Origin of the sequence: Methylobacterium gossipiicola (assembly GCF_900113485.1) — a bacterium.
Classification (GTDB): Bacteria; Pseudomonadota; Alphaproteobacteria; order Rhizobiales; family Beijerinckiaceae; genus Methylobacterium; species Methylobacterium gossipiicola.
Genome location: NZ_FOPM01000008.1, coordinates 55656 through 223997, shown reverse-complemented (window position 1 = coordinate 223997; position 168342 = coordinate 55656). Strand labels below are relative to the sequence as shown.

At 69.4% G+C, this 168342-nt stretch carries 147 protein-coding genes and 2 tRNA genes (1 of these 149 cut by a window edge); 74 read left to right on the top strand and 75 right to left on the bottom strand.

The genetic code is table 11. From position 1 onward, the window contains the following. The coding region (locus tag BM249_RS09695; RefSeq protein WP_143103727.1) for a polysaccharide biosynthesis/export family protein at nucleotides 1–773 on the top strand (773 nt) is incomplete at its 5' end. 75 nt (nucleotides 774–848) lie between these two features. On the opposite strand, the gene BM249_RS09690 is transcribed toward BM249_RS09695, so the two are convergent. The 4 genes from BM249_RS09690 to BM249_RS09675 all read right to left on the bottom strand — a co-directional run bounded on the left by BM249_RS09690 (nucleotide 849) and on the right by BM249_RS09675 (nucleotide 13401). Beyond that, nucleotides 849–2225, bottom strand: coding sequence for an aminotransferase class I/II-fold pyridoxal phosphate-dependent enzyme (locus BM249_RS09690; RefSeq protein WP_091971252.1), 1377 nt, complete (start codon nucleotides 2223–2225; stop codon nucleotides 849–851). Continuing rightward, on the bottom strand, nucleotides 2222–9643 hold the full coding sequence (locus BM249_RS09685; RefSeq protein ID WP_091971250.1) for a type I polyketide synthase: 7422 nt from the start codon (nucleotides 9641–9643) through the stop codon (nucleotides 2222–2224). Before BM249_RS09685 ends, BM249_RS09690 begins: the two co-directional genes overlap by 4 nt. A 555-nt stretch (nucleotides 9644–10198) precedes the next feature. Continuing rightward, nucleotides 10199–12343 (bottom strand): glycosyltransferase family 2 protein, encoded by a 2145-nt coding sequence (locus BM249_RS09680; RefSeq protein ID WP_244528667.1) that lies wholly within the window; start codon nucleotides 12341–12343, stop codon nucleotides 10199–10201. 11 nt (nucleotides 12344–12354) lie between these two features. Then, entirely contained in the window at nucleotides 12355–13401 is a 1047-nt protein-coding gene (locus BM249_RS09675) for a hypothetical protein (protein WP_091971248.1), read from the bottom strand. 236 nt (nucleotides 13402–13637) lie between these two features. On the opposite strand from BM249_RS09675, the gene BM249_RS09670 reads away from it, so the two are divergent. Beyond that, a tRNA-Val gene (locus BM249_RS09670) sits at nucleotides 13638–13712 on the top strand. Between the two features lie 180 nt (nucleotides 13713–13892). Here BM249_RS09670 and BM249_RS09665 read toward each other — a convergent pair. Then, nucleotides 13893–13969 (bottom strand) — tRNA-His (locus BM249_RS09665). 139 nt (nucleotides 13970–14108) lie between these two features. Between BM249_RS09665 and BM249_RS09660 the strand changes: the two genes are divergently transcribed. Beyond that, a complete protein-coding gene (locus tag BM249_RS09660; RefSeq protein ID WP_091971246.1) occupies nucleotides 14109–15929 on the top strand; it encodes a chloride channel protein in 1821 nt (606 codons plus the stop codon). A 154-nt stretch (nucleotides 15930–16083) separates the two neighbouring features. Then, a complete protein-coding gene (locus BM249_RS09655) occupies nucleotides 16084–16908 on the top strand; it encodes a 3-oxoadipate:acetyl-CoA acetyltransferase (RefSeq protein ID WP_091971244.1) in 825 nt (274 codons plus the stop codon). 122 nt (nucleotides 16909–17030) lie between these two features. Here BM249_RS09655 and BM249_RS09650 read toward each other — a convergent pair whose 3' ends face one another. Continuing rightward, complete coding sequence (locus BM249_RS09650) at nucleotides 17031–18389, bottom strand: MFS family transporter (RefSeq protein WP_091971302.1); 1359 nt, start codon at nucleotides 18387–18389, stop codon at nucleotides 17031–17033. Nucleotides 18390–18731: 342 nt separating this feature from the next. On the opposite strand from BM249_RS09650, the gene BM249_RS09645 reads away from it, so the two are divergent. After that, nucleotides 18732–19625: a DUF1236 domain-containing protein gene (locus tag BM249_RS09645; protein WP_091971242.1), complete on the top strand. Its 894-nt coding sequence runs from the start codon at nucleotides 18732–18734 to the stop codon at nucleotides 19623–19625. 57 nt (nucleotides 19626–19682) lie between these two features. Here BM249_RS09645 and hrcA read toward each other — a convergent pair whose 3' ends face one another. After that, a complete protein-coding gene (hrcA, locus tag BM249_RS09640; RefSeq protein WP_091971240.1) occupies nucleotides 19683–20780 on the bottom strand; it encodes a heat-inducible transcriptional repressor HrcA in 1098 nt (365 codons plus the stop codon). 222 nt (nucleotides 20781–21002) lie between these two features. On the opposite strand from hrcA, the gene BM249_RS09635 reads away from it, so the two are divergent. The 3 genes from BM249_RS09635 to rdgB all read left to right on the top strand — a co-directional run bounded on the left by BM249_RS09635 (nucleotide 21003) and on the right by rdgB (nucleotide 22910). Next, the gene (locus tag BM249_RS09635; RefSeq protein WP_091971238.1) at nucleotides 21003–21323 is read left to right on the top strand and encodes a hypothetical protein; all 321 of its coding nucleotides are present in this window, start codon (nucleotides 21003–21005) and stop codon (nucleotides 21321–21323) included. A gap of 105 nt (nucleotides 21324–21428) precedes the next feature. Further along, nucleotides 21429–22172 carry a ribonuclease PH gene (gene rph / locus BM249_RS09630; protein ID WP_091971237.1) on the top strand — a complete coding sequence of 248 codons (744 nt, stop codon included), beginning with the start codon at nucleotides 21429–21431 and terminating at the stop codon, nucleotides 22170–22172. A 102-nt stretch (nucleotides 22173–22274) separates the two neighbouring features. Next, nucleotides 22275–22910, top strand: coding sequence for an RdgB/HAM1 family non-canonical purine NTP pyrophosphatase (rdgB, locus tag BM249_RS09625; protein ID WP_091971235.1), 636 nt, complete (start codon nucleotides 22275–22277; stop codon nucleotides 22908–22910). A gap of 1 nt (nucleotide 22911) precedes the next feature. Here rdgB and BM249_RS09620 read toward each other — a convergent pair whose 3' ends face one another. Then, the gene (locus tag BM249_RS09620; protein ID WP_091971234.1) at nucleotides 22912–24054 is read right to left on the bottom strand and encodes a DUF2778 domain-containing protein; all 1143 of its coding nucleotides are present in this window, start codon (nucleotides 24052–24054) and stop codon (nucleotides 22912–22914) included. 294 nt (nucleotides 24055–24348) lie between these two features. Here BM249_RS09620 and hemW point away from each other — a divergent pair, with 294 nt between their 5' ends. Further along, nucleotides 24349–25527: a radical SAM family heme chaperone HemW gene (gene hemW, locus BM249_RS09615; protein ID WP_091971232.1), complete on the top strand. Its 1179-nt coding sequence runs from the start codon at nucleotides 24349–24351 to the stop codon at nucleotides 25525–25527. Between the two features lie 3 nt (nucleotides 25528–25530). On the opposite strand, the gene BM249_RS09610 is transcribed toward hemW, so the two are convergent. After that, complete coding sequence (locus tag BM249_RS09610; RefSeq protein ID WP_091971230.1) at nucleotides 25531–26778, bottom strand: penicillin-binding protein activator; 1248 nt, start codon at nucleotides 26776–26778, stop codon at nucleotides 25531–25533. 119 nt (nucleotides 26779–26897) lie between these two features. On the opposite strand from BM249_RS09610, the gene rsmI reads away from it, so the two are divergent. Together rsmI and BM249_RS09600 are read left to right on the top strand one after the other, a co-directional pair. Further along, nucleotides 26898–27863 (top strand): 16S rRNA (cytidine(1402)-2'-O)-methyltransferase, encoded by a 966-nt coding sequence (gene rsmI, locus BM249_RS09605; protein ID WP_091971300.1) that lies wholly within the window; start codon nucleotides 26898–26900, stop codon nucleotides 27861–27863. After that, nucleotides 27853–28245, top strand: a complete 393-nt coding sequence (locus tag BM249_RS09600) for a YraN family protein (RefSeq protein ID WP_091971298.1) — start codon at nucleotides 27853–27855, stop codon at nucleotides 28243–28245. The genes rsmI and BM249_RS09600 overlap by 11 nt, the downstream gene beginning before the upstream one ends. A 3-nt stretch (nucleotides 28246–28248) precedes the next feature. Here BM249_RS09600 and BM249_RS09595 read toward each other — a convergent pair whose 3' ends face one another. Next, on the bottom strand, nucleotides 28249–28638 hold the full coding sequence (locus BM249_RS09595) for a response regulator (RefSeq protein ID WP_091971228.1): 390 nt from the start codon (nucleotides 28636–28638) through the stop codon (nucleotides 28249–28251). 356 nt (nucleotides 28639–28994) lie between these two features. Here BM249_RS09595 and BM249_RS09590 point away from each other — a divergent pair, with 356 nt between their 5' ends. From BM249_RS09590 to BM249_RS09580, 3 genes are read left to right on the top strand one after another with little or no spacing between them, the layout of a single operon-like run. Then, nucleotides 28995–29891: a glycine betaine ABC transporter substrate-binding protein gene (locus BM249_RS09590; RefSeq protein ID WP_091971227.1), complete on the top strand. Its 897-nt coding sequence runs from the start codon at nucleotides 28995–28997 to the stop codon at nucleotides 29889–29891. 59 nt (nucleotides 29892–29950) lie between these two features. After that, the gene (locus BM249_RS09585) at nucleotides 29951–31078 is read left to right on the top strand and encodes an ABC transporter permease (protein WP_244528666.1); all 1128 of its coding nucleotides are present in this window, start codon (nucleotides 29951–29953) and stop codon (nucleotides 31076–31078) included. Continuing rightward, complete coding sequence (locus BM249_RS09580; protein ID WP_091971223.1) at nucleotides 31075–31809, top strand: ABC transporter permease; 735 nt, start codon at nucleotides 31075–31077, stop codon at nucleotides 31807–31809. The genes BM249_RS09585 and BM249_RS09580 overlap by 4 nt, the downstream gene beginning before the upstream one ends. Here the strand turns inward: BM249_RS09580 and BM249_RS09575 are convergent. Further along, nucleotides 31790–32929 carry a L,D-transpeptidase family protein gene (locus BM249_RS09575; RefSeq protein WP_091971222.1) on the bottom strand — a complete coding sequence of 380 codons (1140 nt, stop codon included), beginning with the start codon at nucleotides 32927–32929 and terminating at the stop codon, nucleotides 31790–31792. The genes BM249_RS09580 and BM249_RS09575 overlap by 20 nt on opposite strands. A 141-nt stretch (nucleotides 32930–33070) precedes the next feature. Next, nucleotides 33071–33964 (bottom strand): extensin-like domain-containing protein, encoded by an 894-nt coding sequence (locus BM249_RS09570; RefSeq protein ID WP_177232373.1) that lies wholly within the window; start codon nucleotides 33962–33964, stop codon nucleotides 33071–33073. Between the two features lie 194 nt (nucleotides 33965–34158). Here BM249_RS09570 and BM249_RS09565 point away from each other — a divergent pair, with 194 nt between their 5' ends. Together BM249_RS09565 and BM249_RS09560 are read left to right on the top strand one after the other, a co-directional pair. Further along, nucleotides 34159–36228 (top strand): M3 family metallopeptidase, encoded by a 2070-nt coding sequence (locus BM249_RS09565; RefSeq protein ID WP_091971220.1) that lies wholly within the window; start codon nucleotides 34159–34161, stop codon nucleotides 36226–36228. A 107-nt stretch (nucleotides 36229–36335) separates the two neighbouring features. Further along, entirely contained in the window at nucleotides 36336–37160 is an 825-nt protein-coding gene (locus tag BM249_RS09560) for a hypothetical protein (RefSeq protein WP_091971219.1), read from the top strand. Between the two features lie 24 nt (nucleotides 37161–37184). Here the strand turns inward: BM249_RS09560 and BM249_RS09555 are convergent, their stop codons facing one another. From BM249_RS09555 to recQ, 8 genes are all read right to left on the bottom strand, one after another. Then, nucleotides 37185–37481 carry a hypothetical protein gene (locus BM249_RS09555; RefSeq protein WP_244528665.1) on the bottom strand — a complete coding sequence of 99 codons (297 nt, stop codon included), beginning with the start codon at nucleotides 37479–37481 and terminating at the stop codon, nucleotides 37185–37187. Nucleotides 37482–37761: 280 nt separating this feature from the next. Beyond that, nucleotides 37762–38676 carry an NAD(P)/FAD-dependent oxidoreductase gene (locus BM249_RS09550; protein ID WP_091971215.1) on the bottom strand — a complete coding sequence of 305 codons (915 nt, stop codon included), beginning with the start codon at nucleotides 38674–38676 and terminating at the stop codon, nucleotides 37762–37764. 113 nt (nucleotides 38677–38789) lie between these two features. Next, nucleotides 38790–39134, bottom strand: a complete 345-nt coding sequence (grxD, locus tag BM249_RS09545; protein ID WP_091971213.1) for a Grx4 family monothiol glutaredoxin — start codon at nucleotides 39132–39134, stop codon at nucleotides 38790–38792. 42 nt (nucleotides 39135–39176) lie between these two features. Continuing rightward, nucleotides 39177–39719 (bottom strand): DUF29 domain-containing protein, encoded by a 543-nt coding sequence (locus BM249_RS09540; RefSeq protein ID WP_244528664.1) that lies wholly within the window; start codon nucleotides 39717–39719, stop codon nucleotides 39177–39179. Beyond that, the gene (locus BM249_RS09535) at nucleotides 39719–39955 is read right to left on the bottom strand and encodes a BolA family protein (protein ID WP_056095688.1); all 237 of its coding nucleotides are present in this window, start codon (nucleotides 39953–39955) and stop codon (nucleotides 39719–39721) included. The genes BM249_RS09540 and BM249_RS09535 overlap by 1 nt, the downstream gene beginning before the upstream one ends. A 42-nt stretch (nucleotides 39956–39997) precedes the next feature. Further along, nucleotides 39998–42223 (bottom strand): phosphoribosylformylglycinamidine synthase subunit PurL, encoded by a 2226-nt coding sequence (gene purL, locus BM249_RS09530; RefSeq protein WP_091971211.1) that lies wholly within the window; start codon nucleotides 42221–42223, stop codon nucleotides 39998–40000. Between the two features lie 127 nt (nucleotides 42224–42350). Then, nucleotides 42351–43526, bottom strand: a complete 1176-nt coding sequence (locus BM249_RS09525; protein ID WP_091971210.1) for a hydrolase — start codon at nucleotides 43524–43526, stop codon at nucleotides 42351–42353. Between the two features lie 227 nt (nucleotides 43527–43753). Next, entirely contained in the window at nucleotides 43754–45607 is a 1854-nt protein-coding gene (gene recQ, locus BM249_RS09520; protein ID WP_091971208.1) for a DNA helicase RecQ, read from the bottom strand. Nucleotides 45608–45697: 90 nt separating this feature from the next. Here recQ and BM249_RS09515 point away from each other — a divergent pair, with 90 nt between their 5' ends. Further along, nucleotides 45698–45937 carry a type II toxin-antitoxin system VapB family antitoxin gene (locus BM249_RS09515; protein WP_091971207.1) on the top strand — a complete coding sequence of 80 codons (240 nt, stop codon included), beginning with the start codon at nucleotides 45698–45700 and terminating at the stop codon, nucleotides 45935–45937. Then, a complete protein-coding gene (locus tag BM249_RS09510; protein ID WP_091971205.1) occupies nucleotides 45937–46341 on the top strand; it encodes a type II toxin-antitoxin system VapC family toxin in 405 nt (134 codons plus the stop codon). Before BM249_RS09515 ends, BM249_RS09510 begins: the two co-directional genes overlap by 1 nt. 109 nt (nucleotides 46342–46450) lie before the next feature. Here BM249_RS09510 and BM249_RS09505 read toward each other — a convergent pair whose 3' ends face one another. The 5 genes from BM249_RS09505 to rpsT all read right to left on the bottom strand — a co-directional run bounded on the left by BM249_RS09505 (nucleotide 46451) and on the right by rpsT (nucleotide 51879). Next, nucleotides 46451–47062 (bottom strand): LysE family translocator, encoded by a 612-nt coding sequence (locus BM249_RS09505; protein WP_091971203.1) that lies wholly within the window; start codon nucleotides 47060–47062, stop codon nucleotides 46451–46453. Nucleotides 47063–47077: 15 nt separating this feature from the next. After that, a complete protein-coding gene (gene recF / locus BM249_RS09500) occupies nucleotides 47078–48250 on the bottom strand; it encodes a DNA replication/repair protein RecF (RefSeq protein WP_091971293.1) in 1173 nt (390 codons plus the stop codon). A gap of 17 nt (nucleotides 48251–48267) precedes the next feature. Beyond that, on the bottom strand, nucleotides 48268–49389 hold the full coding sequence (gene dnaN / locus BM249_RS09495) for a DNA polymerase III subunit beta (protein ID WP_091971200.1): 1122 nt from the start codon (nucleotides 49387–49389) through the stop codon (nucleotides 48268–48270). Nucleotides 49390–49575: 186 nt separating this feature from the next. Further along, nucleotides 49576–51084, bottom strand: a complete 1509-nt coding sequence (dnaA, locus tag BM249_RS09490) for a chromosomal replication initiator protein DnaA (RefSeq protein WP_091971291.1) — start codon at nucleotides 51082–51084, stop codon at nucleotides 49576–49578. Nucleotides 51085–51612: 528 nt separating this feature from the next. Then, nucleotides 51613–51879 carry a 30S ribosomal protein S20 gene (gene rpsT / locus BM249_RS09485; protein WP_091971199.1) on the bottom strand — a complete coding sequence of 89 codons (267 nt, stop codon included), beginning with the start codon at nucleotides 51877–51879 and terminating at the stop codon, nucleotides 51613–51615. 258 nt (nucleotides 51880–52137) lie between these two features. Between rpsT and speB the strand changes: the two genes are divergently transcribed. Next, on the top strand, nucleotides 52138–53130 hold the full coding sequence (gene speB, locus BM249_RS09480; RefSeq protein WP_091971197.1) for an agmatinase: 993 nt from the start codon (nucleotides 52138–52140) through the stop codon (nucleotides 53128–53130). A gap of 54 nt (nucleotides 53131–53184) precedes the next feature. Next, the gene (locus BM249_RS09475) at nucleotides 53185–53826 is read left to right on the top strand and encodes a glutathione S-transferase family protein (RefSeq protein ID WP_091971194.1); all 642 of its coding nucleotides are present in this window, start codon (nucleotides 53185–53187) and stop codon (nucleotides 53824–53826) included. Between the two features lie 19 nt (nucleotides 53827–53845). On the opposite strand, the gene BM249_RS09470 is transcribed toward BM249_RS09475, so the two are convergent. The 4 genes from BM249_RS09470 to BM249_RS09455 all read right to left on the bottom strand — a co-directional run bounded on the left by BM249_RS09470 (nucleotide 53846) and on the right by BM249_RS09455 (nucleotide 57469). Beyond that, nucleotides 53846–54175, bottom strand: a complete 330-nt coding sequence (locus BM249_RS09470) for a hypothetical protein (RefSeq protein ID WP_091971192.1) — start codon at nucleotides 54173–54175, stop codon at nucleotides 53846–53848. Nucleotides 54176–54439: 264 nt separating this feature from the next. Continuing rightward, the gene (gene coaBC / locus BM249_RS09465) at nucleotides 54440–55702 is read right to left on the bottom strand and encodes a bifunctional phosphopantothenoylcysteine decarboxylase/phosphopantothenate--cysteine ligase CoaBC (RefSeq protein WP_091971190.1); all 1263 of its coding nucleotides are present in this window, start codon (nucleotides 55700–55702) and stop codon (nucleotides 54440–54442) included. 97 nt (nucleotides 55703–55799) lie between these two features. Further along, the gene (locus BM249_RS09460; protein ID WP_177232372.1) at nucleotides 55800–56333 is read right to left on the bottom strand and encodes an ankyrin repeat domain-containing protein; all 534 of its coding nucleotides are present in this window, start codon (nucleotides 56331–56333) and stop codon (nucleotides 55800–55802) included. Between the two features lie 77 nt (nucleotides 56334–56410). Then, nucleotides 56411–57469: an SDR family oxidoreductase gene (locus BM249_RS09455; protein ID WP_091971186.1), complete on the bottom strand. Its 1059-nt coding sequence runs from the start codon at nucleotides 57467–57469 to the stop codon at nucleotides 56411–56413. Nucleotides 57470–57661: 192 nt separating this feature from the next. Here BM249_RS09455 and uvrB point away from each other — a divergent pair, with 192 nt between their 5' ends. The 3 genes from uvrB (at nucleotide 57662) to BM249_RS09440 (ending at nucleotide 61571) form a co-directional block, all read left to right on the top strand. Next, nucleotides 57662–60400 carry an excinuclease ABC subunit UvrB gene (gene uvrB, locus BM249_RS09450; RefSeq protein ID WP_091971289.1) on the top strand — a complete coding sequence of 913 codons (2739 nt, stop codon included), beginning with the start codon at nucleotides 57662–57664 and terminating at the stop codon, nucleotides 60398–60400. A gap of 88 nt (nucleotides 60401–60488) precedes the next feature. After that, the gene (locus tag BM249_RS09445; RefSeq protein WP_342029852.1) at nucleotides 60489–60845 is read left to right on the top strand and encodes a hypothetical protein; all 357 of its coding nucleotides are present in this window, start codon (nucleotides 60489–60491) and stop codon (nucleotides 60843–60845) included. Between the two features lie 48 nt (nucleotides 60846–60893). Beyond that, the gene (locus BM249_RS09440) at nucleotides 60894–61571 is read left to right on the top strand and encodes a YidB family protein (protein ID WP_091971184.1); all 678 of its coding nucleotides are present in this window, start codon (nucleotides 60894–60896) and stop codon (nucleotides 61569–61571) included. Nucleotides 61572–61599: 28 nt separating this feature from the next. On the opposite strand, the gene BM249_RS09435 is transcribed toward BM249_RS09440, so the two are convergent. Beyond that, nucleotides 61600–63024 carry a sensor domain-containing diguanylate cyclase gene (locus BM249_RS09435; protein ID WP_091971181.1) on the bottom strand — a complete coding sequence of 475 codons (1425 nt, stop codon included), beginning with the start codon at nucleotides 63022–63024 and terminating at the stop codon, nucleotides 61600–61602. Between the two features lie 162 nt (nucleotides 63025–63186). Next, a complete protein-coding gene (gene mutM / locus BM249_RS09430; protein WP_091971179.1) occupies nucleotides 63187–64086 on the bottom strand; it encodes a bifunctional DNA-formamidopyrimidine glycosylase/DNA-(apurinic or apyrimidinic site) lyase in 900 nt (299 codons plus the stop codon). Between the two features lie 111 nt (nucleotides 64087–64197). On the opposite strand from mutM, the gene ubiE reads away from it, so the two are divergent. Both ubiE and ubiB read left to right on the top strand, forming a co-directional pair. Further along, on the top strand, nucleotides 64198–64971 hold the full coding sequence (gene ubiE / locus BM249_RS09425) for a bifunctional demethylmenaquinone methyltransferase/2-methoxy-6-polyprenyl-1,4-benzoquinol methylase UbiE (RefSeq protein ID WP_091971177.1): 774 nt from the start codon (nucleotides 64198–64200) through the stop codon (nucleotides 64969–64971). 16 nt (nucleotides 64972–64987) lie between these two features. Continuing rightward, nucleotides 64988–66535 carry a 2-polyprenylphenol 6-hydroxylase gene (gene ubiB / locus BM249_RS09420; protein ID WP_091971175.1) on the top strand — a complete coding sequence of 516 codons (1548 nt, stop codon included), beginning with the start codon at nucleotides 64988–64990 and terminating at the stop codon, nucleotides 66533–66535. 59 nt (nucleotides 66536–66594) lie between these two features. Here ubiB and BM249_RS09415 read toward each other — a convergent pair whose 3' ends face one another. Beyond that, nucleotides 66595–68691, bottom strand: coding sequence for a TonB-dependent siderophore receptor (locus BM249_RS09415; protein WP_425284815.1), 2097 nt, complete (start codon nucleotides 68689–68691; stop codon nucleotides 66595–66597). 389 nt (nucleotides 68692–69080) lie between these two features. Here BM249_RS09415 and BM249_RS09410 point away from each other — a divergent pair, with 389 nt between their 5' ends. The 3 genes from BM249_RS09410 (at nucleotide 69081) to BM249_RS09400 (ending at nucleotide 72479) form a co-directional block, all read left to right on the top strand. Beyond that, nucleotides 69081–70850, top strand: coding sequence for a pyrroloquinoline quinone-dependent dehydrogenase (locus BM249_RS09410; protein ID WP_091971173.1), 1770 nt, complete (start codon nucleotides 69081–69083; stop codon nucleotides 70848–70850). A 70-nt stretch (nucleotides 70851–70920) separates the two neighbouring features. Then, nucleotides 70921–71340 carry an acyl-CoA thioesterase gene (locus BM249_RS09405; RefSeq protein ID WP_091971171.1) on the top strand — a complete coding sequence of 140 codons (420 nt, stop codon included), beginning with the start codon at nucleotides 70921–70923 and terminating at the stop codon, nucleotides 71338–71340. Further along, on the top strand, nucleotides 71337–72479 hold the full coding sequence (locus tag BM249_RS09400; RefSeq protein ID WP_091971169.1) for an endo-1,4-beta-xylanase: 1143 nt from the start codon (nucleotides 71337–71339) through the stop codon (nucleotides 72477–72479). The genes BM249_RS09405 and BM249_RS09400 overlap by 4 nt, the downstream gene beginning before the upstream one ends. A gap of 16 nt (nucleotides 72480–72495) precedes the next feature. On the opposite strand, the gene BM249_RS09395 is transcribed toward BM249_RS09400, so the two are convergent. Both BM249_RS09395 and BM249_RS09390 read right to left on the bottom strand, forming a co-directional pair. Beyond that, nucleotides 72496–73404, bottom strand: coding sequence for an alpha/beta hydrolase (locus BM249_RS09395; RefSeq protein WP_091971167.1), 909 nt, complete (start codon nucleotides 73402–73404; stop codon nucleotides 72496–72498). A gap of 96 nt (nucleotides 73405–73500) precedes the next feature. Further along, nucleotides 73501–74379, bottom strand: coding sequence for a lytic transglycosylase domain-containing protein (locus tag BM249_RS09390; protein ID WP_425284811.1), 879 nt, complete (start codon nucleotides 74377–74379; stop codon nucleotides 73501–73503). 130 nt (nucleotides 74380–74509) lie between these two features. Between BM249_RS09390 and BM249_RS09385 the strand changes: the two genes are divergently transcribed. The 8 genes from BM249_RS09385 (at nucleotide 74510) to BM249_RS09350 (ending at nucleotide 81297) form a co-directional block, all read left to right on the top strand. Further along, the gene (locus BM249_RS09385) at nucleotides 74510–76138 is read left to right on the top strand and encodes an ABC transporter ATP-binding protein (RefSeq protein ID WP_091971165.1); all 1629 of its coding nucleotides are present in this window, start codon (nucleotides 74510–74512) and stop codon (nucleotides 76136–76138) included. Nucleotides 76139–76146: 8 nt separating this feature from the next. Further along, complete coding sequence (locus tag BM249_RS09380; protein ID WP_091971163.1) at nucleotides 76147–77364, top strand: phosphopentomutase; 1218 nt, start codon at nucleotides 76147–76149, stop codon at nucleotides 77362–77364. A 14-nt stretch (nucleotides 77365–77378) separates the two neighbouring features. Further along, a complete protein-coding gene (locus BM249_RS09375; RefSeq protein ID WP_091971161.1) occupies nucleotides 77379–77567 on the top strand; it encodes a DUF1192 domain-containing protein in 189 nt (62 codons plus the stop codon). Between the two features lie 161 nt (nucleotides 77568–77728). Then, on the top strand, nucleotides 77729–78364 hold the full coding sequence (locus tag BM249_RS09370) for a TetR/AcrR family transcriptional regulator (RefSeq protein WP_091971281.1): 636 nt from the start codon (nucleotides 77729–77731) through the stop codon (nucleotides 78362–78364). A gap of 87 nt (nucleotides 78365–78451) precedes the next feature. After that, entirely contained in the window at nucleotides 78452–78925 is a 474-nt protein-coding gene (locus BM249_RS09365; protein ID WP_091971159.1) for a DUF2852 domain-containing protein, read from the top strand. Nucleotides 78926–79186: 261 nt separating this feature from the next. Continuing rightward, nucleotides 79187–79822 carry a uracil phosphoribosyltransferase gene (gene upp / locus BM249_RS09360; protein WP_091971279.1) on the top strand — a complete coding sequence of 212 codons (636 nt, stop codon included), beginning with the start codon at nucleotides 79187–79189 and terminating at the stop codon, nucleotides 79820–79822. Nucleotides 79823–79904: 82 nt separating this feature from the next. After that, nucleotides 79905–80915, top strand: a complete 1011-nt coding sequence (locus BM249_RS09355; protein WP_091971157.1) for an NAD(P)H-quinone oxidoreductase — start codon at nucleotides 79905–79907, stop codon at nucleotides 80913–80915. A gap of 97 nt (nucleotides 80916–81012) precedes the next feature. Next, nucleotides 81013–81297: a hypothetical protein gene (locus BM249_RS09350; protein ID WP_091971155.1), complete on the top strand. Its 285-nt coding sequence runs from the start codon at nucleotides 81013–81015 to the stop codon at nucleotides 81295–81297. A gap of 77 nt (nucleotides 81298–81374) precedes the next feature. Here the strand turns inward: BM249_RS09350 and BM249_RS09345 are convergent, their stop codons facing one another. From BM249_RS09345 to BM249_RS09315, 7 genes are all read right to left on the bottom strand, one after another. Beyond that, nucleotides 81375–82256 (bottom strand): 3-hydroxybutyryl-CoA dehydrogenase, encoded by an 882-nt coding sequence (locus BM249_RS09345; protein WP_091971153.1) that lies wholly within the window; start codon nucleotides 82254–82256, stop codon nucleotides 81375–81377. Between the two features lie 187 nt (nucleotides 82257–82443). Then, on the bottom strand, nucleotides 82444–83397 hold the full coding sequence (locus BM249_RS09340; protein WP_091971151.1) for an electron transfer flavoprotein subunit alpha/FixB family protein: 954 nt from the start codon (nucleotides 83395–83397) through the stop codon (nucleotides 82444–82446). 97 nt (nucleotides 83398–83494) lie between these two features. After that, nucleotides 83495–84244, bottom strand: coding sequence for an electron transfer flavoprotein subunit beta/FixA family protein (locus tag BM249_RS09335; protein ID WP_091971149.1), 750 nt, complete (start codon nucleotides 84242–84244; stop codon nucleotides 83495–83497). 229 nt (nucleotides 84245–84473) lie between these two features. After that, nucleotides 84474–85046: a cob(I)yrinic acid a,c-diamide adenosyltransferase gene (locus BM249_RS09330; protein WP_091971147.1), complete on the bottom strand. Its 573-nt coding sequence runs from the start codon at nucleotides 85044–85046 to the stop codon at nucleotides 84474–84476. 56 nt (nucleotides 85047–85102) lie between these two features. Beyond that, nucleotides 85103–85735, bottom strand: a complete 633-nt coding sequence (locus BM249_RS09325; RefSeq protein ID WP_091971277.1) for an acyloxyacyl hydrolase — start codon at nucleotides 85733–85735, stop codon at nucleotides 85103–85105. A 143-nt stretch (nucleotides 85736–85878) separates the two neighbouring features. Beyond that, entirely contained in the window at nucleotides 85879–86064 is a 186-nt protein-coding gene (locus BM249_RS09320; RefSeq protein ID WP_091971275.1) for a twin transmembrane helix small protein, read from the bottom strand. Between the two features lie 82 nt (nucleotides 86065–86146). Continuing rightward, nucleotides 86147–88831, bottom strand: a complete 2685-nt coding sequence (locus tag BM249_RS09315) for a TIGR02302 family protein (RefSeq protein WP_091971145.1) — start codon at nucleotides 88829–88831, stop codon at nucleotides 86147–86149. A gap of 177 nt (nucleotides 88832–89008) precedes the next feature. Here BM249_RS09315 and BM249_RS09310 point away from each other — a divergent pair, with 177 nt between their 5' ends. Further along, a complete protein-coding gene (locus tag BM249_RS09310) occupies nucleotides 89009–89566 on the top strand; it encodes a tellurite resistance TerB family protein (RefSeq protein ID WP_244528663.1) in 558 nt (185 codons plus the stop codon). A gap of 59 nt (nucleotides 89567–89625) precedes the next feature. On the opposite strand, the gene lysA is transcribed toward BM249_RS09310, so the two are convergent. The 6 genes from lysA to BM249_RS09280 all read right to left on the bottom strand — a co-directional run bounded on the left by lysA (nucleotide 89626) and on the right by BM249_RS09280 (nucleotide 94402). Beyond that, a complete protein-coding gene (lysA, locus tag BM249_RS09305) occupies nucleotides 89626–90903 on the bottom strand; it encodes a diaminopimelate decarboxylase (protein ID WP_091971144.1) in 1278 nt (425 codons plus the stop codon). Nucleotides 90904–90989: 86 nt separating this feature from the next. Continuing rightward, the gene (locus tag BM249_RS09300; RefSeq protein WP_091971142.1) at nucleotides 90990–91352 is read right to left on the bottom strand and encodes a hypothetical protein; all 363 of its coding nucleotides are present in this window, start codon (nucleotides 91350–91352) and stop codon (nucleotides 90990–90992) included. 130 nt (nucleotides 91353–91482) lie between these two features. Continuing rightward, nucleotides 91483–91752 carry a 3',5'-cyclic-nucleotide phosphodiesterase gene (locus BM249_RS09295; protein WP_091971140.1) on the bottom strand — a complete coding sequence of 90 codons (270 nt, stop codon included), beginning with the start codon at nucleotides 91750–91752 and terminating at the stop codon, nucleotides 91483–91485. Nucleotides 91753–91920: 168 nt separating this feature from the next. Continuing rightward, nucleotides 91921–92649, bottom strand: coding sequence for a hypothetical protein (locus BM249_RS09290; protein WP_091971138.1), 729 nt, complete (start codon nucleotides 92647–92649; stop codon nucleotides 91921–91923). Between the two features lie 119 nt (nucleotides 92650–92768). Beyond that, entirely contained in the window at nucleotides 92769–93404 is a 636-nt protein-coding gene (locus BM249_RS09285) for a DUF1134 domain-containing protein (protein WP_091971135.1), read from the bottom strand. 119 nt (nucleotides 93405–93523) lie between these two features. Beyond that, nucleotides 93524–94402 (bottom strand): 3'(2'),5'-bisphosphate nucleotidase CysQ family protein, encoded by an 879-nt coding sequence (locus BM249_RS09280; RefSeq protein WP_177232371.1) that lies wholly within the window; start codon nucleotides 94400–94402, stop codon nucleotides 93524–93526. 198 nt (nucleotides 94403–94600) lie between these two features. Here BM249_RS09280 and chpT point away from each other — a divergent pair, with 198 nt between their 5' ends. The 6 genes from chpT (at nucleotide 94601) to BM249_RS09250 (ending at nucleotide 101353) form a co-directional block, all read left to right on the top strand. Then, entirely contained in the window at nucleotides 94601–95314 is a 714-nt protein-coding gene (gene chpT, locus BM249_RS09275) for a histidine phosphotransferase ChpT (RefSeq protein ID WP_091971132.1), read from the top strand. A gap of 245 nt (nucleotides 95315–95559) precedes the next feature. Beyond that, on the top strand, nucleotides 95560–98295 hold the full coding sequence (locus tag BM249_RS09270) for a hybrid sensor histidine kinase/response regulator (protein ID WP_091971130.1): 2736 nt from the start codon (nucleotides 95560–95562) through the stop codon (nucleotides 98293–98295). A gap of 37 nt (nucleotides 98296–98332) precedes the next feature. Next, the gene (locus BM249_RS09265) at nucleotides 98333–98821 is read left to right on the top strand and encodes a chemotaxis protein CheW (protein WP_091971269.1); all 489 of its coding nucleotides are present in this window, start codon (nucleotides 98333–98335) and stop codon (nucleotides 98819–98821) included. Nucleotides 98822–98870: 49 nt separating this feature from the next. Continuing rightward, on the top strand, nucleotides 98871–99254 hold the full coding sequence (locus tag BM249_RS09260) for a response regulator (protein WP_091971128.1): 384 nt from the start codon (nucleotides 98871–98873) through the stop codon (nucleotides 99252–99254). Nucleotides 99255–99329: 75 nt separating this feature from the next. After that, nucleotides 99330–100505: a protein-glutamate methylesterase/protein-glutamine glutaminase gene (locus BM249_RS09255; RefSeq protein ID WP_091971126.1), complete on the top strand. Its 1176-nt coding sequence runs from the start codon at nucleotides 99330–99332 to the stop codon at nucleotides 100503–100505. Further along, entirely contained in the window at nucleotides 100502–101353 is an 852-nt protein-coding gene (locus BM249_RS09250; protein ID WP_091971124.1) for a CheR family methyltransferase, read from the top strand. The genes BM249_RS09255 and BM249_RS09250 overlap by 4 nt, the downstream gene beginning before the upstream one ends. Nucleotides 101354–101602: 249 nt before the next feature. Here BM249_RS09250 and ctrA read toward each other — a convergent pair whose 3' ends face one another. Further along, the gene (ctrA, locus tag BM249_RS09245; protein ID WP_091971122.1) at nucleotides 101603–102304 is read right to left on the bottom strand and encodes a response regulator transcription factor CtrA; all 702 of its coding nucleotides are present in this window, start codon (nucleotides 102302–102304) and stop codon (nucleotides 101603–101605) included. A 424-nt stretch (nucleotides 102305–102728) separates the two neighbouring features. On the opposite strand from ctrA, the gene fliI reads away from it, so the two are divergent. From fliI to BM249_RS09230, 3 genes are all read left to right on the top strand, one after another. Then, on the top strand, nucleotides 102729–104084 hold the full coding sequence (gene fliI, locus BM249_RS09240; RefSeq protein WP_091971119.1) for a flagellar protein export ATPase FliI: 1356 nt from the start codon (nucleotides 102729–102731) through the stop codon (nucleotides 104082–104084). A 77-nt stretch (nucleotides 104085–104161) separates the two neighbouring features. After that, complete coding sequence (fliJ, locus tag BM249_RS09235; RefSeq protein ID WP_091971117.1) at nucleotides 104162–104569, top strand: flagellar export protein FliJ; 408 nt, start codon at nucleotides 104162–104164, stop codon at nucleotides 104567–104569. A gap of 167 nt (nucleotides 104570–104736) precedes the next feature. Continuing rightward, nucleotides 104737–105786: a lysylphosphatidylglycerol synthase domain-containing protein gene (locus BM249_RS09230; RefSeq protein ID WP_091971115.1), complete on the top strand. Its 1050-nt coding sequence runs from the start codon at nucleotides 104737–104739 to the stop codon at nucleotides 105784–105786. A gap of 122 nt (nucleotides 105787–105908) precedes the next feature. Here the strand turns inward: BM249_RS09230 and flhA are convergent, their stop codons facing one another. Then, on the bottom strand, nucleotides 105909–108074 hold the full coding sequence (gene flhA, locus BM249_RS09225) for a flagellar biosynthesis protein FlhA (RefSeq protein ID WP_244528662.1): 2166 nt from the start codon (nucleotides 108072–108074) through the stop codon (nucleotides 105909–105911). Nucleotides 108075–108827: 753 nt separating this feature from the next. Between flhA and BM249_RS09220 the strand changes: the two genes are divergently transcribed. Further along, nucleotides 108828–109367 carry a Ros/MucR family transcriptional regulator gene (locus BM249_RS09220; protein WP_091971112.1) on the top strand — a complete coding sequence of 180 codons (540 nt, stop codon included), beginning with the start codon at nucleotides 108828–108830 and terminating at the stop codon, nucleotides 109365–109367. Nucleotides 109368–109626: 259 nt separating this feature from the next. After that, on the top strand, nucleotides 109627–110826 hold the full coding sequence (locus BM249_RS09215; protein ID WP_425284809.1) for an MFS transporter: 1200 nt from the start codon (nucleotides 109627–109629) through the stop codon (nucleotides 110824–110826). Between the two features lie 32 nt (nucleotides 110827–110858). On the opposite strand, the gene BM249_RS09210 is transcribed toward BM249_RS09215, so the two are convergent. The 9 genes from BM249_RS09210 to urtA form a co-directional block, all read right to left on the bottom strand. Further along, nucleotides 110859–112550: a methyl-accepting chemotaxis protein gene (locus BM249_RS09210; RefSeq protein ID WP_091971108.1), complete on the bottom strand. Its 1692-nt coding sequence runs from the start codon at nucleotides 112548–112550 to the stop codon at nucleotides 110859–110861. Nucleotides 112551–112762: 212 nt separating this feature from the next. Next, a complete protein-coding gene (locus BM249_RS09205) occupies nucleotides 112763–113815 on the bottom strand; it encodes an aliphatic amidase (protein ID WP_091971105.1) in 1053 nt (350 codons plus the stop codon). Between the two features lie 241 nt (nucleotides 113816–114056). Further along, a complete protein-coding gene (locus BM249_RS09200; RefSeq protein ID WP_091971103.1) occupies nucleotides 114057–114374 on the bottom strand; it encodes an FmdB family zinc ribbon protein in 318 nt (105 codons plus the stop codon). Between the two features lie 2 nt (nucleotides 114375–114376). Continuing rightward, nucleotides 114377–115606 (bottom strand): formamidase, encoded by a 1230-nt coding sequence (gene fmdA / locus BM249_RS09195; protein WP_091971101.1) that lies wholly within the window; start codon nucleotides 115604–115606, stop codon nucleotides 114377–114379. A gap of 117 nt (nucleotides 115607–115723) precedes the next feature. Beyond that, nucleotides 115724–116413, bottom strand: coding sequence for an urea ABC transporter ATP-binding subunit UrtE (gene urtE / locus BM249_RS09190; RefSeq protein WP_091971266.1), 690 nt, complete (start codon nucleotides 116411–116413; stop codon nucleotides 115724–115726). Between the two features lie 81 nt (nucleotides 116414–116494). Next, nucleotides 116495–117280 (bottom strand): urea ABC transporter ATP-binding protein UrtD, encoded by a 786-nt coding sequence (gene urtD / locus BM249_RS09185; protein WP_091971100.1) that lies wholly within the window; start codon nucleotides 117278–117280, stop codon nucleotides 116495–116497. 8 nt (nucleotides 117281–117288) lie between these two features. After that, nucleotides 117289–118437: an urea ABC transporter permease subunit UrtC gene (urtC, locus tag BM249_RS09180; RefSeq protein WP_091971098.1), complete on the bottom strand. Its 1149-nt coding sequence runs from the start codon at nucleotides 118435–118437 to the stop codon at nucleotides 117289–117291. A 13-nt stretch (nucleotides 118438–118450) separates the two neighbouring features. Further along, nucleotides 118451–119377 (bottom strand): urea ABC transporter permease subunit UrtB, encoded by a 927-nt coding sequence (gene urtB, locus BM249_RS09175; RefSeq protein WP_091971096.1) that lies wholly within the window; start codon nucleotides 119375–119377, stop codon nucleotides 118451–118453. Between the two features lie 155 nt (nucleotides 119378–119532). Continuing rightward, nucleotides 119533–120792 carry an urea ABC transporter substrate-binding protein gene (gene urtA, locus BM249_RS09170; protein WP_091971094.1) on the bottom strand — a complete coding sequence of 420 codons (1260 nt, stop codon included), beginning with the start codon at nucleotides 120790–120792 and terminating at the stop codon, nucleotides 119533–119535. 206 nt (nucleotides 120793–120998) lie between these two features. Between urtA and BM249_RS09165 the strand changes: the two genes are divergently transcribed. After that, the gene (locus BM249_RS09165; protein ID WP_091971092.1) at nucleotides 120999–124406 is read left to right on the top strand and encodes a hybrid sensor histidine kinase/response regulator; all 3408 of its coding nucleotides are present in this window, start codon (nucleotides 120999–121001) and stop codon (nucleotides 124404–124406) included. Continuing rightward, nucleotides 124399–125304 (top strand): response regulator transcription factor, encoded by a 906-nt coding sequence (locus tag BM249_RS09160; RefSeq protein ID WP_091971090.1) that lies wholly within the window; start codon nucleotides 124399–124401, stop codon nucleotides 125302–125304. Before BM249_RS09165 ends, BM249_RS09160 begins: the two co-directional genes overlap by 8 nt. A gap of 15 nt (nucleotides 125305–125319) precedes the next feature. Here BM249_RS09160 and BM249_RS09155 read toward each other — a convergent pair whose 3' ends face one another. Beyond that, nucleotides 125320–126789 (bottom strand): methyl-accepting chemotaxis protein, encoded by a 1470-nt coding sequence (locus tag BM249_RS09155; protein ID WP_091971088.1) that lies wholly within the window; start codon nucleotides 126787–126789, stop codon nucleotides 125320–125322. 619 nt (nucleotides 126790–127408) lie between these two features. On the opposite strand from BM249_RS09155, the gene BM249_RS09150 reads away from it, so the two are divergent. The 4 genes from BM249_RS09150 (at nucleotide 127409) to opgC (ending at nucleotide 132157) form a co-directional block, all read left to right on the top strand. Then, nucleotides 127409–128617 carry an SMP-30/gluconolactonase/LRE family protein gene (locus tag BM249_RS09150; protein ID WP_091971086.1) on the top strand — a complete coding sequence of 403 codons (1209 nt, stop codon included), beginning with the start codon at nucleotides 127409–127411 and terminating at the stop codon, nucleotides 128615–128617. A gap of 61 nt (nucleotides 128618–128678) precedes the next feature. Then, nucleotides 128679–129656, top strand: coding sequence for an SMP-30/gluconolactonase/LRE family protein (locus tag BM249_RS09145; RefSeq protein ID WP_244528661.1), 978 nt, complete (start codon nucleotides 128679–128681; stop codon nucleotides 129654–129656). Between the two features lie 25 nt (nucleotides 129657–129681). After that, nucleotides 129682–130860, top strand: coding sequence for an L-dopachrome tautomerase-related protein (locus BM249_RS09140; RefSeq protein WP_091971084.1), 1179 nt, complete (start codon nucleotides 129682–129684; stop codon nucleotides 130858–130860). 127 nt (nucleotides 130861–130987) lie between these two features. Further along, nucleotides 130988–132157: an OpgC domain-containing protein gene (opgC, locus tag BM249_RS09135; protein ID WP_091971082.1), complete on the top strand. Its 1170-nt coding sequence runs from the start codon at nucleotides 130988–130990 to the stop codon at nucleotides 132155–132157. Here opgC and BM249_RS09130 read toward each other — a convergent pair. The 3 genes from BM249_RS09130 to ccmA all read right to left on the bottom strand — a co-directional run bounded on the left by BM249_RS09130 (nucleotide 132147) and on the right by ccmA (nucleotide 134447). After that, nucleotides 132147–133004: an SDR family oxidoreductase gene (locus BM249_RS09130; RefSeq protein ID WP_091971080.1), complete on the bottom strand. Its 858-nt coding sequence runs from the start codon at nucleotides 133002–133004 to the stop codon at nucleotides 132147–132149. The genes opgC and BM249_RS09130 overlap by 11 nt on opposite strands. Before the next feature lie 109 nt (nucleotides 133005–133113). Further along, nucleotides 133114–133779 (bottom strand): heme exporter protein CcmB, encoded by a 666-nt coding sequence (gene ccmB, locus BM249_RS09125; RefSeq protein ID WP_177232370.1) that lies wholly within the window; start codon nucleotides 133777–133779, stop codon nucleotides 133114–133116. Next, nucleotides 133779–134447 (bottom strand): heme ABC exporter ATP-binding protein CcmA, encoded by a 669-nt coding sequence (gene ccmA, locus BM249_RS09120; RefSeq protein WP_091971078.1) that lies wholly within the window; start codon nucleotides 134445–134447, stop codon nucleotides 133779–133781. Before ccmA ends, ccmB begins: the two co-directional genes overlap by 1 nt. Before the next feature lie 395 nt (nucleotides 134448–134842). Here ccmA and acnA point away from each other — a divergent pair, with 395 nt between their 5' ends. After that, on the top strand, nucleotides 134843–137542 hold the full coding sequence (acnA, locus tag BM249_RS09115) for an aconitate hydratase AcnA (protein ID WP_091971076.1): 2700 nt from the start codon (nucleotides 134843–134845) through the stop codon (nucleotides 137540–137542). A 145-nt stretch (nucleotides 137543–137687) separates the two neighbouring features. Here the strand turns inward: acnA and bchE are convergent, their stop codons facing one another. After that, nucleotides 137688–139238 (bottom strand): magnesium-protoporphyrin IX monomethyl ester anaerobic oxidative cyclase, encoded by a 1551-nt coding sequence (bchE, locus tag BM249_RS09110; RefSeq protein ID WP_091971263.1) that lies wholly within the window; start codon nucleotides 139236–139238, stop codon nucleotides 137688–137690. Between the two features lie 131 nt (nucleotides 139239–139369). Further along, nucleotides 139370–140491 (bottom strand): AI-2E family transporter, encoded by a 1122-nt coding sequence (locus BM249_RS09105; RefSeq protein ID WP_425284814.1) that lies wholly within the window; start codon nucleotides 140489–140491, stop codon nucleotides 139370–139372. Between the two features lie 321 nt (nucleotides 140492–140812). Between BM249_RS09105 and BM249_RS09100 the strand changes: the two genes are divergently transcribed. The 8 genes from BM249_RS09100 to BM249_RS09065 all read left to right on the top strand — a co-directional run bounded on the left by BM249_RS09100 (nucleotide 140813) and on the right by BM249_RS09065 (nucleotide 148151). Then, a complete protein-coding gene (locus tag BM249_RS09100; RefSeq protein WP_091971072.1) occupies nucleotides 140813–141115 on the top strand; it encodes an acyl carrier protein in 303 nt (100 codons plus the stop codon). 20 nt (nucleotides 141116–141135) lie between these two features. Then, a complete protein-coding gene (locus BM249_RS09095) occupies nucleotides 141136–141621 on the top strand; it encodes a 3-hydroxyacyl-ACP dehydratase FabZ family protein (protein WP_091971070.1) in 486 nt (161 codons plus the stop codon). Then, on the top strand, nucleotides 141618–142748 hold the full coding sequence (locus BM249_RS09090; RefSeq protein ID WP_091971068.1) for a beta-ketoacyl-ACP synthase: 1131 nt from the start codon (nucleotides 141618–141620) through the stop codon (nucleotides 142746–142748). Before BM249_RS09095 ends, BM249_RS09090 begins: the two co-directional genes overlap by 4 nt. A 30-nt stretch (nucleotides 142749–142778) precedes the next feature. Continuing rightward, nucleotides 142779–144062 (top strand): beta-ketoacyl-ACP synthase, encoded by a 1284-nt coding sequence (locus tag BM249_RS09085; protein ID WP_091971066.1) that lies wholly within the window; start codon nucleotides 142779–142781, stop codon nucleotides 144060–144062. Continuing rightward, nucleotides 144059–144826, top strand: coding sequence for an SDR family NAD(P)-dependent oxidoreductase (locus tag BM249_RS09080; RefSeq protein WP_091971064.1), 768 nt, complete (start codon nucleotides 144059–144061; stop codon nucleotides 144824–144826). Before BM249_RS09085 ends, BM249_RS09080 begins: the two co-directional genes overlap by 4 nt. A gap of 62 nt (nucleotides 144827–144888) precedes the next feature. Next, nucleotides 144889–145179 carry an SH3 domain-containing protein gene (locus BM249_RS09075; RefSeq protein ID WP_425284813.1) on the top strand — a complete coding sequence of 97 codons (291 nt, stop codon included), beginning with the start codon at nucleotides 144889–144891 and terminating at the stop codon, nucleotides 145177–145179. Nucleotides 145180–145311: 132 nt separating this feature from the next. Next, the gene (locus tag BM249_RS09070) at nucleotides 145312–146427 is read left to right on the top strand and encodes a transglycosylase SLT domain-containing protein (RefSeq protein ID WP_091971061.1); all 1116 of its coding nucleotides are present in this window, start codon (nucleotides 145312–145314) and stop codon (nucleotides 146425–146427) included. Then, nucleotides 146424–148151: a DUF2336 domain-containing protein gene (locus tag BM249_RS09065; protein WP_091971059.1), complete on the top strand. Its 1728-nt coding sequence runs from the start codon at nucleotides 146424–146426 to the stop codon at nucleotides 148149–148151. The genes BM249_RS09070 and BM249_RS09065 overlap by 4 nt, the downstream gene beginning before the upstream one ends. Nucleotides 148152–148165: 14 nt before the next feature. Here the strand turns inward: BM249_RS09065 and BM249_RS09060 are convergent, their stop codons facing one another. Then, nucleotides 148166–148936 carry an NAD kinase gene (locus BM249_RS09060; protein WP_091971057.1) on the bottom strand — a complete coding sequence of 257 codons (771 nt, stop codon included), beginning with the start codon at nucleotides 148934–148936 and terminating at the stop codon, nucleotides 148166–148168. Between the two features lie 103 nt (nucleotides 148937–149039). Here BM249_RS09060 and cutA point away from each other — a divergent pair, with 103 nt between their 5' ends. Next, nucleotides 149040–149381: a divalent-cation tolerance protein CutA gene (gene cutA, locus BM249_RS09055; RefSeq protein ID WP_091971055.1), complete on the top strand. Its 342-nt coding sequence runs from the start codon at nucleotides 149040–149042 to the stop codon at nucleotides 149379–149381. On the opposite strand, the gene BM249_RS09050 is transcribed toward cutA, so the two are convergent. The 9 genes from BM249_RS09050 to croR all read right to left on the bottom strand — a co-directional run bounded on the left by BM249_RS09050 (nucleotide 149360) and on the right by croR (nucleotide 159091). After that, complete coding sequence (locus tag BM249_RS09050; protein ID WP_244528660.1) at nucleotides 149360–150640, bottom strand: glycosyltransferase family 2 protein; 1281 nt, start codon at nucleotides 150638–150640, stop codon at nucleotides 149360–149362. The two genes, cutA and BM249_RS09050, sit on opposite strands and share 22 nt — an antisense overlap. Continuing rightward, entirely contained in the window at nucleotides 150637–151407 is a 771-nt protein-coding gene (locus BM249_RS09045; RefSeq protein WP_091971261.1) for a lysophospholipid acyltransferase family protein, read from the bottom strand. Before BM249_RS09045 ends, BM249_RS09050 begins: the two co-directional genes overlap by 4 nt. Before the next feature lie 48 nt (nucleotides 151408–151455). After that, entirely contained in the window at nucleotides 151456–152982 is a 1527-nt protein-coding gene (locus BM249_RS09040; RefSeq protein WP_091971053.1) for a phytoene desaturase family protein, read from the bottom strand. Between the two features lie 97 nt (nucleotides 152983–153079). Continuing rightward, nucleotides 153080–154279, bottom strand: coding sequence for an ABC transporter permease (locus BM249_RS09035; RefSeq protein ID WP_091971051.1), 1200 nt, complete (start codon nucleotides 154277–154279; stop codon nucleotides 153080–153082). Then, nucleotides 154276–155250, bottom strand: coding sequence for an ABC transporter ATP-binding protein (locus tag BM249_RS09030; RefSeq protein ID WP_091971049.1), 975 nt, complete (start codon nucleotides 155248–155250; stop codon nucleotides 154276–154278). Before BM249_RS09030 ends, BM249_RS09035 begins: the two co-directional genes overlap by 4 nt. Nucleotides 155251–155258: 8 nt before the next feature. After that, nucleotides 155259–155678 carry a DUF2141 domain-containing protein gene (locus BM249_RS09025; protein ID WP_091971046.1) on the bottom strand — a complete coding sequence of 140 codons (420 nt, stop codon included), beginning with the start codon at nucleotides 155676–155678 and terminating at the stop codon, nucleotides 155259–155261. 209 nt (nucleotides 155679–155887) lie between these two features. Continuing rightward, complete coding sequence (gene crtI / locus BM249_RS09020; protein WP_091971044.1) at nucleotides 155888–157468, bottom strand: phytoene desaturase family protein; 1581 nt, start codon at nucleotides 157466–157468, stop codon at nucleotides 155888–155890. 332 nt (nucleotides 157469–157800) lie between these two features. Continuing rightward, entirely contained in the window at nucleotides 157801–158547 is a 747-nt protein-coding gene (locus BM249_RS09015; protein WP_091971260.1) for a TrmH family RNA methyltransferase, read from the bottom strand. Nucleotides 158548–158611: 64 nt separating this feature from the next. Beyond that, nucleotides 158612–159091 (bottom strand): 3-hydroxybutyryl-CoA dehydratase, encoded by a 480-nt coding sequence (gene croR / locus BM249_RS09010; RefSeq protein ID WP_091971042.1) that lies wholly within the window; start codon nucleotides 159089–159091, stop codon nucleotides 158612–158614. A gap of 192 nt (nucleotides 159092–159283) precedes the next feature. On the opposite strand from croR, the gene BM249_RS09005 reads away from it, so the two are divergent. The 4 genes from BM249_RS09005 to BM249_RS08990 all read left to right on the top strand — a co-directional run bounded on the left by BM249_RS09005 (nucleotide 159284) and on the right by BM249_RS08990 (nucleotide 161627). Further along, the gene (locus tag BM249_RS09005; protein WP_091971040.1) at nucleotides 159284–159751 is read left to right on the top strand and encodes a hypothetical protein; all 468 of its coding nucleotides are present in this window, start codon (nucleotides 159284–159286) and stop codon (nucleotides 159749–159751) included. A 132-nt stretch (nucleotides 159752–159883) separates the two neighbouring features. Further along, on the top strand, nucleotides 159884–160486 hold the full coding sequence (locus BM249_RS09000) for a cation efflux transmembrane domain-containing protein (RefSeq protein WP_091971038.1): 603 nt from the start codon (nucleotides 159884–159886) through the stop codon (nucleotides 160484–160486). A 19-nt stretch (nucleotides 160487–160505) separates the two neighbouring features. Further along, entirely contained in the window at nucleotides 160506–161351 is an 846-nt protein-coding gene (locus tag BM249_RS08995; RefSeq protein WP_091971036.1) for a metallophosphoesterase, read from the top strand. Between the two features lie 54 nt (nucleotides 161352–161405). Then, the gene (locus BM249_RS08990; RefSeq protein ID WP_091971035.1) at nucleotides 161406–161627 is read left to right on the top strand and encodes a hypothetical protein; all 222 of its coding nucleotides are present in this window, start codon (nucleotides 161406–161408) and stop codon (nucleotides 161625–161627) included. A 187-nt stretch (nucleotides 161628–161814) separates the two neighbouring features. Here BM249_RS08990 and BM249_RS08985 read toward each other — a convergent pair whose 3' ends face one another. Beyond that, nucleotides 161815–162192: a 4a-hydroxytetrahydrobiopterin dehydratase gene (locus tag BM249_RS08985; RefSeq protein WP_091971033.1), complete on the bottom strand. Its 378-nt coding sequence runs from the start codon at nucleotides 162190–162192 to the stop codon at nucleotides 161815–161817. A gap of 210 nt (nucleotides 162193–162402) precedes the next feature. On the opposite strand from BM249_RS08985, the gene BM249_RS08980 reads away from it, so the two are divergent. The 6 genes from BM249_RS08980 to xoxJ form a co-directional block, all read left to right on the top strand. Further along, nucleotides 162403–163386 (top strand): ABC transporter substrate-binding protein, encoded by a 984-nt coding sequence (locus BM249_RS08980; RefSeq protein WP_091971031.1) that lies wholly within the window; start codon nucleotides 162403–162405, stop codon nucleotides 163384–163386. A gap of 36 nt (nucleotides 163387–163422) precedes the next feature. Then, nucleotides 163423–164160: an ABC transporter permease gene (locus tag BM249_RS08975; RefSeq protein ID WP_091971029.1), complete on the top strand. Its 738-nt coding sequence runs from the start codon at nucleotides 163423–163425 to the stop codon at nucleotides 164158–164160. A gap of 1 nt (nucleotide 164161) precedes the next feature. After that, a complete protein-coding gene (locus tag BM249_RS08970) occupies nucleotides 164162–164911 on the top strand; it encodes an ABC transporter ATP-binding protein (protein WP_091971028.1) in 750 nt (249 codons plus the stop codon). Nucleotides 164912–165769: 858 nt separating this feature from the next. After that, on the top strand, nucleotides 165770–167572 hold the full coding sequence (gene xoxF1 / locus BM249_RS08965; RefSeq protein ID WP_091971026.1) for a lanthanide-dependent methanol dehydrogenase XoxF1: 1803 nt from the start codon (nucleotides 165770–165772) through the stop codon (nucleotides 167570–167572). A gap of 134 nt (nucleotides 167573–167706) precedes the next feature. Beyond that, nucleotides 167707–168312: a c-type cytochrome, methanol metabolism-related gene (locus BM249_RS08960; protein WP_091971024.1), complete on the top strand. Its 606-nt coding sequence runs from the start codon at nucleotides 167707–167709 to the stop codon at nucleotides 168310–168312. Continuing rightward, nucleotides 168312–168342: the 5' portion of a rare earth element methanol dehydrogenase accessory protein XoxJ gene (gene xoxJ / locus BM249_RS08955; protein ID WP_091971022.1), read on the top strand. Its footprint extends 824 nt past the window's final position; only the first 31 of its 855 coding nucleotides appear in the window; its start codon is at nucleotides 168312–168314; the stop codon falls past the right edge of the window. The genes BM249_RS08960 and xoxJ overlap by 1 nt, the downstream gene beginning before the upstream one ends.

Genomic DNA, 168342 nt, shown 5'->3' with positions numbered 1-168342 from the left:
TGCCGTATGCCGGGCGCATCCAGGTCGCCGGCCGCCGGCCCCAGGACGTCCAGGCCCTCATCGAGACCGAACTCGCCGGCAAGGCGATCCAGCCCCAGGTCCTCGTCTCCGTGACGAAGCCGATCTCGCAGAGCGTCACCGTCTCGGGCGAGGCCGTGGGCGGCGCCCGGGTGCCGCTCTCGGGCAAGGGCGACCGCCTCCTCGACGTCGTGGCCACCGCCGGCGGCGTGAGGGCCCCCGTCAACGAGACCTTCGTGCGGCTGTCGCGCGGCAACGTCACCGCCACGGTGCCGCTCACCACGGTGGTCTCCAACCCGCGCGAAAACATCTTCCTGCGGCCCAACGACGTGCTCACCCTCGTGCGCGATCCCCAGACCTTCCTGGCGGTGGGCGCGCTCGGCAACTCCACCGAGCTGCCGTTCCAGGCCGAGGGCATCACCCTGGCCCAGGCCCTGGCCAAGGCACGCGGCCTGTCCGACTTCCAGGCGGACCCGGCCGGCACCTTCGTGTTCCGGTTCGAGCCCGCCGCCGTGGTGCGCCGCCTCAAGCCCGGCAGCCCGCTGCTGGGCACGCCCCTGGTGCCCGTGGTCTACCGGATCAACATGCGCGATCCCAACAGCCTGTTCCTCACCCAGGCCTTCCGCATGCGCAACCGCGACCTCGTCTACGTCTCCAACGCTCCCTTCACCGAGGTCCAGAAGGTCCTCTCGGTGTTCTCCACCGTCACCGCCCCCGTCGCCGCCGGCGCGTCGATCTACAGCGTCTCCCGCTGAGCGCGACAACCTTCCGGACATGAAAACGGGCCCTCGCGGGCCCGTTTCTCATTGGGTCGGTGGGAAGCGGAAACCCTACGGCTTACCGCGCTTCGCCATCAGCTGCTCGATGAGCGAGCCGCCCTTCTCGATCTCATGCAACTCTTCCGCCACGGCATCCACGGTCTCGCGGATCTGCTCCGGCGTGTGCTCGGAGGTGATGAAGAAGCGCAGGCGTGAGGCGCGCTCCGGCACGGCCGGATGGATGATCGGCTGCACGTTGATGCCCCGCTTGTAAAGGCGGTCCGACAGGGTGACGGATTTCAGCGAGTCGCCGACGATGACCGGGATCACCGCGAGGCCCAGACTCGTGCCCGTGTCGAGGCCGTGCTTCTTCGCGCAGGCGAGGAACAGGTTGCCGTTCTGACGCAGGCGCTCGACCCGGTGCGGCTCGGCATGCATGAGGGCAAGGGCCGCCTCGGCGGCGGCGGCCAGCGGCGGCGACAGGCCGACGCTGTAGATGAAGCCACCCGCCGTGCACTTGAGATATTCGATGAGGGCCGACGGTCCGGCGATGTAGCCGCCGCAGGTGGACAGGGTCTTCGACAGCGTCCCCATCCAGATGTCGACCCCGCGCGGATCGACATCGCAATGCTCGGCCAGACCGATACCGGTGCGGCCCAGCACCCCGAGGCCGTGGGCGTCGTCCACCATCAGCCACGCGTCGTAGCGCTGCTTCAGGGCGATGAGGGCGGCGAGGTCAGGCGCATCGCCGTCCATGCTGTAGAGGCCCTCGACCACGATGAGGGCGCGGCGGTGCTCGTGCCGGGTGGCGCCCAGCAGGGTCTCGAGGGCGTCGAGGTCGTTGTGGGAGAACGAGCGGCGCTGAGCCCCCGAGAGCTGTGCCCCCGTGACGATGCTGTTGTGGGAGAGCGCGTCGTGGAAGATCACGTCGCCCGGCTCCATCAGGGCGCCGAGGGTGGTGACGTTGGTGGCGTGCCCGCTCACCATCACGACGCAGGCTTCCGTGTCGTAATGGTCGGCGAGCGCCTGTTCCAGGGAGATGTGTCCCGGGCGCTCGCCGGCCACGATGCGGCTCGCGGACGCCGAGGTGCCGAACTCCTCGATGGCCCTGGCGGCGGCGGCGTTCACATCCGGATGGCCGTTGAGGCCGAGATAGTCATAGGACGAGAAGTTGACGAAGCTCTTGCCGGCGATGCGGGTGTTGGCGCCGGCCTTGGTCTCGTGGACGCGGAAGAACGGATTGCCGAGGCCGATGAGATCGGCGGCCGAGCGCTGCAGGCGCAGCTCGCGGTAGCCCGGCAGGGTCTCGAAGTTTTGCACCGAGGGGTCGGCCGCCGGCCGTGCGGAGGCGCGGGCGGGGGCCGGCCGGTTGGTGTTGCGGCCGAGGCGATTCGTGACGAAGCCCGCGAGCGCCGCGCGCCCGCCGTCCGGTCTGGCGGGATTGCTCATGGCAGAATCTCTTTGATCACGAGGCTGTTCTCTTCGACCAGCGCGTGGAAGGGTTCGAGGGTCCGGACGTCGACGCCCTCGCTGGCATGGCGCTGGGCCAGGCTCATGACGGCGGCCGAAGCTTCGTCCACGGGGGCCGAGATCGACTGGATCAGGGTCTCGGTGAGTTCGTTCACGGTCAGGCCCGACGAGATGCCCGAAGGCGGGGCTTCGAGGGCGAAGCGTTCCTGCAGGCTCGCGCCGAGTTCGACACCCATGAGCGAATCGAGGCCGATCTCGGACAGGTGGCGCACGCGGCTGATGTCGTCCTTCGGCAGACGCAGGATGCGGGCGATGTCCTCGACAATGGCGTCGGCCACGGTCTTGCGCACCGTATCGATGTCCTGGGTCTTGAGCAGGGTGCCGATGTTGATGGCCGCCACCGTACCGGCTTCCATCTGCTGATCCGAGCCGAGTTCGACGTAGCTCGGACTCTTCATCGTGGCGAGGCGCTCGCGGGCCTTGCCCCAATGCATGGACGCGATGGCGATGACCGCGTCGTCGCTGGCGCTGCCCTGGCCCTTCAGGGCCTCGGCCATGAGGTCGAGGCAGTGGCGGGCATCCATGGGGGTGACGCCGACGCGACCCGCCAGGGTCTCCATCACGGCGCGGTTGCGGGCGAGGACACCGACATCGCCGATGGCGCCCCAGGCGACGGCGAGGGCTGGCAAACCAGCCTTGCGACGGCGTCGGGCGAGCCCCTCCATGAAGCCGTTGGCGGCGACGTAGGAGCCCTGGCCGGGATTGCCGATGAAGGTCGTGGCCGAGGAGAACAGGACGAAATAGTCGAGGCTGCGCGAGCGCGTCGCCGCATCGAGGTGCTCGGCGCCGATCACCTTCGGGCGGATGACCGCGTCGAGGGCCGCCGCGTCGATATTGGCGATGAGTCCGTCCTGCAGCACCATGGCGCCGTGGATCACGCCGGCGAGCTTTCTGCCGCCGCGCTCGACCTCGGCCAGGAGAGTCTCCACCCCCTGGCGGCTGGTGATGTCGCAGACCTTGGCCTGGACCTCGATGCCGCGCCCCGTGAGCTCGGCCAGGAGCGCCTTGGCCTCGTCGCTCTCGGCCCCTTTTCGGCCGACGAGAACGATGTGCTGCGCGCCCCTGTCGGCGAGCCAGCGCGCGGCTTCGAGACCGAAACCGCCCAGACCGCCGGTGACGAGGTGAACGCCCTCGGCGTCGATGGAGAAGGCCGAGGTCGGAGCCGTCATGACGCTTCCGGCCTTCGGCGGCGCGATCACGATCTTACCGACATGCCCCGATTGCTGCATGAGGCGGAAGGCGTCCGAAACCTCGTCCGCCGTGAACGGCTGGTACGGCAGGGGCTTCAAGCCGCCTTCGTTGAAGAGGGCCATGACCTCGCGGAACAGCCGCGCCCCGTCCTCGCCCTGGTGCTGGAGCACCTGATCGAGGTCGACGCCGAAATACGACAGGTTCCGGCGGAACGGACGCAAGCCGATATGGGTGTTGGCGACGTAGTCGCGCTTGCCGAGTTCGATGAAGCGTCCGAACGGCTTGAGGCAGTTGAGGCTGCGCTCCATGGCTTCGCCGAACAGGCTGTTCAGGACCACGCCGACCCCGTCGCCGGTGATGCGGCGGACATCGTCAACGAAGGCGAGGGAGCGCGAATCGAGGACGTGCTCGGCGCCGAGCGCCTTCACCAGGGCGCGCTTCTCGCGCGATCCGGCCGTGGCAATGACGCGGGCCCCCTTGAGCTTGGCGATCTGGAGCGCGGCGAGACCGACGCCGCCGGCGCCGCCATGGACGAGGACCCACTCACCGCGCCGCAGGCGGGCGCAGCTCACGAGGCCGTAATAGGCCGTGAGGAAGGCCACCGGCACCGTGGCGGCGGCCTGCGGATCGAGGCCGGGAGGGCTCGGCGCCACCACGAGTTCGGGCACGACGATATGGGTCGCGAAGCCCGACTGCGCGAAGGCGACGACGCGGTCACCAACCTTGAAGGCGTTGACGCCCTTGCCGACGGAGAGAACGCGGCCTGCGACCTCGAGGCCGAGGCGCGGACCGGCGAAGCCGTCCTCCAGGATTTCCTCGGGGAGCATCGAGAGGGCCCAGAGGACGTCGCGGAAGTTGAGGCCCGTCGCCTCGACGGCGATCTCGACCTCACCGCGTCCGGGTGCGCGGCGCTCGGCCGGGCCCCAGGCCATCTCGTTGAGACCGCCGGTGTTGCTGCGCTCCAGGCGAGCGGCGGGGGCCGGCACCGCATCTGCGGCGGGGCGGCGGGACACCTGCCCCGGCGAGAACCGGATCACCCGGGTCTGGTCGGGATCGAGGACGATCTCGGTCTCGTCCGTGCCCGACAGGATGAGGTCACGCAGACGCTCGGCGGCGAGCTTGGTGGTGAGGGCATCGGTGACGTCGATGCGGCGGACATCGAGGTTGGCGACCTCGTTGGCGAGCGTCCGGGTGAAGGCCCAGACGCCGGCCTCCACGGAGCCGTTGGCGTCGCCGTCGTCGCGGGTGGCGCCGGGGCAGACCACCCAGAGCCGGGTCTGACGACTGCCGAGGTGCTCGACGCAGCGCTTCAGACTGAGGCAACGGTCGCGCAGACGGTCGGAAGCCGGCCCTTCGGTGTTGAAGGCGCCCGCCAGGAACACCACCGTGTCGGGAGTTTCGCGCTCGAGTTCGAGCAGGGATTGCTCGGAATCGAGGATGATGGAGACGTGGACTCCGCCCGCGACCAGCAGGGTCGCCAGGGACGAGGCGGTCTCGGCCGCGTAGGCGTCGTGCGAGCCGATGATGAACGCGAAGGTCTGCCCGGCGGCGGGCTTGGCGCGCACGGGGGCCTCGGCGATGAGGAGAAGGTCGTCGCCGTTATCGGAGACCGCGCGATCGACGGCGACACGCACGAGGCCGGTGTCGCTGAGCGAACGCTGCCAGCCGGTGATGTCGTCGAGGCGGCCCATGGGCATGTCGCCCGTGACCTCGAACCAGTCCGGGGTCAGGCCGAACACGAGGTCGCGGAACAGGGAGGCGCCGGGCTCGACGGCGATGAGGAAGCCGCCCGTGGCCAGGGCATCGGCGACGCCCTGCAGAACGCCGCGCGCGGAGCGGTGCAGCACGTCGCTGGCCAGGATCGCGTCGAATCCGCCGGGCGTGAGCTCGGCCGCGTCCTCGATGATCGTGACGCCGCGCGGTAGGGCGAGGCGAGCGCGCTCGGCGAGGCGCCGGTCGGCCTCGAACACCGAGAGCTGCGCTTCGATACCGTCGGCGAAGGCAGCGGCCTGGGCCGAGAGCGGGCCGAACCCGACCTGCAGCACCCGCAGGGCGCGATCGCGGGGCAGGGCGGCGGCGCCCGCCTCGACGATCCGGGCGATGACATCGGCGGACGCCCGGGCCGTGGCGCTGCGCAGGATGAAAGCGTCGAGGGCGTTCTGCGATAGGGTCGGGGCGTGGACGAGATCGCCCGCGAGCAGGCGGCCAACCACGGCGCCGATATCGGCAGTGAGCACGAGTTCGGCCGAGAGGTCCGGATGATCGGCGGCGATCCAGCGCATGATCTCGTCGGGCGCCGGCAGGGTCACGTCCTTGCGCAGAGTCCAACGGTCACCCGCCAGGGTGGCGAGGCCGCTGCTTTCTAGGGCGTAGAGGGCGTTGAGCAGCCACGGGCGCATGGTCTCGGGCACGCGCTCGTCGATGGCGACGGCGCCCGAGCGCTGCAGCCCCTCCGCGAGGCGGTAGGCCATGGAGGTGGCCCAGCCTTCCAGCAGCAGGTGGCCGGGGGCGAGGGGGGCGTCGGCTGCCGCGAAGGCCGCCTTGGCCGGGGACCTCACGGCCTCGGCGATGCGCTGGCGCCGGTCGAGGGGGATCGCCGTGGGCTCGGTCGCGCGTTCGGGGCGCTGCGCGATGGCATACGCAGCGAGTTCATTGCCGCCCTTGGCGCGCAGGGCCTGGAACCGGCCCTCGCGCAGGGTGGCGATCACCTCGCCCGCCGCATCCACCAGGGTGAAGTCGGCCAGGATGCTGCGCTCGTTGGCGCGGCGCGTCTTGATCATCGCCCGCGCGATGACGGCGCCGGGCTTCACCAAGCGGATCTCGCCGAAGCGCACGGGCACATAGGCCTTGGTCGAGCCTTCGCCCATGAGGCCGGCGAACAGCAGGATGAGGCCGTGGAAGCAGGAATCGAGGCGCGCCGGCACGAGGCCGAAGCGTGGATCGGCCTCCGCGGGCAGGAGTTCGGAGACGATGGTGGTCTCGTCGAGGCGGGCGGAGTGGGCGACCTGACGGAAGCTCGGACCGAAGCCGAGGCCCGAGGCGGCGGCGATCCGATAGAGGGCCTCGCCGTCCACGGCCTGCTCGCCGGGCTCCGGAATGTCCTGGCGCGAGGGCGCCTGGAAGGTGCCGTCGACGATCTTGGCCGCCGCATGGAGTTGCCACGCGGCCTGGGTCAGGCGGGGACGGCTCAGGATCTGGATGCCGTTGCCGGAGCCCGAGACCCGAACCATGACCTCGCGCAGGGAGTCCTCGCCGAACACCATCGGCGACTGGATCTCGAACTCGGCCAACACGACGCTGTCGCTGCGCATGGCCTCGCGGGCGACGCCGAGCGCCATCTCGATGAAGGCCGCGCCCGGCAGGATCGCCTGACCGTCGATGCGGTGGTCGTCGAGCTCCGGCACCGTGGCGATGTCGACATGGCCGTGCCACTCGAGGCCGTCGAGGGTGACGCGGGCGCCGTAGAGGGGATGATAGGCGCGCGGCGTGGTGGCGCCGACGCCCTCCGTGGTCTCGGCGAGGCGGAAGGTGCGGCGCTGCCAGGGATAGAGCGGCAGGGACACGTCGCCCGCCGGATTCCGGCCGAACACCGTCGCTTCATCGACGGCCGCGCCTTGCACGAGGGCGGCGGCCAGGGTCCGAGCGATGGGATCGCCGCCGGCCTGCTTGCGATGGAGCACGCCGATGGTGGCGTTCTCGATGCCGAGTGGCTCGATGGCGTCGCCGATATGCGACAGGAGGGTGGCGCGGGGGCCGACCTCGACGAACACGCGCGCACCCTGGCGGGTGGCTTCCTGCACGGCCTGGGCGAAGCGCACGGGCTCGCGGATGTTGCGCCACCAGTAAGTGGCTCCGAACTCGGCGCCCGGCAGGACCGTGCCGGTCACGGTGGAGACCATGGCGGTGGTACCGGCATGGGGCTTGAGGCCGGCGAGATCGCGCAGGAGCGGCTTCTCGGTCGGGTTCATGAGCCGGCCGTGGAAGGGATATTCGAGGTCGAGCTTGCGCCCGCGCCGGCGCTTGCGCGCGAGCGCCTTCATGGCGGCGTCGATATCGGCCACCGGCCCCGCCACGGTGACGGCCTTGGGGCTGTTGTAGGCGGCGATGTCGAGGCTCGGGTAATCGGCGAGGAACAGCTCGATCTCGTCGACGGGGGCCAGCAGCACCGCCATGGTGCCGAGGCCGCGCGTCGATTCCTGATGCTGGCTGCGGAAGAAGATCACTTTCACGGCCTGTTCGAGGCTGAGAATGCCGGCAGCTTCCGCCGCCGCGATCTCGCCGACGCTGTGGCCGAGGACGTATTTCGGATGCAGACCACGGGCGCGCAGGGCCGTGGTCGAGGCGCTGGAGATCGCGAAGATCAGGGGCTGCGACACCCGGGTCAGGACGAGGCGCGTCTCGAGATCCTCGGCGAACAGGGCCTCCTTGAGCGACCAGTCGGCGAGGTCGAGGAACAGCGTGTCGATCCGGTCGAAGGCCGCGCGGAAGACCGCGTTCTCTTCGTAGGCTTCGCGGCCCATGCCGGCCCATTGGCTGCCGTTGCCGGAATACACGAAGGCGACCTCGGCGGCGCGATCGACGGCGGTGCCGATGAGAGCGGCCTCGGTGTCCTCGGCCTCGCCGACGGCGCGCAGGACGCTGGGCAGGTCGGCGTCGAGGGGGATCGCGAGGCGCGAGGACAGGCGCTCGCGGCGATGCGCGGCGGCGGCGGCGATGCGCGCCGCCTCCGCCGGGGCGGCCCCATCGAAGCGGTCGGCGTAATCGAGGGCGAGCTCATTGAGGGCCGCGCGGCTTTGGGCCGACAGCAACAGAACCTCGGGGGCACCGCCGGCCTCGGCCGGAGCCGTCTCGGCCGCGACGCGCTCACCATCGGTCAGGACGACGTGTGCGTTGGTGCCGCCGAAGCCGAAGGAATTGACGCCGGCGAAGCGCTCGGTGCGCCCGCGCGGGATGGCGAGGGGCTGGTTCACCACCTGCAGGTTCAGGTCGCCGAACGGAATGTCGGGGTTGAGCTCGGCGGCGTGGAGGGAGGCGGGCACGAGGTCGTGCTCGAGGGCGAGGCTGGCTTTCAGCAGGCCGGCGAGGCCGGAGACCGGCTCGGTGTGGCCGATATTGGTCTTGATGGAGCCTATGGGCAGGGGCGCGCGGCGGGGCTTCCCGAGCTTGCCACCGATGGCCCCGGCCTCGATGGGATCGCCCACGGGGGTGCCGGTGCCGTGGGCTTCCACGAACACCACCTTGTCGAGGTCAATCTCGGCCTCACGATAGACCTGCTCCAGGAGCGCGCCCTGCGCGTAGCCCGAGGGGAGGGAGATGCCGGTGGTGCGACCGTCCGAATTGACCCCGCTCGCCGCGATGACGCCCCGCACGGTGTTGCCATCGCGAGCCGCCGCCTTCGCCGATTGCAGCACGAGGACAACGCCGCCTTCGGAACGGACGTAGCCGTCGGCCTGGGCCGAGAAGGCGCTGCACAGGCCGCGCCGCGACAGCATCTGGGCGTTGGAGAAGCAGATGAAGTTGAACGGGCTCGCCAGGAGATTGACGCCGGCCACCACCGCCGTGTCGATCCGGCCGCTGGCAATGGCGGCCACGGCCGCGTCGAGGGCGACGAGGGACGACGAGCACGCCGTGTCGACGGTGAAACTCGGACCCTTCAGGTCGTAGATGTAGGAGATGCGATTCGACAGGATCGAGAGGGTGTTGCCCGTGGCGGCGTAGGCATCACCCGAAGCGGTGTCGAGGATGCGCAGATTGCCGTAATCCAGCGACGAGGCGCCCACGAACACGCCGATCTGCGTGCCGGCCACCGCCGAGGGGCGCAGGCCCGCATCCTCCAGGGCCTCCCAGGTGAGTTCGAGGAGGAGCCGCTGCTGCGGATCCATCTGCTCGGCCTCGCGCGGCGAGATGCCGAACACGCCCGGATCGAACGCCCAGATCTCGTCGAGGACACCGGCCGACCACGTATAGCTCTTGCCGCGCTCCTGGGCTCGGGGATGCCCGAACCGGCTGAGCGACCAGCGATCCTCGGGGATCCGGCCGACGGCGCAGCGGGCTTCCGTCAGGAGCTGCCACAGACCCTCGACATTCGAGGCACCCGGAAGGCGGCAGGCACGACCGATGATCGCGATGTCTGTACGTTGTGTCACGTTCGATTCGCACGCGCTCTTGAACGGGGAACGAGACCGGCCGCGGGAGGCCGGGCAATCCGTCCGATCCTTAGTATGGCACCGGGATGGTGTCCAACACGGGGGAGGGGACGGGCGAGGATCGCGCGAGAAACATCGGTTCGCTCGGGCGTGGTCTTTGAATGATCCGCGCGGTTTCGATGAAGAAAGACCGGCGGATCGAGATATCGGTCCGCTTACGTTCTGCGGATCTTCGGAGACTCTCTCCGAGACGGCATGACAAGGCCCTCGGTGCCGGAACGCGACTTCGAATTCGACTGACGCGGATCGGTCATGGGTCCCTCGGAATACCGGGATGGATCGGGTGCGGGCTCGAGGGCCCTGCGCCCGGAAGACGCCGCGGTTTCCACGGCCTTGCCGCCTCTATCATCCCGACTTCGAGCAATTCCAAGGCAGCGCCGTACCCTGGAAGTCACACTCAACACGAGATCGCAGAGGAGGCTGCCGCAGTGCAGCGGCGCTCGCCCCCTATCACACCAATTCCATGCCGCAGCGCAACAGGCCGAAGGACGCATCTCAGAGGCGAAAGTGCGCCGACGCCCGGGAGAGATTGGGATTGTAATATGGATCGGCCCGAAGCTGCGGCTCCCAGCGCGCCTGCATCACCCGGGTCTCGGCCTCGAAGCGGGCGCGCTTCTCCGGCGTATCCTCCGGGCCGCGACTCTTTGATTCGTGGTGGATAAGGCGCGCATGCGGCGTCCAGACGTTGCGGTAGCCCGCCGCACGCAGGCGCAGACAGAGATCCACATCGTTGAAGGCCACGGCGAGGTGCCGGGCATCGAAGCCGCCGACCTCCTCGAACACCGCCGCACGCACGGCGAGGCAAGCTCCGGTCACGGCGGAGACTTCCTGGGTCAGCACCATCCGGGCGAAATAGCCCGGTTCCTCGCCCGGCAGGCCGAGATGGCTGTGGCCCGCCACACCGCCAACCCCCAGGACGATGCCCCCATGCTGGAGGGTGCCGTCTGGATAGAGCAGTTTGGCTCCCACCGCCCCGACAGTCGGATCGAGGACACAGGACACCATCTGGGCGAGCCAGCCGGGCTCGACGATCTCGACATCGTTGTTGAGGAACAGCAGGACCGTCCCCGTCGCGGCGGCGGCGCCCCGGTTCGACAAATCCGAAAAATTGAACGGCCCCGGCACCGGCAGCACCCGCAGGCGGGTCTCACCCGCATGGGCCGTGAACAGGGCCTGCGTGACCGCCTCGCGGCTGTCGTTGTCGACCACGACGACCTCGAGATCCGGATAATCCGTGGCGGTGAACAGCCCGGCGAGCACCTGCGCCAGGAGATCCGCCCGGTCGCGGGTGGGGATGACCACCGAGACGCGCGGCGCCGGATCGGGCAGGGGCCGCACGAGGCGGTTGAAGCCGAGCGGCCCGCGTTCGGCCCTGGCCCCGAACGCGGCGGCCACTTCGGCGAGTGCCTGCAATCGGGCGGATTCGGCCTGCGCCAGGGCCCGGTCCGAGAAGGTGCCGGAGCCCCCGGCGGCGCGCCAGTGATAGAGCACCTTCGGGATATGGTGAACCCGCTCCGGCGCGAGCCCGGCGGTGAGGCGCAGGAGCAGGTCGTGGTCCTGGCTGCCCTCGAAGCCGGGCCGCAGGCCGCCGAGCGCCCGCACGGCGTCGGTCCGGATCACGGTGAGGTGGTTGATGTAGTTCTGCCCGTAGAGCAGTTCGCGGTCGAAGCCCGACTTGAAATGCGGCTCGAAACGGCGCCCGCGCCCGTCGATCTTGTCCTCGTCGCTGTAGACGAGCACGAGGTTTGGATCGGCCCGGACGGCCTCCGCGACGTGGAACAGGGCGGTCTCCGCCAGGGCGTCGTCGTGGTCGAGGAACGCGACGTAGGCCCCTCGGGCCATGGCCAGGGCATCGTTGGTCGCCCGCGCGATGTGACCGTTGACACCGCGCCGCATCACCCGGATGCGCGGGTCGGCGGCTTCATGGGCGGCGAGGCGCCGCTGCACCGCCGGATCGGTGGACGCGTCGTCGACGACGCAGAGCTCCCAATGGGGATAGAGTTGTGCCCGAACCGAGCGCAGGGCCGCTTCGAGCACCCGTGGGGCAGGATCGTGGACCGGCATCAAAATGGAAATGAGGGGGGGAGCCTCCCAGGCCGCTGCCGTGGCGCGGATGCCGGCTCGCCCGGCGGCGTCGAGGCTGTCGAAACGCCGGATCCAGGCCTGGTAGCCCGTGCCCCGGCGGTGGGCCAGCGCCGCGCCGAGGAGGCCGCGCCCCCGCACCTTCAAGCCGAGGCTACGCCAGTACAAGGCCCGAACGGTCCGGGGGGGACTGCGTAGGGCCGCGCGGGCGAGGAGGGCGAGGCGCCCGCGCCGGCGAATCACGACATCCGCGACGGCGAAGGGCCTCCCCGGCGCCAGGGGGGTGAGCACGAGGGCCCGCCCCCCCTCGGGCAGTCGGCCAGTCCAGGCGAAGGCGTCGCCCCCCAACGCCTCCTCCGGAAGGATCGCGCCCTGATCTCCGTGTGCCAAGACGGTCAGGAGCAGGCGACCGATGCCGCCGCTACCGGGAACGCGGAACCGGATCGTCACCCAGGCACCGTCGAGGCCGATCCCCGCGAGATCGAGGCGCAGGGTCTCCCCGTCGGTCGTGAAGGCACGCACGCCACCGGGCAGGCGGGCGACCAGCGGAGCGGGCACTTTCCCCACGCTCAGACCGTCCACCCCTTGGCGACGGCCCCGTGCACGGCATCCGCCATGGCGACGTCGAACACCAGCATGTCCTGCGCCACCCGCAGTCCGCGCAGGCGCGCGGCCAGGGCCAGGACCGTCTCCGGAATCGGCTCGGGCTCCGGCACGGCGGCCTCGATACCGAGGCGGTCGAACACCGTGGTGCAGAACGCCTCGTAGAACGCGCGGTGGCCGACGATCCCGACACGGGCCAGGATCTCGATGGCGACGATGGAATTGCCCGGGGTGAGGCGGTCGTCGGGCAGCTTGGTGCCGAACTGGCGCGCCAGGGGATTGTAGAGCAGGCGGTAGGCCGATTCCGGCATCATCCGGAAGAAGCGCTTGAGACTCTTCACGTCGTCGTAATCGTAGTCGCCGGCGAAATCGGCCGCTTCGGCGAGGCGGCCGAAGCGCCAGGCCTGGGCCGGATCGACGGCCAGGGCGGTCCGCGCCTTCAGCCAGAGCATCCGGGTGGCCATCTCGACGTAGGGATCGTGGACGAGGGCCGTGGTGAGGAAATTGTCGCTGGCGAAGAACCCTTCGTAGCGCGGCACAATGATCGACCCGGTGATGAGCGAGGACGACAGCCACGGACTCTCGAACAGAACCCGCAGCACCTCGTCCGAAAGGCGCCCGACACCGAGGTAACTCTGCTGGAACCAGTCGAACAGGACCGCCGGCAGACGGGTCTCCGGATTGATGCTCGTGTCGACGAACAAAACCTTGCCGGTGCGCAAGCCCTCCCGGCGGCTGCGCCGGTAGATGAGGACGTTGGTGTCGGTGTCGTAGATCTCGACGCGCCCGGCCTCGGCCAAGCCGGGGACTTCTTCCGGGGTGAGCCGGAACACGCACTGCCCCGTGGAGTGCCAGCCATTGGCGCGGATGCCGTCATCGGTGATCGAGGCGGCGACCTCGGCGACGCGCCGTCCCTCCACGGCGACGAAGACGCGGCTGATGGCCAGGGGATTGTCCGGGACAACCCAGCACCGGATCTCATCACCCTGGTCGTAATCGACGTAGAATCGCATTCCTCACCGCTGCTCGATGGTGTCGCCGTCCCGGAAGGGTCGGCGCGCCCTCTCGGGGATCCTCTCGGACCGTCGGCCACGGGCTTTAGCGCACTTTGAGACGCGGCGCACAAGAATGGGGCGCGCCGTTGCATCGAAGGAAACGTGCGGAAGATCGATCGGAAGCCGCCTTTGCGCTTGCGCCCCCGAAACCGAGAAGCTATAGCCCCCTCACCGGCGAGGAACGCCGCCGGTGAGGGCGCTTAGCTCAGCGGTAGAGCACTACCTTGACATGGTAGGGGTCACAGGTTCGAACCCTGTAGTGCCCACCATTCCACTTCATAGTGGTTTGGATGGATTGAAGAATGGCTCCCTCGCGGGGGCCTTTTTTCGTTTCCACCCCTCGCTGTCCTTCAGACAAGCCGCCGGAGCCTGGCCGCGCATCCGAGACCGCGCAAGAAAAAAAGGGGTCGGCGCTAGCGCCAACCCCTTCCGGACCTTCGAGAAATCGATGGTACCACCGCCCCGGCTCGAACGGGGGACCCCCAGATCCACAATCTGGTGCTCTAACCAACTGAGCTACGGCGGCACTGAGGGGGCTGTATCGTGAGCCGCCGGGCTTTTCAAGCGCCTGGTGGCAATCTGCGGGAGATTGTGTGGATGAAGCGAGCGGGGTCCGCCCCCGAAACGGATCGACGCCCCGGCGCGGCCCACTTACACCGTCCCAGATGAAGGCACCGCGCTCGCCCTACGGTCTCGTGTTCGCCCAGGCCCCGGCCCGGGTGCGGGCCCTGGTACGGGGCAGCGAGATCGGCCTCGTCGTCCTGGCGGCGCTAGCGGGGTGCGGCGCGGGCATCGCCGTCGCGGTCATGGGGCTGGCGGCTCAGACGGTCCGCGAATGGCTCTACGGTCTGCCGCACGGCGCCCGCCTCAGCGCCACCCAGGATCTGTCGGCCCCGACCCTTCTCCTCGCGCCGGCGGCGGGGGGCGTCCTCCTCGGGCTCCTCGGTCTCTGGCTCGCCCGATGGCGGGGGCGGCGCCCCCACGCCGTCATCGACCCCATCGAGGCCAATGCCCTGCATGGCGGCCGGATGTCCGTGCGGGGGTCGGGCCTCGTCGCCCTCCAGAACACGATCTCGAACGGGAGCGGCGCCTCCGTCGGTCTCGAGGCCGGTTACACCCAGATCGGTGCCGCCCTCGCGTCGCGCCTCGGGCGGGCGTTCGAACTGCGCCGGAGCGACCAGCGCACCCTGGTGGGCTGCGGCGCGGCGGCCGCCATCGCGGCCGCATTCGGGGCGCCCCTCACGGGGGCCTTCTACGCCTTCGAACTCATCATCGGCACCTATTCCATCGCCACCCTGACCCCGGTGGTGGTGGCGGCCCTGAGCGGCAGCGTCGTCGCGGGCGCCCTCGCGGCGCGGCTGCCCCTCGTCGCCGTCGAGGGGGCGGAGGCCCTGGCGACCCGGCCGATCAGTGCCGCCGACACCCTGCCGGCCCTCGGCCTCGGCCTCGCCTGCGCCGCCCTCGGCATCGCGATCATGCGTGGCGTCACCCTGGTGGAGGCCGGCATCCGGGCAAGCCGGCTCCCGCCCCCGGTGGCGCCGGCGCTTGGCGGCCTATGCGTCGGCGCCCTGGCCGTCGCGGTCTCGCCGCAGGTGCTCTCGGGCGGCCACGGAGCGCTGCACCTGCATCTCGGCGACCCCGCGACGCGGCTGGGCGTGGCCGGCCTCGCCCTCCTGTTCCTCGCGAAAGCCGCCGCCTCGGCAATTTCCATCGGCTCTGGTTTCCGGGGCGGCCTGTTCTTCGCGTCCCTGTTCCTCGGGGCGCTCGCGGGCGGCCTGTTCGCGGACCTGGTGCCGGGCCTCGCCACCTTCGCGCCGACCTCCCTCGCCTATGCGGTGATCGGCATGAGCGCGCTGGCCGTCGCGGTCATCGGCGGCCCCTTGACCATGACCTTCCTGACCCTCGAACTCACGGGGAGCTTTCCCATCACCGGCCTGGTGCTGGTGTCGGTCATCGCCTCTTCCCTCGCCGTGCGGAAGACCTTCGGCTACTCCTTCGCCACGTGGCGCTTCCACCTGCGCGGCGAGAGCATCCGCAGCGCCCACGATGTCGGCTGGATCCGGACCCTGACGGTGGACACCCTGATGCGGCGGGAGGTCGCCACCGTGCCGGCCGCCATGCCGCTGGCGGCGTTTCTCGCGGACCATCCCCTCGGATCACCCTCGCGGATCGTGGCGGTGGACGAGGCCGGGCGCTATGCGGGTCTCATCCGGGTGCCCGAGGCCCATGCGGCCGCGCGGGATGCCGACGGCACCATACCGACCCTCGCGTCGCTCCTGCGCCAGCGCGGCGATGTCCTGACGCCGGACATGAACGCCAAGGCGGCGGCGGCGGCGTTCGACCGCGCCGAGAGCGAGGCGCTGGCCGTCGTCGATAGCCTCGATACGCAGCGGGTGGTCGGCCTCTTGACGGAAAGCCACACCCTGAAGCGCTACAGCGAGGAACTCGACCGGCAGCGCCGGGCCATGCTGGGCGAGACCGCCTGATCGCTCTCCCCTGCGCGAGCCTCGTTTTCCTTCGCCGAACCGGCATCCCCTTCGGCGGACCATGCTCCCGCCGAACGCGTTGACGCCACGGGGCGGCGCGGGGGATGAGGGGGCAGGGCGGTCGGAAAAGGTCGCCGCGGAGGAGGTTCACGCCATGCGTCCCGTCGTCGTCGCCGTCGCGATCACCGGCTCCGTCCCGCGCACCAACGACAATCCGACCCTGCCGGTGACGCCCGAACAGCAGATCGCCTCGACCCGCGCCGCCTACGAGGCCGGCGCCTCCCTCGTCCACATCCATGTCCGCAACCCGGACGAAAGCCCGTCATCCGATCCGGCCCTGTTCGCCGCCGTGAAGGCCGGCGTGGAGGCGCAATGCCCCGGCATGATCGTGCAATTCTCCACCGGCGGGCGCGGGCGCGATCCTGCGGCGCGCGGCCTGTCCCTGCCGCAGCGGCCCGACATGGCCTCGCTGTCGACGGGGTCGGTGAACTTCCCCACCATCGTGTACGAGAACCCGGCCGCCCTGGTGACCGACCTCGCCTCGGCGATGAAGGCCCACGGCGTGCGGCCCGAGATCGAGATTTTCGACCTGTCGCACCTCCACGGCGCGCGCCGCCTCGTGGAGGCGGGGCTCATGGACGAGCGCCCGCACGTGCAGTTCGTCATGGGCGTGAAGAATGCCCTCCCGGCGGAAGAACGCCTCCTCGACCTCCTGCTCGCCGAACTGCGCCACCTCCTGCCCCGCGCCACCTGGACGGCGGCGGGAATCGGGCGGAATCAGGCCGAGGTCATGGGCTGGGCCTTGGCGCGCGGCGCCGACGGCATCCGCACGGGGCTGGAAGACAACATCCGGGTCTCGAAGACGCGGCTCGCCGACGGCAATGCCGAACTCGTGCGGATCGCCGTCGACCTCTGCGCCCGGCACGGGGCGCGGCCGGCCACCCCGGCCGAGGCGCGGACGATGCTCGGTCTGGCCTGATCCAGCGTCCGCTTGATCAAAGCGGACGCTGGATCGGCAAGCCCGCGCGGCGCTTGAGCGAAACCGAACTCCGCTATTCCGAAGGAATCAATCGGAGTTCGTATGAGCATCGCCCGTTCCCGTCAGGCGTGGACGACGCGGCCCTTGGCTCCCAGCGCCTCCTCGACGGTGCCGTCGCCGTCGAGATAGCCGTGGCGCTTGGGGTTCGGCATGATCAGCGAGCCCACGAACGCGATGGCGAGCATGATGGTGACGTACCAGAAGAAGGTGCTCTCGGAGCCGACCTGCTTCAGGTAGAGGGCCACCATCTCGGCGGTCCCGCCGAACAGGGAATTGGCCACGGCGTAGGACAGTCCGACGCCGAGCGCCCGCACCTGGGTCGGGAACAGTTCGGCTTTCACGATCCCCGAGATGCCCGTGTAGAAGCTGATGACCGTCAGGCCGATCATGATCAGGGCGAAGGACGCGATCGGGTTGGTGGTGCCGCCGATGGCGGTCATCAGCGGCACCACCATGAGGGTGCCGAGGCCGCTATAGAGCAGCATGTTGGCCTTGCGGCCGATCTTGTCGGACAGCCAGCCGAAGAACGGCTGGATGAGCATGTAGACCAAGAGCGCCGCCGTGGAGATCTGCGAAGCCGTGACCTTGTCGATCTTCGCCGTGTTGAAGAGATATTTCGGCATGTAGGTGGTGAAGGTGTAGAAGCTCAGCGAGCCGCCGGCCGTGTAGGCCAGGACGACGCAGAACGCGCGCCAGTGCTTGAACAGGGCCGAGAAGGTGCCCGATTCTTTCGACTGTAAGTCCGCCTTGGAGGCGGTCTCGGTCAGCGACGAGCGCAGGTAGAGGGCGACGACGGCCGCCACCGCGCCGAGGACGAACGGGATGCGCCAGCCCCAGGCGGTGAGTTGCTGGGCGGTGAGGAAGCTCTGCAGGATGATGAGGACGAGGGAGGCGAGCAGCTGGCCGCCGATGAGGGTGACGTACTGGAACGAGGCGAAGAAGCCGCGCCGGCCCTTGATGGCGATCTCGCTCATGTAGGTGGCGCTGGTGCCGTATTCGCCGCCCACCGACAGGCCCTGGATCATCCGGGCGAGGAGCAGCAGGGCCGGGGCGAGGTGGCCGGCGGTGGCGTAGGTCGGCAGCACGGCGATCATGAGCGAACCGGCGCACATCATGAGCACCGAGATCATCATCGAAGTCTTGCGGCCGAGCCGGTCGGCGAGGCGGCCGAACAGCCACCCGCCGATGGGCCGCATGAAGAAGCCCACCGCGAACACCGCCGCCGATTTCAGCAACTGGCTCGTGTCGTCGCCCTCGGGGAAGAACACCGGCGCGAAGTAGAGCGCGAAGAAGGCATAACAGTAGAAATCGAACCACTCGACGAGGTTGCCCGACGACGACGCCACGATGGCCTTGATCCGCCGGCGGTTGTCCGCCGCCTCGTCCGGCCTCGGCGTCGCCACTCCCATTCCGCTCGACATGCGCTTCTCCCCGGTTCCGATGGCGTGTTCTTGTTGTTTGACGAAGACGTCGGCCCGGATCGCCCCGCCGCCGGGTCCGCGCGTGAGACGCCTCGGACCGACGTTAAGCGTCGGGCGAAATTTCACAAGGGTCACAACACCGTGATGGTCGTCGCGACCTGTCGAACCCGTATCGCGGGTGTGGACGGCGCACGCTCAAGCTTTCGCCTTGCATTCGAGGTGCCCAAACGGCTCCCGGCATGATCAGGGGAAGATTTCCTGGAACGGTTTTCCAGATTTCCTCGTTGCGGCTGCGTCTGGGCGTCGAGGACGTCATCGGTTGATGAGGCGGGAAACGAACGTATGAGCAAGCTCTTTCGCAGCACGGTCGCAGCGGCGGCCCTTGTGTTCGGCGCGACGACGGCCTTCGCGCAGGGTGGCCCCGGCGGCGCGGGTGGCGGCGCCGGAGGTGGAGCGGGTGGTGCCGGGCCGGGCGCCAGCGGCGGACCGACCGGCGGCGCGGGCGGGCCGGGCGGAGCGGGCGGCCCCGGTGGCGGAGGCGGACCGGGTGGCGGCATGCGCGGGGGCGCGGCGGGTGGTGCGGAGCGCGGCGGACCGGCTGGAGCCGAGCGTGGCCCGGGCGCGGCCGAACGCGGTGGCCCGGACGGCGCAGCCCCCGGTGGCGCGGCTCGCGGCGGCGCCGAAGGCCGTTCGGAGCGTGGCGGCGAGACCCGCCCCGGTCAGGCCGGCCAGGGCCGCATGGATCGCGACGGACCGGGAGAGCGGGATGGCCAGAACCGGGACGGCAAGGACCGGAACGGCAAGGCAGGCGACCGTGATCGCGACGGCAAGGCCGATCGGGGTGCCGACCGGAACGATCGCGGCGGCAAGGCCGATCGGGATGGACGCGCGGATCGCGACGGTCGGGACCGCGACGCAGGCCCCCGTGGTGACCGGGGTGGTCGCGACCGCGGCGACCGGGGTGCCGTGCGCGGCGCCTATGGCCGCCTCGGCGCGCCGCAGCGGACGGAATTCCGCCAGAGCGTGCTCCGCCGCGGCATCCCGCGCTTGGCCGCCGGGGCCTTCGCCCTCACGGTCGGCACGGCCATCGCCCGCAGCTACACCCTCTACGACCTCCCGCCGGACATCATCCGCATCGTGCCGGAATACGAGGATTACCGCTACGTCCTCGTCGGCGACGACATCGTCATCGTCGATCCCGACACCTACGAGATCGTGGACGTGATCCGGGGCTGATCCCGTCGACATCGAGAGCCGGGAGGGCGTGGCCGCGAGGCCGCGCCCTCTTGGCGTTCACCGCGGGTTGCGGTCGAGGAGCCCCGAGACCACCCGGGCGGTGTAATCGACCATGGGGACGATGCGCGCATAGTTCAGCCGCGTCGGTCCGATCACCCCGACGACGCCGACGATCTTCTGCGCCCCGTCGCGGAACGGCGCGGCGATCATCGACGAGCCGGAGAGCGAGAACAGCTTGTTCTCCGAGCCGATGAAGATCCGCACGCCCTCGCCGCCCTCGGCCCGGGACAGGAGTTCGATGACGTCCTTCTGAGTCTCGAGGTCGTTGAACAGAAGGCGGATGCGTTCGAGGTCCTCGGCGGCTCGAAGATCGTCGAGGAGATTGGCTTGGCCTCGGACGATGAGCTGGCGCGCGTCCGACGGGCCGACGGAGACGGCGAGGCCGGCATCGACGAGGCGCTCGGTGATGGCGTCGAGTTCGCGCTTCATCGCCTGACGGCCGGATTCGATCTCGGCCCGCAGGGTCCCGAGGGTGCGGCCCTGCAGGCGGGCGTTGAGGTAGTTCGACGCCTCCTGCAGGGCGCTCGCCGGCAGGCCGGGGGGCAGGTCGAGGAGGCGGTTCTCCACGGAACCGTCGTCGGAGACGAGGACCACCAGGGCGCGGGCGGGGTCGAGGCGCACGAATTCGATGTGCTTGAGATGCACGTTGGTCTTCGTGGTGAGCACCACCCCGGCCCCGCGCGAGATCCCCGACAGCAGGGTCGAGGCTTCGGCGAGCGCACTGTCGAAGGTGTGTCCGGAGGCCGCCGCCCGCATCTGCGCCTCGATCCGCACCTGCTCGTCGCGCCCGACATCGCCGAGTTCGAGCATGCCGTCGACGAAGAAGCGCAGGCCCTGTTCCGTGGGCAGGCGGCCGGCGGAGGCGTGCGGGGCGTAGATGAGCCCGGAATGCTCCAGATCCGCCATGACGTTGCGGATGGAGGCCGGCGACAGGGCCATGGGCAGGATGCGCGCGAGGTTGCGCGACCCCACGGGCTCGCCGTTGGTGAGGTAGCTCTCCACGATCTGCCGAAAGATCTCGCGGGCGCGTTCATTCAGCGCAGTGAGAACCTGGGCTTGTTGTGGAGAGGAAAAAGGACGAACGGGCTCGGTCACGGGGTCTTTCCTGGGCACCCGATTGTGTCCGCCCGGCGGTCCCGACACAAGACACGGGCGCGGCATCGGAGCGCCGGGCGGCGGCTCGGGCTTAATCCCGGCTCCAATGAAAATTTCCTCGGCAAAAAGTTTGAGACCATCGCGGCGGATCGTGCGTTCCCCTGCGCTCGCCCCACGGCCCGCCGACGGCCGATCCCGCGTTGCGTTTCGAAGGAGTCCTCCATGCGCACCCCCTCCCGTCCCGGCCTCGTCCGGTCCCTCGCCATCGTCCTGGCGATGATCGGCGCGATGTTCGTTGCCGCCCCTCAGGGCGCTCAGGCGGCGCCCGCCATGGTCTCGACCCAGGTCGCCGGCCCGGCCGAAGCCCTCACGCAGGTGCAGTACGGCGGCTGGCGCCACCACCGTCACCATCATCATCACCGCCATTTCGGCCACCGCCGCCACTTCGGCCATCACTACGGCCACCGCCGCCACCATTTCGGCCGTCACTTCGGCCACCACCGGCATCATCACTACGGCTACGGCCGTCGCCACTTCTACTGAGAGCGAGGGGCGCCCCGGGGGCGCCCCTTTTCGTTCGAAGGCGTTGCCGGGCCCGGCCCCGGCGCCTAAGAGCCGCGTCCTGAGATCTGAACCGGGAGAGCGGCGATGCGGCCCTCGAAGCGCGCCAACGACGAACTGCGCACCGTCACCCTCGAGCGCGCGGTCGCCCGCTACGCCGAAGGCTCCTGCCTCGTCACCTTCGGCGAGACGAAGGTGCTGTGCACCGCCTCCCTCGAAGAGCGCGGCCCGCCGTGGCTGCGCGGTTCCGGCAAGGGCTGGATCACCGCCGAATATTCCATGCTGCCGCGCGCCACTCACGAGCGCACCCGACGCGAGGTGAATTCCGGCAAACCGTCGGGCCGCACCCAGGAAATCCAGCGTCTCATCGGCCGGTCTTTACGCGCCGTCACCAATCTGCCGGCCATGGGCGAACGCGGGATCACCGTCGATTGCGACGTGATCCAGGCCGATGGCGGCACCCGCACGGCGGCCATCACCGGCGCCTGGGTGGCCCTGCACGATTGCTTCGCCTGGATGCGCGCCCGCTCCATCATCTCCATCGACCCCCTGCGCGACCACGTGGCGGCGGTATCCTGCGGCATCGTGAAGGGCGTGCCGGTGCTCGACCTCGATTACGCCGAGGATTCAGGGGCCGAGACCGACGCCAATTTCGTGATCACCGGATCGGGCGGCCTCGTCGAGGTTCAGGGCACCGCCGAGGGCAAGCCATTCTCGGAAGACGAACTCCTGGCCCTCCTGCGTCTGGCCAAGGGCGGAACCGAGCGCCTCGTCGCCCTGCAGAAGCAGGCCCTGGCGCAGCCCCCCTCGGACAAGAAGGCGACGTCCTGATTCGGCGTCCTCGCGACCAAGGCGGATGCTGAATCAGCAAGTCCGCGCGGCGTTTGAGCGGAGCCGAACTCCGCCATTCCGAAGGAAACAAACGGAGTTCGTATGAGCCAGCATCGCATCCTCACCGGCCGGGTGGTCATCGCCACCCACAATGCCGGCAAGCTCGTCGAGATGCGCGAGCTGCTGGCGCCCTTCGGCGTCGAGGCGGTCTCGGCCGGGGAACTCGGCCTGCCCGAGCCCGACGAGACCGGCACGATGTTCTCGGAGAACGCCGCCATCAAGGCGCATGCCGCAGCGCAAGCCTCCAGCCTGCCCGCCTTCGCCGACGATTCGGGCCTCTGCGTCAATGCCCTCGACGGTGCGCCGGGCCTGTTCTCGGCGCGCTGGGCCGGGGCGTCCAAGGATTTCGGCGGGGCCATGGCCCGGGTCGCCGCCGAGATCGAGAAGCGCGGCGACACCACTCGCCGGGCGCATTTCGTCTCCGCCCTCGTCATCGCCTGGCCGGACGGCCACACGGAGACCTTCGAGGGCCGGGTATTCGGGCAGATCGTCCCTCCGCGCGGGACCAGCGGGTTCGGCTACGACCCACTCTTCCTGCCCGACGGGCACGACCGTACCTTCGGGGAAATCTCCTCGGACGAGAAGCACGGCGTCGACTGGCAGACGGGCGACGCCCTCTCGCATCGGGCGCGCGCCTTCGTGCTGCTGGCGCAGGCGTGCCTGCGGCGGCCCGTCTGAATCACCCACCGTTCTGCGAGCGGTCGGCCATGCCGTAGCGGCGGCCGCTCGCGGGCGGGCCGTCCTGGCCGTTGCCGGCCACCACCACGAGGCGCTGGACCTCACCGCGCAGGAACGCCTGCAGGAAGCGGTTGTAGTCGCGGAACACGACGCAGCCGTTCGAGGCGCCGCTGGGTCCGAGCATGTAGGTATGCGCCAGGAGGCCGACCCGGCCGTGGATGGCGGCGGGACCGCCGACGGGGTTGAGGCGGATCGCCCGCACCCCGTGGAACAGGGCCTCGCGCTCGCGCAGGTCGTATGTGCCGGGCGGCGTCGCCCCGCGCATGGTCAGGTGCACGTGGCGCGGATTGTCCTGGGCGGGGCCGAGGCCCGAATGCGCCTCCAGCACTTCGCCGCTGGGCAGGGTCACGCGGCTCGCACTGATATCGTAGACCGCGATCCCGGCCCCCGCCATCGGGGCTGGCACGAGGCGTTGGCGCGATGGAATCGCGTCCGGCGCCGTCTCCACGGCGGCGTAGCCGAGGGCCGTGGGAGCGGGGGCGTCGCCGAACAGACGGTCGAACAGCGACGGCTCCTCCACCCCGGCCGCCCGGAACACGCTCTGGGTCGAGGGCATCGCCGGACGCCGGGTGAGGCGGGCGGTGACGGCCACGGGGGTGCTCACCGGCCCGCGCCGGAACTCGGCCGGGCGCCGCACCGGCAGCGGCGTCGCCAAGGGCGTTGCCAAAGCGACCCGCTCCGGCAGGGCCGCCGGGGTGGCGGCGATCCGCGCGGCCGGGATCGCGGGCTCGGCCGGCGATTCCGCCTGGGCCATGGTGGCCGGGGACGCTACGGACGCCGTGGCGAATCGCTGGAAGTCGGAGGCCAGGGGCAGGGCGACGGCGTGACCGGAATTTCCCAGGGCGGGTGTCGGATCGAGCATCCAGGCATAGGCTGCCGGGAGGGGCCGAACCGCCGGTTCGGCAGCCACGGCGACGCGCGACGGCTCCGCCGGGCGCTCCTGCGGCAGGCCCTCGCCCCAGCCGGAGAGGCGGGCACCGACGAGGCCGAGGGCCCCCACCGAAACGGCGAGCAGGGCACGGTTGCGGCGACGGCGGCGGTCCTGCTGCGGCCAGCGGCGCGAGCGAAGCGCGACATAGGTCATGGGAACTCGACTCGTGACGCGGGTCCCGTTCGGGCAGCCGTCGCCGGTCACGGACCCGTGCGACGCCGCGCGCGGCTCCGAGGCGGCAACAGGGTTCGCCGTCGTGGGAGGAACTGATCGTAAGTGACTGTGAGTAAACGGCGACTTGGTTAATCTTGCCTGAAGACAATGCGCGCGATGCGAAAATAAAATGCTCTCCGATGCCCCAGTTCGGGACGGAAGGACTTTCCGGGTGGCCCTGCGCCATCGGAGACCGGGATTGCCAAACGCCGCCCGCACGCGCACATCGCCCGCATGACCGAACCGACAGGCCCGGACCATCCGACCCGCGACGCGGGCTTCGGGGTCTACGTCCATTGGCCCTTCTGCGCCGCGAAGTGCCCGTATTGCGACTTCAACAGCCACGTGCGCCACGCACCCGTGGACGAGGCGCGCTACCTCGCGGCCTTCCGGGCCGAGATCGCCCACATGGCGGCGCGCACGCCGGGCCGCACGGTCTCCAGCATCTTCCTCGGCGGCGGCACCCCGTCCCTGATGCGGCCCGCCACCGTGGCGGGTTTGCTCGACGCCATCGCGGGGGCATGGGCGACGGCCCAGGACATCGAAATCACCCTGGAGGCGAACCCGACGAGCGTCGAGGCCGAGCGGTTTCGCGGCTACCGGGCGGCGGGGGTGAACCGCGTGTCCCTCGGCGTCCAGGCCATGGACGACGCTGCCCTTAAGGGCCTCGGCCGGCTCCATACGGCACAGGAGGCCATGGCGGCGGTGGCGGTCGCAGCCACGCATTTCGAGCGCTATTCCTTCGACCTCATCTATGCCCGCCCCGACCAGACCGTGGCGGCGTGGCGGGCCGAACTGGAACAAGCCATCGCGCGGGCGGCCGAGCACCTGTCGCTCTATCAGCTCACCATCGAGCCCGGCACGCCGTTCTTCGGGCTCGCCGCCACCGGCCGCCTCGTGCCGCCCGACGACGACCACGCCCGCGCCCTGTACGACGTGACCCAGGAGGTCTGCGACCGCGCGGGGCTTGCCGCCTACGAGATCTCCAACCACGCCCGCCCCGGTGCGCAGTCGCGCCACAACCTCCTCTATTGGCGCTACGGCGAATATGCGGGGATCGGTCCCGGCGCCCATGGCCGCCTCGTCGGCCCCGGGGGTCGCTTCGGCACCGTCACCGAGCGGGCGCCCGAGGCTTGGCTCGCCCGGGTCGAGGCGGACGGCCACGGCATCGTCGAGACCGAGGCCCTGTCGGCCGCCGATCAGGGGGACGAGTTCCTGATGATGGGCCTGCGCCTCGCGGAGGGGATCGACCCTGCCCGTTACGCCGCCCTGAAGGGCCGGTCCCTCAACCCCGCCCGGATCGACGGCCTCGTGACGGACGGCCTCGTGGTGCGCCGCCCCGACGGCCGCATCGCCGCCACCCCGCGCGGGGCGCCCGTCCTCAACGCCCTGGTGGCCGCCCTGGCGGCGTAGAACTCAGGTTCCGGGCCGTCCGAGCACGCGCGGCGCCGGGCTGATCACCACCGGGGCGCCGCTGCGGATTTCGGACACGGCGAGCGTCCGGTCGCTCGGGCCATCCGGCCGGAACCGGAAGGTGCCGTCGATCCCGGAGAAGCCGGCTGGATTGGTGAGGGTCGCGTCGGCGAAACGCTGCGAACCGTATTGCCGGCTGAGCGCCGCCACGAGCGACACGGCATCGTACGCCAGGGTCGCCACGCGGAGCGGCGGCGCCCCGAAGCGGGCCTGATAGCGTTGGGAGAAGCCCGCGAACCCGGCGGTATCGGGAGCGGCGAACCAGCCGCCCTGGAGGGCGGGCAGGGCGAAGGCCCTGGGATCGTTCCACACCGCCGTACCGAGGGGCCTGACCCGGGCCGGCGAGAACCCAGCCTTCGTCAGCACCGGATCGAGGCTGGCGAGGCCGTCCGGGGTATCGGGCAGGAACAGGGCATCGGCCTGGGCGCCGCCGCCGGTGATGAGGCCGGCGAGCCGGGCCACGGCCGGACCAGGACTGCCGGGGGCATAGCGCTCGATGCCGACGAGGCGACCGCCCTTGTGCGCCACCGCCTCACGGAACTGCGCCTCGACGGCGTTGCCGTAGCTGTTGTCCGGGATCAGGGCCGCGAAGGAGCGCCGTCCCTTGGCGACGGCCTCCCCGACGATGCGGTCGACCTCCGCCTGCGGCAGGAAGCTTAAGAGATAGACACCGCGCGCCGCCACCGCAGCATCCGTCGAGAAGGCGATGACCGGCTTGCCCGTGGCGCGGGCCGCCCCAGCGGCGGCCTGGACATTGGCGGCGAAGAGCGGACCGAGCACGAGTTCGGCGCCATCGGCGAGGGCCGTCTGTGTCGCCGCGCGGGCGCCCTCCGGCGTGCCGCGATCGTCCTGGACCAGGATCTGCAGATCGGATTTCTGAAACTCCTCGACGGCGAGTTCGGCGGCGTTGCGCAGAGCCGACCCTACGGCCGCCCCCGGCCCGGTGAGCGGTACCACCAGGGCGACCTTGACCGGCCCGCTGCCGATCCGGGTCCCCGGAGAGGCAGGGAGCGGCAGCCCCGTATTCGCCGGCGGCAGGCCATCGTCCGGCGAGGCCTCGGCCAGCACCGGCGGCGCCCGGCGTCCGAGGCGCGCATCTGCGTCCGGCCCGCCGATGCAGCCCGTCAGGGTCGCCAGCACGAGGGCGCCGCCGCTCACGAGGCCCGAGAGTCGCCACTTCGCGCGTTCCATCGCGGTCCCTTGTCGTCGGTCGTCGATCCAGGGTGGGTGTGTGGGCGCGAAAAGTAAATGTGCGTGCCGATGGGTGCGTGCATTCCGCCCGAGGGGGCCGGCATGGCATGGTCCCCGCCATGACACAGCGCAGCGACAAGCCCGGCCGCCCCCGCAGGGATGGCTCCTCGACGGTCTCCAAACCCGCCTCGACCTTCACGGCCTTCGGCCTGGCGGCGGAGGCCGAGCCCCTCGATCCGGGTCTGCACGTGGTCGCGACGCCCATCGGCAACCTCAGGGACGTGTCGTTCCGGACCCTCGCCACCCTGGCGGCGGCCGATGCGGTGCTGGCCGAGGACACGCGGGTGACCCGGACGCTGCTCATGCATTACGGCATCACCACGCCGCTGGTGGCCTACCACGAGCATTCCAACGCCGCCGTGCGCGAGCGGATGATCGCCCGGATGCAGGCCGGCGAGGCCCTGGCCCTGGTGTCCGACGCAGGCACGCCCCTCGTCTCGGACCCCGGCTTCAAGCTCGTCCAGGCCGCCATCGAGGCGGGCTTGCGCATCACGCCGATTCCCGGCCCCTCGGCGGTGATGACCGCCATCGTGGCGGCCGGCCTGCCCACCGACCGGTTCTTCTTCGAGGGCTTCCTACCGCAGAAGGCGGGCGCCCGCCGCAACCGCCTCGAAGCCCTCGCCGGGGTGCCCGGCACCCTGGTGCTGTTCGAATCGCCCCACCGCCTGCCGGAGATGCTTGGCGACGCCACCGACATCCTCGGCGCCGGGCGTCCGGCGGCGGTCGCCCGCGAGTTGACCAAACTCTACGAGACCATCCGGCGCGGCAGCCTCGGCGACCTCGCCGCGACCTTCGCGGAGGAGGGGGCACCGAAGGGTGAGATCGTGGTGATCATCGGCACGGCCACGGACGAACCCAGCGAGGCGGAGACCGATGCGGGTCTCGATGCGGCGCTCCAGGCCGCGCTCGCCCGGCACTCCATCAAGGATGCCGCCGCCCTGGTGGCCGACGAGACCGGCCAGCCGCGCCGCGTGGTCTATGCCCGCGCCCTGGCGCTGTCGCGGCGGTCCGACGATGACGCCTGAGGGCCACGACAGGGCCGCGGAGCGGCGCCTCGCGACCCATGGGCGCGGCCTGTCGGGCGAGACACGGGCGCTCCTGGCGCTGATGCTGAAGGGTTATTGGCCCCTCGCCCGACGCTACGGCGCGGCGGGCGGCGAGATCGACCTCGTGATGCGGCGCGGACGCACGATCGCGTTCGTCGAGGTCAAGGCGCGGGCGACCCTGGACACCGCCCTGGCGGCCATCGACGGCCGCAAGCGGTCGCGGTTCTCACGGGCCGCCCGGGCCTGGCTCGCGGCGCATCCGGCCTGCGCCGATTTCACCCTGCGGGCGGATGCGGTCCTGGTGCCCCCCCGGCGCTGGCCGAGGCATGTGGCCGACGCGTTTCCCCTGGAGGAGCGGTGAGGCTCAGCCCCGCGCGGCGGCGACGGCTGCCAGCAGGGTGCGCTTGAGATCGGCCTGACTGAACGGCTTCTGCACCACCGGGCGATCACGAAAGGGCTCGCGGATTCCGGCGCCGCCGTAGCCCGTCGAGAACACGATGGGGAGGTTGCGCTTCACGATGGCCTCGGCCACCGGATAGATCGGCTCGCCCGCCACGTTCACGTCGAGGATCGCAACCTCGAACGTCTCGGAGGCGGCCATTTCGAGGGCCGTGGACAGGCGGGCGGCAGGGCCAACCACCGTGCAGCCGAAATCGAGCAGCATGTCCTCGAGGAGCATCGAGATCGCGGCCTCGTCCTCGACGACAAGCACGCGAGCCCCGTTCAAAAGGTCTTCGTTCACTTGAGCACTCACGCCGAGGATTCTTCCCTTCGATCCGCTCCGGACTCCGGAACGTCGTATGCAGAGGAGGCTTGCTGCAAAGATGGAGTCTCGAAACCGACCCCTGGCGCCGCTGGACGGCGTCATGGATCGTGAGCACGACAACGTAGCCGATGATCCCAGGGAGCGGAGACTCCTCAAGGACGTAGCGAGCCGTCGCCCGTTCCGCCGGGCGTGTCAAGCGCCTCACCGGGTTAGAGCGTCGCCAAGGACCATGGATGTTACGAAGTGATACATTTGCGTCTCTAACGCTCGTGACACCGCCACCGCGAGTCGCGCCCACGAATCACAGGCCGGATCGCGCCGCGTCCCGCTCCCCATCCCGACGCATGGCGCTTGGAAGCCTCGCGGGAGCCGCCATCCTCGCCACGCGGCCGGCGAGGGGAGCCGCCCCCGTGGTCGTCGCGTCGAAGAGCGACACGGAGGGGGCGTTGACGGGGGCGATGATCGCCCTAGCCCTCGAAGCCCTCGGGCTCACGGTGGTACGTCGCCTCGGCCTCGGGCCGACCCTCATCCTGCGCAAGGCCCTGCTGGCGGGCGAGATCGACCTCGCGCCGGAATACACCGGCAACGGCGCCTTCTTCACCGATACGGTGGACGATCCCGCCTGGAAGACCTCGGAGGGCGCCTACGAAACCATCCGCCGGGCCGACGCCGCGCGCGGCCTCGTCTGGCTGGAGCGGGCGCCGGCCAACAACACTTGGCTCATCGCCGTCAACGGCGCATTGGCGCGCCGCGAAAGCCTCGCCACCATGGCGGATTTCGCCCGCGCCGTGACGGCCGGGTCCATCCGCCTCGCCGCCTCGACGGAGTTCGTCGAGAGCCCCGCCGCCCTGCCGTCCTTCGAAGCGGCCTACGGCTTCCACCTGCCCCTCGACCGCATCGTCAGCCTGCCGGGCGGCGACACGGCGGTGACGGCGCGGGCGGCGGCGCAGGGCATCAGCGGGATCAATGCCGGCATGGTCTACGGCACCGACGGCGCCCTCGATGCTCTCGACCTCGTGGTGATGGGCGACCCGAAGGGCGCGCAGATCGTCTACGAGGTCGCCCCGGTGATCCGCGCCGAAATCCTCACGCGCCATCCGGACATCCGACCGGCCCTCGCCCGCATTTTCACGGCGCTCGACGCCCCGACCCTGCGGGCCCTCAACGCCCGCATCACCGTGGAAGGCGCCGTGGCCGAGGCCGTGGCGCGCGCCCACCTCACCGCGCGCGGCCTCTTATGACCCGGCCCCCTTCACCCGTCGCGAGGGGCCGCGCCGCGCCGTCGCGCCGCCTTTCGGTCGTGGCGGCCCTCATCGCCGTGGCAGGCTTGGCGTGGGTTCTCCTCCGGGAACCGCTCCTCGTCGTCGCGGCGAACCGCCTCGTGCCCGGCGTCCCGGTGACGGGGGCAGCCGTCCTCGGCCCCGCGTTGCCCGCGATCTTCGGCGGCGGCGCCGTCGCGGCCGGTCTCCTCGCCGCGTCGTCCGGACGGCGGGCGGGTGGCGTCGCCCTGGCGCTGATCCTCGCGGCCGGCGGTCTCCTCGCCTGGGGGCTGGGGCACGGCGCCGCCCTGCGGATGGCGGATCAACCCCCGGCGGCGCGGGCAGGCCTCGGAGCGGGGGCCTGGCTCGCGGCCCTGTGGTTCGCCACCGCTTTCGGGCTCGCCACGCGACGCGTCCGCCGCCCCGGCCTCGGCCCCGGCGTTGCCTGCGGCCTCCTCGTCACCCTCGTCCTCGCCGGTCGGGCCGGCGCCTTCGACGCCCTGTCCCTCGCCATCGAATACGCGGCCCGGCGCGAGACGGTCCACGCCGCCCTATGGGAGCACCTCGCCCTGGCCGGCGGCGGCCTGGGGCTGGCGATCCCGGCCGCCGTCGCCCTCACCGCGTGGCGGCGCGGGCAGGATCTCGTGGCGATCGTGCTCGGCGGCGTGCAGGTGATTCCGGCGGTGGCCCTGCTCGGCGCCCTCGTGGCGCTCACGGGTGGCCTGCTGCGCCTCGCGCCGGCCCTGCGCGAGCTGGGCCTTTCCGCCCTCGGGCCGGCTCCCGCCATGGTGGGGATCGCGGCCTATCTACTGCTGCCCTTCTGGCGCGGCCTCACGGCGGCCCTGCGGGCGCCCGACCGCGACAGCCTCGATGCGGCGCGGGGCCTCGGCCTCACCGAAACGCAGATCCTCCTGCGCCTGCGCCTGCCACTCGGGGCGCCCCAGCTCGTCGGCGCCCTGCGGGTCGCGGCGGTGCAGGCCCTCGGCCTCGCCACCCTGGGGGCCTTGGTGGGCGCGGGGGGCCTCGGCCGAATCGTCCTCGACGGCATGGCCCAGTTCGCCCCCGACCTCATCCTCCTCGGGGCGATCCCCATCGTGGCCCTGTCGCTCACGGTTGAGGGCGCCTTGAGCACCCTGGAAGACCGAATGCGCGCGCGGGATCCGGCATGAGCGGTCGTCCCCTCGTCTCCGTGGCGGCGACCGGCCTCGTCCTCGCGGCCATGAGCCACCCCGCCGTGGCGACCCGGATCGCGGGCGCCCTCGGGGAGGCGCCACGCCGGGCCCTCGACGTCGATCGCCTGCTCGCCCTGGCCGGGCAGCACCTCGTCCTCGCCGGCACGGGATTCGCCCTCGTGGCGATCCTCGGTATCGGTCTCGGTATTCTCGCGACCCGCGAAGGCGCCGCGCCCCTGCGCCCGGCCCTCGACGCCCTCGCGGCCGGCGCGCAGGCGGTGCCGCCGGTGGTCACCGTGGCCCTTGCCCTGCCGATCCTCGGCTTCGGCGGTCCCCCGACCCTGCTGGCCCTCGTCGCCTACGGGGTGATGCCGCTCTTGCGCGGAACGGCGGGTGCCCTCGCGGCCGTCCCACCGGATGCGAAGGCGGCGGCCGAGGCCATGGGCCTGACCCGGCGGCAAATCCTCGCCCGGGTCGAGCTGCCGCTCGCCGCGCCGGAGGTCGTCGAGAGTCTGCGCACGGCCCTGGTGCTCGCCGTCGCGACGGCCGCCGTGGGGGCGCTCGCGGGCGCCAACACGCTCGGCACCCCCATCGTCGCCGGTCTGCAGAACCAGAACATCGTGCCGATGCTTCAGGGCACCACGGCCACCGCCGCCCTGGCCTTCCTCGGCGACGCCGCGCTCGTCGGCCTCGCGGGGCTCTTCCGGATCAATCCTCCGCGAACGTGACCTTGGCGCCGGGCTCGATCCGGCCCGCCAGATCGCGCACGTCCCAGTTGGTCAGGCGGATGCAGCCGTGCGATTCGGTCTTGCCGACCTTCTCGGGCTCCGGCGTACCGTGGATGCCGTAGGAGGGGATCGACAGGTCGATCCACACCACGCCCACGGGATTGTTCGGGCCGGGCTTGATCTCGAACTTCTCCTTCGCCTTCACGCCCTTGAACGCGTATTTCGGATTGTAGGTGTAGGTTGGCGCGAAGGCGACGCCCTTGACGGTGGCTTCCCCCGAGGGCGCCGGCTTCTCCTCGCTGCCGATCGAGGCCGGGTAGAACGCCACGAGCTTGCCCGCTTTGTCGAAGGCCCGAACATGGCGGGTCTCCTTGTCGACGGTGACCCGGACGACGTCCTTGTCCATGCGCTTCCTGTCCTCGGCACTCGGCTTGCCCGTCTCCAGGGGCGGCACCGCCGCGACGGCGATCACCGTGCCGGCCTTGTCGAACGGTTTGCCGGGGTTCAGGGCTTCGAGGAGGGATGGCGCCATGTGGAACCGCTCGGCCAGCATCTCGCGCGCGTTGGTGTAGCCTAAAGTGTCGAGATCGGCCTGATCCTCCATCTTGGGCGGGATTTTGGAGACGTAAGGGCCGGCGGCATCGGCCTCGGTCACGGTGTAGTCCGTCACCACCGGGTCCGCGCGCGTAGCCTTGAGCGTGTCGAACAGGGCGGCGTTCAGGCTCGTCGTGGCGGGCAGGCCGTTGGCGACGGCAAAGGCCGAGAGGGCGCCCCGCAGGTTGTCGCCGTCGAGGCCGTCGATGGCGCCGGGCGAGAAATGCGCCCGGTCCAGCAGAACCTGCACCTTCACGAGGATAGGGTCCGGGCGCTTGTCGTCGGCTTTTTTCGCGGTGTCCTTCTTGGGTTTCTCCGTCTCGCTCCCGTTGGGCTCGGCGCCCTCGGTGAAGACGGCGGCGTCGATGCTCTCGCGGGTCAGGGCCGGCGGCGCGTCGCTTCGGGTCGGCTCCGACCGAACGGGAGCCTCCTTCGAGGGCTGCTTGTCGGGAGCCGCCGAGGCGCCGCCGACAAGACAGGCCAGGGCCAACAGGGACACACCGCCCACCGTCGAAAATCGCCGCATCGTTCGAAGTCCGTATCCGTGCCGGGGCGCCACCGCCCATGTCGGCGGAACAAGCGCGACGGCCCCCAAGCCGTTCCAGACATGAAGCCGCTCCAGACACGAAGCCGTTCCAGGCGTGAAGGCGTTCCGCTCAGGCCGCTATCATTGGCAGAGGCGGTGGCCGGCGGTGCGCTCGCGCTCATCGAGGTGAAGGTGGTTGCCATGGGCGGCGTCGGTGCCCGGTCCCAGGACCGTGCGGAAGAATCCGCAGGCCGTGGCGCGGGCATGCGCCAGGAACGCCGCCTCCGGCGTTCCCTCGGGGAGGGACGCCACCGCGATGTCGGGGCGCCCGGAGAAGCTGAACGCCATCACGTCGATGCCGTTGGCGAAGGCGTGCTCGCTGAGCTTCGCCTCGGGATCGTGATTCTGTCCCCGGCAGAGATAGGTGGTGCCGAGGGTGAGACCCGCGAGGGGGCGGGACAGGTCGCGCTCGGCCAGCACCTGCGCCTCGACGGCCCAGCGCGCCAGGGCTTCGGCGGCACCGCAGACCAGGGTCGCGGGCGGCGTCACGGCGAGGCCGTCGCCGAGGGCCGTGAGCTTCAGGGGCCGCGCGGCGCCGCACTGGCCGTCCGACAGGGCGGGCAGGGGTTCGAAGCGAGCCCCGAGGCGCTCCAGGCGCCGCCGGCACGCCGTGTCGTCCGTCGCCGACACCGTGAGGGCGAGGGCTGCTTCGCCGGAGAGTTCGGCCGGGCGGGCCGGGGGCAAGGGGGGTGGAGAACCGGGCGGCGGGGTGAGGGGGCCATCCTCGGTCTTCGTCGCATCGGGTTTGGTGGCTTCGGACCTTGCCGCCGGGCCGGAGAGTTCGGGCGGACGCTCGGGCGGGCGCGGGGCCTCGACGACTGGGGCGGGCGGCTCGGTGAGGTCCGCCGGGCGGGCCGGCGGCACCGGGGGGACCGTTTCGGCCTGCGCCCATGACGGGGAGAGGGCCGACAACGCGAAGAGGCTGGTGAGGGCGACCCCGCGACGGATCAGGGCGGCGAGGGGGCGCGAAGACATCCGGATCCGATCCTGTCCGGCCGCCACGGTCGTCGCGCCGTGGCCGTCCGGGGCGCACACGATCGGGGCATCGAGGGGACGGAACAAGAGCAGCCGAGCAACAGCCGCCGCGCAATGACGCGCGCCGGCCTTTGCGCCCGGACGGACGGGGCCTTAGGTTCCGCCGCAGAACCGCCCCGAACGCCAGGACAGCCATGACCGCCGCTCCCGTGACCCCCGACGCCGCCACCGGACCGTTCGCGGAGCCCGTCTGGGCGACGCCCTACGGCCTGCCGCCGTTCGAGCGCATCGCGCCCGCCCATTACCTCCCGGCCTTCGAGGCGGCCCTGGACGTCCACAACGCCGAGATCGCGGCCATCGCGAACAATCCCGACGCACCGACCTTCGGCAATACCGTCGGCGCCCTGGAGCGGGCCGGGCAAGACCTCGACCGGGTGGCCGGCGTGTTCTTCAACCTCAGCGGCAGCCACACCAACCCCGACCTCCAGGCGGTGGAGCGCGCCATCACGCCGCGCCTCGCCCGCCACGGCAGCGCCATCTACCTCAACCCCGACCTCTGGGCCCGCATCTCGGCCGTCGATGCCGAGGCCGAAGCCCTTGGACCGGAGGAGCGCCGCGTCCTCGACCGTTACCGCACGCGCTTCCGGCGTTCGGGCGCGGACCTTGCCTCCGACGCCAAGACGCGGATGGCCGAGATCGCCGGCCGCATGGCCGAACTCGGAACCCGTTTCAGCCAGAACCTGCTGGCCGACGAGAGCGGCTTCGCCCTGCCCCTCGACGGTGAGGAGGATCTCGCCGGCCTACCCGACTTCCTGCGCGACGCTGCGGCCTCGGCCGCCCGGGAACGCGGCGGCGAGCACAGCCACGTCATCACCCTGTCGCGCTCCCTCATCGAGCCATTTCTGGTGTTCTCCACCCGGCGGGACCTGCGCGAGCGGGCCTACGAGGCGTGGTCGAAGCGCGGGGAGAACGGGGGCGAGACGGACAATCGCGGGCTGATCGCCGAGATCGTGGCCCTGCGCGCCGAGCGGGCCCGGCTCCTCGGCTTCGAGAGCTTCGCCCATTTCAAGCTCGCCGATACCATGGCGGGCAATCCCGATGCCGCCACGGCCCTGCTGCGCGATGTCTGGACACCGGCCCACCGGCAGGCCGCCGCCGAGCGCGACCGGCTTCAGGACCTGATCCAGGCGGAGGGCGGCAACTTCAGCCTCGCGCGGCACGATTGGCGCCACTATGCGGAGAAGCTCCGCCGGGCCGAGCACAGCCTCGACGAGGGCGAGATCAAGCCGTACCTCTCCCTCGATCGGATGATCGAAGCTGCCTTCGACACGGCCACGCGCCTGTTCGGCCTGCGGTTCGAGGAGTTGCCGGACGTGCCGCGCTATCACCCGGATGTGCGCGCCTGGGCCGTACGCGATGCCGACGGCACGGAGGTCGGCGTTTTCCTGGGCGACTACTTCGCCCGTGCTTCCAAGCGCAGCGGCGCCTGGATGAGCGCCTTCCGCTCGCAGGAACGCCTCAACGGCACCGTCCGGCCCATCATCGTCAACGTCATGAACTTCGCCCGCGCGCCCGAGGGCGAGGCGACGCTGCTGTCCTTCGACGATGCCCGGACCCTGTTCCACGAGTTCGGCCACGCCCTGCACGGGCTCCTATCCGACGTGACCTATCCCCTGCTTGCCGGCACGGCGGTGGCGGGCGATTTCGTGGAGCTGCCCTCGCAGCTCTACGAGCACTGGCTGGAACAGCCAGAGGTCCTGCGCCGCCACGCCCGCCACCACCGGACCGGTGAGCCGATGCCGGAGGATCTGCTGAAGCGCCTCCTCGCGGCCCGCACCTTCAACCAGGGCTTCGCCACGGTGGAGTACACCGCGTCGGCCATCGTCGACATGACCCTGCACCTGTCGAGCGCGGGCGAGGACGGCCTCGACGTCCTGGCCTTCGAGGCCGAGGCCCTGAAGCGCATCGCCATGCCGGCCGAGATCTCCATGCGCCACCGCACGCCGCATTTCGCCCATATCTTCTCGGGCGACGGCTACGCGGCGGGCTACTACAGCTACCTGTGGTCGGAGGTGCTCGACGCCGACGCCTTCGATGCGTTCCGCGAGGCCGGGGATATCTTCCACCCCGAGACGGCGGCACGCCTGCGCAAGTACGTCTACGGGGCGGGCAACCTGCGCGATCCGGGCGAAGCCTACACGGCCTTCCGTGGCCGGCTTCCCAGTATCGATCCCCTCCTGCGCAAGCGGGGACTGGCCGCCTGACGCGGGGTCTCGCAATCCAACCCTGGCTTTCCGAAGCGGTATGGTAACGCTTCGGTAAACAAGCATCCTTAACCCATGCTTTCAGAGTTCTTCGGGAAGCATGGGTCATGACGGATACGGTGGGCACGGCGCCGGACACCTCGCCGGAAGGGCTGCTGAAGCAGGCGGTGATGGGCGCGCGGGCGAAGGCCGACGCCAAGCCCGCGCCCCTCGCGACGTCAGCCCGGCGGCTGTGGCTCGACCCGCGCCTCCACGGCGTCGCCGCGGTTGCCATGGTTCTGGGCGGTCTCGTCGGCGCCGGCGCCACCCGTCTCGTTGCGGCGACCGACGACAACACGGCCCCGGCGCTCGCGACGATCCAGCAGCGCCTCGGTGCGGCGCAGGCGGAGACGGACCGCGTCGGCGCCGCCCTCGCCGAACTCAGCAAGAAATTCGCCCATGCACAGGAGACCATCGACGCGGGACGCGGCGAGGCCCGCACCCGTGGTACCGCGACCCTGGAACGCATCGCACGGGCCGAGCAGGGGCTCACGGCGAAGTTGACCGCCATGAGCGAGCGATTCGAACAGATCGAGAAGGATCACACGGGACGCCTCGCGGCCTTGACGGCACAGATCGACAAGCGCGCGGCGGCGCCCGTCCCGGCTCCGGCCACGCCCGTCGCGGCCAAGGTCGTTTCGGAGCCGACGGAAACAGGGGCGATCGCGGACGCGAAGGCCCATGCGGTCCCGAAACCCGCAGCCACGGACAATTGGGCCGTGCGTGAAGTCTACGATGGCGTGGCAGTCCTCGAGGATCGAAAGCGTCGTCTCGTCGAGGTCGGGATCGGCGACACGGTACCGGGTGTCGGCCGCATCGAGACGATCGAGCGTCGGGGCCGAGCCTGGGCCGTGGTGACCCGTCAGGGTGTCATCACCGCTCAGACCTGGTAGGCGCGGCGGACACGACGAACGCGATCAGGTCGCCTGGATTTCGATCTCCGCTTGGCGCGGGGACGGGGGAAAGCGCGTCTCCATGGTCATGGGGTCGGCCATCATGGAAGGCCGCGCCGCCCGGTTGCGTCCATGTGTCAGCGCCCTGGCCCGCGCCTCCTGCGATGGGTGCAGGATGGCGGCGAGGAACCCGTGGCCTTCGAACTCCGCATCGAGATTTTTGGCTTCGAACACTGGCATGGCGTTCACCGACCCGGCGCCGTTGAGGACTCCAAAGGGAGCCGCGACCCGGTCACTGGCAGAAACCGTGGATAACGCCAACGAGTTCCGAATGCACGCCGCAATTGACGGTTAATTTACGATTGCGTGGATCGGGCGATTTTTCGCGTGTGGCCCCACACGTGAATACTTAGTTCGCGAACGGGGCGGACTCCATGAGCCAGCCATGGGCGGAGGCATCGTTCCGAGCCGCCCAGAAGTTGCCTCAAACTCGCCCTATTTCTCTCGACTGGCCCCGCCCACCGAATCACCGATGGGGCCGGCGGTAAAACGAACAGACGAACTGCATTCGATTCCTCAGGATCGCGACGTCGGGGCTCGCTCAGGCGCCACCCAGGCGTGCGGATTCGGCCTTCAGCAAGTCGGTGTTGATGGCGAAGGCCGCCATGGCCCCTTCGGCAGCCGCGACCACGAGGAATTGGACCCGCCGTGAGGCATCGCCGGCGACGTAGAGGCCGGGCACGTTCGTGCTCTCGTAATCCCCCGTCGGCACAGTGCCCTTCGGCGAAAGATCGCAGCCGAGTTGAGCGATGAGGGGCGAGGGGCGGGTGCCCCCCGGCGCGAGGAAGACGGCGCGGCAGGCCCGCTCGCTCCCATCCGCGAAGACGAGGCGCTCCGCACGGCCGCTCCGTCCCGTGAGGCGGGCCACGGCGCCGTCTTCCACCGCGATGCCGGTGCGGGCGAGGCGGCTGCGGTCGGCCGCCGACAGGCTTCCTGGATCCCCGTCGGTGCACAGGGTGACGTCCCGGCTCCAGACGGTGAGTTCGAGGGCGAGACCGAGGCCGGCATGGCCGGAGCCGTAGGCGACGAGGGGTCGGTCGCGGCTCTCGTAACCGTCGCAATACGGGCAGGTATGAACCCCGTGCCCCCAGTAGGTGTCGAACCCCTCGATCTCGGGCAGGTCCTGGCGCAAACCCGTGGCGAGGATCAGCCGACGCGCCCGCTCGGTCGCGCCGTCGCCGAACTCGACGGCGAAGCTGTCGCCCTCGCGACGGGCCCGCGTCACCTCGGCCGTGCGGTATTCGACGTCGGGATAACGGGCGAGGTCGGCCCGCGCCTGCCGACGCAGGGCATCGGGCGGGGTGCCGTCGCGGGTGAACAGGCCCCAGCTGCGCGGACTGGCGGCGTTGCGCGGCGTTCCGGCGTCGAGGAGGAGTACCGACCGGCGGCAGCGTCCGAGGATGAGCGCGGCATTGAGGCCGGCGGGTCCGCCGCCGACGATGACGACATCGTACATCGCGCGCCTCCGGGTTCATCCGATCGATGAACCAACGGCCCGGCGGTGAGGCCGTTCAAATAAAAAAGGGCGCCCATGGCGCCCTTTTCCGTCTCGAACCGCGTTGCGCCGGATCAGGCGGCCGTGGGGGCGGCCTTCACCGGAATGCCCTTCTCGGACAGGAACTGCTGCAATTCGCCCGACTGGAACATCTCGCGGGTGATGTCGCAGCCGCCGACGAACTCGCCCTTCACGTAGATCTGCGGGATCGTCGGCCAGTTGGAGAAAGCCTTGATCCCCTCGCGGATCGCCATGTCGTCCAGGACGTTCACGCCCTTGAACGGGACTTCGAGGTAGTTGAGAATCTGCACGACCTGACCCGAGAAGCCGCACATGGGAAATTGCGGCGTGCCCTTCATGAACACGACCACGTCCTGGGACTCGATCTCGGCCTTGATGGTGGTGTTGGCATCGGTCATGGGAGCTTCGCCTGTCTTTGATGTCGTTCGGTACGGGTGAGGTCAGGATTTGCGGGCGGATTTCAAGACCGTCGATTCCGCGATACGCCGCTGGGCGGCATCGAGATCGAACGGGCTGACGAGAAGTTCGTCCGGCCCCAGGGGGCATTGAACGGGGAGGTTGGGGATCAGGGTGTCCCCGTACCGGATCAGCCCGAGAGTGGCCAAGGCCTGTGCCGAGGACCAGATCTTGTTCCAGTCCAGGCGCTGCCGCATGGACCGCTCGTAACGACCCATCGCCGTGATCTGGAACGTCCCGGCCTCCTCGCGCCAATGATCCCCGGCGGTGACGCCGGGGGCGGACAGTCGCTTGAGAAGATGCGCCAGGGTCTGGGCCAGCAGACTTTCCACGGCATGGATCTGAGACCGCCCCACGCTCTCGATCTCCTCGGCGACGTTCTCCCAATCGAGGGCGTTCGACAGATCGGGCCGTGATGCGAGGGCGCGCACGGCAGCAGCCTGCTGCTCGGCCCAGGTCACGATATCGTCATCGTAGAGGCTCGACTGGTCCATCCGTCCGCCCTCGGGGATGCCGGGGAAGTCCATCAATCCTGTGGGACGCCCGTGGTGAGCGCAAGGGCGTGCAGCACGCCCCCCATGCGCCCCTGCAGCGCGCCGTAGACCATCTGGTGCTGGGCCACCCGGGTCTTGCCCTTGAAGGCGGCGGACAGGACGGTGGCGGCGTAGTGGTCACCGTCCCCGGCCAGATCCTTGATCTCGATCCGGGCGTCGGGCAGGGCCTCCCGGATCATCGCCTCGATCTCGCGGGCATCCATCGGCATGGGATCAACTCCTGTGAAATGGCTTCAGGCGGCCACGGCCTTTCAGGCGGTCACGCCCGCGGGTTGGCTCGCCATGTAGGCCGGCAGCCAGCCCTCATGGGCCTCGCGCAACGCCGCGACGGCGATCGTCTCGCCGCCGGGCAGCGTCAGGGTGTCGCCGCCCGTGACGCCGACCACGAGGGCGTCGATCCCCTGGGCCGAGGCGCTGTAGAGGAGGTCGGGGGCCGTCTCGGGATCGACGGCGAGGAGGTAGCGGGCCTGATCCTCACCGAAGAGGTAGGCGTGGGGTGCGAGCCCCGCCGGCACCTCGGGCAGGGCGGCGCCGAGGCCGCCCGCCAGGGCCATCTCGGCGAGAGCCACGGCGAGGCCGCCATCCGAGAGATCGTGAACGGTGTCGACCTGACCCGAAACGATGAGACCACGCACGAAGTCGCCGTTGCGGCGCTCGACGGCGAGATCGACGGGCGGCGGCGCCCCTTCCTCACGACCGGCGATGACCGAGAGGTACGCGGACTGGCCGAGCCAGCCGGCAGTCTCGCCCACCAGCACCAGCACGTCGCCCTCGCGCTTGAGGCCGATCGTGGCGTGGCGGGTCACGTCGGCGAGCACGCCGACGCCGCCGATGGTGGGGGTCGGCAGGATGCCCACACCGTTGGTCTCGTTGTAGAGGGAGACGTTGCCCGACACGACGGGGAAATCGAGGGCGAGGCAGGCTTCGCCGATGCCCTTGAGGCAGCCGACGAGCTGGCCCATGACCTCGGGCTTCTCGGGGTTGCCGAAATTCAGGTTGTCGGTGATGGCCAGCGGCGTCGCGCCCACCGCCGTGAGGTTGCGCCACGCCTCCGCCACGGCCTGCCGCCCGCCCTCGACGGGGTCGGCCTCGCAGTAGCGCGGCGTGACGTCGGCCGTCATGGCAAGGCCCTTGGGGCCGTCCTCGACCCGGACGATGGCGGCGTCGCCACCGGGCTTCTGCACGGTGTTGCCGCCGATGAAATGGTCGTACTGCTCGTAGACCCAGCGCTTCGACGACAGGTCCGGCGAGCCGATGAGGCGCTTCAGTGCCTCGGCGCTGCCCACGGTCTCGGGCACTTCGGAGGCCAGGACCACGGGCTGATGCGTGTTGGCGATATGCGGCCGGTCGTAGAGCGGCGCCTCGTCACCGAGTTCCTTGATCGGCAGATCGGCCATGACGACGCCGTCATGTTTGACCACGAAGCGGAGGGTATCGGTGGTGTGGCCGATGATCGCGAAGTCGAGGCCCCACTTCACGAAGATGGCTTCCGCCTCGGCTTCCAGGCCGGGCTTGAGCACCATGAGCATGCGCTCCTGGCTCTCCGACAGCATCATCTCGTAGGCCGTCATGCCCTCTTCGCGGGCCGGAACCTTCTCGATGTGGAGTTCGACGCCGAGATCGCCCTTGGCACCCATCTCGACGGCCGAGCAGGTGAGGCCCGCCGCACCCATGTCCTGGATGGCGATGACGGCACCGGACGCCATGAGTTCGAGGCAGGCTTCCAGCAGCAGCTTCTCGGCGAAGGGGTCGCCGACCTGCACGGTGGGGCGCTTCGACTCGGAGGCGTCGTCGAACTCCGCCGACGCCATGGTGGCGCCGTGGATGCCGTCGCGGCCGGTCTTCGAGCCGAGATACACGATGGGATTCCCGACGCCCGTGGCCGCCGCATAGAAGATCGCGTCGGTACGGGCGAGGCCCACCGCCATGGCGTTGACGAGGATGTTGCCGTCGTAGCGGGAATGGAAGCCCATGAGGCCGCCCACCGTCGGCACGCCGAAGGAATTGCCGTAGCCGCCGATGCCCGCCACCACGCCGGAGACGAGGTGACGGGTGCGGGGATGGTCCGGCGAGCCGAAGCGCAAGGCGTTCAGGGCGGCGATGGGTCTGGCTCCCATCGTAAACACATCGCGAAGAATGCCGCCGACACCCGTGGTCGCGCCCTGGTAGGGCTCGATGAAGCTCGGGTGGTTGTGGCTCTCCATCTTGAAGACGCAAGCCAGCCCGTCGCCGATATCGATGACGCCCGCGTTCTCGCCCGGCCCCTGGATCACCCACGGCGCCTTGGTCGGCAGGCCGCGCAGATGCTTGCGGGAAGACTTGTACGAGCAGTGCTCGTTCCACATGGCCGAGACGATGCCGAGTTCGGTCAGCGTCGGGTCGCGGCCGATAAGGCCGCGGAAGCGCTCGTACTCGTCGGGCGTCAGGCCGTGCTGGCGCACGAGTTCGGGAGTGATCGGAACATCGTTACGGAACATGCGAACCCTCTCGACACGATGCCTCGCAAGTCGCCTCGCCTTGCGCGTCCGTCTCGGTCGAGACGGCTCTAGAGGGTAAGGGAGCGCCCTGGCAACCCGGACCCGCCTCGCGGACGTGCGCAGCCCCTCATGCGCGGGGGGATCGGCCGACGGCACGTGCCCTGGGCCGGGCGGACACCTTCCGCCAGCGCCGGATGGCGGCGTGAACCGGCTCGGGCCCGGCGACGAAGGCGATGTAGTCGAACGCCCCCGGATCGCGGCTCGACATGAGCAGTTGGAAGTGCATCCGGAACAGGTTCCACTTGCGGCGCTGGAGGATGCGCTTCTCGATCAGATCCTCGATTCGGACATGGATCTCGACGGGCCTGTGCGACACGGGCGTCGAGAGGCGCGACGCGCTCAAGGGATTGCGCTGGTGGATGGAGAGCCAATCCCATTTCGCCCGCACGTCGAGCCAGCCGATGGCCTTCGAGGCGGCGACGCGGGTGAGGGAGGCGCGCACGGCATCGGCGCGGGGATCGAGGGTGATCCAGGGAATCACACTGCCGATGCTGACGAACGAGACCGGCGTACCGCGCCGGCCGAACTCGGGATCGCGGGCGAGCACCCGATCGAGGGCTTCGAGGCCGAGGAAGCTCGATGAGGAATGGCCGATGACCACGATCTCGCTCGCGTCCTCCTCTGCCGCCCGGATGACGTCCGCGAAAGCGTCGAGGCGCCCGTGCATCCGCGTTTCGGCCCCGCTGGCGTGGTCGTGCGTGAAGGCGGTGTCGTCGACGAGATGGGCCACGTAGAACGGCTTGCCCCGCGTCACCACCATCAGGCCGGCCAGAATGGCGTAAGCGAGTACCGGCACCGCCAGGATCGTAGCGGCGACGGCCCAGGGGCCGGGCGGCAGGGGCAACAGCCGCGCGAGCCCGATGGCGGCGCCGAGGCTGAGGGCGACGAGGACGAGGTAGATGAGGTGGACGCCGAGGATCACCCGGGCGAAGCGCCGGGCCTCCTTACGGAACGGCCGCAGATAACCCGAGCGGCCGAGGCGCCACCACAGGGCCGGCACGGCGAGCAGGCGGCGTGCGTTGCCACGGGGAAACCGGGCGGCGACGATGTCGTCCCAGCGCAGGAGGGTATAGCGGGTCTCGGCGCCGTCGGCTTCGACGCGCCAATCGACGCGCAGGCCGTCGGCGGATCGCACGGGATCCCCGACGGTGATCGCCATGTCGCGCCGGACGGCGGTGAGCCGGCTCTCCCGGCGAAACAGCCCCCAATAGGTCTCGGGCGCGCGTGGGTCGAAACCCGGCATGTAGAAGACTTGACGCGGCCGGGATTCTCGATTGGCCCGGGCTTCTCGGCTGGCCTCAAATTCTTGGCTGGCCTCAAATTCTTGGCGCGGCCGGATCTCGGTGGGGGGAGCGTCGTCGGGGATGAGACTGTCCGTCCGGTCCAGGGGCTTGGGCGCTCCTCGGCGAAGAGGGCGGCGAACCCCGTCCCTACACGATCCGGATCAGATCCGACGAGTGCGAAACCGCATCAGGCCGATCCGGCATGCGCATGCGACAGGAAATCCGCGATGGTCTCGACGAAGCGGGCGCCATACGCCTCGCGCTTGCGCTCGCCGACGCCGTGGACCGTGCGCAGGGCGTAGAGATCGACGGGCTTCATCCGCGCCATCTCGATGAGGGTGCGATCGGGGAACACCATGAAGGCGGCGATGCCCTCCGCCCGCGCAATGGTGGCGCGCAAGCCGCGCAGGTGCTGGAACAGGGCCTCGGTGGCGGGATCGAGATCGAGGCTCGCATCTTCGCGAGAGGCAGCGCGCTTGCGGTCGCGGGGCTCGGCGACCTTCGGCTCGGGGTCGGGCCGCATCTGGATCGTCTCGCGGCCGAACAGAATCGCCTCGCCCTTGTCCGTAAGAGATAGGCCACCGAAGCCGTCACCGTTCTCCGAGACGGCTCCCGCCGCGAACAGTTGACGCAGCATGGCGCGCCAAGCCGCTATCGGCTTGTCGGCGCCCACCCCGAAGGTCTTCAGGGCGGTGTGGCCGTTGCGGCGGATCGGGTCCGACTCCTTACCGTGCACCACGTCGCAGACGTAAGCCGCGCCGAATCGCTGGCCCGTGCGGACGATGGCCGAGAGCAGCTTCTGGGCCGGCACCGTGGCGTCGACGAGGGAGACGCCGGAGCGGCAGAGATCGCAGCGGCCGCAGGGCTCGCTCGCCTCGCCGAAATAGGCGAGGAGGGATTGTCGGCGGCAGGTGGCGCCCTCGCACAGGGCGATCATCGCTTCGAGCTTGCGCCGCTCGACGCGGCGGCGCTCGTCCGGCACCTCCTTCTCGTCGATCTGGCGGCGGCGCAGGGCCATGTCGTCGAGGCCGTAGATGGTGAGGGTGTCGGCGGGCAGGCCGTCGCGCCCGGCGCGGCCGATCTCCTGATAGTAACCCTCGACGTTGGACGGCATGTCGGCGTGGCAGACGAAGCGGACGTCCGGCTTGTTGATGCCCATGCCGAAGGCCACGGTCGCGGTTATCACCACCCCGTCCTCCTGCAGGAAAATGTCCTGATTCTTCATGCGCGTGCCCTGGTCGAGGCCGGCGTGGTAGGGCAGGGCGTTGAAGCCGTCCTTGGCCAGGGTCTCGGCCAGTTGCTCCGTGCGCTTGCGCGACGAGCAGTAGATGATCCCGCTCTCCGAGCGCCGGTGCTTGAGGAAGCGCTCGATCTGCCGGGTGGGGTTGTCCTTCGGCACGAAGGTCAAACGGATGTTCGGCCGGTCGAAGGAATGGACGAAGGCCTTGAGTTCGCGCCCCGCCGGGAACAGCCGCTCGGTGATGTCGGCCCGCGTCGCCTTGTCGGCGGTGGCCGTCAGCGCCACGGTCTGGACGTTGCCAAGCGCCTCGCGGGCCCGGGCGAGGTCGCGGTATTCGGGGCGAAAATCGTGTCCCCATTGTGAGACGCAATGCGCCTCGTCGACGGCGAGGCGCCGCACCCCGGCGCCCCGCAGGGCGTCCATCAACCCTTCCATCATCAGCCGTTCGGGCGAAACGAACAGGAGCCGTAGATCGCCGCTCCGGATCTGGCGCCAGGTCTCGCGCGCCGTCGCCTCGGCCACGGAGGAGTTGAGGGTCGCCGCCGCGACGCCGAAGCCGAGCATCTGCTGCACCTGATCGTGCATCAGGGCGATGAGCGGCGAGACCACCACGGTGAGGGACGATTCCACGAGGGCGGGCAACTGGTAGGTCATCGACTTACCCGACCCCGTGGGCATCACCGCGAACACGTCGGTGCCGTCGAGGACCGAGCCGATGACCTCGTCCTGGCCGGGGCGGAAGTCGTCGTAGCCGAAGGTCTTTTTCAACGCGGCGCGGGCCTCGTCGAGACGGCTTGTCATCGCGAACCTTGGGTGAGGTGTCCGGGAGGGCGGCTTGAACGGCCACTGTGTAGACACTAGCATCGCACCGTCTACACGGGAGCGATCCTAATGCCTCTCAACATCCGAAGCGAGGAGGTGAATCGCCTCGCCGAGAAGGTGGCGGCCCTCGCCCGGGTCAGCAAGACCGAGGCGGTGCGGATCGCCCTCACGCGTGAGGTCGAGCGACTCGAGGCCAAGCCCTCGCTGCTGGAGCGGATGCGGCCGGCACGAGCACGGATCGCCAGTCACCCGGATACGGGGCTGGACGCGGACAAGGCTTTCTTCGACGAGCTCAACGGCGAGCCGTGATGTTCGTCGATGCGTCAGCCATGGTGGCGGTCCTCACCGGAGAACAGGAGGACGTCGCGCTGTTTCGCTGCCTCGAAGCGGCGGACCGCCCGATCACTTCGGCCCTCGCCATCTTCGAGACGGCCAGCGCCGTTTGCAGGAAGAAAGGCTTATCGGTGGAAGCGGCCGCGCGGGAGGTTCGGGAACTCTTGGAGCAGGCGTGTATCCGGGTGGTCGCCCTCACCGACACGGAAGCGCACGGCGCGCTTGCGGCTTACGCCCGCTACGGCAAGGGACGTGGCCATCCGGCACAACTCAACATGGGCGATTGTTTCGCCTATGCCTGCGCACGGGCGCACGATGTCCCGCTGCTGTTCATCGGCAACGACTTTTCCCGGACCGACATTCCGTCCGCCCTCGCCTGACCCCTCATTCGAACGCCGCTGAATTCCTTCGGAATGGCGGCGTTCGGTTGTCCTCAAGCGCCGCGCGGGCTGGCCGATCCCGCGACCGCTTGTTCGAGCGATCGCGGGATCACCGCGTCGCGATGGCCACGGCCGCACTCGCCATCACGGTGCCGGCGCCGCGCTGGATCGCCCGCCGCGCGCGAACCGAAGTGAAGATCCGCCGGGCGCGGGCGGCGGCGGCGGCATAGGCCGACAGGATGCCGCTCAGGACGAGCACGAGGGTGATGCCGATCTCGGCGAAGCCGGACGCGGTCAGGCGGTCGAGATCGACCAGGCCCGGCAGGAGCGCGAGGAAGAACAGGATCACCTTCGGGGTGCCGAGGGTGATGACGAGGCCGCCCAGGAACGCGCGCACCGGGCTGTCTCCCCCGAAGGGAGCGCCCGTGATGCCGTCGACCGGGGCGGTCCAGGCCTTCCAGGCGAGGACGGCGAGATACAGGGCGCCGACATACTTCAGGACCACGAAGACTACGGCCAGGGAGTCCGCCAGCAGGGCGACGCCGCCCGCCGCGATGCCGAACCAGAAAAGCTCGCCGATCACGAAGCCGCCGATGAACGCGCCGATGCCGACGGTGCCCCGAGCCAGCACGCGGGCCACGAGGGCGGCGATGCCGGGACCGGGGGAGGCAACGGCCACGGCATAGATGGCCGCGAACAGGATGAGGCTGGAGATCGACACAGGCGCACCGGGGAATCAGACAGGCGCGACGCGCCCGTCGACGATCTGCACCCGATCGGCCCGCCCCTCAAGCTCCGCGAACAAAGCCGGATCGGCCCCGGTCATCCAGACCTGCCCCGACAAGGCGTCCAGGGCCTCGAACAGGCCGGCGCGACGGCGTGGGTCGAGGTGGGCGGCGACCTCGTCGAGGAGGACGAGGGGCGCGATCCCGCACATGGCCTGGACGAGGCGCGCATGGGCGAGGACGAGGCCGATGAGGAGTGCCTTCTGCTCGCCCGTGGAGGCGGTGGCGGCGGGCACGTCCTTGGGTCCGTGGCGCACCACAAGATCGCTGGTCTGGGGGCCGCTAAGGGTGCGCCCGGCGGCGCGGTCGCGGGCCCGGCCCTGGCGCAGGGCCATGCGGAAGCGATCCTCGGCCTCCAGAGCCGGCCAGACGGCCACGAGGTCGTCGAGGTCGCCCTCCAGCCGCAGGGCCGCCCACGGGAAGGGTTGAGTGTCGTCGCGGCCCTCCGCGATGAGCCGGTCGAGGCGCTCCGTGGTCTCGCGCCGGGCCAGCGCCACGGCGACGCCGAGTTCGGCGACCTCGCGTTCGATGGCGTCGAGCCATTGCCCGTCGTTGGGGCGCTCCTCCAAGAGGCGGTTGCGCGAGCGCAGGGCCCGCTCCAGGGCGTTGACCCTGGCGCCGTGGGTGGCATCGACGGCGAGAACCAGCCGGTCGAGGAAGCGGCGGCGGTCGCCGGCCGGTCCCCGGAACAGGGCATCGAAATCGGGGGTCAGCCACACCACCCGCAGGAACTCGGAGAACGCCACGGGGGAGGGCGCCGTGGCCCCGTCGATCCGGCACAGGCGCGCCGAGCGCCCGTCCGGACCCGGCGGCTCGTAGCCGGTGCCGACCCGATGCTCCGCCTCGCCCGCCGCGAGGGTCATGGACACGGCGAATCCGCCCGCGCCGCCGATGCGGGCCATGCCGGCGAGATCGGCTCGCCGCAGGCCGCGCCCCGGCGAGAACAGCGACACGGCCTCCAAGAGGTTGGTCTTGCCCGCCCCGTTCTCGCCGACGAGGGCGACGAAGCGCCGCCCGACGCTGAGGTCGAGGTCGGCGTGATTGCGGAAGTCGCGGCAGATCAGGCGGGTGAGGCGAAGGCCCCGGCCCGCGGCAGAATCCGCGTTTGCCGTATCGGTGGGGATGGACGACCCCGTCGCGGTCACACCCGCATCGGCATCAGCACGTAGAGGGCGGGGGCGCCCTCGCGGTCCTGGATCAGGGTCGGCGAGCCGGGATCGGCGAGCTTGAACAGGGCGGTGTCGCCCTCGAGCTGACCGGTGATGTCGAGGAGGTAGCGGGCGTTGAAGCCGATATCGAGGGGCGGCGCGTCGTAATCGACGTCGAGTTCTTCCGTGGCGCTGCCCGAATCCGGATTGTTGACGGACAGGGCGAGACGGCCCTCCTGCACGGCGAGCTTCACCGCGCGACCGCGCTCGGACGAGATGGTCGAGACCCGGTCGACGGCGCGGGCGAACTGATCGCGCTCGACGGTGAGAAACTTGTCGTTCCCGGCCGGGATCACCCGCTGGTAATCCGGGAAGGTGCCGTCGATGAGCTTCGAGATCAGCACCACGCCGCTGGCGAAGCGAAACCGAATCTTGGCCGCCGACAGGTCGATCTCGACGCCCTCGCCGCCATCCTCAACGAGCTTGATGATCTCGGCCACCGCCTTGCGCGGCACGATGACGCCCGGCATGTCGCGGCTGCCGTCGGGCGCCTCGATCTCGACGCGGGCGAGGCGGTGACCGTCCGTGGCGACGGCCCGCATCTTCAGGGAGCCCTCGGACTCGATGGTGTGAAGGTAGATGCCGTTGAGGTAGTACCGCGTCTCCTCCGTGGAGATGGCGAACTGCGTCTTCTCGATGAGGCGCTTGAGGTCGGCCGCCGCCAGGGTGAAGCGGTTCGGCAATTCGCCGGCCGCGAGGTCGGGGAAATCGCCCTCCGGCAGGGCGCCCAGGGAGAAGCGCGAGCGCCCGGAGCGGATCGTCATCTGGCCGCTCTCGCCGCTGGTCTCTAGGGAGACCTGGGCACCGTCGGGCAGTTTGCGGACGATGTCGTAGATCACGTGCGCCGGAACCGTAGTGGCGCCGGGATCCGCCACATCGGCGGGAATCGTCTCCGTCACCTCAATGTCGAGGTCGGTGGCGCGCAGCTCCAGGCCGGACGGACCGCCGCGCAGGAGCACGTTCGAGAGGATCGGAATCGTGTTGCGGCGCTCGACCACGCGATGCACGTGGCCGAGCGAACGAAGGAGGGCCGCGCGCTCGACAGTCACTCTCATGGTCTGAACTCGTGGTCTTTCGTCGAGCGTCGCCGGAGCGGACGCGGCGTCGCGCTGAGGCCTCCGCGTCCGCCCTGGCACCGTGGCCGCTGAACTTGGCGAACGCTCCCGGTGAACGCAAGTGCGAGAGGCCCGCTATCCCGCAGATGATTCGGGGGCGCCGTGCGTGGCGCCCCGCACCTTCGATCAATCCTGCAGCATTCGCTTCAGGAGCTCGACCTCGTCGTTGAGCACGTTGTCCTCGCCGATGAGCTTGTCGATCTTGCGCACGGCATGGAGCACCGTGGTGTGGTCGCGGCCGCCGAAGCGCCGGCCGATCTCGGGCAGGGAGCGCAGGGTCAGGACCTTCGACAGGTACATGGCGATCTGACGCGGCTTGACCACAGCGGCCGTGCGCCGCTCCGACAGGATGTCCGAGCGCGAAACGTTGTAGCGCGAGGCCACGAGCTTCTGGATGTCCTCGATCTTGATGCGCTTGGGCTCGCGGTTCTTCACGAGGTCGCGGATCGCTGCCTCGGCCGTCTCCATGGTGACCACGGCCCCCGTGAGGGTGGCGTGGGCCAGGAGCCGGTTCACGGCACCTTCGAGGTCACGGCCATTGGCGGTGATCGACCGGGCGACGTAGGTCGCCACCGTGGGGGAGACCTCGAAGCTCGGATGCGACACCTGCACGGCGGCGAGACGCGCCGAGAGGATCGAGGTGCGCAGCTGCTCGTCCAAGGTCCCGATCTCGACGACGAGGCCGCCGGCGAGGCGCGAGCGCACCCGTTCTTCGAGGGATTCGAGTTCGGCCGGCGGCCGGTCGGAGGCGACCACGACCTGGCGGCCGGCATCGATGAGGGCGTTCAGGGTGTGACCGAACTCGGCCTGGATCGATTTGCCCTGGATGAATTGCACGTCGTCCAGGATGAGGAGATCGATGGCGCGCAGGCGCTCCTTGAAGGCCAGGGCGTTCTGGGTCTTCAGGGCATTGACGAAGCCGTACATGAAACGGTCGGCGGTGAGATAGATCACCCGGCGGCCGGCTTCGCGGGCGGAATGCCCGATGGCGTGGAGGAGGTGGGTCTTGCCGAGGCCCACGCCCGCGTGGAGGTAGAGCGGATTGTAGAGCGCGCCCTGGCCGTCGTGACGGGCCACGCGCTCGCCGGCCGCATGCGCCAGGGCGTTGGACCGGCCGACGACGAAGCTCGCGAAGGTGAGACGGCTGTCGAGGGGAGCACCGTTGAGGTCTCCGGACGCGCCCTCGGTCCTGGCCGGGGCGGCGGACTCGGCGTCGGCCTCGCCGGCGGTTGGGACCCCGGCGCCGGCGGCCTGGAGTCGGGCGAGGGGGCTCGGCGCCTGAGCGGGCTTCGGCGCGATGCTCGCGGCGGCAGCGGCGGGGCGGGCGGCGGCTGGACCGCGCACCGACACGTCGATGCGGGACACATCCTCTATCTCGCTGCGGAAGGTGTTCAGGACCCGGTCGAGGTAGTGGGATTCGATCCAGCTCTTGAGAAAGCGGGTGGGCACCGTGAGGCGGGCCGTTCCGCCGGAGACGTCCAGCAATTCGAGCCGGGCGAACCAGCTCGCGAACACGTCCTCACCCAGTTCCGCCCGTAGGCGCCGCTTAACCCGTGCCCAGGCGGCCACCGGATCGGTGCCGGTCACGCCGCTCATGACCGGTTCGGCGTCGGACACGCTACCATCGACATGCATCATCGCTCTCCTCGCGCCGAAGACGGAGAGCCGCCGCCGGAACGTACGCACACTTGAACTGACGTCATGCCCCGCGAGCCATTCGCGAGACCCAGATGTTCGCAACGAAGTCAACGGGACCCCGTCACTTTTTGCCGATGAAACCAGCCTATCAACAATAAGCTACGGTTCTCCTAACAACGGGATGAACGGGGATAGCGAAATAAGCACGTCTCGCGCTCTGGGCTTGGGGACACGAGTCGAATGGACTGCACGAGCTTGTGCACGATTCACCCTCGACTCGAAGATGCGTTGGGTTTGCCGGGTTTTCGCAAGCGATCGTTAAGTTACACTTGGCGTTAGGACTCGACAACACGCCACATTTCCAAACATCGTTAACGCAACCCTGCGGTTGGCGCGCGGCGACACGCGCATCCGGGCGCCGCCCTGGCGACGAATCGTCCAGGCTCGACAGCGGACAGCCGAAAACGAAGAAAGCCCGGCATCACTGCCGGGCCTTCTTCGCAAAGGGTCTTCGGGAAGACGATGTCAGGCGGCGAGCGCCTTGACCCGGGCCGCGAGGCGCGAAACCTTCCGGGACGCATTGTTCTTATGCACGATGCCGTGCTGGGCAGCCCGCATGATCTCGGGCTCGGCGGCCCGCAGGGCGGACAGGGCCGTGGTCTGGTCGCCACCGGCGATCGCCTCTTCGACCTTGCGGACGAAGGTGCGCATACGGCTGCGGCGCGAGCGGTTCACAGCGGTCCGCTTCGCGATCTTGCGGGTCATTTTCTTGGCCGACACGGTGTTGGCCATGGGGCATCCTCATCACGTTTGAGGCGATCCCGACGAGCCCGCAGGCCGGTGTGTCGTACGATCGCGTGCAGGTTGTTCGGGCAATGGCGAAGCCGACGGGCAGAACTGACCGCGACCGTCGGCAATCCGCGCTCTATAGCCACGCGCCGCCGATCCGTCAACGGAACCGTCATGGCCCTGTCTTCCAGCCGAAGGAGCGCCTTGATCGATGCGTCGCCCACGGGTGATGATTCGCCGCCCAGTGGAAGGGAAGGCCCCATGGCGAACGAAGTCGACGCCGCGCGAATCGCCCGGTATCACCCGCCCTCCGGCATGGCGAGCCCGCGCTTCTCGGGGGTGTCGAGTTTCATGCGCCTGCCGGTCCTCGCCCCCGCCGAGGCGCCGGGCCGAATCGACATCGGCCTCATCGGCATCCCGTTCGACGGGGCCACCACCAACCGCCCCGGCGCCCGCCTCGGGCCGCGCGGCGTGCGGGACGCCTCCACGGGTACGCGGGCCCTCAACGCTGCGACGGGCGTGCCCCCCTACGACCTCGCGGCCTGCGCCGATCTCGGCGACGTCTGCGTCAACCCCATCGATGTCGCCGCGACGGCATCGCGCATCGAGGCGTTCTACACGCCCCTCGCCGAGGCCGGCATCGTCCCGCTCTCGGTCGGCGGTGACCATTTCGTGACCTATCCGGTCCTGCGGGCACTCGGACGTCGCCGCCCCGTCGGCCTCGTCCATATCGACGCCCACAGCGATACCGATGATGGGCAATATGACGGCAGCCGGCTCACCCACGGCACGCCGTTCCGCCGGGCCATCGAGGACGGTGTCCTCGATCCGAAGCGGACGATTCAGATCGGCCTGCGCGGCAGCGTCGATGCCGCCGACGAACTGGACTGGGCGCGGGGGCAGGGGGTGCGGATCGTCCCCATGGATACCGTGATGGTGCGGGGCCTGCCCGAAATCGTCGCTGAGGCGCGGACCGTGGTGGGCGACGGCCCGACCTATCTCAGCTTTGACATCGACGCCCTCGACCCCGCCTATGCCCCTGGCACCGGCACCCCGGAAATGGGCGGCTTCACCAGCCGGGAGGCGCTGTTCCTCGTGCGGGCGCTGGGCGGCCTCGATTTCGTCGGGGCCGATCTCGTCGAGGTCGCCCCGCCCCTCGATCCGTCCGGCATCACGGCACTCGCCGGCGCCACCCTGGTGTTCGAGATCCTGTGCCTCCTGGCCCAGGCCGTGGCGACCCGCCGGGGCGGTTGACCCCGGCGCCTCCGGCGACGACCTTGCAGCTGCCAATTTGCGAGAGGTCGAGACTTGGATACCGCGATCACGCTCTATCATGCGCCCCAGACCCGCTCGACGGGGGTCCGCGTTCTCCTGGCCGAACTCGGTGCGCCGCACCGGCTGCACGTCCTGAACATGAAGGCGGGCGAGCACCGCGCGGCGGCGTATCTCGCCGTCAATCCCATGGGCAAGGTGCCGGCCCTCACCCGGGGCGACACCGTGGTCACCGAGCAGGCGGCGATCTACCTCTACCTCGCCGACCTGTTCCCGGAGGCCGGCCTCGCGCCCGGCCTCGACGACCCGTTGCGCGGACCGTACCTGCGCTGGATGGTCTATTATGGATCGAGCTTCGAGCCGGCGGTCATCGACCGGGCGCTGCAACGCGAGGCGGGTCCCCGCGCCATGTCGGCCTATGGCGACTTCGACACCGTGATGACGACGTTGACGGAAGCCCTGGCGAAGGGGTCGTACCTCCTCGGCGAACGCTTCAGCGCCGCCGACATCCTCTGGGGCACGGCCCTGGGCTGGACCACGAGCTTCAAGCTCGTGCCGGAGACCCCGACGATTCGCGACTACATCGCCCGTACCAATGGGCGCCCCGCCGCCACCCGGATCGCGGCCGAGGACGCCGCCCTCTCCGCCGAGCACGCCGCGGCCCAAGGAACCGCCTGACGGATCCGATGCCGCCGGGTCAGCCCGGCGGCAAGGTGCGAACGGCTTGAGAAACCACCTCGGGCGCGGGCTTCTGCGCCTTTTCCATCGCCCCGAAGGTGGCGAACAGATGCATCCCGAGGACGGGTGCGAAGACGAGGCTCATCATCACGGCCATGATCAGGGCGACGTTGGCGTCGCGGCCCGTCTTCGGACGGGACGGCTTGGCGCGCGACGGATTGGCCTGGGCCTTGCGGAGGGACCGGCGCCCGGGGGTCGGCAGTCGGAATTCGGTGGGGAAACGGAGATTGGTGCGAATGGCGTCCGGACGGAGGCCAGCCGGAAGGGACGAAAGCTTCAAGACAGTCATGGGCTCACCTCGCTCGACCGGCCATCACAGGCCGGTCGCGGGCGAACCCGATCCAGCGATCAGGCTTGGCGCACGCGGACGGCCGACAACGGCACGGTCCATCGACTACTGTCGCTGGGCATTGGTTCAGTCAGATCCTATGGAGCCGCACGACCGGCACGGGGCGAAGTCGGAGGCGACGCCGAAATGATGCCGGATAGCGGGTTAGTCAAGCCTTAACGCGCGGCGCCGCAACTTGGCTCCGCAGGTTTTTGTCGCGCTGCGTCATGCGGGCAGCAACGCGGCGAAGCGCGTGACCAGGCGGCGCCCGACCTCGTCCTTGTCGAGGGTCGGCCACGTCTCCACCGAACCGTCGCGGCCCACAAGATGGACGGTGTTGTCGCGCCCGCCCATGACGCCGCCTGCGGCCGAGACGTCGTTGGCGACGAGGAGGTCGCAGCCCTTGCGGGCGATCTTGCGATGGGCGTTGGCGAGCACATCGTCGGTCTCGGCGGCGAAGCCCACCACGAGGGTGGGACGGTCGCTCGTCCGGGCCGCGACGGTGGCGAGGATGTCGGGATTCTCGACGAGGACCAGGGGGGCCGGTTCAGCACCGTCCTTCTTGATCTTGCCCGCCCCCACGGTGGCGGGACGCCAATCGCCGACGGCGGCGGTGAACACCGCGATGTCGGCCGGCAGGGTCTCCTCCACGGCCGCCAACATGGCGCGGGCGGTCTCGACGCGAATCACCCGCACCCCGGTCGGATCGGGGATCTGGACGGGTCCGGAGACCAGAGTGACGTCGGCCCCGGCCGCCGCTGCCGCTGCCGCGATGGCGTGGCCCTGGCGGCCCGACGAGCGGTTGGCGAGGTAGCGGACGGGATCGATGGGCTCGTGGGTCGGCCCGGAGGTGACGAGGACGCGGCGCCCCGTCAGGGGGGCGGCAGTCGGGGACGACCGCCCGGCGAGGAAGCCGAAGCCGTTGGCCGTCTCGCCCCCGGCCAGCATCGCCTCCACGGCGTCGGCGATCTCGGCGGGTTCGGCGAGGCGTCCGGGGCCGAACTCGGCCTCCGCCATGGCCCCGTCGTTGGGGCCGACGACCCGGACACCGTCGCCCTTCAGGGTGGCGAGGTTGCGCCGGGTCGCGGGGTGCTGCCACATCCGCACGTTCATGGCCGGAGCGATGAGGATCGGCAGGGTCGTGGCGAGGAGCACGGTCGCGGCGAGGTCGGAGGCCTCGCCCGTGGCCATCCGAGCCATCAGGCTCGCGGTGGCGGGCGCCACCACGATGGCATCGGCGTCGCGGGCGAGCTTGATATGGCCGATATCGGCTTCCTCCGCCCGGTCGAACAGGTCCGTATGGGCGCGCTCGCCGGCAAGAGCGGCGGCGGCCAGGGGCGTGACGAATTCCTGCGCGCCCTTCGTGAGCAGCGGGCGCACCTGCGCCCCGCGCTCGCGCAGGCGGCGGATGAGGTCGAGGGCCTTGTAGGCCGCGATGCCGCCGCCGATCACAAGGAGGATACGGCGGTTCTGGAGCGGGCGGGTCATGATGCACTCGTCGGGCCAAGCACGGGCCGGAGCCCGAATGGGGCCGGATGCGGACCGATCCGCTCCATACACCCGATCGGCCCCCTGTGCAGGCGTGTCAGGACTGCGAACGTGGCGCCTGGGCGAGGCGGGCCGGGGCGTGCACGGCGCCCATGGACTGGGCCATCTCGGCGGCGCTGAGGCCGGCGCCGTCGCGCCGGTCCGGGTCGGCGCCGTGGGCGAGGAGCAGGTCGATCATCTCGATGCGGTCGAACATCGCGGCGATCATCAGGGCCGTGCGGGAGCCATCGCCGGGGCCGTCTACGAGGGCGCCGTGGGCCAGGAGCAGTTCCGCCATGGCGCGGTCGCCTTTGAAGGCGGCGCCGGCGAGCGGCGTCTGGCCCCGATCGTTGGCGAGTTCCGGATCGCCGCCATGTTCGAGGATCGCCCGCGCGGTTTCGGCCTGCCCGTTATAGGCGGCGAGCATCAAGAGGCTGTCGCCCTTGTCGTTGCGCAAGTTCGCCGGCAGGCCCTGGCCGAACAGATCGGCCAGTTCCTGCGTGTGTCCCAGGCGGGCGAACTGGAAGACCCGGCCGGCGAAGGCCAGGGTCGCGTCGTCGAGTTCGGGCTTTTCGGGGCTCTGCGGCTGCATCGGTGTCGATCCGGTCGATGATTCGCCCGTCATCTGGGCTCCCGCCCCCGGCCTGTCCAGCCGGGGGTCGCGTTGCGTCAGGGAATGATGCGCTCCGCCCTCAACCGTGAAAACAGGTCGAAGAAGGCGTCGTCGCTCGGTTGATAGTCGAGGAAGCCGAGGCGGCGGCTGCGGCTCATGTCGGTGACGACCTCGATGGGGCGGCCGAGATCCGCATCCGTGTGCCAGGCCGAGGCGAGGCGGTCGAGGTCCGGCTCCACGAGGCCGTGCCGCTCGGCGAGGTCCCGCCACAGGGGCGCGGCGCCCGCCATCTGCTGCTCCAGGGGCGCCGCCGCGCCGGAATAGGGGGCCGGCTCCAGCCCGAACCACGCGGCGATGCGGCCCCACATCCACGACCACCGAAACACGTCGCCGTTCACCACGTTGAAGGCGTGGTCGGCGGCTTGCGGCGTGGTGGAGGCCCAGGCGAGGTGGCGGGCCAGCAGCCGGGCATCGGTGACGTCGGTGAGGCCGTTCCATTGCTGGGGCGAGCCCGGAAACAGGAACGGCCGCCCGGATTCTCGACACAACGTTGCGTAGACGGCGAGCGTCACCCCCATGTTCATGGCGTTGCCCAGGGCATAGCCCACGATGGTGTGCGGCCGGTGGACGCTCCAGGTGAAGCCGCGCCGCGCGGCGGCCGCGAAGACTTCGTCTTCCTGCACATAGTAGAAGTTCTCGACCGGCAAACGATCCTGATCCTCGCGGAACGGGGTCTGGGGCAGGGTGCCTTTGCCGTAGGCCTCGAACGGCCCGAGATAGTGCTTCAACCCCGTCACCAAGGCGACATGGGCGAGGGGGGCCGCCCCGAGGGCGTCGAGGAGGTTGCGGACCATGGCGCCGTTGACCCGGCAATTCTCGGCTTCCGTCGCCTGGCGCATCCAGGTGGTGAGGAACACGTGGGTCGGGCGCAGCTCCGCCAGGGCCGCCGTGAGCGAGGCCGGATCGGTGAGGTCGGCGACTACGGGCGTGACACCCGCGATGTCCATGGGCCGGCGGGCGAGGCCGTGCACCGTCCAGCCTGTCTCCACGAGGTGGCGCGCGAGGTTGTTGCCGACGATGCCGCTGGCACCGGCGATGAGAGCCGTTCCCGTCATGAACTCAAAAACTCCGTGGTCGCGAAGGCGCCCGACGGATCAACGGTCTCGACGGCGGAGCGTTCGCGGGCGCGGTCGAGCCATGTGTGGGACGCAGAGGGCCGAGGTCCCGCAATGGCCGGGCGGGGGTTCGTTCGGGTGGGGCGGGGCGAGACCCTTCCCGGCTCAGCGGAAGAGGCCCATATCTTCCGTATGGCCGCCCCGAAAAAACCGCGCTCTTCGACCGTCATGGAGGCTCCCGCCGCCACGGGTTCCAAATCCAGGGCGCCCAAGGCGTCGAAGCCCGAGCTTCAGCCCCTCGACGAGCACCTCGCCGCCCTGCTGAGCCCGGCCCTCAACCGCAACCGGCTGCCGGTGGTGGAGAACACCCCGCCGCCCGCCCCGGAGCGGCCCGGACGGCCGAAGAAGGCGGCGCCGAAGCGCGGGACGGAAGCGGCCAAAGGCTTCGGCGAGGCGCCGCAGGCGGCGTTCGTCCATGATGCGGCCCCCGTCGATCCGGCCCTGGCCCAGGCCCTCGGCCTCACCCCGCCGGAGGACGGCCCGCGCCCCGAAGGCATGGCGGACGACGGCGATACGTCGCTCGCCACCGATGGGGTCTCGGCCACCGTGGAGGCCCTGTCGCGGTTGCTCACCGAGGGCAATCCCCTGTTCAAGGACGGGAAGAACTGGACCCCGCACCGCCCGGAGCGGCCGAAGAAGTCCGAGGGCGGCAAGCCGTTCCGCCTCCATTCCGAGTTCCAGCCGGCGGGCGACCAGCCCCGTGCCATCGCGGAACTCGTGGACGGGGTGAAGAAGGCCGAGCGCGATCAGGTGCTGCTCGGCGTCACCGGCTCGGGCAAGACCTTCACCATGGCCAAGGTCATCGAGGAGACCCAGCGCCCGGCCCTGATCCTCGCGCCGAACAAGACCCTGGCGGCGCAGCTCTACGGCGAGTTCAAGAGCTTCTTCCCCGACAACGCGGTGGAGTATTTCGTCTCATACTACGATTACTACCAGCCCGAGGCCTACGTGCCGCGCTCGGACACCTTCATCGAGAAGGAATCGTCGATCAACGAACAGATCGACCGCATGCGCCACGCCGCCACCCGGGCGCTGCTGGAGCGTGACGACGTGATCCTCGTCGCCTCGGTCTCGTGCATCTACGGCATCGGCTCGGTCGAGACCTACACCGCCATGTCGTTCACGGTGTCGCTGGAGGAGAAGATCGAGCAGCGCCAGCTCATCGCCGACCTCGTGGCCCTGCAATACAAGCGCATCCAGTCGGATTTCGCCCGCGGCACCTTCCGGGTGCGCGGCGACGTCATCGAACTCTGGCCCGCCCACCTCGACGATCGCGGCTGGCGCATTGGCCTGTTCGGCGACGAGATCGAGTCCATCACCGAGTTCGATCCGCTCACGGGCAAGAAGATCAACGACCTGAAATTCGTGAAGGTCTACGCCAACTCGCACTACGTCACGCCGCGCCCCACCCTCCAGCAGGCGGTGAAGGGCATCAAGACCGAGCTGAAGCAGCGGGTCGACGAGCTGACCCGGATGGGCCGGCTCATCGAGGCGCAACGCATCGAGCAGCGCTGCACCTTCGACATCGAGATGATCGAGGCCACGGGCGCCTGCAACGGCATCGAGAACTATTCCCGCTACCTGACGGGCCGCAAACCCGGCGAACCGCCCCCGACCCTGTTCGAATACCTGCCCGACAATGCCCTCGTGTTCACCGACGAGAGCCACGTCACGGTTCCGCAGATCGGCGGCATGTACAAGGGCGACTTCCGCCGCAAGGCGACGCTGGCCGAATACGGCTTCCGCTTGCCGTCCTGCCTCGACAACCGCCCCCTGCGGTTCGAGGAATGGGACGCCATGCGGCCGCAATCGATCCACGTCTCTGCGACCCCGGCCAAGTGGGAGATGGAGCAGACCGGCGGCGTCTTCGCCGAGCAGGTGATCCGCCCCACCGGCCTCGTCGATCCGGTCATCGAGATCCGGCCCGCGCGCTCCCAGGTGGACGATCTCCTGGGCGAAGTGCGGGAAGTGGCGCAGGCCGGCTACCGGACCCTCGTGACAACCCTGACGAAGCGCATGGCCGAGGATCTCACAGAATACCTGCACGAGAACTCCGTGCGGGTGCGCTACATGCACTCCGACATCGACACCCTGGAGCGCATCGAGATCATCCGCGACCTGCGGCTCGGCGCCTTCGACGTCCTCATCGGCATCAACCTCCTGCGCGAGGGCCTCGACATCCCGGAATGCGCCCTCGTCGCCATCCTGGACGCCGACAAGGAGGGGTTTCTGCGCTCGGAAACGTCGCTCGTTCAGACCATCGGCCGCGCCGCCCGCAACGCCGAGGCGCGCTGCATCCTCTACGCCGACCAGATCACCGGCTCGATGGAACGGGCGATGGCGGAGACGGAGCGCCGCCGCGCGAAGCAGCTCGCCTACAACGCCGAGCACGGCATCACCCCGCAGAGCGTGAAGCGCGGCATCGGCGATATCCTGTCGAGCGTGTTCGAGGGCGATCACGTCCAGGTCGATACCGGCTTGGCCAAGGACGCCGTCACCATCGGCCATAACTTCAAGGCGGTGATGGCCGACCTCGAGAAGCGGATGCGGACCGCCGCCGCCGACCTCGACTTCGAGGAGGCCGCGCGCCTGCGCGACGAGCTCAAGCGCCTGCAGGCCACGGAACTCCTCGTCTCCGACGATCCCATGGCGCGCCAGGGCGACATCGAACGCGAGGCCGGGCGCTACGGCGCCAAGCCCAGCCGCATCTCGAAGCCGACCCTCGACAATATGGGGCCGGGCACCGACCGGGAATTACCCCTCGGCGGCACCGCCCCCCTCTGGGCCGAGCGGCCCAAGGCCCGTTCGACGCAGGGACTCGGCGGCCAGAAGCCGAAATACAAGGGCGGCGGCGGACGCCGGAAGGGCTGAGGGGAACCGCCCGGTCCCGCCCGGCTTGATTCGGCAACGGGCATCCTCGGATGCCGGCTCCCGTCCCTCTCCGGAGATCGCCGTGATCATGACCACCACCTCCGCCCGCCGACGCCATGCCCTGCGGCCCCGCGCCGGCACCGCGGCAACGGGCCTGTTCGTCGCCGGCCTCGCGGTCTCCGCCGCGTTCGGCATGCTGGTGAGCCCCCTGGGAAGCCGCACGGCCGTGGCCCAGTCCGTGGCCAACCCCAACGACCAGCCCACCCCCGCCACCCTGCCGTCGCGGAACGCCGCCGCCGACCGGCCGACGGGCCAGGTCTCGCCGCCCACGGCCATCGACCATTCCACAACGGTGACCGGATCGGCGGGCCGAGCGAGGACCAACCCCCTCGATCACCTGCCGCCGAAGGACCGGGCCGCCACGGGCGGCAGCCGTCAGCAATAGGGCGGCGACGACACCCGAGCGGCACCACACACGGGATGGGAGAAACACATGGGCCTTCTCGATCAAGTGATCGGCGGCGTACTCGGACAGGTTCTGGGCGGCGGTCGCGATGACCGGAGCGGCGGCCAGGGCGGTGGCCTCTCGCCCATCGTCCAGGCGCTCCTCATGCTCCTCCTCTCCAAGGGAGCCGGAGGCCTCGGAGACATTCTGGGCGGCGGCGCCCGGACGCGGCACAACGAACCGCCATCCGAGCGCGCCCCCGGCGGCTACGACGACGGCGATCTCGGCGGCTTCGGACAGGATCGCGGCCGGGACGACGGTTCGCTACGGGGAGGGCGCGGGGGCGATTTCAGCGATCTCGCCGGCATGCTCGACGGACCGGGCGACCGTGGGGACGGACGCGATCCGGGCGCGGGTCCCTACGCGCGCCTCGACCACGAAGCCGGAGACGGACAGAGCGGCCTCGATGGGCTCATCGACCGTTTCCAACGTGGCGGCCTCGGCGACCTGATGGAATCCTGGATCGGGCACGGCGAGAACCGTCCGGTGCAACCGCATCAGCTGGCCGATGCCCTTGGTCCCGACACCATCGACACCCTGGCGCAACGCACGGGCCTGCCGCGCGACGCGCTTCTGAGCCAGTTGGCCGAGGCCCTGCCGCAGGTGATCGACCGGCTGACCCCCGGGGGACGACGCCCGACGGGTGAGGAAACGCGCGGCTGGTGAGGGGCGGCGTGCCCCGGCGGCAGGCGCCCTATCGCGCCGCCTGCGCGACCTCCGGGCCGGTGAAATGCATACCGGGCTCGTAGAACCGGAAGGTGTTCCGGCCGCCGGCCTTGGCCTGGTGCAGGGCGAGGTCGGCGTTTCGGTAGAGGGCGTCCGGCTCCGTTCCGTCCCGGGGCGCCCGGGCGATCCCGACGCTGATCCCGACGATCACCGGCTGCCCGTCGAGATCGATGGGCTCGCGGATCGCAGCGACGAGTCGGCGCGCGAAATGCCGTACGTCCTCGGCCCGATCGCTGGCTGCGAGGAGGATGGTGAACTCGTCACCGCCCAGCCGCGACACGGTGTCCCCGTCGCGCACCAGCCCCTTCAGGCGTTCGGCGACCCGGCACAGGAGCGCGTCGCCCGCCTGATGCCCGAGCCCGTCATTGACCGCCTTGAAGCGGTCGAGGTCGAGGCACAGCACCGCGAAGCCGGGGGCGCCCGCGCGGATCGCGGCGAGGCGCTGCGTCAGGCGCTCACGGAACAAGGTGCGGTTGGCGAGATCCGTGAGGGCATCGTGCCGGGCCATGTGACGGATCCGACGCGCGGCCTCCTCACGCTCGGATACGTCGCGGACCGCCGCCACATAGCCGGTCACCTGTCCGGTCAGGGCATCGCGGGTGGGATTGAACGTCACCTCGACCCAGACCCAGGAGCCGTCCTTGCGACGGTAGCGCTGGCGCGTGACCGCCCGATCCGTCCGTCCCTCGCCCAGGCCAGCCAGGGCGCGGTTGAAGGACGCGACATCGTCGGGGTGGATGTGATCGACCGGGCGCGAACCGATGAGTTCCTCGGGCTCGTACCCGAGGATCATCCGTGCCGCCGGGGAGACGTAGAGGCGCCGGGTTTCGGGATCGGCTCGGACGATCATGTCCGAGGTGTTGTCGGCGAGTAGGCGATAATGCGCCTCACTGTCCCTCAGGCGGGCCTCCGTACGGCGCAAGGTGAGCTGGGCCGCGACCATGGTGGCAAGATCCGCCAATTGCGTGCGCTCGCACGCGGAGAACGTGCGCGGCGCGTCGCTCTGGACGCAGACGGTGCCCACCCGGATGCCCGGGCTGAGGATGATCGGCGCGCCGGCATAGAAGCGGACATGGGGGTCCCCGGTGACGAGGGGACTCGTCGCGAAACGCGGATCGACCCGCGCATCCTCCACCACGAGGACCTCGTCGGACAGGATGGTGTGGGTGCAGAACGAGCCTTCACGCGCGGTCTCGCCCGCGGTGAAGCCGCATCTCGCCTTGAACCACTGCCGGTCCGCTTCGACCAGGGTGACGGTGGCCATGGGCACGTGAAACAGGGCACAGGCCGTGCGACAGAGGGCGTCGTACGGCGAATCCGGCGCCGTATCGAGAACCTCGAGATCATGCAGAGCCGAGAGGCGCTCGGTTTCGTTGGCGGGGATGGGATGCATAGGGTCTACGCACAACTCCGGCGACGGGCCCGAACGGAAGACACGCAGGCGATCGATCGAACAGAACTACGAAGGACGTCTTAACGGAATCCATCCTTCGCCCGGCCCCGATGCCGATCATGGCGGATCAAAACACGATCTCGACACATCCGACCCGCGCCATTACTCGCCCGGACGAATCTGACAGGTCGCGCAATAGAAGGTCGAGCGACCGGCCTGGGTGATGCGGGCGATGAACCCCGAGCAACCGGCGGTCCGACAGGGTCCGCCCGCGCGGTCGTAGACCCGGAACGCGTGCTGAAAGGCCCCGGCGCTGCCGTCCGTGTGGGCGTAATCGCGCAAGGTCGAGCCCCCGGCGGCCACCGCCTCGGCGAGGACCTGCGGGATCACCGCCGCCAGACGGCGCGCCTCGGGGGTGGGAGCGCCGTCCGCGTCGGCGAGGCGCCCGGCCCGCGTCTCGGGATGGAGGCCCGCCCGGTGCAGGGCTTCGCAGACGTAGATGTTGCCCAAGCCCGCGATGAGCCGCTGGTCGAGGAGGGCGGCCTTCAGGGGCGTGATCTTGTGGCGGAACAAACGCGCCATCGCCTCGGGCGTCAGGGCGTCGCTCAAGGGCTCGATCCCCATGGCGGCGAAGTGCCGGCAGGTTGCGAGATCGGCCGTCGGCACGAGGTCCATGAAGCCGAAGCGGCGCGCGTCATTGTAGGTCACGGTGGCGCCGTTCGAGAGCGCGATGACCACATGGTCATGCTTCGGCGTGCCCAAGGCGCCTTCGAGGTAGAAATCCCCCGGCGAGAGATTCCGGCCGTCCGGCATCGCCACGTCGAAGCGCCCGCTCATGCCGAGGTGCAGGATCAGCGCCTCGCCGGAATCGAGGGGCGCCACGAGGTATTTCGCCCGCCGATCGAGGGAAAGAACCGTGCGGCCCTCCAGGCGCTCGGCAAAGCCGTCGGGAAACGGAAATCGCAGGTTCGGCCGGCGCAGGGTGACGCGGGCGATCCGGGCACCGACCATGGCGGGTTCGAGCCCCCGACGAACGGTCTCGACTTCGGGCAGTTCGGGCATGGCTCTCCGGGGCGGATCGGCGGGGGCGGGGTGCGGTGCCGGCGACAGTCCCGGGGACATGGCGATCCGCCACGCCTTTCGCTATGACGCTGATCCCAAGAGGTGAGGTTCATGAGTCAGCCCGAGCGGTCCCCCCCGGACGAGCGCACGCATTTCGGTTTCGAGCAGGTGGCTCTGGGCGAGAAGCAAGCCCGCGTCGACGACGTGTTCCGCTCCGTCGCCAAGCGCTACGACCTCATGAACGACCTCATGTCGGGCGGTCTACATCGGGCCTGGAAGCAGCAGCTCATCTCGATGCTGCGCCCGCCGCAGAACCGGCCGTTCCGGCACCTCGACGTCGCCGGCGGCACAGCCGACATCGCGTTCCGGTCCCTCGAAGCGGGCGGCCCGGCGACGCAGGTTACCGTGCTCGACATCAACGAGGCGATGCTGCGGGTCGGCGCCGAGCGGGCGGGGAACCGCTTCACCGGGCGCATCGACTTCGTCACGGCCAATGCCGAGGCGCTGCCGCTGCCACCCGAGAGCTTCGATGCCTACACCATCGCGTTCGGCATCCGGAACGTGCCGCGCATCGACCGGGCGCTGGCCGAGGCTCACCGGGTCCTCAAACCCGGCGGACGCTTCCTCTGCCTCGAATTCTCGAAGGTCGATCTCCCCGTCCTCGACCGGATCTACGACGCCTATTCGTTCCACGTGATCCCGCGCCTCGGCTCCAAGGTGGCGGGTGACGCGGAATCGTACCGCTATCTCGTGGAGTCCATTCGCAAGTTCCCGAGCCCCGGCCGTTTTGCCGGAATGATCGAGGCCGCCGGCTTCCGGCATGTCAGCCACCGCCCCCTGTCGGGCGGCATCGTGGCGATCCATTCGGGCTGGAAGGTCTCGTGAGCGGGCGTTTCGCCTGATGCTCGCCTCCCTGTTCCGGGGCGCCCATGTCGGCTTCGTCCTCGCCCGCGAGGGCGGTCTCGCCCTCATCGAAACCCGTGATCTGCCGCCGCACCTGCGCCTCGTCCTGAAGGCCGGTCGGCTGCTGGAGCGCCGGGGCCTCGGCACCGGGGCCGGCCCCCTGCAGCGGGCGCTGACCCGGCTCGGGCCGTCCTACGTCAAGTTCGGGCAGTTCCTCGCCACCCGACCCGACATCGTCGGCCTCGACGCGGCGCGTGACCTCGAAACCCTGCAGGACCGCGTGCCGCCGTTCCCGCAGGAGGTCGCCTTGCAGGTGATCGAATCGGCCCTGGGCAAACCGGTCCGGAGCCTGTTCGTCTCGTTCAGCCCGCCCATCGCGGCGGCCTCCATCGCCCAGGTCCACAAGGCGCACGTCATCGATCCCGACGGCACCGAGCGGGTGCTCGCCGTCAAGGTGATGCGGCCGGGGGTGCGCGAGCGCTTCCAGCGCGACCTTCAAGTCATGCGGTTCATGGCCCGCATCGTCCACGCCCTGTCGCCGGAGGCCGAGCGCCTGCGCCCCCGCGAGGTGGTGGAGATCCTCGCTCGCTCCGTGACCATGGAGATGGATTTCCGCCTCGAGGCGGCGGCCATGTCGGAGCTCGCCCACAACACCAGGGACGATGCCGATTTCCGGGTGCCCAAGCCCGATTGGGAGCACACGGCGCGCGACGTGCTCGCGAGCGAGTGGATCGAGGGTATCCCCTTGAACGACCGGGCCGCCATCGAGGCGGCCGGGCACGATGCGCGGGCGCTCGGGCGCGCCGTCATCCAGTCGTTCCTGCGCCACGCCATCCGGGACGGTTTCTTCCACGCCGACATGCATCCGGGGAACCTGTTCGTCGATGCGGCCGGCACCCTCGTGGCGGTGGATTTCGGCATCATGGGGCGGCTCGGCCACAACGAGCGGCGCTTCCTCGCCGAGATCCTCCTCGGTTTCATCCTACGCGACTACAAGCGCGTGGCGCAGGTGCATTTCGAGGCCGGCTACGTGCCGGCGCACCACTCCGTGGACGATTTCGCCCAGGCCATCCGCGCCATCGGCGAGCCGATCCACCAGCGCCGGGCCGACGAGATCTCCATGGCCAAGGTGCTCACCCTGTTGTTCGACATCACCGCCCTGTTCGACATGCGCACGCGCACGGAACTGGTGATGCTGCAGAAGACCATGGTGGTGGTGGAGGGGGTGGCCCGCTCCCTCGATCCGCAACTCGACATGTGGACCGGGGCCGAGCCCGTGGTCAGGAGCTGGATCACCCGCAACCTCGGCCCCGTGGGCCGGATCGAGGGCGTCGGCCGCGCGGCGCTCACCCTCACCGACGTGGTCACGGACCTCCCCGACCTCGCGCAACGCCTGCGCCGCATCCTCGTGCGCCTCGACGAAGCCGGCACGAGCGATGCCGACCGCCTGGACGCCTTCGCCCGCGCCAGCCGGCGGCGCGCCGTGTGGTCGACCCTGGCCCTGTGGACCATCGCCGTCGGGGCCCTCGTGATGGCGTTCCGGTAAGACCGGTATCCCGCCGGAGCGGAGGTTTCCCCGCGATCCGGAGGATCACGGAGCGACGGTCAGAACCGGGCCGCGACGCCACCCGTGATCGTGCGGGGCAGGCCCGGGGTCGCGTAACGGTTCTGCCAGGCGCGATCGAAGTAGGTGGTGTCGAACACGTTGTCGACGTTGAGATAGATCCGCACCTCCGGAGTGATCTGGTAGTACGAAATCAGGTTGAAGAGGGTGTAGTCCGGCAGCTTGAACGTCGTGACGGCGGTCTGGGCCACGCGCTGATCGACGAAGGTGAGGCCCGCCCCGAGGCCGAGACCGCGCAGGTCGCCGCCCTGGAACTCGTAGACGCTCTGGACCGCGAAGCTGTTGCGCGGAATGTTGGCGATCCGGGTTCCCAACGGAATGGTGTTGTCGCGGACCACCGCGGCATCGACGTAGGCGTAGCTGCCGATCACCCGCCAGCCGGGCGCCAGATAACCGGCTACACTGAGATCGAAGCCACGGCTGCGGACTTCGCCGGCCGCGACGCTGAAGTTCGGGTCAATCGGATCTGCGGTCAGGACGTTGCTGCGCCGGATGTCGAACAGGGCGGCGGTGGCACTGAGGCGATTGTCGAGGAGGCTGACCTTGGCCCCGACCTCGTAGCCCTCGCCCTCCTCGAACGCGAAGGGCTGGCCCGTCCGGCTGGTGCCGCCGTTGGGACGGAACGAGCGGGCGTAGTTGCCATAGACCGACACCGTGTCGAGGAGATCGTAGGTGAGGCCGAACCGGGGCGTCGCCGCCGTACCCTGGATGCGCGTCGTCGCGCCGTTGAGATGGTTGTTCGTGACGAGGCCGACATCCTCGACGCGCACGCCGACCAGGGCGTGGAGGCGCGGCGTCAGGTCGATCTGATCCTGCACATAGCCGGCGTAGCTCTGCGTGTTCTGGAGGAAGTTGGTGACGGCGGCGGTGATGGGCGGCAGGGCCTGACCGTAGCGGGGGCTCAGGAGATCGAGGAAGAACGGGTTCGCGGTGGAGTTCGAGCGGTTGAACACCTCGCGGTAGCGGTAGCTGTCGTATTCGAGCCCCGTCAGCAGGGTGTGGCGGAACGGGCCAGTGTCGAACTTGCCCGCGAGGTTGAGTTGCAGGTCGAGGTCGGACCAAGTGAGGTCGCGGAACTCGTAGGCCCGCCGCAGGGTGCGCCCATCGCCCAGGACACCGGTCACGCCGACGCCGTTGCCCTTGAGGTTGCCGCCGAGCAATTGCGCGCCCGCCGTCACGACCCAATCGGGATCGAGCCGATGCTCGATCCGCAATTGCCCCAGGGCGTTGTCGTTATGCACGGGCGGGATGGCGGGTTCGCCGAGGAAGCGGCTGCGGGGCACGGCGCGCAGGTCGCCCCGGAAGGGAACGATGCCGCGATCCAGGGTCTGGGCGGCGCTGATGAACTCACCCTCGAAGGTGACCGTGGTGTCGGCGCTCGGCTTCCAGGCGATGACCGGAGCGAGATAGTAGCGGTCGCTCCGCACGAAATCGCGAAAGCTGCCGTTGTCCTCCACCGCACCCGTGACGCGGGCCAGCACCTGACCGTTCTCATCGAGCGCCCCCGTCGCGTCGAAGGTGCTGCGTTTCATGTTGTAGCTGCCGTACTGGGTTCCGATGGCGAGGGACCGCTCGGCCAGGGGCTGCTTGGTGACGATGTTGAAGGTTCCGCCCGGATCGCCGCGCCCGTACAGGAAGGCGGACGGGCCCTTCAGGACCTCGATGCGTTCGATGGAGACGACGTCCGGCGCGTTCGGATAACCGCGGTTGATGGGAAAGCCGTTGCGGTAATACTCGCCCGTGGAGAAACCCCGGATGGTGAATTCGGTGAGGCCGAGGCCGCCGAAATTGTTGGCGCGGCCGACACCCGCGAGGTCGAGGGCGGTGTCGACGCGGGTGGCGGCGGCGTCTTCGAGGGCCTGAGCCGGCACCACCACCACGGTCTGGGGCACTTCCCGTAGGGGTGTATCCGTGCGCGTGGCGCTCACGCCGTCGCGGGCGAGGTAGCCGTCGGCCTTGCGTGACGGAATCCCGTTGCCCGCGATGGCGAGTTCGTCGAGCCGCACCTCCTGGCTCGCATCCGCCGCGCCTTGAGCCGCCGCTGAGCCGGCGCTCGTCCCGAGGGCGGCCCCCAGGATCGCAACCGTGAGGAGGGCCGGAGCGCGGAACGAGGATGACTTGTCGAGGGGATCGATCACGTGTGGCACGAACGCAAACCATTAAGGACGGAATGGGCCGCGCTAGGGGGAGCCTTCAGCCTCGGTCAAGAGGCTGGCCTGCGGTTCTCAGGTCCCCTAATTTCGAATAATTCCAGCATCCTCCACGGCCAAGCTCGACTCGTTCCAGAGTTCCCGAGGCGCGTTGCTTGTCGTGACAATAATACAACATCTGTGGGACGCAGCCCGGACCGGTCGGTGGCCTGCGTGCCTTCGCCGGATTGCTTCCCGCGACCCGCCTCGCCTAACCAGAACGATGACGGGTGTCGCCATCGAAGCGGCGCCCAGCGAAAACCTCCGAGGAGAACGCCATGGCTCGCCGCATCACCCGGGGCCTGCTCGCCGCCTCTTCCCTCGCCCTGTGGGGCTTCGGCCCCTGCGCAGCGCAAGACTGGCCGATGTTCGGCGGCGACCACACCAACCGGCACTTCTCGGCCCTCTCCGCCATCGACGCCGGTAACGTGGCACGCCTGCGCCCGGCCTGGATCTTCCAGACCGGCATCACCGGCTATTTCCAGGCCGAGCCCGTGATGGTGGACGGCACCCTCTACGTCTCGACGACGCAGAACCACGTCGCCGCCCTCGACGCGCGGACCGGGGCCGTGCGCTGGACCTACACCCACAAGGCCCGCACGGAGAAGATCTTCGGGCCGCCCTCGAACCGGGGTGTCGCCGTTTCGGACGGCCTCGTGTTCGAGGCGACCATGGACGGGCGGGTCATCGCCCTGGACACCAAGACCGGCCGGGTGGTGTGGGACCACGAGGCCGTGCGCCCGGAGGAGGGCGAGTCGGAAACCGCCTCGGCGCTCGCCGACAAACTCGGCGTCGGCACCGTTCAGGGTTCGAGTCGCCTCGGCTTCAAGATGCCGCCGCTCGTGGCGGACGGCCTCGTCATCGTCGGTGTCGCGGGAGCCGGCTACGGCCTCCATGTCGAGGACGAGAAGGGTGGGCTCGACGGCGGCGCCGTGGTCGGCATCGAGGGCGGCTACGGCCGACGCGGCTGGCTCGCCGCCTACGACGCAAAGACGGGGGCGGAGCGCTGGCGCTGGTACGTGACCAAGGCCGACGGCTGGGAGGGCGAGTTCGTGGATAAGACTCCCGACGGGGTGCCGCTCCACCGTGACATCGCCGCCGAGAGGGCCGCCGCCCCGGCCCACCGGGACGCCTGGAAGGTCGGCGGCGGTTCGCTCTGGATGACCCCGGCCTACGATCCCGATCTCGGCCTGATCTATGTCGGCACCGGCAATCCGGCGCCGCAGAATTTCGGGCTCTCGCGGCCGGGCGACAACCTCTACACCATGAGCCTCGTCGCCCTCGACGTGAAGACGGGGCAGCTGCGTTGGTACTATCAGCAGGTGCCCCACGACGAATGGGGCTACGATGTCGCGAGCCCGCCCTTCCTCCTCGATCAGGCGACGCCGCAGGGGCCGGTGAAGGCCGTGGCGCAGGCGTCGAAGACCGGCTGGCTCTACGTCCATGATCGCGCGAACGGACAGCTGCTCACCCGCTCGGCGCCCCTCATCGAACACAAGAATCTCTACGCCCCGCCCACCGCCGCCGGCACGGTGGTGAGCCCCGGTCCCCTCGGGGCCATCTCGTGGCATCCGGTGGCCTACGATCCCACGGCCGCCACCGCCTATGCCCAGGTCCGGCACGGGGCCACGACCTACCGGGTTAAGACGGTTCCGGCGTCCGGCGACCGCCCGGCGATCCGCTACACCGAGACCGGGGAGGCCAAGGGCGAGCCGTCCTTCAGCACCCTCACGGCCATTGATCTTGGCGGGGGCGGGGCGATCAAGTGGTCGGTGAAGGCCGGCAGCCGCCTGTCGGGCGGCACCCTGGCTACGGCCGGCGGCCTCGTGTTCTCCGGCGAGGAGGATGGACACCTCGACGCCCACGACGCCAAGACCGGCGCGGTGCTGTGGCGGTTCCAGTGTGGGGCCGGCATCGGCGGGCCGCCCATCTCCTACGCCCTCGACGGCCGCCAGTACGTCGCCGTCGCGGCGGGTGGCGCTTCCTTCACCAAGGGCTCCGGCTTCGGCACGGGCGACGCCCTCGTGGTGTTCACGTTGTCCGAGTGATGTCAGGGGCTGGCCCCCAACGGCGCGTGGTTTGCAATAGGCTGGTCTCCCGCACAGCCGGAACGGACCGATGACCACCGCCTCCCTCGCCCCCGCATCCACCGAGCAGCCGACCGACCGGGGTCCGCCCGTGGTGCGCACCATCGCGATGCCGTCGGACACCAACCCGGCCGGAGACATCTTCGGCGGCTGGCTCATGGGTCAGATGGATCTGGCCGCCGGCAACGTCGCGGCCCGGCGGGCGCGGGGGCGCTGCGCCACCATCTCGGTGGAGGCCATGACCTTTCACAGCCCGGTCTTCGTCGGCGACGAGGTCAGCATCTATGCCTGGATCGTACGGGTGGGCCGGACGTCCCTCGGCATCCAGGTCGAGGTCTGGCGCCGTGAGCGCGAGAGCGAGGCGACCCAGAAGGTGACGGAGGGTCTGTTCACCTTCGTGGCCATCGGGGCCGACCGGCGTCCGCGCCCGATCCCGCCCCAGATTCCATGAGGCTGACCCGCCGCGCCATCCTCGGCGGTGCCCTGGCGCTTGCCACCGGCCCGGCTTCGGCCGAGCAAGGCTCTTCGGCGGTGGGAGGGTCCTGGGCCGCCGACAGCCTCAACGCGGCGGCGGCCAAGAAGGGGATCGCGTACGGCTCGGCGGTGAACATCACGCCGCTCCGCCAGAACCCCGCCTACGGCGAGGTCCTCGCGCGGGAATGCGGGGTCCTGGTGCCCGAGAACGCCATGAAGCTCGCCTATGCGTGGCGAGCGCCCGGCCCCATCGATTTCTCCTTCGCCGACGAAACGGCCGCCTTCGCGCGCGCCAACGGCCAGCGCCTGCGTGGCCACACCCTCGTCTGGCACGAGGGCGTTCCGGCCTGGGCGCTGCCCCGGATCGAACGGGATGCGGAAGGGTTTCTCCGCGAATGGATCGGCGCCATGGCGGGGCGCTACCGGGGCCGAATCGAGGCCTGGGACGTGGTCAACGAGATCTGCGGCCCCGACAGCGGCCGCGCCGACGGCCTGAAAGCCACGCCCTGGCTCGCCGCCCTCGGCCCCCGCTTCGTCGATCTCGCCTTCGCGCTCCAGCACGAGGCCGATCCGGCGGCGGCGGGTGCCTGGAACGAGAACGACCTCGAGCTCGACGCCGACTGGATCGCGCCGCGCCGCGCCATGGTGCTGCGGACCCTGGAGGGGATGGTCCGGCGCGGGGTGCCGATCCGGCGCCTCGGCTTGCAAGGCCACCTCTACGCCAAGCATCCCCTGAATCAGGGGAGTCTGCGCCGATTTCTCAAGGCGGTCGCGGACCTCGGTCTCGCCCTCGAGGTCACGGAACTCGACGTCAACGACCGCGACTTTCCCGCGGACCTCACGGCGCGGGACCGGGCAGTGTCGGACCTCGCCCGTCGCTTCCTCGACGTGGTGCTGGACGAGCCCGCGACCCTCAACGTACTGACGTGGGATATCACCAACGCCAACACCTGGCTCAACACCAATCCGCAGCGCCGCCGCGCCGATGGCCTGATCCAGCGTGCCCTTCCCCTCGACGAAACGATGGCGCGCACGCCCCTCTGGACCGCGATGCACAAGGCATTTTCGGATGCGCCGGACCACAAGGCGACGCGGGACCGCCTGCGACGGGGATAAGGGTCGCCCCCGGCCCTCAGCGTTTCACCGTCCGGGCCGGCACGCGCTCGCCGCCGGAATACTGCCGCAGGAAGGCCGCCATCTCGGCCAGCACCGGGGCCTTGGAACGGAACGTCACCGACAGGGCGAGCAGGGTGTCGGAATGGTCGAGCCCGGCATAGACGCGCTCCTGCACGGGCACGCGGGCCTCGCGCAGGCGGGCGGCGAGGCTGCGGGTGTTGCTCGGGCGTACGAGGCTGTCGGTGTCGCCGGTGGCGAGGTAAGCTGGCGGGGAATGCGGGCCGGCAAAGCTCACCGGTTGGGTCGCGGCCCTGTCGGGCGCCTGACCGAACACCTCCTGGGCGGTACCGGCATCCAGCGGCAGGAAATCGTAAGGCCCTGACAGGCCCGCGATGGCACGAACGACCTTGGGATCGACCCCGGCCCGGCGCAGGTAGCGCGGGTCGAGCCCCAGCATCACGGCATTGTAGGCGCCCGCCGAATGGCCCGCCAGGACGATCCGACGCGGATCACCGCCATACTGGGCGATATTGTCCCTGACCCAGGCAATGGCCTCGGCCCCGTCGTCGAGGAAATCGGGAAAGCGGACCTCCGGATAGAGCCGGTAATCGGGCAGCACCGTCACGAACCCTTGGGCGGCGAGCGCCTGACCGACGAAGGCGTAATCCTCCTTCGTCCCGTTCTTCCAAGAGCCGCCGTAGAAGAACACCAGCACGGGCGCGCCGCCCGTGGCCGCCACGGGGGTGAACACGTCGAGGCGCTGGCGGGCATGCGAGCCGAAGGCCGCATTGTGCAGGCTCAGACGGCCGCCCTGGTCCCGGGGGCCGATGGCATCGAACAGGGCGAGGGGCGAGCAGGCGGTGATGCCGGCGGCGACGATGACGAGACCGAGGAGGCTGGCAAGGACGGCGAGAACCCGGGTCATGCATCTCTCTGAAGGCGGCGACATCCCCTGTGACAGGGCGCACACGGCGGTTTGATGGCGCCGGGGCGCCAAATCGGTTTCGCGAGCGACGAAGACTCAGGTTCGCAGGACGAGGCAGGCGCCGCCGACCCCGCGGATCCGCCCGCACAGCTTGTCGGCGGCCTCACGGCTCTGGGCCGGAATGCGGATGCGGTAGAACGCCCGGGTGCCCCGGCTGCGCAGGCGCGTGCCGATGATCATCGGCCGAACCTCGCCGATCACGCTGGTGTAGAGTTTTCGCGCCCGGGAAAAGCTCTGGAGGGCGAGGGACTTGGAGAAATTGCCGGCGAGTTGGATGCCCCAGGGCGCCGCCGGCCCCTCGTTGCCCCCAAGGGCGAAGCGGTCGCCGCGCGACGGGATGCGCAGGGCCGCCGTCACCTGCAGGCAGGTCTTTTCGGGTTCGGGCTTCGGCGAATCAGCTTTCTTGTCCGTCTCCGGCATCTCGACGCCCGCCCCCGCGCGCCAATCCTCCGCCGGGGCGCCCGTGATGGCCAGGACGTAGTTGCGCGTCTCGATGGGCAGGCCGCCGGTGCCGGCGAGCCAGGCCGAGACCCGGCCGGGGCCGCCATTGTAGGCCGCCGCCGCGAGGCCGAGATTGCCGAACTGGCGGTTGAGGTCGGCGAGCAGGTGGGCCGCGTGCGGGATCGCCTGCTCGGGATCGAACGGATCGGTCAGCCCGCGCTCGCGGGCCGTGCCGGGCATGAACTGCGCCACGCCCTGCGCCCCCACGGGGCTCACGGCGCCGACCCGGAACGCGCTCTCACGCCAGATCAGCCGGGTGAGGAACGGCACCGGCAGGGCGCGCGCTTTGGCGGACGATTCGATGAGGCGGCACAGGGCCTGCTCCACGGTCTCGCCGCCCTCCGACGCGACGGCGAGGGCGGGCGCGGAACCGAGGAGACACAGCAGAAGGGCGGGGAGGGCGGAACGCGGCACGATCACCCGACGGGTTTTAGGGCACGGCCGCGTCCGATCAATCGCGGATCGCCGTTCGCCCGTCACGGCGGAGCGCGCTATAACCCGGTTTCCGACGCGCCACCCCGGTCCGCTTCATGACATTCGCCCGATGACCGACACGCTCCTCGACGTCCAGGACCTGTCCGTGGCCTTCCGCTCCCGCGACCGCGAGACCCTGGCGGTGGACCGGGTGAGCTTCACCATCGCGCCGGGCGAGACCCTGGCGCTGGTGGGAGAATCGGGCTCCGGCAAGTCGGTCACCGCCCTGTCGATCCTACGCCTCCTCGACGGCAGCGCGTATCATCCGGGTGGCCGCATCCTGTTCCGGGACAGGGACCTCCTCGCCCTGCCGGAGCGCGAATTGCGCAAGGTGCGGGGCGCCGACATCACCATGGTGTTCCAGGAACCCATGACCTCCCTCAACCCGCTCCACAGCATCGAGCGCCAGATCGGCGAAGTGCTGGAGGTGCATCGCGGCCTGTCGGGCCGCAAGGCGCGGGCCCGCATCCTCGAACTCCTCGACCTCGTCGGTCTGCGCGACGCCGAGCGGCGCCTCACCGCCTATCCGCACGAACTCTCCGGCGGCCAGCGCCAGCGGGTGATGATCGCCATGGCGCTCGCCTGCGAGCCCGACCTGCTGGTGGCCGACGAGCCGACCACGGCCCTCGACGTGACCGTGCAGGCACAGATCCTGACCCTGCTGGCCGACCTGCAGAAACGGTTGGGCATGGCGATGCTGTTCATCACCCACGACCTCGGCATCGTGCAGCGCATCGCCACCTCCGTCTGCGTCATGCTGCAGGGGCGCATCGTCGAGGCGGGGGCGACGGCCGACATCTTCGCCAGGCCCCGGCACGCCTACACCCAGCGGCTTCTGGCCGCCGAGCCCACGGGCCGTGCCAACCCCGTGCCGGAGAATGCCACCGAACTCCTCGCCGCCGGCCCCCTCAAGGTGTGGTTTCCCATCCGCCGGGGCCTGCTGCGACGCGCGGCCGGGTACGTGAAGGCCGTCGACGGAGTGTCCGTGCGGGTGCGGGCGGGCGAGACGGTGGGCGTGGTGGGCGAGTCGGGCTCGGGCAAGACCACCCTCGGGCTCGCCCTCCTCAGATTGACGGATAGCGAGGGTCCCATCGTGTTCCTCGGCCGTTCCATCGCCGGCTTGTCCCCGGCGGCCCTGCGGCCGGTACGGCGCGACATGCAGGTGGTGTTTCAGGACCCCTACGGGTCGCTGTCGCCGCGCATGACGGTGGCCGACATCGTCGCCGAGGGACTGGTGGTGCAGGGCGCCGTCAGGAGCCGGGCCGAGCGCGTCGCGGCGGTGGCGGAGGCCCTTGACGATGTGGGCCTCGATCCCGCGACCATGGACCGCTACCCCCACGAATTCTCCGGCGGCCAGCGCCAGCGCATCGCCATCGCGCGCGCCATCGTGCTGAAGCCGAAATTCATCGTCCTCGACGAGCCGACCTCGGCCCTCGACCGCTCGGTCCAGGCGCAGATCGTCACCCTGCTGCGCGACCTCCAGCGCGAGCGCGGCCTCGCCTATCTGTTCATCTCCCACGACCTCAAGGTGGTGCGGGCGCTGGCGAACCACGTCCTCGTCATGCAGAACGGCCGCGTGGTCGAGGAAGGTCCGGCCGAGGCGATCTTCGCCCATCCGCGCGAGCCCTACACCCAGGCCCTGTTCGCCGCCGCCTTCGACCTGCGCGGCGACGCGACCGCCGAACCGGTCCCGGCCTGAGACACGCGATGCCCCGCGCTTTCCTCATCGTCCTCGATTCTGTCGGTATCGGCGGCGGCCCCGATGCCGACGCCTACGGCGATGCCGGCTCGGACACCGTGGGCCACATCGCCGAAGCCTGCGCCGCCGGGCGCGGCGACCGGGCGGGCCTGCGCCGAGGCCCCTTGCGCCTGCCGCACCTCGCAACCCTCGGCCTCGGCCTCGCGGCACACGGCGCGACGGGGCGCCTGCCACCGCACCTCGCGCCCGAAGACGCGGTCACGGGGGCCTACGGCCACGCCGTCGAGACCGCCGCCGGCAAGGACACGCCGTCTGGCCATTGGGAGATCGCCGGGGTGCCCGTGCGCGAACCGTGGGGGCATTTTCCGGACACGGTGCCGGCCTTCCCGCCGGACCTCGTGGCGGACCTCGTTGCGCAGGCGGGGCTGCCCGGCATCCTTGGCGATTGCCATGCCTCCGGAACCGCGATCATCGAGCGCTACGGAGCGGAACACATCCGCACGGGCAAGCCGATCTGCTACACCTCGGCCGACAGCGTGTTCCAGATCGCCGCCCACGAGACGGCGTTCGGCCTGGACCGCCTCCACGCCACCTGCCGCATCGCCCGCGACCTCTGCGATGCCCACCGGGTCGGCCGGGTCATCGCCCGGCCGTTCATCGGATCTGCCGAGGCGGGGTTCCGCCGCACGGCGAACCGGAAGGACTACGCCGTCGAGCCTCCGGCAGAGACTCTGCTGGACCGCCTCGCGGCCCAGGGCCGGGCCGTGGTCACCGTCGGCAAGATCGGCGACATCTTCGCGCACCGGGCCACGGGCCGGGAGATCAAGCCCGCCGGCAACGCCGCCTGCCTCGACGCAGCGCTCGCCGCCTTCCACGAGTTGCCGGACGGCGGCTTCGTCTTCCTCAACCTCGTGGATTTCGACACGGAGCATGGCCATCGCCGCGACGTGCCGGGCTACGCCGCCGAACTCGAAGCCTTCGACGCGCGGCTGCCCGAGATCCGGGCCGTGCTGCGGCCCGGCGACCTCTGCGTCATCACCGCCGACCACGGCAACGACCCGACCTGGACCGGCACCGAGCACACCCGCGAGCAGGTGCCGATCCTCGCCTTCGGCCCCGAAATCGCGCCCGGTCCCCTGGGCGGACGCTCGACCTTCGCCGATATCGGCGCCACCGTGGCACGACATCTCGGTCTCGGGCCCCTCGGTGCCGGGCAGCCGTGGTGAGGGAGGAGGATTCCATGCACGACGACGATTTTCGCCCTGAACCGGCCCCCGAACACCGGATCGGCGAGCCCCTCGACACCCTGTCGGTGGCGGACCTGTCCGAGCGCATCGCCCTCCTGACACGGGAGATCGCGCGCCTCGAAGCAGCCCGGGAGGCCAAGACCGCCGCCCGCGACGCGGCGGGGTCGCTGTTCCGGCTCTGACGTCAGCGCATGTTGCGCCCCTGCGTCGCGGCTGTGGGCTCCGTCTACTGATCGACAGAACGGGGTCAATTCACGCCACGCGCGTGGTAGGGGAGGGATGCGGCCCCATCCCGTATGGCCGCCCGCCTCTCGTGATGGGGCGCCCCCATGAGGACATTGGCGTGCGACCCTGGCGCGAAGGCCCCGACGACCGGCGCAGCTACCACCACGGCAACCTCAAGGAAGCGCTGATCGAGGCGGCCCGCCGGTTCATCGCCGAGCGCGGGATCGGGGGGTTCACCCTTGTGGATGCCGCCCGCCTCGTCGGAGTGACGCCGGCCGCCCTCTACCGGCATTTTCGCGGCCGCGAAGCCCTCTTGGAAGAGGTGGCGGGACGCGGTTTCGCCGATCTCGCCGAGCGCCTCGCCCGGGCGCTCGCCGCCCGGGGTACGCCGCTCGAGCGGTTCACCCGCATGGGCGAGGCCTATCTCGCCTTCGCGGAGGAGGAGCCCGGCTACTACGCGGCGATCTTCGAAACGCGGGGGCTGGCAGCGGGAACGCCGAACAGCGAGGCCGGGCCGCGCCCGAGCCCGTTCGACCTCCTGGTGGAGGCCCTGCAGGCGACGTTCCCAGACGGATTCGGCGGTGTCGCCCCACGCTTCATCGCCGTGGAGGTCTGGGCCCTGTCGCACGGTCTCGCGACCCTGGCCGCCTCCGGGCATCTGCCGAAGGGACCAGGGGTGCCGGACAAGTACGAACTCCTGCGCGCAGGCGTCCTCGCCCTCGTGCACGGTGCTGGCGGACCGCCCCAGGCCTGACCAAGCGATTCCGCGGCTCGCCCCTTGAAAGCCCAGCTCCGCATCCGCAAGTGAATGTCGTTCACATTAACATCGGAGACGTGAGCCGTGAGTCTTTCCTCCAATTCCCCCTGGGCTACGGGCAAGACCTGCCGGAGCGGCCCGTTTCCCAAACGCTCCTTAGAGATCGGCGCCATCGTGGTCGGCTTCATATACTGGTGGCCCCTCGCCGCGGCCTACGTCGCCTGGAAGGTTGCGGGCTATCCGGCTTTGAGCGAACTCCGGGGGCTCGCCGACCGGGGCAGCGCCTGGGGTTCGGCTTGGCAGTCCGGCGGCCGGGGTCGCTCGCGCTTTGCCGCCGCCTACGAGGCTGCCAATGGCGTCGGCCCCACCGGAAACCGCGCCTTCGACGAGTATCGCCGGGCCGAGCTCGACCGCCTTGATGCCCAGCGCCGGGCGCTGGCCGAGGAGAGCCGTGCGTTCTCCGAATATGTCGAGGGCCTGAAGCGGGCGAAGGACCGCGAGGAATTCGACGCCTACATGGCTCAGAAGCGCGCCACCGACACCACTCGTTCGGTCTGATACGGTTTCGCTTGATTGAAGCGGAGACCGGACCCCGAAGCCCGCGCATCGTGTGAGGACAGTCGAACTCCGCCATTCCGAAGGGATCAAACAGCGTTCGTATGACGGGTTCTCCGGAAGGTCCCGATGTCCGAGAGGTCCCCGGCCAAGGGCCGGGGACCTTCTTTCATGGGATCGGCCCATCGCGGGCGGCAACGGTATGATCTATGCAGTTCCTGTCCGGTCGGCCCGTCGCCGATGCGGCGCGGGGAGAAGCGGACGATGGCGAACGCGGCGGTTCGGGTGGTCGATCACCCCCTCGTCCAGCACAAGCTGACGCTCCTGCGCGACCGCGCGCGCTCCACCAAGGGCTTCCGCCAGATCCTCAACGAGATCGGCATGTTGCTGGCCTATGAGGTGACCCGCGACCTGCCCCTCGAAACCGTCGCCATCGAGACACCGATCCAGGCAATGCAGGCGCCTCAGATCGCCGGCAAGAAGCTCGTCCTGGCCCCGATCCTGCGGGCCGGCACCGGCTTCCTCGACGGGATGCTGTCGCTGATGCCCTCGGCCCGGGTGGCCCATATCGGACTCTACCGCGACCCCGAAAGCTTGGAAGCGGTGGAATACTACTTCAAGGCCCCCTCGGACCTCGCCGACCGCACGGTCCTCGTCCTCGATCCGATGCTGGCCACCGGCAATTCGGCGGCGGCGGCCATCAATCTGTTGAAGGCACGCGGCGCTCAAGATCTGCGTTTCGTCTGCCTCCTTGCCGCCCCCGAGGGCGTCGCCCACCTGCAGGCGAGCCATCCTGACGTGCCGATCTGGACGGCCTCCATCGACAGCCACCTCAACGACCACGGCTACATCGTTCCGGGCCTGGGCGATGCCGGCGACCGGATGTACGGCACCCGCTGAGATCCTGCACCCGTCATTCGCTCCCTTGCCAAACGGCCCCGGGGCCGCCCATGACGGCTGGGTTGCCCGGAGGAGAGAGCCCATGACCGCCAACCTGCCCGAGACCATGCGCCAGATCCGGTTCACCGCCGCCGGCGGCCCCGAGGTCCTGGCCATCGAGACGGTGCCGCTGCCCCAGGCCGGGCCGGGTCAGGTGCTCATCGAGGTGGTGGCGGCGGGCGTGAACCGGCCCGACATCCAGCAGCGCGAGGGCAAATATCCGCCGCCGAAGGGCGCCACCGAGATCCCGGGCCTCGAAGTCGCCGGCCGCATCGTCGCCCTCGGGGCGGACGTGGACGGCCTCGCCCTCGGCGACGAGGTCTGTGCCCTCACGATCAGCGGCGGCTATGCCGAGTTCGCCGTGGCGGAAGCCGGACAGTGCCTGCCACGCCCCGCGCCCCTGTCCCTCGTCGAGGCCGCCGGCATCCCGGAAACCTACTTTACTGTCTATTCCACGGTGATCCAGCGTGGCCGCCTCCAACCCGGCGAAGCCTTCCTGGTCCATGGCGGGTCGAGCGGCATCGGCTCGACGGCGATCCAGATCGCCAAGCATCACGGCGCCCGGGTCTTCGCCACGGCGGGCTCGGCCGAGAAGTGCGATTTCTGTCGTGACCTCGGCGCCGAGGCGGCGATCAACTACCGGGAGGAGGATTTCGTCGAGCGGGTGAAGGCCCTCACCGACGGCAACGGCGTCGATGTCATCCTCGACATGGTCGGCGCTCCGTATCTGGCCAAGAACCTCTCGGCGCTCGCCATCGAAGGCCGCCTCGTCCAGATCGCGTTCATGCAGGGCTACAAGGTCGACGCGTTCAGCATGACGCCGATCATGATGAAGCGCCTCACCTTCACGGGCGCGACCCTTCGGGCCCGGCCGAAATCCGAAAAGGCCGCCATCGCGCGCGGGCTCGCGGACGATGTGTGGCCCCTCCTCGAAGCCGGCACCATCCGGCCGATCATCCACGCGACCTTCCCCCTGGAGGAGGCGGACAAGGCCCACGAACTCATGGAGTCGAGTGCGCATCTCGGGAAGATCATGCTGGTGACGGGTCGCTGAGTTTCAGGAACCCTCCGATCCAACCCTGCGTTTGTCCCCCATTCGGTGATCGGATGCCCAGGCTCACGTGAGCCCGGGCCAGCCACGAGGGGACGGAATGGTACAGCAGCTTCACCCGCAGGAATCCCGCCAGGGCAAGAGGGGCAAGCCCGTCCTCCTCGTCCTCGTCGGCAGCCTGGCTCTTCTGGCCGTTGCCATCGTCGGGCTGATGTCCTGGCAGGGCGCCAAGTCCCCGACGGATTACGCGGCTCAGACCACGGCCGGCACCCAGAATCCGGGCGCCGCGAACCAGCCCAACAACGGCCTCAAGTCGGACATGCCGGCGAGCACTGGCAGCACCGTTCCGGCCAACACCCAGCCCTCGACGAATTCGGCCCGCTGAAACCCGTGACGGCCTGAATGGAAAAAGCCCGGCCCGCATCACGCGTGGCCGGGCTTTCTTATGATCGAACCCGCTTCTCAGCGCGTTGGAACCGGCGTTTCGCCGCGATAATCGTAGAAACCGCGTTTGACCTTCCGGCCGAGCCAGCCGGCTTCGACATACTTCACGAGGAGCGGACAGGGGCGATACTTCGAATCGGCCAACCCCTCGTAGAGCACCTGCATCACCGACAGGCAGGTGTCCAGGCCGATGAAGTCGGCGAGCTGCAGAGGCCCCATGGGATGGTTGGCGCCGAGCTTCATCGCCGTATCGATGGATTCCACCGAGCCGACGCCCTCGTACAGGGTGTAGATCGCCTCGTTGATCATCGGCAGCAGAATGCGATTGACGATGAAGGCCGGGAAATCCTCCGACATCGTCGAGGTCTTGCCGAGCTTGGCGATGAAGGCTTTCGCCGACTCGTAGGTCGGGTCCTCCGTGGCGATGCCGCGAATCAGCTCCACGAGCTGCATCACCGGCACGGGGTTCATGAAATGGATGCCGATGAACCGCTCGGGCCGATCCGTGGACGCCGCCAGCCGGGTGATGGAGATGGACGAGGTGTTGGTGGCGACGAGGGCATCGGGCTTCAGGGAGCCGCACAGGGCGCTGAAGATCTGGCGCTTGGTCGCCTCGTCCTCCGTCGCGGCTTCGATGACGAGGTCACAGACAGCGAGGTCATCGAAGCTTTCGGCCCCGACGATGCGCGCGACGGCCCCCCGGCGCAGATCCTCGGCAATCGTGCCCTTGGCGACCTGACGGGCGAGGTTGCCGTCGATGGTGGCGAGCCCGCTGCGGATGCGCGCGGGATCGCGGTCGTTCAACCGGACGTCGAGACCCGCCATGGCGCAGACATGGGCGATGCCGCTGCCCATCTGCCCGGCCCCGACGATCCCGACGGTCCTGATATCGATGCCCATGCGGTGAATCCAAACCTCCGAAGCGCTTCCGGCCTCGCCCGGGTTTGTCCGGGACAGGCACGGTTTGCGGCCCTCAAAACGCGCGTCGCGTCAGAATCTTAGACCATTTCCGGGCCGGAGGCAGCCCGTCGGGGGAGATTCTCCCGCAGGGCACCCCGGACCGTGACGCTGACTGGCCCCGAAACTCCTACTGCCCCCTGGCCTTGGCGACCTCGGCCTGGAACTCGGGGACAATCTGGAACAGATCGCCGACGAGGCCATAATCCGCCACCTGGAAGATCGGCGCGTCCTCGTCCTTGTTGATGGCGACGATGACCTTCGAATCCTTCATGCCGGCGAGGTGCTGGATCGCGCCGGAGATGCCCACCGCCACGTAGAGATCGGGCGCCACCACCTTGCCGGTCTGGCCGACCTGCCAGTCGTTCGGAGCGTACCCCGCATCCACGGCCGCGCGCGAGGCGCCCACCGCCGCGCCGAGGCTGTCGGCCAGGGGCTCGATGAGCTCCTTGAACTTGTCGGCCGACCCTAGCGACCGGCCGCCCGAGACGATGATGCGCGCGGCGGCGAGTTCGGGCCGATCGGATTTGGCGATCTCCTCGCCCTTGAAGGTCGAAGCACCGGCGGCCGGAGCGGCAGCCGAGACGGCCTCGACGGGCGCGGCCGAACCGCCCTCGACGGCGGCCTTGAAGGCGGCCGTGCGCACGGTAATGACCTTCTTGGCCTCCGTCGCTTGCACGGTCTGGATGGCGTTGCCGGCGTAGATCGGGCGCTCGAACGTGTCGGGCGAGACCACCGTGATAATGTCCGAGATCTGGGCGACGTCGAGGAGGGCGGCGACGCGCGGCAGCACGTTCTTGCCCGTGGTCGAGGCAGCGGCGAGGATCACGTCGTAGGCGCCCGCGATCGCCGCGATTCCGGCGGCGGTGGGCTCGGCCAGGGCATGGTCGTAGACGGCGTCCTCGCTCACCAGCACCTTCTCGACGCCGTCGAGCTTGGCGGCGGCCTCGGCGGCCGGGCGGCTGCCCGAGCCGAGGACAAGGGCGTGGACGGGGCCGCCGAGCTGGACGGCGGCGGTGAGGGCCTTCAGGCTGGCGTCGCGAACCGCGCCGTTGTCATGCTCGAGATACAGGAGGGTGGCCATGCGGGGGAGAATCCTCGGAATCTATGGACCGGGGACCCGTCGCCAGGGCGGCGCCGGGTCGCGCACGGGGGATTAAGGCGAAGAGGCGGAATCCGGGTCAGATGACCCCGGCTTCGACCTTGAGCTTCTCGACGAGGACCTTCGCCGACTCGACCTTGACGCCCGCCTTGCGGCCGGCCGGCTCGACGGTCTTCAGCACCTTGATCCGGGGTGTGACGTCGACACCGAGGGCATCGGGAGCGAGCTCCTCGAGGGGCTTCTTCTTCGCCTTCATGATGTTCGGCAGCGAGGCGTAGCGCGGCTCGTTGAGGCGCAGATCCGTCGTGACGATGGCCGGGAGCTTCAGGCTCACGGTCTGGAGGCCGCCATCGACCTCGCGGGTCACGTCGATGGCGCCGTCACCGAATTCGAGCTTGAACGCGAAGGTGCCCTGGGGCCAGTCGAGGAGGGCCGCCAGCATCTGGCCGGTTTGGTTGGAATCGTCATCGATGGCCTGCTTGCCGAGGATGACGAGTTCCGGGTTCTCCTTGGCGACGAGGGCCTTCAGGATCTTGGCCACGGCCAGGGGCTCCACGAGGCCATCGGTCTTCACCAGGATCGCCCGGTCGGCCCCCATGGCCAGGGCCGTGCGCAGGGTCTCCTGCGCCTGCTGCGGGCCGATGGACACGGCGACGATCTCCGTGACCTTGCCCTTCTCCTTCAAGCGGATCGCCTCCTCGACGGCGATCTCGTCGAAGGGGTTCATCGACATCTTGACGTTGGCGAGATCGACCCCCGAGCCGTCGGCCTTGACGCGGATCTTGACGTTGTAATCGACGACCCGCTTGACGGGCACCAGAACCTTCATGGCGGTCACTATCCTCCGCGCGGGATATTCTTGGGGAGGGCCGGCGCGGCGCGCGGAGGATCCCCGGCACGCCCGGTGATCCAGAACCCTCACGATTGAGGCGGCGGACCGTAACGATGAGCTTTCGGCCTTGTCAACGCAGGTGCGCAGACGCACCCCAGCCGGATCGCACGGCGACCGCCCCTCGGATCACGTCACCCGGGGATCGAAGGGCCGTCAGCGGTTCTCGTCAGCGGTTCTTGCCGGGCACCCAGAGCACGTCATCGGCGCCGTTGGCATTGGCGGCGCGACTCGCCACGAACAGGAAGTCGGACAGGCGGTTAAGGTATTGCAGGGCTGGAGCCGACACGTTTTCGCCCTCGGTGGCCGCGAGGGCGACGGCGAGGCGCTCGGCCCGGCGGCACACCGTGCGGGCGAGGTGCAGGGCCGCCGCCGCCGGAGAGCCGCCCGGCAACACGAAGGACTTGAGCGGCGATAGATTGGCGTTCAGGGCGTCGATATCGGCTTCCAGGCGCTTCACCTGGGCGTCCACCATCCGCAGGGGTTCGTAGGGCAGGGGCTCCCCGGTCTCGGGCGTGGCCAGATCGGCGCCGAGGTCGAACAGATCGTTCTGGATCAGCCCCAGCATGGCATCGAGGGCCGGGTCGGCGTGGAGTCGGACGAGGCCGAGGCAGGCATTGGTCTCGTCCACTGTGCCGTAGGTCTCGACACGCAGATCGGCCTTCGAGCGGCGCTCGCCGCTGGCCAGGGCCGTCGTCCCCTTGTCGCCCGTGCGGGTATAGATGCGGTTGAGCGTGACCAAGGAGCGCGTCCGATGAGCCGAGGGATCTTACGAGGTCAGCAAAAGATCGTATCAGGTCAGAAGGTGTAACCGATCTTGCCGCCGAAATTGGTCAGGCCGCGGTTGTTCACGCACAGGCCGGCATTCGACATGTGCTCGACGGTGGCCATGATGCTCCACCGCTCGGTGATGCGGAAGCCCAGGGCCGCCGCCTCGCGGAACAGGGGATTGCAGCCGAGTGAATTGAAACCGAAGGGCGTGGTCGATTTCGGACCCGTATGGCCGTCGTGGAAGCCGGCCCCGAAGAAGCCTTCGAGGAAGACGATATTGTTGAGGGTCTTGGGAAACAGGTCCACGCTCCAGGTTCCGCCGATATAGGCGTAGCTCGTGCGCCCCCCGAAATTGTAGCTGCCGCCCACGGTGGGACGGGGCACGAAGGCTTGCCAGAACGGATCGAGGCTCACCAGCGGCTTGGCGAACAGGATCTCGCCGTTGATGTTGTTGGTGTCGCGCTCGGCGCTGCCGGGGTCCTGAACCGCGCCGCCGATGCGAACCTCGGAGACGATGCTCAAGGGCTGGGCCGGGGCCGCGTAGGCGGCGGGCAGACCGGGGCCGCGCAGGTCGGCGGCCATGACCGAGGCGACCTGGCCCGGGGCGAGGACCGCCAGCGCGAGGGTGCCGGCGAGCAGGCGGGACGAAAGGGAGTGCATCGAGGACCGATCCATTTGTACCGGTCAGGTCTAGCATGGGGGGATCGAGGCGTGTCAGGGCGCAGCCCGCGTAATCCACGCCTCGGCCCGCGATAGATCGGCGGTGAGACCTCCCCGCCACACCGCCGCGCCGGACGTGGTCTTCAGGCGGAGCGCCACCACACCACGCCCATGATGAGCACGATGGCGAGGAATTGCAGGAGCACGCGCAGGCGCATGAGCTTCTGCGAAAGGTTGGCGCTGCCGCCCCGCATCATGTTGGCGAGGCCGAGGAGGAGCACGACGGCCACCGCCAAGCAGGCGAGGAGGACGAGGGTGTTGGAGGAGATCACGGCGTCAGGGTCTCGCGGCTCGGGGTAGGGTGGTCATATGTCGCGTCGTGCCTCCCGCGCCCAGGGGCTCGGTGCGGCGTCAGTTCCGACGCAGGAGGCGCTCGAAATAGTCGAGTTCCTCACGCGGGCGGCTCGGATCGCCGAGCTTGCGCCGCAGCTCTTCCATGATCCGCCGGGTGCGCTGGACGGCGGATTCGTCGGCCGTGGGTACGCGGGCCTTACCGCTCGTCATGTCGCGGCCCTTGTTGGGACGCCCGAGGGGATCGTTCTCTGAGCTGCCGGCCTGCCCCTGCTGACTCGGGTTCTGCCCGCCTTCCTGCTGGCCTTCTCCCTCGCCCTCGGCTTCCGCCATCTCCTGCATCTGTTTCTGCATGCCCTCGGCGCCCCGCTTCAGCCCATCGAGGGCGCGCCCCTGAGCGTCGACGGCATCGCCCTCGCGCCCCTGGCCGAGGGCGTCTTCGGCTTCCCGCATGGCGTCCTCGGCTTCGGACAGGCCCTCTTCGCCCTCCATGCCGAGGTCCTTCATCCGACGTTGGAGATCCTGGAGGCGCTCGCGCAGGGCCTGCTGGCGCTCGCCCTGCCCCGCCTGCCCCTCGCCGCCTTGTCCCTGCTGACCCTGCCCCTGTTGACCTTGCCCCGGCTGATCCTGGCCTTGCTGGCCCTGACCCGGCTGGCCCTTCTGCCCCCGCTGCGGCTGCCCCCGCTGCGGACGCTGGCCGGGACGCGGCTGGCCGGATTGGCCTTCCTTGTCCTGGCCATCCTTGAAGGTCTGGTCGCGCAGGTCCTGCTGCTCACGCGAAAGCTTGTCGAGCTCGTCGGCCTGCTTGGCCATCTCTCGGCCGGGCTGGTTCCCCTTGGCGCCGGGCTCGGCGGTCTGGAGGTTCTCGAGGATCTCGCGCAGCTGTTCGAGGAGACGTTGGGCCTCGGCCGTATCGCCACGCTTCATGGCATCGGCCATGTCCTTGAGCATCTTGTCGAGGTCGTCGGGCGTCACGGTCTTGCCACCCTGATTCTTCGGCTGTCCGTCCGCCTTCGGCTTCGCGCTCCTATCCTTCTGGCGCTCGGCCATGTTCTTCATGAACGCGTCGAGGGCCTTCTTCAGGTCCTGGGTGAGCTTCTGGATTTCCTCGTCGGGGGCATTGCGCTCGATGGCCTGCTTCAGGTTGTCCTGGGCCGCCCGCAGGCTCTTCTCGGCATCCGACAGATCGCCGTCCTCGATCTTCAGGGCCATCTCCCACAGGAGGTCGGCGACCTCCAGGAGGGCAGCGTCGTCGTGGGCGGCGCGCAGGCGTCGGGTCGCGGTCTTGAGGCCCAGGAACACGCTCGGTTGCGGCGTAAACCGCTCGGGCGCGATGAGGAGCGCATCCAGGGCCGTCTGCACCCGGCCCCGGCTCTCGTCGGGGGCGGTAACGAGGCGGCGGCGTTCCTCCGCCAGGGACCGCGCCAGGGCCTGCGTGAACATGCGGGCCGGCAGGATGATCTCGGCGGGTTCCGTGCGGCCCTCCTGGCCGGCCTCGTCCTTCACCACCAGGGTGAGGCGCACGCGGGCGCCGGACCATGGATTGTCGGTGAGATCGACCAGGGTCTTCGTGTCGGTTTCGCCGCTGGCGTCACCCGGCAGCGCGAGGGCGATGCGGGGCGGCGGCACCAGGGCACGGGTGCCGGCCAGGGGCTCGACGATCCCTTCGGCCGAGGCGATGCCGTAATCGTCCTTGGCGCGGTAGCTCAGGTTGAAGGTGCCCCGGCCGTTGACCTCCAGGGCACCGATGCGGCGCACCTCCGGGGCCATGTCGGGGATGGTCTCGATCATCAGATGGCGGGGCGGGCCGCCCGCCGTGATGGTGAGGTCGGCGAGGCCGCCGGTGAGCTGGAACCGGTCCTCGCGCAGGTCGGCGCGGGGCGACTTGCCGGCTTCCTTCCCGGGCCCATCCTTGCCGGCGCCATCCTTGCCGGGGAGGGGCTTCAATCCGGCGCGGGGCTCCACGGTCGCCTCCCCATGGCCGGCGATGCGGACGACCAGGGTGGAGTTCACCGGCGCACGCAGGCGCTGCTCGGCGCCCTCCAGGGTCACCACCAGGGGCGGCAGGCGGGTATAGAGGGGCGGGTCGATCCAGCCATCGACCCGGAAGCTCGGGGCGGGCGGCGGCGGCAGGGTCCAGTCGAACGCCCCGGCGAGGCGTTGGCGCCATTCGGGTCCGGCGACGAACAGGCTCGCGACGGCGGCCACAACGAGGGCGGCGCGCAGGGCTAGGGGGTCGCGCCGGGGCATGTCGGGCCGGGGCGGGGCCGCCTTGAGCCGCGCCACGGCCTCCGCCGACCTGCGTTGATGCAAGGCCCACAGCGCCCGGGTCGCCGGGTCGGTGGTTCCGAGCGCCAGGGTGTCCTCGATGGCGGAGGCCGGGCCATGGGCGAGGCCGCCATCGCCGCCGGCGGCTTCGCGGTCGATCCGCGCCAGGGCAGTGCGTCGGCTCGCACGGCGCAGGCGCGCGAGGGGGAAGAGGGCGGCGACCAGGGCCAGGGCGAAGGCGGCGAGGCCGATCCGGCGCCAGAGCGGCGACAGGTCGAGCCAGAGACCGAGCCAGGATGCGATGAGAAAGGCGAGCCCGACGCCGAGGCCGCGCCACAGGATCGGCCAGGCCCCCTCCCACAGGAGCGCGGCCTGCGACCGGGACACGAGGCGGTCGAGGCGTCCGCGCGGGGCGGTGGTCTCCCCCACGCCGGGATCGCGCGTCGCACCGGACGTCACCGGGTCGGCCTCGGCCATCGTGTCTGGCTCCTGTGACGCCATGGGGCGCCGGATGGGCAAGCTAGCATGGTGGCCGCCGGGGGCGATCGGGTCAAATCAGCCCAGGCCGAGGCGGAACCGGGCGGCGATCTGAACCGACCGCCCCCTCGCGCGGTTGGGAAGCGATTCACGATCACGAACGGGAGAGCGCATCCGATGTCAGAAGCACAGCATTCCGAGGCGCAGAGCATGGTCGATGCGCTGGTGCGCACCCGCCGCACCGGTCTCGCCGCAACGGCAGCCCTCGGCGGTCTCGCCCTGGTGGTTGGCCTCGCCACCAAGGCCCTGCGAACCACCTCCGCGTCAAAGAGCGCCGAGGCGTCGGCCGAGAAGGCCGGCACGACACCGTTCGACCACGCCACCGTGGGCGAGGACGAGGCGCGGACCATGCTGCGCGCCATGGTGGCGGCGACCCTGGCGGATGGCTTGGTGGATGCGGGCGAGCGCAAGCGCCTCGATGACGCCCTGGCGGCGGCGGGCATCGGCGATGACGGCCGCCGCTGGCTGGAAGCCGAACTCGCCGATCCGGCGGACACCGACGACATCGCCGAACGGGTGACGAATCCCGAGCAGGCGGCACGCATCTATGCGGCGGCCCGCCTCGCCATCGATCCCGACACTCTGCAGGAACGCACATTCCTCAAGGACTTGGCCGACGCCCTCGATCTACCGGATGAGGCGACTCACCGGTTGGAAGCGGATCTGGCCGCCTAAGAAACACTGTCTTAACGGCAGAAGCTCGCCCGATTGTTCAACATCGGGCGAGTGCCCGATCAGGCGCCCTCCACCAGCCAGCCCGGCACGCGGTCGAGGCCGATCAGCTCTTCGTAGGTCTGGCGCGGGCGCACCAAGGCCCAGTCGGCGCCGCGCACCAACACCTCGGGCACGAGGCGGCGGGTGTTGTAGGTGCCGGCTTGGACGGCGCCGTAGGCGCCCGCACTCATGACGGCGATGAGATCGCCCGGCGCCACCTCTGGCATGTCGCGGCCGAGCGCGATGTAGTCGCCGCTCTCGCAGACCGGGCCGACCACGTCGGCGACGAGCCGGGGCGTCTGCGGCCCCGGCTCGACGACGGAACGCAGGCCGTGAAAGGCGTCGTAGAGGGTCGGGCGGATGAGGTCGTTCATGGCCGCGTCGACGATGACGAAGGTCCGCCCCTCGGTGCGCTTCACGTAGAGGACACGGGTGACGAGGATGCCGGCATTGCCAGCGATCATACGGCCGATCTCGAAGACCGGGCGCAGGCCGAGGCCGGAGAAATGCGGGCGCAGGATCGCCGCCAGGGCGGACGGATCGGGCGGCGGCGCGTTGTCGTCGCGGTACGGGATGCCGAGCCCCCCGCCGAAATCGATGTGGTGCAGGGCGTGCCCGTCGGCCAGCAGATCGCGGGCGAGGCCGGCGAGGAGCCGAGCGGCGTGGTCGAAGGGGGCCAGGTCGGTGATCTGGCTGCCGATATGCATGTCGACGCCCGAGACGGCGAGGCCGGGGAGCGTGGCCGCATGGGCGTAGACCGCCCGCGCCCGGGTGATGGGGATGCCGAACTTGTTCTCGGACTTGCCCGTGGAGATCTTCGCGTGGGTGCCGGCATCGACGTCGGGATTCACCCGGATCGAGACCGGCGCCATGAGGCCGAGGCTTGCCGCCACCCCCGACAGAACGTCGAGTTCCGGCTCGCTCTCGACGTTGAAGCAGTAGATGCCGGCCTTGAGGGCGGCGGCCATCTCGCCGGGGGTCTTGCCGACGCCCGAGAACACGATTTTCTGCGGATCGACCCCGGCGGCGAGCGCCCGGCGCAACTCGCCCTCCGACACGATGTCCATGCCGGCGCCCTGGCGGGCGAGGGTGGTCAGCACCGCTTGGTTCGAATTCGCCTTCATGGCGTAGCAGACGAGGGCATCGTCGCCCGCGAAGGCGTCGGCGAACACCCGGTAATGTCGCTCCAGGGTGGCGGTGGAATAGCAATAGAACGGCGTGCCGACTTCGGCCGAGAGCCCCGTCAGGTCGACATCCTCGGCGGCGAGGCGCCCGTCGCGATAATGGAAATGGTGCATCGGAGTGCCTTGGACACCGGCCTCTGAGGCCGGCCTGAGACGATGAGCCAGGATCGGCCGGGCCCCGGAGGGCCGGCACGAGCGGGCTAGAGGAGCGGATCGAGGAAGAAGGGCTGCTTTGGCACGACGTAGCCGCGCTTGGCCCCACGCGTCGTCGAGACCGGCGCCTCGGTGCCGCCGCTCGCCACGGCGGCCGAATCGAGTTCGTCCCCGGCCCGCACGGCATCGGAATCGGGCGTGGCCGTTCCACCGCCGAGGCCGACGCTCTGGGGCAGGGCACGGGGGCTCGCAGGCGCGGCCACGTTCGCGGAGGTTCGCGAGGCGGGCAGCGTCGGCGCGGCGCTGCCAGGCGGCGGCTCGAGGCCGCCGCGACGACCACAGCCGGAAGCACCAAGGGCGACGAGGCCGAAGGCCGCGAGGATCGTTAAGGAACGCAGGCGAAGGGGCATCGGGGCTTTGGGTGTCCGGCACGCGGTTGCCCGGCACCATAGCGGGTGCCGGGCCGCGACGCGAGGGAAACGGCCCCGCTTATCCCGTGGGCGATCCGGACCCGCTGCGCGGGCCGTCGCGGTGAAGCGATTACTTCTTGTTGCCGGGGGTCTTCTCGTAGGCGTCGATGGCGCGGCGACAGTTCTCGGACAGCTTGGCCCAGTTGGTCTGGAAGCACTTGTCCATGGCCGGATCGTCCGGAGAGAGATTGCCGCAATAGGTCAGGTAATCACCGGTGCAGTACTTCTTCAGGGTCTCGTTGCCGCGCTTGGTCTGGGGCGCCGTCTGCGCCGTGGCGGCGCCGACGAGGGAGGCCGTGGCGACCAGGGCGAGGGCGAGCGATGTCAGGGTTTTGGCCATAGGGGCGCGGTCCGTCTTCAGATCAGGTGGGAATGCGCGATCGGATGATGCGCTTGCGTGGTCGAAACAAGGCACAGGCGCGGCGGCGCATGGGAAAGTGCGTTTATCTACGCCGCGGCCTGAACGTGACGCAACGGCCGACCGGGGCGCGGGTTCAGGGGATCGTCGTCAGGATTGCGCGAGGGGAAAGGCCCCGACGGCGGGCAGGCGCTCGCGGCGCATGAGTGTGTCAGCGACCTCCGTGATCCGCAGGCGCAGGGCGGCGGTGTCGTCGTCCTGCGGCGCCGTGCGGGCCACGGCCTGCGCCAGGGCGTCCTCGGCGGCGGCGAGGCTCGCCCGCAGGGTCTCGCGTTCGGCAACGAGGGCGGCGCACCGCGCCGTGAGGTCGATGCCCGTCGCGTCCGGGGCGGGGACGGGGTGGCGCTGGAGGGCGAGATCGTCGAGGAGGTCCCTGTGAGCGTCTTCCAAGACCTGCAGGGTAGCCAGGCCGACGGCGCCATCGGCCCGCGCGGCGGCGAGGTCGTGCTCCACGCTCGCGAGCGCGGTCCGGGTTTCGGCGATCTCAGCCTCGCGCGCCCGAAGCATCGCGGTCCCGGCCTCGACCTGCCGGGACAGGGTCGCCGCCTCCAGGGTGCGCGCGCCGATGGCCGCGAGGTCGGCGTGGCGGGCGGCCTGCACCGCCTCGACCCGCCGCTCCAGGCGACGGCGCGCCACGGCGAACTCGGCGCGCAGATGATCCTTCTCGGCGGCGACCTCGGAGACGGACAGGGGCAGGCGCGCCTCGATCCGGCGCTGGGAGAGCCGCAGGGCCCGTGCGTTCACCGCCGGCAGCAGCAGCAGGGCGCACAGAGCAGCGGCGAGAAAGCCGAGCACGAAGATCATGACGGTTTCGATCACGCGGGCCTGCTCATGCGTTGGGTCGGATCGGAGGGGGGATCGGCCGGAGCCGGCCCCCTTGTCGGCACGCTTATCCTACCCTTGTCGTGTGGGGCGAGGGTCGGCATGCCACACCTGCCTCAGAAGGGATTCCAGGTCGGCCGGTCGGTGAATTTGAGGTAGCCGATATTGATGCCGAGGCGCGCCCCGACCCCCGTGCGGATCGGCACCACCACGACTTCGTCCGCCGTCACCGCCGTCATGCCGAAGCCGCCGATGAAATAGGCCGAGCCGTCGATGCCGACGAAGCGGCGGTAGAGGCCCTGCACCGCCGGCAGATTGTAGACGAGCATCATGGTGCGGTCGCCATCGCCGCCGACGTCGAAGCCGATGGACGGCCCCTGCCAGTAGATGCGGCGCTTGCCGGCGTTGCGGGTGTAGAGGGTGCCCTCGCCGTAGCGGACGCCCCCCACGATGGCGCCGGAGGCTTCCTGGCCGAGGATGTAGCCGTTCGGCTCGCCCCAACGCCGGGTGGCCTCCTCCACCGTGAGGGCGAGGCCCCGGGACATCGAGCCGAAGAAGCGGTGGCCGTTGTCGATGATCTCGGCGGGCCGGAAGGTGCCGGGCCCGGATGCCTCCGGGGCAGGGGGGGCCGTCCGGGCCGGGAGGGCGAGGGCCGAACCGCCAGGGACGGACGCGATGCCGACGGAAAGGATCGCGGCAAGGGCGAGACCGGCCCCCAGCCGAGCCCGGGGAGGGGAGGAAGATGTCAGCATGCTGCCTCGTCGCGTGCGGTGCCGGGCGGCGTCCCGGCAAGGCCGCCGGACCGGGGCACCGAGATCGCGTGCCCGCCCGACCGGCGCCGATCATGACGCGAAAGACGGTCAATATATGGTTAACGCGCGGGCGAAACCGGACGGAGCGATTCGGCCGTGGCGCCCACGGTCCGGCGCGGAGCGGGGCTGCGGGCCGGCAGGGCGAGGCGGCTCGCATAGGTGCGGTCGCCCAGGGCCGCGAAGGGGCCGTTGCGATAATGGCGGGCGTGGTGGCCATAGGTGATCGGCTGGCCCGACGACACCACGACGCAGCCTCCGGCACTCGTGAGCACGTGGTCGCCGGCCGCCGTATCCCACTCCATGGTCGGGCCGCAGCGAACGTAGATGTCGGCCTCGCCCGAGGCGATGAGGCAGAACTTGAGGGCGGAAGCGGCGCCGCGCCGGCCGCCGAGGGGCAGGGCCGACAGGCAAGCCTCCGTCTCGGCATCGCCGTGGCGGTTGCTCACGAGGGCGACGAGTCCGTCGGCCGGAACGGGCCGCACGGCGATGGCCCGATGCGCCCCCGGACGGCCCGCCACGATGGCCGCCTCGAAAGCGTCGGCGCCGCCGCCCCAGACCCGACCGAGACCGGGGGCGGCCAGGGCCGACGCCACCGGACGGTCGCCCTGCACGAGGCCGATATTGACGCTGTATTCGTGGTTGCCCGCGAGGAAATCCCTGGTTCCGTCGAGGGGATCCACGAGGAAGAACAGCTCCGAGGGCGGGCGGTCGTAGGCGGTTTCCTCGGCCACAACGGGAATATCGGGCCAATGGCGCGCGAGGGCGGCGAGAATCATCGCCTCGGACGCCGTATCGGCCAGACTCGCCGGGGATCCGTCGCGCTTGAGCACGTGCGGACAGTCGCCGCCGTGATAGCTCCGGAGGATCTCGCCCGCCTCGCAGGCGATCTCGGTGAGTGTTGCCGCGATACGGTCGCGCGTCGGCGCATCGAGATGCATGATTTTTTCCTCATGCCCCGGCATGGTCGGGATGTCGACCCGGCCCGTGGAGCGCTGGATGCTTTTCCGACCCGCCGGATCGCCTGCGCTCCGGCTTTTCAAAGCAACGGGCGGCGTCTATCGGTGCCGTTGGCGATCGACCGCGTCCATTCGGTCGTATCGCCCGCGGCCCCAGAAGTGCCTCGCGCGGAGCGCAAGATGACCCTCGTCCAACTCGACGCCCTCGACCTGTCGGCACTGCTGTGCTCCCGGGTCTGCCACGACGTGATCAGCCCGGTGGGCGCCATCGTGAACGGCCTCGAGGTGCTCGAGGACGAGTCGGATGCCTCCATGCGCGAGTTCGCCCTCGAACTCATCGCCAAGAGCGCGCGCCAAGCCTCGGCGCGGCTCCAGTTCGCCCGCATTGCCTTCGGGGCGGCGGGCTCGGCCGGGGCCTCCATCGACCTCGCCGACGCCGAGAAGGTTTCGCGCGGCATGTTCGGTGACGACAAGACCCAGCTCGCCTGGTCGGCTCCCCAGGCGCTCTACCCGAAGAACAAGGTCAAGCTGATCCTCAACCTCGTCGTGATCGCCCAGAGCGCGATCCCGCGCGGCGGCCTCATCGACGTGACCGTCACGGGCGACGGCGAGGCGCCCAGCATCGTCCTCACCGCCAAGGGCTCCCACGCGCGCATTCCGCCCCATGTCGAAGCCCTCATCGCCGGCACACCAGAGAACGGCACCGTGGACGCTCACGCGATCCTGCCGTTCTATGCCGGCCTCGTGGCGCGGGCCGCCGAGATGGATGTCCGCTTCTCGATCACGGGCGACACGGTGACCATCGAGGCCTTGCCGACGCCGAAGCCGGCCACGGAAACCGTGGACGAGCCCCCGGTCTCCGACGAGGAGCCGCCGGAAACCGCCCTCGCCTGATCCCATCGCGCCGCCCCGGCATTCCCAACGGCGTACGACGAGGTTTCCGGCGTCCGATCGGGCGATCCTCCGACAGGGAGGAGAGCACAGATTTCATTAACCATAAATGGCCACCGAGGGGTGCGGCGGCGGACATCGCTCAGTTTCCCTGGACGGACCTTGCGCAAGGAAACTCTTCACTAACCCATTCGGGTACATGGTCGGACTGCACAAACCGTAGTGCGTTTCTGGACTGAGTGCCCGTCATGGACGACTTGTTGCGTGAGTTCCTGACCGAGAGCGCCGAGCATCTCGACACGGTCGATGCCGAACTCGTGCGTTTCGAGCAGGATCCGAACAACCAGACGATCCTTCGGAACATTTTCCGCCTCGTCCACACCATCAAGGGCACCTGCGGGTTCCTCGGCCTGCCGCGCCTGGAAGCCCTGGCCCACGCCGCCGAGACCCTGATGGGGCAGTTCCGCGACGGCATGCCGGTGACCGGCGCCGCCGTGAGCCTGATTCTCGTGACCCTCGACCGTCTGAAGTCGATTCTCGCAGACCTCGAGAACACCGGCTCGGAGCCGGCGGGCAGCGACAGCGACCTCATCGACGCCCTCGATGTGATGTCCGCCGGTCCGATGGAGGCGCCCGCTCCCGTGGCGGCTCCCGTGCCGGAGATCAAGCTTCCCGAACCGGTCTCGCGCGAATTGAAGCCCGGCGAGGTCAGCCTCGACGATCTGGAACGCGCCTTCCTGGAGGCGGAGGGCCCCGACTCGTTCGACGACCTTCCCCCGCTCCCCCCCCTGCCGGCGATCCCGGCCCCGGCTGCCGTCGCGGCTCCGGTACCCGCCCCGGCTCCGGCTCCGGCCCCCAAGGCCGTCGTGCACGACGAGCCCGCAAAGGCTCAGGCCAAGGAGGCCGCCCCCGCCGCCTCCGAGGGCGGTGAAGGCGGTGTCGCCAAGGTTCAGACGATCCGCGTCAACGTCGATACCCTCGAACACCTCATGACGATGGTGTCCGAGCTGGTGCTGACCCGCAACCAGCTCCTCGAGATCGCCCGCCGCCACGACGATTCCACCTACAAGGTGCCGCTGCAGCGCCTCTCCCACGTGACCGCCGAGCTGCAGGAAGGCGTCATGAAGACGCGCATGCAGCCCATCGGCAACGCCTGGCAGAAGCTGCCGCGCGTGGTGCGCGATCTCTCATCGGAACTCGGCAAACAGATCGAGCTCGTCATGAGCGGCGCCGAGACAGAACTCGACCGTCAGGTCCTCGAGGTCATCAAGGACCCCCTGACCCACATGGTGCGCAACTCGGCCGATCACGGCATCGAGGACGCGGCCGGACGTAAGGCCGCCGGCAAGCCCGCGCGGGGCACCATCCGCCTGTCCGCCTATCACGAGGGCGGCACCATCACCATCGAGATCGCCGACGACGGCAAGGGCCTCGACCTCGTCGCCATCCGCCGCAAGGCCGTGGAGCGCAAGATCGCGTCGCAGGGCGAAATCGAGCGCATGACCGACGCCCAGGTGGCGAAGTTCATCTTCCACCCCGGCTTCTCCACCGCCGCCGCCGTCACCTCCGTCTCGGGCCGCGGCGTCGGCATGGACGTGGTGAAGACGAACATCGAGCTCATCGGCGGCGTCATCGACATCAACACCCAGCTCGGGCGCGGCACCACCTTCACCATCAAGATCCCCCTCACCCTGGCGATCATCGCCGCCCTCATCGTCAAGGCAGGCGAGCAGCGCTTCGCCGTGCCGCAGGTGGCGGTGCTGGAACTGGTGCGGGTCGACAAGTCGACGGCTCAGCAGGTGGAGCGCATCAACGGCTCGCCGGTCCTGCGCCTGCGCGAGCGGCTGCTGCCCATCGTCACCCTCACGGGTGTCCTCGGCCAGGCCGCGCCCGCCAGCACCATCGATTCGGGCTTCGTGGTGGTGGCCCAGGTCGGACGTCAGCGCTTCGGCATCCTCGTGGACGAGGTGTTCCACACGGAGGAGATCGTCGTGAAGCCGATGTCGTCGAAGCTGCGCCATCTGCCACTCTTCGCCGGCAACACCATCCTGGGCGACGGCGCCGTGGTGCTCATCGTCGATCCCAACGGCATCGCCCAGCAGGTCAGCCAGAGCGCCCAGTCCGGCGCGATCCCGGTGGAAGCCGAGGCCGAGGAGATCGAGGCCGCCGACGCCAAGGCGACGCTCCTGGTCTTCAAGGGCGGGGCGGGCAGCTACAAGGCGGTGCCGCTCTCCCTGGTCACCCGTCTCGAGGAGATCGAGGCCTCCAAGGTCGAGTGGGTCGGCGGGCGTCCGCTCATCCAGTATCGCGGCCGGCTCATGCCCCTCGTCCCGGCGGACGCCTCCATCACCATCCGCGAAACCGGGTCCCAGGCTCTGGTGGTGTTCTCGGACGGCGAGCGGGCCATGGGCCTCGTGGTCGACGAGATCGTCGACATCGTCGAGGAGCGCCTCGACGTGGAGATCTCGGCCGATCGCTCCGACCTCATCGGTTCGGCCGTCCTGCGGGGCCGCGCCACCGAGATCATCAACATCGCCCACTTCCTGCCGCTCGCCTACGACGACTGGGCACGGGGCTCCAAGAAGGCGGTCAAGCAGGCCGCGACGGTGCTGCTGGTGGACGACTCGGCGTTCTTCCGGGACATGCTGTCCCCGGTTCTCAAGGCGGCGGGTTACGCGGTGGTCACGGCCGGCAGCGCCGACGAGGCCGTGGCGGCCCTCCTGTCCAACGGCCGTATCGACATGGTGGTCTGCGATCTCGAGATGCCCGGCCGCAACGGGTTCGACCTCGTCGGCGCCATGCGCAAGATCGAGGGACGCGTCTCCGGCCTGCCGGTGATCGGCCTCTCGGGCACCATCGGCCCCGATGCCATCGCCCGGGCCCGCACCCTCTCCATCGTCGACCTCGTGGCGAAATTCGACCGCAGCGGCCTCATCGCGGCGCTGGCCGAGATCGACGTCCAGACCCTCTCCAACGCCGCCTGACGCCGGCCCTCGCGCTCGATCGGAGTTTCCATCCATGATGCAGGCCGCAAACAGCAACGCCACGCGCGCCGAGGCGGGCACCACCGACTTCGTCACCGTGTTCGTGGGCGAGACCATGTTCGGCCTCGCCATCAATCGGGTCCACGACGTCTTCATTCCCGCCGGGGTGACGCCGGTGCCGCTCTCTCCCCCGGAGATCGTCGGCCTCCTGAACCTGCGCGGCCGCGTGGTGACGGCCCTGTGCCTGCGCCGACGCCTCAGCCTGCCGGACCGGGAAGGCGAAACCGGGCGCATGGCCATCGGCCTCGAACAGGGCGGCGAGACCTTCGCCCTCATCGTGGACGGCGTCGGCGAGGTGCTGAAGCTCGGCACCGACACCCACGAGGCCGTGCCGATCAACCTCGATGCGCGCTGGCGCGACCTGTCGCTCGGCGTCCACCGCCTCGACGGACACCTGCTGGTGATCCTCGACGTCGATGCGCTGCTTGCCTTCGGCACGCCGAATCTCACGGCCGGCGCGGCCTGATTCCGCCGCGGCACTCGCCGAGCCTTTCGTATTCCACGGGGACACACCGATGAAGACCTGTCTCGTCGTCGACGATTCCGCCGTGATCCGGAAGGTGGCGCGCCGGATCTTCGAGACCATGAACTTCCAGGTCGGCGAGGCCGAGGACGGACAGATGGCCCTCGCCGCCTGCGGCGAGTCCATGCCGGACGCCATCCTCCTCGACTGGAACATGCCGACCATGGACGGCTACGACTTCCTCAAGGCCCTGCGTCAGACCCCCGGCGGCGAGAAGCCCAAGGTGCTGTTCTGCACCACGGAGAATGACATCGGCGCCATCGCCCGCGCCCTGCATGCGGGGGCCGACGAATACATCATGAAGCCGTTCGATCGCGAGATCGTCACCGCGAAGCTCGCGCAGGTCGGCTTCGCCGACGCGATCCCCTCGCTCTGAAGACGGCCTCCGCCGAGCGGCCCGCCGGACGGACACCACCGCTCTACAGTTCCGCCCAGTCGAGGCGCCAAATCCATGCTGGCAGTCAACACGCTTTCCCACCCGCAATCCCCGGGGCCGGCCGCCGCCGCCGCGGGCGCGCGCATCCGGGTCATGATCGCCGATGATTCGGCCGTGGTGCGGGGCCTCGTCGCCCGGTGGATCGCAGAAGCCGGTTTCGACGTCGTGGCCACGGCCTCCAACGGCCGCATCGCCGTGGAATCCATGGCCCGCCACGACCCCGACGTGATCCTCCTCGACATCGACATGCCGGAACTCGACGGCACCCAGGCCCTGCCGCTGCTGCTGGCGAAGAGCCCCGGCGTCCAGGTCGTGATGATGTCGACCCTGACCACCCGGAACGCAGACATCTCCCTACGCTGCCTGTCCCTCGGGGCCGTCGATTACCTCGCCAAGCCGGAGAGCAACCGCGGCGTCACCACCTCGGACGCCTTCCGGACGGAACTCATCGAACGGGTGCGCCTGTTCGGTAGCGCCCGTGCCCGCAAGCGTGGGCCGATCGCGAGCCCCATGGGCATGGTGGCCCAACCGGCACCCGTCTCCGCCCTGAAGCCGACGAGCCCCCTCGTGCTGCGCCCCAAGGCGCGCGCCACCGTGGCGCCGCGGGTCCTGCTCATCGGCGCCTCCACGGGCGGCCCCCGAGCCGTCGGGGAGGTCCTGGAGAAAATCGGCGCCGCGACCCTGAAGCAGTTCCCCGTGCTCATCGTGCAGCACATGCCGCCGGTGTTCACAGCGGTGTTCGCCGAACACCTCGGCGCCCGCACCGGCCTGCCGGCCGCCGAGGGCAAGGCCGACGAGCGGCTCCAGCCCGGCCGGATCTACGTCGCTCCGGGCGGTCGTCACATGGGCCTCTCCGGCGCGGCCGGACGGCCCGACGTGTCGATCCGCCTCCATGACGGCCCCCTGGTCAACTTCTGCCGCCCCGCCGTCGACGTGCTGTTCCAGGACGCGGCCACGATCTTCGGAGCCTCCGCCCTGTCGGTGGTGCTCACCGGGATGGGCTCGGACGGAACCAACGGCGCCCGGGCGTTGACGGAGGCCGGCGCCGCCGTCCTGGCCCAGGACGAAGCCACCAGCACGGTCTGGGGCATGCCCGGCAGCATCGCCAAGGCCGGGCTTGCCCAGGCGATCCTGCCGCTGGGCGAGATCGGCGGCGCCCTGCGCAATCTGCTGACGGGGAAGAGCGCATGACCGACCTCGAATTCGATTTCCTGCGCGGTTACCTCAAGACCCGCTCGGGCCTCGCCCTCAGCGGCGAGAAGCGCTATCTCATCGAGAGCCGCCTCGGCCCCGTGTGCCGCCGCTTCAACCTCGCCACCCTCCACGACCTCGCCAACGCCCTCAAGAACGGCCGCGATGGCGCCATAGAGAAGGCCGTGGTGGAGGCGATGACCACCAACGAGACGTTCTTCTTCCGCGATCAGGCACCGTTCGACCTGTTCCGCGACGTACTGTTGCCCGAGGCCATGGCCCGACGGGCCGCTCAACGTCGTATCCGGATCTGGTGCGCGGCGGCCTCGACGGGGCAGGAGCCGTATTCCCTCGCCATGCTGCTGCGCGAGGCCGCCCCGCGTCTTGCCGGCTGGTCCGTCGATCTCATCGCCACGGACCTGTCCACGGAGGTTCTGGAGAAGGCGAGGGCCGGTCTCTACAGCCATTTCGAGGTACAGCGCGGCTTGCCGGTGCAACTGCTGATCAAGCATTTCGAGCAGGTCGGCGAGCAGTGGCGGATCTCCGCCCCCCTGCGCCAGATGGTGGATTTCCGTCCCCTCAACCTGCTGCACTCGTTCGACGCGCTGGGCACCTTCGACATCGTCTATTGTCGCAACGTGCTCATCTATTTCGACGCGGCGACGAAGGGCGACGTCCTCGCCCGGATCGGGGCCAGCCTCGCCCCGGACGGCGCCTTGCTTCTCGGTGCCGCCGAGACGGTGATCGGCCTCACGGACCGCCTCGTGCCGAACCCTCGCCACCGCGGCCTCTACAACCCGGCCCCGTCGGTTGCGGCACCTCCGCTGCGGCGGGTCGTCGGACTGTAAGAACGCCGGCCTCGGATCTCGATCCGCTTCCTTCGGAGCGATCGAGATCCGGTTGCGGTCGAACGCTCCGGAACCGGATCGCGAGGCCAGCGCGGCGCGCGGGGACAAACCGAGCTGCGCAATCCCATGGCTATGCGCATGAAAAAAGCCCCGCTCGCGCGGGGCTTTTTTCGTCTCCGGTCGCGTCCGAGAAAACTCCCGTCGCCCGACGAGCCCGGAGGGAAAGCGTCGGCTCGAGCCGACGCCGCCTCAGACGGCGATGCGCTCCTCGCCCTCGTTCGGTTCGCGCAAGACGTAACCGCGACCCCAAACGGTCTCGATGTAGTTCTTGCCCTGGCTGGCATTGGCGAGTTTCTTGCGCAGCTTGCAGATGAATACGTCGATGATCTTGAGTTCGGGCTCGTCCATGCCGCCGTAGAGATGGTTGAGGAACATCTCCTTCGTCAGCGTCGTGCCTTTGCGCAGGGAGAGGAGCTCCAGCATCTGGTACTCCTTGCCCGTGAGGTGCACCCGCGCTCCGGACACCTCGACGGTCTTCTGGTCGAGGTTCACGATGAGGTCGCCCGTCGTGATCACCGACTGGGCATGGCCCTTCGAGCGGCGCACGATGGCGTGGATGCGGGCCACGAGCTCGTCCTTGTGGAACGGCTTCGTCAGATAGTCGTCGGCACCGAAACCGAGGCCCTTCACCTTGTCTTCGATCCCGGCCATGCCGGAAAGAATCAGGATCGGGGTCTTGACCTTGGCGACGCGAAGGTTGCGCAGCACCTCATAGCCCGACATGTCGGGCAGGTTCAGGTCGAGCAGAATGATGTCGTAGTCGTAGAGCTTGCCGAGGTCGATTCCCTCCTCACCGAGATCGGTTGTGTAGGTGTTGAAGCTCTCGGACTTGAGCATCAGCTCGATGCTCTGCGCGGTCGCGCTATCGTCCTCGATCAGAAGTACCCGCATCGTCGGTCCCCAGCCCAGCCGGTCGTGTGCAAGCGTACGGGCACACCCCCGCCGTCGTCCGCTACCGGCCCGCGGCGGACGCTCCCTCGTCAGTGACGTTAAACGCTAGTGGTTAATCGTTAACAAAACCTGATTCACCGGCCAAGCGGCGATTTGGACGTCGTTTCGGGTGATCCCCGCGACGGTTGGCTGTCTGTTCTCCACAGGCCGTCCCGCCGCTTCATGCATCACCTGAAGATTCTCCCCCAAGCGCCCCAAAGACCGTACCGGGCCGAAACCTGTGCCTTCCGGAACACGTCATCGCGAGATGCGGACGCCCCCGAAGAAAAACCGTCCCCCCGACCGTGAGGGCGAAGGGCTTGCTACCGGCCCGATGGTCGCAGTGTTAAGGAAGGAGGTAAACGAAGGGTTGAGAGAACCGCCGATGACCGACCGACCTGCCATTGGTACGTGGGCGCGCCTTTCCGACGCGGGCGCAGCCCTCGCCGGGATCGAACAGATGGAGGTTTACGGCCGGGTCGTCGCCATCCGCGGCCTCCTGGTCGAAGTCGCCGGCCCCGTGGCCGCCATGCGCCTCGGCGGCCGCCTCGACATCGCCGTGGAGACGGGAACCGGGGCCGTGCCCTGCGAGATCATCGGCTTCCAGGGCGAACGGGCGCTTGCCATGCCGTTCGGCTCCCTCGAAGGCGTCCGCCGGGGTTGTCCGGCCTATGTCCGCGACGAGGCCGCCGGTGCCCTCCGGCCCTCGGCCGCCTGGCTCGGGCGCACCATCGACGCCCTGGGCCGCCCCATCGACGGCCTCGGCCCCCTGGAGGCGGGTCCGGCGATCTATCCCCTGCGGGCCGATCCGCCCCCGGCCCATGCCCGCAAGCGGGTCGGGCCGCCCCTCGATCTCGGCATCCGCTGCATCAACACCTTCCTGACCATGTGCGCGGGCCAGCGCATGGGCATCTTCGCCGGCTCCGGCGTCGGGAAGTCGGTGCTGCTGTCCATGCTCGCCCGCTACACCGCCGCCGATGTCGCGGTGATCGGCCTCGTGGGCGAGCGCGGCCGCGAGGTGCAGGAATTCCTGCAGGACGACCTCGGCGCGGCCGGGCTCGCCCGCTCCGTGGTGGTGGTGGCGACCTCCGACGAGCCGGCCCTCATGCGCCGCAACGCCGCCTACGTGACCCTGGCGGTAGCGGAGTATTTTCGCGATCAGGGCGCGCAGGTGTTGTGCATGATCGATTCCGTGACGCGCTTCGCCATGGCCCAGCGCGACATCGGTCTCGCGGCCGGCGAGCCGCCCACCGCCAAGGGCTACACCCCGACGGTGTTCTCGGAATTGCCCCGCCTGCTGGAGCGGGCCGGCCCCGGCACGGGGCAGGGGGCGATCTCGGGGTTGTTCACCGTTCTGGTCGAGGGCGACGATCACAACGAGCCCGTGGCCGACGCCGTGCGCGGCATCCTCGACGGGCATATCGTGATGGAGCGCGGCATCGCCGAACGCGGGCGTTACCCGGCCATCAACGTCCTGCGCTCGGTCTCGCGCACCATGCCCAAGGCCTGCGACCCGGCTTACCTGCCCACGGTCAAGCGCGCCCGGCGCGTGCTGTCGACCTACGCCGACATGGAGGAACTGATCCGGCTGGGGGCCTACCGGGCCGGCGCGTCGCCCGAAGTGGACGAAGCCATCGCTTTGATGCCTGATATCGAGGCTTTTCTGGGTCAGGGTAAGGAAGAAGCAACTTCGATCGGTGAGGGTTACGCACGCCTCGCCGAGATCGTCGGCGATTCCTGAACGACGCCCCCACGCCGCTTGGGCCGGGGGCGGGCTGTCCCGGAACGTGCGTGCGTTGCGTGGAGTGGACCCATCAGATGAAATCGCGTGACACGCTGATCCGACTGCGGCGTTTCCAGGTCGACGAGAAGCGTCGGCGCGTGACGCAGATCGAGATGATGATGGCCGACTTTACCCGCATGGCCCTCGAACTCGACCGCGAAGTCGCTCACGAAGAGGGCCGCGCCGGCATCACCGACGTCGGCCACTTCGCCTATCCGACCTATGCCCGCGCGGCGGCGACGCGCCGCGACAACATGCGCCAGTCCGCCGCCGCCCTCGAAGGCCAATTGGCGGAGGCCAAGGCCGAACTCGGAGAAGCGTTCGAGGAACTGAAGAAAATCGAGATCCTTGACGACCGCGAGCGCAGCGCCGAGCGCGCCGCCGAGGCCGCCCGCGATCAGGCAGCCATGGATGGAATCGGCCTGTCACGCATCCGCGCCTGACGGCAAGCCGCACCGCGGGGCACTCCGGCACGAAACCGTCATGATCGGCTGCCATCAGCGCCCTCGTGCCGGCTTCCTCCCGGATTTGCCCGCCCGCGCCGTTCGCTTGCGGTACCGGATCACGTCGTGCAGGGAGGGCCCGCTTAAGTGGGGCTCACCTGTCGATCATGAAGAAGATCAGCGATTTCATCTGGCCGATCATCGGCCTCGCCGCCGTGGTGGTCTCCGGCTACCTGCTCTATCGCGAGCTCGCCGGCATCTCGATCGCGGAGATCAAGGGCAGCTTCGCCCAGATCCCGCTCCACCGCTTCCTCCTGGCGGGCCTCGCGACCCTCGTGGCCTACGCCGCCCTCGCTTGGTACGACCGCATCGCCCTGCTGCATCTGGGCGTCAAGCACATCTCGTGGTTCTTCGTCTCGGTCTGTTCCTTCACCACCTACGCCCTGTCGCACAACATCGGCGCCTCGGTGTTCTCGGGCGCCGTGGTGCGCTACCGCGCCTATACCGCCAAGGGCCTGTCGGCGGCCCAGGTCGCCGTGCTGGTGGCCCTGTGCTCGTTCACCTTCGGCCTCGGCACCATCCTGCTCGGCGGCTTCGTCCTCGTGGCCCTGCCCGACACCCTGACCCGCCTCAACGGTTATCTGCCCTCGGTGCTCACCGATCCGGCGACCGCCCGCACCCTCGGCATCGCCCTGCTGGGCTTCGTCGCCCTGTATGTGATCGGCTCGCTGCTGCGCCTCAGGCCCCTGACGATCCGGTCGTTCAAGCTCGAATATCCGCGTCCTCAGATCATGATCCGGCAGATCATCGCCGCTCCCTTGGAACTCCTGGGGGCCGCCGGCATCATCTACTTTGCCCTTCCGGAGGCCGGAAATCCGGGCTTCCTCGTGGTTCTCGCCGTGTTCCTCGCCTCGTTCTCCGCCGCCCTGGTGTCGAACGCCCCCGGCGGCCTCGGCGTGTTCGAACTCGTTTTCGTGGTGGCGATGCCCGACCTCCCGCGCCCGTCCATCATCGCCGCGCTTCTGGTGTTCCGGCTGTTCTACTTCTGGCTGCCGTTCCTCATCTCGGTGATCGTGGTGCTGCTCTACGAGCGCAACCGCCTCGCCAACGCCATCAAGGGCGGCTCCCCCGTGGAGACGCCGCCCGCCGCGCCCCTGACCGCCCCGGGCGTCGATCCCAACGCCCTGGACGCGCGGATTCGCAAGGCCCGCGTGTGATCCCACGATCCTGAAGGCGCTCGCGCCCGAAGGCTTTTCGATTCCGAAGGCCCGCTTGCATCCGATCCTTTCGAGGCGGACGCGAAGCGGGTCTTCTTTTTGTATCGCGGGGGCCGCCAGGATCACACCGATCCCACCGTCCTCAGGCGGGCGCGGGGATGAATTTCCGCCTGGCTGATGACCGGGGTCTCGCGGCGGAAGCGTTCGATGATGGAGCGGACGAACGGGCGGGACTGGACCGAAGTGACGAGGACCGGCATCTCGCCCATGCGCGCGGCGGTCTCGAACTGATCGCGGACAGCGTTGACGAATTCCGAGAGCTTGGACGGCTGCATGGCGAGGTAGCGCTCGTCGCGGTCGCCGGCGATGGAGTCGAGGAAGGCCTGCTCCCAGGCGGGCGACAGGGTAATGATCGGCAACATGCCGTCCGCCCCCTGATACTGGGCGCAGATCTGGCGGCCGAGGCGGGCGCGCACGTGCTCGACGATGTCGCGCGGGTTCTTGAGGTGACCGGCGACCTCGGCGACGCCTTCGATGATCGAGCCCATGTCGCGGATCGAGACGCGCTCGGCGAGGAGGAACTGCAGCACGCGCTGGATGCCCGTCGAGGCGATCTGGCTCGGCATCACCTCCTTGAGGAGCTCGCCGTGCTCCTTCGAGGCCTCGCGCAGGAGCTTCTGCACCTCGACGTGGCTGAGAAGCTCCGAGACGTGGGCCTTGATGATTTCGGTGAGGTGCGTCGAGACCACGGTCGCGGCGTCCACCACGGTGTAGCCCTTGAGCTGGGCCTGATCGCGCAGGGACGCGTCGATCCAGGTGGCGGGCAGGCCGAAGGTCGGCTCCGTCATGTGCTGGCCGGGGAGCTGCACCTGACCGCCCATGGGATCCATGGCCATGTAGAGACCGGGAAAGATCTGCCCCGTGCCGGCCTCGATCTCCTTCACCCGCACCACGTAGGCGTTGGCATCGAGCTGGACGTTATCGAGGATGCGCACGGACGGCATCACGAAACCGAGGTCGGCGGCGAGCTGGCGGCGCAGGGCCTTGATCTGGTCGGTCAGCCGGTCCTGCCCCTCGGGACCGTTGACGAGGGCGAGGAGCGCGTAACCCATCTCGAGCTTGAGGTCGTCGAGCTTGAGGAGATCCGTCACCGTCTCCTCCTTGGCCGCCGCCACGGCGGTGGCGTCCATGGGCACGCCGTCGGCATCGCGGGGCATGGCTTCGCGGGCAAGCTTGGCGAAGTGCCAGGCGGCGTAGCCTGAAGCGGCGGCGAGCCCCAGGAAGGGCAGCATCGGCATGCCGGGCAGGAACGAGAGCAGCACCATGACGCCGGCCGACATGCCGAGCGCCTTCGGATAGTTGGCGAGCTGCTTGCCGAGCGCCTTGTCGGCCGAGCCCTTCACGCCGGCCTTCGAGACGAGGATACCGGCCGCCGTCGAGACGATGAGGGCGGGCACCTGCGAGGCGAGGCCGTCACCGATGGTGAGCAGGGTGTAGGTCTTGGCCGCTCCCATGAACGGCATGCCCTGTTGGGCGACGCCGATGATGATGCCGCCGATGACGTTGATGAAGGTGATGAGCAGGGCCGCGATGGCGTCTCCGCGCACGAACTTCGAGGCGCCGTCCATGGCGCCGAAGAACGAGGATTCCTCCTCCAGGGCGGCGCGGCGGGCCTTGGCGGCCTTCTCGTCGATGAGGCCCGCCGAGAGGTCGGCGTCGATGGCCATTTGCTTGCCCGGCATGGCGTCGAGGGTGAAGCGCGCCGCGACTTCGGCGATACGGCCCGACCCCTTGGTGATGACCACGAAGTTCACGATGATGAGAATCGCGAACACGATGATCCCGATGATGAAGTTGCCCCCCATCACGAAGTTGCCGAACGCCTCGATGACGTGACCGGCCGCCGCCGTCCCTTCGTGGCCGTGGCCGAGGATGAGGCGGGTCGAGGCGAGGTTGAGGGCGAGCCGCAGCAGGGTCGCGACGAGCAACAACGTCGGGAAGACGGTGAACTCGAGCGGGTTGTCGATGAACAACCCCGTCATCATGATCAGCACCGAGATGATGATCGAGACGGCGAGCAGCAGATCGAGCAGGAAGGCGGGCAGGGGGAAGATGAGCACCGTGAGGATGCCCATCACGGCCGCGGCGAAGAACAGGTCGGTGCGCTTCGAAAGCGCCTGGAAGTTGGCTCGATTGGGCTTCGCGAAACTCGCGAACTGACCGAAGCTTAGGCCGGCGCCCGCCAGCCCCGATCCTTGCCCCGACACCGGCGTGGCCGCCTCACTCATCGCTATCCCCGCTGCCCCGGACTGGGACCCGGCAAGATTTGCCGCCCGCATGGTTAGCGGATGGTTAACGGCGCGATTCAGACTTGCCGGGCTTCGGCGCGCCGATCCATGGCGCATCCGGCTCTTCATGGAGACGATGGGTCTTCGCCCGTATCCATTGAGGGTTTCACCGGTACCGTGAAAGACGGCCCCGGACGACGGCGGTTCGTAGAGCCGTCGCACCGACCTCTTGTGCGCTTGCGAACGGCAATCGACGGCACAGGATCATCGCTCATCTTCGGTGGATGGCGGTATCGGGAGCCGGATGCCATTGCCAAGAGATTTCGATCGTGCCACTGCCAGTATTGAAACCTCCCCCAGGCAAATTCGTCGATCGACATGGCCGGGACGAATTTTTTCCGGGAGGCCATGGAATTTCGGCGGTCGACTCCAAGATGAGCCGGTATCGTGATCGTTCGGGAGTAGAACACGCTACACGCGCCCGATGGCGAACGCTTACCGGTGCCGGTGATTCGGAAGACGGCTTTTCTTCGGACATCGCGCACCGCGCGGCAGGGCATTCGCATCGCAGCGACGTTCAGCAACTCATGCGGGATGACGCCAAGCGCTGCGTGTGAAGCGCGAGGATTTCAGCACCGATCCACAACTAGTGGCGAAAAAACTTCAAATCGGCGCGACAAAACATTGATCGCGAAAAGAACTGAGCTTAGGCTCTCAACGAGTACGATTTAAGTTAAGAGTGGCATCCGTCCTATGACCGACACAGAATCCGATTCAGCTCGTTTAATCACCCTGGCGGCGGATATCGTCTCCGCTTATGTCAGCAACAACCATGTCCAGAGCGCCGAGCTGCCGAAACTGCTCAGCGATGTCCATGAAGCGATCCGGGGCGTGACGGCCACGGGTGCACCGGCCGCCGAGGCCGGTCCGCCGAAGGCGACACCGCAGGAAATTCGTCGCTCCATCACGGCGGATTACTTGATCAGCTTCGAGGACGGAAAGCAGTACAAGACCCTGCGCCGCCACTTGACCCTGCGCGGCCTGACGCCGGAGCAGTACCGCGCCAAGTGGGGCCTCGCGCCCGATTACCCGATGACGTCGGCGAGCTATTCCGAACAACGCTCCGAACTCGCCCGCGCCCTCGGTCTCGGCCAGCAGCGCCGCAAGGGTCTCGCCAAGTCCGGCCCCGAGGAAGAGGTCGCGAGCGCCGAGCCGGAGCCGCAGGACGAGCCGGAGGCCCCCACCGCGCCCGAGAAGAAGCGTCGCGGCCCCCGCAAGAAGGCCGACGCCTGAGTTCTTCGCGTTCGGGCGTTCCTGTCGGGTCGCCCGCCCCTTCGCCAAACCATCCCCGCCCGACGGGGGTGGCTTTTCGCATTCTCGATCGCCCCTCGGCGCTGAGTTCCGACCGGGTTCCATGTTCCGGGCGCGGGAGACCCGCGAAACAGGGGGCATCGGCGCCCCTGCGCGACCGTGTTAGATCGCACCGTATGCTGCACTGCAGCGTGATCGCCCCGCGTGGCTCGCGCCCGGGGCCGCGAATGCGAGGCGCTCGATGCGATCCAGTCCACGCTTGTTATCGGCTCCGATCCTGGCTTTGGCCGCGGCCTCTTTCGGCATCGGCACCACCGAGTTCGTCATCATGGGCCTGCTGCCCGAGGTGGCGACAAGCTTCGATGTCAGCGTTCCCCGGGCGGGTCTGCTCGTATCCGGCTACGCCCTCGGCGTCGCCGTCGGGGCTCCCATCGTGGCCATCGCCACGGCGCGGCTGCCGCGCAAGACGGCGCTCCTCGTGCTCATGGGCGTCTTCCTCATCGGCAATCTCGGCTGCGCCCTTGCGCCGACCTATGGCGCCCTCATGATCGCGCGCGTCGTCACGGCCTTCGCCCACGGGGCGTTCTTCGGAATCGGCGCCGTGGTGGCGAGCAACCTCGTTCCCCCGACGCAACGGGCCCAGGCCGTGGCCCTGATGTTCACCGGCCTGACCCTTGCCAACGTCCTCGGGGTTCCGTTCGGCACGGCGCTCGGGCAGGTCGCGGGCTGGCGGGCGACGTTCTGGGCCGTACTCGGCCTCGGCGTGATCGCGGCCGCCGCCATCGCGGCCTTCGTGCCCCGGGGCCTGCCGGGCTCGCGGGGCGGCCTCGCCGGGGAGTTCCGCTCCCTGCGCCGCTGGAGCGTCCTGCTGCCGATGCTGGTGAGCACCCTGGCCTCCGTCAGCCTGTTCACGGTCTTCACCTACATCGCGCCGCTCCTCGTCAGCGTCAGCGGCTTGACCCCGCACGAAGTGACGGGCGCCCTGCTGCTGTTCGGTCTCGGCCTGACACTGGGCAACCTCGCGGGCGGACGCTTGGCCGACCGCCATCTGATGGCGACGGTGGTCGGAAGCTTTGCCGCCCTCGTGGCCGTGCTGGTGCTGTTCGCCTTCACCAGCCGGGCGGCGATCCCCGCAATCCTGACCCTGCCGGTCTGGGGCGCCCTGGTCTTCGCCCTGGTTTCGCCCCTGCAGGTCTGGGTGGTGGAGGCGGCCACCGACGCGCCGAACCTCGCCTCGACCCTGAACCAGGGTGCGTTCAACCTCGGAAACGCCAGCGGCGCCGCCCTGGGCGGCGGCGCCCTCACCCTGGGACTCGGCTACGGCAGCCTGCCCTGGCTCGGCGCCGGCATCGCCGTCCTGGCGTTGGGGCTCACCCTGACGGCCCGCCGGGGGGACATCGCCCCCGGCGCGATTCCGGCCGGCACCCCGCGCCTCGGCTGATTCGCCAACCGAACGACATCAGCCGCGCGCGATCACGCCGCCCGAACGGTGGCGAGGAAGCGACGGACCTCGACGCCGAGGTGATCGGACTGGCGCGACAGGTCGGAGGCGGAAGACAGGACGTGGTTCGCCGCGGTCCCCGTTTCCTCCGCCGCCCGGGCGACACCGGTGATGTTGCCCGTGACCTCGCCGGTGCCGACGGCCGCCTGAGAAACGTTGCGCACGATCTCCTGGGTCGCCGCGCCCTGTTCTTCGACGGCGGCCGCGATGGTGGTGGCGACGCCGCTGATCTCGCGGATGCGGTTGGTGATGTTGCCGATGGCCGTGACGGCCTGACCCGTGGCCCCCTGGATCTGGGTGATCTGGCTGGCGATCTCCTCCGTCGCCCGCGCCGTCTGGCCGGCGAGTTCCTTCACCTCCGTCGCCACCACGGCGAAGCCCCGGCCGGATTCGCCGGCCCGCGCCGCCTCGATGGTCGCGTTGAGGGCCAGCAGGTTGGTCTGGCCGGCGATGCTCGAGATGAGCCCGACCACGTCGCCGACGCGGGCCGCCGCCGTCGCGAGGGTCTGGACGAGGGCGACCGTCTGATCCGCTTCCGACACGGCCGCGTGCGCCAGGTCGGCGGAACCGCCGACCTGGCGGCTGATTTCCTGCACGGAGGCGCCGAGTTCCTCGGCCGCCGCCGCCACGGTGCCGACATTGGCTGCCGCCTCCTCGGCCGCCGCCGCCACGGTGGTGGACTGGCTCGCGGTCTCGGTGGCGGTGGCGCTCATGGACCGGGCGGTGGTCTGGAGCGTGGTGGCGGCGGTGGACAATTGTCCGACGATGCCGCCCACCGCGCCCTCGAAGCCATCGGCGAGTTCGATCATGGTGCGGCGACGCGCCGTTACTGCCGCCGCATCGGCGATCCGACGGATCTCGGCCTCCTCGGCGGCCTTCTGCGCCACCAGTGCCCTGATCCCCTCCACGGCACGGCCGATGGCACCGATCTCGTCGCCGCGTCCGGCTTCCGGGATGCGCGCGTCGACGTCGCCCCGGGCCATGCCCTGCAGCGCCCCGATCAAGCCCGCGATGGGGCGGGTGATGCTGAAGATCACCACGAGCGTCGCCAGCAGCGCCCCGAGCAAGAGGCCGCCCACCGACAGGATCATGGTGTTGCGGCGGGTGGCGATGGTTTGGGCGGTCAAATCGTCAGAGCCCTGCTCAATCCGTGTCTCGATGTCCTTCCCGAGGGCGCGGACGGCCAGGAACACCTTCTCCTGAACGGGGTCGACCTTCTCGTGCCCGAGGGCGAGGGCCTGGGCATTGCGATCCTGTGCCGCCAGGGCGCGCATGAGTTCGATGTTGCGGACGTAGCTGTCGAGGAGATCCGCAACCGCGTCGACGCGCGGGGCGAAGTACGGCGCGTTGGTACGAACCTCGGCCAGAAGCGAGTGAACCTCAGCGGGCAATGCCTCGAAACTGGCACTGACCCTCAGAACGGCCTCCCGGTCGGTCTCGGCCACCATCCGGTAGGCGGTGTAACCCATCTGGTAGACGAGGCGATTGAGGCGGCGTGCGCTCGTTGCGGCGCGGGAATCCCTGTCGATGAACCGTGTGTAGGCCGTATCGATCGCACCCATCTGAACGGAAGAGTACCAGGCACAACCTCCGACGACGAGGCCGATCATGCCGACGACAAGCAGGAACTTGTACAGTATTTTGATGTGCGACAGAACCGACATGGACGAACCCTGAGACAGACCTTCGCCCATCAATGCCGCCCGATGGTTAACGAAATCCTCCAAATCCCCGACAAAAGGTTAGGTGCTGGCGTTTCTTCCTGATCGCGCGTCAAACACTCACGCCTCGTTCAATGAGGCATCGGCGACGCCCCGACATCGGCCCGGCGAAACACATCCAACGGGCCGATACTTATCGAGGGAAATCGATACCGTCAGGCTGAGTCCGGCGGACCTTCGCCCTTGCCGACGAATGGGATACCGTCGATGGGACATTCCTCGGTGCCGACTCCCTGACGGGTAATGGCCCGCACGGCATCGCGGGTGGCATCGGGGTCCTCGATCCAGCGGCGGTAGAAGTCGTACGGGCATTCGGACAGCCCGTGACGGTTCTCCTTGGAGTTGATCATGCCGGTGTAGCCGCGGTGCAGCAGCTTGAAGAGGTGGTTCTCGGACTGACCGTGGGCCCGCGCATCCCGAATCAGGAACTTCGACAGGGCCGCGTATTGGATGCCCATCTCCTCCTCGCCGCACTCGCCGAGCGTGCGCCCGTCGAAGCCGACGATGGCCGAGTGGCCGAAATAGGAATAGACCCCGTCGAACCCCGCTGCGTTCGCCACGGCCACGTAGGTGTTGTTGGCGAAGGCCATCGCCTTCGACATGAGGATCTGCTGTTCCTTGGCCGGATACATGTAACCCTGGCAGCGGACGATGAGTTCGGCCCCCCGCATGGCGCAGTCGCGCCAGATCTCGGGGTAGTTGCCGTCGTCGCAGATGATGAGACTGATCTTGAGGCCCTTCGGCCCGTCCGAGACGTAGGTGCGGTCACCCGGATACCACCCCTCAATGGGCGTCCAGGGCATGATCTTGCGGTATTTCTGTACGATCTCGCCCGCATCGTTCATGAGGATGAGGGTGTTGTAGGGCGCCTTGTGCGGGTGTTCCTCGTGCCGCTCGCCGGTGAGCGAGAACACGCCCCAGACCTTGGCCTTGCGGCAGGCGGCGGCGAAGATCTCGGTCTCGGCGCCCGGTACGGTGGTCGCCGTCTCGTACATCTCGGCGGCGTCGTACATGATGCCGTGGGTCGAGTATTCGGGGAAGATCACGAGGTCGAGGCCGGGCAGGCCGGATTTCATGCCGACCACCATGTCGGCGATGGCCTGAGCGTTCTCCAGCACCTCCATCTTCGTGTGGAGGCGGGGCATCTTGTAGTTCACCACTGCAACGCCGACGCTGTCGGCGCTGGACGAGATGTCTCCGTGCATCATGGCGCGATTTTTCCCTCATGAATTTCGGCGGATGCGTACATCCCCTCGCCCCGCTTACGGGGAGAGGGCCGCGTTTCCCCCCTGTCGGGGAGCGCGGCGAGGCGGCCGCTGAAGGTGAGGAGCGTCGCCGCCGGAGCCTCATCCGATCGCGCGTCCTTACCCTCGCTGCGGCTTCGCCTCCGCTTGCCACGGCCCCGGCGAGGGGGCCGTGGCCCTCTCCCCGCAAGCGGGGAGAGGGAGGTCAGTGGCTGATCATCCACGGCCGCGCGTTGGGGAAGCTCTTGGCGGCCGGCTGCGTGGTCTTGGCCTTCGCCCCGGAGCAGCAGCCGCATCCCGCCCCGTGCCCGGACGATCTGCGCGGCGCGTGCTGGCTCCGCTCGTTGGTCGCGTACGCCTTGCGGCGCCCGGCATCCATGGAAGCGAGGTTGGGTGCCGTGAGGAAGGCGCGCCCGCATTCCGCGCCGCAATCGGGGCAGTCGTGGGGATCCTGAAACTGCGCCATGGGGCGCAGGACCGTGAACGGCCCGCAGGCCTCGCAAGCGTAATCGTAGACCGGCATGATCAAAGATCCGGCGAGAGCGGCATCTGGATCGAGCCGTCCAAAAACTTCGTCGGCCCGTCGGCGCCGGGGTTGATGTCGAAGTCGAAGATCTTCGTGGGAATCCACAGGGTCGCGCAGGCGTTGGGAATGTCGACCACGCCCGAGATGTGGCCCTGGACCGGCGCCGTGCCGAGGATCGAGTAGGCCTGGGCGCCCGAATAGCCGAACTTCTTCAGGTACTCGATGGCGTTGAGGCAGGCCTGGCGGTACGCCACCGTGACGTCGAGGTAATGCTGCTTGCCGTGCTCGTCGACGGAGACGCCCTCGAAGATGAGGTGGTCGTCGAATTTCGGCGTGATCGGCGACGGCTTGAAGATCGGGTTCTTGATCCCGTACTTGCGCATGCCGTCCTTGATGATGTTGACCTTGAGGTGGACCCAACCGGCCATCTCGATGGCGCCGCAGAAGGTGATCTCGCCGTCGCCCTGGCTGAAATGCAGGTCGCCCATGGAGAGGCCGGCGCCCGGTACGTAGACGGGGAAGTAGATCTTCGAGCCGCGCGACAGGTCCTTGATGTCGCAATTGCCGCCGTGCTCGCGTCCCGGCACCGTGCGGGCGCCCGTGGCCGCGGCCTTGTCGCGGGCCTCGCCCTTGAGCCGGCCCATATGGGCGGTGGGGGCGAAGGGGAGGGTGGCCAGCGCCGGCACCCGGTTCGGGTCGGTGTCGAACAGCGCCTTTTCGCGGGTGTTCCAGGTCTCCAGCATCTTCGGGTCGGGTAGGCAGCCGATGAGGCCGGGGTGGATCAGGCCGGGGAAGCGCACGCCGGGGACGTGGCGAGATTTCGTGAACATGCCCTCGAAGTCCCAGATCGACTTCTGGGCCAGGGGAAAGTGCTCGTCGAGGAAGCCGCCGCCGTTCTTCTTGGAGAAGAAGCCGTTGAAGCCCCACTGGCTCTCCGGCATGGCGCCGATGTCGAGGAGATCGACCACCAGAAGGTCGCCGGGCTCGGCGCCCTCGACGCCGATGGGGCCGGAGAGGAAGTGCACGATGGAGAGGTCGATGTCGCGCACATCGTCGGCGGAATCGTTGTTCTTGATGAAGCCGCCGGTCCAGTCGTAGGTCTCGACGATGAAGTCGTCGCCGGGCTTCACCATGGCGACCATGGGGATGTCGGGGTGCCAGCGGTTGTGGACCTTGTCGTTGTCGTAGGCCGATTGCGTGAGATCGACCTTGATCAGCGTCTCTGCCATCGTGGCGTACTCCCTTCCCTGGGTTGAGGACATGCGTCCCCGTTCGCGCGAACCGGCGATCCGGCACCGCGCAAGAGCGATCGGCTTTGGAGGGGGCCTGACGCGGCCCCCGGAACGTCAGACCGAGAGGAAGCGGGCGACCTTCGCCTCGTCGATGTCGGCGCGCAGCGACTCGTGGACGATGTGACCATTCTCGATGACGAGAACCCGGTCGGCGACATCGAGGGCGAAGCTGAGGACCTGTTCGGAGACCACGATGGAGAGGCCGCGCGCGTCGCGGATTTTCTTGAGGGTGCGCCCCATCTCACGGATGATCGACGGCTGGATGCCTTCCGTCGGCTCGTCGAGGAGCAGAACTTTCGGCCGGCTCGCGAGCGCCCGCGCGATGGCGAGCTGCTGCTGCTGGCCGCCCGAGAGGTTGCCGCTGCGCCGGCCCTTCATTTCGAGGAGTACCGGGAACATCTCGTAGAGGTCCCCCGGCACCCGACGCTCGTTCGTCACCGTGAGCCCAGTTTCGATGTTCTCCTGCACGGTCATGGCGGAGAAGATCATGCGGCCCTGCGGCACGTAGGCGAGGCCCTTGGCCACGCGCTGGTGACTCTTGAGGGCGCCGATCTCGGCGCCGTCGACCGCGATGGAGCCGGACTTCACCGGCACGATGCCCATGAGGGTCTTCATCAGCGTGGTCTTGCCCATGCCGTTGCGGCCCATGACGGCGACGATCTCGCCGGGGGCGACCGCGATGTCGAGGCCGTGCAGGACCTCGCTCTGGCCGTAGGCGGCGTGGAGGTCGCGGATCGCCAGCATCGGGGGACCGGCCTGGACGAAGGGCATGGGGGGAACGGGGGAGGGGCTGGGAATGGTCTGGAGCATGGCGCTTAAGTCCCCTCAATGGCCGAGATAGACTTCGATGACCTTGGGGTCGTTCTTCACCCGCTCCATGGAGCCTTCCGACAGCACCTTCCCCTGGTGCAGCACGGTGACCCGGTGCGCGATGTCCTCGACGAACTTCATGTCGTGCTCGATGACCAGCACCGAGCGGCCGACGATGATGCGGTTGAGGAGTTCGGCGGTCTTGATGCGCTCGCCGACGCTCATGCCGGCCACGGGCTCGTCGAGCATGAGCAGTTCCGGGTCCTGGATCAGCAACATGCCGATCTCGAGCCACTGCTTCTGGCCGTGGCTGAGGAATTCGGCCCGCTCGGCGAGGTGATCCTTCAGGAAGATCATGCCGGCCACCTCCTCAATGCGGTCGCGGACCGCCGCGTCGCGCTTGAAGGTGAGCGCCCCGAGCACCGAGCGGCCGCGCGGATAAGAGATCTCGAGGTTCTCGAACACCGTGAGGTCGTCGTAGATCGACGGCGTCTGGAACTTGCGGCCCACCCCGGCCTGCACGATGGCGCTCTCGGACAGCTTCGTCAGCTCCTGGCCCTTGTAGGTGATGGAACCGGAACTCGCCTTAGTGCGTCCGCAGATGAGGTCGAGCACCGTGGTCTTACCGGCGCCGTTGGGGCCGATGATCACCCGGATCTCGTTCGGATCGACGTAGAACGACACGTCGTTGACCGCCTTGAAGCCGTCGAACGAGACGGTGAGGGCTTCCACGGCGAGGAGGAAGTCCTTTTCCGCCGGGTCGGCCCCGATGGGGTGCGAAGGGAGGAGGGCGGCGTTCATGGGCGATCCTACTCGGCCGCGTGGGGCAGGGCGGTGGGGGCGGATTCCGGGGCCTTCGCGCGCCGGGTCAGGCGGGGTTCCACGTAGGTCCGGTAGATGCCGGCCAGACCGTTGGGGAAGGCGAGGACCACGAGGATGAACAGGCCGCCGAGGCCGAACAGCCACAATTCGGGAAAGCTCTCCGAGAAGGTGGTCTTGGCCCAGTTGACCAGCAACGTGCCCCAGACGGCCCCGAACAGGGACAGGCGCCCGCCGACGGCGGCGTAGATCACCATCTCGATGGACGGCACGATGCCGACGAAGGAGGGCGACATGAAGCCGACCTGCAGGGTGAACATCGCCCCCCCGATGGCGGCGAACACGGCGGCGAGGCAGAACGCGAAGGTCTTGAAGCCGGCGACCGAGTAGCCTGAGAAGCGGACCCGATCCTCCTTGTCGCGCATGGCGACCAGGATGCGCCCGAGCTTCGACCGCTTCACGTATTGGGCGAACAGGATGCAGGCCACCAGAAGGGCACCGTTGACGAAGTAGAGGATGTTGTGGGCGCTGTCGGTGCGGATGTCCCAGCCGTTGAGGGTGCGAAGATCCGTGATGCCGTTGATGCCGCCGGTGTAGCCCTGCTGGCCCACGATGAGGATCGTCAGGATGGCGGCGATGGCCTGGGTGATGATGGCGAAGTAGGTGCCGCCGACGCGGCGCCGGAACATGGCGGTGCCGACGACGAAGGCGAACAGGGCCGGTACCACGATCACGGCGATCAGGGTGAAGGGCAGGCTGGCGAACGGCTTCCAGAACCACGGCAGTGCGGTGATCTGGTTCCAGTCCATGAAGTCCGGGATGCCGGGCGTCGACTGGATCTTGGTGTTCTCGACGCTGGAGGCCTCCAGCTTCAGGTACATGGCCATGCAGTAGCCGCCGAGGCCGAAGAACACGCCCTGGCCGAGGGACAGGATGCCGCCGAAGCCCCAGCAGATGACGAGGCCGAGGGCCACGAAAGCATAGCTGAGGTACTTGCCCGCGAGGTTGAGCCGGAAGGCATCGAGGCAGAGCGGCAGCACGAGGAAGATCACGGCGGCCAGCAGCGCGAGGCTCACCCACTCCATCGGCTTCATGAAGGGGTTGTCGTGGACGGTCGAAGGGGAGGCGGGGCGGATCATCGGGGCAGGCTCCTCAGCGCCGGACCTTGAGGGTGAAGAGACCTTGCGGCCGCAGCATCAGGATGCCGACGACGGCGAGGAGGGTGATCACCTTCGCGGTGGAGCCGGACAGGAAGAATTCGAGGGTCGACTGGGTCTGCGAGATCGAGAAGGCCGACGCGATGGTGCCCAGAAGCGAGGCGGCGCCGCCGAAGACCACGATGAGGAAGGTGTCGACGATGTAGAGCTGGCCCGAGGTCGGCCCCGTGGAGCCCACCATGGTGAAGGCCGAGCCCGCGATGCCCGCGATGCCGCAGCCGAGGCCGAAGGTGAGGCGATCGACCTTTTCGGTGTCGATGCCGACCGCGCCCGCCATCGGCCGGTTCTGCACCACGGCCCGGACCTGGGCGCCGAAGCGCGAACGATACATCAGGAGGGCGACGCCGAGGGTGATGAGGGTGGTGATCGCCATCACGAACATGCCGTTGATGGGAATTTCGATGGAATCCGTCACCTGCACCGAGCCGATGAGCCAGCTGGGGAGTTCGACGCCGACCTCACGCGCCCCGAAGACCGTGCGGTAGGTCTGCTGCAGGATGAGCGACAGCCCCCAGGTGGCCAGCAGCGTATCGAGGGGGCGTTTGTAGAGATGGCGGATCAGCGCCCATTCCACCAGCATTCCGAGCGCCCCGGACGCCACGAAGGCCAGCGCCATGGCGACGAAGAAGTAGGCGGGGAACAGGGCGGGCAGGTGGGTCTGGAAGAAGCCCGAGCACAGGTAGGTGACATAGGCGCCGAGGATCATGAACTCCCCGTGCGCCATGTTGATGACCCCCATCTGGCCGAAGATGATCGCGAGCCCCAGGGCCATCAGGGTGTAGACCGAGAACAGGATCAGCCCGGCAAAGCCCTGCATCACGAAGATCGAGCTGAGGTCCGTGAGCGAATAGTCGCCGAACATGTTTTGAGCTCCAGAGGCAGACGGCGCGGACTTCGCAAGCATCGGGCCGTTGAGGTCGAGCGCCGGCTCTTTGAGAGGGGCACAACAGGCGCCCTCTCCTGAAAGAAGAGGGGCCCCGCACCGCCGGAACGGGCTCCGGCGGCGGCTTGCGGATGCTACTGGTACCCCTTCGGGAACGGGTCCGGCTTGATCAGCTCGGGGCTCTCGTAGACCACCTCGAACTGGCCGTTCGGCAGGGCCTTGGCGACGCGGGTCTTCGACCAGAGGTGATGGTTCGGGTCGATTCTGACATAGCCTTCCGGCGCCTCCTTGAATTCGAGGCCGGGGGAGGCGGCGACCACCTTGTCGACGTCGAAGGAGCCGGCCTTTTCCACCGCCATCTTCCACAGGAACGGCCCGAGATAAGCGGCCTGGGTCACGTCGCCGATGACGGTCTTGTCGCCCCACATCTTGTGGAAGGCGGCAACGAACTTCTCGTTGTTCGGGTTCTTGAGCGACTGGAAGTACTTCATGCAGGAGTACGCCCCCGCGATGTTGTCGCCGCCGATCCCGTCAATCTCGTCTTCCGTCACCGAGATGGTGAGCAGGAGCTGCTTCGACAGGTCGATGCCGGCGGCTTTCAGCTGCTTGTAGAACGCCACGTTCGAACCGCCGACCACGTCGGTGAAGATCACGTCCGGCTTCTTCAGCTTCAGCTTGTTGATCACCGAGTTGAACTGGGTGTGGCCCAGCGGGAAGTATTCCTCACCCACCACGGTGCCCTTGAGGACGTTCTCCACGTGCTTGCGGGCGATCTTGTTCGAGGTGCGCGGCCAGATGTAGTCCGAGCCGATGAAGAAGAACGTCTTCGCGCCCTTCTCCTTGTGGATCCAGTCGAGGGAGGCCAGAATCTGCTGCGTCGCCTCCTGGCCGGTGTAGAAGACGTTCTTCGATTGCTCGAGACCCTCGTAGAAAGTCGGGTAATACAGCAAGCCGTTATACTGCTCGAACACCGGCAGCACCGCCTTGCGCGATGCGGAGGTCCAGCAGCCCATCACGGCGGCGCAATGGTCGTTGACGAGGAGCTTCTTCGCCTTCTCGGCGAAGGTCGGCCAATCGGAGGCGCCGTCCTCCTGCACGATCTTGATCTTGCGTCCGAGCACGCCACCCGCGTCGTTGATCTGCGAGATGGCAAGCTTTTCCGCCTGCTGCGCCCCCGTCTCGGAGATTGCCATGGTGCCGGTCAGGGAGTGGAGCACGCCCACCGTGACCTCGGTGTCGGTCACGGCGAGGCCGGTGGTGTTCACCGCGGCGGTGGCTGGCGCCGCCGCGAAGCTCGTGCGTGGCATCAGGGCCATGGCCGGCAGGCCGGCGAGGCCCATGAGGAGCCTGCGCCGCAGCGCCGATGGGAGCCCGTTGCCCTGATCCTCTGCCATCGTGACCGAATCCTTGTCATCTGTCGTCGCGCGGCCCGTCGTGTGGCCGTGGATCGATGGGCAAAGGCTAGGCCGTGCCGCGCGAGGTGGTCGATACGCAGTCTTGCGTATGGAGCGGTGGCGCGGGGAGCCCCATCGTCCGGGACTTTCGGCGGCGCGGGGCCGTTTCATGCTACTCCGTTCCGACGCCAGCCCGCCCCGACGCCATGTCCGATCCTCAGCGCATCCTGCCGATCCGGCGCGACTACAACCGTTTCGTCGCCGACGAGACGCTGGAGGATTACGCCTTACGCTTCACCGCCAAGGCGGCGCGGCGCTGGTCGGGCCTCCGGGTGGCGCAGACGGCCCTCGGCTCCGTGTCGTTCCTGGCGCTGGAAGCCATCGGCGGCACCCTGGTGCTAGGCTTAGGCTTCACCAACACCCTGGCGGCCCTCGTGGTGGTGGCGCTCATCATCTTCGCGACCGCCATCCCGATCTGCGCCTACGCCGCCCGGCACGGGGTCGATATCGACCTCCTCACCCGGGGGGCGGGCTTCGGCTATATCGGCTCGACGGTGACCTCTTTGGTCTATGCGAGCTTCACGTTCCTGTTCTTCGCCATCGAAGCGGCGATCATGGCGACCGCCCTGCGGATGAGCCTCGGCCTGCCCCTGGCGCTGGGCTACCTCGTGAGCGCCGTCGCGGTGATTCCCCTGGTGATCTACGGCATCACCCTCATCAGCCGGTTCCAGATCTGGACCCAGCCCCTGTGGATCGTCCTCAACCTGCTGCCGCTCGCCTTCATCGTCGGGCAGGGCGGCGCGCCGGTGGACACCTGGCTCGGCTTCCCCGGGGAATCGGGAACGAACGGGTTCGATCTCGCCCGGTTCGGCCTCGCCACCGGCATCCTGCTGGCGCTCCTGGCGCAGGTGGGCGAGCAGGTCGATTTCTTGCGCTTCGTGCCGACGCCGGAGCCGGGCCGCGAGGGACGCTGGTGGGCCGCCGTCCTCACGGCGGGCGCCGGCTGGATCGGACCGGGCTTCCTCAAGATCCTGCTCGGCTCGTTCCTCGCGGTGCTGGCCCTCCACCACGGTGTGCCGGCCGAGTCCGCAGCCGAGCCGACGCAGATGTACGCCGTGGCCTTTGGCTACGTGGTGGCGCCCGGCCCCTGGGCCATCGGCCTCATGACCGTCTTCGTCCTCGTCTCGCAGATCAAGATCAACGTCACCAACGCGTATGCGGGCTCCATCGCCTGGTCGAACTTCTTCTCGCGCCTGACCCATAGCCATCCGGGTCGCGTGGTCTGGCTGGTGTTCAACGTCGCCATCGCGCTCCTGCTCATGGAACTCGGCATCGACAAGACCCTGGCGAGCACCCTCAGCCTCTACGCCGTCGTGGTCTCGGCCTGGGTCGGCGCGATCAGCGCCGATCTCGCCGTCAACAAGCCGCTGGGCCTGTCGCCTCCCGGCATCGAGTTCAAGCGGGCCCATCTCTACGCCATCAACCCCGTCGGCACCGGCGCCATGGTGCTGTCCATCCTGACGGGCTTCTCGGCGCATCTCGGCTGGCTCGGCGCCACGCTCGCCCCCTTCGGCCCCCTGCTGGCCCTCGTCGTCGCCTTTGCCGCCGCCCCCGTCATCGCCTGGGGTACAGGCGGGCGCTACTACCTCGCGCGAACCCAGAAAATCGACTGGAACGGGGCCGCCGCCATCACCTGCCGGGTGTGCGAGCACCCGTTCGAGCCCGAGGACATGGCCCCATGCCCCGCCTATGGCGGCGCCATCTGCTCCCTCTGCTGCTCCCTCGACGCCCGCTGCGGCGATCTGTGCAAACCTCATGGCCGCCTCGACGCGCAGGCGCAGGGGCTCCTCGCCCGGTTCCTGCCGGCCCGGACCGCCGCCTGGCTCGGCGCGCCCCTCGGCCGCTACCTCGCGCTGATGCTGACCCTGGTGAGCGCCGTCGCCCTCATCCTGGGCATCGTCCATGCCGGAGCGGTCTCGGAACATCCCGAACACCGGGCGACGCTGGCCGCCGCGCTGACGAGCGTGTTCCTCATCCTCATCGTGATCCTCGGCATCGTCGCGTGGCTGTTCGTGCTCGCCCAGGAGAGCCGCCACGTCGCCCTGGAGGAGACCGCCCGGCAGACGGGGCTGTATCAAGCCGAGATCGCCGCCCATAAGGTCACGGACGCGAAGCTCCAGGCAGCCAAGGAGGCGGCCGAGGCGGCGAACCTCGCCAAGAGCCGCTACGTGGTGGGCATCAGCCATGAGTTGCGCACCCCCCTCAACGCCGTGCTGGGCTACGCGCAATTGCTCGAGGGCGACCCCACCATTCCGGCGCCCCGCCGGAACGGCATCCGGGTGATACGGCGCTCGGCCCAGCACCTGTCCGGCCTCATCGACGGCCTCCTCGACATCTCGCGCATGGAGGCCGGCCGCCTTCAGATCCACCGCGACGAGATCCGGCTCGGCGATTTCCTCGACCAGATCGGCGACATGATCCGCCTGCAGGCGCAAGGCGCCGGCCTCGAATTTCGCTTCACCCGGCCCGAGACCCTGCCGGCGGTGGTGGCCACCGACGAGAAGCGCCTGCGCCAGATCCTGCTCAACCTCCTGTCGAACGCCGTGAAGTTCACGCCGAAGGGCCACGTCTCCCTCGACCTCGCCTACCGCAGCCAGATCGCCGTGTTCACGATCCGGGATACCGGCCTTGGCATCCCGGAAACCGACCTCCAGCGGGTGTTCGAGCCGTTCGAGCGCGGCACCATGGCGGCGGCCCTCACCACCCCCGGCACGGGCCTGGGGCTGACCATCGCGCACCTGCTGGCACAGATCATGGGGGGCGAGATCACCGTCGAGAGCAAAGTCGGGGAGGGCACCTGCTTTCGCCTGCGCCTCATGCTCGCCTCCGTGGCGCGGCCGAAGCCCGTGCGGGCGGCGCAGGCGGCACCGGACGCGTCCCGGACCTATACGGGCGCGCGGCGCACCATCCTGGTCGCCGACGACGACGCCGCCCATCGCGGCCTCATGCGCGAGGTTCTCGAACCCCTCGGCCTGCGGGTGATCGAGGCCGCCGACGGACCGGCCTGCCTCGCGCTCGCCGCCACGGACCCGCCGGACCTGTTTCTCCTCGACATCGCCATGCCGGGCATGACCGGCTGGGTCCTGGCCAGAACCTTGCGTGAGGCGGGCTACACGACCCGGATCGCCATGATGTCGGCCAACGTCCACGAGATCAGCCCGTCGCGAGGGCAGGATGCCCCGCACGACGCCATCATCGCCAAGCCGTTCGACCTGCGGGATTTCCTGGAAGTCGTCGCCGGGTTGCTCGATCTCGCCTGGACGGAGCGGGCCACCGTACCCGCCCGGGACGCGGCAGCGCCGCTCTCCGAGGTTCTGCCGCGACCGGAGGATGTCGCCGACCTCCTGCGCCTCGCCCGGATCGGCCACGTGCGCGGCCTCGCGGGCAAGCTCGACGCCATGGCGGAGACGGCCGATCCGCCCACGGCCTTCGTCGCGCGCCTGCGCGGCCTTGTGGAAGGCTACGACCTGCGCCGCGTCCTGAGCGTTCTGGAAGAAACGCGGGCATCGGGCCTCGAAGGAGCGCGCGCGTCGGAGCCGACCGGCGATGCCTGAGCCCCAGCGCGACATCGTCCTGGTGGTCGACGATTCCCCCGAGACCCTGAGCTTCCTCACCGACGCCATCGAGCGCTCCGGCGCCACCGTGCTGGTGGCGGTGGCGGGCGATCTCGCCCTGGCGCTCGTCGATGAGATCACCCCCGACATCATCCTGATGGACGCGGTGATGCCCGGCATGGACGGGTTCGAGACCTGCCGGCGCCTCAAGGCGAAGGGCCCCCTCGCTCACGTGCCGGTGATCTTCATGACCGGCCTGTCGGAGACCGAGCACATCGTGAAGGGCCTGGAGGCGGGCGGCGTCGATTACGTGACGAAGCCCATCGCGCCCGACGAGATCCTGGCGCGCATCCGGGTGCACCTCGCCGGTGCTCGCGCGGCGCAGAGTGCGCGAGCCGCCCTCGACACCGCCGGTCGCACTCTGTTCGCCGTGGACGGGCAGGGCGCGATCCTATGGGCGACCCCCCAGGCGGCCCGTCTTCTCACCGGCCTCGCCCCACCGGACGGCGCCGGCCTGCCGCCCACGGCGCGGGCGTGGCTCCTCGCCTGCCGCGCCGGTACCGCCTCCGCCCCCCTGACCCTCGCGGACGGGGCGGGGATCGCCTACACGCTCAGCCTCATCGGCGGCACCGGCGACGAGATTCTCCTGCGCCTCGCCCGAGACTCCGGCGAAGCCGGGATCGAGCGCCTGCGGGCGCGCCTGCCCGTCACCGGCCGCGAGGCCGAGGTGCTGCTGTGGTTGTCGCGCGGCAAGGCCAGCCGCGATATCGGCGAAATCCTGGGCCTCAGCCCCCGCACGGTGACCAAGCACCTGGAGGGCATCTACGCCAAGCTCGGTGTCGAGAACCGCACGGCGGCGTCCCTCATCGCGGCGCGCCACCTCCAGGATCTGGAATAAGAGGCCGCCGGAAGCTCAGCCGAGGGCGCGGGCCGCGCCGTTGACGGACTGGATCGAGGCGTCGACGTCCTTCGCGGCCCGGGCGATGTCGTCCATGGTACGCCGGATGAGCTCGACGCTCTGGGCCGCGTGCTGCATGTTCACCGACATGTCGCGGGTCACTGCCGCCTGCTCGGTCACCGCCGAAGAGACGCTCAGCGAGATCTCGCTGAGGTGGCGGATACTCCGGCCGATGGCCTCGATGGCGTGCACGGCCTGATTCGTCGAAGCCTGCACGGCGGCGATCTGGGTGCCGATCTCCTCCGTGGCCCGCGACGACTGGTTCGCCAGCGCCTTCACCTCGGCCGCCACCACGGCGAAGCCCCGCCCCGCCTCGCCGGCCCGCGCCGCCTCGATGGTGGCGTTGAGGGCGAGCAGGTTGGTCTGGTCGGCGATGGAGCGGATTACCTCGACGACTTCGCCGATCTTGTCGGCCGACGCCGTGAGGCCCGACACGATGGCACCGGCCTCGCTCGACCGAGCCACGGCTTCGTCGGCGGCGCCCTTGGCCTCGACGGCATGGCGACTCAACTCTTCGATGGAGGCCGAGAATTCCTCGGCGCCGGCGGCCACCGCCTGAACGTTGCCCGAGGTTTGTATCGTCGCCTCGGCATTGGCGTGCGCTTGCCGGCTCATGTCGGCGATCGCCCCGGTCACGAGTCCGAGATCCCGCTCGATGCTGCGCTGTCCGTCGCGCCGCCGATTCCGCTCGTTCACGGCGGCGGTCATGTCGGTGGCGAATTTCACCACCGCGTAGGGCTTGCCGTCCGGGCCGAGGATCGGATTGTAGACGGCCTGGATCCAGACCGAGGCTCCCCCCTTGGCCATGCGGCAAAACTCTCCCGCCCGGTGTTCGCCGGCGGCCAGGCCCCGCCAGAACGTCGCGTAGTCCGGGCTGCCGCGCTCCTCGGGACGGACGAACAGGCTGTGGTGCTTGCCCCTGATCTCGTCGAGGCGATAGCCGAGGGCGGCGAGGAAGTTCACGTTGGCATCGGTGACGACGCCGTCGGGCGTGAAATGGATGACGGCCTGGGTCCGGTTGATCGCCGCGATCTGTCCCTCGTAGGCGATGTTGCGCAGCTTCTGCGCCGTGATGTCTGTGGCGAGCTTGATCACCCGCACCACCTTGCCGCCCCGGTTCAGCACCGGATTGTAGGAGGCTTGAATCCAGATCTCGCGACCGCTCTTCGAGGTCCGCTTGAACTCCCGCGCCTGGAACTGACCGGCGCGCAGGGCGGACCAGAACGCCGCATAGGCCGGGTCCTCCCGCTGCTGGGGCGAAACGAAGAGGCTGTGATGCCGCCCTCGAACTTCGGAAAGAGGGTATTCCATCAGGTCGAGGAACAGTTGATTGGCCGTCAGCACCGTCCCGTCCGGGCTGAACTCGATGCGGGCCTGGGATCGATCGATGGCGTCGAGCGTCGCGCGGTTTCCCATGTCCAGCATCACGACATTTCCCCCAGCCACCGCCCGCGATGCCCTTCCCGTCGTGTAGAGGGACGGCCTTAACGAGCCGTTATTTTTCTCAATAATAGCCAAACAACCCTGATGAAACGCCCCCTCTATACTAAAGCAGGGATCACAACCCCGCCGAGCGACGCAGATCACGAACGCGCGATAGCACCAAATACAAATTCGACATCTCACACTATACGCACGGACGAGAAAGTAAGACCAAAAATCTCCTCAATCCTACCCAGCGGTCCGGGAAATCGAGGGCTTGCGCTCAGCCTGAAATTGGCATGAAATGCTTCGCTACAACTCAGCCGACATTGACCGGCGCATTTCGAAAGGCGGGATCATTCGGCAGCATTCCCTCCCGGCACCCCCCACGAGGCTCCGTGGGCGGAATTATACTTCGCCCGCATTCCCTTCAGGGTGCGCCTTCGCCGCACCCTGAAGGGTGGTGTCCCGGCGAGAACCGATGAAGCCCGGTGGCCGGTCCGTGCGTTGTCCCGGCGAACGACGCCCCCCGGTCGCGCGTCCGGACACCCAGGCCGCCCGCGCCCGAGGCGCGCGTCACGGGCGTCCGAGGATCGCGCGTCGCCCCCCTCGTGAGATCGCCATGCCCCCGCGCGCCCCTCTCTCCCTCGTCCGCCCGACCTGCCTCGCCGCCACCCTCGTCGCCGGGGCGAACCTGAGCGGCAGTCCGGCCACGGCACAGACGAGCCCACCGCCGGCGAATACCGGCGGCACCCTCACCAAGGTCGCGAGCTTCGAGCATCAGGTCACGGGCGTCACCGTATCGAAGGACGGGCGGATCTTCGTGAATTTTCCGCGCTGGACCGAGGACACCGAGGTCTCCGTCGCAGAGGTGAAGAACGGCAAGATCGTGCCGTTTCCCGACGCGGCGTGGAATTCCTGGCGCAACGCCAAGAAGGACGAGGTCTCGGCCGGGGACCATTGGGTCTGTGTCCAGAGCGTGGTGGCAAGCCCCGACGGCAACGTCTGGGTCCTCGATCCCGCCGCCCCCGCCATGGGCGCCCTGGTGCCGGGCGGGCCGAAGCTCGTCGAGATCGACCTGAAGACCAACCAGCCCGCCCGCACCATCGCGTTCGACGAGACGGTGGCGCCACAGGGCTCCTACCTCAACGACGTGCGCTTCTCACCCGACGGCAAGACCGCCTACCTCACGGATTCCGGGGCCAAGGGCGCCCTCGTGGTGGTGGACCTCGACAGCGGCAAGGCGCGCCGCGTCCTCGACGGCGATCCTTCGACACAGCCCGACAAGAGCGTGACCGTGACCTACGAGGGCAAGCCCCTGCGTCGCCCGGACGGGCGTGGCGTCGAGTTCGCCGCCGACGGCATCGCCCTCTCGCCCGACGGCAAGACGCTCTACTGGCAGGCGATCAAGGGCAAGACCCTCTACAGCCTGCCGACGGAGGCCCTGGCCGGCGGCGTCACCCAGGCCCTGATGCCCACGGCGCTGGCCGACAAGAGCCTCGCCGGGCGGATCGAGACCGTGGGCGAGAACGGCCCGGCGGACGGTCTCATCATCTCCCGGCACGATGGGCGGATGTACATCACCTCGCCCCAGGACGATTCCATCAAGGTCCGCGACCTCTCCGCCAAGGGCGCCGCGACGGCGACGCTCATCAAGGATGCGCGCCTGCGCTGGCCCGACACCTTCGGCGAAGGCCCGGACGGGACGCTCTACGTCACCACCTCGCGCATCCAGGATTCGGCCTTCTACAAGCCCGACGCCCCGGCGGCCCTGCCGACCGATCTCTGGAGCTTCAAGCCGGCCGCGCCGGACGCCTCAAAGGCCCGCTGACCCCCATCCCGGCGGCCGGCACGAGAGCCGGCCGCCGCTCCGACCACGAGGGCCGACAGCCGTGAACCGACGCACCTTCCTGCGCCAGACCGCCCTCGGCCTCGGCCTCGCGGCGACCTCCCGCCTGGCGCAGGCCGCTCCAATCCTGCGGTTCGACGATCCGGACTTCCACGCCGTGGTCGATCCGGAAGCCCGCGTGGCCACGCTCTACGACGGCGGGCGCTGGTGCGAGGGGCCGTGCTACGCGCCCCGCCTCGGCGGCCTCGTGTTCAGCGATGTCCGGGCCAACCGCATGATGCTCATCGGCGAGGACGGCACGGTCCGCCCCTTCCGCGATCCCTCCGACAACGCCAATGGCAACATCCTCGACGGGCGGGGGCGCCTCGTCACCTGCGAGCATCGGGGCCGGCGCGTGGTGCGGGCGGAGGCCGACGGGTCCCTCACCGTCCTGGCCGACCGCTACGGAGGCAAGGCCCTGAACTCGCCCAACGATGCGGCCCTGGCTCCCGATGGGGCGATCTGGTTCACCGACCCGATCTTCGGCATCTCCATGCCGGAGGAGGGGATCGTGCTGACGCCCGAGCAGGCGGCGCGGCGGGTCTATCGCATCGATCCGGACGGGACGGTGACGGGGCAGACCGACGCCCTCGACCAACCCAACGGCCTCGCCTTCAGCCCCGACGGGCGCCGGCTCTATGTCAGCGATACCGGCGCCTCGCTCAATCCCGAAGGGGCGCGGACGATCAACGTCTTTCCCGTCGAGAACGGGCGCAGCCTCGGAGCCCCCCGCGCCTTCGCGACGGTGGAGGCCGGGGTGCCGGACGGGCTCGCCGTCGATGCCGAGGGCCGCGTCTACGCCGCCTGCGGCGACGGCGTGCGGGTGTTTCGCGGCGACGGCCGGCCCCTCGGGCGGATCGCCACGGCGCGGGAAGCCGCCAACGTCACCTTCGGCGGCCCCGATGGACGCCGCCTCTTCATCGCCTCCGGCCCGGCCGTTCTCGCCATCGACCTCAAGGTCCGGGGCGCCGGCCACCCCTGATCCTTCTCCAACATCGGACTCGATCATGTCCCTCGCACGCCGCGATCTCCTCGCCGTCGGCCTCGCCGGCGCCGCCACCCTGTCCACCGCGGGCCCGAGCCGGGCAGCGCCCGAAGCGGAGGCCCGCGTGACCACGGATCGGACGCCCGCCGGCCTGGAACTCGCCTTCACGGCCGATGCGCCCTCGACGCCCACGGGCCTCGCCATCGCGCGCGGCGGCCGCGCTTTCATCATGATGCCGCGCTTCAACGCCAAGGTGCCCTACACGCTGGGCGAGGTTCTGCCCGGCGGCGCGGTGAAACCCTATCCCGATCTCGAGACCAACCAGCCCGATCCGGCCCAGGCGCAAGCCCGTTTCTTCCACGTGCCCAATGGGGTGTTCGACCGCGACGACACCCTATGGCTCCTCGATGCCGGCCTGCCCGACGGTTCCGGCCCGCCGGTGAAGGGCGGCGCCAAGCTCGTGCAGATGGACATCGCGCGGAACCGGGTTCTCCGGATGGTGCCCCTCGAATCCGGAATCGTCCCGACCTCGTCCCTGAACGACCTGCGCGTCGACATCCGCGATGGCTACGCCCGCGCCTACATCACCGATCAGGGCCAGGACGGGGAGGGGGCAATCCTCGCCGTCGACCTCATCACGGGGCGGGTGGTGCGCTGCCTTCACGGGCACGCCAGCACGAAGTCGCAGAAAGGCTTGCTGAAGTTCGTCGAGGGCCGGGCCGTGGTCCAGCGGAAGGGCGATGCGCCGCCCCGCCCGGTCCAGGGCGGCGCCAACGGCATCGCACTCAGCCCCGACGGGCGACGCCTCTACTACGCCCCCCTGATGGGCCGACACCTCTACGCCGTCGATACGGCGGCCCTCCTCGACCCGCAGGCCACCGACGCGGCGGTCGCGGCCAGCGTCGAGGATCTCGGCGAGAAGGGCATGACCGGCGGCCTCACCACGGATTCGAAGGACCGGGTCTACCTCGCCCTGCAGGAGTTCAACGCGGTGGGCCGGCGCAACCCGGACGGCAGCGTCGAGATCCTCGCCTCCGACCCGCGCCTGATCTGGGCCGACACGTTCTGGATCACCCCCGACCGCTGGCTTCACATCTCGTCGGCCCAGGTGAACCGGCGGCCGGAATACAACGACGGCGAGGACCGGCAGCAGCCGCCCTACGCGATCCTGAAGCTGCGGATCGATGCCGATCCAGCATAGGGTGCGCGCAACAGCGGCGCTTGCCGAGCGCGTCATCCATGAATTGAATACACTTAAAACAACAACCTTCGATTAAGAGGAGGGAGCTAAAGGGAACCGGGGACGCCGCGTCACCGGGAAGTCCGCATTGCCCTCACGCCGCACAACCATCGACACGATCCGGGGCCTCTGCCTCGTCAACATCTTTGTCGGTCACCTGCAGCTGGGGCAGTTGAACGCCCTGTCGCCGTCGCGGCTGGGCTTCTCCGATAGTGCCGATGTTTTCGTCCTCCTGAGCGGAATCTCCACCGCCCTGGCCTTCGGTGGCCGCGCCGCCGGCCCGTTCCCGAACCTGCTGCTCGGTCTCTGGCGCCGGGCCGCGCGCATCTTCGCCTTCGACCTCGGGATCGTCGCCGCGACGCTCCTCGTCTTCGCCACGGTGATCATCCTGCGCGGTTCGGACAAAGGCTACGCGGATCATCTGCACCTCCTGCAGAATCCAGGGCCCGCGACCTTGCTGTGGCACGCGGTGACCCTGCGCCAAACCGTGGGCCACTCGACCATCCTACGCCTCTACGTGGCGCTGATGCTGATGGCGCCCATCTGGCTTCGCTTGGCCGTGTGGCGCTGGTGGGCTCCCCTCGGCGCCGCCGGCCTCCTCTGGATCGCCGGGGGACATTTCCAGCTCGTCATGCATAACTCCCTGACGGGCGAGCCCTTCCTCCTCAGCATCATTCCCTGGACGCTGCTGTTCTGCATCGGCCTCACCCTCGGGATGGCCATGATCCGGGGCGTGCGGGCTCCGGTGACACCGCTCCTAGTCGTTCCCGCCCTCACCCTGCTGCTCGGGTATATCGTCCTCGTCGTCGGAGCGGCTCCGCTCTGGCCACCAGCCCAGGAGTGGATCCTGGCCCGACACGAACATTTCTGGATCGGAGCGAGCAAGACCTACCAATCGCCTCTCCGACTGCTGCACGTGCTGTCCTTGGCCTACCTCGTCATGGCCCTGCCGAAGGCGCCCCTGATCCGCCTGCTTCACGCAGCCCAACCCAATCAGTTCCTGCCGCGACTCGGCCGGTCGTCGCTCCCGGTCTTCGCCCTCGGAGCGGTCGGCGCCGTCCTGGCGGACGAGGTGCTGGACCTCGTCCGCGACGCAACCAACGGGGCTTGGCTGCCCGCCCTCCTCGTCGAGGTCGCCGCCATCGCGGCCTTCCTGTGGCTCGCCGACCTGATCAGCCAGCGCCGCCCCATACGGGCACCCGAACGGCCGGACCGACACGGCCCGTCCCCGACCCTCGATCCGGCGCTCAGATCGTGACCATGCCCCCCGTGACCGCGATCATCGCACCGCTCATGTAGCTGGCGCCGTCTGAAGCCAGGAGCACGTAGGCGGGGGCGAGTTCGGCGGGCTGGCCGGGGCGGCCCATCGGCGTCTGCGAGCCGAAGGTCTCGACCTGCTCGGTGTACATCGTGGACGGGATGAGCGGGGTCCAGATCGGCCCCGGCAGCACCGCGTTGGCGCGGATGCCGCGCTTGCCGAGGATGCGCGCGAGGTTCGCCGTCATATTGGTGATGGCGGCCTTGGTCGACGAATAGGCGAGTTGCTGCTCCACGGGCGTCTTGGCGTTCACCGAGGCGGTGTTGATGATGGACGCACCCGCCTTCAGATGCGGCGAGGCGGCCTTCAGGATGTAGAACATCGCGTGGACGTTGACGGCGTAGTGCCGGTCCCAGTCGGCGATCTCGATGTCGTCGAGGCTGTCGGCGAGCTTCTGGAACGCCGCGTTGTTCACCACGATGTCGAGCCGGCCGAGGTCCGAGACGGTCTTGTCCACGAGGCTCGCGCAATGGCGGTGGTCGGCGACGTCGCCCGGTAGCAGCACGACGCGGCGGCCGGCCTTCTCCACCCAGGCGGCGGTGTCCTTTGCGTCCTCGTGCTCGTCGAGGTAGCTCAGGGCGATATCGGCGCCCTCGCGGGCATACGCGATGGCCACCGCCCGGCCGATGCCGCTGTCGCCCCCCGTGATGAGCGCGACCTTGCCGGTGAGCTTGCCCGAGCCCTGATAGGTCTCCTCGCCGTGGTCCGGCTTCGGGTTCATCGCGTGCGACGCACCCGGATAGGGGATCGGCGGCTGCGGAAAGGGAGGCTTGGGGTACTCGACCATGGGGCGTTCCGTATCGGAGGGGCGGCCTCCCGGGGGAAGCCTACTCCGGGACAAGCCCTCGGCACGGAAGCCGGTTCGGTGGACGGAAGGTCACACCGCCCGCGCCGCCTCACTCGCTCCAGCGTAGGGCCGCCGCCGCCGCCAGGGTGCCGACCACGCCGGCAATCAGACTCAGGGCCGCCAGGATGGCGAGCGGCGTCGTGAACGGCACCGTGCCGCCCAGCGCCGCCTCGCTCGCCGAAACGCCGAAAATCAGCGTCGGGATCATGAGGGGCAGCACCAGGACGGCGAGGATGAGGCCGCCGCGCCGAATCGAGGCGGTCAGCGCCGAGCCGACGGCGCCGATGAAGGTGAGCGCCGGCGTCCCGACGAGGAGGGTGAGGCTGGTCGCCGCCATGGCGGTCCCGTTCAGGGCCACCAGCAGGCCGAACAGGGGCGCCGCCAGCGCCAGGGGCAGGCCGGTGGTGAGCCAATGGGCCAGCACCTTGGCCAGCACCACGAGTTCGAGGGGCACCGGCGCTCCGGTCATGAGGTCGAGGGACCCGTCTTCCTCGTCGGCCTGAAACAGCCGGTCGAGGCCGATGAGGGTGGCGAGCACGGCCGCCAGCCACAGGATGGCCGGGCCGATCCGCGACAGGAGGTTGAGGTCGGGCCCCAAGGCGAACGGCACCACGGCGACGATCATGAGGAAGAACACGAGGGACAAAGCCCCCGAGCCGCCGACCCGCGCGGCGAGGGCGAGGTCGCGGGCCACCAGGGCCTTCAGGGCACGCATCACCACCACACGTCTCCCGCCACGGCGTCACGGGTCACGGAGGCATCGGGCAAGGCCGTCGCCTCGGACCGCGCCGGTTCGATGCGCAGTTCCCGCGCCCCGTCGAGGCCGAGCGCCTGATGGGTCGCCGCGATGACGAGGCCCCCCGCCGCGCGATGACGCGCCATCATGCCGGCGAGCACCGCTTGCGAGGCGACGTCGAGGGCCGCCGTCGGCTCGTCGAGGAGCCAGAGGGGCCGCCGGCAGACGAGGAGGCGGGCGAGGGCCACCCGCCGCCGCTGCCCGGCCGAGAGATAGGCCACGGGCAGCTTGAGGGCGTGGCCGAGACCGAGTTCCTCCAGGGCCGCGCGCGGACTGGCGGTGGGGGCGCCGAGCAGATCGCGGGCGAAGGCGAGGTTCTCTTCCGCCGTCAGCGGACTCTTCAGCCCGTCGCGATGGCCGACCACGTGCAGGCATTCGGAGAGCGTCGCCTCGCCGACGTCGTCGACGATGAGGCTCCCGGTCTCGGGCTTCAGCCGCCCGGAAAGGACGGCGAGCAGCGTCGACTTGCCGGCGCCGTTGCGCCCCGTCACCATCAGGGCCTCGCCCGCATCCAGGGTGAAGGCGATGTCCGAAAAGATGCGGCGGCCGGAGCGGCGGACGGCGAGGTTCTGGGCGGTCAGCCGCACGGGATGATCTTGTCCTTGCCGCAGGCAGCACCTGCTCTTCCTTCTTCCCTTTCGGAAGAAGCCGGCCCGCAGAGCGCGGTCAGAGGAGCCAATATCCCGCGCGCCGAGCCGCGTCCACGCGGCACCGCACGCATCCACCCAAGGCATGCCTCGGCCTCAAGACACTCGTGGACCTCTGTCAGCCGACCGGTAGCGGCCAGTTTCGAAGTGTTCTATACCGCCCCCAGGCTGCGCCGCGCGAGTCTCAGGGCGTCCAAATCGCCCTTCGCGCAACAACCTGTCCGGGCACCCCCGGAGCGGCGCGCGCCGAGAGGCGCACCCAGCCGAGCACAGTTTTCGTGGCGCGGGTTATGCCTGCGCGTGTTCGACCAACCGCTCGCGAGGATCAATTCACCGTGGCATCGCTCGACAGCTTCCAGTCCCGCCAGACCCTCACCGTCGGGGACAAGTCCTACACCTATTATTCGATCCCCCATGCCGAGAAGGCGGGCCTCGCCAGCGCCACGGCCCTGCCGTTCTCCATGAAGGTGATCCTCGAGAACCTCCTGCGGTTCGAGGACGACCGGTCGGTGAAGAAGGACGACATTTCCGCCACCGTCGCGTGGCTCGGCAACCTCGGCAAGACCGAGACCGAAATCGCCTTCCGGCCCTCCCGCGTCCTCATGCAGGACTTCACCGGCGTGCCGGCCGTCGTCGACCTCGCGGCCATGCGCGATGCGATGGTCGCCCTCGGTGGCGACCCCCAGAAGATCAACCCCCTGGTGCCCGTCGATCTCGTCATCGACCATTCGGTGATCGTCGACGAGTTCGGGACCCCGAAGGCTCTGGCCGACAACGTGGCGCTGGAATACGAGCGCAACGGCGAGCGCTACACCTTCCTCAAGTGGGGCCAGACGGCGTTCGACAACTTTTCCGTGGTTCCCCCCGGCACCGGCATCTGCCACCAGGTGAATCTGGAATACCTTTCGCAGACGGTCTGGACCAAGGACGAGAACGGCACCGAAGTCGCCTATCCGGACAGCCTCGTCGGCACCGATTCGCACACCACCATGGTCAACGGTCTCGCCGTGCTCGGCTGGGGCGTCGGCGGGATCGAGGCGGAAGCCGCCATGCTGGGCCAGCCCCTCTCCATGCTGATTCCGGAAGTTGTGGGCTTCAAGCTGTCGGGCAAGCTGCCCGAGGGCACCACCGCCACCGACCTCGTGCTCACCGTGACGCAGATGCTGCGCAAGAAGGGCGTGGTCGGCAAGTTCGTGGAATTCTACGGCCCCGGCCTCGACGACATGGCGGTGGCCGATCGCGCCACCATCTCCAACATGGCCCCCGAATACGGCGCCACCTGCGGCTTCTTCCCCATCGACCGCCGCACCATCGACTTCCTGAAGGTCACGAGCCGGTCGGACGAGCGCATCGCCCTCGTCGAAGCCTACGCCAAGGCGCAAGGGATGTGGCGCGACGCCGACACCCCGGACCCGGTGTTCACCGACACCCTGGAACTCGACATGGGCGACGTGCGCCCGTCGCTGGCCGGCCCCAAGCGGCCGCAGGACCGGGTGCTCCTCGACGGTGCCAAGCCGGGCTTCGCCCAGTCCATGGAGACGGAGTTCAAGAAGGCGTCCGACCTCGCCAAGCGCTACCCCGTCGAGGGCGCGAACTTCGATATCGGCCACGGTGACGTGGTGATCGCCGCCATCACGAGCTGCACCAACACCTCGAACCCGAGCGTCATGATCGGCGCCGGGCTGCTGGCCCGCAACGCCGTGGCCAAGGGCCTGCGCTCGAAGCCGTGGGTGAAGACCTCCCTCGCCCCCGGCTCCCAGGTGGTGGCCGAGTACCTCGCCAGCGCCGGCCTGCAGCAGCCGCTCGATGCCCTCGGCTTCAACCTCGTGGGCTTCGGCTGCACCACCTGCATCGGCAATTCCGGGCCGCTGCCGGCTCAGATCTCGAAGGCGATCAACGACAACGACGTCGTCGCCGCCGCCGTACTCTCGGGCAACCGCAACTTCGAAGGCCGCGTGAACCCGGATGTCCGGGCGAACTACCTCGCCTCGCCGCCCCTGGTGGTGGCCTATGCGCTCGCCGGCTCGCTGCAGGTCGATCTCGCCACGGAGCCCCTGGGCACCGGGTCGGACGGCCAGCCCGTGTACCTCAAGGACATCTGGCCCTCGACGGCGGAGGTGCAGGAGTTCATCGAGGCCAACATCACCTCGGCCCTGTTCAAGTCCCGCTACGCCGACGTGTTCGGCGGCGACGCGTACTGGAAGGCCGTCGAGGTGACGGAGGCCGAGACCTTCAAGTGGGACTCCACCTCCACCTACGTGCAGAACCCGCCCTATTTCGAGGGCATGACCAAGACCCCGGCGCCCGTCGAGGACGTGGTCGAGGCCCGCATCCTCGGCCTGTTCCAGGATTCGATCACCACCGACCACATCTCGCCCGCCGGTAATATCCGGGCGAACTCGCCGGCCGGCGCCTATCTGCAGGAGCACCAGGTCCGGGTGCAGGACTTCAACCAGTACGGCACCCGCCGCGGCAACCACGAAGTCATGATGCGCGGCACCTTCGCCAACATCCGCATCAAGAACCAGATGGTGCGCGACGAGGCCGGCAACGTCGTCGAGGGCGGCTGGACCCTGTTCCAGCCCTCGGGTGAGCGGATGTTCATCTACGACGCCGCGCAGAAGTATCAGGCGCAAGGCACGCCGCTCGTGGTGTTCGCCGGCAAGGAATACGGCACCGGCTCGTCGCGCGACTGGGCGGCCAAGGGCACGAAGCTGCTCGGTGTCCGCGCCGTGGTGGCCGAGAGCTTCGAGCGCATCCACCGCTCGAACCTCGTCGGCATGGGCATCGTGCCCCTGGTGTTCCAGGGCGACACGAGCTGGGCCTCGCTGGGCCTCAAGGGCGACGAGACCGTGACGATCCTGGGCCTCTCGGGCGACTTGAAACCCCGCCAGACCCTGACGGCGCAGATCACTTCGGCCGACGGCACCAAACAGGACGTGCCGCTCACCTGCCGGATCGATACCCTCGACGAGCTCGAGTATTATCGGAATGGCGGCATCCTGCCTTACGTGCTGCGGTCCCTCGCGGCGTAGGGTTCGCCACGCCCAGTGAAACGAAGGCCCCATCCGCGAGGATGGGGCTTTTTTCGTTTCGGCGCTCTCGACAATCGTCCCTCGGGATGAATCTCGGCTTGCCCGACTTGAGACGACAGGGCGTTGAAGCGGACGTTAACGCCGATCAAATGGCCTCGACGGCACCGCGTGTCTTATCCTCAGCCAGATACGATTCCGGCGGGCGGGGCACCCTGGACGCTTCTTCCTCGTGGTCGTGTGCTGCCCCGAGATGGTCAAAGACTGTTCGCCCGCTGGGTCGCGCACGATTTCGAAGCACAAATTCCAGAATTTCGTGGATCCAGACTCGGCGGCCCATACGATAATACCAGCGGATTGCATGCCGTATCTTCGGGTCAGGATGCCATATCAGCCTCATGAGCGCTTTCGGGCGGAGCTGCGCGGCGGCCTCGATGAGCTTGACCCAAACGAAGAGGCGGATCGGAGACATCCGAGCCATCCCCAACACTTGGTGTTTGTAGTCCCATTTTGTTGGATCTTGCTGTACAATGGCACGGTCTTGAGCAAGCCTATAGTACGGCGTCCAGCGATGCGGCGTTACGTAGAGTGCCTGGATCTGGTCTGCGTCGTACGCGATGAGTTGGCGAAGCCCCCGGAATAGATCCAAATCGGTCTGATCCTCGAAGCCTGCGACCCACGTTGCCATCGAAAGGATTCCGTGCTGCCGCAGGAGGCGAATGGCCTCGCGGTCACGAGCGATTGTGCCGCCCTTCCGGATCAGCTTCAGCGTCGCCTCATCCGTATTCTCCATGCCCATGAGAAAGCGTTCAAAGCCGGCCTTTTTATAGAGATGAAGAATATCGGCATCGCGCACGATGTCATCGGCCCGCGTCGAGCCCACCAGAGTGACTGAAATATTTTCTTCGATTAGAGCCTCAAGGAAGGCGCGCCAGGGCTTGCGACCGGCGCTTGGATTTTCATCGGCGAAATTGAAGACCTCCACGGCATGATCATGGTGAAGACGCGCAATTTCTTTCGCCAGACGCACAGGGTCGCGGTGCCGCCACCGTGTCCAGAAACCACGTTGACCACAGTAGTTACAAAGATGCGGACAGCCGCGAGAAAATTGAATGACGACCGCTCGCTTGCCACCCCAATAGCTGTAGCGCGCGTGATCGATCAGTTCCCAACCGATCCGATAGGCGTCAAGATCGGTGATAACGCTCGCGGCACGGGTTGCTGCGGGCTGTCCATCGCGGATGAACGCGATGCCATCAATGTCGTCCAGAGCTTGGTTCAACTCAACCGCCCTCATGAGACGTCTCACGGTCTCTTCGCCTTCTCCGCGTACGATGGCCCGCACATAAGGCTCATGCGCGAGGATCTCTCGCCAGAAATAGGTCGGATGAACGCCGCCGTAGATAATCGCGACATCGGGGAGGGCTTGCACAACACGGGCCGCGACTTGTGCGATGATCGGGTGCCCCGACGATGAGCCTGCATGACCGAACAGGACGGCATCCGGTCTCCGTGCAACGATTGTCGCGGCGAGGTCCTTCAGCGCCATCGGACCGAGTTCCGCATCAATCAACGCGACATCGTGGCCGTCATCGATGAGGGGGCCACCGACAGAGAGCAACCCCAACGGAGGCAGTTGCTCTTTGGGGATACGGCTGCCGATGGCTGGATGGGGCACGTTTGCAAGGACAATCTTCAACTTGGGCCCCTCGATCAAATCCGTTGATCGACCATAGGCTGTGCGCCAGTAAGAAAGGGCAAACGGCCCGAGGCGCGTCCCTCTTGGTCCGTCAGCGGGACGGGGGACCTGCTTCGAGGCCGGAACGCGCCTCACGCAGCCTCGGCTGCCCCACCGGTGAATTCCCGCCACAACAAAATCAGCGCTGCCATCACGGCAGGCCCCAGGAACAACCCCAGCAACCCGAAGGTCTCGACGCCGCCCAAAATCCCCAGCAGCACCCACAGGAACGGCAGTTGCGTCGTACCGCCGATGAGGGCGGGGCGGACGAAGTGGTCTGCCACGAAGGTGACGACGAAGCCCGCCACCACGACGATCACGGCCGGCACCACGGAGCCGCCGGCCAGCAGGACCAGGGCAGCTGCGCCGAACACCAGGGGGGCTCCGAACGGGATCATGGCCGCCACCGCCGTCAGCGCCCCGAGCAGCACCGGATGCGGCACCCCGGCGAAGACGTAGACGATCCCGAGGAGCACACCCTCGCCGAGGCCGACGAGGACGAGGCCGTCGACGGTGCCGTGGACGGAAGCCACCATCTGGCGGGCGACCCGCTCGCCGCGCGGGCCGAACAGGCGGGTGATCGCAGTGAGAACCTGCCGAGTCACCAACGCCCGGTCGCGGAACAGGAAGAACAGGGCGACAAGGCTGAAGCCGAACAGCACCACGCGCCGGACGATCTGTGCCCCGAGGCTGCGCGACAGGCCGATGGCGGTGGACTTGTCGAGGTGGTGCAGCAGTTCGGCGCCGGCCTTCGGGTGGCTGAGATTGGCCGCCCACCACGCGCTCGCCTGGGCGCCGAAGGGGATGTGCGCCAGGAAGTCCGGCACGGGCAGGCCGGTCTGCTCGGCCGAGCGCGCCAGGGCGATGACGTCGTGCGCCTCCCGCGCCGCCTCGATGCCGAGCAGCACCAGGGGCAGGAGGAACACCAGGGCGACGGCGAGGGTGAACAGGCTCGGCAGCAGGAGGTTGTGCCGCCCCGGCGGCCAGCGCCGCTCGGCGCGGGCGTAGAGCGGCCCCAACGCAATGGCGAGGATCACCGCCCAGGCCAGGGCCGGCAGGAACGGATGCAGCACCCAGAGCCCGAGGGCGACGAGCGCCAGGACCAGGAACACGCGCGCCGCTCCCTGCGCCCGCGGCGTCAGGGCGCCGGGCGGCGGCGGGAGCGCATCGAAGTCACGCGAGGGTGGGGCGGTCGGGGGCAGAGCCATGGGTATCTCGCGAGGGGATGCGGCGGCCAGCACGGCCGAACCCGGAACATCATCCCTCCGGGAGGCGCATCTAGGTCGCGCAGCACGCGGGTGGAATGCCCAGCCGCACACGATGTCGCGGCGCCCGCGAGAAAGCCTCACGGTTGCCCGGCCTACCCCCCTCGTGTAAGGGACCGCCTTCATCTTTCGACGGCGGCGCGGCGCGCCGTCCGGCAGGACATGCTGCGCGACCGGGGGCGCCGGGCACCATGGGCCGGCCTCGGGTCCGCCCCTCCTGGGCGTGGGCCTCACGGGCGGCGGGATATCCAGACAACACGGCGAGAACGCATGTCCGACCTGACCCAGACCGCCACCTTCGACCGCGTCGCGGACATCATTGCCGACACCGCCGACATTCCGCGCGACACCATCACGCCGGAGAGCCACGCCATCGACGATCTCGGCATCGATTCGCTGGCCTTCCTCGACATCGCCTTCGCGGTGGACAAGGCCTTCGGCATCAAGCTGCCCCTCGAGCGCTGGACCCAGGAAGTCAACGAAGGCAAGGTCCCGGCCGAGGAATACTTCGTCCTGAAGAACCTCTGCGCCCGCATCGACGCCCTGGTTGCCGAGAAAGCCGCCAAGGCCTGATCGGCGCCGAAAGTCACATCATGCGGCTCGAATATTTCGAGATGATCGACACGGTAACGGCCCTCGACCGGGCCGCCGGCCGCATCGAGGCCCGGGCACGGGTGCCCCTGGAAAGCCCGGTCTTCGAAGGGCACTTTCCCGGCCATCCCCTGGTGCCGGGCGTGCTCCTGACCGAGACCATGGCCCAGGCCTCGGGCTACCTCATCCTCGCCCATCTCGAATTTCGGATGATGCCGTTCCTCATGGGCGTCGACAAGGCGCGGTTCCGGGCCTTCGTCGGCCCCGGCGCGGACCTCGTGGTCGAGGCGAGCCTGGAGCATGACGGCTCGGGCTATGCCGTGACCAAGGCGGCGATCCGCCACGACGGCAAGCCCCTGTGCAACGCCGAGTTGCGCTTTCGCACCATGCCGTTTCCGGACGGCCTCGACGGCCCCATGCGCGACCGGGCCCGGCGGATCGGCCTGCTAGAGCTCGCGGCAATCCCGACGCAGGCGGAGCCCGCATGACCAGCGTCGTCGTCACCGGCCTCGGCCTCGTCTCCAGCGCGGGCGAGGGCCTTGGCGTCCATCTCGAAGCGCTGACGGCCGGCGCCCCGGCCCGCACGGACACGGAGCGCTTCGCGCCCTACACCGTGCACCCCGTGGCGCCCCTCGCGCTGGACGGTCAGATCCCCAAAAAATCCGACCAGCGGCAGATGGAGCCGTGGCAGCGGCTCGGCGTCTACGCCGCCGGCCTCGCCCTCGATTCGGCGGATTTAAAGGACAACGCCGCCCTCAAGGCGGCCATGCACCTCGTTGTCGCCTGCGGCGGCGGCGAGCGCGACACGGAGGTGGACGGGGCGATCCTCACGGGGTTGCGCGACGCCGCCGATCCGGGCGCCTACCTCAACGAGCGCCTGCTCAACGACCTGCGTCCGACCCTGTTCCTCGCCCAGCTGTCGAACCTGCTCGCCGGCAACATCGCCATCGTGCACGGGGTCACGGGGGCGTCCCGCACCTTCATGGGCGAGGAGGCCGCCGGCACCGATGCCCTGCGCATCGCCCAGGCCCGCATCGCCTCGGGGCAGGTCGCGTGCATGCTGGTCGGCGGCTCCTACAGCGCCGAGCGCCCCGACGTAATGGTGGTGCACGAGATGGGCGGCTACCTGCGCGCCAAGCCGTTCCGACCGGTCTTCTCGCGGGAGGGCGCCGACGAGGCCGGGTTCATCCTCGGCAGCGGCGCGGCCTTCCTCGTCCTCGAATCGGCCGAGCATGCCCACGCGCGCGGTGCCAAGGCCCTCGCCCGCCTCATGCCCGTGGGCAGCGACCGCTCCCGGCGCGAGCCCGGCGCCACGGCGGCGAGCCTCAACGCCCTGTGGCGGGCCGCAGGTCTCATGGCGCCCGACCGGGTGATCTCGGGCGCCACGGGCGTCGCCGGCATCACGGCGGAGGAGGGCGCCGCCCTCGCGCGCCTCGCGCCCGGTGTGCCCGTGACCGCCTTGGGCGACGTCACCGGCCACACCCTCGAGGTGACCGCCCCGTTCGGCGCGGCCCTCGCGGCCGGGCTGGTGGCCGCGGGCGCGGCCCGCGAGGTCGCCATCACCACCGTCGGCCACCGTCGCGGCGAAGGCGTGATCCGCGTCTGCGCGGCGTGAAGCATGCGGGAAACGGTGTAAGACGACGCGATGACTGACACTTCCTCCCGCGACACGAAGAACCGCCCCCTGGTGGCGGTCACCGGCCTCGGCATCGTGACCTCCCTCGGCCAGGGCCAAGCCGACAACTGGGCCGCCCTCACGGTGGGACGCTCGGGCATCCACGCCATCCGGCGCTTCCCCACCGAGGGTCTGCGCACGCGCATCGCCGGCACCGTCGATTTCCTCGACACCGACCCGTTGGTGGCGCCCTTGCTGTCGCAGCGCTTCGCCGAGGAAGCCGCCGAGGAGGCCATCGCCCAGGCGGGGATCGGCGGCCGCGGCCGCTTTCCCGGCGCCCTGTTCATCGCGGTGCCGCCCGTCGAGATGGAGTGGCCGCAGCGCCAGGCCATGGCTGAAGCCTCCGGCCAGAACGGCGCTGTCACCTACACGGATCTGCAGCGCGCCGCCGCCAGCCGGCGCTTCGATGCGTGGCACGATCTCTTCATCTTCGGCACCGTAGCCGATCACATCGCCGACCGCTTCGGCACGCAGGGCTCACCGATCTCGCTCTCCACCGCCTGCTCGTCGGGGGCGACGGCGATCCAGCTCGGCGTCGAGGCGATCCGCCGGGGCGAGGTGGAGGCGGCGCTCTGCATCGGCACGGACGGATCGGTGAACCCCGAATCCCTCATCCGCTTCTCCCTGCTCTCCGCCCTCTCGACCCAGAACGATCCACCGGAAGGGGCCTCGAAACCGTTCTCCAAGAATCGCGACGGCTTCGTCATGGGCGAGGGCGCCGGAGCCCTGGTGCTGGAGAACGCCGAATCGGCCCGCGCGCGCGGCGCGACGATTCTCGGCTACGTGCTGGGCTGCGGCGAGAAGGGCGACGGCTTCCACCGCACCCGCTCCAGCCCCGACGGGGCGCCCGGCATCGCGGCGATCCGCGCGGCCCTCGACGATGCGGGCGTGACGCCCGACGCCATCGACACCATCAACGCCCACGGCACCTCGACGCCGGAGAACGACAAGATGGAGGCCATGGGCTGCGCCGCCGTGTTCGGCGAGCGCATCGGCCGCCTGCCGATCTCTTCGAACAAATCGATGATCGGCCACACCCTCACGGCGGCCGGGGCCATCGAGGCGGTGATCTCGCTCCTCACCATCGCCCACGGGCGCATCCCGCCCAACATCAACTACGCGGTGCCGGACCCGACTCTCGCCCTCGACGTGGTCGCCACCGCCCGCGACGCGCGGGTCTCCCGCGTGCTCTCGAACTCCTTCGGCTTCGGCGGGCAGAACACCTGTCTCGTCCTCGGGGACGAACCCGCATGACGGACGCAACTGCGCCCACCCGCGTCCTCGTCACCGGCGGCGCCTCGGGCCTCGGCCGGGCCATCGTGCGCGGCCTCGTCGCCGCCGGCCACGACGTCGCCTTCACGTACCGCTCCTCGGGAGAGGCGGCCGAAGCCCTGGTGGCGGACCTCGCCGCCGCCCATCCCGACCGCAGCGTCACCGCCCACACCCTCGATCTCGCGGACCGCACGGCGCTGGACGCCTTCTGCGAGACCGTCGAGGCCGAGAGTTTCCACGGCTTCGTCCACAATGCCGGCCAATCCTCGGACGCGCTGGCGGCCATGCTCGATCAGGATCGGGCCGAAGCCGCCATGCAGGTGAATTTCTGGTCCCTGACCCGCCTCGCCAAATCCCTGGTGCGGGGCATGATCCGGGCCCGCGCCGGCCGAATCGTCGCCATCGGTTCCGTGGCGGCACTTCGGGCCAATCCGGGCAACGCGGCCTATGCGGCGAGCAAGGGCGCGCTCATCGCCTATTGCCGGACGCTCGCCATCGAATCGGCCAAGCGCGGGGTAACGGTGAACGTGATCGCACCGGGCTTCATCGACACCGATATGATGGCGCCTTACGCCGCCCACCGGGCCGGCATGGAACGCCAGATTCCCGCCGGGCGCTTCGCGAAACCCGAAGAGGTTGCCGCACTCGCCACCTTCCTCATGGGGGAGGGCGCGGCCTACATCACCGGCGCGGTGCTGCCCGTGGATGGCGGCCTCACGGCGATGATGGGCGTGCACCGCACCTGATGCGGCGTCCGCCCCCGCGCACGACCCGTCGAGGCAAATCCCGGGGCCGCAGGAAACCCGCCCTGCGTCTCGTGCTCGTCCTCCTGGCCGCCGTCACGGCGACGTCGGTCCTCGTGGCGACACCGGCCTCGGCCGTCGAGTCCTATCGCGTTGCCGGCCTCCCCCTCGGCGAGGGGCTGAGTATCCGCGAGGCGCCGGATGCCGAGGCACCGTCGCTGGGACAGCTTCCCGTGGGGGCGCGCCTGCGCGGGTTCGGCTGCACCAGCGATACCCCGAGCGGCCTGACCTGGTGCCGCGTCAAGGGCGGGCGCCTCCTCGGCTGGGCGCGGCGGCGCTACCTCTCCCCGGATTGACGCAACGCCAATCGCGCAGCCCTTCAACACTTGTTTACCATACCGAGAGCAAAGTCCGATGCGTAGGCCGGTTCGTTCACCGACCTGCCCAAGGCCCCGCCAAAACGGCGCGGCGCCCCAGTCGGACGGCGCATGTATCTGTTCACCACGCCCACCGCCCCCCGTGACACCGGCGCCAGCCGCGAGACGGCGACGCGCACCCCGACGGGGGCGAACGCGACCGTCATCGACGCGATCCGCACGGGGGCCCAGAGCTCGGGCGCCGGGTTCGACTATCTCCTCGCCACGGCTCAGCGCGAATCCGCCCTCAATCCCACGGCCAAGGCCGGCACGTCCTCGGCCACGGGCCTGTTCCAGTTCATCGAGCAGACCTGGCTCGGCACCATGAAGAATGCCGGGCCGAAGCTCGGCCTCCAGGCCTATGCCGATGCCATCACGGCGCGGCCGGACGGCACCTACACGGTGGCGGACCCCGATGCGCGCCAGACCATCCTGGATCTGCGCCGCGACCCCAAGACCGCCGCGACGCTTGCCGGTGCCCTGACCCAGCGCAACGGCGAGGCCCTGACGGCCGCCCTCGGCCGCGAGCCCACGGGGGGCGACCTCTATGCCGCCCACGTCCTCGGGGCGCGGGGCGCCGTCGCGCTCATCAACACGGCGCAGGCGAGCCCGGCCCGGGCCGCCGCCCTCGACATGCCCGAAGCCGCCGCCGCCAACCGCAACCTGTTCTACGACAAGACCGGCCGGGCCCGGGGCGCGGCTGAACTCTACGCCCTCCTGTCCACGGCCCATGCCGCGACGCCGCCCGCCCCCACCGTGAGCATCGCCGGCCTGCCCGAGGGCACCACCGCCTACGCCAGCCTCGACGGAAGCCTGCGCTCCCTGTTCCAGACGGACAAGCGCCAGGGCGCCGTCTCGGAGGGGGTGGCCAAGCTGTGGCAGGTGCGGGGCACCATGGATACCGGCCGTCCGGCGCCGACCTACTTTCCGCGCTCGGACGCCACGGCCGATTCCACCGTGGCGGTGCCCCCTCCCGCGGCGGTGGAGAATTCGGCATCCGTGCCGGCCGCCGGGGAAAGGACGCCCGCCGGCACCGCCCTTGTCGGCGCTCCGTTACCGCCGCGTCGACCGGCCGAGTTCGTCACCGCAGCCGCACATGGCGCTTCGCCAGCACAAGGCATCGCGGCCGCGCCGAGCGCCGCCGCCCCCCTCAATCTCTCCCTCTATACCGTCCGGAGCGGCCTATGATGATCCGCCAGTTCCTCGCCCTGACGCAGCATGTCTCGCCCTCGCGGCGGGCGGAGGGCGCGAAGGCCCTGGTCTGGGCCTCCTTGAACGGACACCTCACCCCGGACACGGCCGAGCGAGCACGATCCACCATCCTCGCGCTCCTCGACGATCCGGCCACCCAGGTGCGCCGAGCCCTAGCGGAAGCTTGCGCCACAAGTGCGGCGGCACCCCGCGCCCTCGTGGTCGCCCTGGCCGGAGACGTGGCCGACATCGCCGCCCTCGTCCTGAAGCACTCCCCCGTCCTCACCGATGCCGACCTCGTCGACGGCGTTGCCATCGGCTGCGAGATCACCCGGCAGGCTATCGCCGAGCGGCGGGACCTGTCCTACGCCGTGTCGGGCGCCATGGCGGAGATCGCCGGGCCGCGCGCCCTCACGGCGCTCGCCATCAACCACTCCGCCGGCATCACCATCGGCAGCCTCCTGCGCCTCGTGGAGCGCCATGGCGACGACGCCCCCCTGCGCGAGGCCCTGCTGACCCGGCCCGATCTTCCCCTCGAAGTCCGTCAGGCCTGCACCGACCGGGTCGCCGAGGCCATGGCCCACCTCGCCGTGGCGTCGGGCTGGCTCACGGCCGCGCGGGGCGAGCGAGCCGGACGGGAGGCCCGCGAACGCTCGACCCTGTCTCTCAGCGCCGGGGCATCGCCGCAGGATCTCGGCCGCCTCGTCGCCTATCTGCGCCGCAACGGGCAGCTGAATGCCGGCCTGATCCTGCGGGCGATCCTCTCGGCCCACATGCCGTTCGCCGAAACCGCCTTGGCCGACCTCGCCGACCTGCCCCCGGCCCGCGTGGCGGGCCTCATGCACGAAGGATCGAGCGCGGCCTACGCCGCCCTCCACCGCCGGGCGGGCCTGCCGTCCCAACTCCTGCCGGCCTTCACCGCCGCTCTCTCGGCCTGGCGCGAAGCCGGGCGGGGCGAGGGCACCGCGCACGGCGCCGCCCTGTCGTGCCTCATGATCGAACGGGCCATCTCCGCCTGCGAGACCCTTCCGTTCACCGAAGCCCAGGGGGTTCTCGCCCTGCTGGCCCGGTTCGAGGCCGAGGCGGCCCGCGAGGCCGCGCGCGACGCGACCCGCGAGCGGACCCGGGCGAGGGCCGAGCACGCCGGCCTCGAGCACCGCGTCGAAACCGCACCCTCGGCGTTCGCAGAGACCGCCACGGAGGCGAAGTCGCCGAAGCAATCCGCCGACTTGGATCGTCAGTCTCCCGCGCTGCCGCCGGCCGCCATCGAGCTCCCCGAGGCGACGCCTATTCCGCTCAAGCCGACGCCTCGTCCGGCCACGGAACAGCCTGTGGCGATCCTCGACGCGGAGTGGCGCGAGGCCCAGGAAGGTCTGCGCGACGCCGCCGCCCTCCGGCGGACTCTCGACGCGGTGGTGGAGATCACCGGACACCACGTCCCGGCAGAGGCTCCCGCGCTGCCCATCGCCGTGGCCGAGGCGCCGGCGGAACCGCAGGTCCTCCCGACGGAGGCCGAGCGCGCCGATCCCGTCGGCCTCATCTTCGAGGCTTTGCCCCACGCGATCCTGGCCGAGTTCCAGGCGAATCGCGATGCGCGAGACTGCGGCGCCGCCTCCGGAGCCCATGGGCCGACCACGGAGGCGCCAGACGCCATCCCGGACGAACTCGTGGTGAGCTACCGCGGCGATCGCCCCCGAATCCGGGTCCACCTCGCCGCCTGAAGCGACGCTCGACCTCAGCCGAACTGCTCGCGCAGGATGCGCTCATCGAGGCTGTGGCCGGGATCGTGCAGCAGCACGAGGTTGGTGGCGTGGTCGAGCCAAGTCTCGACGGTGGCGACCCGGCGGAACTCCGTGTGGTCGGCCACCGCCGCCACGGGTCGGTGCTCGGCATCGAGAACCTCGATGAAGATGCGGGCGTAATCCGGCAGCAGTGCCCCGCGCCAGCGGCGCGGCCGGAAGGCCGAGATCGGCGTCAACGCCATCAGGCGGGCGTTGAGGGGCAGGATCGGCCCGCCCACCGAGAGGTTGTAGGCGGTGGAGCCGGCGGGCGTCGCCGCCAGCACGCCGTCGGCGATGAGTTCGGGCAGGCGGACATGGCCATCCACGGAGATCCGCAGCTTGGCGGTCTGGTGGGTCTGGCGCAGCATGGAGACTTCGTTGAGGGCCCGGGCCCGGTGGCGGCGCCCCTCCGTGTCCACAGCCTCCATCATGAGGGGATGGATGCGGCTGCGCTTCGTGTGTTCGAGGCGCTCCAGCAGGTCTTCCTCACGATACTCGTTCATGAGGAAACCAACGGTGCCGCGATTCATGCCGTAGATCGGAGTGCCGGCATCCATGAAGCGGTGCAGCGCCTGGAGCATGAGCCCGTCGCCACCGAGCGCCACCACCACGTCCGCCTCCTCGGGGGGCACATGGTCGTAGCGGCGCATCAGGGCCTCCGCGGCCTGGCGCGCATCGTCCGTCGGGCTCGCGATGAACGCGATCGAGTTGAAACGCCGCGACATGAACCCTCGTCCGCCCTGTTGACCCGGTGGCGATCCGGTCCCACCCCGGAGCCGAGCGCGTCCCGCGAGGGTACCGCCGGTCCGCGACTGGGAGACCCATAGCATGGAGCGTCCACTTCTCGTCTACACCACCTTCCCGGATGCCGAGGTCGCCCTTAGCGTCGGAGAGGCTTTGGTGCGGCTGCGGCTGGCTGCCTGCGTCAACGTGCTGCCGGGGATGCGCTCGGTCTACGCCTGGAAGGGCGCCGTGGAGCAGGCCGACGAGGTCGTGGCCCTGATCAAGAGCCGTGAAACCCTGGCCGAGCCCCTCGCGGCGGCCCTGAAGAGCCGCCATCCCTACGAGACCCCTATCGTGCTCCATTTGCCCGTGTCCGAAGCCGACCCGGAGACCTTGGCTTGGATCCTGCGCGAAACCGCTCCGGATCAGGCCCCGTTCAACGGGTAGCTCCGCCCCTTCCACACGGCGGCGCCGGCGGTCTTGCGACGCAGGAGCACGTTCCACTGGATCGCCAGGGCCACGGCGACGGTGAGGGGATGGAGCGGGATCGTGGTCCAGGGTTCGCGCATCGCCAGGGTGATGGCCGCCCGCGCCCCGAGGGAGAGGAGGAGGGCGAGGCACGCCAGCCCGGCCGCCCCGGGACCGACGAGGCCGAAACCGGCCAGGACGAGAATGGCAACGGGCAGGATGTGCCCGCCGAACAGCAGGGTGGTCCAGACCGGCAGGGCGCGGGGCGTCGCCATGCCCTCATGGGCGTTCTTCGAGAACCCGGCCCAGGCCTCGCCCCAAGTCCGGTACATCCGGCAGGTGGCAAGGGCCGCCCCCGCCACGAGGTCGGTGCGGTGCCCCGCCCGGCGGAAGAGTCGCGCCAACAAGACGCCGTCGTGCAGGAAGGCCCGGATGGCGCCGTGGCCGCCGCTCGCCGCGTAGACCGCGCCATCGACGAGGACGAGCTGGCCGCACGCCGCCCCGAGCGACGGGCGCAGCGACCCGCGCATCATCGGGATCGGCAGGTAGCCGACGAGGAGGAAGCCGATCATCGGCACGGTGAGGCGCTCGCCAAGGGTCTCCATGCGCTGGCGCGGCACGGCGCTGACGAGGGCGGCGCCGGTGTCGACGGCGTGGGCGGCCAGCGCCGCCGCGCCCCCCGGCGCCAGGGTCACGTCGGCATCGATGAAGAGAAGATGCGGCCCCCGCGCCGCGGCGGCGAGCACCGAACAGGCGTGGTTCTTGCCAGTCCAGCCCTCGGGCAGGGGCGGGACCGCCAGGAGCCGCGCCCGTGGATCGGTGGCGGCGATCTCCTGCACGAGGGACGCGGTGGCGTCGGTGGAGTGGTCGTCGCCCACCAGCACTTCAATGGTGACGCCCGTGGTGGCCAGTGCCGCCCGCACAGTACCGACGATGGTGGCGGCCTCGTCGCGGGCCGGGATCAGGATCGAAACATCCGGAATGGCGGAGGAATTCGGGAGCCGGGACGAATCGACCTCCGGCGCGACGGACTCCCTCTCCTGGAAGGAGAGGGCGGGGGTGAGGTGTGGTCCATTTCCCGATCGGTCAGACAGCTCACCCTGTCCCTTTCCTTCCAAGGGAGGTGACCCGCGATGCCCCTGATAAGTCCGCATCCGCAGAGCCGCGAGGTTCACGGCGGCGAGGACCGCCGGCAGCAGGGCGAGAAGGACCGAAAGAATCGCGAGGGCGAGGATCACGGCAATCTGTCTTCCTCGGTCGCCTGATCCAGCCCCGCTCGGTGGGCGGGGTCGAAGCGGCGCCCCGTCAGGGCCGCGCGCAGGCGCCGCCCGAGATCGTAGATGCCGCCGACACCCTTGGCCCCCGAGACCAGGGCGGTGAACCGGGCCGGATCGCGAGCGATGACGTCGGCGGCGAGGCGGTCGAGGGTGTCGGTCAGGGCCGCCTCCATCCGGGCGAGGCGCTCGGGCCGGGGGAGGGCGAGGAGATCGGCGCCCCGGACCGGCGCCCCGAAGGCGGCACAGGCTTCCGCGCCGCGCTCCTCCCAGAAGGCGTAGTCGAGGGCCAGCGGCACGAACAGGGTGTCGGGCGCGAGTTCGGGCAGGCGGGCGACGCCGCCGCGAAGATCGAGGGGCCGCGCCCGCACATCGGCGAACCGCCCCTGCGCGGTGATCCAGATCATGGCCTCCGGTCGCGCCAGAATGTTTCGCGAGGCCTTGAGGAACTGGGCGGCCCCCCGCGCCGAGTCGAGATCGACCGCGAAGGCGCCGATGCGGGAAAAGATCGCGTAGCGTTCCAGCATCTGGGCATCGAACGGCGCGTGGCTCGTCCGCTTCGGAAATAACCGGCCGGCGAGGAGGATCACCACGGCGGCGTCCCACCAGGCCGGGTGGTTACAATAGACCACGATGGGTCCGGGATGGTCGGCAAAGCGCGGCACGCCCCAGCGCGCGAGGCGCAGGGCGTTCATGTGGCGGCGCAGGAACCGGTCGAAATACCCGACCATGAACCGCCAGACGAGGGGCGAGCGGGTCGGCTCAGACACCACCCGTCCCTACGCGCTGGCCCTGACCTCGCCCCGCGCGTCGGTGTCGAGGGCATCGGCCGCGATCCAACCCGACATCATCACCATGGGCATGCCGGGACCGGGATGGGCGGCGCCGCCCGCGAGATAGAGACCCCGGACCTTGCGCGAACGGTTGCCGGGCTTGAACGCCCCCATGAACTTACCGTGCGAAGCCAGACCGTAGATCGCGCCGTTGAGCACCTTGTAGCGCTCGTGGATGTCCTGCGGTGTGAGGTGGCGCTCGACGACGATGCGGTCTTCGAGGTCCGGCATGCCGGCCGTGCGCTTGAGCTTGTCAAGAATCACCTGCCGGTAGGCCGGGAACATCTTGGTCCAGTCGTGGTGCGGCCGGAGATAAGGCGTGTGGACGAGGACGTAGAGGGCCTCGCCGCCCTCCGGCGCCACGCTCGGATCGGTGGAGGAGGGGGCCGCGAGATAGGCCGTCGGATCGGGAGCCGGCTCGCCCTTGCGGTAGATGTAATCGAACTCCTCCTCCGGGTCGCGGGAGAAAACGAAGTCGTGATGGGCGAGGTGCTCGTAGCGCTTGTTGAGGCCGAGATAGAGCACCACGCCTGAACAGGCCGGTTCGAAGCTCTTCTTCTCATAAGATCGCCCGACCGCGCCGCCGACCAGTTCGCGGTAGGTGCGGACCGAATCCATGTTCGAGATCACGGCGTCGAACGGGGTGGTGCCGGCGGCGGTCCGCACCCCCTTCACGGCGCCGTTCTCGATGGCGAGCCCCGTGACTTCCTCGCCCGGTCGCAGGGTGGCGCCGAGCTCGCCCGCGAGCTTCGACAGGGCCTCGGCCACGGCACGGGTGCCGCCCATGGGGTACCAGACTCCCTCGGCCGTCTGCATGTGCGCGATGGCGCAGAGCACGGCCGGCGCGCCGTAGGGCGAGGAGCCGACATATTGCACGAAGTGATCGAGCATCTGCGCGAGGCGCGCATCCTTGACCTTCGACCGGATGGTGCCGGCCACCGACGAGCCCATGCGCAGGGACAGGACGTCCCGCAGGGTGCCGGGGTTCATGTTGGCGCGGATATCGATGGTGTCGAACAGATCCTCCACCGCCTTCCAGAAGAAGAACTTGTTGGAGACGCCGTGGAGGTGCTCGGAAATCTCAATAAATTTTTTATAACCCTCCCCCGCCCCCGTGCCCGGGGCGAAGCGGTCCATATCCGCCGCCATGGTGGACACGTCGGCCATGAGGTCGATGCGGGTGTTGTCGTCGAAGAAGCAGCGCCATTGCGGGTCGAGGCGGCGCAGGTCGAGGTAGTCGCGGATGTCGCGCCCGGCCTCCTGGAAGATGCGCTCCAGCACCTTCGGAACGGTGAGGATGGTCGGCCCCATGTCGAACCGGAACCCGCCCTCGTGCAGCACCGCCGCCTTGCCGCCGAGCCAGTCGTTCTTGTCGTAGAGCGTGACGGCATGGCCGCGCGCCGCACTCACGCAGGCCGCCGCGAGGCCACCCAACCCCGCGCCGACGACGGCGACCGAAGACCCAGCCCGCATAGTGACGTTACTCCCGGAGCGAACGACCGCCGCCCTCATACCACGAAGCTAAGCCGCTCGCCCGACGGGTCAACGCGTTAACCCGTCGCGGCGGCGATTACGCCCCGCGCCGCGACACCAGCCCCACGGCCCCCACCAGACTCACCGCCGTCACCGCCGCCATCACGGCCCAGGCCGGCAGGGCGGCGCCGGCGCCTTCCCCCAAGGCCGTCTGGTAGGCCTCGATGGCCCAGGCATTGGGGGTGAACCAGCCCGCCTGCTGCAGCCAGGGCGGCATGAGGAAGCGGGGCACCATGCTGCCGCCCACCGCCGAGAGCAGGAGCACGCCGAAGGTGGCGGCGAGGTGCGCCTGCTGCCGGGTGGCGGCCGCCGCGCAGGCGGCGAGCGCCAGCCCCGCCGCCATGGCGGAGACGAGGAGCGTGGTGACGATCCAGGCACCCCAATGCGGGCGCAAATCGACGCCGTGCAGGAGGCTCGCGGCGGCGAAGATGAGCCCCGCCTGCACCGCGCCTTGCAGGACCAGGAAGGCGAACTTGCCGAGCACGACGACGGCGAGGCCGCCCGGGGCCGCCGTCAATCGATCGGCGAGGCCGCCCTGGCACTCCTCCACCAGGGACAGCGCCCCCTGCATGGCGGCGAACAAGAGGAACACCGCCGCGATGGCCCCGGCATAGTAGCCGACCCGATCGTTTCCGCCGCCCGTGGCCGTGCTCCGGGTTTCGACGAGGGACGCGAAGGAGAACGGCTCCTTGCGGGCACGCTGCTCGGCGAAGGCTTCGTTGAGGAAGGCCCGCTCGTCGGCACCGATCTTCCCCGAGCGCTCCACGTCGGCGACGATGCGGCCGAGGACCACGTCCGGCAGGGCGGCGTTGAGCACGCGCTGGAACTGGCCAAGCGCGATGGGCGTGGCGAGCGCCCGCGCGGGGTTCTCGACCAGGATCACGGGCGCCTCGGAGGTCGCCCCCGAAGGCGGGGCATCGAGATCACCGCGCAGGACGAGGGCGGCATCGACCTCGCCCCGGCGCACGGCGGCGGCGGCTTGTCCCACATCGGTGGCCGGCAGGCGGGTGATGCGTAAGGATGGATCCGCCTCGAGGGCTGCGACGAGGCGCGTCGTCGTCGCCGTGCGGGCAAGGTCCGCCAATCCGACATGGATGCGGATGCGGTCGCCGAGCGCCCCCGAGAAGATCGCCGCGAAGATCACGAAGATCACGGTGGGCAGCACGAAGGCCATGATCAGGGCGGCGCGGTCGCGCACGAGGCCGAGCAGCATTACCCGGAAAGCGGCGGCGATCATGGGGCGTCCGCCAGGGCCTGGGAGGGGGCGGGCTCACGCAGGCCCAGGACGTCGCGGTAGACGGCGTCGAGGCCGAGGGCGCGGATGCGGATCTCGGCGACGGGCACGCCCGCGTCCCGCAACGCCGCGAGTTGCGCCGCCGCGTCGGTCGGGCGGCCGGCGGCGGGGCGTGCCCGCCAGGTCAGGCCGGTATCCACGGGGGTAAAGCCGGCGCGGCGCAAAGCGGCCTCGGCCGGGCCGGCGGCGAGTCCCGACAGGGCGATCTCGTGCTCGGGTGCACCGTCGCGCAGGCGCGCCAGGAGATCCGACAGGGCGCCCTCGCGCACGATGTGGCCGGACTTGAGGAAGGCCGCCCGGTCGGCGAGGCGCTCGGCCTCGGCGAAATCGTGGGTGGCGATGAGGAGGGCCGCCCCGGCCCGGCGCAGGCGCTCGAGCACGGCGTGGATCGCCGCCCGCGCCTGGAGATCGACACCTTGCGTCGGCTCGTCGAGGAGCACGAGGCGCGGCCGAGCCATGAGGCTCGCGGCGATGTTGACCCGGCGCTGGTAGCCGCCCGACAGCAGGCCGACGGGGCGCCCGGCGACCTCGGCGATCCCCGTGAGGTCGAGGGCATCGGTCACGGCGGCCCGGCGCTCGGCGCGGCGCAGTCCGGCGAGGCGCGCGAACACGTCGAGGTTTTCCGCGACCGTGAGGCGCGCATAGAGGGCGATGTCCTGCGGCACCCAGCCGATGGCGCGGCGGGCTTCCGGCATGGTGTGCGGATCGTGCCCGGCGATGCGCACAGAGCCGGCATCCGGCGCGAGGCGCCCGGCGACGAGGCGCATCAGCGAGGTCTTCCCCGCGCCGTTGGGGCCAAGCAGGGCGAGGGTCTCGCCGGCGCGCAGGTCGAGGTCGATGCCGTCGAGGACGCGGCGGTCGCGGTAGCTCAGGGCAGCGCCCCGGACCACCACCAGGGGCACGGCGGAGGACACGGGGGCGGTCAGCGGCGGGGCAGGGCGCGGGTCAAGCGCACGCGCAACGACAGACCCGGTTCGCGGACCGTGATCCGGGCACGGGCGAAGTCCGGTCGGGCCGTGCGCTCGGGCGGACCCGAGAAGCCGTAGGGCTCGGTGGGAAGGCCGAGGCTGGTGCGGTCGAGGCGGCCGTTGCCGTTCTCGTCCTGGAACGCGGCGATGGCGTAGGTGCCGGGCGCGACGTCCTCGAAGACGATCCGCTGGATCGTGCCCGATACGGGCGCATCCCGGCCCATCCGGCACTCGGCCTCCGTGAGTCCGCCCTGGCACAGGGCGACGTAGAGGGAGGAGGGCAGGGGCTCGATTCCGTCGACGGTCACCTCCACGGTGGCGGCCAAGGCGGGAGCCGCCGCGAGACCAACCACAACGGTCACAACATGCACCATGGCATGACCCAGCGCGGACCGTCGAAGGGACGCCACGGCACGCCCTCCCCTGGAGGGAGAGGTTTGGGGTGAGGTGTGGTCCATCTCCGAAGAGGCCACGCACCTCACCCTATCCCTCTCCTTCCAGGAGAGGAGACCCACGGCGCCTCCAACGCGTCCATCGAATCGGGCCGCTCCCGACCGACCGATCCGGTCCCCCGAAAAACCCCTCACGCGGCGTCGCCCGAGGCGGCCAGGGGCGCCGTGGTCGGGACCCCGGCGGCCTCGGCGCCGACGCGCCCGGCCGACAATTCCTCGATGAGCAGGCGGGCGGTGATGCGGGCGCCCTCATAGATCACCGGCAGGCCCGAGCCCGGATGGGTGCCGCCGCCGACGAGGTAGAGCCCCGGCCCGAAGCGGTTGTGCGGGCGGAAATAGAGCATCTGCATGAGGTCGTGGGCGAGGTTGAAGGTGGCGCCCTCGTGCACGAAGAACTCGTCGCGCCACTCCGTCGGATCGACGATGCGCTCGTAGCGGATGCGGTCCTCGATATCGCCGAGACCCAGCACCTGGAGACGGTCGAGGACGAGGCGCCGATAGCTTTCACGGGTGGCGGCCCAGTCGATGCCGGCCTTCAGGTTCGGCACCGGCACGAGGACGTAGAGGCTCGTGTGGCCGGGGGGCGCCATGCCGCCATCGGTGAAGCCCGCATGTTGCACGTAGAGCGAGGGTTGCATCGGCAGGATGCCGTCGGTGATCTCGCGGATGTTGCGGGCGTAATCCTGTGACAACAGGATCGTGTGATGGCCGAGACTTGCCGGAGCCGGGCCTTCGAGGCCGAGATACAGCATGAAGGTCGAGCACGAGAGGCGGGCCTTGTCGATCTTGGCGTCGCGCCAGCGCGGGCGGTGGGTCTGGGGCACCAGATCCTTGATGACCTTGGCGAAATCGCCGTTGATCACCACGGCGTCGGCGTGGATCGTCTCCGATCCGACCACGACGCCGCACGCCTTTTTGCCCTCGAACAGCACGCGGTCGACGCTCGCGCCGAGGCGGATATCGACCCCCATGCGGCGGGCGAGCCCGGCCATGGCTTCCGAGACGGCGCCGCAGCCGCCGACGGGATGATAGACGCCGTGCTCGTATTCGAGGAACGACAGGATGGTGAACAGACTCGGGCACCGGAACGGCGACATGCCGAGGTATTTGGTCTGGAACGCGAAGGCGAGGCGCACGCGCGGATCGGCGAAGTAGCGCCGCAGATCCTTGTCGACGCTGCGGCCGGGATGGAGATAGGGCAGGGCGGCGAGCATCGCCGGGGAGGCCATGCTGCGCAGGGTGTGGAACGCCTGTTCCAGCACCGGCTTGAAGAACTTCAGCTTGACCCGGTTGTCGGCGAAGAACCGGCGCACGTTCTTGGCGTCGTCGGGGGCGATGCGGGCGACTTCGGCCTCGAGGCGATCCATATCGTTCGTCGCCTGGATCGCCCCGCCTCCCTCGAACACGAGGTGGTATTGCGGATCGAGGCGCTCCAGGGTGACGTGGTCTTCGAGGCGCTCACCGCAGGATTCGAAGATGTCGGCGAGAATCTGGGGATAGAGGAAGAAGGTCGGCCCGATGTCGAAGCGGTAGCCGCCCGGCGCCTCGACGGTCTTCGTCCGCCCGCCCACCGCCGGGTCCTTTTCCAGGAGCGTGACATGGACGCCCGCGCGCGCGAGCAACAGGGCGGTGGCGAGGCCTCCGGGACCGGCGCCGACGATGATGACCCGGCGTCCGGACAGGGTCCGCAAGCCGTCCCGTGACTGCAGCAACGCTCACAACTCCCACTCGATCGTCCGGACCGCCAGCCCCCTGGGTCGATCGGGACGCGCCGCATCCGCCGGGCGACCGGCCGGTGCAATCTTGAGCGTAAGGTCGTCGAGGGCAAGAGCCACCGATTGTCGCGTGCCGCACGCCGGGGTGCGAATGGGGGCCGTTGTCGGGACGGAACGGCGGTGTGGACCGCGATCGTCGCGCATCCCCTCGCCCGACGATGTCTCGTCCGACGGCGTCCCCTCACCAGCGCGTCGGCTTCGCCCCCGCTCGACACGGGCACGATGGGGCCCGTGGCCCTCTCCCCGCGAGCGGAGAAAGGAATCGCCCCTCACCCCAAACGCCCCGCCGCGAGGTGGTGCAGGGCCAAGGCCCCGGCGGTGGCGACGTTGAGGGAATCGAAGCCCGGCGCCATGGCGATGCGGATCGTGCGGGCACGGGCCATGAGTTCGCGCGGCAGGCCCGGCCCCTCGGTGCCCAGGAGCAGGAGGGCGCGGCGCGGTGGGGTGAGGTCGGTCAGGGTCTCGCGACCGGCGGGGCTCAACGCCAGGGGCACGAGGCCGTGGGCGTCGGCGAAAGCGAGGAGGGCCGCACCGTCCGGCAGGCGCGCGAACGGCACCGTCAGGGCCGCCCCCGCCGAGACCCGGATCGCCTTGCGATAAAGGGGATCGCAGGTGGCGGCATCCATCAGAACGCCATCGGCCCCGAAGGCGGCGGCGTTGCGGAACAAGCCGCCGACATTGTCGTGATTGGTCAGGCCCACGAGACCGACGACGAGGCCGGGCGCCGGGGCGGGTGGGAGCGCCAGGCTCGGCTCCGCCCCGCGAAGCCCCACGGCCAGCACGCCGCGATGGATGGGAAATCCCGCGACGGCGCTCATCACGGCCTTGGCCGCCACGTAGACCGGCACCCCTTCGGGCCGGTCCGCGAGGAGTTCGGCGAGCCCCTCCATGCGTTCCGGCGCGAGCAGGACGGATTCGGCCCGGAACCGAGCCCCTTCCGACAGCATCACCCGCAAGGTGACCTCGCCCTCGACGATGAACCGGCCTTCACGCCCGACGAGATCGCGCTCGCGCATGGCCGTGTAGGGAGCAAGGCGCGGGTCGGTCGGATCGTCGACGGGGATCGGGCGCACCGGACGGTCAGGCGCTCGGGGGGCGTCCGCCCATGCGGATGGCGAGGGGATCGGACTCGGCCTTCGTCGGCACCTTCACCAGGGCCTCGCCGTCCAGCACGACTTCGCCGGCGACGGAGCAGGTGCATTTGAGACGGGCGCGGCGACGCTCGGGCACGAGTTCGGCCACCTCAACCGTCACCTGGACGGTGTCGCCGATCCGCACGGGCGCGCGGAAATTCAGGGTCTGGCTGATGTAGACGGCGCCGGGGCCGGGCAGGCGGGTGCCGAGCACCGCCGAGATCAGGCCGGCGGTGTAGAGGCCGTGGGCGATACGGGTGCCGAAGGGCGTGCGCGCCGCGAAGTGCTCGGACAGGTGGATGGGATTGCGGTCGCCGGTGATCTCGGCGAAGCCCACCACGTCGGACGAGGAGATTTCCTTGTTGAGGGTCTCGGACAGGCCGACTTCGAGATCCTCGAAGTAAAGGACGCGCAGTTCGGGCAACATGTCGTAAGGCTCCCTCGTCGATGGCACCCGCATGGCGCCCGCGATGGCCTCGCACAGCCGCGCCGCCGAATCCAGTCTCCGCCACGGGCCGGTCACCGACGACGGGGAAAACTACGTGCCATCGGGGCGTTCCATACAATTCGAGGGATCGTTTTGAGAAGACGCTGAAATCCGCGCTCGACACTCCTCGTCATGAGCACGTTCAACCCCTTCGCCCCACGGCACATCGGCTCGGCCCTCTCCGTCGGCGGACTCGCCGCCCTCATGATCGCCGGCCCCCTGCGACCGGACATCATCGCGCTCTCCAGCGCCTGCCTCCTCGGCTCACTTGCGTCCTTCGGCGCCCATGCGTGCTTGAATCGACGCGCCCCGCCGGCCAAGGGCCCTCAGCCGCGCCGCGCCGCGCCCGTCGCCCCCGAATGGGAGGATGCGGAATCCTGGGAGATTCCGCAGACGCGTGACGCCCGTCGCTCCTGGGACGCGGCCCGGGTTCTGGCGGCCAATAGCTGGAAGATGCCCCTGACGCCCGTTGCCGCCGCGGCCCTGCCGACGCCTTACCTGGGGTCGTCGCAGGCGAGCGGCGCTCCGGAACCGGGCCAGCCGGAGCACCGGCAGGCCCTGGCGGACATGCAGGGGCGCCGCCACACCGCCGGTCGCTGAACCGGACCGCCCCTCGACAGGGCGAGGCGGATCGGCGAAGAGGCGGCCGATCCAGTGCCGCCCACCGACGGGATCGCGTCTCCCGGAACCGGCGTGGCGTGGAGGTCCGCGAGGCACCACGAGAACCGCACCGTGACCCGAGCCCCCGCTTCGCCCGCGCTCCGCCCCGTCGTCGCCCGGGTGGCGGGACTGAATCTCGGCTTCTTCGGCATCGAGATCGCCGTGGCTTTGGCCATCGGCTCCGTCGCCCTCATCGCCGACAGCCTCGATTTCCTCGAAGACGCGGCCATCAACCTCCTGATCTTCGCCGGAATCGGCTGGAGCATGCGCAACCGGGCGCGCCTCGGCATGGTGCTGGCCGGTATCCTCGTGGTGCCGGGCCTCGCCGCCGCCTATGCGGCCTATGAGAAGTTCTCGGACCTGACGCCGCCCGCTCCCCTGCCGCTGACCCTCACGGGCCTCGCGGCGCTCGCCGTCAACCTCGCTTGCGCGACCATGCTCTCCCGCCATCGCGACGGCGGCGGCAGCCTAACTCGCGCGGCCTACCTCTCGGCCCGCAACGACGCCTATGCCAACCTCGCCATCATCGCCGCCGGCCTGATCACGGCCGCCACCCTGTCGCCGTGGCCCGACCTCGTGGCGGCGGCGGGCATCGCGATCCTCAACGCGGATTCGGCCGGCGACATCCTCCGGGCCGCCCGCGCCGAATGGCGCGCGGCCGACACGACGGTCTGATCCCAGGACCCCATTCGTCATGCGCGTCTTCCCGATCTCCGACCTCCACCTCGAACGCCGCCGCCTCGAAACGATTCCAGTTCCGGCCCAGCCGTTCGACGTGCTCGCCTGCGCGGGCGACCTGTGGGAGGGCCATCCCGAGCGCGGCCTCGCCGCCGTTCTCACCCTGGCGCAGGGCCGGCCCGTGGTGCTGGTACCCGGCAATCACGAGCGCTACGCCCCCACCGGCGACGGGCGCACGGCCCCCCAGCTCCTCGCCGCTCTGGAGGCGGAAGTGGCGCGCCTCGACGCGGCGGGGCACACGATCCATCTGCTGCAGGGGAGCGCAAGCGTGGTCCTCGACGGCGTACGCTTCGTCGGCACCACCCTGTGGACCGATTGGAGCCTGGCCGGGCGCTGGCTCGGACCCGATACGCCGGACCGGCCGGACGATCCCATCGCCTACGCCGCCGCGCGCATGACCGACCCCGTCACCGGCTCGCGGGAGTTCCGGGGCTCCATCCGCAACGGCGACGGGTCGGTCTGGTCGCCGGCCGACGCCATGGCGGCGCACGCGGCGGAGCGGGCGGCCCTCATGAGCGCCCTGGCCGAGCCCCATGCCGGCCCGACGGTTTGCCTCACCCATCACCCCGCCGGCACCGCCGCGGCGGATGCGTTCCGGGGAAGCCCCGGCGTGCCGTGGTGGCTGCCGGCCTTCTACGCCACGACGGTGCTGGACGATCTCCCCGACGCCGCGCGGCCGGATGTTTGGATCTCGGGGCATTTCCACGCCGGGCACGACCTCAGGGTCGGGCGAACCCGCTGGGTCGCCAACCCCGTCGAGGGCCGGACGTTCTCGGCGGACCTGATGCTCGACATCGGCTGAAACTCAAGGCCGGCCCCGCGCGTACCCCTGACGGGAAACGAACGGAGCCCGCCCGTGAACGCCTTCATCGCCGTCGTCCTCGTCTGTGCCAACGGCCTGCCCATCGAGGCCTGCACCGACGACAAGGCCAGCGAGGTCCGCAAGGTCCGGGTCGCCAACGAACTCGGCTGCACCAACGGCTGGCAGGAGATCATCGCCCGCACGGACCTGCGCGATGAGGTGGGCAAGACCAGCTACCTCAAGACCGAGTGCCGCCGGGTGAAGCAGGCCGAGTGATCCGGCGGGTCCCCCCGGACGCGCAGCGCAGCGGAGCCCGATCCGGGGGCCGGCACGAAAAGTCGCGCAGCGGCTCGCTTTCTTCGCTGTCCCCGGATCGGGCCGCGATGCGGCACTTCCTGTGCTGGTCCCGGATCGCCCTGCGCTGCGCTCCGGGCGTCCGGGACAGGCATCGGAGGACCGGCCGCTACTTCTCGTACTTGATGTAGGCAAAGCGCGGGTCCGTCGGCGTGCCCTCCAGGGCGCCGCCCTCGGTGCCGGGCTGCCAGCCCACCACCTCTTCGATCTTCCGCGCCAGGGCGAAATCCTTTTCGGTGACGCCCTTGGCCGCGTGGTTGGTGAGGCGGATCTCGACCCAGGCGTAGGAGGCCGTGATGTCGGGATGGTGCCAGGCGGCCTCCGCGAGGTGGCCCACGGTGTTGATCACCATGAGGGTGCTCTTCCAGCTCGCGGTCTTGTAGGTGCGCTTGATCCAGCCATCCTCCAGGCGCCAGGCCGGGAGTTCGCGGGCGAGGCGCTCCGTGATGGTAGCATCGTCGAAGGTGAGCTCGCGGGGTTCGGCCATGGGGACTCCGTGATCGGTGACCCGGCGCGCGCGGCCGGGCTTCGCGGGCGAATCTGCGTCGGGCGCGGGGGCCGCGCAAGCGGCGGGTCGATGGGTCTCAGGTGTCGGCCGGTGGACGGCCGAACCGAGACCTTCTATTGAAATTCTCAAGAGAGCCGCCCTCCGCCCCGGGGAGGTGAGGGGCCCGGCACGCCGCAGGAGGAGACGCCTATGCTGTCACGGCGCGGATTGCTCGCGACGGCGGCATTGCTGCCCCTGGCCGGCCGGCCGGCACGAGCGAACACCCCCAAGGTCTCGGTGGGCAGCCTGCCGTTCGGTACGGTCTCCTGGGAGGCCGCCGTGATCAAGGCGCGCGGCCTCGACGCAGCCAACGGCTTCACCCTCGACGTCGTCAAGCTGGCGGGCAACGACGCCGCCCGCATCGCCTTCCAGGGCGGACAGGTCGACACCATCGTGGGCGACCTGCTGTGGGCGGCCCGCCTCGGCAACGAGGGCCGCGCCATGCGGTTTTTCCCCTATTCCACCACCGAGGGCTCCCTCATGGTGCCGGGGGCGAGCCCCATCGCCAGCCTGAAGGACCTCAAGGGCAAGCGCCTCGGCGTCGCCGGTGGCCCCCTCGACAAGAACTGGCTCCTGCTCAAGGCTCAGGCCCGCGACACCGCCGGCCTCGACCTGGAAAACGACGCCACGGTAGCGTTCGGGGCGCCGCCCCTCCTCGCGCTCAAGCTGGAGCAGGGCGAGCTCGATGCCGGCCTCCTGTACTGGACCTACTGCGCCCGCCTGGAGCCGAAGGGGTTCCGGCGCGTCATCGGTTCGGACGACATCATGCGGGCTTTTGGCGCCACGGGCTCCATGGCGCTGATCGGCTACCTGTTCGACGGCGAAACCCTCGACGCCAAGCCCGAGGCGGTGGCCGGCTTCACCCGCGCCTCGAAGGCCGCCAAGGAGATGCTCGCCACGGACGACTCCGCCTGGGACGTGGTCCGCCCCCTGATGGCGGCCGACGACGCGGCGACCTTCGAGACCCTGAAGCGCGATTTCCTCGCCGGCATCCCGCGCCGCCCCCTGGCGGTGGAGCGCAGCGACGGCGAACGCCTCTACGGCGTGCTGGCAAAACTCGGCGGCGAGCGCCTCGTCGGCGCCGGCACCACCCTGCCGCCCAAGCTCTATTACGACGGCACGACGAATGGCTGACGCCGCCGGCCGCAGCCCGGCGCGGTCTTGAACAGCATGGGGTTCGCCACCCGTCTCGTCTCGGTCCTCGTGCTGCTGGCCGGGTGGCAGGCCGCCGCGACGGCCGCCGGTTCGCGGCTGCTGCCGTCGCCCGGCGCCGTGGTGGCATTCATCGCCCGGGAATCCGCTTCGGGAGACCTGTGGTGGAATGTCGGCCTCACGCTGACGCGGGTCGGCGCCTCCTTCGTCATCGCCATGGTGCTGGGCGTGCTGCTGGGCATCGCCCTCGGGCGCTCGCGCCGTCTCAACCTCGTCCTCGATACGCCCCTCCTCATCCTGCTCAACACCCCGGCCCTGGTCATCACCGTGCTGGCCTATATCTGGGTCGGCCTCAACGAGGGCGCGGCGGTCCTGGCCGTCGTCCTCAACAAGCTTCCCAACGTGGCGGTGATCCTGCGCGAAGGCGCCCGCGGCCTCGATCCGCAACTCGAGGAAATGGCCCGAACCTACCGATTCGACCGCCGCACCTGGATCGCCCACGTGCTGGTGCCACAGCTCCAGCCCTTCGCCGTGGCGGCGGCCCGCTCCGGCCTGTCGCTCGCCTGGAAGATCGTCCTCGTCATCGAGTTGCTCGGCCGCCCCAACGGGGTGGGCTTCGCCATCAACTACTACTTCGTCCAGAGCCTGAACGTGGCGGCCATCGTCGGCTACAGCGTCGTGTTCATGAGCGTGATGATCGCCATCGACATCCTCGTCCTCCAGCGCCTGGAAGCCCATGTCCGCCGCTGGCGATAAGATGTCCGCCGCCGGCGGTGAGGCCGGCGCGGCCCTGAGCGTCGCGATCCGGTCGAAGGTCTACGGCGCCGGCGGGCCGGAGCCCGTCGACGCCGTGAAGGATCTCGCCTTCGACGTCGAGTCGCGAAAAATCACCTGCCTCATCGGCCCCTCGGGGGCGGGCAAGACCACGACCCTGCGGATCCTGCTCGGCCTCGACACCGCCTTCGACGGAACCGTCGCGCCGCCACCGGAGAGCGCCGGCATCGCCATGGTGTTTCAGGAGCCGCGCCTCCTCGCCTGGCGCACCGTCGAGCAGAATGTCCGCCTCGCCCTGCCGCGCGCGGAGCGGGGCCGGTCCCTCGAGGCCCTGTTCGCAGCCCTCGGCCTGACGCCCTGGCGGGGGCGGTTTCCCGGCGCCCTGTCGCTGGGCATGCAACGCCGCGTCGCCCTGGCGCGGGCGCTGGCGCAGACGCCCCGCATCCTCGTCCTCGACGAGCCGTTCGTCTCCCTCGACGACGCCTCGGCGGCGGCCCTGCGCGGCCTCGTGGTCGACAGCGTCGCCGGCACCGGGGTTGGCGTCCTCATGGTGACCCACAACGTCGCCGAGGCCATCGCCATCGCCGACCGCCTCGTCCTCGTTTCGGGTCGGCCGGCGAGCCTCGTCGCCACGGTGCCCCTGGACCGCCCGCGCGAGACCCGTGACCGCGCCTGGGCCGAAGCGACCCGCGCCGACCTCGCGCACCGCTACCCAGGCATCATCGCCGTCTGATCCGGCTTCCGGCCGCTTCGCCCGACTCGCCCAGGCGCGACTGGCCGCTTTCCCGGACGAGCGGAGTCTCGCCGTGGCCACGGCCGAATGGATCGACGGGAAACCGCTCACGTCACGAGGGAACAACGCGGAAGCGTCGGGATGCGACCGTGCATGACGAACTCAGCACACGGGAAACACAACCCTTGCAAGATTGATCCACATCCATGCGACATAAAATTGCGCAATCGGTGGGCGTACGCAGCCTCGATCCGGCGGGAAACGATGCGGCGAGACAACGCATCGAGGGGCGTCGCGATCCGCCGCATCGGATTTTCGCCGCATCGGACCAATGCACGGGCGATGCGAAGCGTGGAATTATGATGCATCGATTCCGAACCGTTTTGAACGGCATCACGATCTCTTCCAATTCGGGCCCAAAAGCACCGCAGGGGGCGCATTCACCCAGCAAAATCCTCCAACTTCATGCACCTCACGCATAAATGGGCCGCCCTCTTATAAAATGCCTTGATCGACAAAAGGCTATTTTTGCGATGCAACATCTTTTGCGGCGCAGCATTAAGCGACATCCGTCAAGACTGGGGCTTCCACGGCGACCGCCTAGCCTCAGGAAACTCACATAAACTGAGTTGACGCGCCCGAGAATTTTCTTAGAGTTCATTCAAGCTTCGGTTTCGAGGGGCGCCGCAAAGGGATAGCGGACCCCGGTCAGACCGGCAGGATCAAGACCCGACAGGGCCTTCCCGCCGGTCGCCCGCTACGGAAGCGCAATATATCCCGTCGCAAACAGCAGGTCGCATCGGCCTCCGCATCGGAAGATACGCGGAGGCGGGGTGTCAAGACTTGTCGGAGGAATGCATGAGAGCGGTTCACCTTCTCGCACTCGGCGCTGGCTTGGTGGCGTCTGCCCCGGTTCTCGCCAACGAAGACGTTCTGAAGCACACGGCCAACCCGGCCGAGCAGGTGCTCCAGACCGTCGATTACGGCAACACCCGCTATTCCAAGCTGGACCAGATCAACGCCGGCAACGTCAAGCAGCTCCAGGTGGCCTGGACGTTCTCGACGGGCGTTCTGCGCGGTCACGAGGGGTCGCCCCTCGTCGTCGGCAACATGATGTACGTCCACACCCCCTTCCCGAACATCGTCTACGCCCTCGATCTCGACAAGGACGGCGTGATCGTCTGGAAGTACGAGCCGAAGCAGGACCCGTCGGTGATCCCGGTCATGTGCTGCGACACGGTCAACCGTGGCCTCGCCTATGCCGACGGCGCCATCATCCTCCACCAGGCCGACACCACCGTCGTCTCCCTCGACGCCAAGTCGGGCAAGGTGAACTGGTCCGTCGTCAACGGCGACCCCAAGAAGGGTGAGACCAACACCGCCACCGTCCTGCCCGTGAAGGACAAGATCGTCGTCGGCGTCTCGGGCGGCGAGTTCGGTGTGCGGTGCCACGTGACCGCCTACGATTCCAAGACCGGCAAGAAGGTGTGGCGCGGTTACTCCGTCGGCCCCGACGAGGAGCTGCTGGTCGATCCGGAGCAGACCACGTCGCTCGGCAAGCCGGTCGGCAAGGATTCCTCGATCAAGACCTGGGAAGGCGATCAGTGGAAGACCGGTGGCGGCTGCACCTGGGGCTGGTTCTCCTACGATCCCAAGCTCGACCTGATGTACTACGGCTCGGGCAACCCCTCGACCTGGAACCCGAAGCAGCGTCCGGGCGACAACAAGTGGTCCATGACCATCTGGGCGCGTAACCCCGACACCGGCATGGCCAAGTGGGTCTACCAGATGACCCCCCACGACGAGTGGGACTACGACGGCATCAACGAGATGATCCTCACGGATCAGAAGGTCGACGGCAAGGAGCGTGCGCTCCTCACCCACTTCGACCGTAACGGCTTCGGCTACACCCTCGATCGCGGCACCGGCGAGCTCCTCGTTGCCGAGAAGTTCGATCCGGTGGTGAACTGGGCCTCCAAGGTCGATATGGACAAGGGCTCGAAGAACTACGGTCGCCCCCTCGTCCAGGCCAAGTACTCCACCGAGCAGAACGGTGAGGATACCAACTCCAAGGGTATCTGCCCCGCCGCTCTCGGCACCAAGGACCAGCAGCCTGCGGCCTACTCGCCGAAGACCGGCCTGTTCTATGTGCCCACCAACCACGTCTGCATGGATTACGAGCCGTTCCGGGTGTCCTACACCCCCGGTCAGCCCTATGTCGGCGCGACCCTGGCCATGTACCCGGCTCCCGGCAGCCACGGCGGCATGGGTAACTTCATCGCCTGGGACGGCGTGAAGGGCCAGATCAAGTGGTCGAACCCCGAGCAGTTCTCGGTGTGGTCCGGCGCCCTCGCCACCGCCGGTGACGTGGTGTTCTACGGCACCCTCGAGGGTTACCTGAAGGCCGTCGACTCCAAGACGGGTAAGGAACTCTACAAGTTCAAGACCCCGTCGGGCATCATCGGCAACGTGATGACCTACCAGCACAAGGGCAAGCAGTACGTCGGCATCCTGTCGGGTGTCGGTGGCTGGGCCGGCATCGGCCTCGCGGCCGGCCTGACCGACCCGAACGCCGGTCTCGGCGCGGTGGGTGGCTACGCCGCCCTCTCGAACTACACCAACCTCGGCGGCCAGCTGACCGTCTTCTCGCTGCCGAACTAATCGGTCGCACGTGATCTGAAGAACTTGGGTGTCGGCGCGGATTTCTGCGCCGGCACCTTTCTGGTTAGGATTAGACAAATTATACGCAGACCGCTCGGTCCTCGGCCGACAGTGCGTTCCCGGGAGAAACGTCGTTGTATACCATCAATAGAGCCGTCCTTCGTCCGTTCGCGGCAGCCCTCGCCCTCGTATCCGCCACGGCCTTCGTGGCTCAGGCCGAGGACGCGAAGAAGGCTGATCCGGCGCTCGCTAACCAGCTCGACCCCAACGCGCCCGACAAAGATCAGAAGCTGATCGACAACTTCGCTGCCGTGAAGGTCGAGGACGGCAAGTATTTCGACAAGGAAGGTCATCCGACCTACCACATCACCAACGACGGCAAGAAGTTCGACTGGTACGCCTATTCGGGCTACCGCCGTTACCATGCCGAGTGCCACGTCTGTCACGGTCCCGACGCCATGGGCTCGACCTACGCCCCGGCCCTGAAGGACTCGCTCAAGACCATCAACTACGAGGAGTTCATCGGCATCCTCGCCGGCGGCAAGCGCGATTCGCAGGCCGGGCAGGAGCGGGTGATGCCCGCCTTCGGCGACAACAAGAACGTCATGTGCTACGCTGACGATCTCTACGTCTACTTGAAGGCCCGCGCGTCCGGCGCCATGCCGCGCATCCGTCCGACGGACAAGGAAGAGAAGCCCGAGGCCGCCCGGAAGGCCGAGAAGGAGTGCCTGGGCGGCTAATGATCCGCTCTGGCGCCCGTACCGGCCTCG

Excerpts from the sequence above, each read along its gene's own strand:
- BM249_RS09600 (WP_091971298.1), top strand. The coding sequence starts at position 27,853 with ATGACGCCTGAGGGCCACGACAGGGCCGCGGAGCGGCGCCTCGCGACC.
- BM249_RS08995 (WP_091971036.1), top strand. The coding sequence starts at position 160,506 with ATGCGCGTCTTCCCGATCTCCGACCTCCACCTCGAACGCCGCCGCCTC.
- BM249_RS09550 (WP_091971215.1), bottom strand. The coding sequence starts at position 38,676 with ATGTACGATGTCGTCATCGTCGGCGGCGGACCCGCCGGCCTCAATGCC.
- BM249_RS08975 (WP_091971029.1), top strand. The coding sequence starts at position 163,423 with ATGGGGTTCGCCACCCGTCTCGTCTCGGTCCTCGTGCTGCTGGCCGGG.
- BM249_RS09080 (WP_091971064.1), top strand. The coding sequence starts at position 144,059 with ATGACGGACGCAACTGCGCCCACCCGCGTCCTCGTCACCGGCGGCGCC.
- ubiE (WP_091971177.1), top strand. The coding sequence starts at position 64,198 with ATGAGTCAGCCCGAGCGGTCCCCCCCGGACGAGCGCACGCATTTCGGT.
- BM249_RS09325 (WP_091971277.1), bottom strand. The coding sequence starts at position 85,735 with ATGCACTCCCTTTCGTCCCGCCTGCTCGCCGGCACCCTCGCGCTGGCG.
- purL (WP_091971211.1), bottom strand. The coding sequence starts at position 42,223 with ATGTTCCGTAACGATGTTCCGATCACTCCCGAACTCGTGCGCCAGCAC.
- BM249_RS09565 (WP_091971220.1), top strand. The coding sequence starts at position 34,159 with ATGACCGCCGCTCCCGTGACCCCCGACGCCGCCACCGGACCGTTCGCG.
- xoxF1 (WP_091971026.1), top strand. The coding sequence starts at position 165,770 with ATGAGAGCGGTTCACCTTCTCGCACTCGGCGCTGGCTTGGTGGCGTCT.
- BM249_RS09165 (WP_091971092.1), top strand. The coding sequence starts at position 120,999 with ATGTCCGATCCTCAGCGCATCCTGCCGATCCGGCGCGACTACAACCGT.
- BM249_RS09675 (WP_091971248.1), bottom strand. The coding sequence starts at position 13,401 with ATGCGATTCTACGTCGATTACGACCAGGGTGATGAGATCCGGTGCTGG.
- BM249_RS09150 (WP_091971086.1), top strand. The coding sequence starts at position 127,409 with ATGCCCCCGCGCGCCCCTCTCTCCCTCGTCCGCCCGACCTGCCTCGCC.
- BM249_RS09270 (WP_091971130.1), top strand. The coding sequence starts at position 95,560 with ATGGACGACTTGTTGCGTGAGTTCCTGACCGAGAGCGCCGAGCATCTC.
- BM249_RS09285 (WP_091971135.1), bottom strand. The coding sequence starts at position 93,404 with ATGCTGACATCTTCCTCCCCTCCCCGGGCTCGGCTGGGGGCCGGTCTC.
- BM249_RS09385 (WP_091971165.1), top strand. The coding sequence starts at position 74,510 with ATGACCGACACGCTCCTCGACGTCCAGGACCTGTCCGTGGCCTTCCGC.
- BM249_RS09470 (WP_091971192.1), bottom strand. The coding sequence starts at position 54,175 with ATGACTGTCTTGAAGCTTTCGTCCCTTCCGGCTGGCCTCCGTCCGGAC.
- BM249_RS09295 (WP_091971140.1), bottom strand. The coding sequence starts at position 91,752 with ATGGCCAAAACCCTGACATCGCTCGCCCTCGCCCTGGTCGCCACGGCC.
- BM249_RS09410 (WP_091971173.1), top strand. The coding sequence starts at position 69,081 with ATGGCTCGCCGCATCACCCGGGGCCTGCTCGCCGCCTCTTCCCTCGCC.
- urtA (WP_091971094.1), bottom strand. The coding sequence starts at position 120,792 with ATGGCAGAGGATCAGGGCAACGGGCTCCCATCGGCGCTGCGGCGCAGG.
- BM249_RS09205 (WP_091971105.1), bottom strand. The coding sequence starts at position 113,815 with ATGATGCACGGAGACATCTCGTCCAGCGCCGACAGCGTCGGCGTTGCA.
- BM249_RS09535 (WP_056095688.1), bottom strand. The coding sequence starts at position 39,955 with ATGCCGATGGATGCCCGCGAGATCGAGGCGATGATCCGGGAGGCCCTG.
- BM249_RS09635 (WP_091971238.1), top strand. The coding sequence starts at position 21,003 with ATGCGCACCCCCTCCCGTCCCGGCCTCGTCCGGTCCCTCGCCATCGTC.
- BM249_RS09440 (WP_091971184.1), top strand. The coding sequence starts at position 60,894 with ATGGGCCTTCTCGATCAAGTGATCGGCGGCGTACTCGGACAGGTTCTG.
- BM249_RS09095 (WP_091971070.1), top strand. The coding sequence starts at position 141,136 with ATGCGGCTCGAATATTTCGAGATGATCGACACGGTAACGGCCCTCGAC.
- BM249_RS09610 (WP_091971230.1), bottom strand. The coding sequence starts at position 26,778 with ATGGAACGCGCGAAGTGGCGACTCTCGGGCCTCGTGAGCGGCGGCGCC.
- BM249_RS09040 (WP_091971053.1), bottom strand. The coding sequence starts at position 152,982 with ATGCGGGCTGGGTCTTCGGTCGCCGTCGTCGGCGCGGGGTTGGGTGGC.
- BM249_RS09265 (WP_091971269.1), top strand. The coding sequence starts at position 98,333 with ATGCAGGCCGCAAACAGCAACGCCACGCGCGCCGAGGCGGGCACCACC.
- recQ (WP_091971208.1), bottom strand. The coding sequence starts at position 45,607 with ATGACAAGCCGTCTCGACGAGGCCCGCGCCGCGTTGAAAAAGACCTTC.
- BM249_RS09350 (WP_091971155.1), top strand. The coding sequence starts at position 81,013 with ATGGTACAGCAGCTTCACCCGCAGGAATCCCGCCAGGGCAAGAGGGGC.
- dnaA (WP_091971291.1), bottom strand. The coding sequence starts at position 51,084 with ATGCATGTCGATGGTAGCGTGTCCGACGCCGAACCGGTCATGAGCGGC.
- BM249_RS09660 (WP_091971246.1), top strand. The coding sequence starts at position 14,109 with ATGAAGGCACCGCGCTCGCCCTACGGTCTCGTGTTCGCCCAGGCCCCG.
- lysA (WP_091971144.1), bottom strand. The coding sequence starts at position 90,903 with ATGCACCATTTCCATTATCGCGACGGGCGCCTCGCCGCCGAGGATGTC.
- BM249_RS09085 (WP_091971066.1), top strand. The coding sequence starts at position 142,779 with ATGACTGACACTTCCTCCCGCGACACGAAGAACCGCCCCCTGGTGGCG.
- BM249_RS09060 (WP_091971057.1), bottom strand. The coding sequence starts at position 148,936 with ATGTCGCGGCGTTTCAACTCGATCGCGTTCATCGCGAGCCCGACGGAC.
- BM249_RS09035 (WP_091971051.1), bottom strand. The coding sequence starts at position 154,279 with ATGATCGCCGCCGCTTTCCGGGTAATGCTGCTCGGCCTCGTGCGCGAC.
- BM249_RS09355 (WP_091971157.1), top strand. The coding sequence starts at position 79,905 with ATGACCGCCAACCTGCCCGAGACCATGCGCCAGATCCGGTTCACCGCC.
- BM249_RS09590 (WP_091971227.1), top strand. The coding sequence starts at position 28,995 with ATGGCGCTTGGAAGCCTCGCGGGAGCCGCCATCCTCGCCACGCGGCCG.
- BM249_RS09510 (WP_091971205.1), top strand. The coding sequence starts at position 45,937 with ATGTTCGTCGATGCGTCAGCCATGGTGGCGGTCCTCACCGGAGAACAG.
- BM249_RS09140 (WP_091971084.1), top strand. The coding sequence starts at position 129,682 with ATGTCCCTCGCACGCCGCGATCTCCTCGCCGTCGGCCTCGCCGGCGCC.
- BM249_RS09340 (WP_091971151.1), bottom strand. The coding sequence starts at position 83,397 with ATGGCCACCCTCCTGTATCTCGAGCATGACAACGGCGCGGTTCGCGAC.
- uvrB (WP_091971289.1), top strand. The coding sequence starts at position 57,662 with ATGGCCGCCCCGAAAAAACCGCGCTCTTCGACCGTCATGGAGGCTCCC.
- BM249_RS09025 (WP_091971046.1), bottom strand. The coding sequence starts at position 155,678 with ATGGTGCATGTTGTGACCGTTGTGGTTGGTCTCGCGGCGGCTCCCGCC.
- flhA (WP_244528662.1), bottom strand. The coding sequence starts at position 108,074 with ATGAGTGAGGCGGCCACGCCGGTGTCGGGGCAAGGATCGGGGCTGGCG.
- BM249_RS09220 (WP_091971112.1), top strand. The coding sequence starts at position 108,828 with ATGACCGACACAGAATCCGATTCAGCTCGTTTAATCACCCTGGCGGCG.
- rdgB (WP_091971235.1), top strand. The coding sequence starts at position 22,275 with ATGAGCCAGCATCGCATCCTCACCGGCCGGGTGGTCATCGCCACCCAC.
- upp (WP_091971279.1), top strand. The coding sequence starts at position 79,187 with ATGGCGAACGCGGCGGTTCGGGTGGTCGATCACCCCCTCGTCCAGCAC.
- BM249_RS09395 (WP_091971167.1), bottom strand. The coding sequence starts at position 73,404 with ATGACCCGGGTTCTCGCCGTCCTTGCCAGCCTCCTCGGTCTCGTCATC.
- BM249_RS09045 (WP_091971261.1), bottom strand. The coding sequence starts at position 151,407 with ATGGTCGGGTATTTCGACCGGTTCCTGCGCCGCCACATGAACGCCCTG.
- rsmI (WP_091971300.1), top strand. The coding sequence starts at position 26,898 with ATGACACAGCGCAGCGACAAGCCCGGCCGCCCCCGCAGGGATGGCTCC.
- BM249_RS09070 (WP_091971061.1), top strand. The coding sequence starts at position 145,312 with ATGTATCTGTTCACCACGCCCACCGCCCCCCGTGACACCGGCGCCAGC.
- BM249_RS09515 (WP_091971207.1), top strand. The coding sequence starts at position 45,698 with ATGCCTCTCAACATCCGAAGCGAGGAGGTGAATCGCCTCGCCGAGAAG.
- BM249_RS09400 (WP_091971169.1), top strand. The coding sequence starts at position 71,337 with ATGAGGCTGACCCGCCGCGCCATCCTCGGCGGTGCCCTGGCGCTTGCC.
- BM249_RS09015 (WP_091971260.1), bottom strand. The coding sequence starts at position 158,547 with ATGCGCGAGCGCGATCTCGTCGGGCGTGAAGGCCGGTTCATCGTCGAG.
- BM249_RS09300 (WP_091971142.1), bottom strand. The coding sequence starts at position 91,352 with ATGCCCCTTCGCCTGCGTTCCTTAACGATCCTCGCGGCCTTCGGCCTC.
- BM249_RS09560 (WP_091971219.1), top strand. The coding sequence starts at position 36,336 with ATGACGGATACGGTGGGCACGGCGCCGGACACCTCGCCGGAAGGGCTG.
- fmdA (WP_091971101.1), bottom strand. The coding sequence starts at position 115,606 with ATGGCAGAGACGCTGATCAAGGTCGATCTCACGCAATCGGCCTACGAC.
- BM249_RS09380 (WP_091971163.1), top strand. The coding sequence starts at position 76,147 with ATGCCCCGCGCTTTCCTCATCGTCCTCGATTCTGTCGGTATCGGCGGC.
- BM249_RS09005 (WP_091971040.1), top strand. The coding sequence starts at position 159,284 with ATGAGCACGTTCAACCCCTTCGCCCCACGGCACATCGGCTCGGCCCTC.
- BM249_RS09065 (WP_091971059.1), top strand. The coding sequence starts at position 146,424 with ATGATGATCCGCCAGTTCCTCGCCCTGACGCAGCATGTCTCGCCCTCG.
- BM249_RS09100 (WP_091971072.1), top strand. The coding sequence starts at position 140,813 with ATGTCCGACCTGACCCAGACCGCCACCTTCGACCGCGTCGCGGACATC.
- BM249_RS09575 (WP_091971222.1), bottom strand. The coding sequence starts at position 32,929 with ATGCGGCGATTTTCGACGGTGGGCGGTGTGTCCCTGTTGGCCCTGGCC.
- ccmB (WP_177232370.1), bottom strand. The coding sequence starts at position 133,779 with ATGCGTGCCCTGAAGGCCCTGGTGGCCCGCGACCTCGCCCTCGCCGCG.
- BM249_RS09540 (WP_244528664.1), bottom strand. The coding sequence starts at position 39,719 with ATGGACTTCCCCGGCATCCCCGAGGGCGGACGGATGGACCAGTCGAGC.
- urtD (WP_091971100.1), bottom strand. The coding sequence starts at position 117,280 with ATGAACGCCGCCCTCCTCCCTTCGCACCCCATCGGGGCCGACCCGGCG.
- chpT (WP_091971132.1), top strand. The coding sequence starts at position 94,601 with ATGACCCTCGTCCAACTCGACGCCCTCGACCTGTCGGCACTGCTGTGC.
- BM249_RS08985 (WP_091971033.1), bottom strand. The coding sequence starts at position 162,192 with ATGGCCGAACCCCGCGAGCTCACCTTCGACGATGCTACCATCACGGAG.
- urtE (WP_091971266.1), bottom strand. The coding sequence starts at position 116,413 with ATGCTGGCGATCCGCGACCTCCACGCCGCCTACGGCCAGAGCGAGGTC.
- fliI (WP_091971119.1), top strand. The coding sequence starts at position 102,729 with ATGACCGACCGACCTGCCATTGGTACGTGGGCGCGCCTTTCCGACGCG.
- BM249_RS09200 (WP_091971103.1), bottom strand. The coding sequence starts at position 114,374 with ATGCCGGTCTACGATTACGCTTGCGAGGCCTGCGGGCCGTTCACGGTC.
- BM249_RS08980 (WP_091971031.1), top strand. The coding sequence starts at position 162,403 with ATGCTGTCACGGCGCGGATTGCTCGCGACGGCGGCATTGCTGCCCCTG.
- BM249_RS09215 (WP_425284809.1), top strand. The coding sequence starts at position 109,627 with ATGCGATCCAGTCCACGCTTGTTATCGGCTCCGATCCTGGCTTTGGCC.
- cutA (WP_091971055.1), top strand. The coding sequence starts at position 149,040 with ATGGAGCGTCCACTTCTCGTCTACACCACCTTCCCGGATGCCGAGGTC.
- coaBC (WP_091971190.1), bottom strand. The coding sequence starts at position 55,702 with ATGACCCGCCCGCTCCAGAACCGCCGTATCCTCCTTGTGATCGGCGGC.
- mutM (WP_091971179.1), bottom strand. The coding sequence starts at position 64,086 with ATGCCCGAACTGCCCGAAGTCGAGACCGTTCGTCGGGGGCTCGAACCC.
- urtB (WP_091971096.1), bottom strand. The coding sequence starts at position 119,377 with ATGTTCGGCGACTATTCGCTCACGGACCTCAGCTCGATCTTCGTGATG.
- hemW (WP_091971232.1), top strand. The coding sequence starts at position 24,349 with ATGACCGAACCGACAGGCCCGGACCATCCGACCCGCGACGCGGGCTTC.
- BM249_RS09160 (WP_091971090.1), top strand. The coding sequence starts at position 124,399 with ATGCCTGAGCCCCAGCGCGACATCGTCCTGGTGGTCGACGATTCCCCC.
- BM249_RS09280 (WP_177232371.1), bottom strand. The coding sequence starts at position 94,402 with ATGCATCTCGATGCGCCGACGCGCGACCGTATCGCGGCAACACTCACC.
- BM249_RS09260 (WP_091971128.1), top strand. The coding sequence starts at position 98,871 with ATGAAGACCTGTCTCGTCGTCGACGATTCCGCCGTGATCCGGAAGGTG.
- ctrA (WP_091971122.1), bottom strand. The coding sequence starts at position 102,304 with ATGCGGGTACTTCTGATCGAGGACGATAGCGCGACCGCGCAGAGCATC.
- BM249_RS09090 (WP_091971068.1), top strand. The coding sequence starts at position 141,618 with ATGACCAGCGTCGTCGTCACCGGCCTCGGCCTCGTCTCCAGCGCGGGC.
- BM249_RS09655 (WP_091971244.1), top strand. The coding sequence starts at position 16,084 with ATGCGTCCCGTCGTCGTCGCCGTCGCGATCACCGGCTCCGTCCCGCGC.
- BM249_RS09310 (WP_244528663.1), top strand. The coding sequence starts at position 89,009 with ATGTCAGAAGCACAGCATTCCGAGGCGCAGAGCATGGTCGATGCGCTG.
- BM249_RS09570 (WP_177232373.1), bottom strand. The coding sequence starts at position 33,964 with ATGTCTTCGCGCCCCCTCGCCGCCCTGATCCGTCGCGGGGTCGCCCTC.
- BM249_RS09645 (WP_091971242.1), top strand. The coding sequence starts at position 18,732 with ATGAGCAAGCTCTTTCGCAGCACGGTCGCAGCGGCGGCCCTTGTGTTC.
- BM249_RS09455 (WP_091971186.1), bottom strand. The coding sequence starts at position 57,469 with ATGACGGGAACGGCTCTCATCGCCGGTGCCAGCGGCATCGTCGGCAAC.
- BM249_RS09335 (WP_091971149.1), bottom strand. The coding sequence starts at position 84,244 with ATGAAGGTTCTGGTGCCCGTCAAGCGGGTCGTCGATTACAACGTCAAG.
- BM249_RS09435 (WP_091971181.1), bottom strand. The coding sequence starts at position 63,024 with ATGCATCCCATCCCCGCCAACGAAACCGAGCGCCTCTCGGCTCTGCAT.
- urtC (WP_091971098.1), bottom strand. The coding sequence starts at position 118,437 with ATGATCCGCCCCGCCTCCCCTTCGACCGTCCACGACAACCCCTTCATG.
- BM249_RS09155 (WP_091971088.1), bottom strand. The coding sequence starts at position 126,789 with ATGCTGGACATGGGAAACCGCGCGACGCTCGACGCCATCGATCGATCC.
- croR (WP_091971042.1), bottom strand. The coding sequence starts at position 159,091 with ATGTTGCCCGAACTGCGCGTCCTTTACTTCGAGGATCTCGAAGTCGGC.
- BM249_RS09405 (WP_091971171.1), top strand. The coding sequence starts at position 70,921 with ATGACCACCGCCTCCCTCGCCCCCGCATCCACCGAGCAGCCGACCGAC.
- BM249_RS09345 (WP_091971153.1), bottom strand. The coding sequence starts at position 82,256 with ATGGGCATCGATATCAGGACCGTCGGGATCGTCGGGGCCGGGCAGATG.
- grxD (WP_091971213.1), bottom strand. The coding sequence starts at position 39,134 with ATGACCGATGCCAACACCACCATCAAGGCCGAGATCGAGTCCCAGGAC.
- rph (WP_091971237.1), top strand. The coding sequence starts at position 21,429 with ATGCGGCCCTCGAAGCGCGCCAACGACGAACTGCGCACCGTCACCCTC.
- rpsT (WP_091971199.1), bottom strand. The coding sequence starts at position 51,879 with ATGGCCAACACCGTGTCGGCCAAGAAAATGACCCGCAAGATCGCGAAG.
- BM249_RS09210 (WP_091971108.1), bottom strand. The coding sequence starts at position 112,550 with ATGTCGGTTCTGTCGCACATCAAAATACTGTACAAGTTCCTGCTTGTC.
- BM249_RS09460 (WP_177232372.1), bottom strand. The coding sequence starts at position 56,333 with ATGCAGCCGCAGAGCCCCGAAAAGCCCGAACTCGACGACGCGACCCTG.
- fliJ (WP_091971117.1), top strand. The coding sequence starts at position 104,162 with ATGAAATCGCGTGACACGCTGATCCGACTGCGGCGTTTCCAGGTCGAC.
- dnaN (WP_091971200.1), bottom strand. The coding sequence starts at position 49,389 with ATGAGAGTGACTGTCGAGCGCGCGGCCCTCCTTCGTTCGCTCGGCCAC.
- BM249_RS09315 (WP_091971145.1), bottom strand. The coding sequence starts at position 88,831 with ATGGCCGAGGCCGACCCGGTGACGTCCGGTGCGACGCGCGATCCCGGC.
- BM249_RS09255 (WP_091971126.1), top strand. The coding sequence starts at position 99,330 with ATGCTGGCAGTCAACACGCTTTCCCACCCGCAATCCCCGGGGCCGGCC.
- BM249_RS09375 (WP_091971161.1), top strand. The coding sequence starts at position 77,379 with ATGCACGACGACGATTTTCGCCCTGAACCGGCCCCCGAACACCGGATC.
- BM249_RS09230 (WP_091971115.1), top strand. The coding sequence starts at position 104,737 with ATGAAGAAGATCAGCGATTTCATCTGGCCGATCATCGGCCTCGCCGCC.
- ubiB (WP_091971175.1), top strand. The coding sequence starts at position 64,988 with ATGCTCGCCTCCCTGTTCCGGGGCGCCCATGTCGGCTTCGTCCTCGCC.
- BM249_RS09250 (WP_091971124.1), top strand. The coding sequence starts at position 100,502 with ATGACCGACCTCGAATTCGATTTCCTGCGCGGTTACCTCAAGACCCGC.
- BM249_RS09690 (WP_091971252.1), bottom strand. The coding sequence starts at position 2,225 with ATGAGCAATCCCGCCAGACCGGACGGCGGGCGCGCGGCGCTCGCGGGC.
- BM249_RS09650 (WP_091971302.1), bottom strand. The coding sequence starts at position 18,389 with ATGTCGAGCGGAATGGGAGTGGCGACGCCGAGGCCGGACGAGGCGGCG.
- BM249_RS08970 (WP_091971028.1), top strand. The coding sequence starts at position 164,162 with ATGTCCGCCGCCGGCGGTGAGGCCGGCGCGGCCCTGAGCGTCGCGATC.
- BM249_RS09620 (WP_091971234.1), bottom strand. The coding sequence starts at position 24,054 with ATGACCTATGTCGCGCTTCGCTCGCGCCGCTGGCCGCAGCAGGACCGC.
- BM249_RS09445 (WP_342029852.1), top strand. The coding sequence starts at position 60,489 with ATGACCACCACCTCCGCCCGCCGACGCCATGCCCTGCGGCCCCGCGCC.
- BM249_RS09580 (WP_091971223.1), top strand. The coding sequence starts at position 31,075 with ATGAGCGGTCGTCCCCTCGTCTCCGTGGCGGCGACCGGCCTCGTCCTC.
- speB (WP_091971197.1), top strand. The coding sequence starts at position 52,138 with ATGGCGAACGAAGTCGACGCCGCGCGAATCGCCCGGTATCACCCGCCC.
- BM249_RS09130 (WP_091971080.1), bottom strand. The coding sequence starts at position 133,004 with ATGGTCGAGTACCCCAAGCCTCCCTTTCCGCAGCCGCCGATCCCCTAT.
- BM249_RS09525 (WP_091971210.1), bottom strand. The coding sequence starts at position 43,526 with ATGCCGGGTTTCGACCCACGCGCGCCCGAGACCTATTGGGGGCTGTTT.